At 60.1% G+C, this 226,675-nt stretch carries 206 protein-coding genes, 12 pseudogenes and 2 riboswitches (2 of these 220 cut by a window edge); of the genes and pseudogenes, 86 read left to right on the top strand and 132 right to left on the bottom strand.

Translation table 11 applies throughout. The features are described from left to right. The 14 genes from LPJGGPFB_RS21865 to LPJGGPFB_RS21800 form a co-directional block, all read right to left on the bottom strand. Window positions 1–994, bottom strand: partial view of a TRAP transporter large permease gene (locus LPJGGPFB_RS21865; protein WP_173421998.1) — the 5' portion only. 320 nt of this gene lie to the left of the window's left edge; 994 of the gene's 1,314 nt are visible here — the first part of the coding sequence; the start codon lies at window positions 992–994; its stop codon lies off the left edge, out of view. Then, complete coding sequence (locus tag LPJGGPFB_RS21860) at window positions 991–1,503, bottom strand: TRAP transporter small permease (RefSeq protein WP_173421997.1); 513 nt, start codon at window positions 1,501–1,503, stop codon at window positions 991–993. Before LPJGGPFB_RS21860 ends, LPJGGPFB_RS21865 begins: the two co-directional genes overlap by 4 nt. Window positions 1,504–1,663: 160 nt before the next feature. Next, window positions 1,664–2,641 carry a C4-dicarboxylate TRAP transporter substrate-binding protein gene (locus LPJGGPFB_RS21855; RefSeq protein ID WP_173421996.1) on the bottom strand — a complete coding sequence of 326 codons (978 nt, stop codon included), beginning with the start codon at window positions 2,639–2,641 and terminating at the stop codon, window positions 1,664–1,666. Between the two features lie 231 nt (window positions 2,642–2,872). Next, entirely contained in the window at window positions 2,873–4,150 is a 1,278-nt protein-coding gene (locus tag LPJGGPFB_RS21850) for an L-fuconate dehydratase (protein WP_173421995.1), read from the bottom strand. Between the two features lie 18 nt (window positions 4,151–4,168). Further along, on the bottom strand, window positions 4,169–5,014 hold the full coding sequence (locus tag LPJGGPFB_RS21845) for a fumarylacetoacetate hydrolase family protein (protein ID WP_173421994.1): 846 nt from the start codon (window positions 5,012–5,014) through the stop codon (window positions 4,169–4,171). A gap of 25 nt (window positions 5,015–5,039) precedes the next feature. Next, window positions 5,040–5,774, bottom strand: coding sequence for an SDR family oxidoreductase (locus tag LPJGGPFB_RS21840; protein ID WP_173421993.1), 735 nt, complete (start codon window positions 5,772–5,774; stop codon window positions 5,040–5,042). Between the two features lie 10 nt (window positions 5,775–5,784). Then, window positions 5,785–6,231: a MaoC/PaaZ C-terminal domain-containing protein gene (locus LPJGGPFB_RS21835; RefSeq protein WP_173421992.1), complete on the bottom strand. Its 447-nt coding sequence runs from the start codon at window positions 6,229–6,231 to the stop codon at window positions 5,785–5,787. A 2-nt stretch (window positions 6,232–6,233) separates the two neighbouring features. Beyond that, on the bottom strand, window positions 6,234–7,313 hold the full coding sequence (locus tag LPJGGPFB_RS21830) for a Gfo/Idh/MocA family protein (RefSeq protein WP_173421991.1): 1,080 nt from the start codon (window positions 7,311–7,313) through the stop codon (window positions 6,234–6,236). Continuing rightward, window positions 7,306–7,635, bottom strand: a complete 330-nt coding sequence (locus LPJGGPFB_RS21825) for an L-rhamnose mutarotase (RefSeq protein WP_173421990.1) — start codon at window positions 7,633–7,635, stop codon at window positions 7,306–7,308. Before LPJGGPFB_RS21825 ends, LPJGGPFB_RS21830 begins: the two co-directional genes overlap by 8 nt. An 11-nt stretch (window positions 7,636–7,646) precedes the next feature. Further along, complete coding sequence (locus LPJGGPFB_RS21820) at window positions 7,647–8,759, bottom strand: mandelate racemase/muconate lactonizing enzyme family protein (protein WP_173421989.1); 1,113 nt, start codon at window positions 8,757–8,759, stop codon at window positions 7,647–7,649. Between the two features lies 1 nt (window position 8,760). Continuing rightward, window positions 8,761–9,858, bottom strand: a complete 1,098-nt coding sequence (locus tag LPJGGPFB_RS21815) for an ABC transporter ATP-binding protein (protein ID WP_173421988.1) — start codon at window positions 9,856–9,858, stop codon at window positions 8,761–8,763. Window positions 9,859–9,862: 4 nt separating this feature from the next. After that, complete coding sequence (locus LPJGGPFB_RS21810) at window positions 9,863–10,729, bottom strand: carbohydrate ABC transporter permease (protein ID WP_025428739.1); 867 nt, start codon at window positions 10,727–10,729, stop codon at window positions 9,863–9,865. Further along, on the bottom strand, window positions 10,729–11,625 hold the full coding sequence (locus tag LPJGGPFB_RS21805) for a carbohydrate ABC transporter permease (RefSeq protein WP_077504776.1): 897 nt from the start codon (window positions 11,623–11,625) through the stop codon (window positions 10,729–10,731). Before LPJGGPFB_RS21805 ends, LPJGGPFB_RS21810 begins: the two co-directional genes overlap by 1 nt. A gap of 180 nt (window positions 11,626–11,805) precedes the next feature. Beyond that, window positions 11,806–13,125 carry an ABC transporter substrate-binding protein gene (locus LPJGGPFB_RS21800; RefSeq protein ID WP_173421987.1) on the bottom strand — a complete coding sequence of 440 codons (1,320 nt, stop codon included), beginning with the start codon at window positions 13,123–13,125 and terminating at the stop codon, window positions 11,806–11,808. A 167-nt stretch (window positions 13,126–13,292) separates the two neighbouring features. Between LPJGGPFB_RS21800 and LPJGGPFB_RS21795 the strand changes: the two genes are divergently transcribed. After that, entirely contained in the window at window positions 13,293–14,081 is a 789-nt protein-coding gene (locus LPJGGPFB_RS21795; RefSeq protein ID WP_077504778.1) for an IclR family transcriptional regulator, read from the top strand. 116 nt (window positions 14,082–14,197) lie between these two features. Next, window positions 14,198–15,034, top strand: a complete 837-nt coding sequence (locus LPJGGPFB_RS21790; protein WP_173421986.1) for an amidohydrolase family protein — start codon at window positions 14,198–14,200, stop codon at window positions 15,032–15,034. Window positions 15,035–15,243: 209 nt separating this feature from the next. Here the strand turns inward: LPJGGPFB_RS21790 and LPJGGPFB_RS21785 are convergent, their stop codons facing one another. The 5 genes from LPJGGPFB_RS21785 to LPJGGPFB_RS21765 all read right to left on the bottom strand — a co-directional run bounded on the left by LPJGGPFB_RS21785 (window position 15,244) and on the right by LPJGGPFB_RS21765 (window position 19,440). Beyond that, entirely contained in the window at window positions 15,244–16,380 is a 1,137-nt protein-coding gene (locus LPJGGPFB_RS21785) for an extracellular solute-binding protein (protein WP_173421985.1), read from the bottom strand. Then, complete coding sequence (locus LPJGGPFB_RS21780; protein WP_173422275.1) at window positions 16,377–17,537, bottom strand: CaiB/BaiF CoA transferase family protein; 1,161 nt, start codon at window positions 17,535–17,537, stop codon at window positions 16,377–16,379. Before LPJGGPFB_RS21780 ends, LPJGGPFB_RS21785 begins: the two co-directional genes overlap by 4 nt. Before the next feature lie 8 nt (window positions 17,538–17,545). Continuing rightward, window positions 17,546–18,097, bottom strand: a complete 552-nt coding sequence (locus LPJGGPFB_RS21775) for a MaoC family dehydratase (RefSeq protein WP_173421984.1) — start codon at window positions 18,095–18,097, stop codon at window positions 17,546–17,548. 275 nt (window positions 18,098–18,372) lie between these two features. Further along, window positions 18,373–18,921: an MgtC/SapB family protein gene (locus LPJGGPFB_RS21770; protein WP_173421983.1), complete on the bottom strand. Its 549-nt coding sequence runs from the start codon at window positions 18,919–18,921 to the stop codon at window positions 18,373–18,375. 117 nt (window positions 18,922–19,038) lie between these two features. Beyond that, on the bottom strand, window positions 19,039–19,440 hold the full coding sequence (locus LPJGGPFB_RS21765; protein ID WP_234903002.1) for a pseudoazurin: 402 nt from the start codon (window positions 19,438–19,440) through the stop codon (window positions 19,039–19,041). A gap of 197 nt (window positions 19,441–19,637) precedes the next feature. Between LPJGGPFB_RS21765 and LPJGGPFB_RS21760 the strand changes: the two genes are divergently transcribed. From LPJGGPFB_RS21760 to LPJGGPFB_RS21740, 5 genes are all read left to right on the top strand, one after another. Next, a complete protein-coding gene (locus LPJGGPFB_RS21760; RefSeq protein ID WP_173421981.1) occupies window positions 19,638–20,294 on the top strand; it encodes a MarR family winged helix-turn-helix transcriptional regulator in 657 nt (218 codons plus the stop codon). A 238-nt stretch (window positions 20,295–20,532) separates the two neighbouring features. After that, window positions 20,533–21,081, top strand: a complete 549-nt coding sequence (locus tag LPJGGPFB_RS21755; protein WP_173421980.1) for a carboxymuconolactone decarboxylase family protein — start codon at window positions 20,533–20,535, stop codon at window positions 21,079–21,081. Between the two features lie 51 nt (window positions 21,082–21,132). Beyond that, the gene (locus LPJGGPFB_RS21750) at window positions 21,133–21,702 is read left to right on the top strand and encodes a redoxin domain-containing protein (protein WP_173421979.1); all 570 of its coding nucleotides are present in this window, start codon (window positions 21,133–21,135) and stop codon (window positions 21,700–21,702) included. Then, complete coding sequence (locus LPJGGPFB_RS21745) at window positions 21,699–22,409, top strand: glutamine amidotransferase (RefSeq protein WP_210264535.1); 711 nt, start codon at window positions 21,699–21,701, stop codon at window positions 22,407–22,409. The genes LPJGGPFB_RS21750 and LPJGGPFB_RS21745 overlap by 4 nt, the downstream gene beginning before the upstream one ends. Further along, entirely contained in the window at window positions 22,399–23,109 is a 711-nt protein-coding gene (locus LPJGGPFB_RS21740) for an MOSC domain-containing protein (protein ID WP_173421978.1), read from the top strand. Before LPJGGPFB_RS21745 ends, LPJGGPFB_RS21740 begins: the two co-directional genes overlap by 11 nt. A 46-nt stretch (window positions 23,110–23,155) precedes the next feature. Here the strand turns inward: LPJGGPFB_RS21740 and LPJGGPFB_RS21735 are convergent, their stop codons facing one another. Together LPJGGPFB_RS21735 and ssuD are read right to left on the bottom strand one after the other, a co-directional pair. Beyond that, window positions 23,156–24,589, bottom strand: coding sequence for an FAD/NAD(P)-binding protein (locus LPJGGPFB_RS21735; protein ID WP_345791056.1), 1,434 nt, complete (start codon window positions 24,587–24,589; stop codon window positions 23,156–23,158). After that, window positions 24,586–25,755, bottom strand: coding sequence for an FMNH2-dependent alkanesulfonate monooxygenase (gene ssuD / locus LPJGGPFB_RS21730; RefSeq protein ID WP_173421977.1), 1,170 nt, complete (start codon window positions 25,753–25,755; stop codon window positions 24,586–24,588). Before ssuD ends, LPJGGPFB_RS21735 begins: the two co-directional genes overlap by 4 nt. A 183-nt stretch (window positions 25,756–25,938) precedes the next feature. On the opposite strand from ssuD, the gene LPJGGPFB_RS21725 reads away from it, so the two are divergent. From LPJGGPFB_RS21725 to LPJGGPFB_RS21710, 4 genes are all read left to right on the top strand, one after another. Further along, window positions 25,939–26,487 carry a flavin reductase family protein gene (locus LPJGGPFB_RS21725; RefSeq protein ID WP_173421976.1) on the top strand — a complete coding sequence of 183 codons (549 nt, stop codon included), beginning with the start codon at window positions 25,939–25,941 and terminating at the stop codon, window positions 26,485–26,487. 177 nt (window positions 26,488–26,664) lie between these two features. Next, window positions 26,665–27,672 carry a taurine ABC transporter substrate-binding protein gene (tauA, locus tag LPJGGPFB_RS21720; protein WP_173421975.1) on the top strand — a complete coding sequence of 336 codons (1,008 nt, stop codon included), beginning with the start codon at window positions 26,665–26,667 and terminating at the stop codon, window positions 27,670–27,672. A 95-nt stretch (window positions 27,673–27,767) separates the two neighbouring features. Beyond that, window positions 27,768–28,565 (top strand): taurine ABC transporter ATP-binding protein, encoded by a 798-nt coding sequence (locus LPJGGPFB_RS21715; protein ID WP_173421974.1) that lies wholly within the window; start codon window positions 27,768–27,770, stop codon window positions 28,563–28,565. Beyond that, entirely contained in the window at window positions 28,562–29,401 is an 840-nt protein-coding gene (locus LPJGGPFB_RS21710) for an ABC transporter permease subunit (protein ID WP_173421973.1), read from the top strand. The genes LPJGGPFB_RS21715 and LPJGGPFB_RS21710 overlap by 4 nt, the downstream gene beginning before the upstream one ends. A 19-nt stretch (window positions 29,402–29,420) precedes the next feature. Here LPJGGPFB_RS21710 and LPJGGPFB_RS21705 read toward each other — a convergent pair whose 3' ends face one another. The 9 genes from LPJGGPFB_RS21705 to LPJGGPFB_RS21665 form a co-directional block, all read right to left on the bottom strand. Next, window positions 29,421–30,827, bottom strand: coding sequence for an FAD/NAD(P)-binding protein (locus LPJGGPFB_RS21705; RefSeq protein WP_173421972.1), 1,407 nt, complete (start codon window positions 30,825–30,827; stop codon window positions 29,421–29,423). 342 nt (window positions 30,828–31,169) lie between these two features. Beyond that, on the bottom strand, window positions 31,170–31,778 hold the full coding sequence (locus tag LPJGGPFB_RS21700) for an RBBP9/YdeN family alpha/beta hydrolase (protein WP_173421971.1): 609 nt from the start codon (window positions 31,776–31,778) through the stop codon (window positions 31,170–31,172). A gap of 369 nt (window positions 31,779–32,147) precedes the next feature. Continuing rightward, window positions 32,148–32,843, bottom strand: a complete 696-nt coding sequence (locus tag LPJGGPFB_RS21695) for a hypothetical protein (protein ID WP_173421970.1) — start codon at window positions 32,841–32,843, stop codon at window positions 32,148–32,150. A gap of 605 nt (window positions 32,844–33,448) precedes the next feature. Then, on the bottom strand, window positions 33,449–37,792 hold the full coding sequence (gene traA, locus LPJGGPFB_RS21690; RefSeq protein WP_173421969.1) for a Ti-type conjugative transfer relaxase TraA: 4,344 nt from the start codon (window positions 37,790–37,792) through the stop codon (window positions 33,449–33,451). Beyond that, window positions 37,755–38,069: a response regulator transcription factor gene (locus LPJGGPFB_RS21685; protein ID WP_173421968.1), complete on the bottom strand. Its 315-nt coding sequence runs from the start codon at window positions 38,067–38,069 to the stop codon at window positions 37,755–37,757. Before LPJGGPFB_RS21685 ends, traA begins: the two co-directional genes overlap by 38 nt. Before the next feature lie 38 nt (window positions 38,070–38,107). Then, window positions 38,108–38,878: an SDR family oxidoreductase gene (locus tag LPJGGPFB_RS21680; protein WP_173421967.1), complete on the bottom strand. Its 771-nt coding sequence runs from the start codon at window positions 38,876–38,878 to the stop codon at window positions 38,108–38,110. Further along, entirely contained in the window at window positions 38,875–40,584 is a 1,710-nt protein-coding gene (locus LPJGGPFB_RS21675) for an acetolactate synthase catalytic subunit (protein WP_173421966.1), read from the bottom strand. Before LPJGGPFB_RS21675 ends, LPJGGPFB_RS21680 begins: the two co-directional genes overlap by 4 nt. Then, window positions 40,584–41,939: an aspartate aminotransferase family protein gene (locus tag LPJGGPFB_RS21670; protein ID WP_173421965.1), complete on the bottom strand. Its 1,356-nt coding sequence runs from the start codon at window positions 41,937–41,939 to the stop codon at window positions 40,584–40,586. The genes LPJGGPFB_RS21675 and LPJGGPFB_RS21670 overlap by 1 nt, the downstream gene beginning before the upstream one ends. Before the next feature lie 102 nt (window positions 41,940–42,041). Next, complete coding sequence (locus LPJGGPFB_RS21665; RefSeq protein ID WP_173421964.1) at window positions 42,042–42,740, bottom strand: GntR family transcriptional regulator; 699 nt, start codon at window positions 42,738–42,740, stop codon at window positions 42,042–42,044. Window positions 42,741–43,020: 280 nt separating this feature from the next. Between LPJGGPFB_RS21665 and LPJGGPFB_RS21660 the strand changes: the two genes are divergently transcribed. The 10 genes and pseudogenes from LPJGGPFB_RS21660 (at window position 43,021) to LPJGGPFB_RS21625 (ending at window position 49,356) form a co-directional block, all read left to right on the top strand. Further along, window positions 43,021–44,133 carry an ABC transporter ATP-binding protein gene (locus tag LPJGGPFB_RS21660; RefSeq protein WP_173421963.1) on the top strand — a complete coding sequence of 371 codons (1,113 nt, stop codon included), beginning with the start codon at window positions 43,021–43,023 and terminating at the stop codon, window positions 44,131–44,133. Beyond that, window positions 44,130–45,029 (top strand): ABC transporter permease, encoded by a 900-nt coding sequence (locus tag LPJGGPFB_RS21655; protein WP_173421962.1) that lies wholly within the window; start codon window positions 44,130–44,132, stop codon window positions 45,027–45,029. Before LPJGGPFB_RS21660 ends, LPJGGPFB_RS21655 begins: the two co-directional genes overlap by 4 nt. Before the next feature lie 85 nt (window positions 45,030–45,114). After that, window positions 45,115–45,882, top strand: a complete 768-nt coding sequence (locus LPJGGPFB_RS21650) for an ABC transporter permease (protein ID WP_345791060.1) — start codon at window positions 45,115–45,117, stop codon at window positions 45,880–45,882. A 48-nt stretch (window positions 45,883–45,930) separates the two neighbouring features. Then, a complete protein-coding gene (locus LPJGGPFB_RS21645; RefSeq protein ID WP_173421960.1) occupies window positions 45,931–47,001 on the top strand; it encodes an ABC transporter substrate-binding protein in 1,071 nt (356 codons plus the stop codon). Window positions 47,002–47,062: 61 nt separating this feature from the next. After that, window positions 47,063–47,137 (top strand): annotated as a pseudogene (locus LPJGGPFB_RS33740) (type II toxin-antitoxin system HicA family toxin); the annotation flags it as partial. A 5-nt stretch (window positions 47,138–47,142) separates the two neighbouring features. After that, window positions 47,143–47,455: pseudogene (locus tag LPJGGPFB_RS21640) on the top strand (type II toxin-antitoxin system HicB family antitoxin); the annotation flags it as partial. Between the two features lie 909 nt (window positions 47,456–48,364). Continuing rightward, window positions 48,365–48,568: a hypothetical protein gene (locus tag LPJGGPFB_RS21635; RefSeq protein ID WP_173421959.1), complete on the top strand. Its 204-nt coding sequence runs from the start codon at window positions 48,365–48,367 to the stop codon at window positions 48,566–48,568. Between the two features lie 18 nt (window positions 48,569–48,586). Continuing rightward, window positions 48,587–48,724, top strand: a pseudogene (locus LPJGGPFB_RS33150) (recombinase family protein); the annotation flags it as partial. Window positions 48,725–48,792: 68 nt separating this feature from the next. Next, window positions 48,793–49,041, top strand: a complete 249-nt coding sequence (locus tag LPJGGPFB_RS21630; protein ID WP_173421958.1) for a type II toxin-antitoxin system Phd/YefM family antitoxin — start codon at window positions 48,793–48,795, stop codon at window positions 49,039–49,041. 21 nt (window positions 49,042–49,062) lie between these two features. Next, entirely contained in the window at window positions 49,063–49,356 is a 294-nt protein-coding gene (locus LPJGGPFB_RS21625; RefSeq protein WP_173421075.1) for a PIN domain-containing protein, read from the top strand. Between the two features lie 5 nt (window positions 49,357–49,361). Here the strand turns inward: LPJGGPFB_RS21625 and repC are convergent. After that, a pseudogene (gene repC / locus LPJGGPFB_RS21620) lies at window positions 49,362–49,505 on the bottom strand (replication initiation protein RepC); the annotation flags it as partial. 49 nt (window positions 49,506–49,554) lie between these two features. Here repC and LPJGGPFB_RS21615 point away from each other — a divergent pair. After that, a complete protein-coding gene (locus LPJGGPFB_RS21615) occupies window positions 49,555–49,788 on the top strand; it encodes a DUF6429 family protein (RefSeq protein ID WP_173421957.1) in 234 nt (77 codons plus the stop codon). On the opposite strand, the pseudogene LPJGGPFB_RS21610 reads toward LPJGGPFB_RS21615, so the two are convergent. After that, window positions 49,785–50,040, bottom strand: a pseudogene (locus LPJGGPFB_RS21610) (transposase domain-containing protein); the annotation flags it as partial. The gene LPJGGPFB_RS21615 and the pseudogene LPJGGPFB_RS21610 sit on opposite strands and share 4 nt — an antisense overlap. A gap of 15 nt (window positions 50,041–50,055) precedes the next feature. On the opposite strand from LPJGGPFB_RS21610, the pseudogene LPJGGPFB_RS21605 reads away from it, so the two are divergent. The 5 genes and pseudogenes from LPJGGPFB_RS21605 to LPJGGPFB_RS21585 all read left to right on the top strand — a co-directional run. Continuing rightward, window positions 50,056–50,499: pseudogene (locus LPJGGPFB_RS21605) on the top strand (UPF0149 family protein); the annotation flags it as partial. A 287-nt stretch (window positions 50,500–50,786) separates the two neighbouring features. Next, window positions 50,787–52,094, top strand: coding sequence for a sn-glycerol-3-phosphate ABC transporter substrate-binding protein UgpB (gene ugpB / locus LPJGGPFB_RS21600; RefSeq protein ID WP_234902952.1), 1,308 nt, complete (start codon window positions 50,787–50,789; stop codon window positions 52,092–52,094). A 72-nt stretch (window positions 52,095–52,166) separates the two neighbouring features. Beyond that, window positions 52,167–53,048: a sn-glycerol-3-phosphate ABC transporter permease UgpA gene (ugpA, locus tag LPJGGPFB_RS21595; protein WP_173421955.1), complete on the top strand. Its 882-nt coding sequence runs from the start codon at window positions 52,167–52,169 to the stop codon at window positions 53,046–53,048. Between the two features lie 9 nt (window positions 53,049–53,057). Further along, window positions 53,058–53,906: a sn-glycerol-3-phosphate ABC transporter permease UgpE gene (gene ugpE / locus LPJGGPFB_RS21590; protein WP_173421954.1), complete on the top strand. Its 849-nt coding sequence runs from the start codon at window positions 53,058–53,060 to the stop codon at window positions 53,904–53,906. Further along, window positions 53,906–54,958 carry a sn-glycerol-3-phosphate import ATP-binding protein UgpC gene (locus tag LPJGGPFB_RS21585; RefSeq protein ID WP_173421953.1) on the top strand — a complete coding sequence of 351 codons (1,053 nt, stop codon included), beginning with the start codon at window positions 53,906–53,908 and terminating at the stop codon, window positions 54,956–54,958. The genes ugpE and LPJGGPFB_RS21585 overlap by 1 nt, the downstream gene beginning before the upstream one ends. A 137-nt stretch (window positions 54,959–55,095) precedes the next feature. Here the strand turns inward: LPJGGPFB_RS21585 and LPJGGPFB_RS21580 are convergent, their stop codons facing one another. From LPJGGPFB_RS21580 to LPJGGPFB_RS21540, 9 genes are all read right to left on the bottom strand, one after another. After that, window positions 55,096–56,025, bottom strand: coding sequence for a nucleotidyltransferase and HEPN domain-containing protein (locus tag LPJGGPFB_RS21580; protein WP_173422272.1), 930 nt, complete (start codon window positions 56,023–56,025; stop codon window positions 55,096–55,098). A 468-nt stretch (window positions 56,026–56,493) separates the two neighbouring features. After that, complete coding sequence (locus tag LPJGGPFB_RS21575) at window positions 56,494–57,606, bottom strand: IS110 family RNA-guided transposase (protein WP_173421952.1); 1,113 nt, start codon at window positions 57,604–57,606, stop codon at window positions 56,494–56,496. Window positions 57,607–57,777: 171 nt separating this feature from the next. Next, complete coding sequence (locus tag LPJGGPFB_RS21570; protein WP_173421951.1) at window positions 57,778–58,779, bottom strand: TRAP transporter substrate-binding protein; 1,002 nt, start codon at window positions 58,777–58,779, stop codon at window positions 57,778–57,780. Window positions 58,780–58,799: 20 nt separating this feature from the next. After that, window positions 58,800–60,689, bottom strand: a complete 1,890-nt coding sequence (locus tag LPJGGPFB_RS21565) for a TRAP transporter large permease (RefSeq protein ID WP_173421950.1) — start codon at window positions 60,687–60,689, stop codon at window positions 58,800–58,802. Then, a complete protein-coding gene (thiD, locus tag LPJGGPFB_RS21560; RefSeq protein WP_173421949.1) occupies window positions 60,679–61,488 on the bottom strand; it encodes a bifunctional hydroxymethylpyrimidine kinase/phosphomethylpyrimidine kinase in 810 nt (269 codons plus the stop codon). The genes LPJGGPFB_RS21565 and thiD overlap by 11 nt, the downstream gene beginning before the upstream one ends. After that, on the bottom strand, window positions 61,485–62,147 hold the full coding sequence (gene thiE, locus LPJGGPFB_RS21555) for a thiamine phosphate synthase (RefSeq protein WP_173421948.1): 663 nt from the start codon (window positions 62,145–62,147) through the stop codon (window positions 61,485–61,487). Before thiE ends, thiD begins: the two co-directional genes overlap by 4 nt. Then, complete coding sequence (locus tag LPJGGPFB_RS21550) at window positions 62,134–62,871, bottom strand: hydroxyethylthiazole kinase (RefSeq protein WP_234902951.1); 738 nt, start codon at window positions 62,869–62,871, stop codon at window positions 62,134–62,136. Before LPJGGPFB_RS21550 ends, thiE begins: the two co-directional genes overlap by 14 nt. Continuing rightward, entirely contained in the window at window positions 62,871–63,815 is a 945-nt protein-coding gene (locus LPJGGPFB_RS21545) for an ABC transporter substrate-binding protein (protein ID WP_427858295.1), read from the bottom strand. The genes LPJGGPFB_RS21550 and LPJGGPFB_RS21545 overlap by 1 nt, the downstream gene beginning before the upstream one ends. A 37-nt stretch (window positions 63,816–63,852) precedes the next feature. Then, the gene (locus LPJGGPFB_RS21540; protein ID WP_173421945.1) at window positions 63,853–64,596 is read right to left on the bottom strand and encodes an ABC transporter permease; all 744 of its coding nucleotides are present in this window, start codon (window positions 64,594–64,596) and stop codon (window positions 63,853–63,855) included. Between the two features lie 141 nt (window positions 64,597–64,737). After that, a riboswitch (TPP riboswitch) is annotated at window positions 64,738–64,840 on the bottom strand. Window positions 64,841–65,115: 275 nt separating this feature from the next. Here LPJGGPFB_RS21540 and LPJGGPFB_RS21535 point away from each other — a divergent pair. Then, window positions 65,116–65,433 carry a hypothetical protein gene (locus LPJGGPFB_RS21535; protein WP_173421074.1) on the top strand — a complete coding sequence of 106 codons (318 nt, stop codon included), beginning with the start codon at window positions 65,116–65,118 and terminating at the stop codon, window positions 65,431–65,433. Here LPJGGPFB_RS21535 and LPJGGPFB_RS21530 read toward each other — a convergent pair. Continuing rightward, window positions 65,322–65,632 (bottom strand): annotated as a pseudogene (locus LPJGGPFB_RS21530) (IS3 family transposase); the annotation flags it as partial. The gene LPJGGPFB_RS21535 and the pseudogene LPJGGPFB_RS21530 overlap by 112 nt on opposite strands. Further along, a pseudogene (locus tag LPJGGPFB_RS21525) lies at window positions 65,633–65,905 on the bottom strand (IS66 family transposase); the annotation flags it as partial. It abuts the pseudogene before it with no gap. A 382-nt stretch (window positions 65,906–66,287) separates the two neighbouring features. Between LPJGGPFB_RS21525 and LPJGGPFB_RS33735 the strand changes: the two are divergent. After that, window positions 66,288–68,183: a DDE-type integrase/transposase/recombinase gene (locus LPJGGPFB_RS33735; RefSeq protein WP_210264534.1), complete on the top strand. Its 1,896-nt coding sequence runs from the start codon at window positions 66,288–66,290 to the stop codon at window positions 68,181–68,183. 141 nt (window positions 68,184–68,324) lie between these two features. Here LPJGGPFB_RS33735 and LPJGGPFB_RS21515 read toward each other — a convergent pair whose 3' ends face one another. From LPJGGPFB_RS21515 to LPJGGPFB_RS21505, 3 genes and pseudogenes are all read right to left on the bottom strand, one after another. Further along, entirely contained in the window at window positions 68,325–69,440 is a 1,116-nt protein-coding gene (locus LPJGGPFB_RS21515; RefSeq protein WP_210264533.1) for a glycosyltransferase family 2 protein, read from the bottom strand. Window positions 69,441–69,463: 23 nt separating this feature from the next. Next, the gene (locus LPJGGPFB_RS21510) at window positions 69,464–70,036 is read right to left on the bottom strand and encodes a polysaccharide biosynthesis C-terminal domain-containing protein (RefSeq protein WP_173421943.1); all 573 of its coding nucleotides are present in this window, start codon (window positions 70,034–70,036) and stop codon (window positions 69,464–69,466) included. A 207-nt stretch (window positions 70,037–70,243) separates the two neighbouring features. Beyond that, window positions 70,244–70,660, bottom strand: a pseudogene (locus tag LPJGGPFB_RS21505) (ABC transporter permease); the annotation flags it as partial. Window positions 70,661–70,682: 22 nt separating this feature from the next. After that, a riboswitch (TPP riboswitch) is annotated at window positions 70,683–70,785 on the bottom strand. 248 nt (window positions 70,786–71,033) lie between these two features. Here LPJGGPFB_RS21505 and rkpK point away from each other — a divergent pair. From rkpK to LPJGGPFB_RS21485, 4 genes are all read left to right on the top strand, one after another. Beyond that, a complete protein-coding gene (rkpK, locus tag LPJGGPFB_RS21500) occupies window positions 71,034–72,347 on the top strand; it encodes a UDP-glucose 6-dehydrogenase (protein WP_173421941.1) in 1,314 nt (437 codons plus the stop codon). Window positions 72,348–72,485: 138 nt separating this feature from the next. Further along, a complete protein-coding gene (locus LPJGGPFB_RS21495) occupies window positions 72,486–74,180 on the top strand; it encodes a class I SAM-dependent methyltransferase (protein WP_173421940.1) in 1,695 nt (564 codons plus the stop codon). Window positions 74,181–74,950: 770 nt separating this feature from the next. Next, entirely contained in the window at window positions 74,951–75,346 is a 396-nt protein-coding gene (locus LPJGGPFB_RS21490) for a hypothetical protein (RefSeq protein ID WP_173421939.1), read from the top strand. Window positions 75,347–75,365: 19 nt separating this feature from the next. After that, window positions 75,366–76,325 (top strand): class I SAM-dependent methyltransferase, encoded by a 960-nt coding sequence (locus LPJGGPFB_RS21485; RefSeq protein WP_173421938.1) that lies wholly within the window; start codon window positions 75,366–75,368, stop codon window positions 76,323–76,325. 110 nt (window positions 76,326–76,435) lie between these two features. On the opposite strand, the gene LPJGGPFB_RS21480 is transcribed toward LPJGGPFB_RS21485, so the two are convergent. From LPJGGPFB_RS21480 to LPJGGPFB_RS21360, 25 genes are all read right to left on the bottom strand, one after another. Further along, on the bottom strand, window positions 76,436–77,896 hold the full coding sequence (locus tag LPJGGPFB_RS21480; protein WP_173421937.1) for a BNR repeat-containing protein: 1,461 nt from the start codon (window positions 77,894–77,896) through the stop codon (window positions 76,436–76,438). A gap of 21 nt (window positions 77,897–77,917) precedes the next feature. Then, window positions 77,918–78,562, bottom strand: coding sequence for an FkbM family methyltransferase (locus LPJGGPFB_RS21475; RefSeq protein WP_173421936.1), 645 nt, complete (start codon window positions 78,560–78,562; stop codon window positions 77,918–77,920). A 90-nt stretch (window positions 78,563–78,652) separates the two neighbouring features. Next, a complete protein-coding gene (locus LPJGGPFB_RS21470; protein WP_173421935.1) occupies window positions 78,653–79,753 on the bottom strand; it encodes a glycosyltransferase WbsX family protein in 1,101 nt (366 codons plus the stop codon). A 23-nt stretch (window positions 79,754–79,776) separates the two neighbouring features. Then, entirely contained in the window at window positions 79,777–84,198 is a 4,422-nt protein-coding gene (locus LPJGGPFB_RS21465; protein ID WP_173421934.1) for a glycosyltransferase, read from the bottom strand. Between the two features lie 112 nt (window positions 84,199–84,310). Further along, window positions 84,311–85,420, bottom strand: coding sequence for a KpsE/RkpR family capsule polysaccharide export protein (locus LPJGGPFB_RS21460; protein ID WP_173421933.1), 1,110 nt, complete (start codon window positions 85,418–85,420; stop codon window positions 84,311–84,313). A 218-nt stretch (window positions 85,421–85,638) separates the two neighbouring features. Beyond that, complete coding sequence (locus LPJGGPFB_RS21455; protein WP_173421932.1) at window positions 85,639–86,727, bottom strand: hypothetical protein; 1,089 nt, start codon at window positions 86,725–86,727, stop codon at window positions 85,639–85,641. Between the two features lie 9 nt (window positions 86,728–86,736). Further along, window positions 86,737–88,011 carry a KpsE/RkpR family capsule polysaccharide export protein gene (locus LPJGGPFB_RS21450; protein ID WP_173421931.1) on the bottom strand — a complete coding sequence of 425 codons (1,275 nt, stop codon included), beginning with the start codon at window positions 88,009–88,011 and terminating at the stop codon, window positions 86,737–86,739. Between the two features lie 8 nt (window positions 88,012–88,019). Further along, a complete protein-coding gene (locus LPJGGPFB_RS21445) occupies window positions 88,020–88,673 on the bottom strand; it encodes an ABC transporter ATP-binding protein (RefSeq protein WP_057204462.1) in 654 nt (217 codons plus the stop codon). Beyond that, entirely contained in the window at window positions 88,670–89,458 is a 789-nt protein-coding gene (locus LPJGGPFB_RS21440; RefSeq protein ID WP_173421930.1) for an ABC transporter permease, read from the bottom strand. Before LPJGGPFB_RS21440 ends, LPJGGPFB_RS21445 begins: the two co-directional genes overlap by 4 nt. 1 nt (window position 89,459) lies before the next feature. After that, entirely contained in the window at window positions 89,460–92,471 is a 3,012-nt protein-coding gene (locus tag LPJGGPFB_RS21435) for a rhamnosyltransferase WsaF family glycosyltransferase (protein WP_173421929.1), read from the bottom strand. 137 nt (window positions 92,472–92,608) lie between these two features. Next, complete coding sequence (gene rfbA, locus LPJGGPFB_RS21430; RefSeq protein WP_173421928.1) at window positions 92,609–93,478, bottom strand: glucose-1-phosphate thymidylyltransferase RfbA; 870 nt, start codon at window positions 93,476–93,478, stop codon at window positions 92,609–92,611. After that, complete coding sequence (gene rfbD / locus LPJGGPFB_RS21425) at window positions 93,475–94,383, bottom strand: dTDP-4-dehydrorhamnose reductase (protein ID WP_173421927.1); 909 nt, start codon at window positions 94,381–94,383, stop codon at window positions 93,475–93,477. Before rfbD ends, rfbA begins: the two co-directional genes overlap by 4 nt. 6 nt (window positions 94,384–94,389) lie before the next feature. Next, window positions 94,390–95,445: a dTDP-glucose 4,6-dehydratase gene (gene rfbB, locus LPJGGPFB_RS21420; protein WP_173421926.1), complete on the bottom strand. Its 1,056-nt coding sequence runs from the start codon at window positions 95,443–95,445 to the stop codon at window positions 94,390–94,392. A 19-nt stretch (window positions 95,446–95,464) separates the two neighbouring features. Continuing rightward, a complete protein-coding gene (rfbC, locus tag LPJGGPFB_RS21415) occupies window positions 95,465–96,037 on the bottom strand; it encodes a dTDP-4-dehydrorhamnose 3,5-epimerase (RefSeq protein WP_173421925.1) in 573 nt (190 codons plus the stop codon). Between the two features lie 107 nt (window positions 96,038–96,144). Next, on the bottom strand, window positions 96,145–97,272 hold the full coding sequence (locus LPJGGPFB_RS21410) for a glycosyltransferase family protein (RefSeq protein WP_173421924.1): 1,128 nt from the start codon (window positions 97,270–97,272) through the stop codon (window positions 96,145–96,147). Next, the gene (locus LPJGGPFB_RS21405) at window positions 97,269–99,206 is read right to left on the bottom strand and encodes a glycosyltransferase family 2 protein (protein WP_173421923.1); all 1,938 of its coding nucleotides are present in this window, start codon (window positions 99,204–99,206) and stop codon (window positions 97,269–97,271) included. The genes LPJGGPFB_RS21410 and LPJGGPFB_RS21405 overlap by 4 nt, the downstream gene beginning before the upstream one ends. A gap of 126 nt (window positions 99,207–99,332) precedes the next feature. Next, a complete protein-coding gene (locus LPJGGPFB_RS21400) occupies window positions 99,333–100,352 on the bottom strand; it encodes a sulfate/molybdate ABC transporter ATP-binding protein (protein ID WP_173421922.1) in 1,020 nt (339 codons plus the stop codon). Next, complete coding sequence (gene cysW / locus LPJGGPFB_RS21395; protein ID WP_427858280.1) at window positions 100,349–101,236, bottom strand: sulfate ABC transporter permease subunit CysW; 888 nt, start codon at window positions 101,234–101,236, stop codon at window positions 100,349–100,351. Before cysW ends, LPJGGPFB_RS21400 begins: the two co-directional genes overlap by 4 nt. 2 nt (window positions 101,237–101,238) lie before the next feature. Beyond that, a complete protein-coding gene (gene cysT / locus LPJGGPFB_RS21390; RefSeq protein ID WP_173421920.1) occupies window positions 101,239–102,087 on the bottom strand; it encodes a sulfate ABC transporter permease subunit CysT in 849 nt (282 codons plus the stop codon). Window positions 102,088–102,151: 64 nt separating this feature from the next. Then, complete coding sequence (cysP, locus tag LPJGGPFB_RS21385; RefSeq protein WP_173421919.1) at window positions 102,152–103,138, bottom strand: thiosulfate ABC transporter substrate-binding protein CysP; 987 nt, start codon at window positions 103,136–103,138, stop codon at window positions 102,152–102,154. A gap of 159 nt (window positions 103,139–103,297) precedes the next feature. Next, window positions 103,298–104,116: a sterol desaturase family protein gene (locus tag LPJGGPFB_RS21380; protein ID WP_173421918.1), complete on the bottom strand. Its 819-nt coding sequence runs from the start codon at window positions 104,114–104,116 to the stop codon at window positions 103,298–103,300. Window positions 104,117–104,209: 93 nt separating this feature from the next. Then, on the bottom strand, window positions 104,210–105,007 hold the full coding sequence (locus LPJGGPFB_RS21375) for a 3-methyl-2-oxobutanoate hydroxymethyltransferase (protein WP_173421917.1): 798 nt from the start codon (window positions 105,005–105,007) through the stop codon (window positions 104,210–104,212). Window positions 105,008–105,057: 50 nt separating this feature from the next. After that, entirely contained in the window at window positions 105,058–106,284 is a 1,227-nt protein-coding gene (locus LPJGGPFB_RS21370; protein WP_173421916.1) for an NAD(P)/FAD-dependent oxidoreductase, read from the bottom strand. A gap of 42 nt (window positions 106,285–106,326) precedes the next feature. After that, window positions 106,327–106,644 carry a MocE family 2Fe-2S type ferredoxin gene (locus tag LPJGGPFB_RS21365; protein WP_173421915.1) on the bottom strand — a complete coding sequence of 106 codons (318 nt, stop codon included), beginning with the start codon at window positions 106,642–106,644 and terminating at the stop codon, window positions 106,327–106,329. A gap of 36 nt (window positions 106,645–106,680) precedes the next feature. Then, on the bottom strand, window positions 106,681–107,772 hold the full coding sequence (locus LPJGGPFB_RS21360) for a fatty acid desaturase family protein (RefSeq protein ID WP_173421914.1): 1,092 nt from the start codon (window positions 107,770–107,772) through the stop codon (window positions 106,681–106,683). A gap of 164 nt (window positions 107,773–107,936) precedes the next feature. Between LPJGGPFB_RS21360 and LPJGGPFB_RS21355 the strand changes: the two genes are divergently transcribed. Further along, window positions 107,937–108,968, top strand: coding sequence for a LacI family DNA-binding transcriptional regulator (locus tag LPJGGPFB_RS21355; protein ID WP_173421913.1), 1,032 nt, complete (start codon window positions 107,937–107,939; stop codon window positions 108,966–108,968). Between the two features lie 27 nt (window positions 108,969–108,995). Here LPJGGPFB_RS21355 and LPJGGPFB_RS21350 read toward each other — a convergent pair whose 3' ends face one another. Further along, a complete protein-coding gene (locus LPJGGPFB_RS21350; RefSeq protein WP_427858279.1) occupies window positions 108,996–110,243 on the bottom strand; it encodes a capsular polysaccharide export protein, LipB/KpsS family in 1,248 nt (415 codons plus the stop codon). Window positions 110,244–110,394: 151 nt separating this feature from the next. On the opposite strand from LPJGGPFB_RS21350, the gene LPJGGPFB_RS21345 reads away from it, so the two are divergent. The 4 genes from LPJGGPFB_RS21345 (at window position 110,395) to LPJGGPFB_RS21330 (ending at window position 115,143) form a co-directional block, all read left to right on the top strand. After that, window positions 110,395–111,207: a TIM barrel protein gene (locus LPJGGPFB_RS21345; RefSeq protein ID WP_173421912.1), complete on the top strand. Its 813-nt coding sequence runs from the start codon at window positions 110,395–110,397 to the stop codon at window positions 111,205–111,207. 236 nt (window positions 111,208–111,443) lie between these two features. Then, the gene (locus LPJGGPFB_RS21340; protein ID WP_173421911.1) at window positions 111,444–112,373 is read left to right on the top strand and encodes a sugar ABC transporter substrate-binding protein; all 930 of its coding nucleotides are present in this window, start codon (window positions 111,444–111,446) and stop codon (window positions 112,371–112,373) included. 167 nt (window positions 112,374–112,540) lie between these two features. Next, window positions 112,541–114,082 (top strand): sugar ABC transporter ATP-binding protein, encoded by a 1,542-nt coding sequence (locus LPJGGPFB_RS21335; RefSeq protein ID WP_173421910.1) that lies wholly within the window; start codon window positions 112,541–112,543, stop codon window positions 114,080–114,082. Between the two features lie 35 nt (window positions 114,083–114,117). Next, a complete protein-coding gene (locus LPJGGPFB_RS21330) occupies window positions 114,118–115,143 on the top strand; it encodes an ABC transporter permease (protein ID WP_173421909.1) in 1,026 nt (341 codons plus the stop codon). 567 nt (window positions 115,144–115,710) lie between these two features. Here the strand turns inward: LPJGGPFB_RS21330 and LPJGGPFB_RS21325 are convergent. After that, a pseudogene (locus tag LPJGGPFB_RS21325) lies at window positions 115,711–116,036 on the bottom strand (IS1096 element passenger TnpR family protein); the annotation flags it as partial. A 400-nt stretch (window positions 116,037–116,436) separates the two neighbouring features. On the opposite strand from LPJGGPFB_RS21325, the gene LPJGGPFB_RS21320 reads away from it, so the two are divergent. After that, window positions 116,437–118,143, top strand: coding sequence for a GMC family oxidoreductase (locus LPJGGPFB_RS21320; RefSeq protein ID WP_234902950.1), 1,707 nt, complete (start codon window positions 116,437–116,439; stop codon window positions 118,141–118,143). A gap of 266 nt (window positions 118,144–118,409) precedes the next feature. Here the strand turns inward: LPJGGPFB_RS21320 and LPJGGPFB_RS21315 are convergent, their stop codons facing one another. Genes LPJGGPFB_RS21315 through LPJGGPFB_RS21305 form a run of 3 tightly spaced genes read right to left on the bottom strand, consistent with a single transcriptional unit; the run spans window position 118,410 to window position 121,339 of the window. Next, a complete protein-coding gene (locus LPJGGPFB_RS21315) occupies window positions 118,410–119,561 on the bottom strand; it encodes an NnrS family protein (protein WP_210264532.1) in 1,152 nt (383 codons plus the stop codon). Then, entirely contained in the window at window positions 119,558–120,085 is a 528-nt protein-coding gene (mog, locus tag LPJGGPFB_RS21310; protein WP_427858293.1) for a molybdopterin adenylyltransferase, read from the bottom strand. The genes LPJGGPFB_RS21315 and mog overlap by 4 nt, the downstream gene beginning before the upstream one ends. 60 nt (window positions 120,086–120,145) lie before the next feature. After that, window positions 120,146–121,339, bottom strand: coding sequence for a cytochrome P450 (locus LPJGGPFB_RS21305; RefSeq protein ID WP_173421906.1), 1,194 nt, complete (start codon window positions 121,337–121,339; stop codon window positions 120,146–120,148). Window positions 121,340–122,016: 677 nt separating this feature from the next. Between LPJGGPFB_RS21305 and LPJGGPFB_RS21300 the strand changes: the two genes are divergently transcribed. The 3 genes from LPJGGPFB_RS21300 to LPJGGPFB_RS33520 all read left to right on the top strand — a co-directional run bounded on the left by LPJGGPFB_RS21300 (window position 122,017) and on the right by LPJGGPFB_RS33520 (window position 123,832). Beyond that, on the top strand, window positions 122,017–122,508 hold the full coding sequence (locus LPJGGPFB_RS21300) for an Rrf2 family transcriptional regulator (protein ID WP_173421905.1): 492 nt from the start codon (window positions 122,017–122,019) through the stop codon (window positions 122,506–122,508). Window positions 122,509–122,638: 130 nt separating this feature from the next. Then, entirely contained in the window at window positions 122,639–123,103 is a 465-nt protein-coding gene (locus LPJGGPFB_RS21295; protein WP_173421904.1) for a group III truncated hemoglobin, read from the top strand. 606 nt (window positions 123,104–123,709) lie between these two features. Further along, entirely contained in the window at window positions 123,710–123,832 is a 123-nt protein-coding gene (locus LPJGGPFB_RS33520) for a hypothetical protein (protein WP_268833711.1), read from the top strand. 71 nt (window positions 123,833–123,903) lie between these two features. Here the strand turns inward: LPJGGPFB_RS33520 and LPJGGPFB_RS21290 are convergent, their stop codons facing one another. Next, window positions 123,904–125,283, bottom strand: a complete 1,380-nt coding sequence (locus LPJGGPFB_RS21290; protein WP_173421903.1) for a sensor histidine kinase — start codon at window positions 125,281–125,283, stop codon at window positions 123,904–123,906. Next, complete coding sequence (locus LPJGGPFB_RS21285; protein WP_173421902.1) at window positions 125,280–125,957, bottom strand: response regulator; 678 nt, start codon at window positions 125,955–125,957, stop codon at window positions 125,280–125,282. Before LPJGGPFB_RS21285 ends, LPJGGPFB_RS21290 begins: the two co-directional genes overlap by 4 nt. 77 nt (window positions 125,958–126,034) lie before the next feature. On the opposite strand from LPJGGPFB_RS21285, the gene LPJGGPFB_RS21280 reads away from it, so the two are divergent. Further along, window positions 126,035–127,102, top strand: coding sequence for an ABC transporter substrate-binding protein (locus LPJGGPFB_RS21280; RefSeq protein WP_173421901.1), 1,068 nt, complete (start codon window positions 126,035–126,037; stop codon window positions 127,100–127,102). A gap of 271 nt (window positions 127,103–127,373) precedes the next feature. Here the strand turns inward: LPJGGPFB_RS21280 and LPJGGPFB_RS21275 are convergent, their stop codons facing one another. Together LPJGGPFB_RS21275 and LPJGGPFB_RS21270 are read right to left on the bottom strand one after the other, a co-directional pair. Further along, window positions 127,374–127,808 (bottom strand): type II toxin-antitoxin system VapC family toxin, encoded by a 435-nt coding sequence (locus LPJGGPFB_RS21275; protein WP_173421900.1) that lies wholly within the window; start codon window positions 127,806–127,808, stop codon window positions 127,374–127,376. Then, window positions 127,808–128,050 carry a type II toxin-antitoxin system Phd/YefM family antitoxin gene (locus tag LPJGGPFB_RS21270; RefSeq protein WP_173421899.1) on the bottom strand — a complete coding sequence of 81 codons (243 nt, stop codon included), beginning with the start codon at window positions 128,048–128,050 and terminating at the stop codon, window positions 127,808–127,810. The genes LPJGGPFB_RS21275 and LPJGGPFB_RS21270 overlap by 1 nt, the downstream gene beginning before the upstream one ends. Before the next feature lie 233 nt (window positions 128,051–128,283). On the opposite strand from LPJGGPFB_RS21270, the pseudogene LPJGGPFB_RS33140 reads away from it, so the two are divergent. After that, a pseudogene (locus LPJGGPFB_RS33140) lies at window positions 128,284–128,474 on the top strand (ABC transporter substrate-binding protein); the annotation flags it as partial. Window positions 128,475–128,574: 100 nt separating this feature from the next. Here the strand turns inward: LPJGGPFB_RS33140 and LPJGGPFB_RS21265 are convergent. Further along, the gene (locus LPJGGPFB_RS21265; protein ID WP_173421898.1) at window positions 128,575–129,489 is read right to left on the bottom strand and encodes a LysR family transcriptional regulator; all 915 of its coding nucleotides are present in this window, start codon (window positions 129,487–129,489) and stop codon (window positions 128,575–128,577) included. Between the two features lie 94 nt (window positions 129,490–129,583). Between LPJGGPFB_RS21265 and LPJGGPFB_RS21260 the strand changes: the two genes are divergently transcribed. Next, entirely contained in the window at window positions 129,584–130,381 is a 798-nt protein-coding gene (locus tag LPJGGPFB_RS21260; RefSeq protein ID WP_173421897.1) for an NAD(P)H-dependent oxidoreductase, read from the top strand. A gap of 241 nt (window positions 130,382–130,622) precedes the next feature. Here the strand turns inward: LPJGGPFB_RS21260 and LPJGGPFB_RS21255 are convergent, their stop codons facing one another. Together LPJGGPFB_RS21255 and LPJGGPFB_RS21250 are read right to left on the bottom strand one after the other, a co-directional pair. Continuing rightward, window positions 130,623–131,060 (bottom strand): type II toxin-antitoxin system VapC family toxin, encoded by a 438-nt coding sequence (locus LPJGGPFB_RS21255; protein ID WP_173421896.1) that lies wholly within the window; start codon window positions 131,058–131,060, stop codon window positions 130,623–130,625. Continuing rightward, the gene (locus LPJGGPFB_RS21250) at window positions 131,060–131,305 is read right to left on the bottom strand and encodes a type II toxin-antitoxin system VapB family antitoxin (RefSeq protein ID WP_173421895.1); all 246 of its coding nucleotides are present in this window, start codon (window positions 131,303–131,305) and stop codon (window positions 131,060–131,062) included. Before LPJGGPFB_RS21250 ends, LPJGGPFB_RS21255 begins: the two co-directional genes overlap by 1 nt. Window positions 131,306–131,795: 490 nt before the next feature. Between LPJGGPFB_RS21250 and LPJGGPFB_RS21245 the strand changes: the two genes are divergently transcribed. The 4 genes from LPJGGPFB_RS21245 (at window position 131,796) to LPJGGPFB_RS21230 (ending at window position 135,181) form a co-directional block, all read left to right on the top strand. Continuing rightward, a complete protein-coding gene (locus tag LPJGGPFB_RS21245; protein WP_173421894.1) occupies window positions 131,796–132,740 on the top strand; it encodes a Bug family tripartite tricarboxylate transporter substrate binding protein in 945 nt (314 codons plus the stop codon). Next, window positions 132,737–133,228, top strand: a complete 492-nt coding sequence (locus LPJGGPFB_RS21240; protein WP_173421893.1) for a tripartite tricarboxylate transporter TctB family protein — start codon at window positions 132,737–132,739, stop codon at window positions 133,226–133,228. Before LPJGGPFB_RS21245 ends, LPJGGPFB_RS21240 begins: the two co-directional genes overlap by 4 nt. Before the next feature lie 14 nt (window positions 133,229–133,242). Then, the gene (locus LPJGGPFB_RS21235; RefSeq protein ID WP_173421892.1) at window positions 133,243–134,760 is read left to right on the top strand and encodes a tripartite tricarboxylate transporter permease; all 1,518 of its coding nucleotides are present in this window, start codon (window positions 133,243–133,245) and stop codon (window positions 134,758–134,760) included. Between the two features lie 253 nt (window positions 134,761–135,013). Beyond that, window positions 135,014–135,181, top strand: a complete 168-nt coding sequence (locus LPJGGPFB_RS21230) for a hypothetical protein (RefSeq protein WP_173421891.1) — start codon at window positions 135,014–135,016, stop codon at window positions 135,179–135,181. Window positions 135,182–135,290: 109 nt separating this feature from the next. Here LPJGGPFB_RS21230 and LPJGGPFB_RS21225 read toward each other — a convergent pair whose 3' ends face one another. Both LPJGGPFB_RS21225 and LPJGGPFB_RS21220 read right to left on the bottom strand, forming a co-directional pair. Beyond that, window positions 135,291–135,563, bottom strand: coding sequence for a hypothetical protein (locus tag LPJGGPFB_RS21225; RefSeq protein WP_115422650.1), 273 nt, complete (start codon window positions 135,561–135,563; stop codon window positions 135,291–135,293). 126 nt (window positions 135,564–135,689) lie between these two features. Then, window positions 135,690–136,793 (bottom strand): DUF475 domain-containing protein, encoded by a 1,104-nt coding sequence (locus tag LPJGGPFB_RS21220; RefSeq protein WP_173421890.1) that lies wholly within the window; start codon window positions 136,791–136,793, stop codon window positions 135,690–135,692. Window positions 136,794–137,242: 449 nt separating this feature from the next. Here LPJGGPFB_RS21220 and LPJGGPFB_RS21215 point away from each other — a divergent pair, with 449 nt between their 5' ends. From LPJGGPFB_RS21215 to LPJGGPFB_RS21205, 3 genes are all read left to right on the top strand, one after another. Further along, window positions 137,243–138,151: a DMT family transporter gene (locus LPJGGPFB_RS21215; RefSeq protein WP_173421889.1), complete on the top strand. Its 909-nt coding sequence runs from the start codon at window positions 137,243–137,245 to the stop codon at window positions 138,149–138,151. A gap of 94 nt (window positions 138,152–138,245) precedes the next feature. After that, window positions 138,246–138,641 (top strand): VOC family protein, encoded by a 396-nt coding sequence (locus LPJGGPFB_RS21210; protein WP_173421888.1) that lies wholly within the window; start codon window positions 138,246–138,248, stop codon window positions 138,639–138,641. 129 nt (window positions 138,642–138,770) lie between these two features. Further along, complete coding sequence (locus LPJGGPFB_RS21205) at window positions 138,771–139,547, top strand: ABC transporter substrate-binding protein (protein ID WP_173421887.1); 777 nt, start codon at window positions 138,771–138,773, stop codon at window positions 139,545–139,547. Window positions 139,548–139,594: 47 nt separating this feature from the next. Here the strand turns inward: LPJGGPFB_RS21205 and LPJGGPFB_RS21200 are convergent, their stop codons facing one another. From LPJGGPFB_RS21200 to LPJGGPFB_RS21190, 3 genes are all read right to left on the bottom strand, one after another. After that, on the bottom strand, window positions 139,595–141,235 hold the full coding sequence (locus LPJGGPFB_RS21200; RefSeq protein WP_173421886.1) for a glycosyltransferase: 1,641 nt from the start codon (window positions 141,233–141,235) through the stop codon (window positions 139,595–139,597). Continuing rightward, on the bottom strand, window positions 141,225–142,355 hold the full coding sequence (locus tag LPJGGPFB_RS21195; protein WP_173421885.1) for a DegT/DnrJ/EryC1/StrS family aminotransferase: 1,131 nt from the start codon (window positions 142,353–142,355) through the stop codon (window positions 141,225–141,227). The genes LPJGGPFB_RS21200 and LPJGGPFB_RS21195 overlap by 11 nt, the downstream gene beginning before the upstream one ends. Window positions 142,356–142,464: 109 nt before the next feature. Then, a complete protein-coding gene (locus tag LPJGGPFB_RS21190; RefSeq protein ID WP_173421884.1) occupies window positions 142,465–143,508 on the bottom strand; it encodes a Gfo/Idh/MocA family protein in 1,044 nt (347 codons plus the stop codon). A 357-nt stretch (window positions 143,509–143,865) separates the two neighbouring features. Here LPJGGPFB_RS21190 and LPJGGPFB_RS21185 point away from each other — a divergent pair, with 357 nt between their 5' ends. The 3 genes from LPJGGPFB_RS21185 to LPJGGPFB_RS21175 are packed head-to-tail and all read left to right on the top strand — an operon-like array spanning window position 143,866 to window position 147,031. After that, window positions 143,866–144,867 (top strand): GNAT family N-acetyltransferase, encoded by a 1,002-nt coding sequence (locus LPJGGPFB_RS21185; RefSeq protein WP_173421883.1) that lies wholly within the window; start codon window positions 143,866–143,868, stop codon window positions 144,865–144,867. A gap of 30 nt (window positions 144,868–144,897) precedes the next feature. Continuing rightward, window positions 144,898–146,259, top strand: coding sequence for an NAD(P)-binding protein (locus LPJGGPFB_RS21180; RefSeq protein WP_173421882.1), 1,362 nt, complete (start codon window positions 144,898–144,900; stop codon window positions 146,257–146,259). Next, a complete protein-coding gene (locus LPJGGPFB_RS21175) occupies window positions 146,252–147,031 on the top strand; it encodes a class I SAM-dependent methyltransferase (RefSeq protein ID WP_173421881.1) in 780 nt (259 codons plus the stop codon). Before LPJGGPFB_RS21180 ends, LPJGGPFB_RS21175 begins: the two co-directional genes overlap by 8 nt. Window positions 147,032–147,164: 133 nt before the next feature. On the opposite strand, the gene LPJGGPFB_RS21170 is transcribed toward LPJGGPFB_RS21175, so the two are convergent. Next, window positions 147,165–147,623 carry a GNAT family N-acetyltransferase gene (locus tag LPJGGPFB_RS21170; protein ID WP_173421880.1) on the bottom strand — a complete coding sequence of 153 codons (459 nt, stop codon included), beginning with the start codon at window positions 147,621–147,623 and terminating at the stop codon, window positions 147,165–147,167. A gap of 72 nt (window positions 147,624–147,695) precedes the next feature. Then, the gene (locus LPJGGPFB_RS21165) at window positions 147,696–148,751 is read right to left on the bottom strand and encodes a GNAT family N-acetyltransferase (RefSeq protein WP_173421879.1); all 1,056 of its coding nucleotides are present in this window, start codon (window positions 148,749–148,751) and stop codon (window positions 147,696–147,698) included. Between the two features lie 372 nt (window positions 148,752–149,123). Between LPJGGPFB_RS21165 and LPJGGPFB_RS21160 the strand changes: the two genes are divergently transcribed. Beyond that, window positions 149,124–149,873 carry an SDR family oxidoreductase gene (locus LPJGGPFB_RS21160; RefSeq protein ID WP_173421878.1) on the top strand — a complete coding sequence of 250 codons (750 nt, stop codon included), beginning with the start codon at window positions 149,124–149,126 and terminating at the stop codon, window positions 149,871–149,873. Window positions 149,874–149,895: 22 nt separating this feature from the next. Here LPJGGPFB_RS21160 and LPJGGPFB_RS21155 read toward each other — a convergent pair whose 3' ends face one another. Further along, window positions 149,896–150,759 carry a LysR substrate-binding domain-containing protein gene (locus LPJGGPFB_RS21155; RefSeq protein WP_173421877.1) on the bottom strand — a complete coding sequence of 288 codons (864 nt, stop codon included), beginning with the start codon at window positions 150,757–150,759 and terminating at the stop codon, window positions 149,896–149,898. A gap of 105 nt (window positions 150,760–150,864) precedes the next feature. On the opposite strand from LPJGGPFB_RS21155, the gene LPJGGPFB_RS21150 reads away from it, so the two are divergent. After that, a complete protein-coding gene (locus LPJGGPFB_RS21150) occupies window positions 150,865–151,275 on the top strand; it encodes a tautomerase family protein (RefSeq protein WP_173421876.1) in 411 nt (136 codons plus the stop codon). Window positions 151,276–151,348: 73 nt separating this feature from the next. Here the strand turns inward: LPJGGPFB_RS21150 and mmsB are convergent, their stop codons facing one another. The 4 genes from mmsB to LPJGGPFB_RS21130 form a co-directional block, all read right to left on the bottom strand. Continuing rightward, window positions 151,349–152,245 carry a 3-hydroxyisobutyrate dehydrogenase gene (gene mmsB, locus LPJGGPFB_RS21145; RefSeq protein WP_173421875.1) on the bottom strand — a complete coding sequence of 299 codons (897 nt, stop codon included), beginning with the start codon at window positions 152,243–152,245 and terminating at the stop codon, window positions 151,349–151,351. 55 nt (window positions 152,246–152,300) lie between these two features. Beyond that, on the bottom strand, window positions 152,301–153,365 hold the full coding sequence (locus tag LPJGGPFB_RS21140; RefSeq protein ID WP_173421874.1) for an enoyl-CoA hydratase/isomerase family protein: 1,065 nt from the start codon (window positions 153,363–153,365) through the stop codon (window positions 152,301–152,303). A 12-nt stretch (window positions 153,366–153,377) separates the two neighbouring features. Then, on the bottom strand, window positions 153,378–154,520 hold the full coding sequence (locus tag LPJGGPFB_RS21135; RefSeq protein ID WP_173421873.1) for an isobutyryl-CoA dehydrogenase: 1,143 nt from the start codon (window positions 154,518–154,520) through the stop codon (window positions 153,378–153,380). 223 nt (window positions 154,521–154,743) lie between these two features. Next, on the bottom strand, window positions 154,744–156,162 hold the full coding sequence (locus LPJGGPFB_RS21130) for a helix-turn-helix domain-containing protein (protein WP_173421872.1): 1,419 nt from the start codon (window positions 156,160–156,162) through the stop codon (window positions 154,744–154,746). Between the two features lie 141 nt (window positions 156,163–156,303). Here LPJGGPFB_RS21130 and LPJGGPFB_RS21125 point away from each other — a divergent pair, with 141 nt between their 5' ends. The 4 genes from LPJGGPFB_RS21125 to scpA all read left to right on the top strand — a co-directional run bounded on the left by LPJGGPFB_RS21125 (window position 156,304) and on the right by scpA (window position 162,489). Continuing rightward, entirely contained in the window at window positions 156,304–157,836 is a 1,533-nt protein-coding gene (locus tag LPJGGPFB_RS21125) for an acyl-CoA carboxylase subunit beta (protein ID WP_173421871.1), read from the top strand. A gap of 11 nt (window positions 157,837–157,847) precedes the next feature. Beyond that, entirely contained in the window at window positions 157,848–158,138 is a 291-nt protein-coding gene (locus LPJGGPFB_RS21120) for a hypothetical protein (RefSeq protein WP_234902949.1), read from the top strand. Window positions 158,139–158,168: 30 nt separating this feature from the next. Next, window positions 158,169–160,172 (top strand): acetyl-CoA carboxylase biotin carboxylase subunit, encoded by a 2,004-nt coding sequence (locus tag LPJGGPFB_RS21115; RefSeq protein WP_173421870.1) that lies wholly within the window; start codon window positions 158,169–158,171, stop codon window positions 160,170–160,172. A 178-nt stretch (window positions 160,173–160,350) separates the two neighbouring features. Continuing rightward, window positions 160,351–162,489: a methylmalonyl-CoA mutase gene (scpA, locus tag LPJGGPFB_RS21110; RefSeq protein WP_173421869.1), complete on the top strand. Its 2,139-nt coding sequence runs from the start codon at window positions 160,351–160,353 to the stop codon at window positions 162,487–162,489. Window positions 162,490–162,525: 36 nt separating this feature from the next. On the opposite strand, the gene LPJGGPFB_RS21105 is transcribed toward scpA, so the two are convergent. The 4 genes from LPJGGPFB_RS21105 to phnF all read right to left on the bottom strand — a co-directional run bounded on the left by LPJGGPFB_RS21105 (window position 162,526) and on the right by phnF (window position 166,165). Beyond that, entirely contained in the window at window positions 162,526–163,152 is a 627-nt protein-coding gene (locus tag LPJGGPFB_RS21105; RefSeq protein WP_173421868.1) for a hypothetical protein, read from the bottom strand. A gap of 33 nt (window positions 163,153–163,185) precedes the next feature. Further along, on the bottom strand, window positions 163,186–164,580 hold the full coding sequence (locus LPJGGPFB_RS21100; RefSeq protein ID WP_173421867.1) for a selenium-binding family protein: 1,395 nt from the start codon (window positions 164,578–164,580) through the stop codon (window positions 163,186–163,188). Window positions 164,581–164,873: 293 nt separating this feature from the next. Continuing rightward, window positions 164,874–165,323 (bottom strand): hypothetical protein, encoded by a 450-nt coding sequence (locus tag LPJGGPFB_RS21095; protein WP_173421866.1) that lies wholly within the window; start codon window positions 165,321–165,323, stop codon window positions 164,874–164,876. A 104-nt stretch (window positions 165,324–165,427) separates the two neighbouring features. Then, window positions 165,428–166,165: a phosphonate metabolism transcriptional regulator PhnF gene (gene phnF, locus LPJGGPFB_RS21090; protein ID WP_173421865.1), complete on the bottom strand. Its 738-nt coding sequence runs from the start codon at window positions 166,163–166,165 to the stop codon at window positions 165,428–165,430. 84 nt (window positions 166,166–166,249) lie between these two features. Between phnF and phnG the strand changes: the two genes are divergently transcribed. The 7 genes from phnG to LPJGGPFB_RS21055 are packed head-to-tail and all read left to right on the top strand — an operon-like array spanning window position 166,250 to window position 171,405. Further along, complete coding sequence (gene phnG / locus LPJGGPFB_RS21085; protein WP_173421864.1) at window positions 166,250–166,717, top strand: phosphonate C-P lyase system protein PhnG; 468 nt, start codon at window positions 166,250–166,252, stop codon at window positions 166,715–166,717. Further along, window positions 166,717–167,325, top strand: a complete 609-nt coding sequence (phnH, locus tag LPJGGPFB_RS21080; RefSeq protein ID WP_173421863.1) for a phosphonate C-P lyase system protein PhnH — start codon at window positions 166,717–166,719, stop codon at window positions 167,323–167,325. The genes phnG and phnH overlap by 1 nt, the downstream gene beginning before the upstream one ends. A gap of 3 nt (window positions 167,326–167,328) precedes the next feature. Then, entirely contained in the window at window positions 167,329–168,435 is a 1,107-nt protein-coding gene (locus tag LPJGGPFB_RS21075) for a carbon-phosphorus lyase complex subunit (protein WP_173421862.1), read from the top strand. Further along, window positions 168,432–169,310, top strand: a complete 879-nt coding sequence (locus LPJGGPFB_RS21070; protein WP_173421861.1) for an alpha-D-ribose 1-methylphosphonate 5-phosphate C-P-lyase PhnJ — start codon at window positions 168,432–168,434, stop codon at window positions 169,308–169,310. The genes LPJGGPFB_RS21075 and LPJGGPFB_RS21070 overlap by 4 nt, the downstream gene beginning before the upstream one ends. Further along, complete coding sequence (phnK, locus tag LPJGGPFB_RS21065) at window positions 169,307–170,083, top strand: phosphonate C-P lyase system protein PhnK (protein WP_025429075.1); 777 nt, start codon at window positions 169,307–169,309, stop codon at window positions 170,081–170,083. Before LPJGGPFB_RS21070 ends, phnK begins: the two co-directional genes overlap by 4 nt. A gap of 3 nt (window positions 170,084–170,086) precedes the next feature. Then, window positions 170,087–170,794, top strand: coding sequence for a phosphonate C-P lyase system protein PhnL (gene phnL / locus LPJGGPFB_RS21060; protein ID WP_173421860.1), 708 nt, complete (start codon window positions 170,087–170,089; stop codon window positions 170,792–170,794). Beyond that, window positions 170,791–171,405 (top strand): DapH/DapD/GlmU-related protein, encoded by a 615-nt coding sequence (locus LPJGGPFB_RS21055; RefSeq protein WP_173421859.1) that lies wholly within the window; start codon window positions 170,791–170,793, stop codon window positions 171,403–171,405. Before phnL ends, LPJGGPFB_RS21055 begins: the two co-directional genes overlap by 4 nt. 91 nt (window positions 171,406–171,496) lie before the next feature. On the opposite strand, the gene LPJGGPFB_RS21050 is transcribed toward LPJGGPFB_RS21055, so the two are convergent. The 6 genes from LPJGGPFB_RS21050 to LPJGGPFB_RS21025 all read right to left on the bottom strand — a co-directional run bounded on the left by LPJGGPFB_RS21050 (window position 171,497) and on the right by LPJGGPFB_RS21025 (window position 178,510). Then, window positions 171,497–173,215: a dihydroxyacetone kinase family protein gene (locus LPJGGPFB_RS21050; RefSeq protein WP_173421858.1), complete on the bottom strand. Its 1,719-nt coding sequence runs from the start codon at window positions 173,213–173,215 to the stop codon at window positions 171,497–171,499. A 14-nt stretch (window positions 173,216–173,229) separates the two neighbouring features. After that, window positions 173,230–174,168 (bottom strand): sugar phosphate isomerase/epimerase family protein, encoded by a 939-nt coding sequence (locus LPJGGPFB_RS21045; protein ID WP_173421857.1) that lies wholly within the window; start codon window positions 174,166–174,168, stop codon window positions 173,230–173,232. A 41-nt stretch (window positions 174,169–174,209) separates the two neighbouring features. Continuing rightward, complete coding sequence (locus LPJGGPFB_RS21040) at window positions 174,210–175,763, bottom strand: tripartite tricarboxylate transporter permease (RefSeq protein WP_173421856.1); 1,554 nt, start codon at window positions 175,761–175,763, stop codon at window positions 174,210–174,212. Between the two features lie 36 nt (window positions 175,764–175,799). Beyond that, on the bottom strand, window positions 175,800–176,300 hold the full coding sequence (locus tag LPJGGPFB_RS21035; RefSeq protein WP_173421855.1) for a tripartite tricarboxylate transporter TctB family protein: 501 nt from the start codon (window positions 176,298–176,300) through the stop codon (window positions 175,800–175,802). 105 nt (window positions 176,301–176,405) lie between these two features. After that, the gene (locus tag LPJGGPFB_RS21030) at window positions 176,406–177,392 is read right to left on the bottom strand and encodes a tripartite tricarboxylate transporter substrate binding protein (RefSeq protein ID WP_173421854.1); all 987 of its coding nucleotides are present in this window, start codon (window positions 177,390–177,392) and stop codon (window positions 176,406–176,408) included. Window positions 177,393–177,466: 74 nt separating this feature from the next. Further along, window positions 177,467–178,510 carry a 4-hydroxythreonine-4-phosphate dehydrogenase PdxA gene (locus LPJGGPFB_RS21025; RefSeq protein WP_173421853.1) on the bottom strand — a complete coding sequence of 348 codons (1,044 nt, stop codon included), beginning with the start codon at window positions 178,508–178,510 and terminating at the stop codon, window positions 177,467–177,469. 205 nt (window positions 178,511–178,715) lie between these two features. Between LPJGGPFB_RS21025 and LPJGGPFB_RS21020 the strand changes: the two genes are divergently transcribed. Beyond that, window positions 178,716–179,402 carry a GntR family transcriptional regulator gene (locus LPJGGPFB_RS21020; protein WP_173421852.1) on the top strand — a complete coding sequence of 229 codons (687 nt, stop codon included), beginning with the start codon at window positions 178,716–178,718 and terminating at the stop codon, window positions 179,400–179,402. A 158-nt stretch (window positions 179,403–179,560) separates the two neighbouring features. Here the strand turns inward: LPJGGPFB_RS21020 and LPJGGPFB_RS21015 are convergent, their stop codons facing one another. Genes LPJGGPFB_RS21015 through LPJGGPFB_RS21000 form a run of 4 tightly spaced genes read right to left on the bottom strand, consistent with a single transcriptional unit; the run spans window position 179,561 to window position 182,889 of the window. Further along, on the bottom strand, window positions 179,561–180,277 hold the full coding sequence (locus LPJGGPFB_RS21015) for an ABC transporter ATP-binding protein (protein WP_173421851.1): 717 nt from the start codon (window positions 180,275–180,277) through the stop codon (window positions 179,561–179,563). Continuing rightward, complete coding sequence (locus LPJGGPFB_RS21010) at window positions 180,258–181,022, bottom strand: ABC transporter ATP-binding protein (protein WP_173421850.1); 765 nt, start codon at window positions 181,020–181,022, stop codon at window positions 180,258–180,260. The genes LPJGGPFB_RS21015 and LPJGGPFB_RS21010 overlap by 20 nt, the downstream gene beginning before the upstream one ends. Further along, a complete protein-coding gene (locus tag LPJGGPFB_RS21005) occupies window positions 181,022–182,020 on the bottom strand; it encodes a branched-chain amino acid ABC transporter permease (protein WP_427858292.1) in 999 nt (332 codons plus the stop codon). The genes LPJGGPFB_RS21010 and LPJGGPFB_RS21005 overlap by 1 nt, the downstream gene beginning before the upstream one ends. A 2-nt stretch (window positions 182,021–182,022) precedes the next feature. After that, a complete protein-coding gene (locus LPJGGPFB_RS21000) occupies window positions 182,023–182,889 on the bottom strand; it encodes a branched-chain amino acid ABC transporter permease (protein WP_173421848.1) in 867 nt (288 codons plus the stop codon). Between the two features lie 11 nt (window positions 182,890–182,900). Here LPJGGPFB_RS21000 and LPJGGPFB_RS33515 point away from each other — a divergent pair, with 11 nt between their 5' ends. Beyond that, a complete protein-coding gene (locus LPJGGPFB_RS33515; RefSeq protein ID WP_282438139.1) occupies window positions 182,901–183,023 on the top strand; it encodes a hypothetical protein in 123 nt (40 codons plus the stop codon). A 165-nt stretch (window positions 183,024–183,188) separates the two neighbouring features. Here LPJGGPFB_RS33515 and LPJGGPFB_RS20995 read toward each other — a convergent pair whose 3' ends face one another. Then, window positions 183,189–184,361: an ABC transporter substrate-binding protein gene (locus LPJGGPFB_RS20995; protein ID WP_173421847.1), complete on the bottom strand. Its 1,173-nt coding sequence runs from the start codon at window positions 184,359–184,361 to the stop codon at window positions 183,189–183,191. Window positions 184,362–184,885: 524 nt separating this feature from the next. Here LPJGGPFB_RS20995 and LPJGGPFB_RS20990 point away from each other — a divergent pair. Continuing rightward, window positions 184,886–185,398 carry a hypothetical protein gene (locus LPJGGPFB_RS20990; RefSeq protein ID WP_173421846.1) on the top strand — a complete coding sequence of 171 codons (513 nt, stop codon included), beginning with the start codon at window positions 184,886–184,888 and terminating at the stop codon, window positions 185,396–185,398. 213 nt (window positions 185,399–185,611) lie between these two features. On the opposite strand, the gene katG is transcribed toward LPJGGPFB_RS20990, so the two are convergent. Further along, window positions 185,612–187,786 (bottom strand): catalase/peroxidase HPI, encoded by a 2,175-nt coding sequence (katG, locus tag LPJGGPFB_RS20985; RefSeq protein WP_173421845.1) that lies wholly within the window; start codon window positions 187,784–187,786, stop codon window positions 185,612–185,614. A gap of 167 nt (window positions 187,787–187,953) precedes the next feature. Here katG and LPJGGPFB_RS20980 point away from each other — a divergent pair, with 167 nt between their 5' ends. After that, window positions 187,954–188,871 (top strand): hydrogen peroxide-inducible genes activator, encoded by a 918-nt coding sequence (locus LPJGGPFB_RS20980; protein WP_173421844.1) that lies wholly within the window; start codon window positions 187,954–187,956, stop codon window positions 188,869–188,871. A 200-nt stretch (window positions 188,872–189,071) separates the two neighbouring features. On the opposite strand, the pseudogene LPJGGPFB_RS33135 reads toward LPJGGPFB_RS20980, so the two are convergent. Beyond that, window positions 189,072–189,268, bottom strand: a pseudogene (locus LPJGGPFB_RS33135) (LysR family transcriptional regulator); the annotation flags it as partial. A gap of 262 nt (window positions 189,269–189,530) precedes the next feature. On the opposite strand from LPJGGPFB_RS33135, the gene LPJGGPFB_RS20975 reads away from it, so the two are divergent. Next, on the top strand, window positions 189,531–191,447 hold the full coding sequence (locus LPJGGPFB_RS20975; RefSeq protein WP_173422267.1) for an adenylate/guanylate cyclase domain-containing protein: 1,917 nt from the start codon (window positions 189,531–189,533) through the stop codon (window positions 191,445–191,447). A gap of 182 nt (window positions 191,448–191,629) precedes the next feature. Here the strand turns inward: LPJGGPFB_RS20975 and queE are convergent, their stop codons facing one another. The 3 genes from queE to queC are packed head-to-tail and all read right to left on the bottom strand — an operon-like array spanning window position 191,630 to window position 193,421. Beyond that, complete coding sequence (gene queE, locus LPJGGPFB_RS20970) at window positions 191,630–192,358, bottom strand: 7-carboxy-7-deazaguanine synthase QueE (RefSeq protein WP_173421843.1); 729 nt, start codon at window positions 192,356–192,358, stop codon at window positions 191,630–191,632. Continuing rightward, complete coding sequence (queD, locus tag LPJGGPFB_RS20965; RefSeq protein ID WP_173421842.1) at window positions 192,355–192,711, bottom strand: 6-carboxytetrahydropterin synthase QueD; 357 nt, start codon at window positions 192,709–192,711, stop codon at window positions 192,355–192,357. The genes queE and queD overlap by 4 nt, the downstream gene beginning before the upstream one ends. After that, a complete protein-coding gene (gene queC / locus LPJGGPFB_RS20960) occupies window positions 192,711–193,421 on the bottom strand; it encodes a 7-cyano-7-deazaguanine synthase QueC (protein WP_173421841.1) in 711 nt (236 codons plus the stop codon). Before queC ends, queD begins: the two co-directional genes overlap by 1 nt. A gap of 291 nt (window positions 193,422–193,712) precedes the next feature. Here queC and LPJGGPFB_RS20955 point away from each other — a divergent pair, with 291 nt between their 5' ends. Further along, window positions 193,713–194,480 carry an SDR family NAD(P)-dependent oxidoreductase gene (locus LPJGGPFB_RS20955; RefSeq protein WP_173421840.1) on the top strand — a complete coding sequence of 256 codons (768 nt, stop codon included), beginning with the start codon at window positions 193,713–193,715 and terminating at the stop codon, window positions 194,478–194,480. A 182-nt stretch (window positions 194,481–194,662) separates the two neighbouring features. Here LPJGGPFB_RS20955 and LPJGGPFB_RS20950 read toward each other — a convergent pair whose 3' ends face one another. After that, a complete protein-coding gene (locus tag LPJGGPFB_RS20950; RefSeq protein ID WP_173421839.1) occupies window positions 194,663–195,343 on the bottom strand; it encodes a helix-turn-helix transcriptional regulator in 681 nt (226 codons plus the stop codon). Between the two features lie 105 nt (window positions 195,344–195,448). On the opposite strand from LPJGGPFB_RS20950, the gene LPJGGPFB_RS20945 reads away from it, so the two are divergent. From LPJGGPFB_RS20945 to LPJGGPFB_RS20935, 3 genes are all read left to right on the top strand, one after another. Continuing rightward, entirely contained in the window at window positions 195,449–196,057 is a 609-nt protein-coding gene (locus LPJGGPFB_RS20945; RefSeq protein WP_173421838.1) for a superoxide dismutase, read from the top strand. 61 nt (window positions 196,058–196,118) lie between these two features. After that, a complete protein-coding gene (locus tag LPJGGPFB_RS20940) occupies window positions 196,119–196,709 on the top strand; it encodes a flavin reductase family protein (protein ID WP_173421837.1) in 591 nt (196 codons plus the stop codon). A gap of 33 nt (window positions 196,710–196,742) precedes the next feature. Beyond that, window positions 196,743–197,072, top strand: coding sequence for a tetratricopeptide repeat protein (locus LPJGGPFB_RS20935; RefSeq protein ID WP_173421836.1), 330 nt, complete (start codon window positions 196,743–196,745; stop codon window positions 197,070–197,072). 2 nt (window positions 197,073–197,074) lie between these two features. Here LPJGGPFB_RS20935 and LPJGGPFB_RS20930 read toward each other — a convergent pair whose 3' ends face one another. The 5 genes from LPJGGPFB_RS20930 to pcaD all read right to left on the bottom strand — a co-directional run bounded on the left by LPJGGPFB_RS20930 (window position 197,075) and on the right by pcaD (window position 200,833). After that, window positions 197,075–198,130 carry a 3-carboxy-cis,cis-muconate cycloisomerase gene (locus tag LPJGGPFB_RS20930; protein ID WP_173421835.1) on the bottom strand — a complete coding sequence of 352 codons (1,056 nt, stop codon included), beginning with the start codon at window positions 198,128–198,130 and terminating at the stop codon, window positions 197,075–197,077. A 117-nt stretch (window positions 198,131–198,247) separates the two neighbouring features. Next, the gene (gene pcaG, locus LPJGGPFB_RS20925) at window positions 198,248–198,862 is read right to left on the bottom strand and encodes a protocatechuate 3,4-dioxygenase subunit alpha (protein ID WP_173421834.1); all 615 of its coding nucleotides are present in this window, start codon (window positions 198,860–198,862) and stop codon (window positions 198,248–198,250) included. Next, window positions 198,862–199,611 carry a protocatechuate 3,4-dioxygenase subunit beta gene (gene pcaH / locus LPJGGPFB_RS20920; RefSeq protein ID WP_173421833.1) on the bottom strand — a complete coding sequence of 250 codons (750 nt, stop codon included), beginning with the start codon at window positions 199,609–199,611 and terminating at the stop codon, window positions 198,862–198,864. Before pcaH ends, pcaG begins: the two co-directional genes overlap by 1 nt. A gap of 12 nt (window positions 199,612–199,623) precedes the next feature. Further along, entirely contained in the window at window positions 199,624–200,028 is a 405-nt protein-coding gene (pcaC, locus tag LPJGGPFB_RS20915; protein WP_173421832.1) for a 4-carboxymuconolactone decarboxylase, read from the bottom strand. After that, complete coding sequence (gene pcaD, locus LPJGGPFB_RS20910) at window positions 200,021–200,833, bottom strand: 3-oxoadipate enol-lactonase (RefSeq protein ID WP_173421831.1); 813 nt, start codon at window positions 200,831–200,833, stop codon at window positions 200,021–200,023. The genes pcaC and pcaD overlap by 8 nt, the downstream gene beginning before the upstream one ends. 93 nt (window positions 200,834–200,926) lie before the next feature. On the opposite strand from pcaD, the gene pcaQ reads away from it, so the two are divergent. After that, window positions 200,927–201,853 carry a pca operon transcription factor PcaQ gene (gene pcaQ / locus LPJGGPFB_RS20905; protein WP_173421830.1) on the top strand — a complete coding sequence of 309 codons (927 nt, stop codon included), beginning with the start codon at window positions 200,927–200,929 and terminating at the stop codon, window positions 201,851–201,853. Window positions 201,854–201,882: 29 nt separating this feature from the next. Here the strand turns inward: pcaQ and LPJGGPFB_RS20900 are convergent, their stop codons facing one another. After that, the gene (locus tag LPJGGPFB_RS20900) at window positions 201,883–202,092 is read right to left on the bottom strand and encodes a hypothetical protein (protein ID WP_173421829.1); all 210 of its coding nucleotides are present in this window, start codon (window positions 202,090–202,092) and stop codon (window positions 201,883–201,885) included. Between the two features lie 46 nt (window positions 202,093–202,138). Next, on the bottom strand, window positions 202,139–203,014 hold the full coding sequence (locus tag LPJGGPFB_RS20895) for a hypothetical protein (protein ID WP_173421828.1): 876 nt from the start codon (window positions 203,012–203,014) through the stop codon (window positions 202,139–202,141). Between the two features lie 192 nt (window positions 203,015–203,206). Between LPJGGPFB_RS20895 and LPJGGPFB_RS20890 the strand changes: the two genes are divergently transcribed. Next, window positions 203,207–203,752: a GNAT family N-acetyltransferase gene (locus LPJGGPFB_RS20890; protein ID WP_173421827.1), complete on the top strand. Its 546-nt coding sequence runs from the start codon at window positions 203,207–203,209 to the stop codon at window positions 203,750–203,752. Here LPJGGPFB_RS20890 and pobA read toward each other — a convergent pair. Then, a complete protein-coding gene (pobA, locus tag LPJGGPFB_RS20885) occupies window positions 203,731–204,903 on the bottom strand; it encodes a 4-hydroxybenzoate 3-monooxygenase (protein WP_173421826.1) in 1,173 nt (390 codons plus the stop codon). The genes LPJGGPFB_RS20890 and pobA overlap by 22 nt on opposite strands. A gap of 114 nt (window positions 204,904–205,017) precedes the next feature. Between pobA and LPJGGPFB_RS20880 the strand changes: the two genes are divergently transcribed. After that, window positions 205,018–205,905 carry a helix-turn-helix domain-containing protein gene (locus tag LPJGGPFB_RS20880; protein ID WP_173422266.1) on the top strand — a complete coding sequence of 296 codons (888 nt, stop codon included), beginning with the start codon at window positions 205,018–205,020 and terminating at the stop codon, window positions 205,903–205,905. Window positions 205,906–206,075: 170 nt separating this feature from the next. Here the strand turns inward: LPJGGPFB_RS20880 and LPJGGPFB_RS20875 are convergent, their stop codons facing one another. The 3 genes from LPJGGPFB_RS20875 to LPJGGPFB_RS20865 are packed head-to-tail and all read right to left on the bottom strand — an operon-like array spanning window position 206,076 to window position 210,927. Beyond that, window positions 206,076–207,617 (bottom strand): SpoVR family protein, encoded by a 1,542-nt coding sequence (locus tag LPJGGPFB_RS20875; RefSeq protein WP_173421825.1) that lies wholly within the window; start codon window positions 207,615–207,617, stop codon window positions 206,076–206,078. A 12-nt stretch (window positions 207,618–207,629) separates the two neighbouring features. Continuing rightward, complete coding sequence (locus tag LPJGGPFB_RS20870; RefSeq protein ID WP_173421824.1) at window positions 207,630–208,952, bottom strand: YeaH/YhbH family protein; 1,323 nt, start codon at window positions 208,950–208,952, stop codon at window positions 207,630–207,632. Between the two features lie 25 nt (window positions 208,953–208,977). Then, the gene (locus LPJGGPFB_RS20865; RefSeq protein WP_173422265.1) at window positions 208,978–210,927 is read right to left on the bottom strand and encodes a PrkA family serine protein kinase; all 1,950 of its coding nucleotides are present in this window, start codon (window positions 210,925–210,927) and stop codon (window positions 208,978–208,980) included. 544 nt (window positions 210,928–211,471) lie between these two features. Between LPJGGPFB_RS20865 and LPJGGPFB_RS33730 the strand changes: the two genes are divergently transcribed. Further along, the gene (locus LPJGGPFB_RS33730) at window positions 211,472–212,041 is read left to right on the top strand and encodes an acyl-CoA thioesterase (RefSeq protein WP_427858290.1); all 570 of its coding nucleotides are present in this window, start codon (window positions 211,472–211,474) and stop codon (window positions 212,039–212,041) included. Here LPJGGPFB_RS33730 and LPJGGPFB_RS20855 read toward each other — a convergent pair. Continuing rightward, window positions 212,005–218,928 carry an autotransporter-associated beta strand repeat-containing protein gene (locus tag LPJGGPFB_RS20855; protein WP_173421823.1) on the bottom strand — a complete coding sequence of 2,308 codons (6,924 nt, stop codon included), beginning with the start codon at window positions 218,926–218,928 and terminating at the stop codon, window positions 212,005–212,007. The two genes, LPJGGPFB_RS33730 and LPJGGPFB_RS20855, sit on opposite strands and share 37 nt — an antisense overlap. Window positions 218,929–219,070: 142 nt before the next feature. Then, window positions 219,071–220,054 (bottom strand): LytTR family transcriptional regulator DNA-binding domain-containing protein, encoded by a 984-nt coding sequence (locus tag LPJGGPFB_RS20850; protein ID WP_173421822.1) that lies wholly within the window; start codon window positions 220,052–220,054, stop codon window positions 219,071–219,073. 688 nt (window positions 220,055–220,742) lie between these two features. Between LPJGGPFB_RS20850 and LPJGGPFB_RS20845 the strand changes: the two genes are divergently transcribed. Together LPJGGPFB_RS20845 and LPJGGPFB_RS20840 are read left to right on the top strand one after the other, a co-directional pair. Beyond that, complete coding sequence (locus LPJGGPFB_RS20845; RefSeq protein ID WP_173422264.1) at window positions 220,743–221,204, top strand: acyl-CoA thioesterase; 462 nt, start codon at window positions 220,743–220,745, stop codon at window positions 221,202–221,204. Window positions 221,205–221,584: 380 nt separating this feature from the next. Further along, window positions 221,585–221,788 (top strand): hypothetical protein, encoded by a 204-nt coding sequence (locus LPJGGPFB_RS20840; protein ID WP_173421821.1) that lies wholly within the window; start codon window positions 221,585–221,587, stop codon window positions 221,786–221,788. A gap of 81 nt (window positions 221,789–221,869) precedes the next feature. On the opposite strand, the gene LPJGGPFB_RS20835 is transcribed toward LPJGGPFB_RS20840, so the two are convergent. Together LPJGGPFB_RS20835 and LPJGGPFB_RS20830 are read right to left on the bottom strand one after the other, a co-directional pair. Beyond that, on the bottom strand, window positions 221,870–222,532 hold the full coding sequence (locus LPJGGPFB_RS20835; protein ID WP_173421820.1) for a sulfite oxidase-like oxidoreductase: 663 nt from the start codon (window positions 222,530–222,532) through the stop codon (window positions 221,870–221,872). 74 nt (window positions 222,533–222,606) lie between these two features. Beyond that, window positions 222,607–223,362 carry an IclR family transcriptional regulator gene (locus tag LPJGGPFB_RS20830; RefSeq protein ID WP_173421819.1) on the bottom strand — a complete coding sequence of 252 codons (756 nt, stop codon included), beginning with the start codon at window positions 223,360–223,362 and terminating at the stop codon, window positions 222,607–222,609. A 248-nt stretch (window positions 223,363–223,610) separates the two neighbouring features. Here LPJGGPFB_RS20830 and LPJGGPFB_RS20825 point away from each other — a divergent pair, with 248 nt between their 5' ends. The 3 genes from LPJGGPFB_RS20825 to pcaF are packed head-to-tail and all read left to right on the top strand — an operon-like array spanning window position 223,611 to window position 226,469. Further along, window positions 223,611–224,471 (top strand): CoA transferase subunit A, encoded by an 861-nt coding sequence (locus tag LPJGGPFB_RS20825; protein WP_173421818.1) that lies wholly within the window; start codon window positions 223,611–223,613, stop codon window positions 224,469–224,471. 10 nt (window positions 224,472–224,481) lie between these two features. Continuing rightward, the gene (locus tag LPJGGPFB_RS20820) at window positions 224,482–225,264 is read left to right on the top strand and encodes a CoA-transferase subunit beta (protein WP_173421817.1); all 783 of its coding nucleotides are present in this window, start codon (window positions 224,482–224,484) and stop codon (window positions 225,262–225,264) included. Further along, the gene (pcaF, locus tag LPJGGPFB_RS20815; RefSeq protein ID WP_173421816.1) at window positions 225,264–226,469 is read left to right on the top strand and encodes a 3-oxoadipyl-CoA thiolase; all 1,206 of its coding nucleotides are present in this window, start codon (window positions 225,264–225,266) and stop codon (window positions 226,467–226,469) included. The genes LPJGGPFB_RS20820 and pcaF overlap by 1 nt, the downstream gene beginning before the upstream one ends. Before the next feature lie 97 nt (window positions 226,470–226,566). Here pcaF and LPJGGPFB_RS20810 read toward each other — a convergent pair whose 3' ends face one another. After that, window positions 226,567–226,675 carry the end of a DUF2165 family protein gene (locus LPJGGPFB_RS20810; RefSeq protein WP_173421815.1) on the bottom strand. 389 nt of this gene lie beyond the right edge of the window, so only the last 109 of its 498 coding nucleotides appear in the window; its start codon lies off the right edge, out of view; the stop codon is at window positions 226,567–226,569.

Here is a 226,675-nt window from a genome sequence, read left to right as displayed (position 1 = left end):
TGACGATCAGCAGCAGGTTGATCAACAACAGCATCAGCAGCGGATTGTCCGTCGCAGCACCAAGCCAGCCGGACATCGCCTGCGGAACCTGCTCCCAGGCGAGATAGAACCCGAAGGCGGCCGCAGCACAGATCATGATCATGACCACAGCGGAATCGCGTACCGATTCGGCGAGCACTTCCGGGATCTGCCGGATGGTGAACTCGCGATAGCCGAAGACGGCAACGAACAGCACATAGACGACGACGACCGCACCGGCTTCCGTAGTGGTGAACAGGCCGTAGCGGGTACCGACGAAGATGACCACCGGGATGGACAGCGCCCAGAGGCCGTCGACCAGCGCCTTCATCGCTTCGGCGCGCGTGGCCCGCTCCTTGCGCAATGGCTTGTAACCACGCTTCTTGGCAATGAAGTAGGTGGTGATCATCAGACCGCCGGCAAGCACGAGGCCAGGCACGACGCCGGCGGCAAACAGCCGACCGATCGAGGTTTCGGCGAGGAAGCCATAGACGATCAGGCCGATCGACGGCGGGATCAGGCTGGTGATGATGGCGGCCGAAGAGGTGATGACCGCAGCGAAAGCACGGCTGTATCCCCTCTCCGACATCTCGACGCCGAGCGTTTTGGCCAGCATCGCCGCATCGGCATTGGCCGACGCCGTCAGGCCGCCAAGCAGCGTGCCGAGAACCGTGCACATCTGGGCAAGCGCCCCGGTCATGTGGCCGACAAGCACGTCGGCGAGATTGAGCAGCCGGCGGGTGATGCCCGAGGCGTTCATGATGCAGCCGGCGAGCACAAACAGCGGCAGAGCCAGCAGTGACACGGACTGGCTGCCTTCGGCCATTTCCTGGGCGAAATTGGCGAGCGGGATCATATCCATGTTGATGAGGAAGAAGGCCAATGCACCGATCGCCATCGCCCATGTGATCGGGGTCGACAACAGGAAGAGCACGACGACGAGCAGGGAAGGTCCTGCAAGATGAAAGAAGGTCATATCAGCGATTCCACGTTGCGGTGCACGCGGCCGGTCCACGGCCTCTCGACGATCAGGTGCTGGATGAACATGCCCGCGGATGCCAAGGCGAGCGGGCCATAGGAGAGGCTGCGCGACAGGTCGAGTGCAATGGTGTGAACCTGACGGGACGTCCAGGCCTGCCAGGCAAACAACGCCGCCATCACCAGGAAGAACACGGCAAGCAGCAGGTAGTTGAACCAGGCAATCGCCTTCTGCCAGGTGTCCGGCAAGGCCGTGACCAGCACGTCGATTGCCGCATGCGTGCCCAGGCGCACGCCGGCAACCGCGCCGAAGAAGACGAGATAGGCAAACGCCATGATCGCCAGCTCATAGGTCCAGGCGGCCGGCTGCGGGAAGATGTAGCGGCTGACGACGCCCCAGAGGATGGAGAAGACGATGACGATAAGGGCGACAACGCCGATCGCCTCGTCGGCGCGGCGAAGGCTGAGAAGAGGAACGGTCTCTTCCTGTGGATGTGAGGTTTCCATTGAGGCCTCGGTCATTTGAAGAGAGGGGTGCGGGTGGCGTCGCGCGCCACCCATTTTCGGCTGGTGGTGCCGGTCTCACATGGTCTGTGAGATTAACTGCCGATGAAGTATCGGCGTTCGCGTCGACGCCAGACTGGCAGCAGAGGGCGAGTTGCCCGCCTTACTCGACCATCGCCTTCTGGACGCGATCGTAGATCCCCGGCGTGATGTTCGGGACCTTGTCATAGGCCACACGCGATGCCTCGACGAAGGCAGGCACATCGACGTCGGTGACGATCTCGACGCCGGAATCGGCCAACTGCTTGGCATAGGCATCATCAGTTTCGAGGGTCATCGCCGTCAATTCTTTGGCGATCGTCTGACCTTCTTCAAGCAGGATCTTCTGTAGATCTTCCGGCAGGCTGTTGAAGAACTGGCTGGATGCGACCCAGGCGGTGAACATGATCTGGTGCCCGGTCTTCGACACCACCTTGCGGGTCTCGTTCAGCTTCGCGCCGGCAATCGAGCCGAATGGGCCTTCGGCGGCATCGACCACGCCGGTCTGCAGCGCATTGTAGACGTCGCCCCAGGGCAATTCCGTCGGGCGCGCGCCGTAACTGCCGAACGTCGCCATCATGATCGGGGACGACGGGACGCGGATGGTCACGCCGGCCAGATCGGCCGGATTGCGGACGGGCTTGTTGGAGATGATGTGGCGATAGCCGAAGAGGCCGTTCGGCATGATGATCTTGATGCCCTGCGCCTCGAGCTTGCCGGACAACTCCTTGTAGAGATCCGAGGCAAACAGCCGGTCTGTGGCCTCGAGGCTCGGATAGACGTAGGGGCCAGCGAGGATCGACATATCGGGCACGAACTGGCCGAGCTGGCCATAGTCGGTGGCACTGAGCAGGCTGGCGCCGCTCATCACCATCTCGTTGACCTTCTTCTGCGCGCCGAGCTGGTCGCCGGTCATCACGGTGATGGCAATGCGCCCCTCGGAGCGCTTCTCGACCCGCTCGGAGAACGTCTTCATCGCCTTGACGATCGGCTCGTTGGGATTCACCTGCGAGGTCGAAAACCGCAGGCTGTATTCCTGCGCATTGGCGCTACCGCAATAGGACAGAGCGGCCATGGCAGCCGCGAGCACGAACTTTTTCATTGGATCCTCCTCATCCGGACTCCCCTCCGGAATTCATTCATAAGCGAATGAATAAGTTATTTACGAATGAGTCGCGAGCGTCAAGCGGAATGTCTCGATGTCGTCACCTCCTCGGCCCGGCATGGCGCAAGGCAGGTGCCCAAATGAAGAAAGCCGCCGCGGAAATCCGCGACGGCTTCAAACATCAGTCTGAATTTTCAACTTATATATGAATACCGCTTTTGCGGGAGGCTAGCCCTGGAAGGTGTAATCCTCGATGGATTGCGGTTTCATCTCGATGGAAAAACCGGGGCGTAAAGGCGGCATGTAGGCAGCATTGCGAATGTCGCAGGGATCGAGGAAGTGTTCGTGCAGGTGGTCGACATACTCGATCACCCGCCCCTCCTTCGTGCCCGACACGGCGATGTAGTCGATCATCGACAGGTGCTGGACATATTCGCAAAGCCCGACACCGCCGGCGTGCGGCCACACCGGAAGCTCGTACTTTGCCGCCACCAGCAGCACGGCGAGTACCTCGTTGAGGCCACCCATGCGGCAGGAATCGATCTGCACGACGTCGATCGCGCCCTCGGCAATGAACTGTTTGAACATGATGCGGTTCTGACACATTTCGCCGGTCGCGACCTTCACGGGCCCGATGGCCTCGCGGATCTTGCGATGGCCGGCGACGTCGTCGGGGCTCGTCGGCTCCTCAATGAAGAACGGCTTGGCAAAGGCGAGTTGATTGACCCAGTCGATCGCCTCGCCGACCTCCCACACCTGATTGGCATCGATCATCAAATAGCGGTCTGGGCCGATCACTTCCCGCGCGATGGTCAGGCGCCGGATATCGTCGGCAAGATCGCGGCCGACCTTCATCTTGACGTGGTTGAAGCCTTGATCGATCGCCTCCTGCGCCAGCCGGCGCAGCTTGTCGTCGTCATAGCCGAGCCAACCGGCCGATGTCGTATAGCAGGCGTAACCTTCGCTCTTCAGCGTCGCGATCCGCTCCGCCTTGCCGGCCTCGGCACGCTTGAGGATAGCGACTGCTTCGTCGCGGGTCAGCACATCCGTCATGTAGCGGTAGTCGACGATGTCGGCGATCTCTTCCGGAGACATGTCGGCAACCAGTTGCCAGACCGGCTTTCCGGCTTCCTTCGCAAGCAGATCCCAGATCGCGTTGACGATGGCGCCGGTCGCGAGATGGATGGCGCCCTTCTCCGGGCCGATCCAGCGCAGTTGGCTGTCGCTGGTCAGGTGTCGCCAGAACCGGCCGGGATTGGCGAGTATCTCCGAGGTGTCCTTGCCGACGACGAGATGCTGCATGGCCTTGATCGCCATGCAGCAGATGTCGTTGCCCCGCCCGATCGTGAACGTCAGGCCATGGCCCGCCAATCCGGGCTGATCGGTGTCGAGGATGACATAGGCCGCGGAATAATCGGGATCCGGGTTCATGGCATCGGAACCGTCAAGGCTCTGCGATGTGGGAAAACGCAGATCGAAGACGCGCAGATCGGTAATGCGGGTCATGTTTGCTCCAATATGTAATCAGTCGTCCGCGCGCACGGACTGCTTCTGGGTGCCGAGGCCTTCGATGCCGAGTTCCACGACGTCGCCGGCCTTGAGGTAGCGCGGCGGCTTCATGCCCATGCCGACGCCGGGCGGCGTGCCGGTGGAAATGATGTCGCCCGGCTGCAGCGACATGAACTGCGACAGGTAGGACACGAGATAGGCAACGCCATAGACCATGGTCTTGGACGAGCCGTTCTGCATCGTCTCGCCGTTGACCTTCAGCCACATCGGCAAGTTCTGCGGATCCGGAATTTCGTCCTTCGTCACCAGCCACGGGCCGGTCGGACCAAACGTGTCGCAGGACTTGCCCTTGGTCCATTGTCCCTGGCGCTCGATCTGGAACGCACGCTCGGACACATCATGGATCGTGCAATAGCCGGCAACATAATCAAGCGCTTCGGCTTCGCTGACATATTTCGCCTTGCGGCCGATAACGATGCCGAGCTCGACTTCCCAGTCGGTCTTCTCCGAGCCGCGCGGAATGACCAGATCGTCATTCGGGCCGACGATGGCCGACGTCGCCTTCATGAAGATGATCGGCTCGGACGGAACGGTCGCGCCGGTTTCGGCGGCATGGTCGGAATAGTTGAGGCCGATGCAGATGAACTTGCCGGTGCCGCTGACGCAGGGGCCAAGGCGCGGACTGCCGACGACGGCCGGGAGGCTGGCAAGGTCGAGCTTGGCAAGTTCCGCCAGCTTGGCGGGGTCCAGAGCTGCGCCCGAGAAATCGGCAACATGACCCGAGAGATCGCGCAGCGTGCCGCCGGCGTCGAGGATGCCAGGCTTTTCCTGTCCCGGTGCGCCATAACGAAGAAGTTTCATGATGTTCTATCCCTGATATGAGTGCTCAGATGGTCCAGCCGCCATCGATGGCATAGGCCTGCCCGGAGGTATAGGTGGCGCCCGCAAGGTAGAGCGCGAGATCGGCGATCTCTTCCGGCGTGCCGATCCGGCCCATCGGCTGACGGGCGATGAAGGCAGCCCTTGCCGTGTCGTAATCGCCCTGCGCCCGCATGCGATCCTGCAGCGACGGGCTTTCGACCGTACCGGGGCAAATCGCGTTGCAGCGGATGCCGTCAGCGACATAGTCGGCGGCGACGGATTTCGTGAGCCCGATGACGGCCGCCTTGGTCACGCCATAGGCAAAGCGGTTCGGCACGCCCTTGATGCTCGAGGCGACGGAAGCCATGTTGATGATCGAGCCGTCCTTGCGCGAAAGCATGCCCGGCAGCACGGCGCGAATGGTGCGGATCATCGCCTTGACGTTGAGGTCGAAGGCGAATTCGAGATCGCTATCCTTCATGTCGAGGATAGAGCCGGCATGCACGAAACCGGCGCAATTGAACAGCACGTCGACCTGGCCGATCTTGGCAACCAGCGCCTCGACGGCGCCGGCATCGAGCACGTCGAGCCGATGGGTCTCGACAGCGGCTTCTGCGGCCAGTGCCGCGAGTGCTTCGACGTTGATATCGGTGGCATGCACCTTCGCACCCGCCTTGGCAAAGGCAAGCGCGGTGGCGCGGCCGATGCCCTGGGCAGCGGCAGTGATAAGGACGACCTTACCGGAAAGACCCGTTGTCATTGTTGACCCCTCATGCTTTGCGTTCGACGACCAGGATATGGTCGGCAGCAAGAACGACCTCGCCACGCTGGTTGATAACTTCGCACCGTTCGACCACACGCCCCGCCTTCGGCCGCTTGGGATCGTCCTCCTTGGCGGAGATCGTCACGCGGGTGCGGATGGTGTCGCCGATATGAACCGGACGCACGAACCGTAACCGATCGTAGCCATAAGAAAAGGCGACCGGATTGATCAGCGACGCGGTCAAGCCGACGCCGATCGAAAAGATCATGGTGCCATGGGCGATCCGCTGCCCGCCGGGCAGGGTCTTTGCGAACTCCGCATCCATGTGGTGCGGGAAGAAATCGCCGGTGTGTCCGGCATGCACGACAATGTCGGTCTCGGTGATCGTCCGTCCCGTGGTCAGCCTGACATGGCCGAGTTCATAGTCTTCGAAATGGATCGTCTGTTCTGACATCGTCACCGTCCGGGAAGTGGCGCGATTGGCGTTGCGGGCCGCGCGCTCGATTGGTAGGCCGCCTCGACCAGCGCCATCGTCTGCCAGGCGTCGTCGACAGAGCCGATCAACTCAGCATCCTCGCCGCTGACGAAGCGCTGCAGGTTGGCCATGCGATTGCCGAAAGCGTCCGGGAACCAGGCGCCCTGAAGCGGCACTTCCACCCATTCGCTGCCACCGGCCGGGCGGATCCAGAGTTCGTCGGGCTCGCCGCGCGGATAATCGAGATTGACGCCGAGCTTCACATAGGCTGCTCCCTCGGTGCCTGAAATGCGGAACTCGCAGGCCTGGAACTTGCGCCCGAAATCATGATCATGATTGACCGAAATCACGCAGCGCACGCTGTCGCCGTAGTCGAGAATGGCGGCCGTTCGGGTCTGCGCCACATCGTGATTGGGGTGACCGATCGTCTTGGCATGCACGCCCAGGGGATTGCCGAGCAGCCCGCGGATCAGGTCGAGATAATGGATCGAGTGCATCGCGATCTCGATACGCGGCAGGCCTTTCAGGAACGGCCATAGACCCCACGGCGTAGCGAGCGCCAGCCATGCATCGAAATCGACGACCTTTCCGAGATACCCCTTCGCAATCGCATCGCGCAGCGCCAGCATCATCGGCGCGAAGCGCAACTGGAAATTGACTGCCGCCTTCAACTGCCGGTCTCGGCAGATGTTGAGGATCTCCGTCGCGGCAGCGAGATCGCCGCCCATCGGTTTCTGGATCAAGGCGCCAGCGCCGATCGGCAGCTTCGACAGGATTGCCGCGTGCGCTGCAGGCGGGGTCGCCAGATCGAAGATTGCACCGGGGATCGCCAGCGCTTCGACCTCGGTCGCAAATGCCGGAATGCCCCAGGTGGTTGCCAGCTTTTCCGCCTTTTCGGCATCCGGATCGAAGATGCCGGCGACGGGAAAACCGGCCTTGCGATAGGCGGGGAGATGGGCGTCGCCGACGATGCTGCCGGCGCCGAAAATGACGATCGGACGCGGCTTTTCAGGCTTCGGCCAGGATTGTTGCAGTCTTTTCGGATCGAATTGCTCAGTCATGATGGAAAACTTCGTCCATCATCGCCCACCACTCACCGTCCTTGCGCGTCTCGAGCGGCTTCTGGCAGGGCATGCAGACCGACCACCACTCCTGGTTTTTCGGATGCGCGGCCATCTTCGCCATATCGGCTGCGAAATCCTCGCCGACATACTCCCAGTAGCCGAACAGCAGGTTTTCCGGCTCCTTGAGGAAGATCGAGTAATTCGTGACATTGCATTCGGAGATCAGCGCCAGGATCTCCGGCCAGACGGCGGCATGCAGTGCCTTGTACTCGGCGATCTTTTCAGGCTGAAGCCCGATCACCATTCCCATCCGTTCCATGGCGATCTCCCCTACTTCGCAAATTCCCGGGTGAACTCGTCGATCGAGCGCGCCTTCACCGCATCCCAATCCCAGGCGATGCCGATCCCGGCTTCCGACGGCGCGATGGCGCGGCCGTTGCGGATCTCCATACCCTTCTCGGTCAGTTCGTCGAGCTGCGGAATGTATTCGACGTACTTGCCGTTCGGCACGGCACAGACGAGGCTGACATGCAGTTCCATCAGGAAGTGCGGACAGACCGGAATGTCGAAAGATTCCGCCGCATGCGCGACTTTCAGCCAGGGCGTAATGCCGCCGATACGGGCAACGTCGACCTGAACGATCGAGCAGGCGCCCTTCTGCATGTATTCGCGGAAATGGCGGATCGAATACATGGATTCGCCGACAGCAATAGGCGTTGGGGTCGAGCGCGTCAGGCGGATATGGCCATCGAGATCATCGGCCGGCAGCGGCTCCTCGATCCAGGCGAGATCCAGTTCCTTCAGCCGTGCTGCCCGGCGGATCGCCTCGTCGACGGTAAAACCCTGGTTGCAGTCGGTCATGATCTCGAAGCCGTCGCCGAGCGCCTTGCGCATCGCCGACAGGCGATCATAGTCTTCAGATCCGTGTGGCTTGCCGATCTTGACCTTGGAGCCGGAAAAGCCCTTGGCCTTCGCCTGAAGCGCGTCTTCGACGAGCGCTTCCTTCTCGATATGCAGCCAGCCGCCCTCGGTGGTGTAGAGCGGGCAATTGTCCTTGGCGCCGCCAGCAAGCTTCCAGAGCGGCAGGTTCTGCTTTTTGGCACGCAGGTCCCAGAGCGCGACGTCGATAGCGGCAAGCGCCAGCGCCGTGATCGGGCCGATGGTGGTGGCGTGGGTGGCAAACTCCATCTTGTGCCAGATGGCCTCGATGCAATCTGCATCCTCGCCGATCAGGATCGGAACGAGGTGGTCGGAGAGCAAGCGCATGACGGAGGATCCGCCGGTGCCGATCGTGTAGCTGTAGCCGGTTCCCGTCGCACCATCGGAATCGGTGATCGTGACGATCGGCGTCTCCTGGCTGACAAAGCTCTGGATCGCGTCGGTCCGCTTCACCTTCGGCTGCAGATCGACCATGCGCAGTTCAATTTTCTCGATCCTTGCCATGTCAGCCTTCCAGAGCCTTTCCTGTGTCGATGTCGAAGAGATGGGCGCGGGAGAGATCGAAGCTCATGCGCACGCTTTCACCGGAACGTAAGGGACGCGGATTGAGCATGCGCGAAACCCAGTCGCGGCCATTGAACTGAATGAACACCAGCGTCTCGTTGCCGAGCGGCTCGGTGATGGTCACGGGCAGATCGACCTCGTGCACGGCCGAGGCATCGCCGGCGTGAAGACCGTGGCCAGTCGGGTAGATATCGTCAGGGCGCAGGCCGAACGTCACCTTCTGACCGGCACGAAGAGCACCGGCAAACCGTGGCGGCACTGGCAGCCGGACGCCGCTTGCAAACACCAGTTGGCCATTGTCGACGATGGCCTCGTCCATGTTCATCGGCGGCGAGCCGATGAAGCCGGCAACGAATTTCGTCGAAGGCTTCTGAAACACTTCTTCCGGCGTTCCGACCTGCTCGATATGGCCGTCGCGCATGATGACGATGCGGTCGGAGAGCGTCATCGCCTCAACCTGATCATGCGTCACATAGATCATCGTCGCCTGCATGCGGGCATGCAGTTTCTTGATTTCGGTGCGCACCTGGGTGCGCAGCTTGGCGTCGAGGTTCGACAGCGGCTCGTCGAACAGGAAGACGTCGGGCTGGCGCACGATCGCGCGGCCCATGGCCACGCGCTGGCGTTGGCCACCGGAGAGCTGCGACGGCCGGCGCTCCAGGAGATGGCCGAGATCGAGGATCGCAGCTGCCTCTTCGACGCGCGCCTTGATGTCCTCGGCCGAGCGGCCCGCTATCTTCAGCGAGAAGCCCATGTTCTCGGCAACCGTCATATGCGGATAGAGCGCATAGGACTGGAACACCATCGAGATGTTGCGGGCGCGCGGCGGCAGGTCGTTGACCGCGCGGCCGCCGATTTCGATCGCGCCGCCGCTGACGTCTTCGAGACCGGCGATCATGCGCAGCGTCGTCGACTTGCCGCAGCCGGACGGGCCGACAAGGGCGATGAACTCGCGGTCCTTCACCTCGAGATCGATGCCGTGAACGACTTCGAGCGCGCCATAGCGTTTGACAAGTTTCCTGAGGGTGACAGGAGCCATGAGTTTATCCTTTCACCGCGCCGAAGGTCAGGCCCGAAACGAGGTGCTTTTGAATGATGAAGGTGAGCGTGAGCGCCGGGACGATCATAACCACGGCGAGCGCGCACATGCCGCGCCAGTCGATCGTGAACTCGGCAGTGTAGTCGAGCAGGCCGACCGGCAGGGTTTTCGAGTTGACCGAGCGGGTGATCTGCGAGGCGAGAGCATATTCGTTCCAGGACGTCAGGAACGCGAAGATGCCGGCGGATGCGATGCCGGGGCCGGCCAGCGGAAATTCCACCTGCCAGAAGGCCTGCCAGGGCGTGCAGCCGTCGATCTGGGCGGCTTCAGCCAGATCCTTCGGCACTTGACGGAAGAAGCCGTCGATCAGCCAGATGGTGAAAGGCACGTTCAGCGCAACGTAAGTCAGAATCAGCGAGAAATGCGTGTCGATGATGCCGGTGCGGGCATAGATCATGAACAGCGGCAGCGAGAGCGCGATGCCCGGAACGGCGCGCGTCAGCATGAAGCCGAGGAAGATCGCCGACTTCGCCTTGAAGCGATATCGGGCAAAGGCATAGCCGCCGGCCATGCCGATCGCGAGCGCAATCACCGTCGAGGTGACGGAGATGATCAGTGAGTTGCGGAAATAATCCCAGACGGGAACCCCGCCCTGCCCCGCGCCGGCGAACATGGCGCGATAGGCGTCGAGCGAGATGCTTTCCGGAATCCAGACCGGCGGCTTCGCCATGATCTCGACGGTCGGGCGCAGCGACGACAGCACGATCCAGAGGCCTGGCAGGCAGATCACCGCCATCGCCAGAAACAACCCGATCAGATGCGCCGTCTTCAGGAGACGCCGGCGCAGACGATGTGAAGAATTGATATCCATTACCACTCGGCTCCGATCTGCTGGCGCGCGGCGGCGAGCTTGCGGAAGAAATAGACGGTGAAGACAATCGACAGCAGGATGGCGACATAGGCCATGGCGTTCGCCATGCCCATGCGGGCATCGGCATAGGCCGTACGGCCAATCAGGGTCCACAGGAGTTCGGTACGCTTGGCCGGACCACCATCGGTCATGATCTTGACGATGTCATAGGCGCGCGCGACATCGAGCGAGCGGATCGTCATGGCGATGAAGGCAAACGGCATGAGATAGGGCCAGGTGACGTAGCGGAAGGTCTGCCACGGCGTGCAGCCATCCACATGCGCCGCCTCGACCGGATCCTTCGGCATGGCGAGAAGACCGGCGAGAATGAGGATCGCAAAGACCGCCGTCGACGACCAGACCTCGGCAATGATGATCGAGATCATCGCCAGATTGCCGTCGATCAGCCAGGGGATGGCGCGGTCCGTCAGGCCGAGCGACTGCAGCGCATTGTTCACGAAACCGATATTGTCGTTGAACATGAACTTGAACTGGAAGCCGACGAGAACAGGGGAGAACATCATCGGGAACATCATGATCGTGCGCAGCAACCGCTGGCCGTGCGTTGCCTTGTTGACGAGCAGCGCGAGGCCAAGGCCCAGCAGCATCTCCGTGTTGAGGGCGACGGTGAGAAGAAGGACGGTGCGGCCGAAGGCGACCCAGAAATCCCAGTTGCTCAACACGGTGATGTAGTTGCGCAGACCGACGAAGATCCAGAGCGTTTCGGGCTTGGTCAGCCGGAACGGCGTGAAGCTCGAATAGAACGAAAAGAGCAACGGCACCACGATGACCGCGGCCAGCACGACAAAGGCCGGCAGCAGCAGTAGAACCGGCGCGGACAGTTTCTTGAGCTTCATCAGGCATTCCTGAGGGTGACATCGCAGCGCCACGCGTCAGACATGACACGAAAGAAGCGCTACAAGGCATTAGATTTCCGACATAATTTTTCCTCGGTCGAATTCGACCTGGTGATTATGCCGTAAACGGCGAAGGCGGCGCCGACACCTTGGTATCGGCGCCGCCTTCCTTATGTCAGATCAGAGCTTGCCGGCGTCTTCCAGGATGCCGGTCGCCTTTTCGGCAGCGCTATCAAGCGCTTCCTTGGACGTCTTGTCGCCGAGGATGGCGGCCTGGAGTTCCGGGTAGACGGCGTTGGAGATTTCGATCCACTCGGCAGTCTGCGGAACCGGGAAGGCGTGCTTTGCCGCTTCCTGGAAAGCCTGCAGGACCTCGGTCTTGTAGGCGTCGCCTTCGGCAGCTTTGATGTTGTATTCCCAGACGGCGGTGCGTGTCGGCAGCGGGCCCGGTGCCGATTCCAGCTTCTGGCTGTCCTCGTTGGTCAGCCACCAGACGAGCGAGGCAGCTGCTTCCTTGTTGGCGCAATCCTCGGTGACCGAGAAGCCGTGGTGACCGGACCAGCCGGTGCGCTTGCCAGAGGAACCGGCAGGCTGAACCTTGACGCCGACATTGCCGGCGACCTTCGACGACTTCGGATCGTTGAAGAAACTTGCCCAGCCAGGCCAGTCGAGATTGACGGCGATCGAGCCGGAGGCGAAGCCCTGGCCGAGATCGTCCCAGAGATAGTTGGTCGTGCCCGGAGGAACGGCCTTGTCCTTGTAGAGCTTGACGAACCAGTCGAGGGCCTTGATGCCGGCCTCGGAGTTGAAGGCCGGACGGCCGTCCTTGTCGAGGTACTCGCCACCCTCCGCCACCAGCATTTCATAGAAGCGGCCGTTGATCGCCTCTTCCTTGCCAGCAAACTGCGTGCCGTAGAAATTCGGCGGTGCCGCGAAGAATTCGGCCTGGTCGCTGACCTGGGCCCAGGTATCCGGCGGGGTCAGCTCGTAGCCGTATTTTTCCTTGAACGCCGCCTTCTTGGCCTCGTCCTGATAAAGGCTCTTCTGATAGTAGAGTGCCGAGACGTCGAACTGTGCGCGCGGAAGCATGACAAGCTTGCCGCCGAGTGTCGAGGCGTCGATGACGGCAGGCACGAACTTCGCGACCTCTTCCGGCGGCAGAAGCGCCAACAGATCGGTGTAGATATCGGGGTACTGCGGGGCGAACGACGAGTGGTTCGAACCGACGCACCAGCTGATGCCGCCCGTGGCGATATCCGACTTGATCTCCTTGTCGAGCTCGAAGTGATTCTTCTTCGACAGGATGTTGACCTTGGCGCCGGTCGCCTTTTCCCATTCCGCGATCCGCTCATAGAGCTTTTCGTATTGCTGTCCGCCGATCAGCTTGGCGTCGATGGTGACGCCCTCGAACTTGCCCGGCAGTTCCGCGGCATTGGCCGCTCCCACTGCGCAGGCAAGCATGATGACTCCGGCCGATACGCCGGAAAGCAGCCTGTTCATGACCTCTCCTCCACTGAAGCGCGCCCTCATCCCGGCACGCATTTCTCATTTGTGAGAAACTAATTCATATACAAACAACAATTTTATCACCCGTCAAGGGTCAACTTTCTTTTGTCGGCGGCTTTCTCTGCGTATATGGATATTCATATTCACTAAGGAGGACGCTCATGGACACCGAAGAGTCCGATCGCTATCGCGCCCCCGCGCTCGACAAGGGACTTGATATTCTCGAACTGCTGGCAAGTGTCGATGGCGGTTTGACGCAGGCAGAAATCTCGAAGCGGCTCAATCGCAGCCCGAACGAGTTCTACCGGATGCTCGACCGGCTCGTGCGTCGCGGTTATGTCACGCGCATCGATGGCGACCGCTACTCGCTGACGCTGAAACTGTTCGGCCTCGCCCAGCTCCATGCGCCGGTCCGGCGCCTTGCCTCCTATGCGACGCCATTGATGCGCGACCTCGCGCAGCGGTCGAAGCAGGCGAACCAGCTAGCCGTATTCGATCGCGGCTCGGCTGTGGTCATCGCCCAGCAGGAAGCGCCAGATTACTGGGGGATCTCGATCCGGGTCGGCTCCCATATCAGCCTGTTCGACACCGGCTCGGGCCACATCCTGCTCGCCTTCCGCACACCGGAGGAGCGCGAAATGATGATCGCCGAGCACGCGCGCAGCAAGGACGAGATCTCGCTCGGTCCGGAATTCTATGCGCGTCTCGACCAGATCCGCGAGCGTGGCTATGAAATGATGGCCAGCGCCCAGACGGCGGGCGTCTACAACCTCTCGGCCCCCATCCTTGGGCCTGACGGTCGTGGCATCGCTGCATTGACCATTCCCTATATCGCCCTGGTCAATGCACCGTCGGCGCCTGACATCACCGAAACGATTTCGCTCCTGCGTAGCGCGGCGACCCAGCTTTCGGTGCTTGCAGGCTCGGATGTGGCGCAATCGACGGAATGAAAGGTTGCCGGCCAAATGCTGGCAACCTGCATTCGGGATCGTGATTCGAGGTCAATTTCTTATTTGAATGATCTCTTCTCATGTGAGAGTGTGAGACATACGGAGGAGGCCGCATCGTGATCGTCGATACCCATCTGCATCTCATCAACAAATCCGCCCTGACCTACCCTTGGCTGGGAGGCGTGCCGGCACTGGATCGGGATTTCCTCTATTCGACCTACGAGGCGGAAGCTCGTCGTGTCGGCATCGAGGCCGCGCTGCACATGGAAGTCGATGTCGATCCCGGCGAGATGGAGCTGGAGACGTCGGAAATCCGGCAGCTTGCGCAAAGACCGGGCAGCCTGCTCCAGGGTGCAATTGCCGCATGCCGCCCGGAGGAGGAAGGCTTTGCCGCCTATCTGGAGCGACAGCAGGCCGACCCGCTGGTCAAGGGTTTTCGCCGCGTACTGCATGTCATGCCGGACGAACTGTCGGAAGCCGCACTCTTTCGCGAGAACATCAGGCGGCTTGGCGGCAGCCGTTTCACATTCGACCTCTGCGTCCTGCCTCACCAGATTCCGAAAGCGATCGCGCTTGCCGATCTCGTGCCGGACCTGCAGTTCGTGCTCGACCATTGCGGCGTTCCCGAAATCCGCAGCGGCGCCGAACATCCGTGGCGTGACCACATGAGCGAGGTCGCCAAACGGCCGAACGTTGTCGCCAAGATATCCGGCGTCATTGCCTATGCCGATGAAAACTGGACTGCACAAACGCTGAGGCCCTATGTCGAGCATACGATCGCTGCCTTCGGTTGGGATCGCGTGGTCTGGGGTAGCGATTGGCCTGTGTGCACGCTCGGGGGAAACCTGTCGACCTGGGTTGCGGCCACCCACGCCCTGATCCAGGGCTGCAGCGCGGAGGAGCGGACAAAGCTGCTTTCGGCAAACGCACGCCGGATCTGGAATCTCGGATAGGCAGAGAGCGCGCCCGGCACCTATCTGCGCTCTCTATACGCCGTCGCGCGTTCCGGCAGCCCCGCACAGATCGCGGCATTCCTTTGAGTAGGCACGTGTTCGTCGGCAAATCGATTGTGACCGCCGACAACTCGGCGCATTGAAACAACAGGGGCGGATTTTCCGACGACACCGGGGATGAGCCGAACGCTCATCTCCGGTGTTTCGCTTTACGCCGAGGCGAAGCTTGCGGCGAAGAGCCGGTTGAGGTCGTCGACGACCTCCCTCGCCTTCTCCTTGCGCAACAGACCGTCGTTGATGCGGTCGGAGGCTGCCTGCTGGAACGGCATATAGCCATCGTGCCGGGGCCGCACCCACGCAGTCTCCAGCGTTGCACGGGTGGCGCGGTAAAAGTCTGCCGTCGCCGCGTTGACGGCGGCGTCGTCCCAGGCGTCGCCATGTCCTGGCTGACCGCCGCCAAAGGCATAGGCCTGGCGCTGGACTTCGCCGCTTGCCACCCAATAGGCAAAGTCGGTCGCAGCCGCGATATTCGAGGAGAAGGCGGAGACGGCGATGCCTGTACCCCCGAGCGCGGAACCGTTCGGACCGCTCTCGCCCGCAACCGGAATATCGCCGAACCGGACGAGCGATGGGCGGAAGCCGGCGACCGAGTAGCTGACATAGCCATAGATCAGCGGCGCGCAGGCGGCCGTTGTCTCCGGTAGCGCCATGGCTTCAAGGACCGCAATGGGGTCCATCTCGAAGCAAGCCGGATCTATAAGCGCGGCAAGCTCGGAAAGCATTTCGAAGGCGACCACACCCCCATCGACATCGACAAGCTCCGCTCGACCGTCCACCCTGCAGGCGTGGCCGAGATTGCCGCAGAGCGTATAGAAACTCATCAGCGAATGCGGCGGCCGCATCGGCAGCAGGACTTTTCCCTTCCGGGCGAGATCCAGCATATCAGACCAGGTCGATACCCGTTCACAGAGATCCGGCCGCCAGGCCTGGACTTGTGTCGCCGCATCGATCGGGAAGGCCCATTGCCGCCCCTTCCAGGCATAGCTCGGATAGGATTGCCCGACGGAGCCGGCTGCAAGTGCTGAACGTTCCGCCTCCCGGCCGACCACATCGAGCGGAGCCAGGCACGCTTCATTGGTGATCTGCCCGATATGCGGGTGATCGATGACGATCAGGTCATATGCCCTGGCGAGTTCCTCGACCGGAAACGTCTCGAAATCCTGCAGCGAGCGCTTCTCCCAGTGGATCGCGACGCCGGTCTTTTCCAGCCAGAGTTTCGAGCACTTCACCATCGGATCGTAGCCGCGCGGGTGGCTCCAGGTCATGCCCTTGAGAGTGACACTCATAGGCCGAACTCTTCGCGGATTGATGCGCTGTGTTCGCCGATCCGCGGGGCGGCGCGATCGACCTGGGCACGCCTTCCGTTGACCCTGAGGGGCGAACGCGTCGTCAGGATCGACACGTCGTCTTCGCGGTTGACAGTCTGCAGCATGTCGAGCGTGCGGAAGCCGTCGCTCTCCAGCAACTCGTTCCAGTTGAGCACGCGCGCACACCAGATGTCGGCCGGCTCGAGCACAGCCAGCCAATGATCCACGGTGTTTTCACTGACGCGCTCCGCAATCAGCGCCTTGATTGCGTCGCGGGCCGAAAACCAGGACGACGGATCGTCGCAATAAGGAGCGAGCTGCGGCATCTCCAACAGTTGCGCGAGTTTGGAGATCGGCGTCATGGCGATGGCGAGATAACCGTCCTTGGCCGGATAGACGCCATAAGGCGCCGAGAGATAGGCATGGGCGCTGCGGAAATCGGAGCGCTTGGGCAACCGCCTGCCGTCGTTGAGATGGGTGGTCAGCACCTCGAACTGGAAGTCGACCAGGGCTTCGAGCAGGCTGGTTTCGATCAGGCTGCCCTTGCCGGAGATGCCGCGGCGCACGAGGCCGGCAAGAATCCCCTGGGCGGCGGCAGCGCCGGCCAGCATATCGCCGATGGCAAGCCCGAAAGGCACCGGCCCTTGCGCCTCGTCGCCGTTCAGCCACATGACGCCGGAGCGCGCCTGCGCCAGCAGATCTTGGCCGGGACGCTTGACCCAGGGGCCCTCCTCGCCGTAGCCGCTGATCGAGGCGTAGACGATGCGCGGGTTGATCGCCCGCACCGCTTCGTAATCGAGCCCGAGCCGCTGGATGACGCCGGGGCGAAAATTCTGGATCAGGACGTCGGCCTTGGCGAGCAGCGCCTTCAGCGCCGCCACGTCGGCTTGGTTCTTGAGATCGATCGCCAGGCTCTCCTTGGCGCGATTGATCGCGTGGAAAATGGTGGAGTCGCCACCGATCTCGGTGTCACTCAAATAGAGACGTCGCGACAGGTCGCCTCCATCTGGGCGTTCGATCTTGATGACGCGGGCGCCGAGATCCATCAGTCGCAGGGAGCAATAGGGGCCGGAGAGAAACTGGCTCATGTCGACGACGACAAGACCGGCAAGTGGCAGTTCGTTTTCCTCGTGCATCGTCATTCTTATTTCTCTGTCTTGCCGACGAAGTCGGCCGGATTGTTGTATTTCACCGTCTGCAGATGCTCGCAGTAGAGCACCAGCTCGCCCTCGTTCTTGAACACCTGATAACTGGCCCGGATCAGGCCCAGCTCCTTGTAGCGCGGCGTTTTGTCCATGTTGGTGCGGATGGTGTAGATCGTATCGCCGAGAAACACCGGCTTGATGAAGCGCAGCTTGTCGTAGCCGTAGGAGAAGGCGTTGACACAATTGGTGGCAACAAGACCGAGACCGGCCGAAAAGACGAAAGCACCGGCCACCAGGCGGCGGCCGAAAATGCCTTCTCGTTCGGCAAACATCTGATCCTGCACATACGGGTGAATATCGACGACCAGCGTGTTGAACAGGTGGCTGTCGCTCTCCGAAATCGTCCGGCGCAGCGAGCGGATACGCTGGCCGACCGGCCAATCCTCGTAGAACCAGTTTTCAGCGTTCCACACCGGCAGGGCGGCGTGATCCTCCGGCATGTCGGCCGGGTAGGTCGTGGAGACACCAACGGTTGGCGAGAATTCACTCATGGGAAGACCCTGCACCGATTCGCGTCAGTGCGGGTGGCCCGCTATCGCTGCTGGCGCCTGGGACGCGTATTTCTCGACTGTCGTCGGGCATAGTTTCCTCCATAAGTGTTCTTATCTGAAGATAATGTTCACATATGCAGGCGATTTGCAAGGCGCAATAGGTGACCGCGATCGCAAGATGGCGGTCGACACCATGCGCCACCGAAGAGGCATGAGCGGATCCAGCCACCCACAGCCGAAGCGGACATCCCGCGCGGATCGAAAAGGAAGGGCGTCTAGCGAACGCGGTTGTGAGCGGCGGAGGCGTCGCCGGACAGTTTGGCGGACTTGGGCCCGTCGTTCGTCTTTGCCTCGTCCTTGGACGTCGCTGCGAACCAGCCGACGACGGTAAGGACGAAGAAGGCAGACCCCGCGGCAAAGATGGCGATAATCCAATGGCCGAAGCCGAGTGAAAGGCCGATAGCGCCAGCCAGCCAGAGGCTGCTGCCGGTGGTCAGGCCCTGCACGCGCCCGCGCGACAGGACGATGGTGCCCGCCGCAAGAAAGGCAACGCCCGCGGTCACCGCTTCAACGACGCGCAGCGGGTCGATCTGAACCCTCTGGTCGAAGAAGCCCTTCATGTAGACGCTTTCAAGGGAAATGATCGAGAAGGTACATGCGGCAAGGGATACTAGCATGTGCGTCTTCAGCCCGGCCGGGCGCGATTTCGCCTCACGCTCGAAACCGATAAGCGCACCCATCATCAGGGATGCGAGCATGCGCGCGAAGATGACCTGATAAGGGATGTGGGACGGGGGAAACATGTCTGCAACGATCTGATCCATGCGGAACCAACGCGAACGTGTCGCATTGGTTCCACCGGATGGCACCGCCTTCCGCCCAGTTAAGCGGCGCCTTCGAGCGGCCTGTCCCTGCCCGCTCGTTTTTGGCAAGCCTCAGCCTTAGTTGCCGAGCGCGGCGAGGGCGGCATCCAGCCGCTCCTGCGCCTTCTTCGGGTTCTTGGCGCCCTTGGCCGCATCGAGATTGGCGGGGCTGTCGCCCACCTGGACGACACCGACCATGCCCATGCCGTAGTGCGGCGTGCATTTCACGCCATAGACACCGGGTGCAGTGAAGGTGACCTTGTAGTTTTCGTTGATCTTGCTCTTGAAGGCTTCCGCACCTTCCGGGATCATGCCCTTGATGGTTTCGACGTTATGCCCCTTGTCGGTCGGAATGAAAGTCACCGTATCGCCGGCAGCAACCTTCAGCGACGCAGGCTCAAAAACCATCGCGCCTTCCTTGCCCTTGTTGAGCATGTGCACTTCGAAATCCGCGGCGGTTGCGGGCGCTGCGATCAGCATGACCGCTACTGCGAGGCCCAATCCGCTCTTGATTGCTTTCAACATCGTCTTCTCCGTTTGACCGAGCAGCCCGTGCTTGGGTTGTTCGACGCAGTGATAGGCCCAAGGCGGCACTTGCAATTTGATGCGCGTCAAATTGCGGACGGTTTCCCGTTGCGGCGAATTGACAATACTTAGGACTCCTATATATATAATGCATGACCACGAGCACCAAAACATCGCCTGGGATTATCGACCGCATCAGCGACGGGTTCTCCCGCGTCGCGACCGCCATGCGCACCGAAGCTTGGACGGCAGCTGATGTCATCGGACTGAACCCGACGCAGCTGCAGATCCTGATCTTTCTGGTCGGTCGCGGCAAGACGGGCATGCGGGTCAAGCAGATCGCCGCCTATCTCGGCGTCAGCCAGCCGACCGCAACCGACTCGATCAACTCCCTGACGCGCAAAGGCTTTGTCGAAAAGCTTGCAGATCCTTCTGACGCGCGCGCCGTGGCGGTGGCCGCGACGGCCGAAGGTGAGGCTGCGGTGCGCAGCGCCGGCATGATTGCCTCGTCAACAGACGATGCCTTCGCCGCGCTGTCGACGCTCGAGCAGCAAGATTTGCTCCTGCATCTCGTCAAGATCATCCGCTCGTTGCAAGTGTCCGGCGCCATCCCGGAACAGCGCATGTGCGTAAACTGTCGATACTTTCAGCCGAACGTCTATCCGAATTCGAAAGAGCCCCACCATTGCGCCTTCGTCAACGCACCGTTCGGCCAGGCCGATTTGCGGATCGATTGCGGCGAATACGAAACAGCAGATCCGTCAGCGCAGGCATCTGCCTGGACAATCTTCAACCGCGGCGCGGCCTGAAGCCGAGACCAGATGCAATGAATGACATTCGTCGCTCATCCTCTGTTTTGACCAATGCATCCGGCGCTGCCACGCCCACGTCTGCAGAGGTCACCAGGACAAGCCTCTTCACCGTCGGGACCGAAAGAACTCACCGTATTCAAGCGTACTTTCAGCCTCGATGATGTCGGCGCCGGTCCGTCGACTGCCATCGGCGGACCGGCATTTTCTCCCTCCACGCGAATAGAAAGAGAAAACCATGAGTAGAATTAATCTAGTTGACCCCAAGTCGGCAACCGGCACCAGCGCCGAACTGTTGGGCAACATCCACGCGGCCTTCGGCGCGACGCCGAACATGTTCAAGGCAGTCGCCAACTCCCCGGCGGCCCTTGCCAGCATGTGGGGTTCGTTCGGCGCACTCGGCAATGGCCGGCTCGGCGCCAAGCTCGGCGAGCAGATCGCCGTTGCCGTCGCCGACCGCAATGATTGCCACTATTGCCTTGCCGCCCATACCGCACTCGGTCGCAAGGCCGGGGCCACCGCGCAGGAAATGGCCGACGCCCAGCGCGGCCACTCCAGCGACCCGAAGACGGCGGCGGTGCTCTCGTTCGCCCGGAGCCTGGTCGACAGGCGCGGCCAGGTGTCGGATGCCGACATCAAGACAGTGCGCGATAGCGGCTTCGACGATCAGGATATCGTCGAGATCATCGCACATGTCGCGCTCAATCTTTTCACCAACTACATCAACGTAGCGCTCGCCGTGCCGGTCGATTTCCCCGGCGTCAAGCTGGTGCGCGAAGCTGCCTGAGAACCCGGCGGGCAGGTCTGCCTGCCCGCCCCCTCCCAAAGGAACGGCCCCATGATCGCTGACACCCCAAATCAGGCGCCAGAACTGGAAGTCACCAGCTGGTTCAACACCACCGCGCCGCTCAACCTCGATATGCTGCGCGGACGCGTCGTCTTCATTCATGCCTTTCAGATGCTTTGCCCGGCTTGCGTCTCGCACGGGCTGCCGCAAACCCAGCGCGTGCAAAGCCTGTTTCGCGACACGGACCTTCAGGTGATCGGGCTGCACACAGTCTTTGAACATCATGCGGCGATGGGGCCGGAGGCTCTCAGGGCCTTCATCCACGAATACCGGCTGACCTTCCCGATCGGTGTCGACGCCGCAGCGGCCGATACACCGATACCGCGTACGATGCAGCGCTATGGCATGCGCGGCACGCCGACGACCATCATCATCGGCCGCGACGGTACCGTGCGCCACCATCGCTTCGGCATCGAGGACGATCTACTCGTCGGCGCATGGCTCGCAAACGCCCTCAACGAGCCACCGGCAACAACGCGTCAGGATCTCGCAGGTTGCAGCACGGACGGCTGCACTATCCCCGGGGGGAGCTTGCGTAGTTTGGAGACAGGGACACGATGACACTGAAATCGGCCGTGGTGATCAGGCACGTTCACTTCGAAGATCTCGGCACCTTTGCCGCTCCCCTTCGTCGTGCCGGCTACGACATAAAGTACCGCGATGTCGGAACAGAAGATTTTCTGAATTTCGTTCCGGACGCTCCCGACCTCCTGATTGCCCTCGGCGGGCCGATAGGTGCCTATGAGGATTTGACCTACCCGTTCCTGCAGCGGGAGGTCGAAGTCGTGCGGGCCCGCTTGAAGACAGCACGGCCGACCCTGGGCATCTGCCTTGGCGCGCAACTGATAGCCCGCGCAAGCGGCGCGAAGGTCTTTCCGACAGGCGCCAAGGAGATCGGTTTCGATCCGATCAGCCTCAACGAGGCTGGCCGTGCCTCTCCTCTTCGCCATCTGGAACGGGTGCCGATGCTGCATTGGCACGGCGATACCTACGACCTTCCCACCGGTGCAACCCTGCTGGCATCGACATCCAGGAACGTGCAACAGGCGTTCTCGATCGGCAGCAACATACTCGGGCTTCAGTTTCACCCTGAAGCGGATGCGGGAGCGGCGTTCGAACGGTGGCTTGTCGGCCACGCCTGCGAGCTGGCGGCAGCCAAGATCGATATAGGAAAACTCCGAAACGATGCGGCTGAGTTCGGAGCGACACTGGCAGTCGCCGCCGAAGCCATGATCACGGAATGGTTGGAGCAGGTGCATGCGGATTGATCGAGCAAAACCAATCCCCCTCGAGGCATTGCTCGTGGGCGACCTGACCGCGATCGACGAACGCGGAACGCAGAGCGGCATCGACAAGAGGCCGGTTACCGGACCGTTGAACCTGTCGGCTACCGGGCTCATTGGCGATCATCAGGGCGACCTCAAGCGACATGGCGGCGTCGAAAAGGCCGTGCATCATTATCCCGGTGATCATTACCGGCTCTGGCAGTCAGAGATCGGCCCGATCTCCGTTCTCGATCACCCGGGGGCGTTCGGCGAGAACCTGTCGACCTCAGGGTTGACCGAAGATGACGTTGCCGTTGGAGATCGCTTCCGTTTGGGGAGTGCCCTTCTCGAAGTCAGCCAGGGAAGGCAGCCATGCTGGAAACTGAACAAGCGCTTTGGGCTGAACGACATGGCCCGCCGCGTCCAGCAATCCGGCCGCACCGGATGGTACTATCGGGTGATCGAGGAAGGACGCGTTTGCCCTGACGATGCCCTCATCATGGTCGAGCGCCTATACCCTGCTTGGACCATCCGTCGGCTCTGGCATTATCTCTACGTCGACACGATGAACCGGGATGCACTCCGGGAAATCGCCAATCTCGCGATATTGCCGGCAAATTGGCGCGACTATGCCAGTAAACGCTTGGCAACCCGAACTGTCGAGGATTGGACACGGCGTCTTGAAGGCCAGCAGGAAGGCTAGATGCGGCTCGCGGCTTCCTTGCGCCAGGGCAGAAATCCACTGAGTGTCAGGCCGTCTTTGCCATGGGCCCGAACCGGAATTGACGTTCCAGCCGTTGCGCGACCCGGTCGGCAACGAAGATCGCATGCTCGTTGACCTGAGGCAGTCCCATCAGCTCGCCGAACGTGCCGCGGGCAAGCGGGCCGGCGATGAAAAGCGTGTCGTTGCCGTTTCCATCGCGGTCGGTTGCCCGGCTTTGGTCATCGCATGCAAGACCGAGGCCGACGGCATCCAGTTGGAAGTGCCCTCCTTCTGCCAACTCCGCCAGCCAGCGCTGGCTCTTCAGGATGCTCGTGTGTGCGGGGCCTGTGGTGACGACGCAAGTATCAAATTTCATCGTCTCAGCGTGGTTGGTATGGCGGTGGCGGATCTCGGCGATGATGGTCTCGCCCTGCTGGCTTATCTCCTTCACCAGTCCGCCAATGACCCTGATGTCACCATGTTCAAGCCCTTGGGTGATCACCGCGTCGATCTGCGGAGCGACACGGAATCGGTGCACGTCCCAATAGACGCGCAGGTGACGGACGAGCCGCCTCCGCTCCGCAACAGACAGCGCTTTCCAGATGTCGCCCCCCTGTGCGCGCAAAGCATCGAAGACGGCGTGCCAGCTTCGTCCTTCCGCCGGGACCTGCTGCAGCGCAAGGCGTACTCGGCGCAACAGTGTCCGCGCCGTTCGCGAAGGGTCGGCAACGAAATCCCCGAATGGTTCCTGCGCCGTCGTCGCGTGCCCCCTCGAGCGTAGCCCCCTGCGAGATACGGCAGTGATCGTCCCACGGTGCCCGCTGCGGCGCAGGGAAGCGATGACATCGGCCGCAGTCAGCCCGTTGCCGATAATCAGGACGCGATCATCCGCGCGGATCACCGACAGGGCGCCTGACGATGTCGAATCGGGAACGAAACGCGGATGGCCGGTAAGCGCGCTGGAAACATGCTGAGGCGGGCATGGCGCCGGATGGGTGGTGGCGATGATGGCGATGTCAGCCAGAACCTCGGTACCGCCGTCCGCCTTGATGTGCCACCGATCCCCCGCTCTGGACATCTGGATCACCCGTTCACGGCAGTGGTGGACCTGCCCGTTTGCAAGAAGCGGAGCGATAAAGTCGCCCACATAACGGCCGAAGACCGTACGCCTCGGGTAGAGGTTTCCGTCGGCTGCAAGAGCATCCTGGTCGTCGCGAGGTTCTCCCTTGGCCGCAAGCCATCGCAGGAAGTCATCCGGATCGTCCGTCAACAGGCTCATCCGCGCAGCCGGTACGTTGACGCGGTGGGCCGGGTCCGACGTGTCGTATGCGAGGCCGGCCCCAAGCCGCGACCTCGGTTCGAAGACGAAGACGTCGGCCGCGTGTTCGGGCATGCTCCTGGCGAGATTGGCTGCCAGCACCGCACCGGTGAACCCCCCGCCAATGATTGCGACAACCGGTCGGCGGGATAGGCGCGTCACGATTGAGAGACCTTGAGCTTCGGCCTGTGGTCGCCGGCGATGGTCTCACCGAACGGGCCGGTGTTGATAGACGTTTCTCGGGCAGGGACCGAATGGTTAAGCGGCAGGTTCGGCAGCACGAGTTCGCCGAAGCGATAGGCCTCCTCCAGATGCGGGTAGCCGGACATGATGAAAGTATCGATGCCAATCTCGCGGTATTCTTCCATCCGCGCCTTGACCTGATCCGGGTCACCGACGAGTGCGGTGCCAGCGCCGCCGCGCACGAGACCGACGCCGGCCCAAAGATTGGGCGCCACCTCAAGCTTGTCGCGCCGGCCGCCATGCAACCGGCTCATGCGGCTTTGACCTACCGAATCCATGCGCTCGAACACCTTTTGTGCCGCGGCGATCGTTTCGTCATCAACATATTGTATCAACTCATCAGCCGCCTGCCACGCTTCCTTTGCCGTCTCGCGGACGATCACATGCAACCGGATGCCGAATGTAACCTCTCTGCCTTCGGCATCGGCCAGCGCGCGCACCTCGGCGATCTTCTTGGCGACATCCTCCGGCGGCTCTCCCCATGTCAGGTATTTGTCGATCGTCCTGGCCGCCACCTCCTGGCCCTTGCCCGATGAACCGCCGAAATAGAGCGGCGGATGCGGTTGTTGCACCGACCGAAACAGCAGCTTGCCACCTTCGACGTCGAAATGCTTTCCCTTGAAAGTGACGTCTTCTCCACGAAGCACGGATTTGTAGACGTTCAGAAATTCCTCTGTGACCTCGTAGCGCTCGGCATGAGAGAGATGGATGCCGTCGCCCTTGTTTTCCGTCGGGTCGCCGCCGGTCACCACGTTGATAAGCAGCCGCCCCTCGGAAAGTCGGTCGAGTGTGGCTGTCATCCGGGCAGCCAGCGTCGGCGACAACAGGCCGGGTCGCACCGCGATCAAGAAGCGCAGCTTCTCGGTCAAGGGCGCGAGCGCCGACGCCACCACCCAGCTGTCCTCGCAACTGCGGCCAGTGGGTATCAATACGCCGTAATAGCCGAGTGAATCGGCGGCCTGGGCGACCTGCTTGAGGTAGTTCAGGTCGACATTGCGCCCTCCCCGCGTCGTGCCGAGATAGCGGCTGTCGCCGTGGGTGGGCAGGAACCAGAGAACGTTGATTTTGTCAGGCGTGTTGCCCATGCGAATTCTCCTCGGACGCGATCTGTGGCGGACGGCAACAGGGCCGGCAGCTCGAAAAAGATAAACTCTATAAAATTTATTGACAATGAAAAATCAGGCGATCATTTTTGAGTGGAGGAAAAATTTTTCCCGGATTGCGCATTGCCGACCGGGAAGCAGGTGAAATTTTTCGAGGATATTGCCATGAACATCGCTCTTGCCGCTTCCCCCGCATTCACGACATCCAGTCATGCCGCCGACCGTCCCTCCCCGGTCACGGCTAACGAACTGAAGTCGGCAATGCGCAATCTTTCAGGTGGCGTCTCGGTCATCACCGCCGGCGTCGGCGACGACCGAACCGGCGCGACGGTCACGTCGGCAACGGCCCTGTCGGTCGACCCACCGACGATGATCGTCAACATCAACCGGACGTCGTCCACCTGGCCGGTTATCGAACGCTACCGTCATTTCTGCGTCAACATTCTCGCAAGCGAGCAGCAGCACGTCGCCGAAAGGTTCGCCGGCTTCGGCGGCCTCAAAGGCTCGGCGCGCTACGACGGCGCGCACTGGCGGACCCTCGTCAGCGGTGCTTCTGTCCTTCACGGTGCGCTCGCTGCTATCGATTGCGAAGTCGAGGAAGTCATCGAGCGCCATAGCCACGCGATCATTCTGGGAAGGGTCCTGGCGATTACCTCCGGCGCCGGCGAACCGGTGCTTTACCATGGCGGCCGTTACGGCAGCTTTCAGCCATAACCGCAAGCATCGGCCCAACTTGGGCACAGACGACGTGCAAGTGGCCGAAGTTTGGAATGGCGTCATACCCCGTCGAGCAAACGGGGTATTTTTTATCTCCATAAAATCCATGGGTTTTGAGACTATCATTGCAGGCTCCACGACGGGGCCATCGGCAAACCGTTGAGGAGCACGGCAATGACAATCGCAAGACGCACCCTTTTGGTCTCAACCGCGGCGCTGTTGCTGGCGACACAGGGACTGTTCGCAGCACATGCCGCCGACACCACGCTGACCATCGGCTATCAGCCGATCGTCGAGCCGTCGCGCGTGCCACAGGCCGATGGAACCTATGAAAAGGTGACTGGCGCAAAGATCAACTGGCAGAAGTTCGATGGCGGTGCGGATGTCATCGCAGCCCTTGCATCCGGCTCGATCGATATCGGCTATGTCGGCTCGTCGCCGCTGGCGGCTGCTGCCAGCCGTGAGTTGCCGTTCGAAACCATCTTCGTGGTCGGCCTCATCAGCGAGGCGGAGGCTCTGGCGGTCAAGGGCATCAGCAAGCCGGAGGAACTTGCCGGCAAGAAGATCGCAACTCCCTTCGTGTCGACTGCGCACTACAGCCTGTTGACGGCACTGAAGCATTGGAACGTCGATCCGAAGTCCGTCGAAATCCTCAACCTGCGACCGCCGGAAATCGCCGCAGCCTGGACGCGCGGCGACATTGACGGCGCCTATGTCTGGGATCCGGTTCTGTCCGAAATCAAGAAGACATCGACAGTGCTCGCCACCTCCGCCGACGTCGCCAAGTGGGGTGGCCCGACCTTCGATGCTTGGATCGTCAGCAAGAAATTCGCCGAGGCGCATCCTGATATCGTGACCGGGTTCGTCAAGGTGACCGGTGACGCCTATGCCGATTACCGAGCAAAGCCGGATGCGTGGAACGCAACCTCGACCCAGGCGGAAAAAATCGCTCGGTTGACGGGTGCCAAACAGGAGGACGTGCCGGCCTTGCTGAAGGGATATTATTTCCCGTCCCTCGAGGAGCAGGCCGGTGCCGATCTCCTCGGCGGCGCAACCGCCAAGGCGGTCGCCGAAACGTCGGCCTTCCTGCTCGAACAGGGAAAGATCCCCGCGGTTCTTGCCGATTACGGTCCTTACGTCTCGGCGCGCTGGGCACAGGAAGCAGCCAAGCTCTCGTTCTGAGCGACTGGATTAGCAATCAAGGGGCTGGCGGAGCGCCTGCAGGCAAACCGCCGGTCCGCCCATCGATCCACGTCTGAGAGTAAGAGGACTGCACAATGTCGGTGCTTGGGCTTGAAAATGTCTCGCTGCGCTATGCACCTGGCGATGGTCGGTCGCAGGCACCGCTGGTTCTGGACCGGATCAACCTGGAGATTGCCGGCGACGACTTCGTCGTGGTGATCGGCAGGTCCGGTTCGGGCAAAACCAGCCTGCTCAACCTTGCAGCGGGTTTCCTGGCGCCAAGCAGTGGCCGGATCACGCTTGATGGGCAGACGTTATCCGGACCGGGCTCGGACCGGGCGGTCGTCTTTCAGGACGACGCGCTTTATCCATGGCTGACGGCGATTGAAAATGTCGCTTTCCCGCTGCGCCTGCGCGGCGTCGGCAGGGACCAACGGCTGAAGGAGGCGCGCGCTCTGCTCGAACGTGTCGGCCTGCCGGATGCGGCCGACCGCAACGTCTGGGAGCTTTCCGGCGGCATGCGCCAACGTGTCGGCATTGCGAGAGCCTTGGCCTCGCATCCGCGGTTCCTGTTGTTGGACGAGCCACTCGGCGCCCTCGATGCACTGACGCGGGTGCGCATGCAGGGATTTCTCCTGGACATGTGGCAGGCGAGCCGTGCCGGCGCGCTACTGATCACGCACAGCATCGATGAAGCCTTGATGCTGGCAACACGCGTCATCGTACTCAATGCCAACCCCGGCCGGATCGCAAGGGTGATCCCGGTGAACTTCGCGCGGGACTATCTCGCCGGCGTACCGCAATCCGAGCTGCGCGCCTCTGCCGAATTCCGGCGGCTGCACGATGGCTTGACCGGTCTCATTCATTCAGAAGACGAAGGTGTTGCAGCATGACCCTTTCCCTGGAGACGGCGTCGATCGACAACGAAACAACGGGTGAAACGGATACCGGGCGACCAGCACGGCCGCGGCCCGTTCTCTGGATCTCAGCAGCGACGATTGCCGCGCTTGTCGGCCTTTGGAGCCTCGTCTCGTTTTACGGGCTGGTGCCGCCGCTGTTCCTGCCCTCACCGCTTGCTGTGCTTCGCGCACTGAGCGGGCTGGCGACGACGGGATTTGTCGATGCGACGCTGGTGCAGCATGTCGCCGCCAGCCTTTCGCGCATCTTCGGTGCTCTTGCCGCTGCCCTTATCCTTGGCGTGCCCGCGGGTCTGGCGATCGGAACCAGCCGTTGGGGCAAAGGCATCCTCGATCCGATCGTGGAATTTCTCCGCCCGCTGCCGCCGCTTGCCTATCTGCCGCTGGTCATCATCTGGCTCGGGATCGGTGAAGCCTCGAAGATCGCCGTAATCACACTGGCAATGTTGCCTCCGATCATTCTGTCGACGGCATCAGGCGTCAAATCCGCATCTGCTGACCACATCAATGCCGCGCGCGCCTTCGGTGCATCGCGACGGCAACTGCTAGCGCATGTCATCCTGCCTGGCGCGCTGCCGTCCATTCTCACCGGTACGCGGATTGCGCTCGGCGCCGGCTGGTCGACGCTGGTTGCCGCCGAGCTTGTGGCCGCGACACGCGGCCTCGGCTTCATGATCCAGTCCGCGGCACAGTTCCTCGTCACCGACATCGTCATTGCCGGCATTGTGGTGATCGCGCTCGTTGCCTTCCTGTTCGAAGTTATTGCGCGGTGGATGGAGCGGCGGCTGGTTCCATGGTCAAACCGCCGCTGACGGTCGGTCATCGTCGTCCCTATGCGGACTTCTGGGTCACGCGGCGACGCGTTGCGATCAACCGTGCTGCAGCATAGGTTTGCGTCACGATCTCCGGGACCAGATCGATATCGGGCAGGCTGCCGAGACCCAAAGGGCCGACCGCGTAGAGGTTGGCGGTCGGATGACCTTCCGCAAGCACCTCGCCCGCAGGGCTGACCGCGAGGCCGAGCCCGAGTTCGTCCGGCTCTGCCAGGCCACCGGCAAAGAGGTTCTGGATGACCGGAGCCTTGAGATCCGGCGCAGAACAGCGGCAATCGATGACCTGATCGGCCTCCAACAGCTCTTCCTGTGTGACCCCTGCCCAACGAACCATCAATCCGTCCGACCGTCGGCGCCCTGCCCAACCCTTGCGCACGACGGTGCGGCCATCGGTCAATTCCTGCTGCAGTCGCAGATGCAAGGGTGCCGGCAGGCGATTGCGGTGGCTGTCGTAGATCGAGCGCAGATGGCGGTTGAACTGTCGCTTCTCGTGTTCCGGCAAGGATTGCCATAGCGAACGTGCGCGGCGCCTGAGCCCGTTCATCGCCGCCTGCCAGCCAAGGCCATTGGCTTCGGCGTCGGCGCAAGCGTGGCGGACGAAGGGGACGATATCGCGAAGCCTTGTCGGCATCGGATCGACGGGGAACGTGGGTGCTGCCGCCAGCCGTGTGTGCGCCTGCGGCAGGAACCCATGGCGAGAAACAATGGTGATTTCGCCGGCATAGCCGCTATCGCGCATTTGCAGCAGACGATCGACGACGCGCACGCCACTGCCAAGCAGCACCGCATGGCGTGGCACGACCAGGCGTCGTGCTCTCACCAGCGGGCGCTCCTCATCCGCGACTTCCATTTCCAGGGCGCGGATACCGAATCCGGTTGCAAGCACGGCTATATCGCATTCTATCGAGCCTTCCTCCTGCAGGACGAGAAAGCGTCCCGACGGCAGTTTCCGCAGTCCGAGCACCGCCTGGCAGGAGAGCTGCATCGAAATATCCGGCCGTCGCGTCAACGCTTCGGAAAAGCGCTGGTAGACATAATCGCTGAAAATGCTCTTCGGTACGAAGATCTGCTGGAACCCGGGAATGGCTGCGGAAACGGCGGAGCGGAAATCCTGATTTGCGCAAAGCCATTCGTTGAAATCCTCAGGCTGCCCGGCAGCAACCGAAAGATCCCGGACGCGGCTGTTGAGGATCTCGCCACTCTGGGCGGCGGCCATCACCTGTCCGCCGCTGATCGTCGGTTGCGGGTCGAAGAGATGAACATGAAATGCCGTTCGTACCGACTTCATCAGCGCGATCGCCATCATGATCCCCGAGAAGCCCCGGCCGATGATGGCGATGCGCGGTTTTGCCTGCGAACCGTCATTATCTGGCGAAATCTTGGCAAACAATCCGTGGACAGTCATGTGAGCTCCCTTGTTGCCTGACTGTGATCAGCCGGCAAAGTTTGAAACGCATGGCTGTTCCGATCCCGAACACGGACCGGACCTTGGGGTATCGCCCTGCACCGCGATCGGCCGCTGCGCTGGCGCATATCTGCAGTGTCGGGGATGGAGCCGCCAGCCGCATGGGCCGGCGAGGAGGTATCCGTTGTTCTGGCTGGCCTGGCACCTTGGCACATGGTCATCCCTATACGGCATACTCTATAAAGTTTATGCGCTATTAGAGCGCGAAAACGGAGCTACATCAAGCCCTTTGTGCACACCTCCGTTTCGAGCCGGCGGGCACGGGGTGACGCGCTGACCTCTCTACCGCCCCGCGGCAGCGCTGACCTCCCGCTTTTCACCGGCCTGAACAGCATTCACCGAGGGCTGCTCGCGCCGCGCAATGCCGTTCAAGACCGTCAGCAGGTCATAACCTCGCTGCCAGCGACCGAACCCACTGGCAACATTGATGTGGCCGGCATGACCGAGATCGACGAGGCGGCTCCCCCAACGGGTGGACACGTGCCGCAGCCGGTCGAAAGACATATAGGGGTCGTTGAGGCTGCCGACGATCAGGCTCGGAAACGGCAGCGGCTGCTCCGGCATGGCGCCGAACTCGATCGCGCCGGGATGAAGCCGGTCGGTCACATCGAGGTCGCATGGCGCCACGAGAAGCGCGCTTCTGATATGACGCGCCAGCGGTCTTCGCGCCAGGCTGGCAACGAGAATACAGCCCAGACTGTGCGCGACAAGATCCACGACACCGTGTCGAACTATGGCTCGCTCCAATGCGTCTAGCCATCTCGCGAGTACCGGGTGGTCCCAATCGTCCTGCTCAACGAGGGTGGCCTGCTGCTGGTCGTCCAGCCAGTGACGTTGCCAATGCCCCGCACCTGAGCCGAACAGGCCCGGAATAATCAAGGTTCTTGCCATGGTATCAGCCTCTTGCGAATGGGCAAAAGTGACGGCACGCCCACCGACTGTTGGTCAAACAGTTCATGAGACGATTATGCGAAGGTGAATGGCACGATGTAAGCAAGGAATGTTCAATATCTATAATTTCTATAGCATAACTTTCTTCCACCTCAAATCACGTCACCGAGAACGCCGTATTGGCCGCGGAACAATGCTTGAGGCAGAGTGTTTCCTTTGACGCGTTTCTCAGCGAAATCAGTTTCGTTTTGAGGCCTCTTGCAGTCAAAAAATTGCGTTGTTGGTGCCCGCGAAATTGATAGTTTGGGCTGACGGCTTCGACGGCAAACGCTATCGAGGTTTTGGGGAATGGTGCTGTGTTCGGCCAACTCAACAAGCCGAGCGAGAAAGCTGCTTCGACGGCGACATTGTGGGGTCTGGTTCGAGCTCAACGGGGAGATCGATAGGCTGGCTGAATTCAGCTTGATCGATCTCGTAATGGGAGCGCCTGGGTTTTCCTGAGGCGCATGGAAGAGGTGAGCTGGATTTGACCCGGGCGGCAAGCAAACGCTGCATGTCAGCTTGCGGGTCTTCCGAACCGGCAAACGTCAGCGCCGCGATGATGGCTGCTGGATTGTTGATCGACATGTCGACGATGAGATTGGAGATGATGCGCGGATCGGCATCAACCACATTGGCGTTGGGTGCGCCGTAGTTGCCGCCGGTCAGGATGCCGCCGGGCGCTGGCCCGTTGACGTCGATGCTGTCGCCATCGGTGTCGTTGCGATACTCGGCGTCCAGCAGCCGCGGCATGGCCTGGTCGGCGGAGCCCCAGGTCTCGCGGCCGGGCACGATGTTGTTGTAGGTGCCGTCAACAGTGCGAAGGCCGTTTGGAACATGGGGGTCGGGGATCGCGAGCTGCGCACCGGGCGTGCCCGCCGGAACCACATTGCCGGCGGCGTCGACGTAGATCTCCCTAAGGTCCTGCGCATTCGCGCCTGAATGCGCGGTCGAGTTGCCTTCTGCGATCTTGATCTGGCGCAGAATGAACATCATGTCCTGAAGATTGAGCTTGAACGCGGCCATTTTCCCCTCCGTCGAGACACAGCGATCCCCCCGGAAGGACACATGTCTTTCCGCCAACAGAGGTCGCGTCACTGATACTGGCCGGCATTAACGCATCGAAGCCTCGGCCGGCGTAGAGAACAAGGTCGCGTGATTTTCGCGACTAAAGGACGGCCCAACCAGAATACTTTGGTCCCCACCGTTCTCGGACCTTAGTCTGAGCAAGATTTCGCATGCCGGCTTTGCGTGAATGGCGCGATCCAGTAAGAAGTGTGCGGAACTTTCGCCGTACGCCTCGCTGTCTCGACGGTAGGGTCGATGGTCAACGTCAATATGTCGTGCTGGTCCGAGCGGAATGCAGCCTAACCCTGGGCGCAACCACGCTTGATACTGCGGCGTTCAATGGTCTCCGCCCTGCTGCTGCCACGCCCCTCGACAAGACGTCAGACCGCAATGCTGAACTGGTCGCCGGCATTCTTGTCACGAGTTTGACATGGCTCCTGCCGCTCTGGGCGGCAATAAGCCTCGGCTACGCCTTTTCGCTCAGCGTTGATTGCGCCAGCCATTCCGGGTTTTGGATTTCAATCCGACGTCGAAGTCGTCTTACAGCCAATTTACATACTCCCTCAACCTATCGCGGGCGCGCGGTGTTCGATCGCACGGCGCTGCCGGACGACGCTTGCCTCCTCTGCTTGGTAGGCGCTAGTGGCCCGCTGAAGGCTGTGTAAACGATGGCGCATCGCCTCAAATGCCGCTCTTTGCGATTTCGGGACCAAGTTGCTCGCACCTCTCTCGCTGTGGGCGAGTGCTCCCGGTCCGAAACGTGCATTAAGTGCCTTACTGACGGCTTGGAACTCCGCACGGACCTCCGGACTAAGCGCCCGAACCCTCCGTTCTAGGTGGGCTGCGTTCTTCGCCGTGTGTTTAGTCAAGTGTCGGAGTTCTCTCTCAGCTTCCTTCGTCAATCCTGGAATAGCGACGGACATGCGGGTTCGTTCAGTGCTCACTGCCAACAACTCAGCCTCGTAGGCGGCGGCGTAAGAGCGCCCCATGGCACGAATGCAGGCGGCAGCGGTCTTGACGGCCTGCAAAGCTGCCCGACGCTCTCGTCCGGCTGCCAAGAGCCCATCCAACATCCTGCCAGAGCCACGCAATGTGCCATAGGCGACGGGATCAGTGACAACGGCACGGACAATGCGTTCGGGATCAACTTTCATCGTTAGAATGCCTTCGATCGTCGCAACCGCAGCACCTGGATCACGCCAGATCCGCACCGCGTCTCGGCCGAATATCGCCTTCTCCTGTCTATAATGTTCAGCTTTCACGGCCCTCAACCGCGCCTCGTCCTCAACGCAGTTCTCGAATTCGGTTACAGCGGGCAACATTGGCAAGCGCGCGACGGGGGACTGTGGAGTAAATGCTGCCGGCACAATGAGTTGACCGGGCTCGCGTTTCTCGACTGTACGCTGCACTGCTGCAAACCGTCTAACGACCTCAAACAAATCTGTCAGTTCGGCCCTCTTCTCCTTAGACATGTTTTCCGGCATCCGCATCGTCGCGTCGCGCTTAGCGACGTCATCTGCCTTGTCGGAAAATGCAAGCCATCCAAACCGACGGGTCAGGGCCTCATCGATGGCCTTGACCTCTTGGACGATTGAGCGATCCTCCGCAGCAATCCGGAACGCGGACCGATAGGCTTCATACCCTCCGCGGTCCCCGGCTGCTTCGATCTCTAGAAGCCGCGCTCTCGCGTTATTGGAGAGCGGCGGAATAGCGAAACCCACACACGCTCTGCGCATTCGTTCGTTGTTTAGAAAGCGCCCTTCATGTCTGCGAAACTCCGCCGCATGAGCTCGTGCCAAAAGCGCGAGCTCTGACAAAGCCGATTTTGCCGCCACCCGCTCCTTCCGGGCAGCTTGGCCATCGACAAGGTTCTGGCCACCACGCAGCTTCCCAAGTTCTTTCGGAGAGCGAATAAGCCCATCTGCGATCAGTTGCGGATTCCCGATGGTATTCGAGGTTTGCGCGTTCAATCGCGCAAGCGCGACCGCCGGATCGCGGTAAATCCGCTTGAGTAGAGGCATGATCACCGCCTCACGCTCCGCCCAAGCCGCAGACGCAAGATGGGCGAGACGTGCATCCTCCACGAGTGGCCGCGAGAACGAGGTCGTTGCTGAGAGCAATTCTCTATCACCATCCGCCTCTATCTCAATCGATTGCCGCTCGGCTGCACCGCACCTTGCGCTAATGCGTTCGGAATGGACAGTCGCAAGCTCAATTGCGACGTTGGCTCGTTGCCATAGCTGGACCACACTACGACGCTGATCGGAAACCCAACTCAGCGCACTAATAGCTGTCTTGACCAGGCTTGAGCGCGAAATAGCCTCAATTCCGCGGCGCTGCGCGAAGTCTTCTGCCAGTGAGCGATATGCATCTTCAGTCACATAATCCAGCGTGGTCGTTTTCCCACCCGAACGGGAGAGCCGTTCAACCAGCTCAGGAAACAGGGCCGGCAAACGATTTTCCCTGGCAATCCGACGTTGTCGATCCCCTGCCCTCTCAATCAACCTCGCTGTCCAGACATTGCGCTCGACCACACGCTCTTCGAAGCGCGTTCTGGCAGGATTCTCACCGAGGACCGCAACCTTGATCGTGACCTTTTCTGTCCCGTCCCTTCGAAGTATTACGGAGTCGCCGAATTTCACTCCGCCATCCTCTAGTGCCTTGGGTAGATTGACGCCCCACAGGCGATGCGTCACTCCATCTTCCAGACGCAGATCAGCATAAGGACTTGGACCGGCACCCTCGCGTGCGCGAAACTTTGCGATACCTGTCTCGACGAGCTCGCCGGTAACGCCGTAGGTGCAATCGGCATGCGGCCCTCTTTCGTATGCCTGTCTCCGCTGGAAATCCTCTGACGCGGCATACAGATCTGCGCGGTAACGGTGGCGGGTCATCGCGACATACGTCAGATGCTGGTCCATCATCCCAGTGGCGAGCACGAAGGCGCGATCAAAGGTCGAGCCTTGGCTTTTATGGATGGTCGCGGCGTAGCCATGATCGACATTCCGATAGGTACTCTCAGCAAAAACGACAGAGCGTCCATTGTCGAGCCGAACTGTGAGCGCCACCGATTGCCTACCGGCTACTGTTGCACGAACAGTCCCGAGCATGCCGTTCTTCACGTGTTGAACACCTAGGTGCGCGGCATGTGGCTCAACGAACCGGGCATTCTCGAGAAAGATGATACGGTCGCCAACCGCGAATTCCCGCATACCGCGCTCAGTCAAGAACGGCCTGCCGTCCGGTAACAATCCATCCGTCGAAAGCACTTCGCGAATAGAACGGTTCAGCACCCTTACGTCGTCATTGGTATGCGCGAGCACAGCCAACTCGTTGCCATGCGGCTGGCGACCTTCGGCTGCCGATTTCGCTACCAATCCGCGGTGTGCAGTTGTCCAGTCTACGACAATGCGCTCTATGGCAGCCTGACGGGTCTGAGCGCTAACGATATGTCCGCGTTCGCTATAAGCGGCAAGCGCCTCTTTCACTTCACCGCGGGCAAATTGCTTTGAGGCAGCACGCGCCCATTCCATTTTCTGCCGTCGAACACCAGCTAGTTCCACAAAGCTGATGCGCTCGACAATCGCCCGGAAAGCCGCGCCCGCCTGAATCGGCTGGAGTTGCATAGGATCACCAACGAGTACCGCCTTTGCGCCCGCTTCCTCGATATGCTTCAACAAACTCGCCATCTGTTGTGACGACACCATTCCGGCCTCGTCGACGATTAGCACATCTCCTTTTTGGAGAAGGTCGTTTCGTCGCTGCCAAGCGTGCTCCCAAGAGGCGATTGTGCGAGCCCGAATGCCCGAGCTTTCCTCCAATCCTTCAGCAGCCTTTCCGGCGAGTGCCGCACCGACTACACACCGACCCTCTGTTTCCCAGACAGCGCGGGCAGCACTCAACAATGTCGATTTACCGGCACCGGCCACACCGACGACTGCAGCGATTGCGCCTTCGGCGGTAATATGCCGGACGGCGTCAATTTGCTCTGCGTCGAGGCGAACACCCGCGGCAGAGCGTTCGTGCGATGCAACGGCGGCAGCAACTCTGGTGCTTGAGACACCAAAGCCGCTCATCTTCGACAACGCGGTGGCCAAGCGTGCCATTTCATACTCGGATTTCACCAGACCGCGCGTAGTGAACACTGTCGGCTGCTCGACTTTGTTGGTTTCGCCATTTAGCCGCTGTGGCTGCAGTATAACGAGATCGTCCGATGACATCAGTCTGGCGCGAACATTGGCAAAGACAATCGGATCGTCGATGTAGCGATGAATCTCGCGGGCGATGTCCCACTCGCTAAAGGTCGATCGCTCGTTGGCGAGTTTCTTGAGCAACAGAGCCGGATCGTCCATCAGTCGGTCGGCAATCTCATAGCGCTTGGCCAATGCCGCCGGTGAAAAGTAATTTTCGATGCCTTTGCGAACAAGCGCAGCACGATTCGGACCAAGATGCCGCTGCTCCAGTCCGCGAAGTCCTTGTTCATCGTAGGAACGGCCATCGAGGTGGAAATCATGGCCGGCAAGCGCCAGATGGCGGCTTGCGGTTTCCGCCCAGGCGACCTTCCACTTCCTCAGCACCTCCTTGTCGCCTGCCCACAGTCGATAAATGATTTTTCCCTCAGGTCGGTCAGGCGTGTTGACGCGTACCGGCTGGCCGCCTTCACCAATGATCGCAACTTTCTTCGGCCCGAACCCCACCTCCGCCAAAGGCCGCAGCGTTACCATGATATGGATATGCGGGTTGCCGTCCTTGTCGTGATAAACCCAATCGGCGACCATTCCTCGCGACGTGAGGTTCTGCCGCACGAAGTCGCGGACAAGTTCTATGTTCTGCTCGCGACTTAATTCGACCGGAAGCGCTAGAATGATCTCACGGGCGCAGCCTGCAGTCCACCATGGGCGGGGCAAGCGAGCGACCGTGATTGCCGTCGGTCGTCTGCTCGAGAGACACTATCTTTGTCTGGAGCGTTGTGGCGGCCTTGATTTGCGCACAGAACGCAAATGGATCCATGTCTGGACCAGAGCAGTCGATTATGACCGCCAGCGGTGGGGCTTGATGGACACGGCCCAGAAGCTCGCTCAAACGGCTGGTGTTTCCAGCCTCGAAACCTTCAAGCGTGAGGATGTGCTTAAGGAGAAGGTAAAGCTCCGCGTCTTCCGTATGGATAAGGATTCGTCCGTTCATCACTCGCTCCATTGCGCAAGAATTTCCCGACTACAGGCTCACGCTGGCGCGTACTCCCCGCCATTGACATCCAGGATTGCCCCGTTGACGAAGGCGGCTTCTTCGCCGGCGAGAAAACCGACGACCGCAGCGACTTCGTGGGGGTCGCCCATTCGGCCGGCGGGAATACGGGTGACAGCCGCACGGTTGATTTGGTTGCCGCTCGCACCCGCCATGGCTGTAGCGATCCTACCCGGAGCAACGACGTTGACTGTGATGCCGTGGGCGGCATAGGGCCAGACGAGAGACCGCGCGAGACCGGCAATCGCTGCTTTAGAGGCAACATATGCACTGCCGGCGATGCGCGGAAGTGTTCGCCCGGCAACCGAGCCGATGAAGACGATACGCCCGAAGCCGTGACGCACCATGCCTGGCAGCACCGCCTGGCAGCAAAGCATCGCACCGGTCAGATTGACGGAGAGAACAAAGTTCCACTCGTCGAGCGACACCTCGCTGAAAGGCGCCGGACCGTCGACACCTTTTGGCGAGACGCCGGCGTTGCAAACGAGAACAGCAACACTTCCCCAGCCTTGTTCGAGCTCACGAAAGAATGTGGTGATTTGAGCTGGCTGCCCGAGATCGACCGTGCGCGCAAAGATGCGGTCAGCACCGAATTCGCGGCCAAGGCAATCTTTGGCGTTCTCCACATGGCCTTCGTTTTGACCGAAGATCGCAACTCTGTACCCGCGTTGGAGAAGATATCGGGCTGTCGCCAGCCCAATACCTGTCGTGCCGCCAGTGACCACGGCGATCCTAGCGGCGTTTGTCATGCCGCCGCATCCATGTTGGCAAAGAGAGAAAGGGGAGGATGTGCTTCCGGGTCCGTCATGACCTCAATCAGCATGGGCGTCGGCGCCCGGATACTGCGTTCAAGCAGATCGGTCAGATCACCGGGATCCTCAATGCGGGCCGCAGGGCAACCACAAGCTCTTGCGATCTGCACATGATCGACGTCGGCGAAGTGGCAGGCCGTCGTGAAGCGACCGAACTTGACGGTCTCCGCATCCCGTTGAAAGCCGAGGATGCCGTTATTCAATAGGATCGTGATCACCGGAAGCTGCATGCGCACGATCGTTTCAAGCTCGGCCCAACTATGGGCGAAGCCGCCATCACCGACGAGGGCAATGACCGGATTTTGAGGTCGGGCAACCTTGGCTCCCATTGCGAGTGGCACACCCCAACCAAGGCCCGCGAGTCCGCGCGGCGTGATAAAGCGCATGGCGCCCGGAGCACGCAACTGCCCGACAACCCACATCGAGGAATAGGAAGCGTCAGCGACGATCGTCATATCAGGGGTCAAAACGGACTGAAGTTCAGCCATTACCCGCTCTGGTCGGATGGGCCTGGAGGCTGCGGTCGCAACGTCCCGGCGATCACGTTCAAATGCAGACCAGATCGCCGCTATGCGTTCTTCCAATCGCGGACGTTCGCGATTGCGACGGGCAAGGTCGACGCGACCAAGGGCCGTACGAAGGGCCGTAATCGTCTCGGCCGCGTCACCAACTAGCCGCACAGCCTCGTAATTCCGGCCGATCTCGATCGGGTCGACATCGATATGCACGACAGTCGCGGAATTTGCGATCTGCCGCCAATTGTCTGTTCCGTTCTGATTGGTTCGCGTACCGACCAGGATTACCAGGTCCGCCTCCTCAATCAGTGGCAGGGAATGACGCCCGAGCGAGCGTGGGCCGGTTAATGACCCAAGGACACCGGCAGACAAGGGATGAAACTCGTCGACAACCCCCTTGCCCATATTGGTTGTGATCACGGGCAGGCTTGCTTCGTGCTGCAAGGCTGTCAATTCTTCCGAGGCGCCCGACGCATGCACGCCGCCACCAGCAACGATGATAGGCGCCTTCGCCGATGCAATAAGGCGCGCCACCTCATTAAGCGCATCCTCCTGTGGGCGGGTGCGATCAAGTGGCCAGTGACCAAGGCATTTCAATCTTGGGCTGGCAGTGGGGGCCGATTCGGCACGCAACAGGTCGGCGGGCAGGAGCAGGACAGCAGGCCCCGGACGGCCAGACGCAGCGACGGTGAAGGCAGCATCCATATAGTCGTCAATTCGGTTTGGAACTTGAACGCGCCGGACCCATTTGGCGCAGGATTGGAAGAGTTCGATTTGGTCGAGATCCTGGAATGCATTTCTGTCCGTTTGATCGCGTTCGACATCTTGAACGAGCGCAACGATCGGAACGCTGGCTTTCAACGCTTCCGCAAGTGGTGGGACAAGAAGTGTCGCGGCAGGACCGTTCTGTGCGGCAACGACGGCGACTTTACCGGATATGCGGGCATATCCGTCTGCCATCGCCCCACCCATATTTTCCTGCCGATAGGCAATCTGCTTGATGCCAGCTGCCTCCGCCGCGAGAATAACGGCCGAGGGAAGGCTTTGGGCGAAGATGAATTCGACCTTGTGGCGGCAAAGGATACGGGCAATGCGCTCGGCGACAGTTTCAGTTGCGGTATCGGTCATTATTGCGCCCTCTCGTTGGCGGCGTGAACATCGAGGAAATCATCAAAGGCAGTAAGAACGCGGTCGATGTCGCTGTTGGTCATGGGTGTCGAAAGGCACGCTGCGGCGCCATGGGGAAGGAGGATGCCGTGTTGAAGGAAATGCCGTGCCAGTCCCTTCATCACGCGGCCCTCCGCATCACTCAACAACGCTTCTCGAAACTCGGTTGGCGCATGACGTTTGGGATGTATGCGAAACAGCGAAGCAGCCCCGGTGACAGAGAATGGTGCACCGGTCCGGTTGAGGCTGCTCAGAAGACCGCTGCGCAGCCGCTCTCCGAGCGCTTCCAAATGATCGAAGTTTTCCCGTGTCATTGCCTCCATCGCGACGCGACCGGCGACCATTGAGACGGGGTTGGCGGAAAACGTACCTCCCTGCGGCAAAAGCGGCCTTGCGTCTTCGGTACCGAAGACCCGCATGATCTCCTCGCGCCCGCCGATTGACCCGATCGGAAAGCCACCGCCGATAATTTTGCCTGCGGTGACCAGATCGGGCGTCAAGCCATAACGCGGTGACGCGCCTGAGTAGCTCTGCCTCAGATTGAGCACCTCATCGGCAATGATGAGGATGCCGTTCTTGCGGGCGGCCGAAGTGAGCGCCTCGATGAAGGCCGTCGTGGGATGAACAAGACCGGCGCGGCTCGGCATCGGATCGATCAACACGCAAGCGACACGGTCGCGCAAGGCGTATAGGCGTCGCTCCAGTCCTTCGACATCGTTGAAACGAATGAGATGGACGTCATCGGCGACACTTTCAGGCGTGCCACGATAGGCAGGCAGGGCCCTTGGTTTCGCTGCCCGGTCGTCCGGGTTCGAGACCACGGCTTGTCCCGCCTCCGCCCAGTCATAGGCGCCGTGATAGGCCCCCTCGATTCTGACAATGCCGGGTCGACCTGTAAATGCGCGAGCGGCCTTGATCGCAAACATCACCGCTTCGGTGCCGCTGTTAACGAAGCGCACCTGCTGCATGGCAGGGATTCGGTCGACCAGTAGCTCAGCAAGCCTGATCTCGTGTTGTGTCGGATTGGCAAAACACGTGCCCGTCCGCATGAGATCGCTGACGGCCCGGCAAACCGGTTCGAAACCGTGCCCGTGGATGAGCGTCGTGAAATTGTTGTTGAGATCGAGCAGACGATTTCCGTCGACATCAACCAGATAGGCGCCTTCTCCATACGCGACGTAAAATGGAATGGGGTCTTTCTCGACCGTTGCGCGGGTCACTCCGCCGGGGAAGACCGGCATTGCGCGACGGTACAGGCGTGACGATTTAGTCCGTGCAGGCGAAGCCTGCGCGGCATGAATTTCTTGAACTGGCATGGCTTGTTCTTTCTGAGCAACACGTTCGGCTCGCTGTTTGTACGAGCTTTACATTTTTGTTGCAACAAAAATATCAGCCTTCAATTCCATACAACAAATTATCTACGCCACATGAAGGGTCGCCTTCTCACGACAAGCCCGCTTCAGACGCCGATAACCGTCGCGAATATCATTCTCAATCGCGGCCCTGACGCTGGCGCCGTCCCGCTCCTGCAGCGCCTCCATAGCAACCTCATGGTTGTGAACGCCAAAGCGCTCCTTTGCGAACTCCGGATAGAGGTTATGCAAGGAAGGGCCGATGCGCAGCCAAAGTGTCTCGATCATCAAGACAAGATGCGGCAGTTTTGCCAGGCGATAGATCGCAAAGTGGAACTCCTTGTTATGCCAAAGGGCGTCCGCATATCGCCCGGCGTCGAGCGCTGAATTGATCTGCTTTTGCAGCAATCCAAGAGCTTCGACATCATCGTCGGCAACATGTTCGCCAGCCTGTTGCGCCGCCAAGCCCTCGAGCGCCAGGCGAATAAGCGTGATCTCCTTGAGGGCGTCTGCGTCAAGGACAGGCACGACGACCGTCTTTGGACCGGCATAGACGAGCGCAGCTTCGCTGGCCAATCGATTGATCGCATCACGCGCAGGAGTGGTGCTCACATCCAATTCTTGCGCAACAGCCCTCACGGTCAGCTTATGGCCGGGACGGTAGACGCCACGGATGATGCGCTCCTTCATCTGGCGATATGCGGCATCACCAAGGCTCTCCGCAGAACGATCGGGATTGCTCAGTTCTTTCACATGGGCCGCCATTCAGTCTCCTCGCTCGGTTGACAATGCAATATTTTGATGCAACAAAATTGAAATGTGAAAGTTTCGCAAAGGTTTTGTCGCATCAACAATCCCTAGCAGCTTTCTTGATTAACGTCACGAGTGCCGCCTGCCAGCTTGGCGCGGATTCTTCATCAGCATTGCTTGTCCCGACGGCGCCACGGGGTCGCTCGTTGGACTTATCCGTACGTGGCCGCCTCGCGGCCTTCTATGAGGTTCGACGCCGTAGATCGTCGCCGGAACAGTTGAAAGGAAGTCAGAGTTGATTGGTCAATATTTGTCTCTTGTTGGGCTTGAGAAGCATTTCGGCAGTGTCAGGGCGGTCACAAGCCTGTCACTTGAGATCGGGGCGGGTGAGTTTGTTTCGCTTGTGGGTCCTTCCGGTTCCGGCAAGACGACGGCATTAAACATGATCGCGGGATTTGAAGGACCGAGCGCCGGCAAGATCGTCATTGGAGGTCGCGATGTTACGCATGTTGCTCCCAACCGTCGCGGCATCGGCATGGTGTTCCAGAAGTACGCTTTGTTTCCGCATCTGACGGTTCGACAGAACATTGCTTTTCCGCTGCGCATGCGAAGACAATCAAACAAGACGCGGATTGCCACGCGGGTCGGGGAGATGCTCGAACTCGTGCAGCTCTCAAGCTATGGCGAGCGCTACCCCCAGCAATTGTCCGGCGGCCAGCAACAGCGTGTTGCCTTGGCGCGCGCGCTGGCATTCGAACCGCCCGTTCTATTGATGGATGAACCACTGGGCGCGCTGGACAAAAAGCTACGGGAGGCGATGCAGTTCGAAATCAAGCGCCTGCAAGAGCGGCTGGGCGCAACAGTTGTCTATGTGACGCATGACCAGGACGAGGCACTGACGATGTCGGACCGCGTAGCGGTTATGGCAGGCGGCGAGTTGAAGCAGTTCGGCACGCCGACGGAACTCTACCGGTATCCGAATTCCGCATTTGTCGCCGATTTCATCGGACGTATGAACTTCATAGAAGGCAATTGCGTCGAGAACGCAGGTGGCACGGCCGTGGTGCGTCTTTCAGACGACACGGTTCTCTCCATTCGCGCGCAAGGTCTGCCGGCAACCGCAATGGCCGGGCAAACCATAAAGCTCGCGATACGCCCAGAGCGGGTCCGCGTTGCCAGGCGCGGTGAAGGTGGTTCGGGTTGCCTTGCGGCGGTCGTTCAGACCTGCGTCTTCGTCGGCTCGGTCCATATTCTCGTGGTTCGGCTGGAAAGCCGCCCGGACGTTTTGTTGCAGATACAGTTGCCTGCCGAAGGCGGGCTGCCGTTTCAGGAGCGGGATACGGTTGACCTCCTGCTTGATGATGGCGCCATCCACTTGTTTGCGAACACGGAAAGGCACGCGGCATGAGCGGGCCTTCCGAAGTTCTGCAGCCGACTTCTCCCCACCAGCGACGATCGACTGCGGCATCCGCGCGGTTTTATTCGCGTGGCGTTTCGGTGTGCTTGGCGGCGCCCCTCGTCGTGGCTCTGGCCATCGGGTTCGTCTACCCCGTCACCCGGCTTGTTGGCTTGAGTTTTGAGGGCGGAAGCCTTGAGCAATATCGGCGTCTTGTTGCCGAGCCGCTCTATCTCGGCGTGTTGGCGAGTACGGTCAAGGTTGCCTTCATTGTGACGATTGCAAGCCTTCTTCTCGGCTTTCCCGTCGCCTATCTGATGGCACGGTTGAGACATGGCATCGCCATGGTGGTTGCGGCCTGCGTCTTCATACCTTTGTGGACCTCGGTTCTGGTCAGATCCTATGCCTGGGTGGTGCTTCTCCAGCGCAACGGCATCGTCAATACGCTACTAGCCGATGCCGGTATCACCGACGGGCCGATGAAGCTGATCTACACGCAGGGTGCGGTGATCGTCGCAATGACGCATGTGCTGATGCCGTTCATGATCCTGCCGATCTATTCAACCCTGCGGACATTGCCGCCCGACTATAACAGGGCTGCGCGGAACCTGGGAGCTGGCGCGTTTCGCGCGTTCATCAGCATCACATTGCCTCTCAGCCTGCCGGGTGTCTTTGCCGGCAGCGTTTTGTGCTTCGTCCTTGCGCTGGGCTTTTACATCACGCCGGCGTTGGTAGGCGGTCCCGGATCGATGCTCATGGCGACCCTGATCGGACAGCAGACGACTGTGCTGCTCGACTGGCCGTTTGCCGCAGCGCTGTCGACGGTGCTTTTGACCGTGACGCTGATCTTCGTTTTCCTGTTTCGAAAGACACTCTCGCTCAGCAAGGGATTGCACAGTGTCCACTGATCTCACCCACTCCACCAATCGTCTGTCACCGGTTCGCGACCTTTACGACTCGGCCGCCGTTCAGGTCTTCGCCAAGGCTTTTGGCGTGACTATTCTGGCTGTCGTCATCGGCTGCGTCCTTTTCTTCCTACTGCTGCCAACGTTGATCGTCATCCCGATGTCGCTTAGCGAAAAGGACTATATTGAGTTTCCAACGAGCGGGCTCACCCTCAAATGGTACCGCGCCTATTTCAGCGATCCGGACTGGATGGCGGCAACCTGGTTCAGCCTTAAGATCGCACTTGCCACGACTGCGACCGCTACGATTATGGGCACGATGGCCGCGCTCGCGATCGTGCGCGGGCGTCTCCCCTTCAGTTCGGCGTTGCAAGCGCTTGCGCTCGGGCCGATGATCGTGCCGCACATTGTGCTCGGCGTCGCCCTTTATCTGGTGTTCTCGCCGCTGCAACTGACGGGCAACTTCCTCGGCTTTCTCATCGCCCATACGGTCCTTGCCACACCTTACGTGATGATCACAGTGACGGCGGCGCTGCAACGCTTCGACCCGGCGCTGGAACTGGCAGCGTTGAACTGCGGCGCCAACAGGCTGCAAGCCTTCGCCCTTGTGGTCTTGCCCAATATTGCACCGGGGGTGGCAGCAGGGGCGGTGTTTGCCTTTCTGGCGTCGTTCGATGAAGCCACGGTCGCGTTCTTCATCTCGGATATCGGCGGCAAGTCGATCGGTCGCAAGATGTTCGAAGATATCGACTTCAACCTCACGCCCGTCATCGCAGCTGTTTCGACGGTGCTGGTCGTCATCTCCCTCCTGTTGATGGGCGCCATTCACTTGGCCAATGCCCAAAAGCGCGGCTGAGCAAGTGCGCGATCCATTTCCCCTGCCAACCCTACAAAGGAAACTGCCATGATTTCATTTCCGCTGCGTTGGACGAGAGCTCACCGAGTGGTGGCTGCAAGCGCCTTGTCTCTTTTATCCTGGTCCTCGGTATCGCTTGCAACCGAGCAGGTTGTCATCGCTTCGACGGGCGGTGCCTACGACCGCGCGCTGAAAGCGGCCTGGTTCGATCCCTTCACAAAGGCGACCGGGATTGAGGTCGTGACGGTTGTTGCGACCAATGCTGAAATGCGGGCCAAAGTCGCGGCGATGGTGAAGACTGGGAATGTCACCTGGGATCTTTATCTCGACGGTGAGATCCAGGCGGCATCGACGGCCCACAAGGCGGTCACGGAGGACCTGACGGATTTCTGCAAACAGTTTGCCGGACGAAAAGATCTCGGCCCAAACGCCTGTGCTGCCGGCGGCGCGCTGTTGCAGTCGACGGCGACGTTGCTCGCCTATCGAACCGGCGATGGCGGACCGACACCTGAGACCTGGGCCGATATGTGGGATAGCAAGACCTTTTCCGGCGAGCGGGCATTTCCCAATTTCGACGACCCCTGGCGTGTGATGGCAGCGGCGCTGCTTGCCGATGGCGTCAGCCGAGAAGAGCTGTTTCCGCTCGACGTGGAACGGGCGCTGAAAAAACTCGACGAAATCCGGCCCGCGGTTTCAGTCTGGTGGAAAACTGGCGATCAGAGTGTGCAAGGCTTTCGCAATGGCGACTATTCGATTGGGCAGATTTGGCTGACGCGCGCCAAGGCGATGCAGAACGAAGGTTTACCGATTGGATGGTCCTATAAGGCATCGTTTCTGGTCGGCGACCGCATTGCGCTCGTCAAAGGAGCACAGAATCGCGACAACGCACTGAAACTGATGGCCTTCTGGCTGAATTCGCCGGAGGCGCAGGCGATGGCTTGCGAAGTGCTCTCGTGCACACCGCCAAGCACCGACGCGATCGCCTTGATGTCGGAAGAGGTACGCAAGACGATGCCGCATGCGAACGAGGTTCGGGACTTTATGGTTGTCCCCGACGCTGAATGGATCAACGCCAATGCGGCGCAATTGCTGCAACGCTGGAACGAGTGGCTTCGCTAGCGCGAAACACCCGCAAAACAACCGAACATCAAACAGATAGCTTGGGTCTTCCTAAAAAACGAAGCCTGGCCGGGTTACGGTCCCGCATCCAAAAAGGGATATCCCGATCAAGCAATCCGGCTCGAAACTGAGGTGACGACCATGCGCAACTATATTGGACTGATCCACAAGGACGCCGACAGTGACTACGGTGCTTCCTTTCCCGATTTTCCTGGTGTCGTAACCGCCGGTACCAACCTCGATGAGGCGCGCGCGAAGGTCGAGGAAGCCTTGGCGCTGCACGTCGAAGGTCTTGTAGAGGACGGGGAGGCTATTCCTGAGCCATCTAGCCTTGAAAATGTTATGTCAGACCTTGAAAATAAAGACGGTGTGGCCATTCATCGTTGCGATGAAGACTGCGGCGAAAAAGGCAGTTCGCGTCAACGTTTCACTCGCTGAAGACGTTCTGCGGAAGCGCATGGCTTAACGAGCGCACAATGCGAGATCAAATGCGCCAACGCGACCGCACGGCGCCTGGTGCCCAGTCGGCTGGGCATCTCCGTGAAACTGGCTTCGGGCGCGTGTGTGCCCACGCTGGTCATGCTGCACGGACCAAACTAGGATGAGCGTACCAGGCGGCGGCCGCCATTGCGGCCAGAGCCCGTTCGCGCGCGGCTTGACCGGTTAAAAGGGTCGCCGCAGGAGGTTCAGCGCAAGCGCCGGCCGCAGGCCGGGAACCGGGACCGACCACCCCCGGCAAGCCGCTCCGCTTTCCCGAGAGATGTCACCCTTCGCCACCAGATCGTCATGAGCCTAACAGGCAGATCCCCCGCTCGTGCAGAATGCATGGAAGAAGACATAGTGGCGCTCGTATGGTGGCTTGAAAAACGCCGCCAGCAGCCCCTTCGGCCGCCGAGGTTCCAGAAGATGCGTACGATGGCGGGACTCTGAAGCCGCTCGATGGTTCGCTTGGCTAGCGTCGTAGCGCATGTGGAGACGAAAAGGCCCCTTCTCCTGCAAGCAAGAGAAAGGGCCCCGTCTGAGCGTTCGAATTCACAGACGCTACGATGATGCTCAATTCAAACCTGATCGCAATAGCGCGACGACACAACTTATGAATTTTTCTGTTATTCAGCCTTCCGGGCATCGTAGCCAGCCTCGTTCAACACCGCGCCAAGGCTAGCCGCTTCGGTCTCAACCTTCCCGACGGCCCGTTCAGTGTGAGCTGAGGCAGCAGTCGGCTTATCGAGGCTCGCTGCTGCAGATGACGCCGGTGTACTATCGATCTTGATCACCAAGGGTCGCTTCGGACACAGTTTCAACCTCTTTTGACGCAATTGGGATTGGTGATCCAAAAGAAATCACGGACCGGAGAAACGTAAGCGTGAGCGACACCGATAGGCCACATCCATCAACGGTAGTACTGTTTGCGAGGAACTATCTGGCTCAAAGGGACAGCATCGCTAACCAGCTCCGGGACGCAATTGCCAATGGCCGCACCAGCGATGCCGGCAAGCTGCTGATTAAGCTAACCGCACACGAAAAATACATCGTCGACAACCGCTTGGAGCGGTTCAGGAAGTCGTAGACAACAGACAACCGCATGATTCGGGAGATTGGGGCGCAGCTCAAGAAACTTTACGAGCGTACGCCACGCGGCGGGACCAAATGGTCGCCTTCATCTGTCAAGAATCTGTGTGATCGCGCGAGGCGATCCGGACTTCTGGCGATCGAAGCGGCGTAACCGTCCTTTGACCCTGAGTGGGGTCAAGCCCATACATAGTTATATGTGACCACTTTACGGAGGCGCCGATGTCCACTGTCAGTTTAAAGGATGCGAAAGCTGGTCTCTCCAGCTATGTCGATGAAGCCATCAAGGGCGAATTCGTCACGATCACCCGGCATGGAAAGCCGGTAGCTGCTCTTGTCCCCTTACAGCCGGCGGAGATTGCACAGCGCGCCCTTAAACCCCGTCGTTCCAGCTTCGTTTCATACCTGAAGACCTTTCCCGGCGGAGAGTTTGAGCGCAATACCTCGCCTTCACGGGATGTCGCTCTTTGACAGCATATCTCCTCGACACGAATGTGGTCTGGCTATTGTCACCTTTCGCGGACCGAGACCGCGACGGGGCTGATCGCGTGGCTGGACAAGGCTGAAGACACAACTGAGTTTTTCCTGTCGGTCACAGTCCACGAGATCGAGCGCGGGATCATGTTGCTCGAGCGGAAAGGTGCTGCCGCCAAGGCAAACGGTCTCAGGCGCTGGATGGACGGCCTGTTCTCGACATACGAGGATCGGATCCTGTCGATCGACGCAGCGGTTTCTGCGATTTCCGGCAAGCTCGAAGCCGAAGCAATTGCTTCGGGACGGGATTGAAGTCTCTTGCTTTCGTCCAGCGTGGCGCGCAGCAGGGCCATGACCATTGACCAGGTCGAGAATTTTCCTTCCCTCGCCTTGTCGGTCAGGCTGCGCAGATAGCCGCCGGCGCTGTTGATCTGGTCTGCACGCTGGTAGATCGTACGCATACGCTGAAGGCCGCAGGATATTGGGTCGCGGGCATGTTATCATTTCGGCATGGAGATCGACGAGGACAAGATCGACGACGCTGTCCTGGCGCTACTATGGCTGACGCTGCATGACGGGCGTCGGGCGTGGAAGGGTTTTGATTGGGATACGACAGATCGATTGTTCAAAAAGGGCCTGATCGGCGATCCGGCGAACAAGACGAAGTCATTGATCTTGACGGATGAAGGCCTCCAGCGCTCGGAGGAGCTTTTTCGAGCATTGTTTACGCGGCAGCCGCGTTAGCAGCCCTTTTTCGCTTTCCAATTCCAAGGCAAAAGCTCGTCAATCTTGCTGACCGGATCATCGGCGATGCGGGCGAGCACATGGGCAAGCCAAGCTTGAGGACCGATGTCATTAAAGCTTGGCGGTCATGATCAGCGTCGCCATGAATGCGGCCCGCTCAGCACCGCGGTCGGAGCTGGTGAACAACCACAATTTTCTGCCGAGAGCGAAGCCGCGCAGCGCCCGTTCGGCGGTATTGTTAGTCAGGCAAATCAGGCAGATTGCAGCATGACGGATCATAGCCAGGCTCCAACCGCACGATCAAAGCTGGGCGACGAGGCATTCGCAGCCTTCATGCAGAGGCGTCGGCCATTGCCGCCATGAGCGGCCTGGACGGTTATCTAACGGCCCTCATCATCCATCATCGGACCGAAGTTCATCGATCCGCGCCAGTGGATCCCGCTGCTCATCGGTCCCGACGCCTTGAATGCGCCGATGGAAACGACCGAACACCAGGCCGTGCAGACCATCGTTGCAGAATATAACCGGATATCGGCGAGCCAGGCGGAAACACCTGGGAAACATCGCCCCCGCTTCAGCCAGATCGATGCTCAAACCTATGACAGCATGGATTGGCGTGTCGGTTTCCTGCTGAGTACCGACTTCGCCGAAAAGCAGTGGCGACCCGTCATTTGCGGTCATGTCGTGACCGGCGATATCATCGCCCCAATCGGTGTCAATGCCGCATTAACACCAGCTATCTGAAGCTATGATCCGATTAATACGTTGTCGGCACAGATTGGTTTCTGCAGATACTAACGATCGGAGGGGTGCTGAACCGCAGCCCTCCGAGGCTCAGTGGAACAGGCATTCCGGCGGCAAATTTTCGTTGCATATTCATTTCATTTCGTTTCTACTACTTTTTGGTTTCGCAACGAAGGTTGTGCAAGCTTCGGTCGAGGAGGATCGAATCCGCCGGGCCCGCCTAATAGCCTGGCTTTTGAGAAATGGGAGGAATTATGTTCAGACATTTGAACTGGACCGTTGTGGTCGCGTCCGTATTTTCAGCCGGCTTTGCCTCGAATGCGCTGGCAGCCACCGAGCTTTCCTGGTGGCATGCCATGACCGGCGCCAACAACGAGGTCGTCGACAAGCTGGCAAAGGAGTTCAACGACAGCCAGACCGCCTACAAGGTGGTTCCGGTCTTCAAGGGCACCTACCCGGAAACGTTGAACGCCGGCATTGCCGCATTCCGTTCCAAGCAGGCCCCCGCTATCCTGCAGGTCTTCGATGCCGGCAGTGGCGTGATGCTGGGCGCCGAAGGCGCAATCTTGCCGGTGGCAGAGGTGCTTCAGAAAGGCGGTTACGAATTCAACAAGGACCAGTACCTGCCCGGGATCGTCGCCTATTATTCGAAGGCTGACGGCACGATGCTGTCCTTCCCCTACAATTCGTCGTCGCCGATCCTCTACTACAACAAGGATGCGTTCGCGAAAGCCGGCCTTGATGCGGAGAATCCGCCGAAGACCTGGCCGGAAGTGTTCGACGCAGCCAAGAAGATCAAGGCCAGCGGCGCTTCAGCCTGCGGATTCACTTCTACCTGGCTCACCTGGATCCAGACAGAGAACTTCGCGGCCTGGAACAACGTGCCTTACGGAACCAATGAGAACGGCCTTGCCGGTCTCGACGTCGAACTCAAGGTCGACGCGCCGCTGTTCGTCCAGCATTTCCAGGCGATTGCAGATCTCGCCAAGGACGGCACGTTTCGCTATGGCGGCCGCACCTCGGAGGCCAAGCAGCTCTTCACTTCAGGTGAATGCGCCATTCTGACGGAATCATCGGGCGGTCTCGGCGACATCATCAAGTCGGGCATTAAGTACGGCATCGGCCAGTTGCCCTATTACGACGGCAACGGTCCGCAGAACACGATCCCCGGCGGCGCAAGCCTTTGGGTGTTCGGCGACAAGTCCGATGATGAATACAAGGGCATCGCCGAGTTCTTCAACTTCCTGTCGAAGACGGAAATCCAGGCACGACTGCATCAGGTCTCGGGCTATCTGCCCGTCACCCTTGCCGCCTACGACGAAACCAAGAAGTCGGGCTTCTATGAAAAGAACCCCGGCCGCGAGACGCCGATCCTGCAGATGATGGGCAAGGCGCCGACGGAAAACTCCAAGGGTGTGCGGCTCGTCAATCTTCCTCAGGTGAGAGACATTCTCAACGAGGAGTTCGAGGCAATGCTTGCCGGTCAGAAGGATGCGCAAGCGGCCCTGACCGAAGGCACCAAGAAGGCGAACGCTGCAATCGCGGCAGCCATCGGAAACTAAACGACGCAAAAGCAGACCCACCCCGGCACCACCCAGGGTGGGTCATCTCCTCATGCAAAGAAGGGGGCCGCTTTGCAGCCTGTCGTCTTTCCCAATAAAATCCTGCCTTATCTCCTGCTCGCGCCGCAGATCGTGCTTACGGTCATCTTCTTCTTTTGGCCGGCGAGCCAGGCTCTTTATCAATCGGTGCTGCGTGAAGACCCGTTCGGCCTGAAATCCGGTTTCGTCGGCCTCGCCAACTTTCGCGCCGTGCTTTCAAATCCGGATTATCTCCACTCCCTGGAAGTGACTGTCGGCTTCAGCCTGGCAACGGCACTGCTGTCGATGGGCATGGCCCTTTTGTTGGCAACGGCGGCAGACCGGGTGGTTCGCGGCAGAAACGTCTATCGCACGCTGCTGATCTGGCCCTATGCGGTCGCACCAGCCGTGGCCGGCATGCTGTGGCTCTTCATGTTCAATCCGGCGATGGGCACATTTGCCTATATCCTGCGGCGGAACGGCTTTGCCTGGGATCCGCTCCTGAACGGTAATCAGGCCATGGTCCTGGTCATCGTTGCGGCCGCCTGGAAGCAGATCAGCTATAATTTCCTGTTCTTCGTCGCCGGACTGCAGGCGATCCCGAAATCGCTGATCGAGGCTGCTTCGATAGATGGCGCACGAGGCGCGCGGCGTTTCTGGACGATCGTCTTCCCGCTGCTGGCGCCCACAACCTTCTTCCTGCTCGTGGTCAACACGGTCTACGCCTTCTTCGACACGTTCGGCATTATCCATGCAGTGACCGGCGGCGGCCCGGCAAAGGCGACGGAAACGCTCGTCTACAAGGTCTACAATGATGGCTTCGTCAATCTCAACCTCGGCAGCTCTGCGGCGCAGTCGGTCATTCTCATGGTCATAGTCGTCGCATTGACGGCGTTCCAGTTCCGCTTCGTCGAGAAGCGGGTTCACTACTCATGAGGCGATCAGATGATTGAAAAACGTCCCATCGCCAATTTCATCGGCCATCTCGTGCTGATCATCGGCGTCATCATCGTCGCCTTTCCGATCTACTACACCTTCGTTGCCTCCACCCGCACCTCAGTCGAAATTATCCGTCCGCCGGTGTCGCTGGCAATCGGTGATCATCTGACCGAGAACTATACGGAGGCCATGTCCGGTGGGGTCGAGCGCGTTGTCGGTGTCAGCCTTGAACGGCTCTTGTTCAATTCGACCGTCGTTGCCACTGCGATCGCGGTCGGCAAGATCGTCATCTCCTTCCTGTCGGCTTTCGCGATCGTGTTCTTCCGCTTTCCGCTGAAGATGTTTTTCTTCTGGATGATCTTCATTACGCTGATGCTTCCGGTCGAGGTGCGCATCCTGCCCACATACAAGGTGATCGTCGACCTCGGCCTGATCGACACCTATGCCGGCCTGACGCTACCGCTGATGGCGTCGGCAACGGCGACATTTCTCTTCCGGCAATTCTTTCTGACGATCCCGGGAGAGCTTGTGGAAGCGGCCCGCATTGACAATGCCGGCCCGTTTCGTTTCATGCGCGACATCCTGCTTCCGCTTTCAAAAACCAACATTGCAGCGCTGTTCGTCATCCTCTTCATCTATGGCTGGACGCAATATCTCTGGCCGTTGCTGGTGACCAACGATGCCAAGATGAACACCATCATCATCGGCCTGCGCCGCATGGTCGATTTCACCGACGCCTCGACCCCCTGGAACTACGTGATGGTGACGGCGATCCTGGCGATCATCCCGCCGATCCTCGTCGTCGTCCTGATGCAGCGCTGGTTCGTCAAAGGACTTGTGGAGACTGAGAAGTAATGGCTCAAATTACCTTAAACAATGTCCGCAAGGTCTATGGCGGCAATATCGAGGCGATCAAGGGTGTATCCCTCGAGATCGATGATGGCGAACTCGTCGTCCTGGTCGGCCCTTCCGGATGCGGAAAGTCCACCCTTCTGCGTATGATCGCAGGTCTCGAAAGCATCAGCTCCGGCGAGATCGCCATTGGCGACCGAACGGTCAATGATCTGGAACCGGCCGAGCGCGACATCGCGATGGTGTTTCAAAACTACGCGCTCTACCCGCATATGACCGTGCATCAGAACCTTGCCTATGGGCTGAAGAACCGCAACACGCCGAAGGACGAGATCGAACGCCGTATCGCCAAGGCTGCAAAAACCCTAGAGATCGAACCCTATCTCCAGCGCAAACCGCGCCAGCTTTCCGGCGGTCAACGCCAGCGCGTCGCCATGGGACGTGCGATCGTGCGCGAACCGGCTGCGTTCCTGTTCGATGAACCGCTCTCCAATCTCGATGCAAAGCTGAGGGGCCAGATGCGCATCGAAATCAAACGGTTGCAGCGGTCTCTTGGCACGACCAGCGTTTACGTGACGCACGACCAGATGGAGGCCATGACGCTTGCCGATAAGCTGGTGGTGGTCAACGGCGGACAGATCGAGCAGGTCGGATCGCCAATCGAACTCTACGAAAAGCCGGCAACGACCTTTGTGGCAACGTTTATCGGCTCGCCGTCGATGAATCTGCTCAAACATGCTGAAACTCTTGAAGGCTGGTCGATCTTACCCAATGTGCCGAAACCAACAGGCGCATTCACCATCGGCATCCGCCCGGAAGACCTCACAGTCTGTGAACCGGACGCAGCAGACTTGGATTTCACCGCCAAGGTCCGCATCGACAGCATCGAACTTGTCGGCGCAGAAAGCTATGTGCACGGCAAATTCGCCAATGGTCAGGATCTAGTGTTCCGAGTTCCTGGACGCTCGGTAAGGCAGATCGACGACCATGTCGTGGTCGGAGCGAAGGCCAAGGACCTGCATGTGTTCGACGATAGGGGCCGGCGCGTGACCTAACATCATGAGGACTTGGCGGGCGGAGAACCCAGCTAAGGTCACTTCGCCCTTCAGCGCCATCGAGCGCCCCAACGCGTTTCGATCGAAAAGCCAAGGAAGAATATCAAGATCGCAGCACAACTAACTGATATCTCTTTCTATTCTAGAAGCTTCCCAGCGCTTTCGTCTTCTGCTTTGAGTCTTTCAAGGTGGGAGCGGCAGGCTTTTTCTACTAGATCGATCAGCATCGCGGTCCGGGCGAGTAGCCACACCAATGCTTCCTCGGTGATTTCATAGTGCCGAGAATAACGTGCTTTTACATAGGCTTCGTTGACGATATTAAACCAAGAAACGAAGCGCTGATGATCAACCCTCCAGACCTCAGCCAATTCCCTGTACTGCTCTTCAGCAAGACCGCGCAGGAATTTCAGATTGTGGGATGCAGGGCTGTAGTTCGTCAGTACCAGTAACACGGTGGCGTAGGCTTGCTCGATTGACTGATGCAAAAGAAAGGAGGCCTCTTTCCACATGCTCGCCGTCGCCGCGGAACGAGAGAGCTGCAAAAAGTTAACCGCAGTAACTATCCGGGTTTCGTAATGCTCTTTCGCCACACGACGCGCATCTGCCGGTGTCAGCGGTTTCGGCATTGCTAAAGGCTCATCATCGAGTTCGTAGAGCACTACGCCGTCCCGTCGAATGTCAACAAAGAAGTACCGTCCGTCATAGAGAGCGGTATTCACCTCGCGCCGGGAGTGCACGATCAAGCTAGTGGGTGTTTCGATCCCCGACAGCCGCAGCAGACGATCCTGTGCCTTCGCCCAATAACGTGCGAAATCCGTCAACTTACTGTTGTTCACAACAACAAGGATATCGTAGTCCGAGCGGTAACCCTTTTTCGTGTGCGGCTCATCGACCCAGTTTCCGCGAGCGTGAGAACCGAACAAAATTATCTTCAGAATGCGGCCGCGCTTCTTAAAGTCGGCGGTGCCGTCCTTCAGCGCGTCCTCGAACTCCTCATGCAGAACCTCGACGATGCGAGCGAGTTCCCGCTGCATACGCTCAGGAAGATGAGCGATGCTCGATTTCATCGGCGCGTGGTTGTGTTGTGGACCCTGCATTCGTCAACCTGTGGCATGCGATTCGCGACACTCTAAACCGCGAGCATGGCAGTGAAAACCCTCTTATGACCGTGGTCAAGGGTGATACGCGCACTTATGCGTCCATGTCTTTGACACCGATTTTGTTACCGCTGATGGGGCAGCACGGGGACGGGATGGGCCTTCAGACGACGGTTGATCCAGCTCTTATCCGCGGGTTGGTTACCGCACTTCCGTAATTCGTCTTGGGCCATCCCTGTCTAGAAGTCGGGCGTTGGAATCTGATGTCCAGCCACATAGGGTCGCCGGGAATTCCCCACCGCGGCCCATCCCGTCTCCGTGCTGCCCCTGATGTCCGCCGAGGCTCCGGCGCGGGCAAAGCCCCTCAATGAGGCGGCGCCCGCGCTGGGGGGCAGCTGGTTGCAACTTGGACCTTTAAGGGAGCAGCGCACCGCATCGTCAGCGCACCGGTTCGACCTGGTGGCCGATGGCCCACAGGAACGCTGCCATCTCGCGCGCGATCGCCGCAACGACGATGGGGTTTTTCTTGCCCGCAGCCGTCAGGCGCCGGTAGCGGCCGCACAGCCGCGTCTGCGCTTTCCAGGCGATCTCCCGCACCGCCTTCGGCAGACCCTCAAGCCGGACGCGAATGGTTTCCGTCACCCTGGCGGCATGGCGATAGCTCCAGGCGCCCTCGACCAGGACGCGGCGCGCACGGCGGTTTCCGGCCAGCGTCAGGCCGCCGCGTTTGACCGTCTCGCCAGTCGACCGTTCCGAGGGTACGAGGCCCAGGAAAGCCATCAACTGCCGCGGGTTGTCGAAGCGGCGTACATCGCCGACTTGGCTGACGAAGGTGACGGCAACAAGGAAAGAGACGCCGCGAAGCGCCTGATAGGCCGTGACCACCGCTGCCATAGACCAACTCGGCACCAGCTCGGCCAGCTGAGCATCCAGCCGCGCCAGCCGGTTCTGCGCATCGGTGATCGCGTCGATCTGGTCCTGGAAGACGATTTGCTGGACCGGGTGATCGAACTTCTGTGACGCCAGCCAGCGGACATGCGCACGGCTCCAATTCTTGTGGCCAGTAAACACGCGGCCATGGCGCAGCAGGAACGAGAGCAGTTGCTGGCGTTTCTTGCGCAAATCTTCGCTCGCTGCGGCCCGCACCCGCACCAGATCGCGCACCGCTTCATGCACCGTGTCGGGAACCCATATTCCCTTCAACTCATCTGCCCGCAAAAGCCGCGCCAGGCTGACCGCATCGCGCCGGTTCGTCTTGACCCGTTCGCCCGCCCGCTTCGGGATCAGCGAGGGCGCGACGACATCACAGCGGTGGCCGAGTTCAACGAGCTGGCGATAAAGCCCATAACCGGTCGGACCCGCTTCGTAGCAGAAGTGCAGGCGTCGAGACTTGCTCTCCAACTTGCGCACGAACCGTTCCACGGCCGCCGGCGTCGCCTCGATCTCGCCGAAATACCGAACTTCTCCATTGCGTCCGCTCTCGGCAATTGCGATCGCGTGCTTGGCTTTCGAGACATCGACACCGACGTAAAAAACGCTATCCTCGGTCATGGTCCGTCCTTTCCTTGCTGGGGCTCGGCTCGGCACTCCCAAGCAACCCCCGTTTGCTTTACAGCTGCAAAGACTAGGACGGGCCGCCGCTCAGACCACGGTCATAACGTCTAGCAATATTATGAAACAGCAGGAAGATTTCAGCTTTCGCGCCTTACCGGCCAAGCTATCCTAACCCATTGCCTGCACAGACTCGATTGCTTCCATGCCGCCGACCTTCGCGGCGTAGGCCGCCCAAACCTTTCGTGCGCCCGCGACCCAGTCTTCGCGATCTTCGGCGGCATGCAAGCGCGCACCGGCAGCCTTCGCCGTTTCGACAGAGGCAGCCTCATCGGCAACGATCAATGCGTTGAAATGCCGCGCGCCCTCTATAGCTGCATGCCGGAAGACGTCCCGCTCCTCAGATGTCAGGCTGTTCCAGAAGGGTTTGGCAAAGACGATGGCGCCGGATGCCCAGATGTGGCCAGTCTCGATCACGTCAGGCACGACTTCGTAGAGCTTGAATCCGGCATATGCCGACTTCGTCAGGTCCATGGCGTCGACGACGCCCGTTGCAAGCGCGTTATATGTCTCGGTGATCGGCAGGCCGACCGAGACGGCGCCGAAGCTCTCCCATAGCGCCGCATGAAGCGGGCTCTGGATGACGCGCAATCTCTTTCCGGCAACATCGCCGGGATGCATCAAGGGTTCCTTGGCGAGCAGATGCCGCGCACCGTAGTTGACATAATCTCCAACGATGAAGCCCTCACCCTCAAGCTTCACCTTCAGCGCGTCACCAGCGTTCGAAGTGACTGCCGCGCGGACATGGTCGGCATCGCGGAAGAGAAACGGCATATCGAAGAGCTGGCTCTCGGGCACCCAGGCAGATAGGGCCGACAGAGTGGACAAGCTCCCCTGGATGGCGCCCAACCGCAGCCCCTCGTTGACATCTTTCTCGCCCCCAAGGGCCGCGTTCGGGACAATGTTGAAGGCAAACCGCCCTGGAAGCGCGGCCTCGACGAGGTCACGGATCTTGAGCCAGACCTTGGTTTCCGGTTTGTTTTCGCCCAGCAGCGAAGCGATGAGCACTGGGCGTGCGGCGGAGGCCTGGCCCGTCAAAGCCGGGGTAGCAAGCGCTGCGGCACCGGTGGCAAGCAGGCTCAGGTTGAACGCACGGCGATTGAGGCGAAGCATTTCGATCCCTCCCAAAGGGTTCAAAAACAGGCAACGAGTGCTGCGGAAAAACTGAGAAGTCCAAGTGCCGATAACAGTGCGAGCAGATAGGGCCGCGACGCGGCAAACAGCGCGACCGCGGGCACGCCGGAAGCGTTGCCGACGGTCTGCACGAGGATGCCGACGGGTGGTGTCAAACCGCCGATCATCAGATTGACGACCAGGATGACGCCGAAATGAATTGGATCGATGCCGGCGGAAACGGCGATCGGCAGCGTCAAGGGCGCGAACAGCAGGATCGCTGCGCCGATATCGAGGAAGAGCCCAACACCGAGCAAGAGGGGATTGAGCGCGGCAATCACAAGGAACGGATTGGACCCGAGCCAACTCGCTGCAGACGACAGGTGAGCCGCAACGCCATCAACCGCGATGAGAAATGCGAAGGGCGCGGCCGAACCGATCAACAGCAGGATCGCGGTGGTTTCGCGCGCCGATTGGCGGAAAGCGGCGCAGACCTCGTAAACGGCTGTCCGCTTCAAGAAAGCTGCGATCAGGGTATAGGCCGCCGCAAGCGCTGCAGCTTCCGTGGGTGAGACCACGCCGGCGCGAATACCGGCGACGACGATGATTCCGAGACCGAAGGCGGGCAGCGCCCGTACACCGAGCCGTCGGGACTCTCCGGCGGATGCCCTGGCGGTGCGCGCCGTCGTCGCGCCGTTTACGTGGATGGCAACGGCAAGCGTAGCTGCCATGAGCAGACCCGCCACGAAGCCCCCGGCCAGAAGCTTGCCGGTCGACAAGTCCGCGGCTGCCGCCAGAATCAGAAAGGCGATCGATGGCGGGATGATATTGTCGAGCACCGAGACGGCAGCAATCAGCGCGCCGGCGCGCGCAGGCGGCGTGCCGTGCGCTGTTAGCTGCGGCATGAAGGCGGCAGTGCCGAAGGCCGCATTGGCGATCGACGAGCCGGAGGCTCCGGAAAACAGAACACCTGTCAGCAGTACGGTTTGACCGAGCCCGGCGCGGCGGTGGCCGACAAGGGCGGCGGCAAAGCAAACTAGGTCACTGGCGATCCCTGACGCAGTCAAAAGCGCGCCGGCGAGCAGGAAAAATGGAATGGCGGTCAGAAGATAGCGCGACAGGCCGGACAATGTGGTCGCCGCCATCGCCTCCTCCGGCATCGGCGCGCCGAATGCGACGGTAACATAGGCCGCAGCGATGAAAGCATGGGGGAGCGGCGTTCCGGCGAGAATTGCCACAAGTGCAAGACAGCACAGCATGAAGCTCGGCGACACCAGGTCCAAAGGTGGCACCGCGCCGACCGCCCAATGTAATCCCACAGCAATCGCAAGCATCGAGGCGAACGCGACAAGCCGGCCGTCCGCGACGTGGCGGAGCAGGATCGCGACAATCGCCAGCACTCCTCCGGCGCTCAGCATGGCCGGGCGCAGTCCCTCGGAAAGGCCGAGCGAGGGCGAAACACCGCCGAGATCGAGCGCCGCCTTTCCGCTGCCGGATATCACGACGATGCAGGCGACCAGAGTGATGGCGCCGGAAAACAAAGTGCGCAGATCCCGGCGCATGAAGCTTTTTTTCGACGAAAATGGCTTGGTACCCCCGTCGTCGACGATGAGCTCCAAGTCGCGCGCCGATGGTCCGTGATCACGGCCATCTCTAGACGCCGACCGTCCCTCGAATAAATCGATCCGCAACCCCTTCGCCGTCGAAGCGAGCGGTAGCCCAATCGAGACAAGCGTTACCAGCAGCCAACTTGCCGCTTCTTCCGCACCGGTAAAGCCGCTTGCAGCAACAAACCGAAGAGCGACGGAAACCGTCACGGTCGCGAGCAGGACCGCAAGCGTCAACGCCCCGGCAAGCTCGAGCGCTCGCTCCAGCCGCAGCGACAGAGCTTGCGCCATGCTAGCGAGCATCGGGCTGCCACCAGCGGTGGAAGTGATGGACCGGTCCCCGCCCCTGTCCGACTTTTAGTTCTCCGGCGGCAACGATGGCACCGTGCAGATAATCCTTGGCAGCGATTACGGCATCCGCCAAGGAAAGCCCGCGTGCCAGCCCGGCGGCAATCGCCGCCGACAGAGTGCAGCCCGTACCGTGGTCATTCGTGGTTTCAATGCGCTGCGCCGTCAACCGAACAGGCTCTCCCCCATCAAAGAAGATATCCGTCGCCTCGGGGCCGTCCCCGTGCCCGCCTTTGATCAGAACCGAGCGCGCGCCAGCTTTTAGAATGATCTCGGCCTGATGGGCCATCTCAGTCTCATCCGTCGCAATCGAGCGCCCGGTCAGCAATGCCGCTTCCGGCAGGTTCGGCGTTGCAACCAGCGCCATCGGCAGCAACTCCTCGCGAAGCGCCGCAATGGCATCCGGGCGCAGTAGAGCGTCACCTGATGTGGCCACCATCACGGGATCGAGCACTGCCATCTTGCCATATCGCCGAAGCCCCTTGGCGATTACGGCGATTGTTTCCTCGCGAGACACCATGCCGATCTTCACCGCTCCAACAGCAAGGTCCGAAAACACCGCATCAATTTGAGCCTCGACAATCGCCGGCGAGATATCCTCGACGGCCGTCACACCTCGGGTGTTCTGTGCGGTGATCGCCGTGATGACGCTTGCCCCATAGGCGCCGAGAGCGGAAAAAGTCTTCAGGTCTGCCTGGATTCCCGCTCCGCCGCCGGAATCGGACCCCGCAATGGTGACAGCAATGGCAGTCATCGTGCAGCCTCCTTCAACGCACTATCGACGCATGCCCGCAACTCACGGGTGGCTGCCGCCGGGTCCACTGCAGCAAAGATTGCGGAAATGACCGCGACGCCATCGGCCCCAACGGCAACGACCTCCCCGGCGCGCTGCGCATTTATCCCGGCTATGGCTCCGACCGGCAGATCCGGCTTAGCCGTGAGAAGCGCCGCGCGAAGCCTAGCGAACCCTTCCAGACCGACCGGGGGATCGGGATTGCGTTTCGACAGCGTCTCGTAGACCCCACCGATACAGGCGTAATCGATCGGCGAACCAATCGCGGCCCGCGCATCCGCATCGTTCTTGACCGTCAAGCCGATGATCGCAGCATCGCCCATCATCGAACGCGCCTTGGCCGCGTCCATGTCGTCCCGCCCGAGATGGACGCCATCGGCGCCCGCCGCGATCGCCACATCGACGCGATCGTTGATAACAAAAGGCACGCTGGTTCCGGCAAGGGCAGCACCGATTGCCCGCGCCTGTTCGATCATCTCTCGTGTCGAGTTCGTCTTGTCGCGATACTGGATGAGTGTCGCGCCATTGAGCGCAGCGGTACGCGCCAGGTCAGCCAAATTCCCTTTGTCCGCAAGGCGCGCATCGACGAGGGCATTCAGTCGATAATCAACCTTCGGCATAAGAAATCCTGGCATTGGCAATGATATCCTCAGGGCGGAGCGATGCGAGCGCATCGCGGAAGGCGGCCTCGAAGGTCCCGGGACCACTGGATCGTTCCGCGGCAATCTCCGCGGCGATACCGCTTGTCAGTAGCGCACCCGTGGCTGCCTTCAGGCGATCCGGCTGGACGACCATGAAGGCCGCGATCAAGGCACCCGAGAGGCACCCGGTGCCCGTGACTTGCGCCATAAAGGGGTGGCCGTTCTCAATCCGGGTCGTATGTCGATCCAGCGTGAGTTCATCGACGGCCCCCGTCTTGATTTTCAACACACCGTTGGCATCACCGATGATGTCCATCTCGCTTGCGTTGCCGCGAACAACGGAGGGCCCGAAAGCCGAGAGTTCCCGGGCGAAAGCGAGCCGCGATGGCGAATAATCGCAATGCACGGGATCGATGATCCACGGCTTGTGGGTGTCGCGCGCAACGGCTGTTGCCAGGCGGATCGCCGCGCGCCGTCCTTCATCCAGCGTGCCTAGATTGACAACGAGCACATCGGCGCGCCGGGCAAAGGCCTCGACCTCTTCTGTCGATGATGTCATGGAGGGGATCGCGCCAAGCGCCGCGAGGCCATCCGCCACGAACTTCTGCACCACCGTGTTCATCAAGCAGTGTACACGGGGTCGCTGTTGCCGGACCCGCGCCAGCGATGCAGCAGCATTTTCGACGAATCCAGTTTCGCTCATCATCGGATTTCCACCGCGATGTTCTCGACATCAGGTGCCTGGCTGATCAGCCCGCTTTCAGCAAGGAACTTGCCAAACCGCTCGTAGCGGCCACGATCAAGTGCGGCCGGCCTTTTGGCAAAGCGCGGCAGGGTGTCGGCGAACGCTCTGCGGTTGAGCTCGTCATCAAGGTTCGGATAGGCCTTGACGAAAAGCTTCCAGGCTTCGTCAGGGTGGTTGGTGAGGAAAATTGCCCCCCTCTCCACCGCGGCAAGGAAGAGCGGCAAGCGCCCGTCGCCAACCTTTGCCTTGTCGGCAACGAAGACGAGCTCGTCATAAACCGGCACGCCATGCTCTTCGGGGAAGAATGACCGGCCTTCATGTCCCTCGATACGCATCTGTGTCAGCTCGAAATTCCGGAAGCCGCCGATCGTTGCATCGACCTTGCCAGCGATCAGCGACGGGGACAGGGCGAAGTTGACGTTGATGAGCTCGACGTCCTCCTTCTTGAGGCCGGCCGAGGCAAGCATTCGGCCGAGCATCGCATCCTCGAAACCGGAGACGGAAAAGCCGATCTTCTTGCCCTTCAGGTCGGCAAGGCTGCGGATCGGACTGTCGTCAAGGATGGTGACGGTGTTGAGCGGGGTCTCGACCAGAGTGCCAATGCGAACGAGCGGCAAACCCGCCGCATGATCGAGATAGAGGTTCGGCTGATAGTGCACGCCGATATCAGCCTGCCCCGCAGCGACGAGACGCGGCACGCTCGAGGGATCGGCCGGAGGGAAGAGCTCGACATCGAGCCCGACCTTTTTGAACAGGCCGAGCTCTTTGGCGACGACGATGGGGGCATGGTCTGGATTGACGAACCACTCCAGCATCACCGTCAATTTTTCTGCCGCTATTACGGAGCCGGCGGAAAGGACGACGCCGAGCGCGAGGCTGGCGGAAAGCAGGAATTTGCGGATCATAATGTTATGAACTCTCCCAATCGATCTCAAAAATTCAGGTTTCTCGCGCCCAATGCGCGAGTGGACGGGTTGCCTCATCGACGAGAAGCCTGAGGCCGACGGCAAGCACGGCGAGAATGGCCATGGCGGCAAAGACGACATCTGTCTGCATGCGGGCATTTGCCTGGACGATCACGAAGCCAAGCCCCGCCGAGGCGCCGACCCATTCGCCGACGACGGCACCCAGCGGCGCAAGGGGAGCGGCAATGCGCAGGCCGGTCACCAGCCCGGGCAGCGCCAGCGGCAGCCGCACAAGCCGCAATGCCTGCCAGTGGCTCGCCTTGGTCAGCGCGACGGCATCAAGGATCTGCGTATCTGTACGGCGCAGACCGTCCGAGAACGCAGAGACAACCGGAAAGAAGATGATGATGGCCGCCATCACGATCTTCGAAACCATGCCGAAGCCGAACCACAGCACCAGCAAAGGTGCGATGACGAAGACAGGAAAGGCCTGCAGGACGAGCACAAAGGGCCAGACGAGCTTTCCGAACCGCGGAAAAGCCGCCAGCCCGATCGCCGTCGCAACGCCGAACGCCGTGCCGACCGCGAGCCCGGCCAGCATCTCGGCGATCGTCACAAAGCTCTGCTCAAGCAGAAATTCTGGCTGCCGTGCAAAGACAGCCAAGACCTCGATCGGCGTTGGTAACAGATAGCGCGGCAGCGCAAACACGACGACCGCCCCTTGCCAGAGGACAGCCAGCACAGCAAGGCTACGAACAAATGTGAAAGCCAAGCGCATCGCCGGTCAGCCGACGCAGCAACCCGGACAAAATGCAAACCCGCCATCCGGCGGCAACTTGGCAAAAAACAGCAACGATCGATCTCCAGACAAAACATCACGGAGACCCAGGTGAAAGCGAAGACGCGATTAGTTTGCCGAAACCGGCTCTTTTCCCGTTCCTACGCCGGCATGACCCGGATCAGGTTCAAGGGTCCGGCTCACCGCCATCTCAGCACTGTCAAGTGCTCCCCTCGGAATAGTTTGATTTTATGGGAGAATTTCGAATGACTGTCAACGGCACTTCTAAAAAATTGGTCTTCCGAGACCGCTAAAACCCCCGAAACGTCAATTTTCTTGTCAATTTTTTCGCCGAATCCAGTCATCGGCGATGCTTGCACCACTCAAACTTGAAAATGAAAAAACGTAGCGAAAGATATTATTTCGTCATAACGTTTCCCGCGATGAAGGAAACGGCGAAGAGCCACGATTACGAATACATGCACCACACAGAAATAGTCGCCGCCAACCCGCGATTATGTGGAATACTGGTCCGAAAGGATAAATGCCGCCGACCAGCTTACCGAACTCAACCCGGTCGAGCTTGCGGCAACGGTTGGCGCGATTGACGCCCCCGAAATGAACCTGCGTCAGGCATTCGAAGAATTCCAGCGGCTTCACCCGGAAAAGGTTCGTGAGAAGAACCTGCGGTTGAAGTCGTCCAGGACGTTCAACAGCCGGAATTACCTGCCATCCTCCAGACGGTCTGCCATGAAATCCATGGACCAGACCATGTTGGGCGCCTCCGGCAAAGCAAGTGCATCCGGCTTGTCCCGCTTCAAACGCTTGCGTGGCTAGATCCTGAGGTTCAGTTCCAGCTCACGGTAGATGCGGTAGACGCGCTTGTGGTTCCAGCGATGTCCCTGGACGTTGCGCAGGTAAAGGAAACACAAGCCGAAGCCCCAGGTCCTCTTCGCCCTCGTCAGCCCGATCAACAGGTCGGCGATCTGCTTGTTCTCAGCGTTCAGCTTGCGCTGTAACGATAGCAGGTCTCGCTCGCGGCAATGCCGGTCTTTATCTCCTCGAAGACGAACGCGCCTTGTTCATCCGGATCAGTGTCACTGCTCTTGCCCTGCTTTTCCGAGCGTCGGCCATACCGGTACCGATCAAAGGCTTTGAGGACCTGCTTCAGCTTGGCGATCTGTTCGTCTGCGTCCGCATTGCGGGCTTTCAGATCAGCGGCTTCGTTCTCCAGGAGGTCGGCGCGCGCAGCCTTTTCGGCCATCGCCAGGATCATGGCTTTCAGCGCGTCAACGTCATCAGGAAGCATGCCCTGATATAGAGCATATTCTGCTGGGAATTTCTTGCCGTTTCAGGCCCCTGATTCACTCTGCCGCAGGGCTTTTACCCAACAAATTCCGGCCGTTTCACCACAACAGTGCGCACACGTTTCCAGTCCATCCCGTCAACCAGGGCAAGGATCTGGGCGTGATTGAGCTGCACGCAGGCAGCCCGATCTTCGGTGAAACGAACTGATTTTTTCCAGCCGCTTGTACCTCACAAGGGAATGCAGCCTCTACCAACGCAGATCAGCAGTTAGTATGTCGCATTGCCTCAGTGGAAATGTTACTGGGCGCGTTCGTTGCCTCATCTAGATTGTTACCCGTGACAGCAGGCTGCGATGATGCCCTGACTGTTAGGGAGGTTCACTGATGACGACAACGATGCCGCGCATGATGCGCATGGAACTCGCCAACGCGATCCGAGGACGCTACTTGAATGCGACCGGAAAAGAGAAGCGCAGGATCTTGGAAGAGTTCATTTCGGCGACGGGATACCACGAGAAGTCCGCCATCCGTGTTCTCAATCATCAGCCGGCGCCGAAGATCCGGCGGGCCCATCAACGCCGGCCGCTTTACGACGAAGCTGCTCGGGGCGCGCTGATCGTGCTATGGGAAGCTTCGGATCGGGTCTGTGGTAAGCGGCTCAAGGCGTTGCTGCCGATCTTATTGCCGGCCTTGGAGCGCAATGGTCATCTGAACCTCGAGGAAGAGATCCGCCGTAAACTTCTGTCGATGAGCGCCGCGACGATCGACCGCTTGCTCCAGATGCCGCGGCGCACCAGCAGAGTAAAAAAGCCGAAGATAGTGCCAGAACCACGACGTCGCATCAAAATGCGGACATTCGCCGACTGGAATGAACCGCTTCCTGGAAGTATGGAAATGGACTTGGTAGCCCACTGCGGGAATGCCAACCGTGGCAGCTTCGTCCATAGCTTAGTTCTGACCGATATTGCCACCGGCTGGACAGAGGCCGCCCCTATTGTGGTTCGGGAAGGCAGCCTCGTGGTCGAGACACTCGAGCGCATGCGCGCAGGTTTGCCGTTTCCCCTTATAGCGTTGGACGTGGACAACGGCAGTGAGTTCGTCAACAACAGGCTGATTGACTATTGCCTTGCTCACGGCATCGAGCTCACTCGATCACGGCCTTATCGCAAGAATGACCAGGCCTGGATAGAGCAGAAAAACGGCGCCGTTGTCCGCAAACTCCTTGGCTATCGGCGCTTTGAAGGATTAGCGGCCGCCAGGGCGATCACGCGTCTTTACGGTGCTTCCAGGCGATTTGTGAACTTCTTCCAGCCTTCGTTCAAGTTAGCCGAAAAGCATCGCGACGGTGCAAAGGTGACCAAACGCTATCATCCGCCGCTGACTCCCTGCGAGCGTCTGCTGCAAGCCGAGAGCACGCCAATGGACGTTAGGATAAAACTGAGCGAAATCGCCGCCGAACTCGATCCGTTGAAACTTCTGGAGGAAATGCGTGCGGTCCAGGCTTACCTGGCAGCTTTGGCCGACGGCGAATTACCGCCGCCGGCGACCTCCGCGCCACCCGACCTCGCCGCATTCGTGGCAGGCCTATCGAGCGCCTGGCACGCGGGTGAGATTCGCCCTACCTTTTCCATTGAAGCGAAACCACGCTACTTACGTAGTCTTCAAAAGGTCTCAACACATACCCCCGTCACGAACCCGATCGCACCACTCGCACTGGCGCTTCCGTCTGTGAGAGCTCCGATAGCAGAGAACAGACCAGAGGCGCCGAAGCTGATCTATGCTGAACCTGGCCAAGCTCGCATTCACGCACTCCGCGCGGCGTGGCCGATCGCGTGCCGGCGATTGGAGGAATTGCCTAACATCAACGCCATGCAGCTCTTTGAAGAGTTGTGTGCCCAGTTTCCGGGTCGATTTACCCGGAAACAGTACAAAACGCTCGCTCGCAAAGTGAGCCTCTGGCGCAAGGCGGCTCACGCACGCGGCGTTGTCATCGAATCGAAGACATATCGTCGGTTCAGCGACGGCCCCCGAGGTCGCCGTCCAGAGACCTTCAAAGCCCATTGGAACGAGATGGAAGGGTACCTCGAAGAACACCCAGATCAGACCGCGTTTGAACTTCTCGTCGAATTCCAAGCCCGCTATCCAGGGCAATACAGCCCGAGTCACCTCCGCACGCTACAGAAGCGAGTGAGGGCGTGGAGACAGCAAGCGATTCAACGGCTGATCGGCGACGCCGGCACTTTGGCCCGCATCGGGCAAGGCAGCGCGGTAACAGTCTAGGTGAGGCAGGCGGTAACAAAATTACGTGAGGCAACACGATGGGGAGTATTGCTCCGGTACTGACATTAGTACGGGTAACGCATCCGTTTCAGCGGGATCGAGGTGGTAGTCATCAAGAACTGACGACAGGGACGCGCGCAGCTACCTTCGCCGAAAACGCGTGACCGCCTGATGCAAGCGCCATCCCAAGGATGCCTGCATCCTCTGTACTTCTGATGTCAGCCGCTCGAGGTCGGCCAGACTATCGTCGAGAAGATCAGAGAGTGCCTTCTGGTCAGCCTGGGTAGCTTTGAGCTCTTCCTTGGCAAGCACCAATTCGTTCTCGAACAAACCAGCCCGTAAAAATGCGGAAGCGCGTTCTGAGCGCGTCGATTCGAGTTCCGCACTCACGGCGGTTATTTGGTCTTTGCTAGCCTTCAGCTGCGGACGGAGGAACTGCAGATCGGTCCATGCGACACGGACGGTGAGATCATGAGCAGCCCGGCGGATTCCGGCGATCCAACGTTGGGGATCAGCACGCAAAAGGGCGGCATAAGCTTGTTGCTCAACCTGTCCTTCAGCCGTTTGGACCCGCAATTCAGAAGGCCACCAGTTTGAGTTGTCAGCCATATCCAGGAAGGCGCTAAGCTGATCCATTCCCGAATTTCTGCTATTCTTCCATTTGGCCGAGAAATGTAGGAGCGTCGGTTGTCGACAATGAATCACAGCAGATTGCGGATTTTCCCGGATTATTCGATGCCATAGGCGCCAATCTGCGGCCGTCGGGACGTCTTCGGGCCACGCATCCAGCGATGGCAAGCTATTGGCTCGATAGAGAAAACAACTTGCCGGGATGGTGTTGTATCGCTCCATGAAATGCTCGAGCTCATCGGGAATCTCGAGATTGGTCAGGAACGGCGCCGCGATACCGTCGGTCGATACCCATAAAGCCTGACTATGTGCAATCACCGCCCCGTCTTCGAGGCATTGTGAGAGCAACTCGAAATGATCCGGTAGGAGTATGTCATCGTCGGCCGCGAAACCAATAAGCTCTCCGCGCGCCTCACGAAGGGCAATGTTTCGGTTCGCGTAACCGAAATATGGTGCTTTGGGCAAATCGAAGAAGCGGATTCGTTTATCCTTGAAGCCTGCGACGACGTCAGCCGTGCCAGGAACACAACCGTCGCCTACAACGAGGAGTTCGAAGTCACCGAACGTTTGCGAGAGTACCGATTCGATAGCTATACCGATCACGTCCACGCGCGTATGCGTCGGCATGAGTATCGATAGACGGGGTACGCTCACCATCCTTTGGCACCAGCAAAGCTGTAGGGAATCAGATCGGTGTCCAGCGGAAGCCGATATTTATCGGGGTTTGAATGGTCGTATTGAATTGTTGGGAAGTTGACGACAACCACGTCGGAAGTACCAATGTTGTGATCGGCATGCCAAACGAACTTCGGCACGTTGATCAAGCGCGGTCGACTGCCGGATAGGTATATGCGGCATATCTTCCCGCACGTGCTGGATTCGGGCCTGGGATCGTAGAGCACTAACTCCAACTCGCCGCTCAACACGAAGTAACGATCCTCGTGTTGCTTATGCAGGCCCCAACCCTTTACCGTTCCCGGCCGGATTGTGAAGACGTAAGAAAAGACAAGTGGGTCCGAATGCCAACCCCACCTGGGATCGAAAAGCTCGGTAACGCTGCCCCGATCGTCGTCATGTCGCACGCTATTGTGAAACGACATGCCTTCCAGCAGTGGCGCTATGCTTTGCCGCTGTTCGTCGACTGTCCTCTGGTCTTGCACAGCTGCTGCCAAAGTCCGAAGGAGTATGTCCTCGCCTCCGGAACGACCAATCTGATCACTCATTTTTGCCCTCGCTGCTAGCCTTTCATCGCATACACCCATGAGAAGTGCCATCACTGCCGTTACTAAACCGGGCATTATCAACAAATCGGCGGCGCCAAACGCAGCGCCGAATGGACTTCAGGCCTTCGCGGTTGCGTAGGCGCAGCGCGCCCGCCGCTTCCATCCAAGGCTAAAAGCTTTCCAATCGTCTCGACCATGACGAAACTATTATTCTCGCGCCCAATGCGCGAGTGGACGGGTCGCCTCATCGCCGAGAAGCCTGAGGCCGACGGCAAGCACGGCGAGAATGGCGATGGCGGCAAAGACGACATCTGTCTGCATGCGGGCGTTCGCCTGAACGATCACAAAGCCGAGGCCCGCCGAGGCGCCTACCCATTCGCCGACGACGGCTCCGAGCGGCGCAAGAGGAGCCGCGACACGCAGGCCCGTGACAAGCCCCGGCAACGCCAGCGGCAACCGCACAAACCGCAACGTCTGCCAGTGGCTTGCCTTTGTCAGAGCGACGGCATCAAGGATCTGTGTATCGGTACGGCGCAAACCGTCCGAGAATGCCGAAACGACGGGGAAGAAGATAATGATGGCCGCCATCACGATCTTCGAGGCTATGCCGAAGCCGAACCACAGCGAAGACGCGATTAGTTTACCGAAAGCGGCTCTTTCCCGTTCCTACGCCGGCAAGACCCGGATCAGGTTCAAGGGTCCGGCTCACCGCCATCTCAGCACTGTCAAGTGCTCCCCTCGGAATTTCGCAAGAATGAATATGATGGTCGCCGGTGTCTCTTATAACGAGCTAAGACGGGACGGGTCTTGGTCGTGGGTCGATAACTGCTGAAACTGGAGTTAGCTAACAGCTAACTTCGTTGGTGCGCTCCGGTCAACCTAGCGTTTCATTCAACTATCACTTAAGGCTACCAGTAATATCTCACCTATGTTCGAGGTGGGCCGTTCGTCGCGGGGGGAACTCCGCGCACCGGACTAAAGCAAGCAGGAAGAGCAGATGAAAGTCACGATGATCGGCGCCGGCTATGTCGGCCTTGTTTCCGGTGTGTGTTTTGCCGATTTCGGCCATAACGTGGTCTGTCTCGACAAGGACGAAAGCAAGATCGACGCCCTGATGCAGGGGCGCATCCCGATCTTCGAACCCGGTCTCGACCATCTCGTTGCGAGCAATGTCCAGTCCGGCCGCCTGTCGTTCACCACCGATCTCGTTGCGGCGGTTGCCGACAGCGACGTGATCTTCATCGCCGTCGGCACGCCGTCGCGCCGCGGCGACGGCCATGCGGACCTCTCCTATGTCTACGCCGCCGCGCGCGAGATCGCCGTCAACCTGAAGGGGTTCACCGTCATCGTGACGAAGTCGACGGTTCCGGTCGGCACCGGCGACGAGGTCGAGCGCATCATCCGCGAAACCAATCCGGACGCCGATTTCGCGGTGGTTTCCAATCCGGAATTCCTACGCGAAGGTGCTGCGATCGAGGACTTCAAGCGCCCCGATCGCATCGTCATCGGCCTTGCCGACGATGGTGCACGCGCACGCGACGTCATGACCGAGGTCTACCGTCCGCTCTATCTCAACCAGGCGCCGCTGGTCTTCACCTCGCGCCGCACCTCCGAGCTGATCAAATACGCCGGCAACGCCTTCCTGGCGATGAAGATCACCTTCATCAACGAGATGGCCGACCTCTGCGAGAAGGTCGATGCCAACGTGCAGGACGTTGCCCGCGGCATCGGCCTCGACGGCCGTATCGGCGCCAAATTCCTGCATGCCGGCCCGGGTTATGGCGGCTCCTGCTTCCCGAAGGACACGCTGGCGCTGGTCAAGACGGCCCAGGACTTCGACAGCCCCGTTCGTCTGGTCGAAACCACGGTCGCCATCAACGACAACCGCAAGCGCGCCATGGGCCGCAAGGTGATTGCCGCTGCCGGTGGCGATGTGCGCGGACGCAAGGTTGCCGTTCTCGGCCTCACCTTCAAGCCGAACACCGACGACATGCGCGACAGCCCGGCCATAACAGTGGTCCAGACCCTGCAGGATGCCGGCGCCCATGTCATCGGCTACGATCCGGAAGGCATGGAAAACGCCAAGAAGCTGATCGACGGCATCGACTATGCCAACGACCCCTACGAGGCGGCCACAGAGGCTGACGTGCTTGTCATCGTCACCGAATGGAACGAGTTCCGCGCGCTCGACTTCCGCCGGTTGAAAGCCGTGATGAAAGGGCCGGTTCTGGTCGACCTTAGAAACATCTATCGCCCTGAGGAAGTGGCAAAGCATGGCTTTGTCTATGCCAGCGTCGGTCGGCCACACTGAGGGGCCGAAGCGCCGCGCACAGAAGGAGCAAAATAAAATTAGCTAGAGATCCTAGGAAAGGAGCCCGATCGAGCGACCATTTATGCTAAGTTGCGGAACCTGGGTGTAGCTAATATGACGAATTCAAAGGACACACGCATGCAAGAACTCTATCCGATTTCGCATTCGAAAATTAACGCGCCTAAAGAATATCAAGATCCTACATTTATAGCGTTGCTACAGAGATTCGAAAGCTTAGGGGATAATTGTGAACTAGGAATGGTAAAACGCAAGGCAGGAAATGAAGAGAGTGGCCTGCTCCGGTGGGCATTTACTCCACGCTTTCCTTTGCTTCTTAGAGCGTTCGAAAGCAAGTTCGCGAACATATTTGATTTTGAGAACCTAAAGCCATGGACCGATGACATGGTAATAGATCGCAGATATGATATTGCCTTTCATAGCAATATGAAGTCTGTCGCCCTTGAGGGAACGCGCCAGTTCACGCTCTCTGGCGCTCCTTTGCGTGAATGCTACGAGCAAGATCGCCTAGCAATTCTTAAACTCAGAGACAGGCTGTTGGCGGCATTGGAAGCCGGAGACAGGACGTTTGTTTACAAGCGGAATCCTCACAGTCCCCAGGTAGAAGTGAAGCTCGAACAGGAACCGGATTACTTCTCTAGTGGGGACCTTCCCTTGCAGGATCCGACGATTGCTGAGATGAGACAGCTACTAGCCGAATTAAAAAAATACAACAGCGACAACAGGCTGCTAGCGGTATCCTCTAGAGCACAACGACCCTTCGGGCACGTGTGGGAAGTCGAAAGAGACCTCTACTTCGCGTCGCTTGATCAAAACGCACCATATCGCGCTGCAAGCGTTGCCTCCTATAAATGCTGGTATCAAATACTCCAGAATGCAAGCCAAATCATATCCAGTACATCGCGCAGTTCTCTCCCTCCGGCACCAGAACGTGCGGCGGACGTCATTGATAGGGCAGCAAAGGCATGGTCCAAGCCCAACCACCACAATCATCAAAGCAAAACTAGATGGTGGTTCCATCCAACGGTAGTTGCGCACCGGAATCGCCTGATCGGGGAAGTTTCGGCGAGCGGCGTCATCGCCGGCGACATATCTTGGCTTAGAAAAGAACAGCCCGCTGGATTTAGCCATGGTGTATCTGTTGGCTGCGGAAATGGCTTCAAAGAGCTTTCAATGATCCGTAATGGCCTTGTAGAGCACTTTACGCTCTATGAAATCTCAGAGACCCGCACTTCGCAAGCACTTAAACTTGCCCAAGAATGGAACATTAGCGACCAGATTACCATCGTGCGTGAGATACAAGACTTTGTACCGCGGGAAAAATTTGATCTTGTATACTGGAATAGCGCCCTTCATCATATGCTTGACGTCAAACAAGCATTGGAGTGGAGCCGGGCCTCATTAAACCCCGGAGGCGCAATCTACATTAATGATTGTATCGCTCCGAACAGATTGCAGTACTCAGAGGAATATCTGTCTGCAGCCTCTCGTTTTCGCGCAGCGCTACCTGAGCGTTTACTTACGGCGCCTGGAGGACTCTTCTCGCGAACTGTTTCAAACATTGATCCAGAGAAATTGCGTCAGGCGGATCCTAGCGAATGTGCGGATAGCGATGCTATATTGCCGTCGTTAAACGAAATATTTCCGGACGCACTCATAAAATACCTCGGAGGTGTCATATATTCCTGCGCGCTGAACGACGTTATTGGAAATTTCACAGAAGATGACTTGCCTCTTCTGGAGCTCGGATTGCAATTGGATGAGCAATACTCCAGATTAGGTCTGAATGAATATGTTGCTGTGTTTTCCAGATAGTCGCAAATATTGTTTATAGGGTCTACACTAAGTTGCATCGCTAACGACGTGTCTTACCATCACACCAATCTATGGAAGGCCGACACATCTGATCAGTTACCCTACACCACGCGCAGACGCACGATCTTCGGATGCCACCCAGAAGCACTCGTCAGGATCCGAAGCTACTTCATGCCAAAGTGCGCAAAGCAGAAGCTCTGAAACTGTGTACTTATGGTCGCGCTGCACCTTCATTTGGGGTCGCCTTCTGGCTTGAAAAGCCACCTGGAACCAATAGGAATTGATGGAATGACTGACGCCGCAAAACGAGCTGCTGATATCGCAAGGCGATGTCTTGTTCAACGCGATCGGCTGCGGGCTGAATTGGCATCCGCGCGGAGCCGAGATGATGAACGTCGTATTAGTGAACTTTCTCACGACCTCGAAAGCTGTGAGAAGTACATTTTCGGCCAATCGTCTTGACCGGTTTAGCGGCCGGGCTCGTAGCGCACCGTGAGTGTTGTGAGGCATTCCAGCTCGCCGGTGCCAGCCAACATCGGCTCCGAACCGATCGCAGGAGCGACAGCCTGAATCCTCTATTGCACGAGAGTTTCCCAACGTTAAGCAGTCGCTGCCACCGACTTCCCATCTGGACGCATCAGACTCCCACCCATCCCTCGTTGGTTGATAAGTGTCCGGTCGAGCAGCCTTTGAGATTTGACCGGGGTCAAACCCTCACTTCGCTTGATGAGCGATCTTCCCGGAGCGGTAGTATTCGAGGACCAGTGTATATGTCATACGAATTCTATCGCCTGTTGTTTGAGGGCATGCTGTTGACAAGAACCGATCTGAAAGGACGGGAGGCCATGGCAGATACCAAGGACATCGAAACGAGGCTGGCCGAGCTGGAAGCATCTGTGCGCAATTCTGCGGCCGCGCAACGCGTCACGACTTTGCTTTCTATGCAGTTGTTGATCCGCATGAGTCTCCTGACAGACGACCCGCACGAATTTGTCAAGATCATCATGGAAAACATGGAGCGAGATCTGGAACGAGCCGTAAAGGCCGCTCAGGATGCTGACGAGCCGATGAGGGTCGAAGCCCAAGCCGCCGCCTCGTACTTCTCTGTTATGACGGCCAGCGCCAAGCGGATGATGTTGCAAATCCCCGCGCGCTCGACACATTGATTACCACAGGAACATGACGATGGATCCAGTACCACTCAATGAAATTGTCACCGAGCAGAACTTCAACGAACTCGCATATCTAGCCTGCAACCCGGATGTTAAGGCGGCCGTTGATGCCGGCCACATTCCTTCCGGCAAACACCACTTCAAGAACTTCGGCAACCATGAGAACCGGCGCCAGATCGCACTCAAAGACCTGCGAGACATCCGCGCCACTAAGCTTGAGAAGGTGAAGGGCTGCCTGCGGGCCGATATGGCCAGCACAATTGATGAGGAAGGTCGCCACAATTTCCTGACCGACGCCATTCGCGCCGAGACCAAGATCATCGACACGAATAACATCTCGTCCAATGCCTACGACGGCGAAATGCGCACCATCATCGAAAAGTACGAGGATGGGATTATTCTCGATTGTGGCGCGGGCTCTCGCGGCGAGTACTATGGCAACGTCATCAACCTAGAGATTGCCGCATACCCGTCGACTGACGTCCTGGCCGTCGGAGAACATTTGCCGTTCAGGGACAACACGTTCGACGCCATTTTCTCGATCGCCGTCCTTGAACACGTCCGAGACCCCTTCCGGTGTGCCGCGGAAATAGCTCGCGTTCTCAAGCCAGGCGGGACGCTTTATTGCTGCGTCCCTTTCCTTCAGCCTCTTCACGGGTACCCGCACCACTATTTCAACGCATCTTCACAAGGCATCCGTCGCCTTTTCGAAGACATGCTCGAAATAGAGAGCGTTACAGTGCCAAACCCCGTTCATCCGATCTTCGGCTTGACGTGGGTCGTTAAGAGTTGGGCCGCTGGACTATCTGGCGAGACTCGGCAATCATTCCTCGACATGAAAATCGGGGATCTGTTTGCCGAACCCTATCGCCTGGTGCATGAGCCCTTCTGCCGAAATCTAAGTGAAGAGAAGCGGTTTGAGCTTGCCTGCGCCACCGTGTTGACAGCGCAGAAGCCCATCAAAGCCTCGTGATTTTGATTTCGCCCACGGGTTGCGGCCAGTGAATGCATTAGCAATTACTCCAATCCCACTGACCGATCACAACCGGAGTGGCCACCACCATGCGATACCGATAAACTCTATCATCTTGGCACGAGAACGGTCAGCTCGGATGCCTGCGGGATGCATGACGACATTACCGCTTCGGCACAGGCGTGCGGTTGGTCGGCATTTGAACGAAGCGACTCCCATCGAAGTGAGAATGCGCTTTCATTTCCCCAGCGATCGGATAGCGGGAATATTCGACTAACGCCCTTGGACAGGCCAAAAGTTCGAAGTTCCCTAAAGGACGAGGGTACGATGTCCGGTCTTTGTTCGCGTTGGATAACCTCGAATGACCTAGCATCCAGCTTTATCGCTTGCCGACCTGCGCGCCATTGCGTCGCGTAGAAAAGTATGCAGCACGTCTCACGCTGTACGGCACTGTCGAAGCCGATGTTTCCGGGTAGCGTGCCTTTCCCTTCAATCTTCCATTTTCCTTGCCAATCCGTTACAACAGCCCTCTGCCAGTCGCCATCATTCGGACGTGCAAGATACCCTTGGTTGTGCCCACGCGCGTCGTAGCGTGAGTATGAAATGAGTGGCCGGTTCTGGGCGTCGATACCGACGACCACGTTATTAAGCAAGCCTTGCCCCATCTTAATATCGTCAACGACGTCAATATTCGTTGGCGAAAGCGGGACGCTGAGTGCTTTCCCGGAGGAAGTGGTCCATTTAATTAAATCTCGCGATCGGGCATACGACAAGCGCTGGTTGGTGGATACATCGGGGTTCATGCGCCACACCAATGCGACATGCCAGATTCCATCTGCGTCTCGCTTAAAATTCGATGGATAAGCGCTGGTGCTTTGCGCGAACCACGTGTTCCCGAATAAAGCACCTTTAAAAAGTGGCTGCCAAACGCCAGGCGACTCCCAGACATTAGCGTACCAACCACCGTCTCCGCTTCGGCCCGAGCGGAATATGAATGCTAAACGACCATCAGCGAGGTGAAGGAACGTTGGGTACGTCACAGACTGCTCTTCCGAGCGCCCTGTCATCTGACGAAGTTCATCCAGCCCAGCTAGCGACCACGGCTTTAACCCACGCGCATATACAAGCCCCCCCCCGTGTAAATTGCCAGAGATGTGGATTATCCCCTCAGCGTCAACGGTCAGCACCGTAGAGTTGTGCGCATCCCAACCTCCAAAGCGAGTTGGAAGGCGCACTTTCTCAACCGGGCTATCAACGACTTCCACGTTCACTTTCGCCACCGTCAGCCAACGTTCGGCATCGTAGTAGGCAACGTATGCGTATCCCTCGTGAACCAAGCCGCCAAATCTAACGGTTGTACCCGACCAAACCCGATCAACTCCAACCTCGACAAAACCCGAGTGTTTTGACGCGGCTCCGCTGTTTATTGCCGAGAGGCAGAGCAAAACAAACGCCATCAGAGTCAACTTGCCGAAGCACACTTCCAAGCTTGCAACCCTGAAGATATCGAGAGGCGGCGGAAGGATTAGTAGCGGCCGGACGGTTCCTCGCCGCTTTTTACCGATAATCATTCTAGCACCATGCGTGATACATTATTCCGCGCCCGTAAGATCCCCATAAATTCGCGAGCTGACAAATACTACGTTTGCACGCCGCAATATTGGCGCCTTCGCGATCCATTCCATCGTCTGCTCAAACAAGTGAAATACTCCAAAACCGAATGGTTCCAGAAACTCACTCACGTCGTCGTACGAAACATGATATTTATTATAATTGTTGAGACTGACCTCGCACTCCACAAAATCGGTATTTCTAAGCATATGGGACGCTCCTTTCAGAACCTCCAGGTCGTGCCCTTCCGTATCAATTTTAAGGTAGCTGATATGGGTGATTTCATAGCCTGAACAGATATGATCGATCGTGCTCATCCGCACTATCTGGTCACCCCCACGCCGGTCTACTCTATTCATCTCAGAGTTATCGCCAATCCTCATATGCGCGGTTCCCTCGGATGACCCGAGTGCCAAATTTAGAACAGTCACACGATCACAATCGACGGTTTGCGCACAAGCCGCGTCGAAAGTAGACAGAACCGGTTCGAACGCAAATATTTTAGCTAGCGGCAGATCTTCATAGAACTGCTTTGTCAGGCTCCCGACGTTGGCTCCAACGTCGAAGACCATCTCAAACTTATAGCCTGGGACATGCTTTAGAATTTTCGCGAAGGGCTCGTACATTGTGGGATCACATTCCAAGATTCAAAGCGGGCGTACACAACCACAACTCCCATACGAGGTATCTGCAGCAGGTTAAATATCTCCCAAAATTTATTCAGTTGACAATGCAGGTACCGCTTGTGAAGAAATACCATGCGTTAGCGCCGAAAGGTAGGCCGAGCCCAGCAGTTCCGTCGGCTCCAGCACGGCACCCTCAGCCCATTCATTCCAGGCATTGACGAACAGAAGCGGCGCGTCGATATCGCCAGATTCGAACTTTTCGCGGCTCACATCACTGGCGCGACGGACCCAGGATTCAAACTTGGCTGGGGTGCTGCCTATAACGACATGCGCATTTTTCGACCTGCGTGGAGAATTATCCCAATCAGGCGTGACACCGGGATACATCCTATCAAACCCCTTCACCCGCGTTAATGCGGCCTCAACGATGGCGTCATAGGGTTCGAAGTAATCGCCGCGCGAATTATCGAATGGCTCAACAAACTCCACGTCTAGCAATTTTCGCGGACCACTGCGCGGGATGCGGTGCGGCGGAAACTGTACGACGGAATCGACGTCCTGCAACATTTCCACCTTGAGACCCGGCGAAAAGACACAGCCTATCGTCACTTCCTGTCCAGTCCGGGACCACATCGCCTGCCGAAGTTCCTCAAGCCACAGCTTGCGGTCCGGGATCCGTTCAACCTGGTAGATAAGAATGAATGGTTTATCCTTGATCCTAATGTACCGAGGATCCTGCGTCGCCTCTACGAGGTCAGCAATCAGACCACGCTTAGTAGCCTCGTCGTAGACTTGCTCGAGCAGCAAATCATCGCTCTTGCCATCCCATGCGCGTGTCCAGCTTTCGTTGGCCCAACAATACATGAATGGAAAATCCGGGCGGGCGGCCTCCAGGTAAGAGTGAAGTGGCCGCTCCAAAAGCCGCCGATTTCCCATTCGGTAGTAGTAAAAGCAAAAGCCGAAAACGCCGGCAGCTCGGGCCAGATCGGCTTGCTCTTCAAAGACATCCTGGCTGCGCAGATCGTAAAAGCCAAGCGCCCCCGGGAGACGCGGCTGGAAATGCCCCTCGAACAACGGCTTAGCTTTCACGACACTCCGCCATTCGCTAAAACCCTGCCCCCAATTGATGTCGTTAACGGCGTTGGGATAAAACTGAGGCAAATAGAACGCGATCGGCTTAACATCTACCATATTGGCAATCTCTATATTGAAGTTTAGGAAACATATTCAAGGAGCTGGCGCGCGCGCCTATCAAAAGAATGATTTGATAGGAGTTCGGCACTCATTGCACGCCGTTGTTCGATAGGTGGCATCCAGTCGTACACGCCGTCAGTCAGATCTTTCAGATTGCCGGCATTAGAATATACTTTGACGTGCGGACCGAAAATCTGCTCAATCCCAGCAACTTCATCTGTGATTGCAACGCCGCCGCATGCAACCACATCAAACAATCGGTTCGAGATTATCCCCGCGCGTGCCATGCTCGGCCAGTGATCATTCAAAACGCACAAAGCCGATCTATACCAGTGAGGAAGGTTTGCATTGTCGATGTGCTCGCCACGCATATAGGACCGTTCGACGAAGTATTCCCAATCTTGGCCGTAAATATCGAGCGGCAGATTCATCTTCACGGAATCCAGAACGATCTGACGCGGTTCGCGCCGCGAGTTTCCGACAAACAAGAAGCGCTCCGAAATCGACGTCACCGTCGCATCGTCCAGGAATGAGAAACGCCGAGCATCTGTCGCTTGCGGTAGAACCGTCGAACTAACCCCAAACCTTTGCCGGAGGTCCAACTGCGATTGCTGCGAGCAAACGACAATCCCGGCCATGCCCTCAAGCTCGGAAGCTCGCAGCTTATCAGGATGACTTATGAGCCACAAAAGATTGAGCGCTCCCGGTACAGCCTTGACGTCCACGATCCCCCGCAAATGAAGCACTATATCTGCGTCATGCGTAGGATAGTCCCAATGATCACGCAGACGGACCTCGCAACGATGGCCCAGGCGCTCAAAAGAGGTCTTGAGTGAAAGTGCGAAATGATAGTCGCCCCAAGCATGACTATTTTGACCCGCCGGAGCCGGGCACCGGATCTGAACCGACTGCGAGCCAGAACGAGTGGTGCGCGAATATGTCGGCAACGCGACCGCTGCCACCTCGAGCAAACCGTTTGATACAACATACTTCTGCGGCATTGTGTCGACTTTCAGTCGCGCGTTCTTGAACGAAACTTCGATCGTAGGCAGCCGACCGAGCGTTTGCGCGAACCATTCTTGTTCACGCGCCAAAGCGATGCTGGTCCCGCACACACTCTTCTCTCGTTCGGCGACGAACTGCGAGCCAAAGTGCATCACGACTTTCCGAGCGCTTTCTCGCCACGACGAGAGGACGAAGCCGACAAGTCCTTTGTCGAGGCAAAGATTCGAACTGAAGCCGTTCAGCCTTTCAAACACGCCTTTTCTAATCGCAACTGGAAAATGTTGCGCGGCAATGCCTGATGCATCCCCAATACGCCTGTCGATAACTTGCTTGCCGGCAACGGCCTGAATGCCGGCCGCATCATGGGATACGGTAAACATCCCATCAATGGCCTTCCCCTCGCTATCGACCACAACTGGAAATACAACGTCACTTGCCGAGCTCAGCTTTGACATAAATGAATCGATGCGGTCCCCGTCATACCCTACCCTGCCGTCCCAGAAGAGCAAATTTTCGGAACAGGCTAATTTCGCGCCTAAGTTGCTTGCGGGGAAGAACATGAACGTCCGCCAAAGATGAACAACTCTCAATCCGCGCACTGACGTTGAGAGCTCAGCCAGAAGCGCCGTCAGGGCATCGGGCAGCGCATTGTTAATAATGATAAGCTCGTGCTCGCCTCTTGATAGATGGCGCACGGCTTCCCACACCTGTTCTGCGCTCGAAAGATGTTCCCCGGGCTGTATCGGCCAGATTATCGAGTATTTAGGGGGAAGTTCTTTCTTGTGCCCAGTAATTTGCGAGTCCAAGTCCATCTGGGCAGTTGATAGCTTGTAGAAATCTCCGACCAGCTCTGTATTCGTAATTCTTTGCAGTTCACCGCTATCATCCACATAGTTGCAACCTGGGAACGCGACATAATACGAAGGTGACTTCAGAGAAATTCGCCGAATCAGGTCCCAATCTACGCACCTGGTAAGGGATTCATCAAATCGGAAGCCCTCATCGACGAACCGACGATGATGTCCGAAAACATTCATATCAATGTAATTCTCACGATCCATGGCCGCCTTGTCGTAAACGTCGCCACGGTAATAAATTTGGCCGCGGTCATTGTATACTCGGAGCGCGGCATGCGCGGCATCGACGTTCTCGATTATCATGGACTTCACCATGATCTCGACGAAACTCGGCTCCCAGTAATTGTCGGTATCAAGGTAGAATATGTATGTCCCCGTTGCTGTCTCCAGCCCCTTATTTCTCGCCGCCGAAACGCCGGAATGCGGCTGCTCAATCAGCTTAATTCGCGCATCCAAAACAGTGGCCACGCGATTGACGGTACCGTCGGTCGAACCGTCATCAACAACGACCAATTCCAGATTGGTGTAGGTTTGCCGCATAACTGATGAAACAGCTCGCAGAACTACCGTTTGCCGATTTCTTGCCGGCATAATCACAGTAACCAAGGGGAGGTCCTGCTCCCGCGCAGTTTTCTCGAAACGGCGCCGAACCTCCTGTTGCAACCTATTGGCATCGGCAAGATCAAAATATGGATAACTTCTGACGATAGTCTCATTCATGCGCAGTTTCGAAATACTCTGCGGATCGAAATGCGTGACCGAATCTTCGAATTCATCAATGGACCGGAATGACGCATCAATATGAGGAACGGCAGCCTCCGATTGACCGGTGCCTATCTCGAACACCGTCCGTACGCCAAATGGCGGTCTCCCAGCAACAGCTTCAGGCTCACCATACAGCCACTCCCGGAGTTCACTCGCACTTGCTCTCTCGTTTACTAGGACCGCAGGATGAGGCGACGCACCCAGGGGTGAGTTTAAAAATTGCCGAAATGGCTGGTCGCTTGGATTGAGCTTGGCTATCCGCTCATACCAACGAGGATCAAACCGCTTGTTGGGCCTTCGGCGCTCGCGATCGCCCGCAACCAAAAAGTGCTTCAGCAAGTGCATGCCAGCCAGAGCGACGTCTTTATACATCGCCAGATAGTACCGAGTCGAAAAATATTTGCCGGGATCGCGTAGCTTTGCCTCGCCGGAGGCTAGATAATCCAGCAACGGCCCTTTTATGTCTGAGATAATTCGATACTTTTTACGATACCAAATTGGATCGAAAACATAATTTGGCTTGAACCCGCTGATCTCACCTTGCACGAAGTAATGAATCAACAAACGATCTAGGCCGCCGACAACATCTATATTCTTTCTGTAATAAACGGCATCGAACAGCGCGTTATGGTGCACCGAAGACGATCGTCTGGCGTGCAGAAACGCTAGATAATCATCAGATGACTTCTTGTTTAAAGCCTGCCCCGCAAAAACAACCTTAGAATCGCAGAACATATAGTGAGGAACAAGATCCTTTTCCTCTTTTTTATCAAAGAAGACCGCGAGAGGCGTCTTATCCTGCGCTAAGACAGAGCCCAATTTCGCGAAAAATAGCTGGCTATCGAAGCCGGGATTTGGTTCACGTCCGAAATTCCAGCCACCACTGATATAATCGATCCATGGATGCAGTCGAGCAGGTAAATGATACTTGGTTCGATACCACCCCATCCAGAAACCGAGGTGTGGATCAGCATCCAGCCCCGCACCAAATTTCAGGAAGAAGTAGAAGGGGTCAGACGCGGCGAGATGCTTCCTATCGTCAGCAAGCTGATTGAGGCTTAAAACATAAAATTTCGCATCAAAAAGCGGGTGTGGGTTACGGTTTTCTCTGCAACCCGATTGAAGATAGTGCTCGAGTGGATCTGCGTCCGCGTTCCGAACGTCCTCGTACTGGCGAAGGTAGTATTCGCCATCGAAGTATCTTCCGACAATCTCTCTACGATTTAGTTCTGCAAAATCAGCGTGTTCTCGCCAAATCAAAGATGTCGCAACGAGTTCGGGCTCTTGCTCCCGAGCTATCGATTTGAGATCAGCGCCCTTCGGGTCAATAGCTGACGCGATACGCGCATAGACAGGCTTGCGTGACTGGTAAATTTCCTCAACCAGCTGCAGGCCAAAATGCTCAAGCCAACCTGCGAAACTCATTGACAATGTCATGACCAGAGTTGGACTGAGTGCGTTAGCGCCCGACTTCTGATCCAGGTCACTTCTGTCGGCAAACAGCCTTAGTGAAACAATTCTAGACGTTCTTGCCTCGATCAGCGCGCCGGACGTCAACCCTGAGACGATCGCCGAGCGGTCGAATCTCAGTTCAAAGCCAAAATTGCCATCCGCATTTAGCGCAGCTGAGACATCAGGCCGGGGCAGATTGACAGTCGTTTGCCCGAGCTGGACACCATCGATTTCAACCGAGAGTCGGTGAACGGTCCTGTTATCACCACGGGCAATCCACCCTCTAATTCCACTGGAAGTCAGTTCATCAATGAACCCGCGATATGGTGCTTCGGTGAACGAATTATTGAACTGTAACGTCATTTTTTCCGAAATACTCTTCCTAGTCACTCAAATCTCGATTGACGAGTTGGCTCAGCAGATACCTTAGATAGCAACTTCACTTCAGATCAGCAATCTCGCAAACCGACCACCGTTAAAGGTTCGCACCGTCCCTGATATTCGCTACCAGAAGTGAGGCAATTGACCAAAGCACGAAGGCTGCCAGGAAAACCAGCGCGGCATTAATCGCCGGGCGCGGGTAGCGCGCCACATCGGGCAGCATGGGAGGAACAACCGTTACCACATATAATTGCTGCTGCGACATTCGCCGGCGCGCCTCCTCGTAGCTTGCGCGTGATAAAAGTAGAACCTGCTCCGCGAACTCTTGTCGCAGCTTTAGCAATTCGTAATCCTTCAGTTGAGCAGATATGGAACCCGCGTTTTTGCTACCGGTGAGCTTGGCATTGAGATCTTTAATCTGCGACTCCACAACATCTAGTTGCGCGCGAAGATACGTTTCGCCAGGCCGTTCGGAGTTCCCTACACCAGCAGCGACGGCAAGGCGGCTTTCCATTTCTATTTTTCGCGCGGTCAACTGGGAGACGAGAGCCACGATCTGCTTCGCATTTTCGATAGGGTCGATGGTGCTGGATCTTTGCTGAAAATCGAGCAGCGCCGTCCGTGCATCCGCCAGCTCACGCGTACTCTTCTCCACCTCAGCACTGGCGCGCGTTAGTGCATCCCGCCTGCTGCGCTGCGAGATGTGGTTGATCAAAGCTTCACTTTTCGATATCAGATCCTGCGATAACTCGAGTGAATTTTCAGGTCGAAATGTATGCACGCGCAGAGTTATTATGTTCGACAGTGTATCAAGGCTAATTGATACATACTCATTCCAATAATGCAGTATATCTTCAAAGTCTTCAGAAGGTTCAAGACGGGACAACCAATCAACGCTCGATGGACCGTATATATCTTTCATCCGATCGCGGCCGCCAACCGCTTCCACGGCGGCGCGGCTCCTTACATAATCCACGACAATCATTGCATTTTGAAAGGTATTACTCGATTTCGTTAGCCCCACCTTGCTCAAAATCGATGAAGCCGTCGACGCCAAAGATTGTTGTGACGAACCATCCGACTCAACACTCTCCCGAACGGCAATTTTTGCTTCCGAGACGAAGACGTCCGATGCCATAAACAGTGAATAGGCGAAGACAATGAAGGTCGGCACAAGAACGCAAAACAAGAAGCTGGACAGCAACACGCCTCTACCGCGTCCGCTTGACGACGCACCCAGAACCTCCCCCTTATCGGCCTCACAAGGAGCCGGTCGGCGCTTGACGAGACCGCCAACACTCAGGGCATTGGAAACCTTCGATTGGATGCTCCGCGACAATCCCGTCGTATGGCGGTCCTCAAGAAGGTGATCGTCCTGCAGCTTCGGCGAGAATTCGCCGCGCCTTTCCTGTTCTTCCCTCCTCATTGGATGTAGGCGTGTTTTGCGTTGTGGATATCTTGGTCTTGTGTCGTCCCGAGCGCCGTTGCGATCGCACTCGCCACGAAAGAATAGAGAGCGATGTCCTCATCTAACAGATCCGCCACAAGCGCGATCTTCCCGAGGCTCTTCGCCAACTCGGAAGCACCGCTAAGCGCCTCAATTGCGTCTGCTCGGAAGATGGGCACACCAACAATACCGTTAGCCATAAAGGCAAAATCATCGAAACGTGACTTGATACCCACCGCGTCTACCTGGGCGAGGTTGTCAAGCGCGATGCTTACATTCCTCCTCTGAACGATCTCATCGGGCGTCGCACCAAATGTCGCAGTCATCGGTGACTTAATCAAATGCCGCTGCTCGCGGCTTAACCCTCGAAGACCTTTGAGGATAGATTTCTCATCATGCAAGTCCATGCCCTCCACAGCGGGAACAAGTATCTCGTAGCGCTCTAAAAGGCCGCGCGAGAAGGATGTACCCGGCTGACGGCTAATAAGCTTAATTAACAGCAACCGCTCCGCGAGGTCTTCGACGGGTTCTGACAGAAGTGCAGTAGTCACAAACTCCTTAGATTGCAGTATGCCCGAGAATCGAGCCCAGTTAATACGCCCAGAGGCGACCGTTGACTTCGAATAGTGATGACCGAGCGCGGCAGCAATTGTCTCCATCGGGAACCGATCAAGCATCGGGTATTGCAATGAGAAGTGCGCCATCAGTTCCCGTAAGAGCTTGACCTGAGGCATCGCCCCAGTTTCGATCAAAACGACTTTGCTCTCAACATGTTTCGACGGATCACAGCGCCGATAGATCGGCAGCCCCGTGGTCGCCTCCGCCAAGGTGAATGATGCCAAGCTCGGCAGATCTGGGATCAACGCCTCATCTATCTGAAACCCGGCCATCCCCGTGGCATGAAGCCCCAGATCATACAAATCTTTGCGGAAGACATTCGCCCGCAGTTTAACTTCACGGCCATCTTCAATTAGAATTTTGAATTCCGGCGTTTCACTCGGGTTATCGAGCACCAACCATCCGCAAACTGTGCCGCCGGAATCGACGTCGATATTAAATTGCATCTTGCCAACCTAGGTAGCGGTGTTGTCGCGCACAAGTATCGCCATCCCGAAGAACGCCGCCCATCCGATTAATGCCGCGACACTAATCACGATCCAGGTCAACAACCGCCGAGGGTAAAGTGATTCTTCGGCTTTTGTTGGACTGATGTATGTCTGCAAGTAAGAACGCTGGCGTTCTGCGGCTATACGCGCCCTTTCGAAGGCTGTCATCGCCAGTGTGTACTCAGACTGAGCTATCTTTTGATCCATTTCGTTTTGGCTTAAAAGCTTTGCATTTTCCGCGAGTGTCTTCTCAACAACCGCGCCGTCACCACCAGCCATCAACCCTTGATAGTATGCTATCTGGTCTTGGATCGCTCGACTGCGCGCTCGGAATTGAACAAGCTGCGGTGCTCTCTGCGAATTGGTGTTACGCAAGGCCAAAATTTGTTGCTCAACCTTTGTCTGCTCTAGCCGCAGTTCGGACAACACGTCACCATAGACCTTTGCCGCGACAGAAACATCGAGAATGCCCAGTTTCGATCGTGCATCGCGCAGTGCCGAAACAGCTAACTCGAGGCCGCGCTTCGATCGCTCCAACTCTTGCTGCGCTTGCATGAGCGAATCTGATTCATTGCGGCGTGTCAGCTTATTAACCATTTCCTCAGAGTGATCAATGATTGCAGTAATCAAAGAACGGCTATCGTCGGGCGAAAAGGTTCTTAGTTTCAGCGTGACCAATCCCGAAACACGGTCAACCGAAATCGATACCTGGGATTTCCAGTAGTCTAGCAGATCCTCGGCGCTGCCTTTCGGATCGAGTTCGGCCCAAAGATCCCACGTACCCGGTCCGAAGATGGCGCGAAGATCGTAGTCCTTTGACAAAACATCGATCATAGCACTGCTCTCGACGTAATCAGCGACGATTAGCCCATCGCGGGCTGCGCCTGTATCGATCATTGACGATAGCCCAGCTAAGCTCTCAAGAGGCGATGAGTCGCCAGATCTTATTGCGAAGCGCGCTTCGGACACAAATTGGTCGGCCGCAAAGAAGCTTAGGTAGGCGCCGCTAAGAACCGACGGGCCAACAAAAATCACGAAAAAGCTGTACAAAACAAGGTTGCGAAAAATCTTGTCAATTCGGCGCGCTTGAAAGCCGCTGCCCCCAGCGACGACAGGTGTGACGACACGTGCCTTTCTGGCCGCGCGACGGAGCTCGATTGATATCGCCTTTGCGACACGTTGTGCACGCTGGCCTACGTCGACCTCTTCAGCACGCTCGGATTGGACCACCACATCGGACACGCCCCACCTCATTGATTCAGCTTTGTGTAAAGCTCTATCGCATCATCAACGTGCGAGAATTCATGCAGCACCCCGTGCGCAAGCACAACGCCACGGCTACAGTAGCTCCGTATCGTCTCCATTGAGTGCGACACCATAATGATGTCGGAATGAGCCCTACGCCTGGCAAATTCCTCGTGACATCGCGCCTGGAATCTTGCATCGCCCACAGCAGTTACTTCGTCTATCAGATAGCATTCGAAGTCGATCGACATCGACAGGCCGAACGCCAGCCTTTGCGCCATTCCAGAAGAATACGTCCGGTACGGCTCATCTATATAGGCGCCGATTTCAGCAAAATCCTCTACGAATTCGACTGCACGCTTTGGATCTTGGCCATAGATTCGGGCAACGAACTGAACATTCTCCCGTCCAGTCATCGCAGGATGAAGCCCTGCCGAGAACCCAAGGGGCCACGAAACCCGTGCCGAGCGACTTATTCTTCCCGAATTGGGAAGCTCGGTCCCTCCTAGCATGCGCATTGTTGTTGATTTTCCGGCTCCATTTATCCCCAATATACCGTAGGACAATCCGGCACGGAATTCGTAACTTACATTGTCAAGAATAACCTTCTTGCTGCCGCGGGTTTTATAATATTTGTGGACGTCAATCAATTTAATCATGCGCCGAGCAACTTGCCTCGCAAAAACCTTTCCCCGAGCAGACCCAACATCAGGCAAGTCGTGGCAACCCAAAGAACGAATTCTTGCGAGAGCATTTCGCCGCCATAACCGTCGTAATATGAAGATCGGACCCATTCGACACAATGAAGGAGCGGGTTATACCACATAAGCTCCCTAACGGCCGGAGAAAATGACGACGGCAGGACGAAAACACCGGCGGTCGCGTACATGAAAAACATCAACAGAACGAATACGACGTGCCACATCTTAAATATAGATGAAATAACTGTATTCAAGATACCCATACTGATCGATAAATACACAGTTGCCAGAACACCACTGGCCCAAGCGCTATAGTTTATCGGAACAATATCAACCCCGAATGATAAAAGCGCACCACAAAAAATAATGGCAACTACGAACGCAGTCAGAAACTCGATCGCGCCCCTGGCCACAATAACATCGAACACATTGACAACAGGAAACAGGAACAACGCCCTGTTCGCCTCTACGCTATAGCCCATCAAACGTGCTGGATATAGGCAGAGAATGTATGGCAAGACGCCGCTGACGACAAATACAGCTGGATCTGTTCCGAACGGCAGCACCCTGTTCGCGTAAAGCATCATGGAAACAAGGACGCTGAGATGGACCAACGGCCATGCGATGGCAATCATGTAGCCAACGTGCGAGCGGCCAAACCGCGTCCTCATATCACGCATCATAATGGCGAAAATGACGCGCCCACGCTGCGCAATGCCCAGATTTTCCGGGAAGCCAATCATGCTAGTCTCGACACCGTAAGAGGGAGCCGTCGTCGAGGCGGCGGAGCTTTTTGTATATCTCTGCGAGAGCAATTGGGTCGTAAACCTGACAATCCATCGCAGCGGCTGATGATCCACTACCAACCGTCACCTGACCGACCAGCTCCTTTTCAGCTCGGAAAATCGCAATCTCAATTTTTTCAGCTATCGCGGCAGGCTCCATGATCTCGACCGGGAGAATGTTGCCATAGCGAGCCTCAAGCCTTTTGTGCGAAAAGTTATTCGCGATTGTCAACAGACCGGCCTCAGCCATTTCCAAGGGCGGATAACTCGGGTGCGGCGATATCATCAACGATATTCCCACGGACGCTGTGCTCAGATACTCCGCATACTGCTGTAGCGATGCTTTTCCGACAACGGAAAAATTCTGCACCGGAAGGGCCCAATCCCTACTGTACTCCTCGCCAAGGCTCACAATTGACCATTTCGCCGCAAGGCTTGGATTACGCTGTTGCCAGAGAAACAATGCGTCGACGATAAGCTCGAAGGCATTGCGTGTCACGCTTGGACGACCATAGATAATGATCGTCCGCTCGCGAACGCTCGCTCTCAACGACCGCTTGATCGTTCCATTCATCTGATATGGCAGGCAGAACGATTTGGAAAATTGGTACCGTTCGGTAATGCTTGCGAACAGTTCCTCGGAGTTTATGATCGCTATCGTTTCATCTGGACGCTTATATGTTGCTTCGGCCAGCGACCATTTGCTTGACCAGCCATAAAAATTCGGCTCGTCGTCCTGTATGAGATATATAATAGGCGGCGGCGTTTTTCCCGACGCTCGTCGAATATCATTGAATTCAAACGCGAACCTCGCCGTCCACCACGCGGTCGCAACAAAAACGTCGGAGGGCCTTAGATCGAGACGTCCCTGGGATCTGTCAAATACGTCATTTAGGCTCCACTCCGTAGTATCCGAGGACGGCCCCATCGGAGTGAGAGTGTAATCAGAGAACCGCTCTACAGCCTCTGCTTCAACGGGGGCGCATGTCGATATGATTCTCCTGTCATATCCAAGCGCGTCGGCAATCTCGCTGAATACCTTAATTGCGGTGGAGATCCCTCCGAACGTCTGCGACGGATTGATTGTCGGTACCAGCAAGTTCAGACGAGGCCGCTCATTTCGGGATGGATAGGTCAAAATGGCGCGGGTTTCCGGTATCGCCCGCTCGCTGGGCATCACCCCGCTCACCGGTCTCGTCAAGACAGGCTGGAATACAAAGTGCCGCCATTTTATCAGATCCGTTGGGCTGTCCACGCGGAGTACGGTTTCCGGCTTTTCATACAAATTCCGCTTGACCACCTTCCGCCATTCAAATCCTGCACTTTCAACAGCGAAAAGCATCGATCTCTCGATCGCATGTGCAAGCGTGCCGTCGATTTGGCCCGCCTCTTCCGGGAAGTCTTCGAACGCAAGCTCCAGATCAAGCAGCCTACGGATTGCCTCGCTTCGCCCCCAAAACATTGATCCCGAGGGGAACTCCAGCACCATATCCTTATCGAGTTTGACACCTATTCTGTCCAAGAGCTCGCGTGCGAGGTCATAGTCATAACCCCAGTTCAATATTCCCCTCAACTCAAACAGGTGTTGCGGAAAGACCACACCAATCGACTCGTCGTCGAACAGGGTAAGAATCGATTCAACTATGTCCTGGCTGCCACAGATATTCTCCAACAAATAATCACGCCACTTGGCCAGTGGTTCACCGCCATGCGGCGATCTTTTGCTGTGAGCATGCAGAAACAGCTCATACCGCGCATATACATCACGGAAACCCACAAGTTTGGGAGCTATGTCACGCCCGCGATTCTCGAAGAGACGGACTTCAAACGTCCCTTTTCGCCAGGCCCCCTGGCAGATATCCGTGATTTGTTCGCACTTTTCCGCTGTATCTGTTGATATATAAAGATCTGCTGCAAGCGGGATATGATCGAAATACCGGAGCATATCCGCTAGGACGTCGGGATAGAAACAATGCAGTACAATTGCTATTGTGCGATCGAATCCACTTTTTGTATCAAAACTAAACGGCACTTCCAGCGCATAGTCTGCATCATTACGCGGTCTCCTCGAAGGGACGACACCGTCCTCTTTAACTAGCTCGTAAGTATATTCATACACACTTTTGGCAGAACGGGCGGCGCGTCTGTCACGATTTGTACCCGCGCTGTGCCGGCGGTTTCCCTCAGCGGCATTGGCCAGGTTCCGCAAGATACTCGCCAAAGCGACTTTGTCACCAAATGTCGAACGTATACTTCGGTAATCCTCAACCCAGCCTGTGTTTGATACCGGCCCAAGATCACTAGGATCCAGCACTCCGGCAACCTCACGGACTCCCGCGCCGACCACCGCGCGCATTCCGCGCTTCTTTAGAATATCTTGTGCTTCCGAAAGAAGCTTCTTGTATTTTTCTAGCATCTGACCGTCTTGAATTTCCATTGCCTCCGCCTCTCGAAGGCATTTTAACAGATCGTCCAGCGCAGCCGGCACATCGAGTTCAGCGCAGCCTGCAAGAAAATCGATAGCATTGCTACGATCGCCATCAATTGCGGACGGCCAAATCGTTCTGCCTTCCGCGCGGCCCCATTTCAAATAGTGGAAAAGCGGGTTGTAACCCGCGTAGGCTACATCGCCATACGCCGAAAGATAAAGACCAGTGGAAAACCCAGGATGTGGATCGCGACCCTCCAGCGCACCATGTCGCCAATAATGAATCAGTGGATTGATTGTGCTGGACGCGACATCGGGATTATTCACAAGATACCAATGGGTATCAAAAAAAGGATTGGCGTGGCGCCCTTCTGTGGCGCCGTGGTGAAGGAAGTGCCGCCAGGGATCGATGCGCGACTGAGCTACATCTGCGTACTCGGCGAGGTACCAATCCCTGTCAAATAACGGAGGACATTTGTTTTGCTTCTGACCATTGAGCCTGCCAAATAAGACCTGCCTCAACCTCGCCGAGAAACGACGCATATGTTAGAATCCTTCGTTGCAAATCCCGTTGAATCCGTGGTGGATTCGCCAATCACCCGCCGCTCCCCTACGAAATGTCGTTGGCCACGTCAGCTATTTCGAATGATTGCGCTTTTAAAATGGCACCGACACCGTCCCTATTCGGCGCCCGCCAACTTTAAGAGATTGCGTCCGTAGGCTGTTTTGGCGAACTTCTCCCCGAATGCTTTAAGCTGCTTCTTGCTAATCCAGCCGTTCTCAAATGCTATCTCTTCAATACAAGCGACATGCGTTCCCTGTCGGTGCTGAATGACGCGCACGAACTCCGATGCCTCCAGCAGACTGTCGTGTGTCCCGGTGTCCAGCCATGCAAATCCTCGGGACATCTGTTCGACGAACAATGCGCTTTGTTCCATATAGATACGGTTCAGATCGGTAATTTCGTATTCTCCGCGTACAGAGGGCTTCAGCGTCTTAGCAAATTCAACGACTCGATTGTCGTAAAAATACAGACCCGTTACCGCCAGGCGCGATTTTGGCGCATTTGGTTTTTCTTCCAGGCTAAGCGCATGTCCATCTGTGCCGAGCTCGACAACACCATATCTTTCAGGATCATCGACCTCATATGCGAAGACCGTGGCACCATGTCTTCTGGCACGGGCCTTCATTAGAAGGTCCGCCAGGCCTGCGCCAAAAAAGATATTGTCTCCGAGAACGAGGGCAACGTGATCGTCGCCAATGAAAGCCTCACCTATCGTGAATGCCTGGGCCAATCCGTCTGGCGTCGGCTGCACTGCGTAAGTTATCCTTAACCCCCATGGGCTGCCGTCTTCGAACAGCGCCTGATAACGGTCCAAATATTCAGGCGATGATATAATAAGAATATCCCTGATTCCGGACATCATTAAAACAGACAATGGATAGTATATCATTGGCTTGTCATAGACGGGAAGAAGCTGTTTATTCACAGCCAGCGTCGCAGGATGGAGTCTTGTTCCGGACCCCCCCGCGAGGATAATACCCTTCATCTTTCTTCCTCTCTTAGCACTTCCGATGCGAGAAGGCTCGCCATCACATCCGAAAGCGCGTCTTTCCAATGACGTGGGTTCACACCGTAGTCGGCCATTATTTTTTCGTGAGATAGCGTCGAGTTCGCGGGGCGCTTTGCAGCGGTCGGGTATTCGAAAGTGCGGATCTCTTCCAAAACGGGCGATGTCCCGCGAAGACTCCCGCACAAACGGAAAATTTCGCTGGCGAAATCGAACCAACTACCGTCACCGGAATTGGTGAAGTGGTAAGTTCCTGTCGGCGCAGCACGATGGTTAATTAAGCTTAACGTTATCTTTTGGACGGTTTTGGCAATATCGACGGCGCTTGTTGGCGATCCGATTTGATCTCCGACAACCTTGATGCTCGGTGCGGCTTTCGCCAGACGTAACATAGTTTTAACGAAGTTGCTGCCGTGTTCGCTGTAAACCCATGCGGTACGTAGAATGACATGACGCGCATTGCTGGTCCGAACCGCTTGCTCGCCCGCCTCTTTCGAGGCCCCGTATACCCCCAGCGGCCGAACCGCATCGTTCTCGCAATACGGCTCTCTTTTGGCTCCATCGAACACGTAGTCCGTTGAAATTTGCACAATTGGTATTCCAGCGGCGCTGGCTGCCGAGGCAAGCCCCGCCGGCGCCAGAGCATTGATCTTCCAAGCTGCAACAATTTCGGATTCAGCACGATCCACCGCAGTGTAGGCGCCCGAGTTGATAATCGCGGCAAAGTTTCCGCCAGCGACGTACTCCACGATCGCGCTTACATCCGACAGATCAAGTTCATTTCGTGCGGGCGCAACCAATTGAGCATTCTCTGGCCAGCCGCGGCTGCGGATCAGCTCTAAGCCTACTTGGCCAGTGCCACCTGTGAGCAAGATACGAACCATCTAATTCTATCCGCCCAATCCCCGACGCTGAGCCGCCGTTGTCACTTGCAGAATTTGCCCCCACCATTGGCGGTTTTCGAGATACCAGCCAACAGTTCGTGTGATTCCGCTCTCGAAAGTTTCCAACGGTTCCCAATCGAGTTCGCTGGAGATCTTGCTGGCGTCTATGGCGTAGCGGTGGTCGTGTCCCGGCCGATCCGGTACATAGGTGATCTGCTCTTTATATGATTTGCCATCATTTCGCGGCTCTCGTTGGTCGAGGGCGTCACAGATGGCGTTCACGACATCGATGTTGCGACGCTCAGAACTCCCACCAACATTGTAAGTCTGTCCGGGAATACCTTGCTCAAACACACGTTGGAGCGCCCGCACATGGTCTTCAACGAAAAGCCAGTCGCGGATATTTGCACCGTTTCCATAGACAGGCAGAGGCTCCCCTGCCAGGGCCTTAACGATCATTAGCGGGATCAGCTTCTCTGGGAAGTGATAGGGTCCGTAATTGTTGGAGCAATTCGTCACCAGCACCGGCAGACCGAATGTGTGCCCCCAAGCCGAAACCAAGTGATCCGAGCTCGCCTTTGAAGCCGAATATGGTGAACGCGGGTCGTACGGTGTTGTCTCGGTGAAGTACCCAGTTTCACCGAGCGAACCAAAAACCTCGTCCGTCGAAATATGATGAAAGCGGAAGGATTTTTGACGAACTTCGCCCAATCGGCGCCAGTAGTCCAAAGTTTTTGTCAGCAACGTGTAAGTACCGACGATGTTGGTTTGGATAAAGGCGCCCGGACCATCAATAGAGCGGTCAACGTGCGATTCGGCCGCGAGATGTGTAATGACGTCCGGCTGAAAATCCTCGATCGTGGCGGCGACCACATGCTCGTCACAAACATCGCCCTGTTTGAACCGGTACCGAGGCGATGACGACACCGTCGCCAAAGAAGTCAAGGTTCCGGCGTAGGTTAATTTGTCAAAATTCAGAACTTCGTGATCGCTGTTTGCGATGAGATGTCGGACCAATGCAGATCCGATAAAACCAGCTCCACCGGTAACTAGAATGCGCATATCGTCTCCTGGAAGATACTTAAACTTCGATCATTTCAAGCGGTATTCCGTCATATTCGAACGGACTGTCGAAATCACGCAATAAGGGCTGACGCTCGTCTTTGGCACTTAGCGTAGGGGCGACATCTTGCGGGAGCGGCCAGTTCACTCCAATCTGCGTATCGTTCCATCGGACCCCGCCGTCGTTTTCAGGGGAATACACGTTCGAGACCTTGTATGTGACCTCGGTAGAAGGCTCAAGTGTAACAAAGCCGTGGGCAAAGCCGACCGGCACGTAAAGTTGGTTGCCGTTTTCTGCCGATAGTTCAGCTCCGACCCACCGCCCAAACGTCGGCGAAGCCCGACGGATATCAACGGCTACATCAAAGATACGGCCGCGAATGCAGCGAACCAACTTCGCCTGAGCGAATGGGGGCGTTTGGAAATGCAACCCCCTCAGCGTGCCAACGGGCACCGAAAGCGAATGATTGTCCTGAACGAATCGGTCGCGGATACCCCGCTCGAAGAAAGTTTTTTCATTATAGGTTTCAGAAAACCACCCACGCTCATCGCCAAATCGCTTCGAGCGAACCAGAATAACCTTAGAAGACATCAACAATACCTACTATTCATATGGTGCGACCACTAGCATGGGCGCGGACAACCGGTCCAGTAGAGGCTGGTACCAAGACACGCGAAACGGAGATTTTGTACAGCCTACTAACAAAGCAAGTTTGTGGCGGCGTCCGTCGCCAGCATTTTTAGCCCCTCGTGCGCACTTTGCGTCATCTGCTGGACAAGCCGCAAGGTGCTTGCTGTTGCCAAATCATGAGTCTTACGATCGTCAACCAGCCCTAGGATCGCATTCTGCCAAATGTCGCGAACATATGGCACACGCTGCTCGCCAGAACCGTCACTTGTTCCGTATCCATAGGCCGCGCCCTCGGCAAACACACCCGCCGCTTTATATCGGGCAACGTCGATCCGCTTCGTCGGCGCTCGACTATCATTCACGCGCGACGGGTGAAGCGGAACGAGCATGACATCGATGGTCCGATTGTTCGCGTCCGCGAGATAGTCGTTCCAGGGTATTGGTCTTCGGACCGCCACTCGTTCCATACCTTCCCAGATCGATGCCGCCCGTCCGTCGGCGAATACCTCAAATCGCGCCTGTGGCCGTTGAACTAGGACCTCCTCCACAATCGGACGCAAAAAGCGATGCTCTTCGAGGTGAACGCCCGTCGCGTGGTAAGCAATCAAGACCTGGTCTGATAGAGCGTTCACAACGGGACCAGCTTCATCCGGCCGCTTCTTCCACAATGTTTCGGGAGGCGCGGGTGGCAGCACCTGAACTTCCTCCAACTGCAATGTCGAAGCCAAATGCGGTGTCGAGGCCCAGACAATATCGAGATGGCGACTGAGGCGGCGCAGCGGCCACAGCGCTCGAAAACATAGAACCAGGCGATACCGAAGGTTCGCATCCCGGCCTGTGACCACGGCCGGGATATCGTCATCGACAAACAGGCCGACACCTGAAAGCTGATCAACATTCTGTTCAAGCCACGTCAAAACCTTCGGTGACGCATAGCGACAGATGATGATGAAAGCGCCCTCTGCATCAAGGCCTGCAAGATTGCCATGCCTGATGTCGACGGTCTCCGACGGAGGCATGCCCGGCGCATCGAGCCGAGCAGCAAAATAATAGTCAAAAGTCGGGTTCGGCATGCGCCCGAAGACGATGATCCGCTTGACAGGCCCACGTGGACGGCCAGTCGCCCCCGGCCTCAGCTTCGGGCGCGGCAGCTTTTGCTCGATCCATAGAGCAAGTCGTTCTCTGAGATCAGTCATCGTGATGACCTAGGAGATAGATCGCGCGGGCGGGCCTCGAGAACAAAATCCTCCGCGATCAGGGAGAGGTTCGGGTTGTGAAACGGATCAGTCCGCAAGATATCGCCCCACCGCTGATACACCGTCTTTTCCTCGCGCGCGAAGCGGCCTAGCTTTTCAGGTGTATTGTCCGCACCTCGAGAAACCGATTCCCTGTGCAGCATGGCGCTATCAGGAGTCCAGACAATCGTGCATCCCGCCTGCCGTACCTTGAGGCAATAGTCGACATCGTTGAACGCTACGGTCAAATTGCTCTCATCCATGCCACCAAGTTGCATCCAAAGGCTCTTACGTGACAGCAGACAAGCCGCGGTGACTGCGGAGATCTCCCGCCGTTCACGCAAGAGACCATTGTCCTCACCGGATTGCGGGTGCAGGAAATGAAAGCTATGCCTTGCAACAGTCCCAGCCCCGAGCGTTACACCGCCGTGTTGCACGTAACCATCCGGGAAAAACAGTAGGCTTCCCGCAGCGCCGACATCGGGATCATCCAATTCCCGAGCAAGATTGGAAAGCCAATCCGGCCGCAACGGCTCGACGTCGTTGTTGAGCAAAAGGACGAGTTCATGGCGCGATGCTTCGACACCAAGATTGCATGCCCGTGAAAAATTGAACCCACCTGGCAGCGGCAGACGGCGGATACGGCCAGCCTTTTCATAGCGGTCCATAAGGTCCAGTGCTGCGTGATCGCAGCTGTCATTGTCGATAACAATAACATCCAGATCGACGCCATCGGTATGTTCAAAAAGCCCCTTTAGACACGCTTCGAGCAGATCAGCCCGATCGCGCGTCGGAATGATGACGCTCACCTTGGGCACCTCAGGCGCATCCGGTTTAAGTCGAACTGGCCTCATCGTTCGTTGGTATGGAGCGTCTCTGTGCAATAGCACCCGCGGCACATGAAGAACCGCACCGCGACTGCCCTTTGAAGCTTTGGCGATCACTTCGCCCAACGGCATATTCTCGAGGTCCAAGCCCTCCGGCAGGTCGGCCAAGCGGACAAGGGCGCCGTCCAATGGGAGCCAACCGGAGTAAGCAAGTGGCGGATTCCAAGCCGGCTTGAAGAATGGATCGATCCGGCGACCAAGCTTGTTGACACGATCCTCATCGCTATAAACCGCGGCCACCGAAGACGAGAAAGCGAAGGGTTGCGCAAGCCTCTCCAAAGCACGCGGCGCCAGACGCACACCTGCGGGAAGCCGCATCCACAGTTGCGGTCGGGTCTCCTGCTCGTCCTCATTCTTGAGCCTTGCTGCCTCACTGGCCGGCATCTCGGCATAGTCGCGCCAGGTCTGCGCGCTAAGTGAGGCACGTGTTTCGGCGAGAGCCTTTTCCGTGCCGTCCTCAATGGAAACAAACACGAAAGGTTTTGTTGGCCAGTCTTCCGGGGGAACTGGCATCTCCGCACACTCTGCAGCCTGCTGGGCGTCGATCCATTCGTCATAGCTCGGCGCCGACAAAGCGTCGACCTGCCTGGCAAAGCGAAACGTGGCGCCTTTCACATTGCGCGCCATAAGGAGACGAAGAATACGAAGAATGAACAAGGGTCGTCGCAGAACCAGGATAATCCCGATCTCGAGCAGCGAAAGCCGCCGCACGTTTATTTCCGGGGTGACGTCCGTGGATACTTCAGCCGTTGCATCATCCACGAAAAGCGTTGCGCCTTCGAATTGCACCGGCAGCCATCCGTAAAACCGCCCGCGGCCTTTACTATTCACCAGGAAGGAGCGGAAAACCATAGCTGGTACTCTGCCCTTTCGATGCAACGCCAAGCGCGGGCGCAGACCCAAACGGTGCCCTGGATCCTTAACCGTTAGAACGACAGGACGGTCGGCATAGGCTCCCGGCGCAGCCTTGAGCGGCACCTTGAATTCGACCTGTGAAGCGTCAGCCATCATTCTCTATCTTGCAATTCAGCGAAACCGGAGTCGGTATGCCGCTTATGCCAGAGCTTTGAATGAAATTTAACTCATAATTCGGGTTATCTGCGCAAACCGAATATCCATGCCTCCAATGTTGTTTCAGGCCGGGTAAAGGCGTGAGCGCTTGATCAGCAGTCTTCCATGCTGCCCCGACCGCACATCCGTCTCGGGTGGCACATCGAACTCCAGTGCCGTGCCACCTTCGACATTGGCGAGAACCCGTCTGCCGCCGGGTCGATCGAGGACGCGGACGATCGTTGCGGATATGCCATCTCCCTCAGGGCGCCAATCAACATCGCCCGGCCGCAAGTAAATGTCGATCGGACCATCGCTCGACGACGGCGCGTCGATCACGGTCTCACCAATATAGGCTCGCCCGTCCCGAACATTCGCCGAGATCCGGTTTGCATCTCCCAAAAACCGCATCACGAATGCCGAATTCGGCGCGCGACAAACTTCTGCAGGCGTTCCTTCCTGCACGATCCTACCCTGATCCAGGATGACGACACGGTCGGCGAGGTCCAGCGCCTCTTCCTGATCGTGCGTCACGAACAGGGTCGTGATCCCGAGCTCGTCGTGGATCTCGCGCAGCCAGCGGCGCAAGTCCCGGCGGACATTGGCATCGAGCGCGCCGAACGGCTCGTCTAGCAGCAACACCTTGGGATCGACGGCCAGCGCGCGGGCCAGCGCCACACGCTGACGCTGACCGCCGGAGATCTGGCCGGGGAAGCGGTCGCCGAGCCCTTCGAGCTTGACGAGGCGCAGCAGCTCTTCGACGCGCGTGGCGATTTCCGACTTACTGCGCTTGGTTTTGGAGACCTTCATGCCGAAGGCGATGTTCTCGGCCACCGTCATGTGCGGAAAGAGAGCATAGTGCTGAAACACGAAGCCGACGCCGCGGTCGCGCACCGGGATGTCGGTCGCGTCCTGATCGCCGAAATAGATGTGGCCGCCATCGGCATATTCGAGACCGGCCACCATGCGCAGGATCGTCGTCTTGCCGGAACCGGAGGGACCAAGGAGGGCCACCAGCTGTCCGCTCTCGATGTCGAGCGAGACGCCGTGCACGGCGCGGAACGTGTCGAAGGTTTTGACGACCTGGTCGAGACGGATCTTCATGAGCTGGTTCCTGCGTTCTGTTCCTTGGCGGCAGCGGCAAGCGCCGGCCGGCGGCCGGCACCGCGGCGCTCGAGCGCGACCTTGGCAATGATGGTGACGACGGCAAGCGTCGCGAGGATCGAAGCAGCGGCAAAGGCGCCCGCCGCCTGGTAGTCGTGATAAAGCAGCTCGATATGGAGCGGCAGCGTGTTGGTCTGGCCGCGAATATTGCCGGAGACGACCGAGACCGCACCGAATTCGCCCATGACGCGGGCATTGCAGAGAACGACGCCGTAAAGCAGCGCCCATTTCACATTCGGCAACGTCACGGAGAAGAACGTGCGCCAGCCCGAAGCTCCGAGCGAGGTTGCCGCCTCTTCGAGGTCCCTGCCCTGCGCCTGCATCAAGGGAATGAGCTCGCGCGCAACGAAGGGTGCGGTCACGAACATCGAGGCGAGCACAATACCTGGCAGGGCGAAGAGGATTTTGATATCCGCCGCCTCAAGCATCGGGCCGAACAGGCCCTGCAGGCCGTAGACGAAGAGATAGGCGACACCAGCGACAATCGGCGAGATCGAGAACGGGATCTCGATGACGACAAGGAGAGCACGTCTTCCCCAGAAGTCGAACTTGGTGATCGCCCAGGCCGCGGCTAGACCGAAGGCAGTGTTGACAGGCACGGCGATCAAGGCAGTGGCGACCGTCATGAAAATGGCATGGCGCGTGTCGGGATGAGCGATGGTCGCGGCATAAGCCTTCAAACCTTGGCCGAAAGCTTCGACGGCAATCACGATCAGTGGTGCGAGCACCAGAATGGCGCCGAAGAACAGCGTCGTGCCAATCAGCACGCGGCGGATGATCGGCCCGTCGCCAACGCGCGGCGGTTTGCGTCTGGTCGGCGTCATCGTCAAGACCTCGCGGTGTAGCGCAAGGCACGCGCCTGCAGAAGATTGGTGGCGGCCAGCATCAGGAAGGCGGTGATCAAAAGCACCGAGGCGATCGCGGCAGCTGCCTGATAGTCGTATTCCTCAAGCCGGATGAAGGCGAGCAATGCGGTGATTTCGGTTTCCATCGGCTGGTTGCCGGCAATGAAGATGATCGCGCCGAATTCGCCCAGCGACCGGGCGAAGGAAAGTGACAGGCCCGCAAGCAAAGCCGGCATCAGCAAGGGCAGAATGACGCGCACGAAGATCGCGCTGTCCGATCCGCCGAGAGATTGCGCGGCCTCTTCCAGTGCAGGATCGAGGTCTTCTAGCACCGGTTGCACCGTGCGGACGATGAAGGGCAGACTGGTGAAGCACATGGCCACCATGATGCCGAGCGGCGTGTAGGCCACCTTGATGCCGAGGGGCGCCAGAAGCGAACCGAACCAGCCATTTGAGGCAAAGAGCGTCGTCAAGGCGATGCCGGCAACGGCCGTCGGCAGGGCGAAAGGCAGATCGACGATCGCGTCGACAATGCGTCGTCCCGGAAAGCGGTAGCGAACGAGCACCCAGGCAAGCGCCAGGCCGAAGACGAGATTGAAGGCGGTGGCGACAAGCGCTGAAAGCACGGTGACGCGGTAGCTCGCGACGGCGCGCGGCGACGACACAATCGCCCAATATTCGGCGGGTCCGAGGCTCGCCGCCTTGAAAACCAGAGCCGCCAAGGGCAGCACGACGATCAGCCCGACATAAAAGAGGGTGATGCCCAGCGACAGGGGAAGTCCGGGCAGAACATTGCGTTTCAAGTGATCGCCTCCACGGCGGCATGTCATTCATTCACGGCAGAACCCGGCGAGCAGAACTCGCCGGGCGAAAGGTTGGGCCTGCTATCGCCTGTTAGCGATTGCCGTAGATCTGGTCGAGCGCGGCACCGGCGGCGAAGTGTTCGTCCTTGATCTTGCCCCAACCGCCGAAGACGTCTTCGACCTTGACAAGGCGGATCTCCGGAAACTGATCCTTAAACTCGGCTGCCACTTTTTCGTTGTGGACGCGGTGTCCATATTCGGCGGCGATCTTCTGGCCTTCCTCGGTGTAGAGGAAATCGAGGTAGGATTTTGCCAGTTCGCGCGAGCCGCGCTTCTCGGCGACCTTGTCGACGACGGCGACGGGGAATTCGGCAAGCAGGCTGACCGAGGGCACGACGCTCTCGAACTTGTCGGTGCCGTATTGCTTGGCGATCGAGCGGGTTTCCGCTTCGAAAGTGATGATCACGTCGCCGATTTCGCGCTCGACAAAGGTCGTGGTTGCAGCGCGACCGCCGGTATCAAAGACTGGAACGTTGTCGAAGATCTTCTTGACGAATTCGGTGACCTTGGCGGGATCATCCTTGAACGCTTCCTTGGCATAGGCTGTCGCTGCCAGATAGGTGTAGCGCGCATTGCCCGATGTCTTCGGGTTCGGGAAGACAACCTTCACATCGTCACGGGCGAGATCGCCCCAGTCCTTGATACCCTTCGGGTTGCCGGCGCGCACCAGGAAGGACGGGAAGGAATAAAAAGGCGACGCGTTGTTCGGAAATTCCTTCTGCCATCCCTCGGCGACAAAACCGTTCTTTGCCAGGAAGTCGATATCGGTCACCTGATTGAAGGTGACGACGTCAGCCTCCAGGCCCTCGACGATGGCGCGCGCCTGCTTCGAGGTGCCCGCATGCGACTGGTCGACGGTGATACCCGGATGCGCCTTGATGAAGGCTTCGTTCTCGGCCGCAAAAACTTCCCGCGCAACGTCATAAGAAGCATTAAGGAGGGTGGTCGGCGCGTCGGCAAAGGCCGGGCCGCTCAGCAGCGCGACAAAGGCGGCACCCGCAATCAGCAGTTTCTTCATGGGTATCTCCGGTGGAATAGAGGCGGCAGGTTGAGTGAAACCTAGCGGCCGTCACGGGAGACGACGAGGCACGGTGATCTGAGGTTGTTTCCCGAACGGGAAAAATCACCTAACGATCTCGGATATCAGAGAAAATGCCATTGTTGCCGGAGCCGCGATCTACCGATCGGAGGTTGCCGTTACTTCCTGCGCGGAAGACGTTTGCGACGGCCGCTTGAGGCTGATGGCCGGCGCCTCGCCCTCGAACGCCTCGACCCGGCGATCGTAGACAGGCGAGATCGTGCCGAGCACACGATCCCAGAAGGAGAAGTAGTTGGCGTAGTTGTATTTGAACTCGGCGTGATGCTGGTCGTGATAGGTGGTGCAGAGCAGCGGCCAGGGGTAGCGCGCCGTCGGCGAGGCAAAATATTCAAAGCCCGCATGCCCGAACGTGCCGTTGATCTGGTCGAACAGCCGGTGCGCCAGCAGGATAAGCGGCGGAAACGGCACCACAAAAGTGATGACGGCGTAGTAACCCTGCGACAGGGCGGTATCGACCAAGCCGATTGAATCATTGCTCCACACCGTCGGGGCGACGCTGCGGTGATGCAGAAGATGATATTTGTAGAACAGCTTGGTGTGCAGCAAGCGGTGCGCAAAATAGAACCACGCGTCGAATAGCACCATGCAAAGCAAGAAGAGCGGCACGGCCGTCCACCAGCTGAAGTCCCAGGGTGAAAACAGGGTCCATCCCTGATACTGGACGAAGAGGCCGATTGCGACTGATGTGCAGGTCACCAGGATGGACGCCATGCTCTGGCGGATCTCGACCGTCTTCCGTTTCTCACCTCGCCGCCCCTTCTGGATGCGACGCTTCGGGTTGCGGTCGTTCAGCCAAGTGATGCCATAGCCAAGCGCAAAATAGACGAGCACCGTGGCGGCATAGATAACTGCGAGAATGGCGAGAAAAGTCAGGGTACCCTGGACGAACGCGTTCAAGTGGAGATCCGGTGCTGCAGGTGGGAGATAATCAGTCAGCCTGAATACACCAACCGGACCGCGCAAGGCAAGGCGAGGCAAAGCGTTCCCGGCCTACGTCCGCTCTAGATCCGACAAGAAGGAGTTCAGTTCTGCCTTGTCGATCCCGACGTGATGGCTCGGCTCCGGATAGACACCAGAACGCACGTCTTCTGCAAACTCCGAGTAAGCGGCAATACGTTCGCGTTGCAGCCGCTCATATTCGGCAGCAAAGTTGCGGTAAATCTTCGCGTGACGGGGAACATGGCCACGATTGGCGCCGAGCACATCATCACTGAAGAGATATTGCGCGTCGCAGCCTGTACCCGCCCCCATGGAGAGCATCAGCATCGATGTTTTCGCGCTGATGGCTGCAGCGACCTCGCCCGGCACCACTTCGATCTCGGCGGCAAAGGCGCCCGCCTCTTCCAGCGCCTTGACCTGCCGCCAGATTTCGAGCGCACTTGCCGCCGTCTTGCCGACCGCGCGAAACCCACCGGTCCAGGTGGCCTTGGAGGGAATGAGGCCGACATGGCCGCAGACCGGAATGCCCTCGTCGCGCATGCGGCGAACGGTAGAAAGGCTTGCCGCGCAATAGACGGCATCTCCTCCCGCCTTCAGCGCCTTGAACGCGGCGCGGATGTATTCATCGGCAGTAACAAGGTCGCCGTATTCGAGGCCTGGAAAGGCAAAGCAGGTGGGCGCGACTTCGCGAAACTCCGGACCGAGCAGGGCCGGCGGCACGGAGACCAGGTCGATACCGGCCGCTTCGGCCGCCTCGGCCTCCTCAAGCGTTTCCACCCGCAGCATCGTCAACTGTCTCTTGCCCTTGATCGACAGCAGGTCGGCAACAGTGGGGCGGCGGTTTCGCATCGGGATCTCCGGATATCGGTTGTTGTTATGAATGAGGAATGCAACCCGCTTCAGGCGGCGAGCAGCGCCTTCAGCTTGGTTTCGGTTGAGCCCAGCGCCTGCGGACTTGGCCGCTTGCCGGCAGCAATCAGCATCTCGGCAAGGCGAATGTCACGCGCAACAGCGTTTCCTTTGCCGATGCCGCTGGCACTGATCAGCCGGCCGCTGGCGTCAAGATGGAAGAGAATGAAGGCACCGTCGCCAAGGTCGCGCCGCACCACGGTCACAGCCCCTTCGGCGAGGCCTGCAATCTGCAGGGTGAGGTCGTATTGATCCGACCAGAACCACGGCACGCTGTTGATCGGCTCGGCTGCCCCCAAAAGATTGGCGGCGGCGAGCGTTCCCTGATCCTGGGCGTTACGCCAGGCCTCAAGCCGTATGCGCCGACCGCCATAATGTCCAAGGGGAAAGGAGCAGCAATCGCCCGCCGCAAATATGTTGGGGTCGGAGGTGCAAAGCGTCTCGTCGACGGCAATGCCATTGTCAACGACAAGGCCTGCAGCCTCGGCCAAGGCCGTATTCGGCACGGCGCCAATGCCGACGACGACCAGGTCGGCGACCAGGCTGTCGCCATCACCTAGCTGAATGAGCGCCCTCTTCTCGCGCATCTCTATGCCAGCGATCCTGGCGTTGCAGCGGATATCGACGCCTTCCAGCCTATGTCTTTCGGCGACGACGGCAGCGATTTCTTCCGGCACACCACGGGACAGCACGCGTGGCAGGCCCTCGAGGACAACGACCTCCGCGCCGAGCTTGCGGGCGGTCGCCGCCAGTTCCAGGCCGATAAACCCACCACCGATGATGGCAAGTGTGCTGCCAGGTGCGAGCTTCATGCGGATGGCAGCGGCATCGGCATGGGTTCGGAGCACGCGGACAAGCGGTGCGTTTTCGGGCTGCCCTGGGAACGACTTCGGCTTTGCACCGGTTGCGAGCAACAACCGATCGTAGGAAAGCTTACGTCCATCTGCAACTCGCACCGTCCTTTCGCCCCGATCGATGCCCTCAACAGGCGCGTCGGTGAGCACGGTGATCCGTGCGGACTGATAGCGGTCGAGCTCGGCGACATGTTTCGGACCCTGCGCATCGACCAAACCTTCCTTCGAGAGCGGTGGCCGTTCGTAGGGAAGATGCGGCTCTGCACCGATGAGCGTGATCTCGCCCTCGTAGCCCTTTTCCCGAAGGCCGAACGCCGCCCGTGCGCCACACTCGCCGGCGCCGACGATGACGATGCTTTTCATATGCCTCTCCCGATGTTCGCGTTGAGCGCTAAGGGTCCGCGTTCAAACCACCGCTATGAAAACGTTGCCCGCCTCGACCTTGACCGGATAGGTCTTCAGGTTGACGCAGACGGGTGCGCCCTTGGCCTGGCCGGTCTTGTAGTTGAAGCGGCCATTGTGCTTCGGACATTCGATGATGTCGTCCATCACCAAGCCATCGGCGAGGTGGATATGCTCGTGGGTGCAGAGACCGTCGGTCGCGAAATATTCGTCGTCCGGACTGCGGTAGACTGCGAAGGTCCGCCCTTCATGATCGAAGCGGATGACATCCTCTTCGTCGATCTCATTGGCCGCACAGACCTCGATCCAGTTGTCGGTCATGGTTTTCCTCCCAATGTTGGTTGTTGTCTGGCGTGCCTATTCGGCGGCATGCACCAGGCCATCGCTGTGAAATTCTTCGCGATACGGCTTTGCCGTCTGTGGCAGTGCGCGCTTGAGGAAGTAGTCTTCGTTCCTCAGTTGACGCAGGAACGCCGGGATCATCTCGCGATAGCCGTGAAGCATGGACGGGTTCGGTTCGGGCAAGTCATGCTTGATCATCGCGTGAAGCCGCGGCAGCGCGTGATAGGGCACCATCGGGAACATGTGATGTTCGACGTGGTAGTTCATGTTCCAGTAGATGAAGCGGCTGATCGGGTTCATGTAGACGGTGCGGCTGTTCAGCCGGTGGTCCGTGACGTTGTCGGCGAGCCCGCCATGTTGCAGCAGGCCCGTCATCACGTGATGCCAGGCGCCATAGAGGCGCGGCAGACCGATCAGCATCAAAGGCAGGATCGAGCCGAGGTAGAAGGACAGGCTGATCGTGGCGAGATAGATCGCAAACCAGATGCGCGCGATGCGGATTGCCTTCGGCTGCTCCATTTCCGGGATGAAAGTCTTCTCGGCGGCACTGATGACGCCGAATGCGTTGCGGACCATGTCGACCACCGCATGCCAGACATCGAGAATGCCGAAGAAATTCAGCACCAGGCGAATGAGATCCGGTGGGCGCATGACGGCGATTTCAGGGTCCCGACCGACAATGACCGTGTCGGTATGATGGCGGGTATGGCTCCAGCGCCAGGTCACCGGGTTGCGCATGATCATGAAGCAGGCGACCTGGTAGACGACATCGTTCATCCACATCGTCTTGAACGCCGTGCCATGACCACATTCGTGCCAGCGACTGTCGGATGCCGAACCGTAGAGGACGCCGTAAGCGAGAAAGAAGGGAACAGCCCACCATGTTCCCCAGAAGTAGACGCCGAGGCCGCCGAAGAGGATGAGACTGCCGAACCAGATGGCAGTATCGCGAATGGCTGGACCATCCTCGCGCTTCATCAGTTCTTTCATCTGCTTGCGCGGGATCTCGGTGTGATACCACTCGGCCGCAGACAGCCCATTGGCGACGGCCGCCTGGGCGTCGCGCCCAAGCAGGCTGTAATCACGCTTTGTCGGAACCATCGCCATCATTCCCTCCTCCGCCACTCGACCGCGTCGGGCGGTCAGTCCTCAGCTTGTGGAACTGACGATAGGTTGACTTTTGCTAGTCTTCAATGCAGTGATGATATATTCTCTCAAATACCATCAAATCTTGCATTTCATGGATGATGGAATCATTTCAGGGGCAGCCCATGAGCAACAGACCGACGATCGCCGACCTTGCCCGCGCCGCAGGCGTCAGCGTTGCAACCGTGGACCGCGTTCTCAACGGCCGACATCCCGTGCGCGAAGAGACGGCCCGCCGGGTCTATGACGCCGCCAAGGGCATCGGCTATCACGCCGTCGGCCTGTTGCGGCAGCGCGTCTTCGAGGATCTGCCGCAATATCGTGTCGGCTTCCTGCTGCAGAAACCGCAACAGGCCTTCTATCAGATTGTCGCCAAGGAGATGGAAAACGCAGCCCTTGCGCTTTCAACCGTCCGCGCCGTGCCCCAGGTCGAATTCGTCGCGAACTCGACACCAACGGGAATCACCGAGAAACTGCGAACAATGGCCGCCCGCAATCAGGCGATTGCGCTTGTGGCGCCGGATTATCCTGCCGTGACGGCCGTGGTCGAAGAGTTGAAGGAACGCGGAATCCCGGTCTTCTCGCTGCTTTCCGATTTTGCTGCCGGCGTGCGTGAAGGCTATGTCGGCTTGAACAATCACAAGGTCGGCAGGACTGCCGCCTGGATGATTGCCAAGGCAGCGAAGCGGCCCGGCAAGGTCGCGGCGTTCGTCGGCAGCCATCGATTTCTCGGCCATGAACTGCGCGAAATCGGCTTCCGGTCCTATTTCCGCGAGCACGCCCCTGACTTCGAAGTGCTCGACACGATGGTCAATCTCGATACGGCCGAAATCACCCACGAAGCGACGCTCAATCTGTTGCAACGCCACCCGGATCTGATCGGATTCTACGTCTGCGGCGGCGGCATGGAAGGCGCGATCTCGGCCATCCGCGAGGAAAAGCTCGAAGGCAAGCTGATCGCCGTCGTCAATGAGTTGACGCCGGAGTCACGCGCGGCACTTGCCGACGATGTCGTGACACTCGCGATATCGACGCCGACCGCAGCCTTGGCCCGAGAGACGATCAGTCTGATGATACAGGCGATCGACAAAGGGCCAACAGGTGCACCCGGGCAGACCTTCCTGCCCTTTGATCTCTTCACGCCGGAGAACATCTGACGGCGAATGCCCGGCTTGACAAGAACGTCAGCCAGTCCGCCTCGTTGTGGCGATTTCTTCGACCAGACAATCAATTGCCTGGAGCGGCTCCAGCACGTGCCACGTCTTTGGATGGCGGTAGACGGGGTAAAGGCTGAAAGCTGCGAACGTTAGCTGGTCGACTGTGGGGCGCGCGGTTGCCCGCCGCGCATGCGCCGCTTGCGCTCGATCCTCCACGCGGTCTTCTGTTAACCCCCAACCTGCATAAAACGGCGTCGCATAACAACGAACGGGAAGACCCCGCAGAAGCGCGTCGAAGCCCATTTGGCTGGAGACGGTCCACACTTCGTCGACGACGGCGAGGATTGCGGCCGCAGAGACCTTGTCGGCCATAAGCGTCACGCCTGGCAATTTCGATGCCCGCTCGGTCATGTAGCCCTTGCGGTGACCGGCAATAACATCTGGATGCGTCCGAACGACAATCTGCGCGCCGGTTGCGAGTGCATCATCCAACATTCTGTCAAAGGCGGAAGCCGAACCGAGCGCCTTTTCGACGGAAACATCGCCAAAAACCTGATCGACGAGAAGGAGCCTGCGCCGTGTCGAGCGATCGAGCCGGGGCTCAGTGTGAGGGAGATTGTTGTACTTCGACAGCTTATGCTCAACCAGCGCCTCACGGATCGGCGCACCGACATCGTGCGCAACGCCGCCAGCCGCATCGCGGACCAGCAATTCCAATCGCGAGGCGCGACCAGCATCGACCGGGAGAGCCTTGTCATCGATGATAATCGAGATCGGGATACTGCCATCCTTGCCGAGACCGACGGAGCGCAGGAAACCATCCTCGAGATGCCAGTGCGGAAGTTGACGCAATCGGGCTATTCTCATGGCCGTTTTCGCCGGCAGCCGGCCACCCCATGACACGATGCCATCGAGCCCGGGCGCCAGCGTCGAACGAAGCGGCGCCTCGCCGAAATAGCGCCCCAGCCAAGGAAACGCCTTGTGCACGAAATACGTCGCCCCGAGCCTTGCACCCCATTTCGGGTGCCATGGACGGGCTTGCATTGCGGCTAGCGTAGGATTGTCGGACACGTTCACATTCTCACTCTGCCGGCCACCTCGGCACTTTGCGCCAAAAACCACCTTGCAGCGCCAAATGCAAACCGAACTTGCCCGATGACCGTCGCACGAGCACAGCTTTCGAGACCACCCCGCATCCGGCGCGCCGCAAGAGTGACTGCCCAGTGTTACCAAGGTCGCGATGGAATGACTGGCCGATTGATTGAATCCCATCATCGATGGATGACAATCTTGCAGCAATGCAAGCGCTTTGACGAGACACTTTTCAGCCGCCGCCTAGCCATCGGCGATCTGTGCGAGTAGCTATAAATGGAATGAACGTTCCATTTATAGCTACTAACATTCCGAACCTGGAGGAGACATTCCCATGGCTGCCCTGCCCTTCGCACTCAACCACATGACCACGCCCGCCCTGCCGCTCGACGCCTATTTTGCCCTTGCGCGCTCGCTCGGCATGACGTCCGTCGAAATCCGCAACGACCTACCCGGCAACGCCATCCTGGACGGAGCGCCGGCGGCAGACGTGGCAGCGCTTGCCGGGAGACATGGCGTAACGATCATCTCCATCAACGCCCTGCAGCGCTTCAACGAATGGAACGAAACCCGTGCGGCCGAAGCCGACCACCTGATCTCCTATGCCAAAGACTGCGGGGCAAAGGCGCTTGTTCTCGTGCCTGTCAATGACGGCAGCGGCCAAGCCGATGGCGAGCGCCAATCCAACTTGAAGCAAGCACTTTCAGCCCTGAAGCCGATGCTCGATGCCGCCGGCGTCATCGGACTTGTCGAACCGCTCGGCTTCGAGATCTGCTCGCTTCGCTCCAAAACGGAAGCTGTTGATGCGATAAGGGCGATTGGCGGCGAAGGCACATTCCGTATTGTCCACGATACCTTCCACCACCATCTCGCTGACGAGCCGGCAATCCACCCTGATATGACCGGCCTCGTTCATATTTCCGGGGTTACCGACCGCAATGTGGCGATCGCAGATCTGCGCGACTCGCATCGCGTTCTGGTCGACCAGAATGACACCCTCGACAATGTCGGACAGATCAGGCGCCTGCTGGCGGCGGGCTATGCCGGTCCATTCTCGTTCGAACCTTTTGCCGATGAAGTCCACGGACTTGTCGACCCAGTCACCGCCCTCAAGGCCAGCATGGCTTACATGGAAGCAGGGCTCTAACACGCGGCACCATCGATCACGGGAAAACGAAGTGAGACGCCGAAAGACACTCTTGACGGCGTCCACATAAAATGGAATACATATTCCGTAATTGCAAATCACTGGTTCTTTTATTCCGTTTTGATTGGAGCGTAGCGGGAGTACCGCTTCCGATCAGGGATCGACGCAACCCGATGTGGTCAGCGTTTCCGGCTGGAGAAGGTGTGGCCGGGCACCGAATGTGGAGGAGAAAGACAATGAAAAAGTTCCTGCTGGGTACAGCCATGGCTGTCATGATGTCGACGGCGGCGCATGCCGAAACCATCGGCGTCTCCATGGCGCAGTTCGACGACAACTTCCTGACGGTCCTGCGCAACGGCATGTCCGACTACGCAAAGACGCTCAGTGGCGTCGACCTGCAGATCGAAGACGCGCAGAACGACGTTTCGAAGCAGCAGAGCCAGATCCAGAACTTCATCGCTGCCGGCGTCACCGCCATCATCGTCAACCCTGTCGATACCGACGCAACTGCCGCCATGTCCAAGATTGCAGCGGACGCCGGCATCCCGCTCGTCTACGTCAACCGCGAGCCTGTCAACGTCGATACCCTGCCGGAAAAGCAGGCCTTCGTCGCCTCGAACGAACAGGAATCCGGCACGCTGCAGACCCAGGAAATCTGCAAGATGCTCGGTGGCAAGGGCAAGGCCGTCGTCATGATGGGCGAGCTCTCCAACCAGGCCGCCCGCATGCGCACCAAGGACATCCATGACGTGCTCGCGACCGAAGCATGCAAGGGCATCGAGATCGTCGAAGAGCAGACCGCCAACTGGTCGCGCACGCAGGGCTCTGACCTTGTGACCAACTGGCTTTCTGCCGGTCTGGAATTTGACGCGGTGATCTCCAACAACGACGAAATGGCGATCGGCGCGATCCAGGCACTGAAGGCGGCTGGCCGCTCGATGGACAGCGTCATCATCGGCGGCATCGATGCGACCCAGGACGCACTTGCTGCAATGGCCGCAGGCGACCTCGACGTGACCGTGTTCCAGAACGCGGCCGGTCAGGGCAAGGGCTCGGTTGATGCAGCCCTCAAGCTCGCCAAGGGCGAAGCCATCGAGAAGAAGGTCTACATCCCCTTCGAGCTCGTCACCAAGGACAACATGGCCAGCTATCAGGCCAAGAACTGATCCGTTTTGCATCGAGAGCTCGGGATATCCCCGCGCTCTCATTCAAAAACAGTCCCGCGGCAGCTGCGCTGATCCTGTAGACTAGCGCCTGCGGAGAGAATGCTGGTTGACCCACCAGCTGCGAGGACTTTTCCGCGAAAGCCGGAATTGACGGGGAGGCAATGACAATGACGCTCAGTCCGACAACGATGGCCGCCGTGCGCGCCAGCGGCGCCGTACCCAACGCCGAATACCTTCTCAATGTCGAAGGCATTCGCAAGGAATTCCCGGGCGTCGTGGCGCTCGACGACGTGTCCTTCCGCCTGAAGCGCGGCACCGTCCATGCGCTGATGGGCGAGAATGGCGCCGGCAAATCGACGCTGATGAAGATCCTCGCCGGGATCTATACGCCCGACAAGGGCGAGGTGCAGTTGAAGGGCGTCGACATCCGGCTGAAATCGCCGCTCGACGCACTCGAAAACGGCATCGCCATGATCCATCAGGAGCTGAACCTGATGCCGTTCATGACGGTCGCCGAGAACATCTGGATCCGGCGCGAGCCGAAGAACCGCTTCGGCTTCGTCGATCATGGCGAAATGCGCCGCATCACCGCCCGGCTGTTCGACCGCCTGAACATCAAGCTTGATCCCGAGATCGAGGTCCGCCACCTCTCGGTTGCCAACCGCCAGATGGTCGAGATCGCCAAGGCGGTCTCCTACGAATCCGACGTCCTGATCATGGACGAGCCGACCTCCGCCCTGACGGAGCGCGAGGTCGCGCACCTTTTCGAGATCATCCGCGACCTGCGCTCGCAGGGCATCGGCATCGTCTACATCACCCACAAGATGAACGAGCTGTTCGAGATCGCCGACGAATTCTCGGTGTTCCGTGACGGCAAGTACATCGGCACGCATGCCTCGAGCGACGTCACCCGCGACGACATCATCCGCATGATGGTCGGCCGCGAAATCACCCAGATGTTTCCGAAAGAGGACGTGCCGATCGGCGACGTCGTGCTTTCCGTCAAGAACCTGACGCTCAACGGTGTCTTCCGCGATGTCTCCTTCGACGTGCGCGCCGGTGAGATCCTCGGGATTGCCGGGCTCGTTGGCTCCGGCCGTTCGAACGTGGCCGAGACGCTCTTTGGCGTCACGCCTGCAAGTTCGGGCACCATTGCCATCGACGGCAAGACGGTGTCGATCGACACTCCCAATACCGCCATTCGCAACCGCATGGCGTTCCTGACGGAAGACCGCAAGGACACCGGCTGCCTGCTGATCCTTGACGTGCTTGAAAACATGCAGATCGCCGTGCTGCAGGACCGCTTCGTCAAGGGCGGCTTCGTAGCGGAGAAGGACATCACTGCCGCCTGCGAAGAGATGAGCCGCAAGCTTCGCGTTAAGACACCCAACCTGCAGGAGCGCATCGAGAACCTGTCTGGCGGTAATCAGCAGAAGGTGCTGATCGGTCGTTGGCTGCTCACCAACCCGCGCATCCTGATCCTCGACGAGCCGACGCGCGGCATTGATGTCGGCGCCAAGGCGGAAATCCACCGCCTCGTCACCGAACTCGCCCGCAACGGCGTCGCCGTCATCATGATTTCTTCGGAAATGCCGGAGGTGCTCGGCATGAGCGATCGCATCATGGTCATGCATGAAGGACGCGTCACAGGCATCCTCGACCGTGCCGAGGCAACCCAGATCAAGGTCATGGAACTCGCCGCCAGCTAAGCGCGAACCGAACGGACCACAGGGAGGAACGAACAATGGAAACCAATGTCGCCGCACAAGGCACCGGCTCGGCCCTTCCGGCTGCCAAGCGCCGGATGCCGCCCGAATTCAGCATCTTCCTGGTGCTGATCGGCATCGCGCTCGTCTACGAAGTCCTCGGCTGGATCTTCGTCGGGCAGAGCTTCCTGTTGAACCCGCAACGCCTGACGATCATGATCCTGCAGGTTGCCGTGATCGGCATCATCGCCGTCGGCGTGACCCAGGTGATCATCACCGGTGGCATCGATCTGTCCTCCGGCTCCGTCGTCGGCATGACCGCGATGTTCTCGGCCAGCGTGGCGCAGGCCTCCTCCTGGCCGCGTGCACTCTATCCTTCACTGACGGACCTTCCCGCCATCGTGCCGATCGGGCTCGGCATCGGCGTCGGCCTGCTGGCCGGCCTCATCAACGGCCAGTTGATCGCCAGAACGAAAATCCCGCCCTTCATCGCCACGCTTGGCATGATGGTTTCGGCGCGCGGCATCTCCAAGTGGTACACCAAGGGTCAGCCGGTATCAGGCCTCACCGAGCAGTTCAATTTCATCGGCACCGGTATCTGGCCCGTGGTCGTGTTCCTGGTCGTTGCCGTCATCTTCCACGTTGCCCTGCGCTATACCCGCTACGGCAAGTTCACCTATGCAATCGGCGCCAACGTTCAGGCGGCCCGCGTCTCGGGCATCAACGTCGAGGCGCATCTGATCAAGGTTTACGCCATTGCCGGCATGCTGGCAGGCCTTGCAGGTGTGGTCACCGCCGCCCGCGCTCAGACGGCGCAGGCCGGCATGGGCGTTATGTACGAACTCGACGCGATCGCTGCGACCGTCATCGGCGGCACGTCTCTGACCGGCGGCGTCGGCCGCATCACCGGCACTGTGATCGGCACGATCATCCTCGGCGTCATGACCTCCGGCTTCACCTTCCTCAGGGTCGACGCCTACTACCAGGAAATCGTCAAGGGCCTGATCATCGTCGCAGCCGTCGTCATCGACGTCTATCGACAGAAGAACCGCAAGAAAGCCTGACCCTCCGAAGAAGACCTCTCCTCCCAGTGAGCCACCTGGCCGGGATGATGAAAATCATCCCGGCATTTTTATCGGCGACGGTACTTTGGTCGGCAGCCAGCCACAAGCAAACCGAGCTATTGGAGCCTGACAGGAACCGGACCCTAATTCCGATTGCTATGCGCTCGCATCGTCATGAGCCACGCGTGTTGACCGCAATAGCGCTCGGACCTGTTTGAAGTTGGCTCACGGCGCCGCGAGCTCGTGTCCAGCCGAGTGGTGTTGTTCGGCGCGGGCACAGCCGCTCGCGAGCGCGCCCAATCGCGCTGGAGCGAGTGAGGGGCTGTGCGGGCGGCCCTCGATGTTTTCGACCGGCAACGGCTTGTTCAGGAAGCGACCCTCCCGGCACCCTGCAGCCCCGGCTTTGAACGAGGCGAGCAACCGAGCAACGTCGTCGACGCTCACTTGCGCAAACCCGTAGGAGGAGTAGCCGACGGTCCCAGCGACGGCGGCATTTAGGGGCAAACGAATTCCTCAACTACGGTTTGCAGGTTCGAAAACGCCTGTGGTGAAGCGACCGGCACAGGTCAGAATCGAGAGAGGGGGCTCGCTAGAACCGTGGGGTAAGTGAAGGTCGATCATCCTGACCCCGGTCGCCTCGAAAATCCTGCTGTCGAACAGACCGTCGTCATCGAACTCCGGGGGCTCAGTAGGTGAGCCGCCAAAATTGAACTGATGCAGATGGCTAGCGGTCCAGCCGAAGGCGGCCTCCAGGATCTCGTGAAGTTGGGCACGATTGAGAGTGATTGGCAGTTCGAGAGTCGGCTGATCTGGGGCTCGATACCGAGGATATGAACCTCGGCGCGTACAATGAAACTTTCCGGATCGAGGGGGTGAAGACTGCCGTAGGTCATGTCGCGTTTGGTTGTCTCGGGCAATGGATCCGGCAATCGATGTTGGCCAAATCTTTCTCACATACGAGTGCCGCCAGCAGTAACGCCGTGGTGCGTTGACCGATAAACCCGCGCGGCGTCGTGCTAATCGACGGGTTGATCCAGCGCAACGTTGCCTGTCGCCAGAGACTGTAAAGTTACAGGTGTTAGGGCTGGAGGGACGAATGGAGAAAGGCGTTCAGGTTAGCGGCGACCGCAGCGCCGGAAGTGCGCTCAAACCACATTTGGAAAGGCTTATCCTTGGCGTCATTCAGACTGGCGTAATCTGTGGCCGGTCCACCGATCCAATACTGACCATAGGGATCGTCGGCGCATATTTGAAGAATGTGTGCCTGAAATGAGAAGCTCGCGGCTTGCGGAGTTGGATGACAATTCCATCATTACGGCCGACATGGTTATCGTGGGGGCTGGCCCTACTGGACTGACAATCGCTGAACAGTGTTCGGGACCGGGCAGAAAGGTGCTGGTCGTAGAGAGCGGGGAAGAACTCGAGACCCCTGAGCATTCGGCGCTCAATGAAGTTGAAAACATCGGCGAGCTTCAAACCGAGGCACAGATCCGCAAGAGAACAGAATTTCATGGCTCGCAAGCCAGGTTCTGGTCACCTGAGGTGCAGCCTTTCGGCGTTCGGTGCAGGGCGTTTGGGGGGGCAACGCACGCGTGGGCCGGGAAATCGGCTCCGTTTGATGAACTCGACTTCATGGCGAGAAGCTGGGTGCCGCATTCCGGATGGCCGATAGATCACCGGCACATCACTCCCTATCTCCTGCGGGCGATGGATGTCTTGAACCTCAGCCCGAAGCAACCGCCGGGACGCTTCGACAAGGAAGGTCTGCATTCATTCTATTGGCAGTTTGCTCGTTCGCGCATCGATCGCCTTGACATCATGCGGTTCGGCCAAGAGGTCCTGGCTCGCCGCCCTGCCAATATGCATGTTCTTCTTGACGCGACGGTGAGATGCGTGGGCCTGAACGGCGAAGGATCCAAGTTTTCGCACATAGACGTTGTGAGCGTGAGTGGCAAATGCGCTCGCATCAACGCCACATTCTGTGTGCTTGCCTCCGGCGGAATTGAGAATGCCCGATTGTTGCTAGCGTCCAATGATGTCTGTTCAAAAGGCATAGGCAATCACTTCGATGTCGTCGGGCGATACCTGATGGATCACGTTGCAGCACGTGTTGGAAGATTCCAGACTGATCAAATTGCGGAGCTAACAAAGCTCTTCGGCTTCTACGGGCTCCACCATGAGAATCGTGCGCACATGTTCGCGCACGGCCTGGCTCTTACTCCGGAGGTGCAAGAGCGCGACCAGATCTTAAATGCCGCTGTCTTCTTCTCAACTGAACGTGCCCCTGACGATCCATGGGTTGCCTTGAAGAAGCTTTTGAACTCGCGCAGCTCGAATGTCGGACGGGATTTGCTCTCAGTTGTTTCCGGGTCCGGCTTCATTGCCAGAGGGATCGGCATGAAAATCCTATCGGACACCCGAACACCCAAGATCATCAAGGATCTCATCGTGAACGGCGCGATCCTGATTTCACCCAATCTCGTTGCCGAAGAGTTCCAGTCTCGTGGGCTGCCACACAAGTTGTCCGGCTTGAGAATGGAAGCGATCTGCGAACAGGCGCCGGATCCCTCAAGCAGGGTAACTCTCAGCGAGAGAACGGACCGTTTCGGCGTGCCACTGGCCAAGATCGACTGGCGCATTGGCGATCTCGAACGCAAGACATTGCTCAAAATTGCCGAGTTGTCGCACTCGGCCCTCGCTCGAGCCGAGCTGCCCACCCCAATTCTGGAATCCTGGACAAAAGACCGGCAACAAGATCTCGTCATCATCGACATGGCGCACACGCTTGGCACGACGCGCATGGCGGCCGACCCGAAGAAGGCGGTCGTCGACCCTGACTGCAGAGTTCACGGCGTGGACAACTTGTATGTTGCGGGCGGCTCGGTGTTTCCGACCAGCGGTCACGCCAATCCCACATTGATGATCCTTGCGCTCGCAATGCGACTGGCTGATCACTTGAATTTGAAGGTGGCGCGAAACTGCGCGTATCAAACGTCGTAACGTTCTCGCGCACAGCGACCTGGGAGGCGCGGATAACGTCCAGCCAAGGCAAAGGATATCTCGGGTGATCCATTTCGAAGACGCGCCTCTCATCGCTTTCCGCTCCGTGTGACGGCGCCGCCTCGCGCAAGACAGATTACTGCGCACGAAGATTGGCTGAATTCACGGGTGGTGTTGATCATGAGCAAAGTCACCGCTGCGCTTCATGAGAGCAGGCGGAGATCACGCGGCACGCCGGGCTTGGCGCCTGCGACAATGTCGGTGAACTAGGAGAATTCTTGGGGAGTATGCGGATGCTTCGTCCGGGGAGCCCGCTCAGCACTCAGAAGGGGAAAGGGTGCGGGCTTTAACAATGCCTTCATATGCACCGAAAAGACCAATATCCAGGCGGTCGACCAACCGAGCCCCGCCACGCTCAGCCAGATCGTCGCCGGTCCCGGCCATATGGCCAGACATCGCGCAACGGCGGCACAGAACACAAGCGCCAGCGCGCACCAGTGTCGTCGGCGGGGCACAAGCTCTGCGCCCGTCGAACGCCGCATCGTGACACGGGCGACAATCGCAAGGATCATCGGCCCCATGGTCGCCATGGTCAGGACATGCACCTGCACCATCTGCGACACCAGCCCGGACCTCGCAGCCAGGGTGGCGAGCAGTCCCGGAACAAGACCGGCATAGCCGAGGCACAGCATCCGGTTCGCTTGTCCAAGCCGGAATCCGTCGAGACAGCCGACAGCGACCCAGAAGATTGCAGCAAAAAGCGCGAAGGCTCCCATTTCCCCTTCGTGAAGAAGACCTACCCCCAAAAGCACTGTTCCCACCCAAAGCGGCGGCCTAGGCTGAGCACCAAGGCCACGCCGGCGGCGCGCCTCGGCGGCGAAAGCGCGCACAAGCCGTCCGCCCACAAGGAAGACGAGGGCCGCAATGGCCAGGGGGAAAACCCCTGCGAGATCCGACCGAGCAAAGAGCATAGATTCTGCCACGACTAGCGTCAGCGGAACCATTGCCAGGGGCACCTTATCCCATCGCCTTGCCCGCAATACGGGCCACAGAACCACAAAGCCGACCGGCAGCGACGACAGGTAGAGCGGCCAGAGATCTTCCGAAAAGACCAGGCATGCCAATCGTCCACCGAGGGCGAGCACAGCGACAGGAAGGACTGGCGCCGAAATTGGGCGTCCGGTCCACGCCAATTGGGCCGTCATGATGTAGCCGCAGATCGCCATTCCGCCAAAGCCGAACAAACCCAGCCTGACATGGGTCAGCCGCGCGTCGTTGAGCGGGAAGAGCCACAGCCATGGGAGCACGGCGGCCATGACCGCGGCAAGCGCAAAGAACGCACCTGCCGGATGGAAAATCAACAGTGAACGGCCTGCGCGAGCATTCGATGCCCTCTCGATGACGTCAGAGACGCTCAACTTGACGACGACCTCGGCCGAAAAGCCCTTACGCGGGCGGGATCGGTGTCCATCCAGCCCGCCCCGATCAGGTCGAGGCAGTAGGGTACTGCCGCAAAGACTGCATCAAGACTGAAGCGGATCGCACTCGGTTTCCCAGGCAGATTGATAATCAGCGTCTTGCCTCGCGTCCCGGCCAGCTGCCGGGAAAGAATCGCTGTCGGCGTCTGTTCGAGGCTGGCGCGCCGAAGCTGCTCGCCGAAGCCCGGTAATTCCCTGCTCACGACTGCGCGCATAGCCTCCGGCGTCTCGTCGCGCGGGGCAGGTCCCGTCCCGCCCGTCGTCAGGATCAGATCGGCATGCAGTTCATCGCATAGTGAAACAAGCGTGTCACACACCGGGGCAATCCCGTCGGGAATGATCCGCCTGACGACCTCGAACGGCGTCACGATCGTCTCCCGCAACCATTGTTCGACGGCAGGGCCGCTCAAGTCCTCGTACTCGCCGCGGCTGGCGCGATCCGAAATGGTAACGATGGCTATTATTACGTTCAACCTTAAGGAGCGCCGCGTTGCGTGGGTCCCTGCGCCTCGAAGGCGGGGACGTCACGCCGGCGCTAGAAAGAGCGAGGAAAATCCGCTTGCGGGGTAGATGGCGTGGACCGGATCGGCGCCGGGATGCAGTGCAAAAGGGCCGAGACCACTGAGCAATTCGTCGAGAACGACGTTCAACTGCATCCTCGCCAATTGCGCTCCCGGACAGACATGGATGCCCGCGCCATACAGCAGGTTGTGCGACTGGTCGCGTTCTGGACGGAACTGATCTGCCTCGGCAAAAATTTCGCCATCACGGTTGGCTGCTGCCCACATCACTGTTATGCGCTCTCCTGCACCGAGTGTTCTTTCCCCTACATTCACCTGCCTGGTGGCGACGCGCCGGTTGGAGATCAGCGGCCCGCGAAGCCGCAAGATCTCGTCGATCACCTGAGGGATCTGGTTCCGATCGCGGCGAAGCAGGGTCTGGGTATCAAGACGCCCGGCGAGGAAATGCAGGATTATGCCGACGCTGGCGGCAATGGTCCCAAGCTCACCCACCGTCCAGTTACGTAGGATGCTGACGATCTCAGAATGGTTGAGCCGTCGCCCCTCGACGGTCTGACGAAGCAGGCAGGTGGTTAGATCGTCGCTGGCGGCAGTGCCGGCGCGCTCGCGCAACTCCAGCTGCGAGCGAATATAGCCGTCGAATTCAAGGGCGACGGTCGCCATGGCGTCGGTATCGCGGGCGAGTGTCGCCGCGCGATTCCTGTAGATCCATCGCAGCAAGTGCGCATGCAGACTTTGGGACCAACCGAGAAAGCCGCACTGGATACGCACGGCGTACGGCTCAGCGAAATCCCGGATGACGTCGCATGACGGGTTTGTGCCGAGATAGTCCACAAGCTCGCGCGCAATTTGGCGAAAGACAGGCTCGAAAGCGTCGATGCGCTCCGGCGCGAAGTAGGGTTCAATCATCGCGCGATAGAGCGTGTGCTCCGGCGGGTCCATCCCGTTTGGGACCGATGGATGGCGCGAAACGACATTGCTGAAGGTCTCATGATCGCCAAGTACCTGCAGGACGTCCTGGTGACGGAAGAGAGACCATCCCAGATAGTCGCTGTGGGCGACCGGACATTCTTCGCGCATTTGGTCGTAGGCGCGGATCTGGTTTTGCTGGACCTGCGGGCTGCGCGGATCCCAATCGTGCGCAGGACCTGGGCTTGGCCGATCCGTTTGGTAGGGCTTCCGATTATCCGTCGCCATTTGTCGCGTCCATGTTGAGCTGGCGACAACCAACACACGAGACGGGCGCGAAACTCTTTGTCCTTACTCAAAGAAATCTGAGCCAGGCCTTTTGATCCGTAAGAAATCGACGCCCAGGGACGATCCCGTCAGCGCATAGTCGATATTTGAATCCGGGATACCGAACCGAACTCGGTTGCCTCCCGCTAAACGAAGACCATGATCGCGGTATAACCTATCGCAATCAATATGAGCCCAGCGATAAGCATCGGCATCAAGCTGCTGCCGCCCAGATCTCTTCCGCTCACGTGTTCGCCGGAGAACACCAAAGGTTTGCATGTTTCATTCGTGTCCATATTGCCCTCGCTTATTGTGGTAATTAATATACCACTTTACGAATTATGCGACATGACAAATTATCGCAGCACCCAACACCGCATCGAGGGAAATTCACCCGCTTTTTGGGCACACCTCGGATGGCCGGATTGTGTTGGGACGCGGCATGCTTGTATCGAGGCTCCACCGGTGTCCGGCTTGCCATACTGGCGATCCTAAACTTCGCGGGTCACCGCAGTTTAGGCTGCGCCCTGGCAGACACGAATTGAAGCTGCGACGCTAACGCACTTTCGGCCGCACAAGATTTTCGATAAAAGTGGCATTTGAAATGCAGCTTAATGAGCCTGCAGGGAGACGACTGAATGCGCATGACGCTTCACACGGACTACGCTTTGCGCATGCTGATCTACGTCGCCACACGACCCGACAAAATGTGTACCGTTAACGAAGTTGCCTCAGCTTTTGACCTTTCGCGCAATCACCTGCTCAAGGTGGCCCAGACGCTGCGAGATCTCGGCCTCGTGGAGACGACGCGCGGGCGCTCCGGCGGGATCCGCCTCGCCAAGTCGCCGGAAGAAATCGCAGTCGGCGCCCTGGTACGGGCAACAGAGGTGGAATTCTCGCTCGCCGAATGCATGCAGGCTGGAGGTCGCGCCTGCGCCATCTCGCCAGCCTGCAGGCTCAAGGGCATGCTTCACGAGGCGCTCGGCGCTTTCCTTGCGGTTCTCGACAAATACACGCTTGCCGACATTGTGCTGAACCGCGCCTCGCTCGGCCCGCTGCTCGGGATCGACACCGCGGCGGTACACCAAGCCAAGGAGGCCAAGGGAGAACAGGAATGCTATCGGAACTGACGGCTGCGGGCCCACTGGCCATGCTTTTGCCGGCCCTCGCCGCGTGCAGCATCGCGACCGAATTCCTCGGCCCCATGGTCGTCTTTCCCCCGCTCGGTCACGGCACCTTGCAAAACTAAAGGACAATCCGATGAAAGGCAGACCCGCCCCGGAACGCACCATTGTCATCGATGGCAAGCCCCTGCCGGAAGTGCTTGATGAAGCAATGGTCCACGCCGTCGTGCACGGCTTCTACGGCGAGGTCCGCAAGGACGACCTTCTCGGACCAATCTTCAATGGGCATATCGCGCCGAAGGACTGGCCGGCGCATCTGGCCACGATGTGCGACTTCTGGTCTGCAACGCTTTTGCGCACCGATCGCTACGCGGGCCGCCCGCTACCACCTCACCTTGCCATACCAGGACTCCAGGAGCAGCATTTCCGTCGCTGGCTAACGCACTTCCGCACCGCCGTTGAGCGAACCTGCCCAGCGGACGTGTCCGAACTCTTCCTGGACCGGGCATTGCGCATCGCCCATTCCTTCCGCCTCGCCATTGCTTTCAACCGCGGTGAAGATTCCATGGCAGTAACGCCGATCTGGAAAGAGGCACTATGAGGCTCAATCAGGTAGCAAAGACCACCGAAAGCGGCTTACACATCTGAATTGCAAACGGAATTTTTGGGTCGGGAACAGGTTCCCACGTTTCCGCTGGTCCGCGCAGCTCCGTGCTACCGGCTGATGTCCAACAGGTGGACGACATTCCGACCGCCAGGTGAGTTACCGCAGCCATACTTACCAGGTGCTTGCCAGGGCCCTGTCTCACCCGACGTCACGCTATCTGGGCGGGTACTGCAGCCCAAAAAGCCGCCGGATCTGATCTGAAAAGACTAAGTCGGCGCGATTCCCATCACTAACCGCATTCACCTTCAACAAGATGGTATTTGCCAGTCACGTCTTGCAGAATTAGCAAGCGATCCCTCACCTCGGCGAGGCGGGGCTTTCCTCTGCACTGTGGCCGTCGAACGCGCTTCCAACAGGCAAATACCCCGCCAAGCGCCGATCGGATCTTCCGGCCAAGTCCAAATTCGATCCGTCGCGCAAGTTACGCAGCGTCCAAACGAACATATGCTTGGCGCGCAAGGCTGCCACGACACTACTGCTCTGGCAATTGAACCCGCGACCGACTATATGTCCGCCATCCAAAACTATCGGAGATTTATCATGTTGTCGCAGCGTAAGCTTGCGAGCCAGTTCCAGCCGCGTTTCGTTCTTCAGCTTTGGAACGCGATGCTTCGGGTCCAGACCCGCGAAACAGCTTCCCTCTTCGGTCAGCGCAACCGCTAAAGCGCTATTCCAGTCCTTGTCCGGCCTAGCCTATCTTGGTGGCGCTGGATGAGGACTGATCGAGGCTTCGCTCATCCGGCCGGAAACAGGATGGCAACTTTAAGCCCACGCCCACCCGCTCCGTCGCCAAGGGACGTTTGTGCGCCATAAAGTGCTGCAATTTCTTCAACGATCGGCAGGCCGAGTCCCGTTCCCGGAGCCTCGCTGGCGCCGCGATGAAACCGTCTGAACACGCTTTCGCGCAGTTCCGGCCTGATGCCCGGCCCGTTGTCTTCGACTTCCAGAGATACGGAGCCGTCCTTTTCGCTGACGCGCGTCGTCACCTCGGCGCCGCGCCCGGCATAGAGCAGCGCGTTGCCGATCAGGTTCTTCAGCATCTCGCCGACCAGCAAGGGTTCGACACGGACGAAGGCTTCGCCCTCGCCGTCGAAGCCGAGATCGATGCCGGCGTCTCCAGCGGCCGGCACGTGCTCGGCGGTGATGCCGCGCGTCAACTCGACCAGGTCTATCCGTTCAAGCTTCCGCGCCTCATCCTTGCCGGCCGCATCGATCTTTGCCATCAGCAGCAGTTGCGCCAGAATGCGCTCGGCGTTCGCCACGGCCTCATCGGCCTTCTTCACCGCTATCTTTGTATCTTCGATCGACCCGGCGCGCAGCGCGAGCGCCAGCTGCGTGCGGATGATCGCGAGCGGCGTGCGCAGCTGATGGCTGGCATTGCCGGTGAAATTGCGCAGCGCATCGAGTGCCGACTGTAACCGCCCCATGAACGAGTTGACGGTATCGACCAGTCCCTGGACTTCGTTCGGCACCCGCTCGCCGATCGGATGCAGGTCGTCGGGGCTTCGCTCTGCGATCGCATCGCCCAGGCGGTAGAGCGGCCTCAGCGAGAAGGTAACGGCAATCCAGACGATGACCGCGGCACCGGCGATCATCAGACCGAGGCGCAGAGCGGAGCGAACGAGGATCGTCTGCGCCAGCTGCCGGCGAGCAATCGTCGTTTCGGCAACGGTCACGACGAAGGGCACCGAGTTGATGCCGGTCGAGGCCGAACGGCGAAGGGCCGCGATGCGGATTGGCTCGCCGCGGAAGGAGGCGTCGGCAAAGCTCGTCGAGCTACCCGGAACCTCGTCAAGGGAAGGAAGCGTCTGGTAACCGGTGATGAATTGCCCCGGCGGGCCATCGACACGGTAGAAGACGCGGTCCTGCGCAGCCGATGTCAGCATTTCCAACGCAACATAGGGAATGTCGACCTCGAGCGACCCATCCTCGGCGACGACCACCCGCTCGGCGATCGCCAGAGCCGAGCCGGCAAGAACACGGTCCGAGACGACGTTGGCTGTCGCGACAGCCTCGCGATAGGTATCCATCAATGCGATGACGCCGATGACTGCAGTGGAGATCAACAGCCAGCCGAGCAGCCTTCGGCGAAGGGAGTAGACCGCCGCCTTCATTCGGGGCCGGCCGTCTTGTCGAGATAGTAGCCGATACCGCGCGCCGTTCTGACCGTTAACCCATGGGCCGCAAGCCGCTTCCTCAGGCGGCTGACATATTGCTCGATCGCATTCGGGCTGAGGTCGTCGTCAAAACCGGTCAGCGACTGCATGATCGCCTCCTTGGCGACGACCTTGCCCGCCCGCATGAACAGGAGTTCGAGCAACCCCAGCTCACGGGCCGGGATCTCGATCGGCACGCCGCCGGAAGAAAAGCTGCGCGCATTGAGATCGAGCGACACATTGCCGTAGCTGACCGTCGACGCCCGCAAGCCCGCCTGCCTTCGAAGCAGCACGCGCACGCGCGCTTCAAACTCGCCGATATCGAACGGCTTGATCATGTAATCGTCGGCGCCAAGGTCGAGGCCCTTCACGCGCTCCTCCGGCGTGCCCCGTGCCGTCAGGATCAGGACGGCAGCGCTGTTCTGCCGGGCACGCATCGCCCTCAAGACATCGAGCCCGTCCATCTCGGGCAGGTTGAGGTCAAGGATCACAAGATCAAAAGTCTCGGCGGCGGCAACCGCGTGAGCCGATGCGCCATCGCTGACGACATCCACGGCATAGCCGCTACCGCGCAGGATGGCCGACAGGCCCTCGGCCAGGACCTGATTGTCTTCAACGAGCAATATGCGCAATTGTCTTTACTCCCCGCTCCACTCTATCCGCCGTCGGCTTGCTTGTGAACGGTGGCGCGCTGAGGCATTGTGGATTTATGCGGTACTTGATTTCTTTTCTCTTTTTCGCTCTCTGTCCCCGGCTGCTTCTGGCCGCACCGGTCATTTTCCCGGCACTTTCGGGCGCCTCGGATGCCCGGACGCTGGTCGTCTATTCCTCGCTCGACGAGCCTCTCGCCAAACCAATGATCCTCGGCTTTCAACAAGCCAATCCGGATGTTGCCGTGCGTTATGAGGATATGCTGACGGGTGAGATCTACGACCGTATCGTCAAGGAAACCGACGCGGGGCTGAAGACCGCGGACTTCGCCTTCTCGTCCGCAATGGATCTGCAAGTCAAGCTCAGCAACGACGGCTATGCCCAGCGCAGCGACATGCCGATGAGCGGTCGCTGGCCGGCCTGGGCCAATTGGCGCAACACGGCCTACGCGCTCACCTTCGAGCCGGCTGTCTTCGTCTACCACAAGCCGAGCTTTATCAGGGAAGCCCCGCCCTCCACCCGCGCCGAGTTCGTTGCCTACCTCAAGCGCCAGGGCGCCGATGTCTTCGGCCGGATCGGCACCTATGACATCGAACGCTCCGGCGTCGGCTTTCTCTTCATGTCGCGCGACCAGGAACAGTTCGACGATATCTGGGATGTCATCCAGGCCATGGGCGCTGCCGGCGTCAAACTCTATTCGACCAGCCAGGCCATTCTGGAGCGTGTCGCCGACGGACGATTCGTGCTCGGCTACAACATCCTCGGCTCCTACGCTGCCGATTGGGCAAAACGCCACCCGGACGTCGGCATCGTGTTGCCAAAGGACTACACAGTCGTGATGTCGCGGATCGGCCTCGTGCCGCAGGCGTCCGCCTCTCCCGACCTCGGTCGCCGATACCTGGAATTCTTCATGTCGAAGGAAGGCCAGACGATCATGGCGCGGCAATTGCAGATCCCAGCCGTCAGCCCCGATGTCGCCGGAGAAAACACCGCCAACACGATGCAGGAAATGCTTGGCGCGCAGTTGCGCCCCGTGCCCGTCAGCCCCGGGTTGATGGTCTATCTCGACCAGGTGAAGCGGTCCCGGTTGATCGCCCGCTGGAACGAGGTTCTGCGGCTCCATTAGCACCAGCGTTTTGCACTGGTGAAATCTGTTTCATTGCTCCCTCCGCCCTCGGGTCGCTCAAACATCCCTGATGACGATGGACGGTCGTGCGTTGGCATGCAGCCGCTGGAACAGGCGGAACGCAATCCACCGGGAGAGGTTGGGTGCCTAGGAGCCAACTACGGCACCCTTGGACTTTCGGCGCGGCTTCGGCCCGTCGTCTTCAACGTCGGAGAGATCGCTTCTACGTCAATTCACGAAAGCCGCAGGGCTGCAAGAGAAAAGCCCTACCCTATAACTCTGGCAGTGCCTCGAAGGGATCGAGTGCTCGAACGCCTAACGGTCCAAAATGACGCAGATTACGTGTCAAAACAGTCAAGCCATGCACTTGGGCTGTGGCAGCTATCGCTATATCCTCGAAACCCGGCTGATGGGCACGAACATCATCTAGAATATGTCCGGCCGCATGCGCGCATCGCAGATCGAACGGCAGCAGCTTCTGCGCGTACAGAAACTCTATGCTTTCCCACCAATCATTTAGCCGCTGCGCCTTGGTGGTGGCACCTTCTCGTTCCGCCTTGGCAATCCCGGATTTTACCTCGGCCGCCGAAATAACAGATAAGAATAGTTGCGAACTGGCTTTGTCGAGCCATTCGACAAGCTGCTCGGAACTTTGACGTTTGGACGGGGCAAGCGCAGATATCACGTTCGTATCGACCAGAAACATCAGAAATCAATCATCCGGCGCGGCTTGTCACCGCGCAGTGGGATATCGTCCTCATCACCTGGATAGGAAGCTAGGAGCCGTCCGAAACTCGGAACGTTTTTCAGCTTTTCATACTCCACGAACGAAAGCACTACTGCTTCCTTTCTGCCGTGCCGTGTGATGATCGCAGGATTGCCGTGAACCGCCTGATCGACAACAGCAGAAAGCGTTGCCTTGGCATCTTTGAGCTGGATCTCTTTCATGTCGGCCTCCAAATAATGACTACAGTAGTCATATAGCCGCATCAACGCTCCCGAGCAAGAGCCAAACGGCTTAGAGACGCCTTTCGCTTCAGATTTGAGGCCAAAGCGCGCAGCTCGGCCGCATTCTTCACTTCACGAGCGGGCGGCACGCTCATCCAATTGCCGTCGCCCCTTTCCTCACGCGAGTCATAGACCGGATCGGAACGGGACTCGCAACGGCGGCGCTGGGTCTGCAGGAAGGCCAGACGATCATGCCGCGGCAACCCGTCGTCAGCTCAGATGTCGCCGGCGAAAACACCGCCAACACCATGCTGGAAATGCTCGGTGACCAATCGCGTTCGGCGCCCGTCGCTGATGGTCTACCGATCGGGTCAAGCGGTCACGGCTCATTGCCCGCTGGAACGAGGTCCTGCGGCTCCATTAGCCGCAACATTTCGACACCGAAAGTCGCGGGTCTCTGGCGGCAGGGTACAACCGCAAACATCGCCGGCAACCATGGACGGTCGCGCATCAGCGCAAGCCGTTCATTCCAGGCCCGGAATTCCGCCGATCCGCTCAGCCAGATCGTCGACGAGCAACCGCACCCGGGCAATGCCTGCACGCTCGGGCGCGATCAGCATGCTCAACGGCACGGATGGCAGAAGATATTCCGGCAGGACGGGCACCAACTGGCCGGCGGCAAGCAGATCGTCGACGAGCCAACGGTGAGCCGGGGCGATCCCGCGGCCGGCGACGAGCGCCTCGCGCACCGCCAACCCATGGTCCACGCGCAGACGCCCATGGAAAGGCACCCTATGCCGTTCGCCACTCTTGCCGTGAAGCTCCAGCAGGTCGCTGCCTGCCACATTCGACATGCGAATGCCCTCATGGTCCGACAGATCCCTGGGAACGATCGGCGTTCCACGTTTGGCGAGATAGTCCGGCGCGGCAACAAGCAGACGCCGGCTTTGGCCTAGTGCCCGCAATTTCATGGAGCTGTCGGTCAGCGGCCCTAGACGCAGCGCGATATCGATCCCCTCGCGCACAAGGTCGATGCGCTCGTCCGTCAGGTTGAGATCGACGCCGATATCCGGGTAGCGCTCCTGAAAGGCAAAGATCAACCACGTGGCGTGCAGCACGCCGAAAGCCGCAGTTGAGGACACCCGGATCGTCCCGGCCGAGGCGCCACGGGTGCCGCGGGCCTCATCGGCGGCCTGCTCCACCAGGCGCAGAATCTGGATGCTGTTGGCATAGTATTGGCTGCCCTCGTCCGTCATGGTCACGCGCCGGGTCGTGCGGCTGATGAGAGGCACGCCGAGTGCCTCCTCCAGTTCACGCAACTGCCGCGTGACTGTCGACTGTCCAACGCCGAGCTCCCGCGCGACGGCCGACAGGCTGCCGCGCTCGGCGACACGAACGAAGGTCCTGATACGTTCGAGCGTGATGTCTGATTTATCCATTTTGCGGCACAATCATATGCATTCACGAAATTTAATAGGACAATTCGAGGCTGTCTATATCCAAGGTCGGTTTCTCATCACAGGAATAGTGACCATGAAAGTCTTGCTTGTTTTCGCCCATCCGGAGCCGCATTCACTCAACGGGTCTCTTCGCGACGTCGCCATCCGTGAACTGGAGGCCCAGGGGCACGAAGTCAGGGTTTCCGACCTTTACGCCGACAATTGGAAATCCGAAATCGATCGGCCCGACTTCCCGTCTCTTGACGACGAAACGCCGTTTCAACCGAGCCGCGCCTCCAAAGCCGCCTTTGCAGCCGGCCAGCTGACCGAGGATGTGAAGGCTGAACACGAGAAGCTGCTATGGGCGGATACGCTCATCCTGCAGTTTCCGCTCTGGTGGTACACGATGCCGGCGATCCTGAAAGGCTGGGTCGATCGGGTCTATGCCTATGGATTTGCCTACGGCGTCGGTGAGCACAGTGACGCCCATTGGGGCGATCGGTTTGGCGAGGGCACGTTCAAGGGTAAGCGGGCGATGCTGATCATCACCACGGGCGGCTGGCAGGAGCACTACTCGGCGCGCGGGGTCAACGGACCAATCGACGACCTCCTGTTCCCCATCAACCACGGCATCCTCTACTACCCCGGATATGATGTGCTGCCGCCCTTCGTTGCCTACCGGGTCGATCGCATCGACGAAGCCAGCTTCGACCGTCTTGCAGAAAACCTGCGCGAGAGGATGCGAACCCTCTCGACCACACCACCCATTCCGTACCGGCGCCAGAACGGCGGCGACTATCTGATCCCGAGCCTGGAACTGCGCCCTGGGGTAGGCGAGCCGGCAGCAACAGGCTTCGCCCTCCACGTCGATCGGCGAGATGCAGCCGAGTAGCCGTGCAGCATTGCGGGCGAAACTACCAGGCGGCTTCACCAGTTCTTGCGCATCGCCACCCATTCGTTTTCCGGCCTAAACGGTGGACGCCGGACGGAACTCCGGCCTCCACCTTGTGGCGCCGGATGCCGACACGCCACGTTGTATTCCAGCGAGGATGCCGGATTAAGGACGCTGGCTGCTACTCAGGACAAGGAATTCGTCGGCTGTCTAAAGCTTGGCGTCGTCCCAGCCGGCGATCTCAGGCAACATCAATATCTGTCCTCGAAAAGTCATCGCCTTTGAACAGAAGCGGCATATTTTGGGACTTCGCACAAGCATAAGCAAAACAATCGCCGAAATTCAGCCTAGCCGGATGACCGACAAAGCGACCATAGTTGCGTGCCGCCTCAATTGCGGCGCGGTGCAGGGATCCGCTAATAGGCATTTCTTGGCCATCGATTGCTTCAAGGAATTGCGCAACACTCTCCTGCGCCATTTCGATGATATCCGGTGCCGTTGGAACCTGGTCGCCGTTGTGCGAGATGGAAATAATACGTGCCAGGCTGATCACCGCTTCGAACACAGAAAGTGACGAATAAAAGACTGGCGTCTTCGACATTTCGATTTTGGCAAGATGATAGCCAGCGTCTTCCTCGCCGACCAGCACCGCTACAATCACAGAGGCGTCCAGAAACATCAGAGTTCCCACATCTCGTCGGTGAAGCGCTTCATGTCGAAGTTGGGCTTCTTCGAACCCATACGCGCTCTGAACTTCTCTTGAATTTTCGCGACGCGCTCGCGTAGCGGCACTTCTTGCCGTATGCGATCGAGTTCATGCTGCAAAGCGCGCCGAACGGCCTCTGTCTTGTTAGGAGCCTTGGACAGCTTCTGGAGTTCGGAAGCGAGATCGTCGACTGTGTCGTCACGAATATAGAGTGCCATGGCCTTTCCTTGAATATGCAGCAAGGGATATTGGAATATTCTATTCTGAATATTCAAACATCACAAGACTGAACAGTTTTACTGCGCCCCATAAAACGAAGATCTGAGCTCGACCTACTTCCCCGCCGCGGCTCGCCTCTTAGTAGGTAAATGAGGCTCGAACATTCGCGATTCGCGTACGAGCCGAAAAAGGAAGGGACGCCTGCCCCATGGCGAGCCAATTTGCGCCGCGACCGGCACGCAAAGCTCTAAGATTTCGTAAACATCGCGCTTCATTTCCCCATTGAGGGCTTGATGTCAGCTTAATGTCAGCTTTCTATGATGGCTTAGCAGTCGCTGGCGCCCCGTGGAGGCGGGCCCGCCGGTTGCGCACTGGGAGGAAGTCACCAATCCGGTCAGCGACAAGTGTCCTTTGGGCACCGTCGCGTCTTCCCGTTCGCACGCAGAAACAACGTGCGCGTGGAAAATCGCGCCTCATGGAGGACTGACCTTGAAACACTTTTTCCTGGCATCCATTCTCGCCGGCGCAATGGCGCTGCCGGCCTATGCGGCTGACTACACCATCATCGCTCCGGCAAATCCGGGCGGCGGCTGGGATCAGACGGCCCGCTCGCTCCAGACCGTCCTGCAGCAGGAAGGCATCTCCGGCAACGTTCAGGTCCAGAACGTACCGGGCGCCGGCGGCACCATCGGTCTCGCCCAGTTCGCAAGCCAGCAGAAGGGCAACCCGAACGCCCTGATCGTCGGCGGTTACGTCATGGTCGGCGCAATCCTGACCAACAAGTCGCCGGTCACCCTCAAGGACGTCACGCCGATCGCCCGCCTCACCGGCGAATTTGAAGCAATCGTCGTTCCGGCCGCTTCCGAGATCAAGACGATGGCCGACCTCGTTGCAGCCCTCAAAAAGGATCCGGGCGCCGTGTCCTGGGCTGGCGGCTCTGCCGGCGGTACCGACCACATCGCCGTTGGCCTGATCGCCAAGGCAGCGGGCGTCGACCCGACCAAGATCAACTACATCGCCTACTCCGGCGGCGGCGAAGCGCTTGCAGCCATCCTCGGCAGCCAGGTCACGGCCGGCATCTCCGGCTACGGCGAGTTCGAAGCCCAGGTCAAGGCTGGCACGCTGCGCCTGATCGCAGTTTCGAGCGGCGAGCGCCTCGCCGGCATCGACGCCCCGACGCTGAAGGAATCCGGCCTCGATGTCGTCGTTGAAAACTGGCGTATGGTTGCAGCCGCTCCGGGCCTCACCGACGAGCAGAAGGCAGCCGTTTCGGCCGACGTCGAGAAGCTTGCCAAGTCGGCCGGCTGGCAGGAAGTGCTCAAGACCAAGGGCTGGCAGGACAGCTACCTCTCTGGCGACGCTTTCGCCGCCCAGCTCGACAAGGACGTTGCGGCAACCGAAGGCGTCCTCAAGGACATTGGACTGGTGAAATGACCAAGGGGCTCAACCCTTCAACCACAACGCGTCGCCCGGATCGGGCGGCGCTCTTCATCGCGGCCGTGCTCGCCGCTATCGCTGGCCTCATTTTCTGGGACGTGTCGCGCCTTTCGGGCGCTGCCGGTTACTCCCAGGTCGGACCGACGACGGTCCCCTATGCCATCGCCTGCTGTCTCGCGGGCCTCGCCGTCTGGACCGTCTTTGCCGCATTCCGCAACGATTTCCCCGAGCGTGAGCACCAGGAAATCTCGCCGGTCATCTGGATCGTCGCCGGGCTTGCAGCGCAGATGCTGCTCTTGAACGTCGCAGGCTTTTCGATCGCCACCGGCATTCTGTTTGCGCTCACCGCGCGCGGCTTTGGTAAGCGCAAGCTCTGGTTCTCGCTGCCAGTCGGCATCGCGCTCTGTTTTGCCGTCTGGGTGATTTTCGCCAAGCTCCTGCAGTTGTCGCTGCCCGCAGGGCCGCTTGAACACCTGTTCTTCTAAGAGGGCCGTCGACCATGGCTACTTTTGAATTCCTGTTGCAGGGACTGTGGGTTGCTGCCCAGCCGATGAACCTGCTCTACGCGCTGATCGGAGTAACGCTCGGCACCGCCGTCGGCGTTCTCCCCGGCATCGGCCCGGCCCTGACCGTGGCACTTCTGCTGCCCGTCACCTACCAGCTTGACCCGGCCGGTTCGCTGATCATGTTCGCCGGCATCTATTACGGCGGCATGTATGGCGGCTCGACCACGTCGATCCTGCTCAACACGCCGGGTGAAAGCGCCTCGATCGTCACCGCGCTCGAAGGCAACAAGATGGCCCGCGCCGGACGGGGCGGACCAGCGCTTGCCACCGCCGCCATCGGCTCGTTCGTTGCCGGCCTGATCGCGACGCTCGGCCTTGCCTTCATCGCGCCCTATATCGTCAAGCTCGCCTTGGTCTTCGGCCCGCGCGAATATTTCGCGCTGATGGTTCTCGCCTTCGTGACCGTGTCTTCTGCGTTCGGCGACAGCACCCTTCGCGGGTTGACCGCACTCTTCGTCGGTCTGGCGCTTTCCGTCGTCGGCATCGACCAACTGACCGGCCAGGCGCGCCTCTCCTTCGGCGTGCCGGAACTGCTCGACGGCATCGAGGTCACGACACTTGCCGTGGCGATGTTCGCGATCGGCGAGACGCTGTTCATCGCCGCTCAGGGTGAAAAGGGTCCGGATAAAGTCGAGGCCGTGCGCGGCTCAATCTGGATGAGCAAGCTCGATTGGGCACGGTCGTGGAAGCCTTGGCTTCGCGGCACCTTCATCGGCTTCCCAATCGGCGCCATGCCGGCCGGCGGCGCCGAGATCGGCACCTTCCTGTCCTATGCGGCTGAAAAGCGCCTGGCGAAACACCCAGAAGAATTCGGCCATGGCGCCATCGAAGGCGTCGCCGGTCCGGAGGCTGCCAACAATGCTTCGGCCGCCGGCACGCTCGTCCCACTTCTGACGCTCGGCCTGCCGACAACGGCAACCGCCGCGATCATGCTCGCCGGCTTCCAGCAGTATGGCCTGCAGCCTGGGCCTTTGTTGTTTGCGACCAACCCGCAGCTCGTCTGGGGCCTGATCGCCAGCCTCTTGATTGCCAACTTCATGCTGCTGGTCCTGAACCTGCCGCTGATCGGCCTTTGGGTAAAGCTGCTGACCATTCCGAAGCCATGGCTTTATGCAGGCATTCTGATGTTTGCGACGCTCGGCACCATCGGCGCCAACCCGTCGGTCTACGAACTGGGCATGCTGCTCGCGTTCGGTCTGCTCGGCTATGCCATGCGCGTCTTCGGCTATCCGATCGCGCCTGTCGTCGTCGGCCTGATCCTCGGGCCGCTCGCCGAACAGCAGCTCCGCCGGGCGCTGGCCATCAGCCAGGGTGACGTCAGCGTGCTCTTCACCTCGCCGATCGCGGCCGTGCTGCTGGTGATTGCGGCTGCCGCCCTGATCATCCCGCTGATCCTCCGGGCTCGCGGACGCGGCGAAGTGCTGGCACAGCTCGCAGCCAACGAAGACTAAACAGCCCTGCTGCGTCGCGCCTGTTCAGGGCCGGCGCAGCAACGCTCTGACCTTCTGCGTGATCTTCCTTAAATCGAACCCGATTTGGGGAAATATGCAGGAGCCTCCCAAGGCTCAAACAGCAGGCCCGGTCGATGGACAGTCGACCGGGCCTGCTTCCGTTGCATGGCTGGAGTGTCCAATTGTGCATTGCAAAAAGACCTGCCAAACCCCATCTTTTGCTCATCAGAGAGAAAACGAAAGCGAGCACGAGATGGCTACCACAACTTACCGCAAGGGTTTCATCGGCCGCGCATTCGCAGTTCTCGGCGCCGCTAGCGCTGCTGCCGCTGCTGTCGAAGGCCACCGCCGCCCGAAGGCAAGCGACCTGCGCACCCTGGGCATCGACCCGGCCAACTTCCCGGATGCAGGCCGCAGCTAACAGAGATTTCCAGCGCCCGTCATCACGACAGGGCGCTCTATCCTCCCAAGGATGAGACGGCTCGGCATCGAGAGATGGCGGGCCGTTACTTTTTCTGCGTTTGGCCTTGCTAGCGCCCCGTGGCCGCGCGGACAAAGTCGCGCATGCGCTGCCGCAGAATGCGCCCCCATGGCACCTCTGCATCAATTGCGCGGTATCCCGCCTGCGTCAGCGAAAAGCGGACGCTACCGTCGATCTCTCGTCTCGTGATGTATTGCATGTTCAAGGCGCGAAAGACTGCCGCGTGAAGCTCCTGCGGCCAATCGATGTCGTCGGCCGGCACCCTGTGGGCGCCCGCTCGGTAAACCTCTTCCAACACCCGCGTCAGATCGCTTGAAATCATCGACCGGTTATCTCCGGATAACGGTCGTTTGGCAATCTGTGTGGGCGCAATGGCCGGTTCCCCAACGCAAAAGGCCCCGGTGCGAGCGCACCGGGGCCTTCATTGAAAGCGTATGGTCGAGGCCGCTTACGCCTCGACGCGCGCCTGACTGTGGCTCACTTCGCCGTTGAGCTCCGCCTGGCGCTCCCGCTTGTTGTAGCGGATCGACGACCAGAGCGAGATACCGATCAGGGCAGCGCCGCCGAGGCCGGTGATCACTTCCGGGATATGCACCAGCGTCTGGAAGTACATCACCACCGAGAGGATGAGGATCGCGTAGAACGCGCCGTGTTCCAGGTAGCGGTACTCGCTGAGCGTGCCCTTCTCCACCAGCATGATCGTCATCGAGCGCACATACATCGCGCCGATGCCAAGACCAATGGCGATGATGAAGAGGTTCTGCGTCAGGGCGAATGCGCCGATAACACCGTCGAACGAGAAACTCGCATCGAGCACTTCGAGGTAAAGGAACGCACCGAAGCCACCCTTTGCCGCGGCGTCCAGCGTCTGTTGCGACGCATCGAGCAGACCGCCGATCACCTCGACGGCGAGGAAGGTCAGGAGGCCGTAGATGCCGGAATAGACGAAGGTATGCGCTTCGGCGGGATCGAGCAGCCTGGAGAAGCCGAGGATGAGCGCCAGCACGAAGGCAATTTCGATGCCCTTGATCGTGGCAAAGCGCGCCATCTTGCTTTCGACCCAGGAAATCCAGTGCACGTCCTTCTCATGGTCGAAGAAGTAGGTGAGGCCGACCATCATCAGGAAGGTGCCGCCGAAGGCCGCGATCGGAAGATGCGCATCGTTCATGATGCGGGCATATTCTTCCGGCTTGGTCGCCGCCAGCATGATGGCGTCGATCGGGCCGATGCTTGCCGCGATAACGACGATGAGCAGCGGAAAGACGATGCGCATGCCGAAGACGGCGATGATGATACCCCAGGTCAGGAAGCGATGCTGCCACTCCGGGGTCATGTCCTTCAGCTTGTTGGCATTGACGATCGCGTTGTCGAAAGACAGCGAGATTTCGAGGACCGCCAACACGGTGCAGATGAAGAAGACGGTCGCCATGCCGCCGATCGTGCCGGTGGACTGCCAGCCGAGCCAGGCGCCGAGCACCAGGCCGACCACAGTGACGATGAAGGCCCACTTGAAGTAGCCGAGTGAGCTTGCGTGCGTGTGAGGCTGCGTCATCGACGTGCCTCCTTCGAGCGCACGACGCCCGGTTCCGAGAAGAAGTGGGGTTTGGAAACGAAAACACGCACGGCCGAAAGGGCACATGCGTTAGGCATGAGATCAGTTTTCATGGTAGCTAATCCGCCGGCTAATTTGCTGGCGGTACCGACATCACGAGAGCGCCGTAAAAACTCTCGCCAGAGGGGCCCGGCACCAGTGTTCATCCCGCGGTCCGATGTCTGGTCGGCGAGATCACTCCTTAACTAGCAGCGCAGCACGTTACGTCAAGAGGCAACGCCACCTCTCCCGGTCCGATCTGGCATTGCGTGATCGAAATCCTCGACGCCAGATCGGGGCGGCTTTGGTCGGAATCATTCGTAAAACTTATGGTCCCATACGCAGTGCGCGATGGATCGGCGCGACGGAATGTGCAAAAGGCACGGGAAACACGTTTGAAAGCCACTCCCATGACCATCATAGCCACCTCTGCCACCGCGCCGAACGCCGCTCGGACGGGCGTCATCGTCATGCTTTTGGGCATGCTGATGTTTTCGCTCAACGACGTCATGGGCAAATGGCTGGTGGCAACTTACTCTGTCAGCCAGTTGATGGTCATCCGCAGCATCGCAGCATTGCTCGTGCTTTCGCCGTTCATCCTCAAGCGCGGCCTGCGGTCGATGTTGCAGGTCGAGCGGCCGTGGCTCCAGGCGCTGCGCTCGCTGCTTTTTGCCGTGGACGCGTCGGCCTTCTATTTCGCCGTCGCCTATATGCCGCTCGCCGACACCATGACCTACTGGCTGGCAGCGCCGATCTATGTTGCCGCCGCCTCGCCGTTCCTGCTTGGCGAAAAGGTCGGTTGGAGACGGTGGACGGCGATCCTCATCGGCTTTGCCGGCGTGGTGATCGCGCTTGAGCCTTCGAAGGACACGTTCAGCCTGCCGGCTCTGATCGCCCTTGTCGGCAGCGCCGCCTTCGCCTTTGCGCTGATGCTGGGGCGGACACTGCGCTCAACGCCTGATACGACACTGGTGTTCTGGCAGGTCATCGGCGCGCTCGTCTTTTCACTCGTCGGCGTTGCCGCCAATCCGTCCGGCTGGGCGCCCGTCGATGGCGAAGCCGTGCTTCAACTCGGCATGCTCGGCATCGTCGCGATGCTCGCGCACATCCTGGTCAACCGCGCGCTGAAGCTCGCCGATGCGGCGACGGTGGTTCCACTACAATACACGCTGCTGCTTTGGGCCGTCGTCTTCGGCTGGTTCTTCTTCGGCGACATGCCGCGCCCGACCGTCATTATCGGCGCCGCCCTGATCGTTGCCTCGGGCCTCTTCATCTTTTTCCGCGAGCAGCAGTTGAAGAGACGGGGCCGAAATATCTGACAGCTCCCGGCCGACCGTCACTTCGAGAGGAAGGGTTCCATCCTCTTTCTTTCTCTGATACCTCGCGCCCGTCTCAACGCTGAAGGAGGCTCACTTGGCCAAGGCAATCCATTCGATGATCCGGGTGCTCGACGAGCAGAAGTCCTTGGACTTCTACCAAGTGGCATTCGGGCTTTCCGTTGCCGAACGGCTCGACTTCGATACCTTCACGCTGGTCTATCTCAGCAATGAAGACAGCGAATTCGAGCTTGAGCTGACCATCAACAAGGACCGCACCGAACCCTATGCGCTCGGTGATGGCTACGGCCACCTTGCTTTATCGGTGGGCGACCTCGACAATGAACACAGGCGACTGACCGAGGCTGGACTAAACCCGAACAAGATCGTCGAATTCAATCGCGACGGTGCGCTCCTGGCGCGGTTCTTCTTCATCACCGATCCCGATGGCTACAAGATCGAAGTGCTGCACCGCCACGGACGCTACAAGTGATCGCCTGACGGCGATCACAATCAATCGAAACAATACCGATTATCGCGCCTATCTATTTCGCTTATAGGAAGACCGGACATACTGTTCTCCGCAAGCATCAAGAATGATGCGCCAACAAGGGGAACGACGATGAAAAAGCAGATTGCAGCGATCGCACTGGCTGTCATGGCGACGGCAAGTTCGGCCGGCGCCGCCGACAAGATCAAGATCGGCACCGAAGGCGCCTATCCGCCTTTCAACTTCATCGATTCGGCCGGCAAGATCGGCGGCTTCGATGTTGATATCGGGCTGGCGCTTTGCGAGCGCATGAAGGCGGAGTGCGAGGTTGTCGCGCAGGATTGGGACGGCATCATCCCCGGTCTTCTCGCCAAGAAATACGACCTCATCATCGCCTCGATGTTCATCACCGAGGACCGCAAGAAACAGGTCGCCTTCACCAATCCCTACTATCTTGCAGCGATGACGCATGTAGCGCCAAAGGGCGCCAGCATCACCACGTTTACCAACGAGGCCCTCAAGGGCAAGGTGATCGGCGCGCAGTCGGGCACCACGCAGGCCGATTTCATCACCGCCACCTATCCGGACGCCGAGATCAAGCTCTATCCGACGCAGGACGAAGCCAACCTCGATATGGTCAACGGCCGTCTCGATCTTCAGGTCGGCGACATGCTGCCGCTTCTGGATTGGGTGACGAAGAACGATGACGGCAAGGCCTGCTGCGAAATCATCGGCGAGCCGATCACCGACAAGAAGTTCGTCGGCGAAGGCGTCGGCATTGCCGTGCGTCAGGACGACAACGAACTGCGCGAAAAGCTCAACAAGGCCCTCGACGAAATCCGCGCCGACGGCACATACAAGAAGATCAACGACAAGTACTTCACTGTCGACGTCTACACGATGCAGTAAGACAGACCCGCTGCGGCCGGCCGCCGTCACGGCGGCCGGCGAGCCGGTTACACCGCTATCGCTTTCGCTGAGGCGATACCGGAAAGGCCATCGGCCAAAACGCGGATCATCGCAGCCTGGTCGGTGAGACCGCAGCCTTCCAGGACTCGCTCCATGAGTGCGAGCCACTGCGGAAAATCTTCCTGTCCAAACCAATGAATGGAGAGGCAATCCCCAGGCATCGGCCCTTCCAGGCCGGCCTTCTCGAAATCGATGCACTGCACCGGTCCCGATATCAGCCACATGACGCGACGAATGCTGACATGAGGCACGGTTTCTGCCTGCCGCATCATCATTTCGCGCAGATCTGCGTCGTTCAACAGCGCAGACAGCAGCAGAAGCCAGGCGATTTCACACGGGTCCAAACGACCCATGTTCGGATCGAGTCGGCCCTGCGCATTGCCTCTGCGGGTGAAGAGCACGATCGCATCCTCGAGCTGCCCCTGAAGCATGGCCAGAATGCCAAGCATGAACGGCGGCTCGGCGATATGGCCGATCCATTGGCTTGCGTCGTTGAGGGCCGCCTGGGTTTCGACAAGATCGTCGCCGATCAGAATCGCATCACGGGCGTCGCGCAGGATGGCCGACATCGGATTGTCGTGAAGCGAGAAATTCTCGATCGCGGGCGTGCCTGACTTCGCCGGCACATTCCTGAACTTTCCAAACTGCCTTGTCTGCTGCGTGACTTCGCCAGCCTTGCGCACTAGTTGGCATTCGTACCAATCGAGCAGATAAGTCCATTTCTCGCGCGTGAAATTGTCCTGTATCAGTCGATAGCCGTTGTTCTTGATGCGGTTGTAAACATCAGGCTTCGAGGATACCGCGACGATCTTCGTGTAGAGTTCGTCACCCGTACCCAGAATGCAGTTCTGAAGGTCGACGAACCCATATCGCTTCACGACTTCAGAATCCGGCGCGACCAGGATCGCACCTGCTGCCGGTATCTCCAGGTGCTTTCGCACCACGTAATCCAGCCGGGTCGTATCGGCGATGGAGAAGTAGCTCTGCGATATCAGACGAGCGTATTTTTCATCACGAACCTCGAATGGGACCGGCGTGCCGGATTGATAGCCGGGATGCGTGTAGATCAGCGTTGGCAGGAAATGTTGTATTTCCTGCGTGATCTTCGCGCGCCAAGGGTAAAAGGCCGGGAACAGGTGACCGCTGAAGATGGCGATCGGGATCGTTTTCTCGACGGCGTGATCCTTGAATATCTTGCTATCGACGAACAGAGGCAGGAGATAGCAGGGAAAGCGCTCCAGCTCCGGTGTGTGTTGCAAATGCTCGATGCCGCAAAAGATCGCTTCGATGCGGTAGGCATCCAACATGCCGAAAAGCAGTGGCCTCATGGGATCATGGGGATCGCAATTGAGGTACAGGACGCGCGGAATTTCCGCATATGCATCGATGTTCGTGATGTTGAGACGTTGAGGGCGGACCCAATGGACGGCGTCAAAAACGACGAAATCGGGCTTCAATCTGCCGCAGACCTCTTTGAAATCGAAGTCGTGCTCGATCGTTTCGACGTCGCAATGCAGAGCGAGTGCATGCACCCACTCATCCGAAATCTTCCGCAGAAGAGGTGCGGCGTTCGGATTCGGCGTCGGCCTGACACACAGGACCCGCCTGCGGGGCGATTTAGCGGCCATTTTCGTCACCTCGCTCGAAGAAGCTTCTCACGGCATCGATGACCCGATCCTGCTGGTCCGGGGTGAGGCCTGCGAACATCGGCAGCGACAGCGCCGTGCCCGCATAGTCTTCGGCAACCGGGAAACTGCCCTGCGCCGATGCCATGTCTGCGAAACATGGCTGTTTATGAAGCGGGATCGGGTAATGAAGCCCCGTCTGCACGCCATGTCCGTCAAGATGCCCCTTGAGCGCATCGCGCTGCTGTGTGCGGACGACGTAGAGGTGGAACACGTGGTCGCCGTGGATAGTCTCCGGCAGCGTCAAGGGAAGCCCGGCCAGACCCTCGGCGTAGCGCTGGGCTATCTGCCGCCGTTGGTTCGTCCAATCGTCGAGATGTGCGAGCTTGTGCCCGAGCACCAGCGCCTGGATACCATCCATGCGGTAGTTGTAGCCGATCATCTGGTGAACGTAGCGCTGCGCCTGACCGTGGTCGCGCAAGGCGCGCATCGCATCGGCGCTGCGATCGTCATTGGTGACGACAAGGCCGCCCTCGCCGGCTGCGCCAAGGTTTTTTCCAGGGTAGAAGCTGAAGCAGCCAAAGTCTCCGAGAGAGCCCAGCGACTGCCCGTCGTAGCGGGCGCCGATCGCCTGCGCCACGTCCTCGATCACCAGAAGCTTGTGACGTCGGGCGAAGTCGAGAACCGCCGCCATGTCGGCCGGCTGCCCATAGAGGTGAACCGGTATGATCGCCTTCACCTTTTCGTCCAGCTTGCTTTCGGCATCGCGCACGTCAATTGTGCCGGCGCCTGCCTCGACGTCGCAGAACACCGGGATCGCTCCGGCATAGATGAGACCCCAGACCGTGCCGATGAAGGTGTGGGTCGGAACCAGGACCTTGTCGCCAGGGACAATTCCGGCAGCGATCACGGCCACGTGCAGGGCTGCGCTGCCGCTGCTGACGGCCACCGCATGCCGTACGCCAAGATACTCGGCGATCCGTTGCTCGAAGTCCTTTGCCCAAGGGCCGAGGCAAAAGGCGCTTGCTTCGAACAGGCGCTCCATATCAGGCAAGACGCTGCTGCGAATCTGGTTCCACTGGATCGACAGGTCCACGAAGGGCACTGTGGAATGCGCGTTCATCTATGTCTCTTTCCCTTGCACTCGAGCACCTGCCCGACCGGCCGCGGTCGGGAAGGCAATCGACGCTGATAAATGTTGATTCTGCAAAAGGCGCCAGATCGGCCGGATCTCATTCCGCCGCGACGACACTTGCCTGCTGGGCCGCCAGTCCGTTGCGAACGCGCCGCAGGCTGAAGTCCAGCTTGGCCTGTGCCTGTTCAAGGGTGCGCACGACCCGAAGTCCCAGGCGTCCGTCCGTCTTGCATCGCTCCTGCCCCAGCATGACGCGGCGGAAATGCTCGAGCACGTCCACCAGCGGCTCGGATCCCGCAAGGCGTGGCGAATGCACCGAGCCGATACGGTAACTTGGCAGGATCATGTGACGCTCCTGCTCCGACTGGAAGGTAATGCCCGAATCGTAGACCTTGAGCGGCTCTTCGCGATTGAGATCGTCCCAGACCGCCATCTGGGCACTGCCGCCGACGGCGATGCGCCGAACCTTGACCGGAGACATCCAGCTGAGGTTGAGATGGGCAACCATTGATCCGGGATAATGGAACGTCAGGTAGGCGATATCAGGAGAGGTCGGATTGACGTGGCAATAGCCGCTTGCCTCGATCTCGACCGGCTCGTGCTGGAACAGATAGTCGATGATCGAGAGATCGTGCGGAGCCAGATCCCAGAGCACGTTCACGTCGGGCTGAAACAGGCCGAGATTGACGCGCTGCGAGTCGAAATAGGAGATGCGGCCAAGCGCTTCGGAGTGCACGAGTTCGGCGAGCTTCATGACGGCCGGATGAAAGAGGAAGGTGTGATCCACCATCAGGGTCAGACCACGGGCGGCAGCCCGGAAAACGAGATCGGCGGCCTCGTCGCTCGAGCTGCACATGGGCTTCTCGACCATCACATGCTTGCCGGCGTCGAGCGCTGCGCGCGCAAGATCATAGTGCGAGGCAACCGGCGTTGCGATGACAACCGCATCAATATCGCCGTCGGCCATCACCGGCGCCGCGTCGGGGTAGACTTTGACGTTCGGGTGAGATGCCGCCAGCCTTTCCTGCAGACCAGGCGCGGGATCAACAACAGCAGCCAACTGGAGGCCAGGGTTGCTGGAAATCACCCGGAATAGGTTTCGCCCCCAATATCCCATTCCAAACAATGCGACCTTGATCATATTCTCATCCATCAAGAAAACTATGCGCCCCAAACTGGATCACAAAGCTTGTCCCGGCCTGAACGCGGCTAATTTTCCTATTGATGATAGAGGGCCGAATACTCAGCGAAGGAAAGCCTGGCAAAAGATTGCGCCAATACAACGCGATTGCGGCAGACCTCGAAACGCAATCGTAGTCGCCGCACCAAGACTATGAATTCATAAGTAATATTCCGGATTGGAAACATTTCGGAGAACGTTGCGAGATGGACGGACCGGCGGAGATTTGCCGTTCGCTTCTCTTGGGACGTCATCACCGACCGATGCCGCGAGCCAAGCGTTAAGGTCAGCGGAAACTCTATAGCGGCGAAACTGCGCATGGTTCATCACATCACGTCCTACGACGACAGCGTCAAGCAGGCCTGGGACGGCTTCGTGCCGACGACGCAAGTCGGCACGATCATGCACAGCCGTCGGTTTCTCGAATATCATGGCGAGCGCTTCAAGGACGAAAGCCTGTGCGTCTGGAGCGATCCCGGCGTTCGGCTGAAGGCGGCCATTCCGTTGGCGCGCGCACCGAATGCCACGGATGTCGTTGCCTCGCATCCGGGAAGCACATTCGGCGGCTTGATCGCCAGCGTGATCGACCCTTCGGAGCGGGCCAGCATCCTTTCAGCCGTTGCCGGGACACTGCTTGAGCGAGGCTATCGCAAGCTCGTCTACAAGACCGTGCCGGCGATCTTCGGACAACAATTCGATGAAAGCGATCTGAGGTTGCTTTTGAGAACAGGAACCGTGCGCCGGGCCGATCTCTGGAGTTTCATTCGGATCGACCGAGCCTACGCCTTTTCCGCCAAACGGCGCGCCTCGATCAAAGCCGCCGAACGCAAAGGCGTAGAGCTACGGCAAGCCCAACAGGAAGCGGATTGGGTTGCTTTCCACACGCTGCTGTCCAGCAACCTGCAGGAGCGACATTCGACCGTGCCGGTGCACAGCCTCGCCGAAATGCTCGATCTGCGCCGGCGCCTCGAGGGCGAAAACCAGCTGTGGCTTGCTTACGGGCCGGACGGCGAAATTCTCGCCGGAACATGGTGTTTTGCCTACAACGCCGAAACGCTCCACACCCAATACATCGCCTCCAATCCGCGCGGACGAGAACTCGGCGCCGTGGACTACCTGTTGGCGGGCGTGATCGACGCGACAGCGGCCAGCAGCTTCAAGGTGATGTCGTTCGGCATCAACACCCTGTCGGATGGATACGCGATCAACACCAACCTGCTGAAGCAGAAGCTGCGTTTCGGCTCCGGCGTCGCAGTGCACTGGCACTTCGACGTCGATCTGGAGCAGTTGGCGAATGTGGAAGCGGGTTTTGCATCATGACAATGTGGCTCAGGATCTGGAAGGTTTGACATGACCGAACTCGTTGTCATCGGAGCCGGCGTCGCAGGGCTCGTGTGCGCGGCGCTTGCAAGGGCGCAAGGCGCTTCGGTAACAGTGATTGAGGCCGGCACTTCGGCAGGCGGGCTTTGGAAGTCGACCGCCGTCGAACTCGGCGGGCGGTCGCACAGGCTGGATGCCGGTCTGCGGCTCCCGGTTCTTTCGGGAACGAAGTCGATCGACGATGCGGTCTTCCACCGCCCCGACTTCCAGTTTTCCTGGGTCTACTACGACGGTTGGCCGCGCGAGAGCGCCATAACCGCAGACAGCTTCAATTTCGAAAGCTCCTGCCTCGATACGACCGTGCTGGGGGCGCAGTTGAGCGTTGCGCTCGACGAGATGCGTGCGACGAAACCGGTCGAAAATGCCGGCAATGCCGAAGACTACAGCCTGAACTGGTTCGGGCCGACGTTGACAAACGGCCTCGTTCGCGACGCCGTGCTCGGGCTCTTTGGAACGGATTTGTCTGAGTTGGCACCGAATGCCGTCAAGTGGTTCCTACCGCGCCGCCTGATCGCAGGGGACCATCAGGCAACGTCGAGACTGCTGGAGGACGAGGCTCTCGCCGGGCGTATCGCCCACGCACGTTACAGCGACCTGCCCAAGAACGCCGCGCGGCAGTTCCTGCGTCCGCAGAGCGGCGGTATCTCGACCTGGATCAATGCCCTGCAGCAGAGCCTCGCCGCAGACGGCGTGACATTCCTGTTCAACGACGCGGTGCAGGACATTCACCGCGCACCTGTCACGCAGCGCGTGGAGCGCATCGTGCTGCGCTCCGGCGAGGTCATCCGCCCGGCAGGCGTGATCAGCACCATCGCGCCTGCACTCGTCGCCCGCGCCATGGGTGTCTCTCCCGGCGCCCTTCCCCGGTTCCGACATTTGCAGATCTCCCACGCGCTCGTGGACCGGCCCGTCAGCCATCAGGCCGAATATGCGCTGAACTTCAACCGTCACCCGGCCTTCTTCCGCGCCATCTTCCACGACAACATCGGTGATATCGCAGTCGACAGCCACATCATAACCTTCGAACACCTCGTTGACGAATTCTTGCCGGCCGACCTTGCAGGTGCCGCGCTGGATGAATGCAGACGATGCGGCATCATCGATGCCGGGGCCACCGTTCTCGGCAGCCACAGCGATCTCTATCGCAATATCATTCCTGTGCCGACCGTCGACTACGGCAAGGCAACAGCACAACTGAAGCGCGATACCCTCGAACACATCCCCAATTTGCGCTTTGTCGGCCGTTCGGCGGGCACGCCTTTCCTTGACGGAATTATCCAGGAAGCCGCATTGGCAATCAAAACTACAATTGGAGCCGAGACCTATGCCTGACGCCATTGCCACTGCGTCCAAATTGATTGGCGCCGAGGAATATGCCCAGAAGTATCTCGTCGACATGGCGTTCGAGCGGCATCTCATCACTGCCCGCCAGGACAACTGCCTGGAGTTCCTCGACACGTTTTCGCCGGAGTCCGTCGTCGAGGTCGGTTGCGGCCCGGATCTGCTGATAGATCGCTTCGATTTCGCCGGCTCGTCCATCGAAAGCTGGCTCGTGATAGAGCCTTCGTTCTATGCCGACCTGATCGAGCGAAAGCGCGCGTCCATCGACAAGCTCCATCTTGAGCGCGGCTATCTCGAAGAGCGGGTCGACGCGGCAAAGGCGAGAATGCCGGAGGGATTTGACGCCGTTCTGCTATCGGGCCTGCTGCACGAAACAACCAACCCGCAGACCATGTTGTCGGCCGCCAACGCACTTCTGAAGCGCGGCGGATCGCTGCTGGTCAGCGTGCCGAACGCTTTGTCGTTTCATCGCCTGCTCGGCGTCGAAATGGGCCTGATGCAATCGCCGACGCAACTCTCGGAGAGGAACGTCGAACTCGGGCAGCCCAATGTCTTCCACCGGGAGACGCTGGAGAAGATGGTCGTTGAAGCCGGCTTCGGCGAACTCGCGTTCTCGGGCTACATGTTCAAGCCGTTCTCCAATGGCCAGATGGGCCAGGTGCTCGACATCGTCGGCAACGAGACGCTTGAAGGACTGGTCCGGCTCGGCCAACGCTTCCCGGAGAACGCTGCGGAGATCGCAGTCTTCGCCCGCAAACTTTAGGACTGCGTTGGAGACGAATTCGCGGCCAGCGATGAACGACTATCCTCGGCACTTCAACAGGCGTGCGGTTGCTGTGCAAAAGCGTGAGTGCTCGACGACTGCACCATAAAGGCTTGAAGGATCGCGGCCCGCTTTAGTTTCCGGGCCGCCAGGCCATCAGGCAAAACTCGTCGTCGTCCTGCTCGGCGGCCACGACGAAGTTGCACCTCTTGAAGCAGGAAAGGCTTGCCGCGTTGTCAATCTCGACGTGGGCATGGAGCTCGGCAAAGACACTGCCCGGTCCGCTCAAGAAGGCCAGCAGGATCCGCTTTCCGTACCCCTTTCCCCGGAGATCCGGCCGCACCGCCAACTCGATATGGCCGACACCGTCTTCGTCCCGGTCGACCTGGATTTCCGCGAGCATCACCCCATCAGGGGCAATTGCAGCCCAGCACCGCGCATTCACGCTGCCTGACACATGCGCGAACCAATCGTCAGTCGGATACGAGAGGAAGCGGGCGATTTCGGCGTCAGCGAACCAGGCGCGATAGGCTCCAAGGTTCTCATTCGTAAAGCGCCGAAACATAATCTCAGACGTCGATACATCCGTCATCCTGCTGCCTGTCGCTCCCATTTTCGGCGCGGAAATGGCCGCGCTCCGCTCGGAGCGCGACCGATTCTATGATCAAACGGCCTGCGCCTGCCGGTGGCGTGCGACAAGCGACTGAAACTGCGGATCATCGATCAGCGATGCCAGGGCCCAGTAGCCTTCAAGCCACTCGGCTTCGCCTTCCCAACCGCCCTCGACCAGCTTTCCGATATTGGCCAGCGCCCGATCGCGCTCCCCGATCAGGGCCCAGGCACCGGCCGCATGAAAACGGCACCAGCCGATTTCTAAACTGGCCTTTTCAAGGTGGAGTGCCCAGTCCTTGCAGGTCGCAGCATCGAGGTCGCCGATGTTTTCGGCGGGCAGGTTGCCGCTGTAGGCGAAATGCCTGTCGGTCTCGACCAGTCCGGCGTTCCTTGCGATGGCGATGGAGCCCTTGTTGGATGCATGGGTGTGCCATTCGATCCCGTGGATGCCTCTTTTGACGCACTCCGAGATGGTCGCAGCAGCGGCAATCCCGCCCAGCCCCAGCCGTCGGAAATCCGGCTCGGTGCCGACACCCAGTTCGCATCTGTCGCCGCTCACGCTGTCGGTCGCGCAATGGCTGACGATGTCGCCATCATGAAGAATGCAGAAACCGACACCCTTTTGCAGGAAATCATCGGCCGAGGGCCAATCCTCGAAGAGATCCGTGACCGTGTCGACATTGCCCGGAGCGGCTTCGACCAGCGCTCGATCGATCGGCGCCAGGCGGAAGCCTTCCGGCAAACCTGCAGCTTCAGGCTGCCGGCCATAGGCCAAACCAAACCTGATGCGGGGATGCGGCCGGGCAAACGCATTGGACCAGACCCGATCCAGGAGGCCGACCCAGGGATCGTCGACGAATAGATAGGCCCAGGCAGGGATTTCACGACCAAGGTCAGCAAAGCTCCCCGAGCCTCGACCCGGGTCACCCGCGAGGTAGAAGGCGTCGCCGTTTGCCAAGAGGGCAACCGCCGGATCGACCCTGTCATCGATCCAGATATCTCCGGTGAGAGTGCCATCCAACACCGCGGCAACGGCAACGTGTTGGGTGGACAATGTGTTCAGAAGTGGTTGAGCGACCGAGTAGGCCTTTTGCTCGAGTTTATACATGAGAAAACAATCCTGTCGCGGCAGCGGCTGGTACCGCCTCCGACAGTTGAGAGGGCAGGAACGACCACGTCATTCCCCTTCGATCCGGCTTGTGCCTGCCGGGGGGCGGCGTTGGAAACAACCATCCTGTTACCTCTCTCTTCTCGTGCGCCGTCGGTCAGGGCGCGCCCGCGCGTGATGCCACAATCTACCGGGGCGTGCAAATGCAATATCGGATACACCCGTCGTCGCCGGCAGCAAAACGACAGTGCCTGCTGCGGCCGCGTCGCCGACATCTCCACCGGTTGGCGAAGACACCGACACGCGCTAAAGGTCGATTGTTGAGACTTGGCTGAGTTTTGACAGACAAACAACAAGGTCATCGAGGTACAGATGTTCGATCTCAGCGGAAAAACCGCACTGGTTACCGGCGGTGGCCGTGGACTTGGCCTCGAGATGGCAAAGGCACTCGCCAAGGCGGGCGCATCGGTGGCGATCAATGGTCGTGGCCGGTTGGCGCTGGAGGCAGCGCGCGATCGGGTCGAGAGCGAAGGCATCATGCTCGAGGTGGCGCCGGGCGATATCGCCACGGATGCAGCAGAGATATTGGCCGCGGCGACACGCAGCACCGGGAGGCTGGATATTCTGATTCACGCCGTCGGCGAGCGCGATCGGCGCGGTACCGACGACATGGATGCGGCCGGCTTTGCCGCCCTCATCAACACCGATCTCACTGCCGCTTACGGTATGGCTAGGGCGGCGCTGCCCTATCTCCGACGATCGAACGCCGGACGGCTGATCTTCGTCACCTCGATCGCCGCCTTTGCCGCACGCTCCGGCGATCCTGCCTATACCGCGGCCAAAGGCGGGCTTGGTGCATTGACCCGCTCGCTTGCGGTCGAACTCGGTTCCGACAGCCTGACTGTCAACGCCATCGCTCCAGGCTGGTTCGCAACGGAAACCAACGCGGCACTTGCCGCCGATCCGGTGCTGCAGCAATTCATCGATGTCCGCATCCCGTTGAAGCGCTGGGGTAGGCCGGAAGAGATAGCCACTGCAGCCGTCTTCCTGGCCTCGCCGGCCTCAAGCTTCGTCAACGGCATCACCTTGACGGTCGATGGTGGCATGACCGTGCAGATGTAACCCATCGCGTTGGCACTGACGGTCAGGGCGCAGCGACCGCTTTTGAAAGCCCATCGGCAAGCAGGTCCGCGAGCGTGGTCGCGGACCTTTCCGCATTCCGTTTGAGACGCAGGCTGAATTCGGCGTCGGGCAAAGCCGGAAGCGCCAACCTTTCCGGCGCGATCGCCACACCATCCCCGACAAAGCGCGCCGTTCTCGCCGTCATCGCGATCCCGGCCCGAACCGCAGCGCGAAGCCCGGAGAGGCTAGGGCTTGTCGCCGCTATCCTGTAAGGCCGATGATTTCCCTCAAGCGCGTCGATGGCCGCGGAACGGAAACCGCATGGCGGATCGAGCACGGCGAGCGGCAGCTGTTCATCGAGGGGCATCACATTCGGCGATGCGCACAGCCAGAGCATGGGCTCGCGCAATACCGCGACTTCGTCAGCCGCCGCGCTTTGCCGCATGATGATCATCACGTCTACCGCACCCTGATCGTACTGGCTCACGAGTTCTTTCGAGCGGCCCACGCGCAGGTCCAACCGCACACGCGGGTGAGCGCGTGCGAAGTGTTGCAACAGCATCGGCAGCGTGCTGTCGGCAAAATCCTGAGTGCAGCCGAGTGAAACGCGGCCGTCGGTGCGCGCGCCCTTGAGGCTGAGCCAGGCGTCGCGATGCGCATCGAGTATCTTGCGAGCCTGCACCACGACATCTTCGCCAGCCGGCGTCAGCACGCGGCCGCGGCCGGAAGGAGCCAGCAGCTCTTCCCCGATAACGGCCTCCAGCCGTTGCATCTGCGCTGTGACGGCAGATGCGGTACGCCCGACCACGGTCGCCGCGTGCGTGAGCGAGCCGCTTTCGGCAAAGGCCAGGAATGTGCGCAACAGGTCAGGGTCAAGCGTCTGCATAACTTCATGATAATCGAATCATAAATGCAAAACAATTCGATTTTTATTGAGAAACAGGAGTGCGACATTGGCGTCGACACCAACCCGCACCACACGGAGCCCACCATGCCCATCATCAATGTCACCGTCACAGGCAAGGCCGACCCTGCCCTTTCCCAGCGCATAGCTGCCACTGTGAGCGAACTGACAGCCAAGCATCTGCACAAGGACCCGACGATCACGGCAATCGTCGTCACCTACGCCGATCCGGCACACTGGTTCGCCGGTGGCCGCTCACTCGCCGACCAGGGCGCCAACAGCTTCTGGCTCGATATCAAGGTTGTGGATGGCACCAACACCAAACAGGAGATGGCGGGTTATCTTGAGGCGGTCTTTGCCGGCTTCCAGCAACTGCTCGGTAATGTGCACTCGGAAAGCTACATCCTCGTGCATGAAGTCTCCGCCGCCGCTTACGGCTTCGAAGGCAAGACGCAGGAGTTTCGCTACATCAGCAACAAGCTTAAGGCTGCGGTCTAAGCGCCAACACCTGAGACCGGGTCAAAGGACATACGGCGTCGCTTCGCAGCGGCGCCGTTCCTCTAAGGTCTGATCAACCGGGCTTTGCCTCGTCATTGCCGCGCAGCAAATGAATGAGCGCGGAAAAATCCTCGCCGCCGTGGCCAAGCTTTTCGAACATCGAGTAAAGCTGCGCGGCCTGGGCGCCCATCGGCGTCGAGGCGCCTGATGTGCTTGCCGCCTGTTGCGACAGCTTCAGGTCCTTCAGCATCAGGCTGGCGGCGAAGCCCGGCTTGTAATCATTGTTGGCAGGCGATGTCGGCACCGGTCCCGGCACCGGGCAATAGGTCGTCAGCGACCAGCACTGGCCGGACGAGGTCGAGGCCACGTCGAACAGCGCCTGATGCGACAGGCCGAGACGTTCGGCGAGCACAAAGGCCTCGCAGACGCCTGCCATGGAGATGCCGAGGATCATGTTGTTGCAGATCTTTGCCGCCTGACCCGCACCGACGTCGCCGCAATGAACGATCTTCTTGCCCATGGCGTCGAGCAGCGGCTTGCCGCGGGCAAAGGCGTCGTCGGCACCACCGACCATGAAGGTCAGCGTGCCTGCGGCAGCGCCGCCTGTACCGCCGGAGACGGGTGCGTCGAGCGAACGGCAATCGGCCTTTTCGGCCAGCGCATGCGCCTTTCGGGCGCTATCGACGTCGATGGTCGAGCTATCGATCAGCAGCGTGCCGGGATCGACGAACCCGAGCAGCTCATCCCAGACGTAAAGCACGTGCGCACCGGCCGGCAGCATGGTGATGACGCATTCCGCCTCGCGCACCGCATGCGCGATCGAACCTGCAACCGAAACACCGGTCTTGGCCGCGGCATTACGCGAAGCCTCCGACAGATCGAAGCCGGTCACCGCGTGGCCGGCCTTCACCAGATTGCCCGCCATTGGGCCGCCCATGTTGCCGAGCCCGATAAAGGCGATTTTCGTCATCTTCACTCCTCCTAAATTGCAGTTCGACCGGCGCCGATCGGAGCAGTTCGCTCCCTCAGGCGACAAACAAGGGCAGGTGATCTCGGTTTGCAAAGCGCGAGCGCATCTCTTCCGTCACGTCGGAAAGGCCGACCGACCATTTCGGGTTGCGGTCCTTGTCGATGACTGCGGCGCGCACGCCCTCATAGAAATCGGGATTGGACAGCATGCCGAGCGTGGCCGAGTACTCCCGTTCCAGGCATTCGTTGAGCGAGGCGCTCCGGCGTCCCGCGCGCAGAAGATCGAGCGTCAGCTTCATGCTCAAGGCCGAGCGGGTGCGAAGCAGCGCCAGTGTTTCCCAGCCGAAGTCACTGTCTTCTGCCTCAAGAGCCGCCAGGATTTCCTCGACCGTGTCGAAAGCAAAGCAGCGATCGATCGCCTTGAGATGAGGCGCCAGCGATGAGGCCGACGCCTCCTCGGCAACGCTTCGAATTGCATTATCGACGTCCGCTGCGCTGGCTGAGGCCGACAGTCCACCAAGGATTGAGAACAGTCCATCGAGCTTGGCGGCCGGCACATAGTGATCGGCAAGCCGCGCATGGATCGCGTCCGCCGCAGCAATGTCGCGACCCGTGAGACCGAGATAGGTACCGAATTCGCCAGGTGCTTGCGGCAAAAGCCAGGTGGCGCCGACATCCGGGAAATAACCGATGCCGGTTTCCGGCATGGCGAGCCGGGTGCGCTCGGTGACGATGCGGTGGCTGCCATGCGCCGAAATGCCGACGCCGCCGCCCATGACGATGCCGTCCATGATGGCGATGTAGGGCTTGGAGTAGGCGGAGATCCGGCTGTTGACGACGAACTCCTCACGCCAGAACTGCGCGCCTTCGGCCGGCCGCTCGCGCCCGCTCTCGTAGATCATGCGGATATCGCCGCCGGCGCAAAGCCCGCGCTCGCCTTCCCCCGTCACCATGACGGCTGCGACCGAGGGGTCATTTTCGAACTCCGTCAGCGCTTCGGCGATCAACCGGATCATCGGAACGTTGAGGCTGTTCAGCGCCCTTGTGCGATTGAGCCTGATACGGCCGATGGCGCCCTGGCGCTCGACGATGACCTCAGGTGCTGCCGCCTGCATTTCCATGAAAGACCCTTCCTATTTCCGGCCGATGATCGAGCGCGCCACGATCAGTCGCATGATCTCGTTGGTGCCCTCGAGTATCTGGTGCACCCTCAGGTCCCTGACAATCTTCTCGACGCCGTAGTCGGCGAGATAGCCGTAGCCGCCATGGAGTTGCAGCGCGTCGTTGGCAACGGCAAAGCAGCGATCGGTGACGAATCGCTTGGCCATGGCGCAGAGCTTGGTTGCTTCCGGATCGCCGGCGTCGAGTGCCGAGGCCGCGCGCCAGAGGAAGGTGCGGGCAATCTCGAGATCGGTCGCCATGTCGGCGAGGCGAAACTGCAGCGCCTGGAACTCGCCGATCGCCTTGCCGAAGGCGCGGCGCTCCTGAACATAGGCAAGCGCCCTATCAAAGGCCGCCTGCGCGCCGCCGAGCGAAGCTGCTGCGATATTGAGCCGGCCACCATCAAGCCCGCCCATGGCGATCTTGAAGCCATCGCCCTCGCCGCCAAGGCGGTTTTCAGCGGGGACGCGCACGCCATCGAGCATCACGGCGCGGGTCGGCTGCACATGCCAGCCCATCTTCTTCTCGTTCGCCCCGAAGGTGAGGCCCGGCGCGTCCTTTTCCACGACGAAGGTCGAGATGCCCTTGGGACCATCCTCGCCGGTTCGTGCCATGATGACATAGAGGCCGGACACGCCGGCACCGGAGATGAACTGCTTCTGTCCGGTCAGGACGTAGCTGTCGCCGTCCTTCACCGCCTTGGTTTTCAGCGCCGCCGCATCGGAACCGGATCCCGGCTCCGTCAGGCAGTAGCTTGCAAGCGTCTCCATGCTTAGCAGCTTCGGCAGCAGCCGATGGCGCTGCTCGTCGGTGCCATAGCGGTCGATCATGCCGGAGCACATGTTGTGGATGGAGACGAAGGACGCAACCGCCGGGCAACCGGTTGCCAGCGCCTCGATGATGATCGCGGCGTCAAGCCGTGTCAGGCCCGTGCCACCGACATCGTCGCGTACGTAAATGCCGGCCATACCGAGTGCGGCTGCCGCCTGCAACTTGTCGACCGGAAAGTGTTTGTCCTGGTCCCACTCGATCGCATTGGGCGCCAGTTCGTCGCGCGCAAAATCGAGCGCCATCTGACGGATGGCTTCCTGTTCCTCTGACAGGCGAAAATCCATATGCATGTCCTCCCTGACCGCATACCCGCTGCATGTTTCCTTTGATCGTAGCCGATCAAAGGAGAAAAACATGCAGCAACTCACAATCCCACAGCGACCTTTGCGCGTCTCAGATGCGCGGTGCTGTCGGCGATTGGGGCTAGTTACACCAAATTCCGTACAGTCACAGGTGCAACTTCTCACAGGTTCTGTTCAAAAACGAACAGAGCCCTTCCTAACTTCTTCAGGTCTCGCTGAGACGATACGGCAGAGCGCCGCGCAAGTCATGGTCGACGATCAGCCTTCGTTTGAGCGGCGGCACAGCCCGGCTGGCGCATTTCGTCCGCTCGCAGATCCGGCAGGAAATGCCGATCGGATCGAAGGCCGCGCGGTTGCCGAGATCGAGATCGTCGGCATAGACGAAGGCGTCGGCGTAGGAGATTTCGCAACCGAGCGCCAAGGCGTAGCGCGGCTGGGCCGCACGAAAACCGCCCCCCCCTTTGGTTATCTGGGTGGCCAGGCAGAGATAGCGCACGCCGTCAGGCGTCTCGGCCAACTGGCGAATGATGCGACCGGGCGTCTCGAAGGCCTGATGCACGTTCCAGAGCGGACAGGCGGCACCGAAGCGCGCAAACTGCAGCTTGGCCGCACTGTGGCGCTTGGTGATGTTGCCGGCCCGGTCGATGCGGGCAAAGAAGATCGGCACGCCCTTCTGCCCTGGGCGCTGCAGCGTCGACAGCCGGTGGCAGACCTGCTCGAGTGACGCGCCGAAACGCGTCGCCAGCAGTTCGACATCGTGCCTGAGCTCGCGCGCTGCCTTGTGAAAGGCCTGGTAGGGCAGGATCAGCGCGCCGGCGAAATAGTTCTGCAGCCCGATGCGGCAGATCTCGTAGGCTTCCTCGGTGCGGAATCCGGCAGCACCGGCCACCCGGTCGATCTCTTCACGCGCATGCAGCTGGGCGATCTGAAGCGCGAGCTGAAAGTCGCGGGTCGGCGCCGGAGCATAGGGGTTCAGCGTCAAAAGACGCGCGCGCGGATCGTAGCGCCGGATCGCTTCGTCGCCGGCAGCACCGCGCAGAACCCGTACGCCATGGCGCTGCTCGAGATAGGCGACAAGAGCGGCATGATTGTCGCTCTCGCCAAGCCCGAGCTCGCCGGCCAACCGCTCGGCGAGAACGTCGATGTCATGGATGTAGTTGTCGACGAAATGAAAGAAGTCGCGCACCTCTTCATAGGGCGTCGTCTCCACCGATGGGCCGCCGCGGCCGAGGGTGTCGTCGATGCTGGCAAGCTGCTCGCTGTTGCGGCGATAGGCCTGGTGGCAACTGATCAGCGCATGCGCCAGCCCTGGCGCATTCTGGGTGATCAGCTTCAGTTCCTGCAGGCTGGGCGAATAAGTCTCGAACAGCGGGTCGCTCAAGGCTTCCGACAGCGCCGACAGCAGCCTGTCACCCTCGCCGGTCGACAATTCCGCGATGTCGATCTGGAATTTTTCGGCAAGCGCCAGCAGCACCGAGGCCGACACCGGCCGCTGGTTGTTCTCGATCTGGTTGAGGTAGCTGGTCGAGATACCGATGCGCTCGGCAAACTGCCCCTGCGTTGCCTTGTTCGCATCCCTGACTTCCCGGACCTTGCGGCCGATATAGAGTTTTCCGATCGCCATGTTCGCAACTTTGCAATTTACATTTCGCAATATTCTCTATTTCACATTTGCACATGAACGGCCGTTTTACCATCCGGCATTCGACGCTATTGCGAAGCGACAAACGCCTCTGCACAATCACGGAAAAACCGGGAGGGATTTATGCGCGCCATACTCGAACAGGTCGAAGCTCGCCGGGCGGAGGCAAGGGCCGGCGGCGGCCAGCGCCGCATCGACGCCCAGCACGGCAAGGGCAAGCTGACGGCGCGCGAGCGCATCGAGGTTCTGCTCGACGACGATTCCTTCGAAGAATACGACATGTACGTCACGCATCGCTGCGTTGACTTCGGCATGGACAGCCAGAAAGTCGCCGGCGACGGCGTCGTCACCGGCTGGGGCACGATCAACGGACGGCAGGTCTATGTGTTCTCCCAGGACTTCACCGTGCTCGGCGGCTCATTGTCTGAAACGCACGCGCAGAAAATCTGCAAGATCATGGACATGGCGGTCAGGAACGGCGCGCCCGTCATCGGCCTCAACGACAGTGGCGGCGCCCGCATCCAGGAAGGCGTGGCCTCGCTTGCCGGCTACGCCGAAGTCTTCCGCCGCAATGCCGAGGCATCGGGCGTCATTCCCCAGATCTCGGTGATCATGGGACCTTGTGCCGGTGGTGCGGTCTATTCGCCGGCTATGACCGACTTCATCTTCATGGTGCGCGACAGCTCCTACATGTTCGTCACCGGTCCCGATGTGGTGAAGACCGTCACCAACGAGATCGTCACCGCCGAAGAGCTCGGCGGAGCGAGCACGCACACGAAAAAGTCCTCCGTCGCCGACGCTGCCTATGAAAACGACATCGAGACACTGGAGCACGTGCGCTTGCTCTTCGATTTCCTGCCGCTCAACAACCGCGAAAAGCCTCCGGTGCGGCCATTTCACGACGATCCGTCGCGGTTGGAACGGCGGCTGGACAGCCTCATTCCCGACAGCGCGGCAAAACCCTACGACATGAAGGAACTGATCCTCGCGCTTGCCGACGAAGGCGACTTCTTCGAGCTGCAGCAGAGTTTCGCCCGCAACATCATCACCGGTTTCATCCGCATGGAGGGCCAGACCGTCGGCGTCGTCGCCAACCAGCCGATGGTGCTGGCCGGCTGCCTCGATATTGACAGTTCGCGCAAGGCCGCCCGCTTCGTGCGTTTCTGCGATGCCTTCTCGATCCCGATCCTGACGCTTGTCGACGTTCCCGGCTTCCTGCCCGGCACCGCCCAGGAATATGGCGGCGTCATCAAGCATGGCGCCAAGCTGTTGTTTGCCTATAGCCAGGCGACCGTGCCGATGGTGACGCTGATCACGCGAAAAGCCTATGGCGGCGCCTATGACGTCATGGCCTCCAAGCATATCGGTGCGGACGTCAACTATGCCTGGCCGACCGCCGAAATCGCCGTCATGGGCGCAAAGGGCGCGACCGAGATCCTCTATCGCTCGGAACTGGGCGACCCCGAGAAGATCGCGGCGCGCACCAGGGAGTACGAGGAGCGTTTTGCCAACCCGTTCGTGGCCGCCGAGCGCGGCTTCATCGATGAGGTGATCATGCCGCACTCCTCGCGCCGCCGCATCGCCCGCGCCTTTGCGTCGCTGCGCAACAAGCAGGTCGATCTGCGCTGGCGCAAGCACGACACGATCCCCCTATGATGGAGGCAACCATGGAGCCGGAACGCGAACGCATCATGACGCCGGAAGAGGCCCGCCGCGACCATCGCGAGATGCTGCGGTACATGGCGTTCAACGCGCTCTATGGCATGGTAACCGGGGCGACCGTCGCCGGCGTGCTGATCTGGCTCAACATCGGCGCGGTCGGCACCCATATCGCCCGCTCCAGCAGCCCCATTCTCGCCACGGCCATGGTCGTCGTGCCCTTCGCGCTGCTCTTCGGCGGCGCTGTTGCGGCATCGTCCATCGCGCTCCTGCCCTATCGGCGCAAATTCAAACGCTGACGCGACATCCAGGATTTGAAAGAGAGACGCATGTTCAAGAAGATCCTCATCGCCAACCGTGGCGAAATCGCCTGCCGCGTCATCAAGACCGCGAAGAAACTCGGCATCGCCACCGTCGCCGTCTACTCCGACGCCGACCGCGACGCCATGCATGTGCGCATGGCCGACGAAGCCGTCCATATCGGCCCCTCGCCTTCGGCACAGTCCTATATCGTCATCGACAGGATCATCGAGGCGATCCGCAAGACCGGTGCCGATGCCGTCCATCCCGGCTATGGATTCCTGTCGGAAAATGCCGCTTTCGCCGAAGCGCTGGAGAAGGAAGGCGTCGCCTTCATCGGCCCGCCGGTCGGCGCCATCCAGGCAATGGGCGACAAGATCACCTCGAAGAAGCTTGCAGCCGAAGCGGGCGTCTCCACCGTTCCCGGCCACATGGGCCTGATCGCCGATGCCGACGAAGCCGTCAAGATCTCCGGATCGATCGGCTATCCCGTGATGATCAAGGCGTCGGCCGGCGGCGGCGGTAAGGGCATGCGCATTGCCTGGAACGATCAGGAAGCGCGCGAGGGCTTCCAGTCCTCGAAGAACGAGGCAAAGAACTCCTTCGGCGACGACCGCATCTTCATCGAAAAATTCGTGACCGAGCCGCGCCATATCGAAATCCAGGTGCTTGGCGACAAGCACGGCAACACGCTCTATCTCGGCGAGCGCGAATGCTCGATCCAGCGCCGTAACCAGAAGGTCATCGAGGAGGCCCCCTCGCCGTTCCTCGACGCAGCCACCCGCAAGGCCATGGGCGAACAGGCCGTGGCGCTGTCGAAGGCCGTCGGCTATCACTCGGCCGGCACGGTCGAATTCATCGTCGACGGCAACCGCAACTTCTATTTCCTCGAGATGAACACCCGCCTGCAGGTCGAGCATCCGGTCACCGAACTGATCACCGGCCTCGATCTGGTCGAGCAGATGATCCGCGTCGCCGCAGGCGAAAAACTTAGCTTCGGCCAGGCGGACGTGAAGCTCAATGGCTGGGCGATCGAGAGCCGACTCTACGCAGAGGATCCTTATCGCAACTTCCTGCCCTCGATCGGCCGCCTGACGCGCTATCGCCCACCGGCCGAGGGCACGGATGACGACGGCACGGTGACGCGCAACGACACGGGGGTCTTCGAAGGCGGCGAGATCTCAATGTATTACGACCCGATGATCGCCAAGCTCTGCACCTGGGGGCCGGACCGCCTGACGGCGGTTGAAGCCATGGCAGACGCGCTCGACCAGTTCGAGGTCGAAGGCATTGGCCACAACCTGCCCTTCCTTTCGGCCGTGATGCAGCAGCAGCGCTTTCGCGAAGGCCGTCTGACGACCGCCTACATCGCCGAAGAATTCGCCGACGGCTTTCATGGCGTGACGCCTGACGAGACCTCCGCGCGCAAGCTGGCGGCCATCGCCGTGTCGATCAACCAGGTCCTGCAGGAACGTGCCAGCCAGATTTCCGGCACCATCGGCAACCACCGCCGCATTGTTGGCAACGATTGGGTCGTCACGCTCGCCGACATGACCTTTCCGCTGACATCGGGTGCCTCGGCCGACGGCGCCTATGTCCGCTTCAAGGACGGCACATCCGCCTCGATCGCCGGTGACTGGGCGCCGGGCCGCACGCTTGCCACCTTCAACATCGACAATCAGCCGATGAGCGTGAAGGTGGAACTGACGGGCACCGCGATCCGGCTGCGCTGGCGCGGCATCGACGTGGTCGCCCGGGTCAGAAGCCCGCGCGTCGCCGAACTGGCCAAGCTGATGCCGAAGAAGCTGCCGCCGGACACATCGAGGATGCTGCTCTGCCCTATGCCCGGCGTCATCACCTCGGTCTCGGTCAAGGCAGGCGACACCGTTGAGGCCGGCCAGTCGCTGGCGATCGTCGAGGCGATGAAGATGGAAAACATCCTGCGCGCCGAAAAGCGCGCGACCGTCAAGCGTGTCGCGGTCGCAGCCGGCGCCAGCCTTGCGGTCGACGAACTGATCATGGAATTCGAATAGGAGCTGCCGGGCAAGCCATCCAGGCTTCGCCCCTCACCCTACCCCTCTCCCCGCACGCGGGGAGAGGGAAGTTGAGCGCCGAGAGTGCCAGTATACTCCTTCGCCCCGTCCCACGGGGAGAAGGTCCCGGCAGGGGCATGAGGGGCTGGCTGAGACAAGCAGAGTGCGGAGCACGTCGATGACCGAGAAGACCATCAAGGACTGGGAAAACCTCGCCGAGCGCGAGCTCAAGGCGTCGCCCGAAAGCCTCACCTGGCAGACGCCGGAGGGCATCGCCGTCAAGCCGCTTTACACGGCAGATGACCTTGATGGCATCGACCACGTCGGCTCCCTGCCCGGTTTCGCGCCGTTCCTGCGCGGGCCCCGCGCGACCATGTATGCCGGCCGCCCCTGGACGATCCGGCAATATGCCGGTTTCTCGACCGCCGAGGCCTCCAACGCCTTTTATCGCAAGAACCTCGCTGCCGGTCAGAAGGGCCTTTCGGTCGCCTTCGACCTTGCCACCCATCGCGGTTACGACAGCGATCATCCGCGCGTCGAGGGCGACGTCGGCAAGGCGGGTGTGGCTATCGACAGCGTCGAGGACATGAAGATCCTGTTCGACGGCATTCCGCTTGAAGACATGTCGGTGTCGATGACCATGAACGGCGCGGTCATTCCGATCCTTGCCTCCTTCATCGTCGCGGGTGAAGAACAGGGCGTTTCGCGCGACAAGCTGTCCGGCACCATCCAGAACGATATTCTCAAGGAGTTCATGGTCCGCAACACCTACATCTATCCGCCGGAACCCTCGATGCGCCTGGTCGCCGATATCATCGAGTACACGGCCAAGGAGATGCCGAAGTTCAACTCGATCTCGATCTCCGGCTATCACATGCAGGAAGCCGGGGCGACGCTGGTGCAGGAACTCGCGTTCACGCTGGCGGATGGCCGCGAATATGTGCGCGCCGCCCTTGCCAAGGGTTTGAACGTCGACGAGTTCGCCGGGCGCCTCTCGTTCTTCTTCGCCATCGGCATGAACTTCTTCATGGAGGCCGCCAAGCTTCGGGCAGCCCGGCTGTTGTGGACGCGGATCATGACCGAGTTCGCGCCGAAGAAACCGTCGTCGCTGATGCTGCGCACCCATTGCCAGACCTCGGGCGTCTCGCTGCAGGAGCAGGATCCCTACAACAACATCATCCGCACTGCTTTCGAGGCGATGTCGGCAGCCCTTGGCGGCACCCAGTCGCTGCACACCAACTCCTTCGACGAGGCAATCGCGTTGCCGACCGAGTTTTCCGCCCGCATCGCCCGCAACACGCAGTTGATCCTGCAGCATGAGACTGGCGTCACCAAGGTCGTCGATCCCTTGGCCGGTTCCTACTATGTCGAGAGCCTGACCAACGAGCTGGCCGAAAAAGCCTGGGCGCTGATCGAGGAAGTCGAGGCTATGGGCGGCATGACCGAGGCGGTCAATGCCGGATTGCCGAAGCGGCTGATCGAAGAGGCAGCCACCCGCCGCCAGGCCGCCGTCGACAAGGGCGATGAAGTGATCGTCGGCGTCAACAAGTACCGCCTCGACAATGAGGAGCCGATCGACATCCTGGAGATCGACAACACGGCGGTTCGCGCGGCCCAGATCCGCCGGATCGAGGAAACCAAGCGGCGGCGCAATTCGGCTGATGTGGCAAAGGCGCTGGCCGTCATCACAGAGTTGGCGCGTAACGGCGAAGGCAATCTTCTGGCAGCGGCCGTCGAAGCGGCCCGTGCCCGTGCGACCGTCGGCGAGATTTCCGACGCGATGCGCGAAGCCTTCGGCGATCATGCCGCCACGCCCAAGGTCGTCAGCAAGATCTATGGCAAGGCCTATGAGGGCGAACCGGAACTGGCGGTTCTTACCGAACGGCTGGGCGAGGTTTCGGACAAGCTCGGCCGCAAGCCGAAGATCATGGTGGCAAAGCTTGGCCAGGACGGCCACGATCGCGGCGCCAAGGTGATCGCGTCTGCCTTCGGCGATATCGGCTTCGATGTTCTGGCCGGCCCCCTGTTCCAGACCCCCGAAGAGGCGGCCGACATGGCGCTCGCCAGCAAGGTCAACGTTATCGGCGTGTCGTCGCTTGCCGCCGGTCACAAGACCCTGATGCCGCAGCTTGCCGAAGCGCTGAAAAAGCGTGGCGGCGAAGATGTCATTGTCATCTGCGGCGGCGTCATTCCGCGTCAGGATTACGAGTATCTGATGGATAACGGCGTTTCGGCCGTGTTCGGCCCCGGCACCAATGTGCTTGATGCCGCCCGCGCCGTGCTCGACCTGATCGAGGGCAAGCGCCGCAACATCTGATTTCGTCCGCTCCAGGCGAAGGGCGAGGTCAGCCGCTTATTGGACGAGAAGCGCGACACCGGTTGCGCCAAGCGCAAGGGTCCAGAGGCGATCGAAGTTGATCCAGGCGGAGCGGAGGGCCGAGAGGCCAAGCCATTCGAAGACGGCGAACGCCACCGCGGCAATGACCGCGAGCATGACGCCGCTATGAACCGCCAGGGCGGCAAGCGAGATCGGTAACGAACTGGCGATCGCGAGTTCGTTACCACGGTCCGCGAGGCAGAGGCTAAGGACCGCCGGCACCAGCATCAGGCCCGCGCCATGGCTCGTCGCCATGAGGAACGACCAGACCGCGAGGCCGGCCATACCGGTTTGCATTCCGACCCGGACGCGGTGGCGATGTCCATTAACTGCGCTGTAGCCGGCAACGCAAAGGATGAGGACGGCCGCGGCAATTCGGAAACGGTTCGGATCGAGCGCCGTGCCGAATGCGGCGAAGACGAGAAGGACCGTCGCGATGGAAAGGGCATGGCCGATCGCGATGGGAATGAGGGACAGCCAGACGGTCCGCCGACTTTGACGGTGAAGCCCGAGCGCGACGGCAAAGAGCCAGCCCATTGCCGGATTGAGGCCATGAAAAGCACCCAGGCCTGCGAGGGAAAGCCAGGGCCAGAGGGTCGTCATTCGCCCAGGTAGGGCTGCACGGCCGCACCCTCCTTAAGGATAACAGTAGGAATCGGACGAGCAGTCGCCGCCTTCGAGGCGAACCTGATGCGGGCGATGACCTTTCGGCCAGTCGACGAAAAACTTTTCGTCGAACCTTATCCCGCCACCGTCAGCGACATCCAGCTTGACCATCCAGCCATCGATGCCCTCGGGATAGAACTGCGGATCGATTGCCCCGTAGAGCGAGTTGGTGAAGTAGACCCGCTTGCCGTCCCGGCTGATCTCGACCATTTGCGGACCGCCGTTCAACGCTCCGTTTTTGGCCTTCGGATGGGTCGCGCGCGAAACAATGCCACCGATCCGCACCCTCCCCGTCTCCTTCGGGTTGAAGGGATCGGAAACGTCATACTGGATCATGTCACCCGTGCCCCAGCAGGAGACGTAGAGAAAGCGATCGTCCATCGACAGGTCGATGTCCGTAACGAGCGGCGCAACCGCGCTGAAGCCCTTGAGCACGGGTGGCAGCAGATTCGGATCGGCGGGCTCCGCCGGAATCTCGATCACCTTCTTTACCGCCCATCGGTCGCCATCGCGATACCAGGTCCAGATCGATGCGGAGAGGTCCTTGAGGCTGATGACGCAGCCAACGAAGCCGTAGGCCTTGGTCGGATCGTGGGCTGGCCGCAGCTCGAAGACGAGCTGGTGCTCCTCCCCGAAATCCATCTCCTGCAGGTGCTTGCGCTTGTGCAGATCCCAGAAATGCAGCCTGCGACCGTATTTCGAACCGAGCAGAACCTCGGGAACCAGCCCGTTTTCGAAGGTATCCGGAGTGCCCCATTCGCTGGTGACCATGGTGTCATGGCCGAGATGCCACCAGAAATCATAGGCAAGCTTTTGCGGCCCACGGTCCATTTCCCATTGACCGAGCACGTCGAAACTCTGGTGATCCAGAAGGAAGATGCCGCCGGGCGCGTTGCCGTTACGGTCCGCGAGTGCGTTGACGTAGATGCCCTCGGGACCGCAATGCGTGGTGTGCAGCCGCGAGTAGTTCGCCTTTTCGGCAATTTCCTCGGGCTCGATCACACGCACGATCTTCGGATTGCGGGGATCCGGCTTGGTGTCGATGATGTGAAGCCGGGAGGACCTCAAGCCGGGCACGATCAGATAGCGACGCTCGACATGCGGGTGTGGCGCGTTCGGACATAGGCAGGAAGAGCAGGCATTCCAGCCGAAATGGTGCAGCTCATCGCCGACATTCGGCATGTCGACCTGCCCGACGATCTGCGAATAGTGCGGCGACGTCGGATCGACATCGACCACGGCGATCGCATCCGGCCTTGCTCGCTCCGGATCGAACGCTGCGACATAGGCTAAGGTTTCCTTCGGAGCCTTGGCCGCCATGCGTGGTGATGGATAAAAGGAAGGATCGGGTCGCCACGTCGCCATTTCCATTCTCCCTGGAGAATTCCCAATGCGCGGATCCTGATGCAAGGCTTGGTGATGCGGCAAAAACGCGTCGGAAATGCGGCGTCTTGCCTTACTTCCTCAAAGGGAGCATGCACCTTCCAGCTAGGAGTTCACTTGGTCATAGCCTTGGGCCTGCCGCCGTGCGTGCGGCTCAATCTTAGTTCTCGAACAGCCACCGCTTTAGCTCTGGCTGTCTGTTTGCCGTTGAGGGAACTACGGGTACCGAGAAGCCCCTCGCCCGCCTCTAACGCTCCACCGCGGGCATGCCGTTATCATTCGTCACTGATGTTGATCTTGCGAACTTCGCCCAGCCCCTCGTCATCGCCGCGGGGCCGCCGGTCGTAGCTGATCTTCACATATGATGCCGGATCGCGGTCGCTCCCTGACGCGAACACGACGGACAACTGGCTACCTTTAAGGGCGAGATGCACCGCGAACGGCGCATCGCGCCCGGCATCGATGTCGGTACGCCACCATCCGGTGCCGCTGGCATAGGAGGTGAAGCCATAATTGTCAGCGTTCACGACGGCCGACCAGCCGGCTTCGCTCACAACAGTTAGGACAGTGCCGTGTCTGACGACGCTGAGGCAACCGTGGCAGCGGATGAGAGTAGAACCGGCTGCACGCCACAGTCCCGGAAGGCGACCGTCCTCCGCCCGGGAGGGCAAGGCCGGCAGCAAGAAAGCACCCAATAGCGCCATTGCGCCGACACGTCCGATCAACGAAGCGCCTCTTCAGAAAACTGCCCGGAACATTCTCTTTTTGGTCGATTCGAAGAATAATCGCAACCCAAGAGGGCAGCAAGAGAAATCAACAACCCGAATGATCACGTCTCGATCTTCAGCTTCATCCTGTCCGCAGCGAAACAGCTGCGGGAATATTCGACCGGCTTGCCATCGAGATCCGCGTTGATCGAGTGCGTTTCCAGCACGATCGCACCGGCCGACAGTTTCAGTTTGGAAAGCTCGTCGCCGTCGGCGTGCCGCGCGACAATTTCGGTCGATACGCGCACGTAGTCGTCAAGGCCGTGGGCGGCAAAGGCCTTGGTCACGGAATGCAATTGCTCGAACGCCTCCGCCATGCGCGGAAAACGCGCGGCCGGATAATAGCTTGCGGACACCGAGAGCGGCCTGCCGTCACCGCTGCTGACGGTGCGCAGCTCGATCACCGGGTCGCCGGGTGCTATGCCCAGCGACGTGGCGATCTCGCCTGAAGCTCTCAGTTCTGCATGCCCGAGCAACCGGGTGCCGATCTCCTTCACCTGCCGTCCGAGCCCTTGCGAGAAGCGGGTGCGGCGGGAGATCGGATAGCTCACGCGCTCCTTGCGTTCGATCATCGTGCCGCGCCCCTGCACGGCCCGCACCAGCCCCTCCTCGGCAAGAGCCGCCAGCGCGCTCCTGACCGTATGCCGGTTGACACCGAACTCGCCGGCGAGAACCGTTTCGGGCGGCACCATGCCGGCGGCATCGTAATCGCCGTTGCTGATCGCCAGCCGGATCCGGTCGGCGATCTGGCGCCAGAGCGCGACACCTGTCTGCCGTTCAACCACTTTTCGAATTGCCATGTCACAAGCCTGTCATTTCCCGCCGTTAAGGAAAGGTATAAGATGTACACTTGTCTAGATCAATAGACATTTGAGGTGAAAGTGATGGATGCGAAGCTGAAACAGGAAAGTCCGCCGGACATGGCACGCAAGGAATGCATGCGGCTGCTCGCCCGCGCGTCTTTTGAAGAACTCAACGCAGCCTGGGAGGCACTTGCCGACAAGCCAGATGTTTCGCCCGTTCGCGGGCCGGAGACCGGTCTCGTCATGGTGCGCGGCCGCATCGGCGGCGGCGGCGATGCCTTCAATCTCGGCGAAGCGACCGTCTCCCGCGCCACGGTCCGGCTATCGACCGGCGAGATCGGCCATGGGCAACTGCTCGGTACTGACAAGCAGCGGGCCCGCCTTGCCGCAATCTTCGATGCCCTTTTCCAGCGCGATGCCAACCGGGCAGCCGTCGAGGCACTTCATCGGCAGATCGCTTCGCGCATTGACACGGAGGACCGCCGCACGGCTGAGGAAACCGCTGCCACGCGCGTCGACTTTTTCACCATGGTTCGCGGAGACGACTGATGGCCAGCCAATCGCAAATCTTCGCCGGCGCCTTCGCTGACCCGGTGTTTTCCGCCCAATCCGTCTTCAAGAGCCTGATGGATGGCTTTGCCCGTCCGGGACAGATCATGCGCCTGGAAGCGTCGAGCGTTCCGCCATCACCGATGGGTGCCGCTGCCGGCGCCGTCGCCCTGACGCTTTGCGATCACGACACGCCCGTCTGGCTGACGCCGGCCCTTGCCAAGTCTGCAGTTCCGCAATGGATCGCGTTCCACACCGGCGCGACTGTGACCGACAGCAAGACGGATGCCCGCTTTGCCATCATCGAGAAGGGCGCACCGGTGCCCGGCTTCGACCAGTTTTCGCTCGGCACCCAGGAATATCCGGATCGCTCGACGACGCTCGTGATCGAGATCGAAGCGCTTTCGGGCGGCGTGCCGCTCACGGCACGTGGCCCCGGCATCAAGGATGACGTCACCATCGCCGTGCGTGGCCTGCCTGAAGTCTTCCTCGATTTCTGGAGTGCCAACCGCGCCATCTTCCCGCGCGGCATCGACCTCGTGCTGACATCAGGCGACAGCGTGCTCTGCCTGCCGCGCACCACCCGCATTGCCCGACAGGAGGTTTAACCCATGTATGTTGCTGTAAAGGGCGGCGAAGCCGCCATTGCCAACGCCCACCGCCTCCTTGCCGATCGCCGCCGCGGCGACCGCACGCTGCCGTCGATCACCATCCAGCAGGTCGTCGAACAGCTTGGCCTTGCCGTCGACCGCGTCATGGCCGAGGCCTCGCTATACGACCGGGAACTCGCGGCGCTTGCCGTGCGCCAAGCACGCGGCGACATGATCGAGGCGATCTTCATCCTGCGCGCCTACCGCACGACATTGCCGCGCTTCGGCTATTCCGAGCCGGTCGATACCGCAACCATGAAAGTCGAGCGCCGCGTGTCGGCCACCTACAAGGATCTGCCAGGCGGGCAATTGCTGGGTCCGACCTTCGACTATACCCACCGCCTGCTCGATCCCTCGTTGATCGATGACGCCGCGGTCGAGGAACCGGCCGTCAAGGAACCGGGCGAACATGTGATGCGCGTCTCTGACATTCTCGACGGCGAGGGCCTGATCGAGGGCGACGGCCGCATGCCGGAAGGCCATGTCATGGGCGACCTCACGCGCGAGCCGATGGAGTTTCCGATGGCCCGCGACCTGCGCCTGCAGGCTCTTGCGCGCGGCGACGAGGGCTTCCTGCTGGCGCTCGCCTATTCGACCCAGCGCGGCTACGGCCGCACCCATCCCTTCGTTGGGGAAGTACGCATCGGCGAGGTGGAAGTCGAACTGGATCTGCCCGAGCTCGGTTTTGCCGTCTCGCTCGGCGTTGTCCGCGTGACGGAGTGCCAGATGGTCAATCAGTTCATGGGCTCGGCCAAGCAGCCGCCGCAGTTCACCCGCGGCTACGGCCTCGTCTTCGGCCAGAGCGAGCGCAAGGCAATGTCGATGTCGCTGGTCGATCGCGCACTTCGCACCGACGAGTTCAGCGAAGACATTGTCGCGCCGGCACAAGATCAGGAATTCGTCATTTCGCATGCGGACAACGTCCAGGCGACGGGTTTCGTCGAGCACCTGAAGCTGCCGCATTACGTCGACTTCCAGGCGGAACTAGACCTCGTCCGGCGCATGCGCCGCGACTATGACGCTGCCCGGACCGGCAGCCAGGACGGCATGAAGGAGGCCGCCGAATGACCGACCTCGCCACCTACAACTTTGCCTATCTGGACGAACAGACCAAGCGGATGATCCGCCGCGCCATCCTGAAGGCGATTGCCATCCCCGGCTACCAGGTTCCCTTCGCGTCGCGTGAAATGCCGATGCCTTATGGCTGGGGCACCGGCGGCGTGCAGGTTACCGCCTCGATCCTCGGCCCGAAGGACGTGCTGAAGGTTATCGACCAGGGCGCCGACGACACCACCAATGCCGTGTCGATACGCGCCTTCTTCCAGAAGGTCGCCGACGTCGCGGTGACGACCAAGACGAAGGAAGCAACGATCATCCAGACGCGCCACCGCATTCCGGAGGAAGGCCTGCGCGAGGGCCAGACGCTGGTCTACCAGGTGCCGATCCCCGAACCCTTGCGCTTCCTCGAGCCGCGCGAGACCGAGACCCGCAAGATGCATGCGCTCGAGGAATACGGCTTGATGCATGTGAAGCTCTACGAAGATATCGCCCGCAACGGTCATATCGCCACCACCTATGCCTATCCGGTCAAGGTCGAGGGGCGTTACGTCATGGATCCGTCACCGACGCCGAAGTTCGACAATCCGAAGATGCATATGTCGGAGGCGCTACAGCTTTTCGGCGCCGGTCGCGAAAAGCGCATCTATGCGGTTCCGCCCTATACCGAGGTCGTCAGCCTCGACTTCGAGGATCACCCTTTCGAAGTTCAGAAGTTCGACAAGCCCTGCGCGCTCTGCGGCGCCGAGAATGTCTACCTCGACGAAGTGGTGCTCGACGACAAGGGCGGGCGCATGTTCGCCTGCTCCGACACCGACCATTGTGAAGACCGCCGCGACTGCGGCCATGCCGGACACATGCTTGCCCGAAAGGAAGCCGCAGAATGAGTGCCGTACCGCTTCTCAAAGTCAACGACGTCTCGAAATTCTACGGCAGCCGCATCGGTTGCCGGAACGTCTCCTTTGACCTTTTTCCAGGAGAAGTGCTGGCGATCGTCGGTGAATCCGGCTCCGGCAAGACGACGCTTCTGTCCTGCCTATCGACCCGGCTGATGCCGACATCGGGCATCGTCGAATATCATATGCGTGACGGTCAGTACCGCGATCTCGCCCGCATGGGCGAGGCCGAGCGCCGCTTCCTGATGCGCACCGACTGGGGCTTCGTCCACCAGAACCCGGCCGACGGCCTGAGGATGACCGTCTCGGCGGGCGCCAATGTCGGCGAGCGGCTGATGGCGGTCGGTGATCGGCACTATGGCAACATCCGTGCGGCCGCCAGCGACTGGCTGGAACGGGTCGAGATCGGCATCGACCGCATCGACGACCAGCCCCGCGCCTTCTCCGGCGGCATGCGCCAACGCCTGCAGATTGCCCGCAATCTCGTCACCTCCCCTCGCCTCGTCTTCATGGACGAGCCGACCGGCGGCCTCGACGTTTCGGTCCAGGCGCGCCTGCTCGATCTCGTGCGCGGTCTCGTGCACGATCTTGGCCTTGCCGCCATCATCGTCACCCACGATCTCGCCGTCGCCCGGCTTCTGTCGCATCGCATGATGGTGATGAAGGACGGCGCCGTCATCGAGCAGGGCCTGACCGACCGCGTGCTCGACGATCCGCGCGAGCCTTATACCCAGCTCCTCGTCTCCTCCATTTTGCAGGTGTAAACAATGGCTACGCCCCTTGTAGTTTCCGAAGTCGCAAAGAGCTTCACCATGCACCTGCGCGACGGTATCCGCTTGCCCGTCGTCGCCAACGTCACCTTCTCGGTAAAAGCTGGTGAGTGCGTAGTGCTCGGCGGCCCCTCCGGCGTCGGCAAGAGCTCGATCCTGAAAATGCTCTACGGCAATTACGGCGTCGACGAAGGCCAGATCCTGATGGAGCACGACGGCAAGCTGGTGAACCTGGCCACCGCCGAGCCGCGCACCGTGCTGGAGGTGCGGCGCGCAACGCTCGGCTATGTCAGCCAGTTCCTGCGGGTCGTGCCGCGGGTGTCGGCGCTCGACATCGTCGCCGAGCCGCTGCAGGGGCGCGGTGTTGCCATCGAAGACGCCCGCGCCCGCGCCGCTGAGCTTCTGTCGAAGCTCAACCTGCCGACGGCGCTGTGGTCATTGCCGCCGGCGACCTTCTCCGGCGGCGAGCAGCAGCGTGTCAACATCGCCCGCGGCTTCATCACCGACCACAAGATCCTGCTGCTCGATGAGCCGACGGCCTCGCTCGACGCAAAGAACCGTGCGGTGGTGGTCGAGATGATCGCCGAGAAGAAGGCCAAGGGCACGGCCCTGATCGGCATCTTCCACGACGAGGAAGTGCGCGACGTGGTTGCCGATCGCATTCTCGACGTGTCGGCCTTCTCGCCGCGAAATGCTGCCGCATGAGCCAGAAACTAGGGCTCGAGCCCTTCATCCACCCGACAGCCAGCGTCAACAACTCGACGCTTGGCCGCTACACCGAAATCCAGGAGCGCTCGCGCCTGGAAGAGGTCGAGTTCGGCGACTATTCCTACATCATGCAGGACGGCTCGATCTGGTGCGCGACGGTCGGCAAGTTCGTCAACATCGCCGCCGCCGTGCGCATCAACGCCACCAACCATCCGACCTGGCGCGCGACGCTGCACCACTTCACCTACCGCGCGCCCAACTATTGGGACGATACCGACGTCGACCACGATCTCTTCGCCTGGCGCCGGTCAAACCGGGTGACCATCGGCCATGATGTCTGGATCGGACACGGTGCAACACTTCTGCCCGGCGTCAATGTCGGCAATGGTGCGGTGATCGGCGCCGGCGCGGTCGTCTCCAAGGACGTCGCCCCCTACACGATCGTCGGTGGCGTGCCGGCGAAGCTCATCCGTGACCGGTTCAATGACGGCATCGGCGAGCGCATGGACAGCCTCGCCTGGTGGGATTGGGATCACCTGCGTCTGCGCAAGGCGCTCGACGATTTCCGCGACCTCACGGCCGAGGAATTTCTGGTGCGCTACGCCTAACGACACGGTTCGCGGAAACGAAGACAACAAAAAGGGCGCGGTTGGGAGGACCCGCGCCCTTTTTGCGAGGAATGGACCGGACGACTTTGCTTTAGGCGTCGACGGCTTCCTTCAGAAGGTCGGCAGCCACGCGCGCAGTCAGCGCAAGCGAAACGGCGCCCGCATCCGGATGGCCGATGCTCTTTTCGGCGAGAGGTCTCGCGCGACCGAGCTTCGGCGTCAGGCTGGAGGTGGCCTCGGCCGCGTCAGTCGCGGCTTTGGCTGCGATCTCCCAGGCCGCGATCAGCGACTTGTGGACCCCGAATTCCCGCTCCAGCGTATCAACGAACGGGACGAGCGCATCGACCAGCGTCTTGTCGCCGATGCGGGCGCGGCCGAGGCGGGTCACGCCTTCCAGCGCCAGCCGCGCACCTGCGACGACGGCCGCATCCGACGGCTTGTCGTTGTCGGAAAACGCGTTGCTCCAGGAGCGAAGAAGCAGACCCCAGATCGCACCGGAGGTTCCACCCGCACGGTCAGCCCAGGCATCGCCTGCGGCAGCAAGCACGCTGGCAGCGCCGGCGCCGCCTGCAACTGCTACGTTAGCGGCCTCACTGGCTGCCGCCGAACCGCGGCGCATGCCCTGGCCATGATCACCGTCGCCGGCCACGGCATCGATGCGGCCGAGTTCGTCTTCAGCTTCCCTCAGGGCGTCGGCGACCTTCCCGATCAGCCGGGCAATGCACTTGCCGCTTTCCTTCGACGCCTGCGAGGCAGGCGCGAAGGTCGCTGGGCCATCCTCGTCGGAAATCACGTCGGTCGCCGGCTCGGCGTTGATGATCACGCCCTTGCGGAGCACCGGCGCATCGCAGGGCGCACGCCAATAGGTTTCAAGCTCTTCGTCGAGCCAGAGCAGCGACAGCGAGCAACCCTGCATGTCCAGGCTGGTGACGAATTCGCCGCATTCCGGATCGACGATGTCGAGGCCGGCGGCCTTCAATTCCTTCTCGACGGAGACCCACAGAACGAAAAGCTCTTCGTACTTGGTCGACCCGAGGCCGTTCAGCACCGGCGCGACCTTCTTGGTTCCGGCCGGGCGTTCGGCCAGCAGCTTGCCGACGAGCAGCTTCGCAAGCTCGGTCGCAGACACAATCTTTTCTTCGCTGATCCCCGGCTCGCCATGGATGCCGAGGCCTAGTGCCATTTCGCCCTTCGGAACGGTGAAGAGCGGGTGGTTCGCGCCCGGAAGCGTGCAGCCGCCGAAGGCCACACCGAAGGAGACGGTGCGATCATTGGCAAGACGGCTGACCCGCTCGACTTCGTCCAGCGACAGGCCGGCTTCGGCCGCAGCGCCCGCGATCTTGAAGACAACGAGGTCACCGGCAATGCCACGGCGCTTGGCGGCGATGTCAGCGGCAGCGCTGGCAACGTCGTCTGTCACCGGCACGATGCGTACGTCGACGCCTTCGGCGCGCAGCCGCTCGGCGGCAACGCCGAAATTAAGCACGTCGCCGGCATAGTTGCCAAAGCCGAGCAGGACACCGCCGCCCTGGTCGGCATGGCGGCAAACGCGTGCGACAGCAGCAGTCGACGGCGAGGCAAAGACATCACCGGCAACGGCGGCATCCGCCAAGCCCGGGCCGACATAGCCGGCAAAGGCCGGATAGTGGCCAGAGCCGCCACCGATCACGACCGCGACCTTGCCCTTCGGCACCTTGGTCGAGCGCACGACGCCGCCCTTCACCAGGCGGACATTGCGGGCATAGATGGAGCTGAAGCCGGCGAGCGCGGTTACGGCGAAATCTTCCGGTGCGTCAAAGATCGTGGTCATCGCTACTTATTCCCTTAGTCGCGAGGCAGAATGCGCCTCAGGTAATCCCGGTTGGTCGCGCTGACGGAGAGACCATCGCCACCATAATGCTCGCAGAGGAACGGGCTCTGGAACCCGTGCGAAAGCGCCAGGCGAATGGCGGTCCGGTAGTTGATCACGCCGAACTCCAGCGGGGCCGGATGGGTGACGATCAACCCCGAAGTCTCGTCCTCGGTGCGGTTGTAATTCTTGACGTGCCAGTATTTGGCGAACGGCGCAACCTTGGCCATCATCTCCTGCCAGTGCTCGACCGGACGATGCAGGCGGATCAGGTTGCCGAGGTCGGCGTTGATGCCGACATTCGACAGGCCGACGTCGGTGACGAAGCGCACGGCGCTGTCGGCCGAGCCGATATAGGTGTCTTCGTACATTTCGAGCGCCAGCTCGATGCCGAGCTCTTCCGCATGGCGGCCAAGCTCGCGAATGCGCGTCAAACCCTTCTGCCAGATGGCGGCGTCATCGGGGTTCTTGACGCCATCGACGGTCCAGAACCACAGCACCTTCTTCTGCGCGTCGGTCAACGGACCGAAGAAGCCGAAGGAAACAGAACCGGCCCCAATTGCCGCCGCCGTATCGATCACCCGGTGCCCATAGGCGAGGTACTCGTCGCCATGGACAGGATCGATGACGCTGCGGCGCGCGGTGGAGATCCCCGGCATGGTCAGGCCGAGATCGCGCGTCAGCTTGACGAAGCTTTCGAGCCGAGCCGGCGGCAGATCCGCAAGCCGGATCCAGCTGTCGGTCGGGTCGAGCTCGGTAAAGCCGGCATCGACGACGTCGTCCAGCGTCAGAGCCCATTCCTCGACCGACTGGTCCTGAACCGAGCGGCCGTCGGCCAGAATGTTCGGATACTGGATCATCGCGGCCGCAATCGGCCAGGTGTCACGGTTCCATTTGCGCGGCGCATTTGCCATGGCGTTCCCCCAAGTCTTCAAAGTTTGGTGCGGCGGCTCCGTCAAGCCGCCGCGCTACCGCCGCCCTGCGATGTCGCATCGTCTTTCGATGTCTCATCGCTCTTGCGCTTGCGAACCAGGCCGATCAGTCCGAAGACGACAGGCGACAGCAGCATTGCCAGGCCAAGCGCCATCAGAGACGAAACCAGGGCGTTCGACCAGAAGATGTTGAGCGAACCGCTCGACAGCAGCATCGACTGGCGGAAGGCATCCTCGGCCTTGTCGCCGAGCACCATGGCGAGCACCAGCGGCGCCAGCGGATAATCAAGCTTTTTGAAGACGTAGCCGAGCACGCCGAAGCCGATGACCATGAAGATATCAGAGACTGAATTGGCAACCTGATAGGCGCCGGAGAAGATGACGGCCACGATGATCGGGCCGATGATCGAGAACGGCACGCGCAGGATCGATGCGTAGAGCGGTACGGTGGCAAGCACCAAGATGACGGCGACGACGTTGCCGAGATACATCGAGGCGATCAGGCCCCAGACGAAATCAGGCCGGTCGGTAAAGAGCATCGGACCGGGGGTGAGACCCCAGATCATCAGGCCGCCCATCATGACGGCGGCCGTGGCCGAGCCTGGAACGCCGAGCGCCAACATCGGTAGCAGTGCGGAGGTGCCGGCCGAGTGGTCGGCGGTTTCCGGTGCGACGATACCGCGCGGATCGCCCTTACCGAACTTCGACTTGTCGCGCGCAGAGCGACGGGCGACGCCGTAGCTCATGAAGGAGGCCGCGGTCGGGCCGGCGGGCGTGATGCCCATCCAGATGCCGATAATGGTCGAGCGGGCGATCGTCAGCCAGTAGCGCGGGATTTCGACCAGCGTGCGGCCGATTTCGGCAAGCTTGACGCGTGCCTTGATGCCTTCGAAGCGCAGGCCTTCTTCCGTCGTCAGCAGGAGTTCGCCGATGCCGAACAGGCCCATCACGGCAATCAGGAAGCTGACGCCCTTGATCAGTGTCGGGATGTCGAAAGTCAGGCGCAGGTCGCCGGAGATCGTGTCCATGCCGACGGAGGCAAGTGCAAAGCCCATCATCATCGACACGAGGGTCTTGAACGGCGATTGCGCGCCCATCGAGATGAAGCTGGCAAAGGCGAGGAAGTAGACCGCGAAATATTCCGGCGACGAGAAGCGCAGAGCGAAGTTGGCGACCCAGCCCGACAGGAGCGTGATCATGACGACGCCGGCAAGCGCACCAATGCCGGCCGACACGAAAGCCAGCGTCAAGGCACGGCTCGCCTGGCCTGCCTTGGCCATCGGATAGCCGTCGAAGGTGGTCGCTACCGAGGACGGCTCGCCCGGGATGTTAAACAGGATGGATGTCGTCGAACCGCCGAACAGCGCGCCCCAATACATGCAGGAGAGCAGGATGATCGCGGAGATCGGATCCATGGAGAAGGTCAGCGGAAGCAGCAGCGAAACGCCGTTTGGCGCACCGAGGCCGGGCAGAACGCCGACGAGGATGCCGAGCGTGACGCCGACCATCATCAGCAGGATGTGATTCCAGCTGAGGATGTGGCCGAAGCCATCGATCAGAAGACCGATATTTTCCATGTCATTCCTCCCGGGGAAACTTTTAAGAGGTCGGGATCAGTAGATCCCGAACCAGGCCTCGACCGGTCCCTTCAAAAGCGGAACCTTGAAGCCGATCTCGAATACGATGAAGAAGAAGAGCGAAACGGCAACGCCTGACGGCAGCGCGATCCACCACTTGTAACGCCCCTGGAAGAGCATCGCGCCGGCGATGTAGAGGGCAGTGCCGACATAGAGCCCGAGCCAGGCGGAAACGCCGGCAAAGGCGATAAGTGGCAAGAAGAACGAGGCGACGACGCGGGCACGGGAACCGTCGATGAAGATGTCACCTGTGCCGCGATGTTTCACGAAAGCGCCGATCGCATTCGCGACGCTTCCCAGGATGATCAGAGCACCGATGTAGAAGGGAAAATAGCCAGCCTCGGGGCCAAAATCGCTCCACCCGGCGCCGACATCGAAGGCGCCATAGCAGACGGCGGCGCCAAAGATGCCAGTCAACGCGGCTACGCCAAGCTCCACCGCGAAGCGGGAGAGCCCATTCGCACTGTTCTCACTCATGATCGTGACCTTTCAAACCGGTTGACGGGCGCTCTGAAGCATCCTGTAGGCGTCAGACTTGACGCGCGGCGCTACAGAAGCGCCCGTCCCGATATATCGCCAGTTTTAGTTGGCGAGCCAGCCTTCGCGCTTCAGAACTTCGCCGACTGCGGCGCCGTCCATCTCGATGGCGGCCTTGAAGTCGTCGCCAGCGATGTAGGAAGGAGACTGCGAGGTATCGGCCAGATACTTCGCCCACTCCGGCGTTTCGGAAACCTTGCGCATCAGGTCCGCATAGAACTTGACCGCATCGGGTTCAACGCCGGCCGGCAGCCAGACGGTGCGCGGCATTGAGTAGTTGTCGATGGCAATGCCGGAGTCCTTGCAGGTCGGGATGTCGCTCCAGCCCTTGTCTCCGGCAACCTTGGCATCGTTCGTCAGCTTGACGCTCTTGAAGACGCAGAGCGGCTTGACCATGCCGGCCTGCCACTGACCGAGGTTTTCGCTCGGATTGTTGACGTTAGCGTCAAGGTGTTCGCCGGCGAGCTGTACAGCCGCTTCGCCACCGCTCTTGAACGGGATGTAGTTGATGGTCGCGCCGGTCGCCTCGTTGATCATCGAGGTCAGGATCTGGTCGACGTCCTTCGACTGGCTTCCGCCGATCTTCAGTCCGCCTTCCTTGGCCTTGGCGGCAAAGTCGGCAGCCGTTGCGTACGATGCCTTGCCATTGACCCACAGAATGAACTCGTCGGAGGCGAGCGCTGCAACCGGCGTCAGGTCTTCGGCCTTGTAGGGCACCTTGGCGCGAACGGGCAGCAGGTAGGCATTGTTGGTGCCGAATGCGAGCTTGTAGGCGTCGCCCTTGTTGGTTGCCGTGTAGACGAAACCTTCGGCGCCGCCGGCGCTGCCCTTGTTGGTGACGACAACAGGCGCCTTCATCAGTTCGTACTTGCCGATGATCGCCTGGATCGTGCGGGCGAAGATGTCCGTGCCGCCGCCCGGGCCGGCCGTAACGACGAATTCAACCGGACGGTCGGGCTCGAAAGCCGAGGCCGGAGCAGCAACGCCGAATGCGGCTGCCATGATGCATGCGAGTGAAACGGATTTCTTCATATCTAGTCCTCCCATTGGGTGAGATACGGCGCAAGACCTCCTCCTGCGCCGGTAGTGCTTGAAAGCGTGCGAATTCAGGCGGCAGCCTTGAGGGCAGCCTTTTTCTTCGCCATGCGAACTGCGAGCAGAAGCGCCTCGCGGCTGGCACCGACATCGGCGATGCCCTTGCCGGCGATATCGTAGGCGGTGCCGTGCGCCGGGGTGCAGAGCGCGAACGGCAGGCCGCCCATCATCGTCACACCCTTGTCAAAGCCCATGAGCTTCATCGCGATCTGGCCCTGGTCGTGGTACATGGTCAGGACGGCGTTGTAGCCCTCCTTGAGCGCACGACCGAAAACCGTGTCGGCCGGGAACGGACCATCGACATTGAAGCCGAGCGCTTTGGCCTTCGCGACCGCCGGCTCGATAATGTCGATCTCTTCCATACCGAAGCTTCCGCCGTCGCCGGCATGCGGATTGAGACCGGCAACAGCGATCTTGGCGTCTTCGTGACCGGCTTCCTTGAGGCAGGCGCGGGTGAGCTCGAGCTCGGCGATGATGCCTTCGATCGAAAGGTTGTCGGCCACTTCCTTCAGCGGGATATGCGAGGTGACGCGCGCATTCCAGACCTTCTCCAGAACATTGAATTCGCGAACCTTGCCGGTGAAACCAAGCACGTCGGCGACGAAGCGGATTTCGTCGTCATAGCCCGGATAGGCAAAGCGCATGGCCTTCTTGTTGAAGGGCGTGAAGCAGACGGCTTCAGCCTTGCCGGCATGCGCCAGCTCCAGAGCCGTGCGGAAGTTGCGCGTGGCGAACGTCCCGCCAGCAAGCGTCGCTTCGCCGCGGTCGACATCTGCCGGATCGAGATGGCCGAGGTCGACGAACACGTGGCGAGCGGTTCCGGCCTTGTCGAGATCCTCGAGCGTCGAGGGCTCGAGATCAAGCGTCAGGCCGGCAGCCTTGGCGCCTTCATCCAGAATGCGGCGATCGCCGATCGTGATGATGTGGGCGGCTTCCTTGATCTCGGGAAGGGCCAGCAGCCGCGCGGTCAGCTCGGGGCTGATGCCGGCGGGATCGCCCATGGCAAGCGCGATGACAGGACGCGCGCCGTTCGCGGCAGCACCATTGGTCGTCATGTGAGATGTCCTCCACTTCATGCTTTTCGACGGCTGTCATACGTTATTCAAAATTCTGCATCAAGTCTTTTGTATTCTGTATGCAGCATTTTCTGTTGACGACGACCTGCCCTGCCTCCATGCTTCAATCAGACAGTGCTGATTCAATCGGCACGCACGGGGAACGGACGGCCGACACGCGGCCGCCAAACGCAGAAGCGAAATGATGAACGAAATCACACCATTGGAGAGACGCGCCGACGGCGGCCCCGGCCCGATCAGGCGCACGGCTCTGCATGACACGCTGGTCAGTCACCTGCGCGACATGATCATCGAAGGCGATCTGTCGCCAGGCACGCGCCTGCATGAAGGTCAGCTCGGCGAACAGCTCGGCGTCTCGCGCACGCCCTTGCGTGAAGCCATCAAGTATCTGGCGAGCGAAGGCTTGGTCGAGCTCGTGCCCAGCCGCGGCGCCGTCGTGAAGCGCTTCAGCGCCAAGGACGTGCACGACATGTTGACCGTGCTGCAGACGCTGGAGGAGCTTGCGGGCAGGCTCGCCTGCGACGCGGCAAGCGACGCCGGCATTGCCGAAGTGCGTGCGCTGCATGACGAGATGGTCCGCCGCTACAAGATCGGCGACCGGCTGCAATACTACAAGCTCAACCAGCAGATCCATTCGGCGATCGTCCAGCTCGCCGAAAATGCAGCGCTTGCCGACATGCATGGCGTCCTGCAGACCCGACTGAAGCGCATTCGCTTCATCGGTCACGAAGGCCCGGAGAAATGGGCAGCTGCCGTCGCCGAGCACGACGAAATGATCGTCGCGCTCGAGGCACGCGACAAGGTCAAGCTTTCCGAAGTGTTGGGGCGGCACCTGATGAACGCCTGGGAGCGCGTGCGGGCGTCAGTTTAACGGCAACAGCGCACTATCGCCGATCTATCCAGACCTGAGCGCGCCTCGCGTTAACGCCCGTGGCGGGTGCGCCGATGCGATCGGCGCCTTCATAACGCCCCGTCCCGCCCGCCGTTTTGGCGCAGGTCCGATCCTGACGAGAGATCGGCGCCGCTGGCTCAGTGAAGCCCGCCAACGCCGAGCAATCGCTCGACGGCATCATCGTCGCCAGAAAGCGCCTCGGGCGTGCCTGCCCAGGCAACACGTCCGCGCTCCAGCACGATGACCTGATCAGCAAAGTCGAGCGCACTCTGGATGCGTTGCTCGACCAGCACGATCGTCATGTCGCCGGTCTTCGCAAGCTCCGCAAAGGCCTTCATCAGCTCTTCGCAGATGACCGGCGCCAGACCCTCCAGCGGCTCATCCAGCAACAGGACGGAAGGACGACCAAGGATCGAGCGCGCCGTCGACAGCATCTGCTGTTCGCCGCCGGAAAGCTGGCTGCCGAGATTCCGCCGCCGTTCGTGAAGCCGTGGAAACATGTCGTAAGCCTCCTGCAGTGCGGCCTTCGGCCGGTCCTTGAGGCCGACGAACAGGTTTTCCTCGACCGTCAGCGTCGGAAACACGCAGCGCGCCTGCGGCACGAAGCCCAGGCCCTTGCGCGCACGTGTGGCGCTTGGCAGCGCCGTCACATCCGTATCGCCTAAGCGAATGCGACCGTCATAACGCTTCGTCTGGCCGGCCAATGTTGCAAGCAGCGTCGTCTTGCCCATGCCATTGCGGCCGAGAACAGCAAGGCGCGCACCCGCTGGAACCGAGAACGAGATGCCTTCGAGCACTCGCGTCGGACCATAACCGGCCGACAGGTTTTCCACCTCAAGCGGCGTGGCTGGCATTGGCGTAGCTCCCCAGATAGGCTTCTCGCACCCGTGGATCCTGGGTGACGTCAGACGGCGAGCCGTCGAAAATGATGGCGCCGGCGGCAAGGACGACGACGCGCTTGGCAAAGCGGAAGACCAGATCCATGTCGTGCTCGATCATCAACACGGCGAGATCGGCCGGCAGGTCGGCAAGCGCCTGCTCGATACGTCCGGTGTCGCTCTGCGGCACGCCGGCCGCCGGCTCGTCGAGCAGAAGAACCTTCGGCCTCAAAGCGAGCGCCACGGCGATCTCCAGCAGGCGCTGCTGGCCATAGGCGATCTCGCTGACCTTGCGGTGCATCAGATCGCGAAGCCCGAGCTTGCCGAGCAACTGGCCCACCTCATCCATCACATCGGGCATGGCGAGGAAGTTGCCGAACAGGCGGCCGGACCGACCGTCGCGCTGCAAGACTGCAAGCGCCACATGCTCGGCCGGCGTCATGTCGAGAAAGAGCCGCGTGACCTGGAAGGAGCGCACGAGCCCCCTCCTCACCCGGCCAATGGCGTCGATGCCGGTGACCGCTTCACCGCCAAGACGAACCTCGCCGGAATCGGGCGCCAGATTGCCAGTCACCAGATTGACGAACGTCGTCTTGCCGGCGCCGTTCGGGCCGATCAGCGCGACACGATCGCCGGGCGCCATGCTGAGACTGACGTCGTTGGTGACGGCAAGCCCGCCAAAGGCGCGCTTCAAATTGCGAACTTCGAAGATCGGCTGCATCACTTTGCCTCCCGGCGGCGGGCAACGAAGGCGGCGGCCGTTCCGTAAAGTCCCTTCGGCGCGAAGAGGACGACCGCAATCAACAGCGCGCCGACCATGGTCAGCCAGTGGAACGGGTTTGCGGCGGAAACCACATCTTCGAAGAACATGAAGACGATGGTCCCCGTCAGCGCGCCGAAGAGCGAACCGGTCCCACCGAGCACCAGCATGACCAGGCTTTCTGCCGACATGGTGAAGGACAGGCTGTCGAGGCCGACCACCTGCGTCGAGATCGCATTGAGCGCCCCGCCGACGCCGGCGACGGCGCCGGAGATGACATACATCTTCATCAAGGCTGCCTTGGGCGATGCGCCCATCGAGCGGATGCGGATCGGGTCTTCCTTGATCGCCCGGCAGAGCATGCCGAACGGTGAACGCACGATCAGCCGCAAAATGGCGAAGACAATTACGAGCAGCACGACACCGAAGACGTAAGCCGTGCGCCCCCAGAGGTCGAATTCGTAGAGACCGATGAGCGCACTTGGCGCGATGCCGGACAGGCCATCGCTACCACCGGTCCAGGAGGAGGCCTTGTTGGCGAACTCATGGAAGAGGTGAATGAGCGCAATGGACAGCACAAGTTGAGGCAGACCATGGGCGCGCAGGATCACGGCGCCACAGATCAGGCCGGCAATGGCGCCGGCGGCGATGCCGAAGGCGAGCATGCCGATCGGATCGTTGATGCCGTAGTGCGCCGACGCGATCCCCGCGGCATAGGCACCGGCGCCGAAGAGTGCGGCGTGCCCCAGCGTCGCCACCCCGCAATAGCCTGTGACGAGATCGAGTGAGAGTACCAGAAGCGCGATCGCGATGATGCGCGTCAGCAGCGCCAGATTGTTGGGAAACAGGAAGTAGCCGATGACGGCGAGCGCCAATATGACGCCAAGGCCGATCAGGTCACCTCCCGCGAAGCGGCGCTTGGCCAATGTCTGTCCGATCATCTCGTTGGTGGTGGTCATGGTCATCCCTTGGCTCTCCCCGCAAGTCCGCGCGGGAAGACGCAGATGATCGCGATGACGGCCAGATAGAAGAAGAATTCGCCGAACTCGGGCATCAGATAGCGGCCGGTCGTATCGATGCCGCCAAGCAGCAGGCAGGCCGTGAGCGCGCCGGGGATCGAACCGGCACCGCCGACCGACACGACGACCAGAAATGTCACCATGTAGCGCAGCGCATAATAGGGTTCGACCGGAAGAAGCTCGGCACCGACAACCCCGCCGAAGGCGGCAAGGCCGACGGCCACAGCAAAGCTCACGGCGTAGACGATTTCGGTGCGCACCCCGAGCGCTGCGGCCATCGCCGCATTGTCGACTGAGGCGCGTAGCTTCACGCCGAAGGCGGTTCTTTCGATTGCGTACCAGAGGGCGAGCGCCACGGCGAGACCGCAAAGGATCGCAAACAGCCGGTGCGTGGCGATGGCGCGGAAGCCGAGATCGACCGAGCCCTGCAGTTGCGCCGGCAGCGGCACTGTCTTCAGCGTCGGGCCGAAGACATAATTGGCGATGCCGATGATGCAGAAAGTAATGCCGATGGTCATCAGCACCTGGGTCAGTTCCGGGGCACCGTAGATCCGGCGGTAAAGCAGGCGCTCGATCGGAATGGCGATCAGGATCGTGCCGAAGACGGCAAGCACGATGGCAAAACCATAGGCCAAGCCCAGATCGCGCGCCGCATAGGAGGCGATATAACCGCCGATCATGGCAAAGGCGCCATGGGCCAGATTGACGACGCGCATCAGCCCCATGGTCACCGAAAGCCCGATGGAGATGACGAAGAGCACCATGCCGTAGGCAAGGGCATCGATCGCGATGCTGAGAACTGTTTGCATGGAGCTATCCTATGCCTTTCGTTATCGCTTTCAGCGGGATGGCCAGCGAGACGAGCCCGACAATCACCGCCCGCCTGACGGTCCGAAGCCATCCAACGCTCTATGTCGGGCGCGCCAGGATGGAAAGCTCGTAGCACCATTTCAGGAGATGGGCCGCAGCTTTACACATTTCCCGCCGGAAAACCGCTTCGTACTTTTCCCGGAATTGCTGGGGCCGTCCGGTTCGCCCAAGGCGCCAACCGCCGGAATTTTGCGGGCACTCAGGGCAGCGAAGACCGCCGCCCTGAGTGCCAAAGCAGCTACTTCAGCGCTGCGAGGCCGGGGTCGCCCTGCTTCTCGAAGGTTTGAACCTCCTTGTTGTAGTAGGTGCCGTCATCGGCCTTGGCGACTTCGCGCAGATAGATGTTCTGCGTGATGTGCCGCGATTCGGCATCGATGGAAACCGGCCCCCTCGGGCTGGTCCAGGCAAGGCCCTTGACTGCGTCGACCGCCTTCTGCGCGTCCTGCTCGCCGCCAGTGGCCTCGATCATCTTGTAGATGACATGCATGCCGTCATAGGCGCCGACTGACGGGAACGAGAGTTCGGCCGGATTGCCGATCGCCTTCGAAGCGGCCTCGACGAAAGCCTTGTTCTCAGGACTATCGTGCGACACGGCGTAGTGGAATGTCGTCTGGATCCCGAGTGCCGCTTCGCCGAGCGCGGGCAGATCGGACTCCTGCGTCAGGTCGCCCGGTGCGAAGAACTTGATACCGCCGCTCTTCAAGCCGTTTTCGTTATAGGCCTTGACGAAGCCGAGCGTGGTGGGCCCCGACGGCAGGAAGGCAAAAACGCCCTCGGCGCCGGAATCCTTGATGCGCTGCATGATCGGCGAGAAGTCGTTGGTGGCAAGCGGCATGCGGATCGCCTCGACAACCTGGCCGCCGGCCGCTTCGAAGCCTGCCTTGAAGGCATTTTCAGCATCGACACCGGGGCCATAGTCGCTGACAACGGAGATGACTTTGGAGACGCCGGCATCCTTCGCCACCTTGGCGATCGGCGTCGAGGTTTGCCAGGTGGTAAACGAGGTGCGCACCACCAGCGGGCTCTTGGTCACGATCGCCGAGGTCGCCGCGTTCATGATCACCAACGGCACGTTTGCCTGTTCAAGCAGTGGGGTCACCGCCATTGCGTCGGGTGTGAAATAGAAGCCGGCCAGATACTGCACGCCTTCCTTCACCACCAGTTCCTGTGCTAGCGCCTTGGACTGCGCCGGATCGGCCTGCGGCACGTCGCGATAGATGATCTCGATGTCATCGTCGCCGACCTTGCTGCCGTTCACCGCCATATAGGCGTCGATGCCCGCCTTGAAGTTCTTGCCCTGCAGCGCGAAGGGACCGGAAAACGGTCCGACGACACCGATCTTGATCGTGTCGGCATAGGCAGCGCCACTCATTGCCAGGGCTGCAAGCGCAGCCAGTAAAGTCTGTTTCATGTTTCCTCCCTGTGGCACCGTCTACTCCCGTTCCGGCACCGTCATCGCAAAGCAACCCGAATTTGATGCTTGTCAGTTTGCCATGCGAAACGGTGATGTAAAAATGAATTATGGGGTCGAAATCATAATTCAACAGTTATGCTTTTACTCTTTACCAGAGGGAATCTGGTGCGCGCACTGGCTCTCTGCGCGGCCGACCCTGGAATCTCCCGCATCGGAACTGTCGCTTAAATCGATCGCAGGTATGCCAGACATGATAAGCCGTTCGATTTCGGGACAACTTGCAGCCGATGCGGGCCAGGAACGCCGCCGGCACGCCATTCGTCGCCGGATAGACTGTTCCCATCCTGTTTTCCTCACCGCTTTGTCGGCAACCGCGCGCACCACCTCGGCCGAGAGGTCGAAGTCCCTGCATCATCTGTTCTCGCAGCCAGCCTGGCAAACAGCTGAACCCGACATGATCTCGATTGTTAATGTGTCTCACTGTAGAGATTGTTCACCGTACTCTGATTGAGGAACCTGCCGTGAAATTGTTCGACTGGCTGATGGGATACAAACCTGCGCCGAATGGCGCGGACCGCCAATCGACGGCAGCGCTTCGCAACGATCTTCTCGCCATCAACAGAAAGACCGCGCCGTTCATCATTCGTGACGGCAAGCCGGAAGGCGTTGATCTCGTCGCCGAATGGAAGATCGTTGATGCCCGCTGGTATGAGCTGTTTGCCAAGGCCGGGCTACAAAGGGTGTTCAAGGTGCTGATGAAATTCGATGCTGCCAATTGCGAAGTTCGCGCTGTCGATCAGGAATGGTCTGTCGAATGGCGCGCCGGCGCGCCCACGCTTACGGTGAGCGCTGATGCGTTTCGCGGTCGAAAGTGGGAAAAAAGCTTCGACATGGCTTTCGCCTTCAAGGAAGATTTGTCCTATGGCAAGGTTTACGAATATCGCTTCAATACCACCGAAATAAAGACGCCCCTGATTGACGCCGCTCATCGAGCCGGCTGGGGCTGGAGAGGCGTAGCTTTCGCGAAGTTATGAGCCAATGTCTAGGGTGTTTCCGACTTAGGTGGAATCGCTGAAACGCTCTATCTCCTTGTTCTTACGCATTTCCTGGCGGAAATGCTCTAAACGACACCATCCGGCCGTCCGCGCTTCCGGCGAGGTCAGCGACATCGGCCTCGTCTTCCAGCGAGGCGACAAAGAGCCTCCCCCCGGGTGAGGGGGAAGGCGTTGACACGGAGGCCCCGGTGATCAAGCAGCCAGATCGAAACGATCGGCGTTCATGACCTTGGTCCAGGCCGCTGCGAAGTCCCTGACGAACTTCTCCTTGTTGTCGTCCTGGGCATAGACCTCCGCGTAGGCGCGAAGAACGGAGTTCGAGCCGAAGACGAGGTCGGCGCGGGTCGCTGTGTACTTCGTAGCGCCGGTCTTGCGGTCGCGGATTTCGTACAGGTTATTGCCGGTAGGAACCCAGGAATAGCCCATGTCAGTCAGCGTGGCGAAGAAGTCCGTCGTCAGCGCGCCGACATGGCTCGTGAAGACACCGTGCGCGGTGCCGGCATGGTTCGTGCCGATGACGCGCAGACCACCGACGAGTGCCGTCATCTCCGGTGCCGTCAGGCCCATGAGCTGGGCGCGATCGAGCAGCAGCTCTTCCGGGCTCACCACATAGTCCGTCTTCTGCCAGTTGCGGAAGCCATCGGCGAGCGGCTCGAGCGGCGCGAAGCCGTCCACGTCCGTCTGCTCGGCGGTCGCATCGCCGCGCCCTGCGGCAAACGGCACCTCGATCTCGAAGCCTGCTGCCTTTGCCGCCTGCTCGACGCCGTAGTTGCCGGCGAGCACGATCACGTCGGCAAGGCTTGCGCCCGATGCCTGGGCGATCGGCTCCAGAACGGAAAGAACACGGGCCAGACGCGCCGGCTCATTGCCCTCCCAGTCCTTCTGCGGAGCAAGGCGGATGCGGGCACCGTTCGCACCGCCGCGGAAATCCGAACCGCGGAAGGTACGTGCGCTGTCCCAGGCCGTGGCAACCAGATCCGAGATCGAAAGACCGGATGCCGCGATCTTCGCCTTGACGCCGCCGATATCGTAGTCTTTGCGGCCGGCCGGGATCGGGTCCTGCCAGACGAGGTCTTCAGCCGGAACATCCGGGCCGAGGTAACGGGACTTCGGCCCCATGTCGCGGTGCGTCAGTTTGAACCAGGCGCGGGCGAAGGCATCCGAGAAGGCCGCGAAGTCGTTGCTGAAGCGCAGCGAGATCTCGCGATAGATCGGGTCCACCTTCAGCGCCATATCCGCATCGGTCATCATCGGGATGGTACGGATCGAGGGATCCTCGACGTCGACAGGCTTGTCCTCCTCGGCGATGGTGATCGGCGCCCACTGCGAAGCCCCCGCGGGGCTGTGCGTCAGCGTCCACTCATGCTTGAACAGCATCTCGAAGAAGCCGTTGTCCCACTTCGTCGGCTCGGAGGTCCAGGCGCCTTCGATACCAGAGACAACCGTGTTGCGGCCTATGCCGCGACCCTTGGTATTGACCCAGCCGAGACCCTGGAATTCCGGGCCTGCGGCTTCCGGATCGGGGCTGAGATCACCCGGGTTGCCGTTGCCGTGGGACTTGCCGATGGTGTGGCCGCCAGCTGTGAGTGCCACGGTTTCCTCATCGTCCATGCCCATGCGGGCGAAGGTTTCGCGCATCTGCGCGGCGGTCGCCAGCGGATCGGACCTGCCGTTCACGCCTTCCGGGTTGACGTAGATGAGGCCCATCTGCACGGCGGCAAGCGGGTTCTCCAGCGTCTCGGGCTTGGCGACATCGCCGTAGCGGCCGTCGCTCGGAGCAAGCCACTGCTTCTCGTTACCCCAGTAGACGTCTTTTTCCGGCGCCCAGATGTCCTCGCGGCCGAAGGCGAAGCCGAAAGTCTTGAGGCCAGCGACATCGTAGGCGATGGTGCCGGCAAGCGCGATCAGGTCGGCCCAGGAGATCTTGTTGCCGTATTTCTTCTTGATCGGCCAAAGCAGGCGGCGCCCCTTGTCGGTGTTGACATTGTCCGGCCAGGAATTGAGCGGGGCGAAGCGTTGGTTGCCGGTGTTGGCACCGCCGCGGCCGTCAGCGGCGCGGTAGGAGCCGGCCGCGTGCCAGGTGACGCGCGCCATCATGCCGACATAGCTGCCCCAGTCGGCCGGCCACCATTCCTGGCTGTCGGTCATCAGAGCGCGCAGGTCCGCCTTCAGCGCTTGCACATCAAGCTTCTTGAGTTCTTCGCGATAGTTGAACCCCTTGCCCAGCGGATTGGTCTTGCTGTCGTGCTGGTGCAGGATGTCGAGGTTGAGCGCGTTGGGCCACCATTCCATGACGGAGTTGCCGAGTGCCGTGGCGCCGCCGTGCATGACCGGACACTTGCCGGTCGGGGTTGTCTTCGTATCCATTTTGGTCCTCCAACGGGTTTTCTTCAATCTACGGCCACTGGAAGGACCTCGCGGGCGCACCTCTTTGGTCAGCGCCACCGGTCGGTGTCTTCCAAGTGGCCAATGAGTAACAAGCCCTTTCCATAAACTCCAATTGTATATTCTAAAGACTCCGATATGCTGAGGTTATGAATGGCCTGACCATGAAACACCTCCGCTATTTCGAAGCCCTTGCCCGCATCGGCCATTTCGGCCGCGCCGCGGAAAGCTGCGCCATCTCGCAGCCCGCGCTCTCCGTGCAGATAAGGGAACTGGAGGAACTGCTCGGTGCGCCACTCGTGGAGAGAGGTGGGCGCCGCATACGGCTGACAAGCCTCGGCGAAGAGTTCGTTGGCCGTGCCCGCGCTATCCTGCACGCTGTCGACGAACTGGGAGACCTCGGAAGGGCGGCTCATGGGCCGCTTGCCGGCCGTCTTCGCCTCGGCATCATTCCAACGGTCGCGCCCTACCTGCTACCAAGCATCATCAAATCGCTCGCGCAACTCTATCCGGGGCTCGATCCGCGGCCGCGCGAAGCGATCACGCGAAGACTGATCGAGGACCTGGCAGAGGCGAAACTGGATCTCGCCATCGTCGCGTTGCCAATTTCGGAGCCTACGCTGGAGGAAGTCCCCCTCTTTGACGAGGAGTTTGTGCTGGTGCGGCCGCTGGAGGATGCGGAAAAGCCGGTGCCGGCTTCGGAAAGGCTTCACGAGATGCGCCTGTTGCTGCTGGAAGAGGGGCATTGCTTCCGGGATCAGGCCCTCTCCGTCTGCAACATCACCGCGGCATCGACGCGCGACGTGATGGAAGGCAGTTCGCTTTCGACCCTCGTTCAGATGGTCGGTGCGGGCATAGGTGTGACGCTTATTCCCGAGATGGCCATCGAGACCGAAACGCGATCCTCTTCGGTTGGCGTGTCCCGGCTCGCCCGCCCCCGCCCCAGCCGAACGATCGGGATGGTCTGGCGAAAGACCAATCCATTGTCGGCGCAGTTCACTCGGATCGCCGACGTGGTGCGCAATGCCGGGCTGAGCAGGCAGAGGCAAATGGATGGCGCCCGGTAAAAACAAGCCGTTGCGTCGATCATCGGTATGGCGACGACAGGAAATAGCAGACACCCAAAAACGCGCAGCTAGACCGGTAAAGTGGGTCTCCGCAGGAGTTCTGAATAGTGCCGCCAAAAACGCGGAACCGGGACGGTTTCCCCCAGGCAACCCGCTCCGCCTGGTCGACAGCGCGCACCCAAAGGCTCGCAAGCCATCGACTACCCCTTACCCTGCCTCACAAGCGACCTCGCGATATCGATGATGTCGTCCCGGGCAGCCGTTGGACCGCCCCTGGACCAAGGCGACCCCAAGCCCGATCCTGAAGTCGACATCCCTCGCCTTCCTGAGTTCGAAAATTGCGATTGGGTAGGTCCAGCATGCATTTCGGCGCAAAGCTGATGACAAGACCGGCCGAACCAGTGACACCGTAGAAGACGGGGATCAGAGCAACCAGGGCAACCTCAATGCCAACTGGCGCCTGATTTGACGCCGGCGAAAGATATGCAGGATTGGCAGCCTCTCAATCCCGAAAGCGGTACAACCGCTTATCGGAAGATTGGCACGCTCCTCCTATTGTGCTCCGCATACTCCATCGTCCTATATCCACCTGCGAGAGTGGTCGCGGCGTTCCAGTAGCTGTACATTTCGCGAGCTCTTGGGTCTCAGAGGGTAATCACGTGCGCTGGTCGAAACCTCTAAGATTGCACCTCAGCGTCCTGGTCGCGACGCTGCTGCTGTGCATTTCGATACCGCTGATCTGGATGGCGTTCAGCCAGGGACGCGAAGCGGCGATCGTGGCAGGTGAAAGGCAGATGCGGCAGATGAGCCTGCGTCTGGTCGAGGGTTACAAGTATGCGCTGACCGGAGGATACGAGGCCGTCGCCGTCGCCTCCACCTTGCAGCACATCGTCTCTCGTCCACCCCTCGAATTGGAAGAAAAGCAAGCGTTCTTCCTTGAGGTCCTTCGAAACGTTCCGAATGCAACGAGCATGCTGGCCGGATATCCCGACGGATCCTACATCCAGGCAATCAACGCTGCCAATCCTTATGTCCGAACAACACTTTCGGCGCCCGAAGGCACAGGTTTTGCCATCAGAATTGTGGCGCATGAAAATGCTGGAAAAATCGAGATCATGAGATTCCTCGATGCCGGAGGCCGCTTCATCGCCGAACGCCGATCGGAAGGAACGACATTCGATCCGCGACAGCGTCCCTGGTATCGCGCGGTTCTTCAGCATCAGAAGCCTGTTTCCGTTGGCCCCTTCGTCAGCGGAACATTGAAGGTGCCGACCCTCACGATCGCAGCGCCCATGAAGGACAACGGCCAGATCGCGGTCGGCGTCAACATACACCTTGAGACCGTTAGCCGACTGCTCGACGCGCGCGAGATATCGCCGCGTGCCCGCAGCTACATCCTCGATGAACAAGACGGGCTGGTGGCACATTCGGACCCGGCGATGATGAGCAGGATACTGGGCCTGTGGACGCAGCGCGGCGAGGCCGACGATGGAGCGGCAAAGGCCTTGGACCGAACTGTCGACACGGTGATCCGGCTCCGCCGGGACGCCAAGCTTGCAAACGGGGACCTGGCCCGGTTCGAGCTCGACGGTGAGCCCTATCTTGTCGAGATCGCTCCAGTCACCTTCTCGGACCTGTTCAAAGGCACCTCCGTCGCCGTCGTCGTGCCGTTCGACGATCTTGTAAGCCAGGCAAACAGACAGCTCGTACGCAACGTCGTGATGGCTGCGATCTTTGTCATCGCGGGCGTCGGTGCGTCGATTGTTCTCGCGCGCCTGATCAGTGCTTCTCTCTATCAGCTTGCCGCCGAAGCGCGGAAGATCGGGGATCTGGATTTCGCCGGAAAGGGAACGTCGCCTTCCTGGATCAGTGAGATCAATACGCTCGCAGGTGCGCTGGCTGCCTCACGGCGTGCCATAGCGCAGTTTGCCCTCTACGTTCCCAGGGAAGTGGTCCGACGGATCGTCGACCCTGCCGATACCTCGACGAAGGCGGCTCGGCAGGACGTGACGGTCCTGTTCACGGACATTCGCGACTTCACCACGATCTCCGAACGGCACCCGCCCGAAGACGTCGTCGAAATCCTGTCCACCTACTTCGAACTGTTGAACCAGATTGCCGAGCGCCACCGCGGCACGGTCGTTCAATATCTCGGCGATTCCATTTTTGTCATGTGGAATGCGCCCATTAGACAGGCTGATCACGTCGCCTTTGGCTGTCGCTGTGCGCTCGCCATGAGTGTTGCCGTCGACGAACTGAACGAAAACAACAGGAAAATTGGCCGCCCCGAACTGCAAACGCGGTTCGGCTTGCACACCGGGCAGGCTGTCGTCGGCAGTTTCGGCGCAATCTCGCGCCAGCAATACACAGCCATGGGCGATACGATCAACGTCGCGTCGAGGTTGGAGGGTCTGAACAAGGAGTTCGGAACGACCATCCTTGCAAGCGCAGCGATCCAGCATGTCGTTGCGGATCAATTCGCGTTCCGCTCGCTCGGCCCAGTGAAAGTGAAGGGGCGGATGGAAGCGGTAGAGATCTACGAATTGGAGCAAGTCTCGGCCGGTGAACCCGGATAGCGACCGCTGAAGAAACGGTCGGAATGTGCTCAGCCGTTCTTGGCTTTGACACGGGCCGCAGCTCTCGGTCGGAGCGCCGCGGATACCAATCCGCCCGATGGAACAGAAAGCTTGAACACTGCCTCCCTGGATGCTGTCGAAAGTGAGCAGGGTGCGGCAAGCAACCGACCGCGCCCCCCCATTCAAACGCCGCGGCGATTACCCCACAACAGCACATGCAGCTGCGGCAACACCCGCGCATCGAACCATCTGTCGCCGGTCACCTTGTCGACCAGCCAGAGCATACGGTTCATGATGCCGCCTATGTCTACGGTCGCGCTGTCGTCTTCCGGCGGCGGCGGCGTATGGTTTCCGGGTTGCAGGTAGACAGGCAGCTCCGGGTACCGCCGGGCGATGTCCCTGGCATAGGCATAGTCTCGATCGTCGAAGACGACGATCTTGAGCACCGTCATCGGACCGCCGGCGGCCGTCGAAAGACAGTCATCCAGTCTTGCGAAGTCGGTTTCCATCCCGCTCGATGGCGGTTTCGGGCTGAGGACCAGCACGTCGAGATTGGCGAACCAGTCCCTGGCGACGCTGCCCTGCGTCTCCAGCGCAAAACGATAGCCTTCGCTGTGGCCACGATCGATCAGCGGCCCGAGCGGCTGGATGGCGGGGTTGCCACCGGAAAGCGAGACGGTCAGCGGCACGCCGCCGGAGAGCCGCTCGACTTCACTCCAGACTGCGTCGACCGACATCGGCAGCCATTCTTCGCGGTATTGGCTGTCGACGGCGTGCAGCGTATCGCACCAGGAACAGCGGTAATCGCAGCCACCGGTGCGAACGAACACGGTCGGCTGGCCGATCAAGACGCCCTCTCCCTGGATCGTCGGCCCGAAGATCTCGCTGACGCGGATCGCGGCACCGGTCATGGCCGGTATTCCGCCCAGGTCTTCGGCGTCTCGCTGACGCGAACGGCCGACGTTTCCGGCAGCCGCTCCTTGCACCAATCGTAGAAATGCTTTGCCAGGCACTCCGACGTCACCCGCTCGTGGCCAAGCACATCGTTCAGGTGGCGATGGTCGAAACTTCCGTCGATGTAGCGCTTGAGCGGCGCCAGGTCATGATAGTCCCGCACGAACCCGTTTTCATCGAGTTCGGTGGCGGCAAGTTCGACCTCGACGATGTAGTTGTGGCCGTGCAGTCGCGCACATTGGTGATCGGCGGGCAGATGGCTCAGCTGGTGCGAAGCGGAGAAATGAAACTCCTTGGTGATGCGGTACATCAGCGAACCTCCTGCGCCAAGAAGCGGCTGGTGGCGGCGCGCCAGAAATCCGGATCGGCATACTCGGTCGGATCCTCGACGCCGGCCAGATGGAAGGCCTCGCGCCGCTCGACACAGGTGCCGCAGCGCCCGCAATGGCTCTCACCACCCTTGTAGCAGGACCAGGTCTCGCCGAAGGGCGTGCCGTGCCTGGCGCCATCGGCGACGATCGCCGCCTTGGGAACATCGACATAGGGGGCGTAAAGCCTGACGCTGCCATAACCGTCAAGCGCTTCGTCCTGCATCTTCTGGAACGCGTCGATGAAGCCCGGCCGACAATCGGGATAGATGAAGTGGTCGCCGCCATGGACGGCAACGGCGACCGCTTCGGCCTTCTGCGCCGAGGCGAGCCCGAAGGCGATCGCCAGCATGATGGCGTTGCGGTTCGGCACGACCGTCGCCTTCATTGTCTCCTCGGCATAATGGCCGTCGGGCACGTCGATATCATCGGTCAGCGCCGATCCGGTCAGGTGCCGGCCGACGCCGGTGATATCGATGATCTCATGTGGAACGCCAAGCCGGCGGGCGCAGGCAGCGGCGAAGTCGAGCTCCTTGCGATGGCGTTGGCCGTAGTCGAAGGAAAGCAGGCCGACGAGCTCCTGTTCCGCCGCTATTCTATAGGCGAGCGAAACGGAGTCCAATCCGCCGGAGCAGATGACGATAGTTCTCATAAATGTGGATCCCTTGTTTTGACCGGGTGGGCTGCGACCGGATGCAGGGCTGCTTTAAGCCATTGCAGTCGTTTTGGCCAGTCCTCGACGCCACGCCTTCGCCTGACGGCGGAAATGCGGCCGGACCATTTTATCCGCAGCCGCAGGATCAAAAATCACTCCGGCCGATTTCCGCCGCGTTTCAAAGGCGCTAACGTCGCGCCGTCACGCCTGACGGCGGTGGGCTCCGTGCTGTGCTATTGGCGGCAAGCGCCGAATGGCTGCGGGGTTCGATTTGGGAGGAGTTCTGGAATGCTGATCGACGGAAAAGTCTTCATTGTAACCGGTGGTGGTTCGGGCCTTGGCGCCGGTGTTGCGCGGCTCTTGCACGGTAACGGCGCGCGTGTGGTGCTTGCCGACATCAACGAAGACGCCGGCCAGGCAATGGCCGAGGCGCTCGGAAACAATGCTCTTTTCGTCAAGACCGACGTCACCAGCGAGGCCGAAGGCGCGGCCGCCGTTTCCGCGGCTGTCGATACGTTTGGACACCTCCATGGGCTGGTGAACTGCGCCGGCATCGCGCCGGGCGAAAAGGTGCTCGGCCGTGAAGGTCCCCATCGGCTTGAGAGCTTTGCCCGAGCGGTCGGCATCAATCTCATCGGCACATTCAACATGGTACGGCTGGCGGCAGCCGCGATGGAAAAGGAAGCGCCTGGCGAAGACGGCGAGCGTGGCGTCATCATCAACACGGCTTCCGTTGCCGCCTTCGACGGGCAAGTCGGCCAGGCGGCCTATTCCGCCTCGAAGGGCGGCGTCGTCGCCATGACGCTGCCGATCGCCCGAGAACTCGCGCGACACGGCATCCGCGTCGTTGCAATCGCACCCGGCATTTTTGAAACGCCGATGATGGCTGGCATGCCGCAGGAGGTTCAGGATTCGCTCGGCAAGAGTGTTCCCTTCCCGCAGCGTCTCGGCAAGCCCGAGGAATTTGCAGCCCTTGTTCAGCATATCTGCGAGAACCGGATGCTGAACGGCGAAGTCATCCGTCTCGACGGCGCCTTGCGCATGGGCGCGCGCTGACACCTGCTATGTTGATGGCCCCAGGCGCAGCCAGCATCCGGTCAGCCATGCTATTGCGCGCATTCATGGATAGGCAGCCGTTTCAAACGCCTTGCACGTCCATCAGGCGCATCTGACACCCGGCGGCCTCTCAGCATTGTCGGGGCAGCCACACAGGCAATGACGCGCCGGACCGGCCGCCGTCAGGCGGCACCTTCGGTGGTTGCCGGGGCGATGACGTAGGCGCAGCGGCGCGCGCCGGCGAGAACATGTTCGGTGCGCTCGACCGCAACGTCCTTGCCCAGGATATCGCGAAAGACGCTGATCTCCGCCCGGCAAAAGCCCTGGCAGCTGGCGGCGGCAGCGCAGATCGGACAATGGTTCTCGACGAAGAGAAAGGTGCCATCGCCTGGCTCCTCATAGCCGGCCATATAGCCTTCGGCCGTCCGCAGCCAAACCAACTTTTCCACCCGCTCCCGCAGGCTCTTTGCACCTTCAAGCGCCGCGCGATAGCCGGCTCGCGTCTCCTCCTCGCGCGCCGCGATGATGCGATCCACCGCCGCATCCCCGAGCGTCTGACGGATGGTGCGCAGCAGCTGGACGGTCAGTTCCGCATGGGTATCGGGGAATTCCGCATGGCCTGAGACAGTCAGCCCCCAGAACTGCGAGGGACGGCCGACGCCCCGCGCCTCCGACCAGGCATTGACGAGGCCGTCCTCCGCAAGGCGGACGAGCTGCTGGCGTGCCGCCTCGCCCGATATCGACAGGCGCTTGCCGAGCGCGGCGGCCGTTTGCGGCCCTTGCAGTTTGAGCGCCAGCAGGATGCGCTCGGCCGGCGATCGCCCCTGGCTCTGATCCGGATTTAACAAGTGATCGCTTGACATATTATTGGCCGGAGATTTACAAAGAATTGTCTTGTTAAATACACGCCGGATGGTTTTCGCACAAGACAGTCGCTGCGTTTCATCCGGCTGAAGAGGATTTCAACCATGGCCTTCGAACTGCCCTCCCTTCCTTTTTCCATCGAAGCGCTCGCCGAAGGTGGCATGAGCGCCGAGACGCTGGAATTTCACCACGGCAAGCACCACCAGGCCTACGTGACCGCGCTCAACGGCTTCGTCGAAAAGGACCCGACACTTTCAGGTCTTTCGCTCGAAGACATCATTCGCCATGTGAACGGCAAGCCTGAACTGGCGCCTGTCTTCAACAATGCCGGCCAGCACTGGAACCACATCCTGTTCTGGAACAACCTCTCCCCCAAAGGCGGTCGCATCCCGGACAGTCTTGAGAAGAAGATCGTCGAAGACTTCGGTAGCGTTCTAGCCTTCAAGGACGCCTTCAAGGCGGCGGCAACCAGCCAGTTCGGTTCCGGCTGGGCCTGGCTCGTGCTCGATGCCGGCGGCAACCTCAAGGTGACGAAGACCGCCAACGGCTCGAACCCGATCGCCACCAACGAGGGCAAGGCGCTGCTCGGCCTCGATGTCTGGGAGCACAGCTACTACATCGACTTCCGCAACCGCCGCCCCGACTATGTCAGCAACTTCCTCGACCGCCTGGCGAACTACGAGTTCGCCGAGGCCGAACTGAAGTCCGCCTGACCATGCCCGCTGCGGCGCCGCTTCCGTGGCGCCGCGCCCCATCCCAGCCGGAATGCATCCCATGACCCAGACCGTCACTGTCGATCTCGCCACTCACACCGAGCGCGCCGTCACCCGACCCCAGTTCGCCGACACCATGGCGCGACTGGCATCGACAGTCTGCGTCGTCAGTTCCGGCAGCGGTTCCGAATGCCTGGGTAGAACCGCGACAGCCGTCTTCTCGCTGTCGGCAAACCCGCCGTCGATCGTCGTCTCGATCAAGGCTGACAGCGCGCTCGCCGAGGCGATCACGAAACAGGATGGCTTCTCGCTGGCGATGCTCGCCCAGGGGCAGGAGCTTGTTGCCGACGCCTTTGCTGGTCGGGTCGCGGCGGCCAGCCGCTATCTCGTCGGCGTCTGGGCCGACTGGCCTTCCGGCCGGCCGCGTCTTCTTGGGGCTGCCGCAGGAGTGGACTGCGTGCTCAGTGCCTCCATCCTCGTTGGCGATCACCGCCTCTTTGTCGGAACGATCATCGCCACCGAAACCTCCGGTTATGCCGAACCCCTTCTGTGGAGTGAGCGGCAATATCAGGCACTCGACAGATCGACAGCCTTTGCCGCACCATCCGGTGGGCGCCCATTGCCATCCGGTGCCGCATGCCGGACGATCTGAGCCGCGCGAACGAACATCCGTTGGGGAGCAATCATGCGACAGGTGCTTGAAAAACTTCTCTTCGACGGCCGCGACGACGCGCTTCTGCGCTTCACGCTCGGCAGCATCTGCCTGCAGGAGGCGGATGCAGAGACCGCACTCGTCCACCTGAGCCGCGCGATCGAACTCGACCCTGCCTATTCGGCCGCCTGGAAGCTCCGCGGCGCAGCAATGCTGAAGCTCAACCGCATCGAAGAGGCGCGCCACATCTGGACCGAGGGAAGAGCCGTCGCGGAAAAGAAGGGCGACCTGCAGGTCGCGCGCGAAATTACCGTCTTCCTCAAACGGCTGGATAAGCAATGCGTGGCCGCAAACAAGGGCTAGCCTCAGGCAGCGCCCAACCGCCTGATATTGCCGGCAAGTTCGGCGGCCAGACGTAGAGCCGCCGCGGTCGCGCCGGCCATCTGCGGTATGATCAGCCATTCGAGCGTCCAGGCGGCGCCGGAACGCTCCTGCTCGTGCACCAGCGCATGATGGACGCCGGAAAGCTGGGTCGCGTTGAAGCGCGCAAGCGCCACCAGAACTTCGGCTGCAACCGGGTTCTGCTTGTGCGGCATCGCGGAAGATCCGCCGCCGCCGGCCAGTTCGATTTCGTCGCCCTGCTGCGCCATCAGGGCTACGTCCTGCCCGAACTTGCCGAGGCTGCCGGTGACCAGCGACAGCGCATTGGCGAAATCGGCAACTTCCGAACGCTGGCTGTGCCATTGCGGAAAGTCGGCAAGTGCCAATTCCTCGGCAAGCGTCGCGCGCACGTCGTCCGCCTTGTCCTTCAGCTTGTCGAGCGTACCCGCCGCGCCGCCGAACTGGACGGCAAAGAGGTCACGCTCCATCGCCTCAAGCCGATCCTTGTGATCGAGCAACGGTTCGATCCAGGTGCGCAGCCGATCCGACACGGTGATCGGTATCGCCGCCTGCATGCGCGTGCGCCCCATCAGCGTCTGTTCGCCCCACTGATCGTCACATTCCTCCAGCACCGATACGACATCGCCCAGCCGAGTTGCGAACAGCTCGGCAACGGCCTTCATGCGCAACATCAGGCTGGTATCTATGACATCCTGGCTGGTCGCGCCAAAATGCACATGCGCTGCCGCCTCTCCGCCGACCGCAGCCCGCAATTGCCGCACGAGTTCGGGAACGACGACACCGTCGACCGCCATTGCCCGCCTGAGGGCTGCCACATCGGGAGAAAATCCGCGACAGGCCTCGGTGATCCGGTCGGCAGCACTTTCCGGGATCACGCCGTGGATCGCTTCGGCGCGAGCGAGCGCCGCCTCGAAGGACAACATGGCGTGAATGTCGGCGGCAGTCGAAAATTCGGCCGCGACCGCCTCATCGCCGAGAAGGCCGGAGAGATAGGGATGATCGAAAGCGGAATAGGTCATGGTCCCCCCGATGATTGCCGCGATTGACGCTCGCGCTTGAACGGAATGCCTCATTCTCGTCTGGGCCATCCACGCACCGGGATGCAATGGACCGGCCCCAGGCATGACATTCCGGTTTCAGATGTCGAGGAAGACCGTTTCCTTCTCACCCTGCAGGTGAATGTCGAAGATATAATTAGGGGCGCTGCCGGTCGCGACAAGCGTGGCGACGCGATGGCGGTGTTCGACGCGCAAAAGCAGGGGATCGGCGGCGTTCGCCTCCGCCTCGTCGGGGAAATACATCCGCGTGTGCAGGCCGACATTGATGCCGCGCGCGACGATCCAGAAGGTGATGTGCGGGGCCATCGGCCGACCGTCTTTGAAGGGCACCCGCCCCGGCTTGATCGTCTCGAACCGGAAGACGCCGTCTTCGCCGCCAGTCGGACACCGTCCCCAACCGGAGAAAGCCGGATCGGCCGCACCGCGCAACTCCGACGGAGAGTTGTAGAGGCCGGCCGCATCAGCCTGCCAAATCTCCACCAGCGCATCCTTGAGCGGCGTTCCTGTACCGTCGAGCACCCGACCGATGACGGTGATGCGTTCGCCAAGCGTCCGTTCACTGACCATCGTCGTGCCGAGGTCGGTGTCGTAGACGCCGCCGATGCCGCAGAAATTCGGCGTGAGGCCGATATGCACATAGGGGCCGGCGGTCTGTGACGCAGTTTCCTTGAGGTAATCGAGCGCCTGGACCATCAGTTGCCCTCCATGCGATTTTCAAACAGCGTCGAGCGGCGACCGCGCAGAATGATATCGAACTTGTAGGCCCGCGCATCCATCGGGATCGTGTTGGCCCAGTCGAGCGGCGCGATCAGTTGCTCGATCGCCCGGCGATCGGCAATGGTGTTGACGATCGGACACTTCCAGATCATCGGATCGCCCTCGAAATACATCTGGGTGATCAACCGCTGGGCAAAACCGTGGCCGAAAACCGAAAAGTGGATGTGGGCCGGGCGCCAGTCGTTGACGCCGTTCGGCCAGGGATAGGGGCCGGGTTTGATCGTGCGGAAGGAATAAAAGCCTTCCTCGTCGGTGATCGCGCGGCCGCAGCCGCCAAAATTCGGATCGAGCGCCGCGAGATAGCTTTCCTTCTTGTGGCGGTAACGCCCGCCGGCATTGGCCTGCCAGAATTCGAGAAGGGCGCCGGAAACAGCCCGACCGCGTTCATCGAGAACCCGCCCGTGAATGATGATGCGTTCGCCGATCGCGCTTTCGCCCGGTTTGGCGAAGTTGTGGATGAGGTCGTTGTCGAGTTCGCCCAGCATCGAATGACCGAAGACCGGCCCGGTGATCTCGGAAATCGTACCGTCGAGCGACAACAGCGCCTTCTGCGGCGAGCGCAGCACGGAGGTTTTGTAGCCTGGCGTCAGCGCCGGCGCGTGCCAGTTTCTGTCGCGCGGAAAGAAGGCGCCGGTTTCGGGTTTCTGCTTTGCTCCGTCGGACATCTCGTACTCCCGTCAGGCCGCCTCGCCGGCGTCCATCTCCGCAAAGACATGCTTGACGATCTTGATCGCGTGGTTGGCTGCCGGAACGCCGGCGTATATCGCCACGTGCAGCAGCGCCTCGCAGATGTCGTCACGGCTGGCGCCGGTATTGGCCGTGGCGCGCACATGCATGGCCACCTCCTCGTCCTGGCCAAGCGCTGCCAGAAGCGCGATGGTCACGATCGACCGCTCTCGTTTGGTCCAGGTCGGTCGCGACCAGACGTGTCCCCAGGCGGCCTCGGTGATCAACTCCTGGAACGGCCGGTCGAAATCGGTGGAGGCGGTTTGCGCGCGGTCCACGTGGTTATCGCCAAGAACGGCCCGCCGGGTGGCCATGCCCTGGCGATAGCGGTCGGAGGGCGCGAAGGCATCACTCATGGCTCTTGTCTCCATGCATTACAATTTCAAAGAAGGCCCGCAATACGGCGGTCAAAGCCTCCGGCTTTTCGACGCAAGGGATATGCCCGGCGTCGCGGATGACCTCATAGCGGGCGCCGGGAATAAGGCGCGCAGTGGCGAGCACCACGTCCGGCGGCGTCGAACCGTCCTGATCACCGACGATGCAAAGGACGGGCACGGCGATGCGGGCCGCCGCTTCCGTATAGTCGGCATCGCGGATCGCACCGCAGGTGGCGGCATACCCCGTCGCCGACTGGCGGATCAGCATGTTGCGGTAGCCGATCAAGGCCGCATTTTCCGGGCGTCGGAACTCGGGCGTGAACCAGCGTTCGAGGATGCCATCGGCGATCGCTTCAATGCCGCGCTCCTCGATCGCGGCGATGCGCTGCGCCCAAAGCTCTGGTGTCCCTATCTTGTGGGCGGTGTCGCAGAGAACAAGCGCACGCACGAGATCCGGGCGCTGCTGATAGAGCGACTGGGCGATCAATCCGCCGACCGAAAGGCCGCAGATGATCGCCTGTTTGACCGAGAGCATGTCGAGCAGGCCGGCAAGGTCATTGGCATGATCTTCGATCGCGTAAGGCACGGGGCCGATATCGGAAAGACCGTGGCCGCGCTTGTCGTAGAGAACGATCGCATAGTCGCCGGCAAGACGCACGATGACATCACGCCAGATCCGAAAATCCGTACCCAGCGAATTGGCAAAGACCAGCACCGGGCGCTCGGCCGTGGCGCCGATGACCTGATAGTGGATGGTGATGTCGTTGATGCGGGCAAATTGCACGGCACTTCTCCTCTGCAATCAAATTGTCTGTTTAATCTGGTTAGGTAAAATGATATTTCACCGCATTCCATTAACTCAAGGGTTATGAATAAGATGGTCGACGCCCGGGTCAAGTTTCGTCATCTGCAGACTTTTGTCGAGGTCGCAAGACAGAAGAGCGTCATGAAGGCGGCAGAACTGCTGCATGTCAGCCAGCCGGCGGTTACCAAGACCATCCGCGAGCTGGAAGAAGTTCTGGGCGTCGCCGTTTTCGAGCGCGAGGGGCGCGGCATCAAGATCACCCGTTATGGCGAAGTCTTTCTTCGCCACGCCGGCGCGGCGCTGACGGCGCTTCGCCAGGGCCTCGATTCGGTCTCGCAGGAGCGCTCCGGCGACGGCGTTCCTGTGCGCATCGGGGCATTGCCGACGGTTTCGACGCGCATCATGCCGCGGGCAATGTCGCTCTTCCTGAAGGAAGACACCGGCGCACGGATCAAGATCGTCACCGGCGAGAACGCCGTGCTTCTCGAACAGCTGCGCGTCGGTGATCTGGACCTTGTCGTCGGCCGCTTGGCCGCGCCGGAAAAGATGACGGGCTTTTCCTTCGAGCACCTCTATTCCGAACAGGTGGTCTTTGCCGTCCGCGCCGGGCATCCCTTGCTTGCCCGAAAGCAATCGGCCTTCGCACATCTCGGCGACTACCCGGTGCTGATGCCGACACGCGCCTCGATCATTCGCCCCTTCGTCGACCAATTTCTGATCGCCAACGGCATACCGGGCCTGCCCAACCAGATCGAAACCGTGTCCGATGCGTTCGGCCGCGCCTTCGTGCGCACCAGCGATGCGATCTGGATCATTTCGGCCGGTGTGGTCGCCAGCGATATCGAAGATGGCACGCTAGCGGTCTTGCCGATCGACACGAGCGAAACCAAAGGCCCGGTCGGCTTGACGATGCGTGCCGACTCCGTGCCATCGTTACCGCTCGCCATCCTCATGCAGACCATCCGCGAGGCAGCTCGGGAAACGTCAGCCAAAGGTTGACCGAGGCAAACATGTGATCGTCAGCTTCGTCATGGCTTTGAGAAGATGACTTCGACGCGCCGGTTTGCTTGGCGAGCCTCGGGTCGATCCTGGCCATTGTCATCCGTTTCCCGATACTTCGGCGGCGGAAAAAGCAGGAAGCCGCAGTGGGAAATCGCCGCCCAGCCGGCGGTGGCAATCATGCCGGCATACTCGACCGCATTCGACAGTGGCCCCATACGATGCAAGAGCGGCGTCACCCATTCCCACCATTGCTAGAGATCGCCAACCTTCCATCGCCTGCCCCTAGAAGTTGACGGTGTGGCCCTTGGCATTTTGGCGCGAGACACTATGCACTGCGGGATCGATCTCCGGCGGTGGCGTTCCCATGCTCAAGGTCTGGAAACAATAGATACCGGCTTTCAGCGGGCCGACGATAATCTTGGATTCCCCGAACTGACGGGGCGCATAGCGCGATTGGAAGAACCGGTCGACAATGAGCCTGTCGATGTTTGTCTCCAGCCGGAACTGGATTTGTGCCGTGCTCGCAGCAGCAGCGCCCCCGCCAAACGAAAATGCCAGCAATCGCGTTTCCAACGAAGCGGCAAAAAGATCGAAGGCGCCGATGGCGGCAGCCTCGATGTCCGTGACTAAGCGCACCATTCGGCTGCGCGAAAGCGCTTCGCGGATGAGCGTCCCGCCTTGCGCTCCATCAGGCGCAAGCGCCTGCAACGCCTTCAGATTGGTAAAATCGAACAGCGGCGCCGCGGTCTGTCCATCGGCCCCTTCCATCGCCGGCCGCGCGAGCACCGGTATGCCATCGAGACCGATCGCCTGAGACAGGGCGAGGAGGGCGACAATTGCCGTGAATTCGTCAAAGAGCGAGCCCGGCTCTGCGGCCGAACCATCCAGCCGCTCGTCCTCGATCAGACGCGGCAGTGCCTCCTGCCGGGTTTCGAGGGCTGTCGCGGCCTCCTCTGCCGCCCAGACGAATGCGGTGCGCAAATCATCGGCATCACGACCAAGCCCTCGGCCGAAAACGACGGAGCCGTCCGTACCCGCATCGACGATGGCCGTAGGCGCGGCCTTCACCGCACGCTCGACAAAACTGCCAAAGCTGCGACCGACCCGTTCCGCCAGGCCTCTTCCAAGGCTGCGGGTGACGGCAGAGATGACATTCATGGACGCACCGCCCGCCTGCTTCAACGAAGACGTGCAATCATAAGCCCGAGGTGGGTGCCGAACAAGATAGGCAAAAAGGTGTACGTGGTCCGCAACACGCGGAGACGCCGACCGCAAAACACCGCTTTACAATGCTTCCTCAAACGCAAGAATGCGACGACACAGAACTCCAGAGCAGAAACGCCATCCGCCGTGCCGATCTCCCTTCGTTCCTTCCTTCCCGAAGATGCCGCAGAGCTCGGCGTCTGGTTCCCGACCCCCGAAGCACTCATTCAGTGGGGCGGACCAGGGCTCAGCTTTCCGCTCGATGCGGCGCAGCTCGCAGATATGCACGCTTCAACCTTGGGCGATCCACCGGCGCGCTGGATGTTTGCCGGCGTTTTCGACAGCGATCTTGCCGGTCACGCCCAGGTGGCGCTCGACTGGGACAATGGCGTCGGCCGCCTCAGCCGCGTCGCGATCAATCCACGGTTCCGCGGACAAGGCCTCGCCCAACCGTTCCTAGAGTGCATCATCGAGCAGTTCTTCGCAGACGTTCGCTTCGAGCGGCTGGAACTCAACGTCTACACCTTCAATACCGCCGCGATCCGCACCTATCTCAAACTCGGTTTTATCGAAGAAGGCGTGCGGCGGTCGTCCGCCAGGGTCGGCGATATCAGATGGGACACCGCCCTCTATGGCATGCTTCGCAGCGATCTCGCCGCAATGAGGCCGCTTCAGAACGGCAGCCCGACGTAGTTTTCCGCAAGAGCAGTCGCCGCTGCGCGCGAATGCGTGAGATAATCGAGCTCCGCCTCCTGGATCTTCTGGTCGAAATCGCTGGTATCCGGAAAGCGATGAAGCATGGTGGTCATCCACCAGGAAAAACGAACCGCCTTCCAGACCCTCGCCAGCGCATGCGCGGAATAGGCATCTATGCCGGCATTCGAGCGATCCTGGTAGTGCTCCAGCAGCGCTTCGAAGAGATAGTGCACGTCACTGGCCGCAAGGTTCAGACCCTTGGCGCCGGTAGGCGGCACGATGTGCGCCGCGTCTCCGACCAGAAACAGCCGTCCGAAACGCATCGGCTCGGCAACAAAGGAGCGAAGAGGCGCAATCGACTTTTCGAATGACGCCCCCGTCGTGAGCGCCTCGGCGTGATGGGTCGGCAACCGCCGCCTCAATTCGTCCCAGAAGCGCTGGTCGCTCCATTCCTCGACCTTTTCGTCGAGCGCGCACTGAAGATAGTATCGGCTACGGGTTTGCGAGCGCATCGAACAAAGCGCAAACCCGCGCGGGTGGTTTGCGTAGATCAGTTCGTGGCTGACCGGCGGGACGTCGGCAAGGATGCCGAGCCAACCGAAGGGATAGATCTTCTCGAAGGTGCGGATCGCCTTTTCGGGAACCGACTTGCGGCTGATCCCGTGAAAGCCGTCGCAACCGGCGATGAAATCGCAATCGATGCGGCCCGTTGTGCCGTCCAGTTCATAGGTGACGGAGGGGGCATGGCCATCAAAATCATGCGGCACGACATTTGCGGCCGCGTAGATGGACGGTGCGCCGGTGCGGGCGCGCTCTGCCATCAGATCGCGCGTCAGTTCCGTCTGGCCGTAGACCATCACGCGCTTGCCGCCGGTCAGGTCGTGAAGGTCGATGCGGTGATCCCGGCCATCGAAGGCCAGCGAAAAGCCGTCATGCGGAAGACCTTCGGCATGCATGCGAGCGCCGGATCTGGCTCGATCCATGAGGTGAACAGTCCCCTCCTCCAGCACGCCGGCGCGCACCCGGCCAAGAACATAGTCCTTGCTCACACGATCGAGAATGACGTTGTCGATGCCGGCGCCGGTCAGCAATTGCCCGAGCAGAAGCCCCGATGGACCGGAACCGATGATGACGACCTGTGTGCGCATGCCTTCCTCCCGAAACTGACTTTTGACAAAATCTTGCGTGGGAGCGCCTCTGGCCTCAATGGACATTTCGCCCAAGAAATTGCACTAATCGAACATCGTCGATGGATGCAAGCGATGAAACGACCGGTCCCGACCTACGAGCTTTATGGCGAAGAAGCGCGAGAACGGCCAGATTTCTGGCTGCATTGCGAAACGATTCCGTCGCGCAGCAGCTTGCACCATTGGGAGATCGGGTTGCATCGCCATGAGAGTTTCTTTCAGATCTTGTACATTGGCGACGGATCGGGAGATGCGATCTTCGGCGACACGGTGCACGCCATTCGCCCGCCGGTGATGATTACCGTGCCGCCGGCAACCAGCCATGGGTTCCGTTTCTCCCGGGATATAGACGGATTCGTCTTCACCGTTCTCGCCTCGCATCTGAGGGTATCACCCGGCGAACGCAGCCGCCTTGGAGCCTGGATGGCGGCACCGCGCGCAACCCGCCTCGATACCAGTGAGGACGGCCGTTATGTGGCGTTGACGCTCGCCCGGCTGGGGGCGGAATGGGAGGCCAACCGCAGCCATCGCACCGACCTGCTCGACGCCTACCTGACGTCGGCGTTGACGCTAAGCGCCCGCCTCGACGAAGCGCATCCCGCCAAGGACGATGCCGCCGACACGCAAGACGAACGGCGCGTCGAACACTTCCTCGGCCTCGTCCAGCAACACCATCGCGCCCACAAGCCGGCGGCGTTTTATGCCCGCGAACTTGGTCTCTCGCCAACACATCTCAATCGCATCGCCCGCAGCGTCACCGGCCAGAGCGCGCACGAAATCATCACGCGCAAGCTGACGGACGAAGCACGGCGTGAGCTCGTTTTCACCCGCGGCAGCGTCCAGGAAATCGGCTTCAGGTTGGGCTTTGCCGATCCCGCCTATTTCTCCCGCTTCTTCCTGCGCCAGACCGGAATGACACCCAGGGCATGGCGGCTTGCGGAGCGCACGAAGCTCGGAGCATAACTTCCAGGCCAAGCCAGCCAACGAACAACACCTGATCGCCATCGCGGCGATAGCGGCCAATCCGACGGTCGCGCTTGACCAGTGTCCTTGACGCCCAAGGAAGGATCGCATCTACTATGTTGACAGTTGATGCCGCCTCAAGATCTGGCAACAGAGCCGCTCGCTTGCGGTCACGCTTGTGTGGAGGAGCATTCATAGAGGACTTTGCCAGTCGACACATCGATACCTGCCAGGCTCACTTCATATCCCCAAAGCCGGCTTATATGCGCAAGAGTCGCACCTCGATTATTTTCCTCCAACAGAATGCCGTTCTTAATCACGTGCTTCAACCTAAGCTGGCGATCCCCCAGCAGATCGACATCCACCACCTGTATGTCCGGCCTATTGGCCGCCAGGTCGTAATTCCCTGCAAGCGCGGCACGCACAGCAGCGTAGCCCTGCTCGTTATGGATCGAAGTGACTTCGCAAAATTTGTTGGTCGCGTGGTCAGAGAGCCGAAACAGACGGAATTTGCGGATCAGCGCCGGGCTCAGATATTGCAGAATGAAGGACTCGTCGCGGTGGTTCTCCCAAGCGTCGATCAGCGTGCCCATCCAATTGCCGTTGCCGGATATCCCGGGAAACCAATCCCGATCCTCCTGCGTCGGCTCGGTGCAGATGCGTTTGATATCCTGCATCATCGCAAAGCCCAGCGCGTAGGGGTTGATGCCCGAAAAGCGCGTGTCGTCGAAGCTCGGTTGAAAAACAACGTTGGCGTGGCTTGAGAGCAGCTCCAACATTGCGCCTTCGCTGATCTGCCCCTGATCGAACAGTCTATTGATGATAGAATAGTGGACGAAAGTTGCACATCCCTCGTTCATCACTTTGGTCTGAATTTGCGGGTAGAAATATTGCGCGACAACGCGAACAATTCTCAAGATCTCTCGCTGCCAAGGCTCAAGGATCAGACTATGCTTTTCCAGGAAGTAGAGCAGGTTCTCCTCGGGAAGATTAAGCACTTTCGTCCGCTCCAAAGCCTCGCGCTCCGCCTCCTCGGTGCCCGAACTCCCGCCGGCCATCGGCAGCGTCCGCCATAAATCGCTGTAAGTCTGCTCTTCGTATTCCAGTCGCTCGCGGGCCCGCTCCATCTCCTTTGCGGAAGAGAGCCGAGGCGGACGGCGATAATGGAATACGCCGTGATCCTGTAGGGCATGCGCCGAATCAAGAACCTGCTCCACCGCATTCAGTCCATGCCGTTCCTCGCATTTGGCGATGTATTTCTTGGCGAAGTCCATGTAGCTGAGGATCCCGCTGGCATCCGTCCACTGGCGGAACAGATAGTTGTTCTTGAAGAAGTGATTGTGGCCGAAGGCGGCATGCGCGGTGACCAGCGCCTGCATCGGCATCGTGTTTTCTTCCATGAGATAGGTTATGCAGGGATTGGAATTGATCACGAGCTCATAGGCCAGCCCGCGATAGCCTTTTTGATAGAGTTGGCTTTCGAAAACGAAGCGCTTTCCAAACGACCAGTGCTGATACATCAACGGCATGCCGACGGATGAATAAGCGTCGAGCATCTGTTCAGAAGAGATGACCTCGATCTGGTTCGGATAGACGTTCAATCCCATCTCATCGATCGCAATCGCGTCTATCGCATCATAGACCCGCGAAAGCGTCGCAAAATTCCATTCGGAACCGTCGAACAGCAGGCTGGAGACTGGCCGTTTCGCCATTCGGTCGTCCCCTCACCTGCGCAATTGAACGGGTTGATGCCGGGCAAAAAGTTTGCGGAAAACGGGGTAGATGTCGGCGGGCCTTGCAACACGCGTCATCTGGAAATTCGGCACCACGCTGTCGACCGTGCGATAGGCTCGCCAGAGTGAGGTGCCGTTGTCCGTCGACCCGAAGATCTCGCTCTCGCGCTCGTCGATGATCTCGACATAGGCGTAGTACTGACACAGACGCATAAGCTTCTCCCGCAGAAGCTCGGCGCACCGATCCGAGTCGCCGTTGGCATTGTCGCCATCAGAGGCTTGGGCCGCATAAATGTTCCAGAGGTTCGAGGGATAGCGGTCCTCGATGATCCGCAGCATTTCCTCAAGCGCGGTGGAAACGACCGTGCCGCCGCTCTGTTTGCTGAAAAAGAACGTCTCCTCGTCAACTTCCCGCGCCTCATCCGCGTGGCGGATGAACACGATATCGATCCGCTCGTAACGGCGCTTGAGAAACAGGTGCAAGAGAACGAAGAAGCGCTTGGCAAGGTCCTTCTCGCGCTCCCCCATCGAGGCAGAGACGTCCATAAGGCAGAACATCACCGCGCTCGCGTTCGGCAAAGGCTGACGTTCGAAACGGTTGAACCGCACGTCGACGGGATCGACATAGGCGATACGCAGCCGCCGCCGTTCGACAACTGCCAGTTCGTCGCGCAGGTGCGAGAGCCTGCGGCGCTGCTGCAGGGATGGCTCCTCCTCCCGTTCCAGCGTCGCGATCTCTTCCGTAAGTGCCTGAAATTCCCTCTCGCTTGGGCGGCGCAGGGCCATGCGCCGCCCAAAGCTGTTGCGCATCGTTCGTCCGACATTGATATTGCAAGGCGTGCCCACCGTCGAGAAACCGACGCGATGGGACTTGTAGCTGACGGTTTCCCGCAGGTTCAGCTTCACCATATCCGGAAGCTCCAGATCTTCGAAGAAAAGATCGAGCACTTCCTCGCGCGACAGCACGAAAAGAAAGTCGTCCGTGTTTTCGCCTCGTCCGGGCCCGGCGGCCCCACCACCACCACCACCGCCTGTTTCCGGTTTCCTAAGTCGGTCTCCCGGAGAAAAGGTCTCGTTTCCGGGCAGGACATAGTTCCGCTCACCGCTGGCGCGCGAATGGTGAAAGCTGGGTTCGTCCGCACCACGCTTCGGGATCGGAACGCCGTGAGTGGCATCCACATCGGTGATCCTGTCCGACTTTATCTGATCCCTTATCGTCCGCTTCAATTCCTCACGGACCCGCTTAAAAAAGCGCTGCCTATTGCCGAGACTCCTGTCCTTGGGGTTAAGCCGGCGATCGATGAAGTTTGGCATCTGCCCATCCCCCGCTTGCACATCGTCAACCTGCCTTGTTGACCCGCATGTACCAGTCAACGAGCCGCCGGACTTGGCGCTCGGTGTAGCCCCGTTCGGTCATGCGTTCAACGAATTCAGCGTGTTGCTTCTCGGTCGCGCTATCCTTCTTCGAGCCGAAGCTGATGACCGGCAAAAGATCCTCGACTTGGCCGAACATGCGCTTCTCGATCACTTCCCGGAGCTTTTCGTAACTTGTCCAGGCGGGGTTGCGCCCGTTGTTCCTGGCGCGGGCACGCAGTGAGAACTTTACGACTTCGTTGCGGAAATCCTTAGGGTTTGCAATCCCTGCGGGCTTCTCGATCTGCGACAACTCGCCATCGAGAACGTTGCGATTTAGTATCTGACCCGTATCGGGATCCTTGAAGTCCTGATCTTCGAGCCAAGCATCCGCGTAGGAGATATAGCGGTCGAACAGGTTTTGACCATACTCACTATAGGATTCGAGATAGGCCTTCTGGATCTCGTGACCGATGAACTCGGCATAGCGGGCAGCGAGTTCCGACCGGATGAAATCGAGATAATTCGCTTCCGTCTCCTTGGGAAACTGCTCCCGCCGGATAGCCTGTTCCAGGATGTACATCAGATGAACCGGATCGGCCGCGACTTCCTTGGTGTCGTAGTTGAAGGTCTCCGACAGCACCTTGAAGGCAAAGCGGGTGCTGACGCCGGTCATGCCCTCATCAACGCCCGCGGCATCGCGATATTCCTGCAGGGACTTCGCCTTGGGATCGGTATCTTTCAGGTTCTCGCCGTCATAGACCCGCATCTTCGTATAGGACGGCGAGTTCTCGTGTAGCGCGAGGCGTGTCGCCACCGTGAAGCGGCTAAGGTTCTCCAGCACCTCGGGCGCGCAGGGGTTTTCGGCCAACTCGCTCTCGCGAAGCAGCTTTTCATAGATCAGCCGTTCCTCCGTGACACGCAGGCAATAGGGAACCTTGACGACGAGTATCCGGTCGAGAAATGCCTCATTGTTCTTGTTGTGCTTGAATTGGAGCCATTCGGACTCGTTGGAATGGGCAAGTACGATACCATGGTAGGGAAAAGCGCCGAAGTTCTCCGTGCCATTGTAGCTTCCTTCCTGCGTGGCGGTGAGCAAAGGATGCAGAACCTTGATCGGCGCCTTAAACATCTCGACGAATTCGAGCAGCCCTTGCGTGGTCCTGTTGAGCCCACCGCTATAGGAGTAGGCGTCGGGATCGGCTTGGCTGAAATTCTCAAGCTGGCGGATATCGACCTTGCCGACGAGCGCGGATATGTCCTGGTTGTTCTCGTCGCCTGGCTCAGTCTTGGCGATGGCGATTTGGCGCAGCCGCGAGGGCATGAGCTTCACGACGCTGAACTTCGAAATATCGCCGCCGATTTCGTCCAGTCGTTTGGCCGCCCAAGGCGATACCAGGTCGGTGAGCCGTCTCTTCGCAATTCCGTACTTGTCTTCCAGCAACTCTCCCATGCGATCGCGGCTAAACAAGCCAAGGGGGGATTCAAAGACGGGGCTTATCTTACCGTCGATGGCCAACGTGTAGATCGGTTGCTGCTCCATCAGCTTCTTGAGACGCTCGGCAAGCGACGATTTGCCACCACCCACCGGCCCCAAGAGGTAAAGGATCTGCTTGCGTTCCTCGAGGCCCTGAGCGGCATATCGAAAATATCCGACGATCCGCTCAATCGTATCCTCCATTCCATAGAAGTCCGAGAAGGAAGGGTAGATCTTGATGGTGCGGTTAGCGAAGATCCGACCGAGGCGCTCATCCGCGCTCGTGTCTATCAATTGAGGTTCGCCGATGGCGACCACCATGCGCTCTGGCGCAGTGGCGTACATGCTCTTGTCGTCGCGACAGGCGAGAAGATACTCCTGTAAACTTAAACTCTCTTGCACTCCACTTGCGTAAGTTTTCGAAAAAAGGTCGAAAACATCACCGTCACTGGCGCTCATGTAACCCTCCTGCGGCCGCCGGAAGTCATGCACTTGCGACGCGACCGCTACTCTATTTAACAACATACTCGGGACGGGGTTGTTCCCGAATTTGGCTGCCTTCACAGCGTCGAGTGAAAGCGGACGGTTTTATACTAGCACAACAGCCAGCCATCTCCGCACCTAATCGGAATAGCGAATTCGAGGTACAAATACGAAATCGGCGTGAAGCGGGCCGAACAGCCATCCGGCTTTTCAGGAACACCAACCAGCGCGCACCTCTATTGAAGGCCCCGATCGAAATGCCCTGCGAGAACGTTCCAAGATCGCGTATTTGACCGGCTCTGCAAAAGACAGCCTCGCACTACTGCCAAATACCCATTCCTGACTGCCTTCGAGGTGAGGCATCCGAGAATGTGGCACGATCCCGGGCGATCCGATCATCGACGATGCAGACTTGTTCACTGATCGGCCGACGACAAGCTTGCTATCATCTGCCCACGAGGGCTGCAATGATTCCAGAGGAGTTGCTGTGGAAGCCGGACACGATACCAGCGAGCTTGAAATGGCCGTCTTGATGACGCCCGACATGGCCAATTTCAGCGGCAAAGTCGAGGGCGGCGCACTCTTGAACCTCCTGGATCGCGTCGCATTCTCCTGCGCCTCACGCTATTCGCAGGAATACGCAGTGACCCTGCCAGTTGACCAGGTCGTCTTTCGCCAGCCGATCCATGTCGCCGAACTCGTGACCTTTCTCGCCTCGATCAATCATGCCGGGCGGACGTCGATGGAAGTCGGGATCCGCGTCGAAGCCGAAAACATCCGCACCGGCGAGCGTCGGCACACGAATTCCTGCTATTTCACCATGGTCGCCGTGGACGCCGAGGGACATCCGACCGCAGTGCCACCGTACAGCCCCGTAACCGCCTGCCTCGTCGACGCGTGCGCGGATGCGATGCAAACGGCCCCGCGCCCGGAAAGCGGTCAATCGCTTCGACCGGCGGTCATGCGCCTGGGCCACCCTTTCGGACAAGAAAAACCGCCTGCCAAAGTCAGACATGACCTCGACAGGCGGCTATTAGCGTCGGCTGCGATCTCTCAGAACTTGAGGCTCAGGTTTGCCTTGAACGTCTGATCGCTGACGCCGCTGGCGAACTGTCCAGCGTAGATCAGTCCGAGATTGGCCTCCGGCGTAAGCGCAAAGTCGAGGCCGGCCTCAAGCACCGCTGCATTCTCGGCGATCGGAACGCCGGCGATGACAAACGTGCTCGTTGACGAGAACCCGTTCGACGACAGCGGCAGCGTGTCGCCAAAGGCGTGCTTCCAGCCAACCGTGCCACGCGCTGTCGCCAACACGCCGCCGAGATCGAAGCTGCTGGCTGCGCGCAGACCCAGTGTGGTGAACGTCGTATCCTGCGAGGCATCCTTGCCAACGAGCGCTGCTGCCCCGCCATGTTCGGCGAAGCCGTCGCGGTTGAGGTGGACATAGGCGAGATTGGCGAACGGCTCCAAATCGACTGCTCCGGTTTTGACGGCATAGGCAAACTCGCCGAAGACCTGGCCAGTGCCGGCACTATAGTCGGCATTGAGACTGTCAGAGAAGCCCGGGAACGAAATGGAGCGGCTCGTCTCGATGTCGTGCCAGCTATAGGCAGCACCCGTGCGCAGCGAAGCGTCACCCCATTGTCCGCCGGCATAGAGCCCGAGATGATAGTTGTCGGACGTGGCAGAGGAGAACCGCGCGTCGACATCCATCGAGGAGCGCGAGTAGCCGGCAAGCGCACCGACGGTCCATTCGTCCACCTGCGTATCGGCACCGACGAAGAAGCCGCCGATGGATCGATCTGCCTTGGCCGCGTTGCCATCGCCATCCCAGCGCCCCCAGGAACCAAAGCCCTGGGACCAGATGGCGAGCTCACCCATATCGGCCTCGGTGCCGCTTCCGGAAGACTGTTTGGCTCCCACGGCCCCAAGCACCGAGCGCAGGCGATCGTTTGCAGCATCACGCAGGAACCGGCTGTCCTCGATCAGGATCGACTGGAAGGAGCTGTGCACTTCGCCGGAAAGCAGGTCGAAGGCGGCCCGCGCTGCTTCAGGCGTTGCGGCAAACGCAATCGCGTTGAAGACCGGGTTTGCCATGCCCAAGCCATCGATACCGCCAGCAGTGGCGATCTGATTGCGTGTCCGACCGGTGCTGGCAAAGCTGATGTCGTTGCGGGTCAGCTTGAGCGACAGATCGTTGCCGTCGCCGCCGCTGTATTCGACGGTGGGATCGAGGAACACCAGGTTGTCGACGATCGAAGCAAAGGTGCCGGTGATCGCGCCCGAACTCTGCTTGTCGATGAGGATGAACGGGCCGTTGACCGGATTCCAGCTTGCCGCCGTATTGGGCGAAAGCAGGAGATCGAGCGTCGCGCCTGATATGTCGACGTTGCCCGTCACGATCAGCTTGTCGGTGATTGAAGGCGTGCCTTCGATCTGCAGGACGCCGTTGTTGGTATAGTTGCCGGCAATCGTCTGTGTGCCGATCGAATTGCCCGGTGCATGGACGCCGCCACTCAGAATGGTCGTGTTTCCGATCGTGCCGGTACCGCCGAGGCGTGCGCCGCGATGGATGGTGGTCAGGCGCGAGTTCACCGAAGAACCATTGACGACGAGGGTCCCCGACTTGACGGCCGTATCGCCTGTGAAGGTGTTGACGCCCGTCAAGGTCAGTTTGCCCGTTCCCGTTTGGGTGAGCGCGCCGGTGCCGGTGAATGTACCGGCATAGCTGACGTCGTTGGAGCGGTTGTAGATCAGCGTGCCGTTGTTGGTGATCGAGCCGGCAAAGTTGCCGGTGCCGCCAATCCAGCCGGTCGTGCCGCCATTGCCGAGCTGCAGCGTGCTGCCCGTACCGATCGTGACCGGGCCGCGACTGCTGCTGGTTGCCGTCAGGGTCAGCGTGCCGCTGCCGATCTGAGAGAACGAGCCGGGGCCGCTGATCGAGCCCGCATAGGTCGTGTTGGCGGAGCTGTTGAAGACGAGCGCGCCGAAGTTCGTGACATTGGATGCAAGCGAACCGCCCGTGCCGCCATCGCCGACCTGTAGCGTCGCGCCCTGGGCGATACCGGCGCCGCCGGCAAAGCCGTTTGTGCCGGTCAGGACCTGCTTGCCGGCATTGACCGAGATGCCGCCGGTACCGTTGATCGCGCCGGAGAAGGTGCCCGTAGCATTGTTGATCAGCAGCGTCTGGCTGCCGAGCACAACCTGGCCGCTGCCGGTGAGCGACTTGATCTGCGCCGATGCGGCCGCCGATACGTCGAAGGTGCCGTTGGCGGTCAAGCCGCTCGAGGCGTTGATTCGACCCTGGCCCGAGAGCGCCAGCGTGCCGCCAGCGGCAATACTCGTTGCACCGGTATAGGTGTTCATGCCCGTCAGCGTCAGCGTGCCGCTGCCCACCTTGTTGAGGCCACTGCCGGTCCCACCATTCTGCAGCACCGTGCCGATCGTCGTCGTCACGCCAATGCCGACATTGATCGTCGCCGCCGTGCCGCTCGCCGGGTTGAAGGCGAGCGCGCCGCCATTGATGACGTAGCCGGTGCCATCCGTCGTCGCGGAGAACTGCAGCGTGTCGAAGCTCTGCGTGCCGACGACGTTGACGGTGCCGCCGGTGGCGCCGGCAAAGACGCCGACGGATCCGCCGAAGGTTCCGTTGACGCCGGCATTCAGCGGGTCGCCAGTCCAGTTGGTGCCGGCAGACGTCCAGGTGCCGGTGCCGCCGTTGACCGAACCATTACCTGTCGTGTCCGCACCGTCCCAGAACTGCATCGTCTGGCCGGTGCCGAGCACCGACAGATTGACCTGCTTGGCGATGGCCGTCTGGACCTGATGGCTGGCAACCGTAAAGCCTGGCGCCGTCGATGTGGCAGTCGTCGAGGCAAAACTGCCCATGAGAGTACCGTCATACTCGAACAGCCGGTAATAACCGGCCGAAGCCACCCGAGCGTCCAGCGCGCCGCCGAGCGTCAGGTTGCCGCCAACCTTCACCAGATCGTTGTCGGTGCTGCCGACGAGGCCGGGCGTGTTCAGCTCGAACACCGACGTGGATCCAGCGCCGAGTGTAAGATCGCCAGCGATCGTCAACGTGCCCGGGCTGTTGCCGGCCGAAAGCGTGCCATCGACCGTGACGTCGCCCCCGACCTCGCCCGACCCGCCGAGCGTGCCGCCGGTACCCACATTGACGTTGCCGCCAATCTTGCCGTTTACGTAGGTCGTGCCCGACGTCACGGACGTTGCGCCGTTGAACAGCGAATTGTCGCCCGTCAACGTCAGCTTGCCCGTGCCCGCCTGGGTCAGTGTGCCGTTGCCCGAGACAGCGCCGGCGTAGACTACATCGTTCGAGCGGTTGTAGACGAGCGCGCCGTTGTTGGCGATCGAGCCCGTGCCACCGACCCAGCCGGTCGTGCCGCCATTGCCGAGCTGCAGCGTGCTGCCCGCACCGATCGTTACCGCACCGTCCGTGCTGCTGTCTGCCGTCAGCGTCAACGTGCCCGCGCCGATCTGCGAGAACGTTCCGTCGCCAGTGATCGAGCCGCCATAGGTCAAGTTGCCGGAACGATTGAAGACCACCGCGCCGTTGTTGAAGACGTCCGATACGATCGAGCCAGCTGCGCCGCCGTCGCCGATCTGCAGCGTCGCACCGGTATTTGTCACCGCACTGCCGGTAAAGTTGTTGGCACCGGTCAGAACCTGGGTGCCGCCATTGACAGAAATGCCGCCGGTGCCGTTGATCGCACCGGAGAACGTACCGGCCGCGTTGCTGATGGCCAGCCACTTGCTGCCGAGCACAACCTGGCCGCTGCCGGCCAGCGACGTGACCCCCGGGGCGCCAGCCGCCGAGATGTCGAAGATACCGTTCGCCGTCAATCCGCTCGAGGTGTTGATCCGGCCCTGGTTCGAAAGCGCCAGCGTGCTACCCGCCGCGACCGTCGTCGCACCGGTATAGGTACTGGCGGCGGTCAGAACCTGCGTGCCGGCCGCGATGTTGACCCCGCCGGTGCCGGTGATCGCGCCCGCGAATGTGCCCGTGGCGTTGCTGATATCAAGCGTGTTGCTGCCGAGCACGACCCGGCCACTGCCGGTAAGCGACTTGACCTGCGCCGCGTTCGCTGCGGAAACGTCGAAGATGCCGTCGGCCTTCAGGCCGCTCGAGGTGCTAATGCTGCCCGGTCCGGACAAAGCCACCGTGCCGCCCGCGTTGATGCTCGTCGCGCCAGTGTAGGTGTTCGCGCCCTTCAGCGTCAGCGTGCCGTCGCCGACCTTGTTGAGCCCGCGACCGGCCCCGCCATCCTGCAGCACCGAGCCAATCGTGGCTGAAACGCCGCTGGCGACATTGATCATTGCGGCCGTGCCGCTTGCCGGATTGAAGGTCAGCGCGTCGCCATTGAGGGTGTAGCCTGTACCACCGGTCGTGGCAGAAAACTGCAGCGTGTCGAAGCTCTGCGTGCCGATAACATCGACGACACCGCCGTTCGCACCGGCAAACACGCCGACCGATCCGCCGAAGCTGCCGTTGATACTGGAGCGCGCTGGCGAGCCGGTCCAGTTGGTCCCTGTCGAAGACCAGGTGCCGGCGCCGCCGTTGACCGCGCCGTTGCCGGTCGTGTCCGCGCCGTCCCAGAAGTGCATCGTCTGGCCGGTGCCGAGCACAGAGAGATTGACCTGCTTGGCAATGCCTGTCTGGACCTCATGGCTGGCAACGGTGAAACTCGGCGCCGTCGATGTCGCATTCGTCGCGACAAAACTGCCCGTGAGCGAACCGTCATATTCGAACAGCCGGTAAAAACCGGCCGACGCCACTTGGGCGTTCAGCACGCCGCCGAGCGTCAGGTTACCGCCGACCTTCACCAGATCGTTGTTGCCGGCACTGCCGACGAGGCCGTGCGCGCCCATCTCGAACACCGATGTGGAGCCCGCATTCAGCGTCAGATCGCCGCCAATCGTGAGCGTGCCCGGGCTGGTGCCGGCGGAAAGTGTGCCATTGACGGTGACACCGCCGCCGATCCGGCCCGATCCGCCGAGCGTACCGCCGGAGCCGACATTGACGTTGCCGCCAAGCTGGCCGTTGATAAGTGCTGTGCCCGCCGTCACCGACGTTGAGCCAGCGAACAGCGAATTGTTTCCCGTCAGCGTCAGCTTGCCGGTTCCGGCCTGCGTGATCGTTCCGCTGCCGCCGAACGTGCCGGCATGGCTGATATTGTCCGAGCGGTTGTAGACGAGCGTGCCGTTGTTGGTGATCACACCGAGGAAATTGCCGCTGCCGCCGATCCAGCCGGTCGTGCCGCCATTGCCGAGCTGCAGCGTGCTGCCCGTGCCGATCGTTACCGCGCCAGCCGTACTGTTGGTCGCCGTCAGCGTCAGCGTACCCGTGCCGATCTGCGAGAACGTACCATTGCCGGTAATCGACCCACCATAGAGCAAGCTGCTGGAACTGTTGAAGACCACCGCGCCGGTATTGCTGATGTTCCCTACGAGTGAACCGCCCGCACCGCCATTGCCGATCTGCAACGTCGCACCGGCGTCCGTACCCACCTGACCGGTAAAGGTGTTGACACCTGTCAGGATCTGGGTGCCGGCCTTGACCGAAATGCCGCCGCTGCCGTTGATCGCGCCGGAGAACGTACCGATCGCATTGGTGATATTCAGCGTCTTGGTGCCGAGCTCCACCTGGCCGCTGCCGACAATCGACTTTACCGACGGTGCGCCCGCCGCCGAGACGTCGAAGATGCCGTCGGCCGTCAGGCCGCTTGAGGCGTTGATCCGGCCCTGGCCGGACAGGGCAAGCGTACCGCCCGCCGCGATCGACGTTGCACCGGTATAGGTGTTCATCCCACCCAGTGTCAGCGTGCCGCTGCCGGTTTTGCTAAGCGACCCGTTGCCCGTAATCGCACTGCTCAGACTACCGTTGCTGCTCTGCTCAATCGTCAGGCTGGCGGAATTGTTGATTGCAATGTTGCCAAAAAGGCCGGGGGACGTGGCCAGAAAACGGAATGTGTTGGCGCCGCCATCAAAGGTCATGGCATTGCCACCGGGTTGCCCGTTGATGGAGCCGGAAGCACCCAGGTTCACAATCAGATCGCGTCCGAAGAGGCCCGAACCGCCCACGCCGCCTGTCCCGCCCGTTCCGGCCAGACCGCCCCACACAGTGCCGTTGACGTTCACCGTACCGCCGTTCAGCGCGCTGATACCGTGGCCGCCGTCGCCATTGCGCTTCTCTGACAGCTGACCGCCTGCACCACCGTTGCCACCGGCACCGCCCGTCACGTTGGTGTTCACCGTCAATGTTCCACCATTGACCAGTGCCGCGCCATCGCCGCCGTCACCACCGCTGCCGCCAAGTCCGATGCCGCCCGTCGCTGCACCACCATTGCCGCCGTTGCCACCCTGTCCGCCTGAAACGGCCGTGCCCGTTATGCTGTCCGTGCCACCAGCGGCAACAATCCGGCCGTAGCCGCCGGCGCCGCCGCCGCCGCCGTCGCCGTTCGACGAGGTGCCGCCATCGCCACCGCGACCGGCTGCGATGCCGACGCTGCCGTGCGCACCGCCACCGCCACCGCCGCCGCCGCCAAAGTCGCCGCCGCTGCCGGTGCCGGTTCCGCCCGTCGCTCCGTTCGGGCTGCCGCCGGTCCCACCGGCACCACCACTGCCGGCAACCCCTGCTCCGCTCTGGCTTCCCGCACCACCAGCCGCACCCGGCCCGCCGCCGCCGCCGCCGTTTCCGGAAGCGAACGCCGCGACGCCTGGCGTACCTTGCAAGTTTCCGTCGACACCACCGCCCGTGCCGATCGTGCTGCCGCCGTCACCGCCCTTTCCACCCGCCTGCGCGACCGGCGCGGAAGCAACCATGCCGAGAGCAAGACCCGATGCCGCGAACATCCACAGGGCCGTGCCGCTGAGCAGCACAGGCCGGCGCCGGCGCAAGGGCAGTTCATCGCCGCGGCGGCTGCTGGCCAAGCCCTGAATAGTACTATTATTTTTTTTCAAAGGCTTGCCCTCCGCCCAATACCCTAAAATTTCCCAGGAAGCTGGCTTGCACGGCAACTCTAAAGCAGCAATGCCATATCGACGAAACAACCTACAGGTTCGACGAAGCAACAAAGCGAGGGGGTTACGGCTGTGGAAAATCTCAAATCCCGAGCCGGCCGCGCAATTCCTGCCTGTAAGGCCGCGATACCGCCCAGGGCTGCTCGAATCTGCGCAGGCGCACCGTCCACGCCTGCCTGGTCGGGCCCGCGTGACGGTCGAGCTCGGTCACATGCGATATGTTTATCACCGCCGTTCGGTGGATGCGCAGGAAGTTCGATTTCGGCAGTAGGCCGATCCAGAATGAAAGCGGCCGCAGATCGAGCACGGCTGCTTCGTCTTTCAGCCAGATCTGCGTGTAGTCCTTCGCCGAACGCAGTCCGACGATCGCTGCCAATGGCACGCCGCGCGTGCGCCCCGGCATGTGCAGATGCACAAGCGGTTCAGCACCGTTGAGCGCGTTACCGGCAACCACGTCCCGCCGGCCATCCACCGGCGCTCGCCCGTAGCGGGCGATCCCGATCAACTTTGCACAGCGGGCGAGTTGGTGGATCTCGTCCACCGGCCACCGGCGTTTCGTCCTGGTCGCATCGAAGCCGATGCAGGCACGCAGAACGCAGTCGTGAAAGACCGGGACACAAAGGACGCTCTTGTCGTTCTGCCTGAGCATTTCCGCCTGCAGGGCGCGCGCAGGACGCGGAAGATTGGCGACATCGTTGATCATCACCGCTTTGCCCGTGACCAGCCATTGATGCAGCCAACCGATCATCGTCACCGGCGTCTGCTGCAGATCAGTCACATGCGACGGGACATCCCCGCGCACCCACTCCTCGGTGTTTCGGAAGTGAAGAAAATCGGCATCGTACTCGAACATCCACGCCCTGTCGGCACCGGCAAGCTTGCCGGTCTCTTCCAAAATGGTCGCAATCGCAATGTTGGCGGGCGAACCGATGAGGTGGGCGGCGGCCATATACGCCCAGTCGTGCGAGGGCTGCCGCATCGTGGGATGAAGACATTCGGCAATCGCGATCAGTTCGTATGGCGGGGCAGTATCGGAAAGGTCGGACGGGTGAAATTGCTCATTCATGACGATCAATATTGAAAAAAGAATAAGGGATAGGGAGGCGCTGTCGCAAAATGCAGCGGTCCTCCCGGGAAAACGCGAGTCTCTAAAAAGGCATCAACGCCCTGTGAGCGCCGAAGAGGCGGCGCCGAGAGCGATCATGGAATAAACAATGGTCCAAGCGCGCGTTCGATGGCCCCCTCGATCGTCATTCGGCGGCGTTCCTCAACGCCAGCATCCGCCCGCGTTGCCAGTAAAGGTTGCGAGCGCGAGGAATTCAAGGGCTTTCGCTGCAACCGCAGGCCCTTTTCTGGGTCGATCGCCCGCGGGAAGATGCGGTATCGCCGTACGCTCCCTACGCCGAAGCCGCCAGGCTCACGGAGCGGTTCTGCCCGCCGCGCTTGGCGCGGCGCGGACATCACGCAAGGCAGCGCCGTTCGAATGCCCGGCCAAAGATCGTCTTTGCCGCAGAGCATCCGGAACATCGCGTCACATCGAAGGCGCATGTCACGGCCGACGCCCGACCGAGCCAGGTCGAAACATGATCGCGTGGCTGCAGAAGCTGGAGGAATGGACTTCAAGCCAGGGGTCGCAATGCATATGATGACGGCCAGACCTCCGGGAGGACGGCCCGGACGTCGCCCAAGAGGGCCTTGTAATCCAATCCAGAGGAGTTGCCGTGGAAGCCGGACACGATACCAGCGAGCTCGAAATGGTCGTTTTGATGACGCCCGACATGGCCAACTTCAGCGGCAAGGTCCATGGCGGCGCCCTTCTGAACCTCCTGGATCGCGTGGCGTTCTCCTGCGCCTCACGCTATTCGCAGGAATACGCAGTGACCCTGTCGGTGGACCAGGTCGTCTTTCGCCAGCCGATCCATGTCGGGGAGCTCGTGACCTTTCGCGCCTCGATCAATCATGCCGGGCGGACGTCGATGGAAGTCGGGATCCGCGTCGAAGCCGAAAACATCCGTACCGGCGAGCGCCGGCACACGAATTCCTGCTATTTCACAATGGTCGCCGTTGACGCCGAGGGGCGTCCGACCGCCGTGCCGCCGTACAACCCCGTAACCGCCGTGCGAAAACAGCGCCAGCGCGCAGCCGAGGTCAGGAGAAACTTGCGGCGCGAGTTCGAGGTCCGTTTTCAGGCCGCGGGCTCCGCTGGAGAAACCTGACCGTCGCAATCACGGGGGCGTGCCTTTCCGCTACTCCTGGCATCGAAACCGAGGTCACTTTTTGCAACAGGGCGGCACAGATGCCACTCCAGTGTTTGGCAGGGTTGGATGATGGTGTATGTTTCGCTGGCCGGCGTTGCATTCGGAGCTGTCCGCCTCATGCGATGCGTATGGGAAGGCGGTGACTTGTACCGTGCGCCCGTCAACGTGCGCCGGGACCATGCCCCTGAGTTCTGATAAATTGCAGTGACACGTTCAGAGTGATCGCGCTGCGTTCCGCATCTGGCGCCAATTTCGTGAACAAGCGAAGCCACCTATCAACGCCTGCAGCTGCGGGAAACCAACACCGTCGTTGCAAGCTCTGGATATCGGAGATTCACATGTCCACATCCGAAACGGGAAGACAGTTTACAGAAGGCGTCGCGAGTGGCGAAGTCCGGTACGATCTGGAGGATTTCATTCGCGCCTCCGGCATTCCGCCCCATGAGGCCCACGAGATGTTTGTCAAGTACGGGCCGTACAAGTCGGACCTCGACCCCTTGCTGAAGGCCCGCGCCGACCAGCATATGGATCTGATGAAGTAGGGCGCTTCACATCGCCCGCAGGCCGTGGCGGATAACCGAGCGTGGCGATTGCCTCGCTCGCCTCAGATCCCCGTCCGGCCGTCAATCCGCGGAGTAACGCTCCTCAAGCCAGGGATCGCCGCGCATGTGATACCCGTTACGCTCCCAGAAGCCGGCCTCGTCACCGGCTCGAAAATCGATGCGGGTCAACCACTTCGCGCTCTTCCAGAAATAGAGATGCGGCACGACGAGCCGCATCGGCCCGCCGTGGGCGCGGTTGATCCGTTGCCCCTCCCAATCCGTGGCGAGGATCGCATGCTCCGAGGCAAAATCGGCGAGTGGGAGATTGGTCGTATAGCCGTCGTAACTCGTCAGCATCACATGGGTTGCTTCCGGTTTCGGCATGACCAGATCGAGCAGGTCGTGCGTCAGCACGCCTTGCCAACGGTTGTCGTAGCGCGACCAGGTGGTGACGCAGTGAATATCGGAGAGGCTGTCGCGCTGCGGCAAAGCCTTGAACGCTGCCCAATCAAGCGACAGGCGCTGCTCGACGAGGCCAGTTACATCAAGGCGCCAGCGCTCCACACCGATCGCAGGCTGCTGCCCAAGGTCCAGCACCGGCCAATCCCTGACGAGGTGTTGACCTGGTGGCAACCGTTCATCCTCAGGCCTAGCTACATGCCCGGTAAGAAACTTGCCCGCCGCCGCCCATCGTCGCTTCGTCGTGGTCAGCTTGGTTTCCGTTGAGCGCTCGTCTTCGGTCATCGCGTCCTACTCCGGTCTGCCGGATTAGAAGACCCGTCGCGGTTCTCGTCAAGCGTCAGGCTCAGGGATCGCCGTTAGGGCAGGACAATGCGGAGCGCGGCCTGCGTCTCCTTCAACAGCGGCAGATAGCGCTCGACCATCTCGGCAGCCGGCACATGGGCGGCCGGCGCCCCGATGTTGAGCGCCGCAACAGTCTGGTTGCGATCGTTTAGTAGCGGGACGGCGATGGAGCATAGGCCGATTTCCAGTTCCTGGTCGATGATCGCATAACCTTGGTGACGAACGCGGCCGATCTCGGCCATCAGCTCTTCCGGGTCGGTTCTCGTGTGAGGCGTGTTGGCCTTGAGGTCGGAGCGGGCGAGCACGTCCCTCGCTTGCACCTCCGGCAGTGCCGCGAGCCACACGCGGCCCATCGAGGCGCAATAGGCGGGTAGACGCGAGCCCGGCATCAGGCTGATCGACATCACCCGTTTCTGCGACGCGCGAGCGATGTAGACGATTTCGGTGCCGTCGAGCACGGAAGCGGAGGCGCTCTGCCCGGCCCGCTCCGAAAGCTGGTCGAGGTAGGGCTGGACGATCGCCGGCAAGGGCGTCGCCGAGAGATAGGCGTGCCCGAGCCGCATGATCTTCGGCGTCAGCGAAAAGAATTTCCCGTCGTAGTCGGCGTAGCCGAGTTCCGAAAGCGTCAGCAGCGACCGGCGGACGGTCGCGCGGTCGAGGCCGGTGATCTTTGCAGCCTCGGTGATCGTCAGCTTCTGCTGGGTCTCGCCAAAGGCCTCGATGACGGTCAGCCCGCGGGCAAAACCACTGACGAAATCGGTTTCTCTCATCGTGCATCCTCGAATTATCGGCATCCACCCTGTGCGTTATACGAACAAATGTCAAATAACGCACAAACTATTTGACCCTTCCGGTTTTTGAGAGCCTATTTCGAGCCATCGAAGGCAAGAAAGGGCTCTTGCCTGCGGGCGCCGCGATCAAATTGCCGCGGCGAGAGGCCACCGACAGTTCAACAGCCGGCTGCAGAAAACACGCGCCCGCCGATAGGCGGCAACGCTCAGATCAGAAGAGAGGAAACATGGCGAAGATCGTTACCCTCGCCGAGGCAATCGGCGACAATGTCAGGGATGGCGACACCGTCGCCATGGAGGGCTTTACCCATCTGATCCCCTATGCCGCCGGCCACGAAGTGATCCGCCAAGGCCGCAAGGACCTGTTCCTCGTGCGCATGACGCCCGATATCCTTTACGATCAACTGATCGGCGTCGGTGCTGCCCGCGGCATGAAGTTTTCCTGGGGCGGCAATCCCGGCGTCGGCTCCCTGCACCGCTTCCGTGACGCAGTGGAAAATCAGTGGCCGCGGCCGCTCGAAATCGAGGAACATTCCCACGCAGCCATGGCCAATGCCTATGAGGCGGGTGCCGCGAACCTGCCGTTTGCGATGCTGCGCGGCTATATCGGTGCCGATCTGCCGAAGGTCAACGCCAACATCAAGTCCGTCACCTGCCCCTTCACGTCGGAATTGCTCGCAGCCGTTCCGGCAATCCGGCCGGATGTGACCATCATCCATGCTCAGCACGCCGACCGGAAAGGCAACGTTCTCATCGAAGGCATCGTCGGCGTACAGAAGGAGGCGGTTCTCGCCGCCAAGCGCTCGATCGTCACCGTTGAGGAGATCGTCGACGAGCTGGCGCCTCCTTCGCCCAATTCGGTCGTCCTACCGAGCTGGGCGGTTACCGCCGTCAGCCATGTCCCAGGCGGCGCCTTCCCCTCTTATGCCCACGGCTACTATCCACGCTCGAACGCCTTCTACATCGGCTGGGACGACATCGCCCGCGACCGCGACAGCTTTAGCGCCTGGATCAAGGAAAACGTGCTGGACGCCGGGCCGGAAGACTTTGCACGACACGCTGGCGGCAAGCCGGCGAAGGCCACTTAAGGAGGCGATGATGACGGATTTCACCCCCACCGAAATGATGACTATCGCCGCCTCGCGCGAACTTTCCAACGACGACGTCTGCTTTGTCGGCATCGGCGCACCGTCGGCCGCCTGCAACGTGGCGCGACTGACCCACGCGCCGGATATCACCCTGATCTACGAAAGCGGAACTGTCGGCACCAGGCCGGACGTACTGCCGCTGTCGATCGGCGACGGCGAGCTTTGCGATACCGCACTCTTCACCGTCTCTGTGCCGGAGATGTTTCGCTACTGGCTCCAGGGCGGCCGCATCACCACCGGGTTTCTCGGCGGCGCGCAGATCGATAAATTTGCCAACCTCAACACCACGGTCGTCGGACCGTACGACCATCCGAAGGTCCGTCTACCCGGCGGCGGCGGCGCGCCGGAAATCGCGTCGAATTGTGGTCGTATCTTCATCACCATGGCACTCTCCAAGCGCGGGTTCGTCGAAAAGCTGCCGTTCATCACCTCGATGGGCCACGGCGAAGGCGGCGATCATCGCGAACGGTTGGGTATGAAGACCAAGGGGCCGACCCGCATCATCACCGATCTTTGCATTCTCGAGCCCGACCCCACCACCAAGGAACTGACGGTGGTTTCCATCCATGACGGAGTGACGCGCGAGCAGATCGTCGACAATTGCGGCTGGCCGATCAAGTTCGCCGACCAGGTCATCGCGACCCCGGTGCCGAGCGAGGTCGAACTGACGACGCTTCGCGACATCAATGCGCGCACCAAGAAGGCCCACCAGGGCGACAGGGAGGCCGCGTGATGGCTGACGCCTACATCTGCGATTACATCCGCACGCCAATCGGTCGCTTCGGCGGCGCGCTGTCGTCCGTCAGGGCAGACGACCTCGGCGCAATCCCGCTGAAAGCGCTGATCAAGCGCAACACCTCGCTCGACTGGGAAGCAGTCGACGACGTCATCTTCGGTTGCGCCAACCAGGCCGGTGAAGACAACCGTAACGTCGCGCGCATGTCGTTGCTGCTCGCCGGGCTGCCGGCAAGCGTGACGGGTACGACGATCAACCGCCTCTGCGGTTCGGGCATGGATGCGGTGATCTCAGCTGCACGCGCCATCAAGGCGGGCGAAGCCGAGCTGATGATATCAGGTGGCGTCGAGAGCATGTCACGCGCACCCTTTGTCATGCCGAAGGCGGAGAGCGCCTTTTCGCGCAGCGCCGAGATCCATGACACCACCATTGGCTGGCGCTTCGTCAACCCGCTGATGAAGAAGCAATATGGCGTCGATTCCATGCCGGAGACCGGCGAAAACGTCGCCGAGGATTTCAAGGTAAGCAGGCAGGACCAGGACGCCTTTGCACTGCGCAGCCAGGCGAAGGCCGCAGCAGCTCAAGCAAACGGCCGGCTTGCCAAGGAGATTGTTGCCATCACCATCCCCCAGCGCAAGGGCGAGCCGACGACAGTCGAGAAGGACGAGCATCCGCGTGCGACGACGATGGAGGCGCTTGCCAAGCTCGGCACGCCCTTCAGGAAAGAAGGCGGGACGGTCACTGCCGGCAATGCCTCCGGCGTCAATGACGGAGCTGCAGCGCTTATCATCGCCTCGGAGGCGGCAGCGAAGAAATATGGCCTGAGGCCAATCGCCCGGATCCTCGGCGGCGCGACCGCCGGCGTGGCACCACGGATCATGGGCTTCGGCCCGGCCCCGGCCTCGAAAAAATTGATGGCGCGTCTCGGCCTGACGCAGGAACAGTTCGATGTCATCGAACTCAACGAGGCCTTCGCCTCGCAGGGGCTGGCGACACTACGCGATCTCGGGATTGCCGACGACGACGGTCGCGTCAACCGGAACGGCGGCGCAATTGCCCTTGGTCACCCGCTCGGCATGTCCGGCGCCCGCATCACCGGGACGGCGGCACTGGAGTTGGCCGAGACGGGTGGACGTTACAGCCTCTCGACGATGTGCATCGGCGTCGGCCAGGGCATCGCGGTGGCGCTCGAGCGGGTCTGAAGATCGACGGGCAAAGGTGTGTGGCCGGTCTCGCGATAGCAACACGCCCAGACCGAGCGCAGTTCGGGAGCCGTCCGATGACGGCTCCCTGTTTCAATCACACGGTCTCTTCGTCGCGCTGCGCCACGAAGATCAGCACCAGCAGGATGGTGATGAAGAAGCGGAAGGCATCGGGAACGCCGTTCCATTGCTTCGACATCCACATG

Origin of the sequence: Ensifer adhaerens (genome assembly GCF_013283195.1) — a bacterium.
GTDB lineage: Bacteria > Pseudomonadota > Alphaproteobacteria > Rhizobiales > Rhizobiaceae > Ensifer > Ensifer adhaerens_G.
This window is presented reverse-complemented; position numbering and strand designations above follow the sequence as displayed.

Excerpts from the sequence above, each read along its gene's own strand:
- cysW (WP_427858280.1), bottom strand. The coding sequence starts at position 101,236 with ATGACGCCGACCAGACGCAAACCGCCGCGCGTTGGCGACGGGCCGATC.
- LPJGGPFB_RS21175 (WP_173421881.1), top strand. The coding sequence starts at position 146,252 with ATGCCTGACGCCATTGCCACTGCGTCCAAATTGATTGGCGCCGAGGAA.
- LPJGGPFB_RS21360 (WP_173421914.1), bottom strand. The coding sequence starts at position 107,772 with ATGGCGATGGTTCCGACAAAGCGTGATTACAGCCTGCTTGGGCGCGAC.
- LPJGGPFB_RS21550 (WP_234902951.1), bottom strand. The coding sequence starts at position 62,871 with ATGAGCGAAACTGGATTCGTCGAAAATGCTGCTGCATCGCTGGCGCGG.
- LPJGGPFB_RS21000 (WP_173421848.1), bottom strand. The coding sequence starts at position 182,889 with ATGCAAACAGTTCTCAGCATCGCGATCGATGCCCTTGCCTACGGCATG.
- LPJGGPFB_RS21485 (WP_173421938.1), top strand. The coding sequence starts at position 75,366 with ATGGATCCAGTACCACTCAATGAAATTGTCACCGAGCAGAACTTCAAC.
- LPJGGPFB_RS21255 (WP_173421896.1), bottom strand. The coding sequence starts at position 131,060 with ATGTTTCTGGACGCCTCTGTGATTGTAGCGGTGCTGGTCGGCGAGGAA.
- pcaQ (WP_173421830.1), top strand. The coding sequence starts at position 200,927 with ATGGTCGACGCCCGGGTCAAGTTTCGTCATCTGCAGACTTTTGTCGAG.
- LPJGGPFB_RS21700 (WP_173421971.1), bottom strand. The coding sequence starts at position 31,778 with ATGGCAAGAACCTTGATTATTCCGGGCCTGTTCGGCTCAGGTGCGGGG.
- queE (WP_173421843.1), bottom strand. The coding sequence starts at position 192,358 with ATGACCGGTGCCGCGATCCGCGTCAGCGAGATCTTCGGGCCGACGATC.
- LPJGGPFB_RS21290 (WP_173421903.1), bottom strand. The coding sequence starts at position 125,283 with ATGAAGGCGGCGGTCTACTCCCTTCGCCGAAGGCTGCTCGGCTGGCTG.
- LPJGGPFB_RS21220 (WP_173421890.1), bottom strand. The coding sequence starts at position 136,793 with ATGACGCAGCCTCACACGCACGCAAGCTCACTCGGCTACTTCAAGTGG.
- ugpB (WP_234902952.1), top strand. The coding sequence starts at position 50,787 with ATGTTCAGACATTTGAACTGGACCGTTGTGGTCGCGTCCGTATTTTCA.
- LPJGGPFB_RS21400 (WP_173421922.1), bottom strand. The coding sequence starts at position 100,352 with ATGAAGATCCGTCTCGACCAGGTCGTCAAAACCTTCGACACGTTCCGC.
- LPJGGPFB_RS21440 (WP_173421930.1), bottom strand. The coding sequence starts at position 89,458 with ATGATTGGCTTCCCGGAAAATCTGGGCATTGCGCAGCGTGGGCGCGTC.
- ugpE (WP_173421954.1), top strand. The coding sequence starts at position 53,058 with ATGATTGAAAAACGTCCCATCGCCAATTTCATCGGCCATCTCGTGCTG.
- LPJGGPFB_RS21035 (WP_173421855.1), bottom strand. The coding sequence starts at position 176,300 with ATGAGTGAGAACAGTGCGAATGGGCTCTCCCGCTTCGCGGTGGAGCTT.
- LPJGGPFB_RS21515 (WP_210264533.1), bottom strand. The coding sequence starts at position 69,440 with ATGCCGACGCATACGCGCGTGGACGTGATCGGTATAGCTATCGAATCG.
- LPJGGPFB_RS21235 (WP_173421892.1), top strand. The coding sequence starts at position 133,243 with ATGGCTACTTTTGAATTCCTGTTGCAGGGACTGTGGGTTGCTGCCCAG.
- LPJGGPFB_RS21280 (WP_173421901.1), top strand. The coding sequence starts at position 126,035 with ATGCGGTACTTGATTTCTTTTCTCTTTTTCGCTCTCTGTCCCCGGCTG.
- LPJGGPFB_RS21710 (WP_173421973.1), top strand. The coding sequence starts at position 28,562 with ATGACCCTTTCCCTGGAGACGGCGTCGATCGACAACGAAACAACGGGT.
- phnL (WP_173421860.1), top strand. The coding sequence starts at position 170,087 with ATGGCTACGCCCCTTGTAGTTTCCGAAGTCGCAAAGAGCTTCACCATG.
- LPJGGPFB_RS21050 (WP_173421858.1), bottom strand. The coding sequence starts at position 173,215 with ATGACCACGATCTTTGACGCACCGGAAGATTTCGCCGTAACCGCGCTC.
- LPJGGPFB_RS20835 (WP_173421820.1), bottom strand. The coding sequence starts at position 222,532 with ATGACCGAAGACGAGCGCTCAACGGAAACCAAGCTGACCACGACGAAG.
- LPJGGPFB_RS21015 (WP_173421851.1), bottom strand. The coding sequence starts at position 180,277 with ATGCCAGCCACGCCGCTTGAGGTGGAAAACCTGTCGGCCGGTTATGGT.
- LPJGGPFB_RS21860 (WP_173421997.1), bottom strand. The coding sequence starts at position 1,503 with ATGGAAACCTCACATCCACAGGAAGAGACCGTTCCTCTTCTCAGCCTT.
- LPJGGPFB_RS21725 (WP_173421976.1), top strand. The coding sequence starts at position 25,939 with ATGAACATCGCTCTTGCCGCTTCCCCCGCATTCACGACATCCAGTCAT.
- LPJGGPFB_RS21830 (WP_173421991.1), bottom strand. The coding sequence starts at position 7,313 with ATGACTGAGCAATTCGATCCGAAAAGACTGCAACAATCCTGGCCGAAG.
- LPJGGPFB_RS21655 (WP_173421962.1), top strand. The coding sequence starts at position 44,130 with ATGAGCGGGCCTTCCGAAGTTCTGCAGCCGACTTCTCCCCACCAGCGA.
- LPJGGPFB_RS21345 (WP_173421912.1), top strand. The coding sequence starts at position 110,395 with ATGGCTGCCCTGCCCTTCGCACTCAACCACATGACCACGCCCGCCCTG.
- LPJGGPFB_RS20955 (WP_173421840.1), top strand. The coding sequence starts at position 193,713 with ATGCTGATCGACGGAAAAGTCTTCATTGTAACCGGTGGTGGTTCGGGC.
- LPJGGPFB_RS21455 (WP_173421932.1), bottom strand. The coding sequence starts at position 86,727 with ATGCAATTTAATATCGACGTCGATTCCGGCGGCACAGTTTGCGGATGG.
- LPJGGPFB_RS20845 (WP_173422264.1), top strand. The coding sequence starts at position 220,743 with ATGGTCGTTTTGATGACGCCCGACATGGCCAACTTCAGCGGCAAGGTC.
- LPJGGPFB_RS33520 (WP_268833711.1), top strand. The coding sequence starts at position 123,710 with ATGTTGTCGCAGCGTAAGCTTGCGAGCCAGTTCCAGCCGCGTTTCGTT.
- LPJGGPFB_RS21295 (WP_173421904.1), top strand. The coding sequence starts at position 122,639 with ATGAAAGGCAGACCCGCCCCGGAACGCACCATTGTCATCGATGGCAAG.
- LPJGGPFB_RS21815 (WP_173421988.1), bottom strand. The coding sequence starts at position 9,858 with ATGGCTCCTGTCACCCTCAGGAAACTTGTCAAACGCTATGGCGCGCTC.
- LPJGGPFB_RS21510 (WP_173421943.1), bottom strand. The coding sequence starts at position 70,036 with ATGAGTGATCAGATTGGTCGTTCCGGAGGCGAGGACATACTCCTTCGG.
- LPJGGPFB_RS21470 (WP_173421935.1), bottom strand. The coding sequence starts at position 79,753 with ATGGTAGATGTTAAGCCGATCGCGTTCTATTTGCCTCAGTTTTATCCC.
- LPJGGPFB_RS20850 (WP_173421822.1), bottom strand. The coding sequence starts at position 220,054 with ATGAATGAGCAATTTCACCCGTCCGACCTTTCCGATACTGCCCCGCCA.
- LPJGGPFB_RS21335 (WP_173421910.1), top strand. The coding sequence starts at position 112,541 with ATGACGCTCAGTCCGACAACGATGGCCGCCGTGCGCGCCAGCGGCGCC.
- LPJGGPFB_RS20880 (WP_173422266.1), top strand. The coding sequence starts at position 205,018 with ATGAAACGACCGGTCCCGACCTACGAGCTTTATGGCGAAGAAGCGCGA.
- LPJGGPFB_RS21075 (WP_173421862.1), top strand. The coding sequence starts at position 167,329 with ATGTATGTTGCTGTAAAGGGCGGCGAAGCCGCCATTGCCAACGCCCAC.
- rfbB (WP_173421926.1), bottom strand. The coding sequence starts at position 95,445 with ATGCGCATTCTAGTTACCGGTGGAGCTGGTTTTATCGGATCTGCATTG.
- LPJGGPFB_RS20865 (WP_173422265.1), bottom strand. The coding sequence starts at position 210,927 with ATGAGCGCCAGTGACGGTGATGTTTTCGACCTTTTTTCGAAAACTTAC.
- LPJGGPFB_RS21445 (WP_057204462.1), bottom strand. The coding sequence starts at position 88,673 with ATGATTAAATTGATTGACGTCCACAAATATTATAAAACCCGCGGCAGC.
- LPJGGPFB_RS20830 (WP_173421819.1), bottom strand. The coding sequence starts at position 223,362 with ATGAGAGAAACCGATTTCGTCAGTGGTTTTGCCCGCGGGCTGACCGTC.
- phnG (WP_173421864.1), top strand. The coding sequence starts at position 166,250 with ATGGATGCGAAGCTGAAACAGGAAAGTCCGCCGGACATGGCACGCAAG.
- katG (WP_173421845.1), bottom strand. The coding sequence starts at position 187,786 with ATGGATACGAAGACAACCCCGACCGGCAAGTGTCCGGTCATGCACGGC.
- LPJGGPFB_RS21630 (WP_173421958.1), top strand. The coding sequence starts at position 48,793 with ATGTCCACTGTCAGTTTAAAGGATGCGAAAGCTGGTCTCTCCAGCTAT.
- cysT (WP_173421920.1), bottom strand. The coding sequence starts at position 102,087 with ATGACATGCCGCCGTGGAGGCGATCACTTGAAACGCAATGTTCTGCCC.
- LPJGGPFB_RS21750 (WP_173421979.1), top strand. The coding sequence starts at position 21,133 with ATGATCGCTGACACCCCAAATCAGGCGCCAGAACTGGAAGTCACCAGC.
- rkpK (WP_173421941.1), top strand. The coding sequence starts at position 71,034 with ATGAAAGTCACGATGATCGGCGCCGGCTATGTCGGCCTTGTTTCCGGT.
- LPJGGPFB_RS21100 (WP_173421867.1), bottom strand. The coding sequence starts at position 164,580 with ATGGCGACGTGGCGACCCGATCCTTCCTTTTATCCATCACCACGCATG.
- phnF (WP_173421865.1), bottom strand. The coding sequence starts at position 166,165 with ATGGCAATTCGAAAAGTGGTTGAACGGCAGACAGGTGTCGCGCTCTGG.
- rfbD (WP_173421927.1), bottom strand. The coding sequence starts at position 94,383 with ATGGTTCGTATCTTGCTCACAGGTGGCACTGGCCAAGTAGGCTTAGAG.
- LPJGGPFB_RS21490 (WP_173421939.1), top strand. The coding sequence starts at position 74,951 with ATGTCATACGAATTCTATCGCCTGTTGTTTGAGGGCATGCTGTTGACA.
- LPJGGPFB_RS21260 (WP_173421897.1), top strand. The coding sequence starts at position 129,584 with ATGAAAGTCTTGCTTGTTTTCGCCCATCCGGAGCCGCATTCACTCAAC.
- LPJGGPFB_RS21675 (WP_173421966.1), bottom strand. The coding sequence starts at position 40,584 with ATGACCGATACCGCAACTGAAACTGTCGCCGAGCGCATTGCCCGTATC.
- thiD (WP_173421949.1), bottom strand. The coding sequence starts at position 61,488 with ATGACTGCCATTGCTGTCACCATTGCGGGGTCCGATTCCGGCGGCGGA.
- LPJGGPFB_RS20875 (WP_173421825.1), bottom strand. The coding sequence starts at position 207,617 with ATGGCGAAACGGCCAGTCTCCAGCCTGCTGTTCGACGGTTCCGAATGG.
- LPJGGPFB_RS20995 (WP_173421847.1), bottom strand. The coding sequence starts at position 184,361 with ATGAAACAGACTTTACTGGCTGCGCTTGCAGCCCTGGCAATGAGTGGC.
- LPJGGPFB_RS21190 (WP_173421884.1), bottom strand. The coding sequence starts at position 143,508 with ATGATCAAGGTCGCATTGTTTGGAATGGGATATTGGGGGCGAAACCTA.
- LPJGGPFB_RS21740 (WP_173421978.1), top strand. The coding sequence starts at position 22,399 with ATGCGGATTGATCGAGCAAAACCAATCCCCCTCGAGGCATTGCTCGTG.
- LPJGGPFB_RS21120 (WP_234902949.1), top strand. The coding sequence starts at position 157,848 with ATGGAGCCGGAACGCGAACGCATCATGACGCCGGAAGAGGCCCGCCGC.
- rfbA (WP_173421928.1), bottom strand. The coding sequence starts at position 93,478 with ATGAAGGGTATTATCCTCGCGGGGGGGTCCGGAACAAGACTCCATCCT.
- LPJGGPFB_RS21625 (WP_173421075.1), top strand. The coding sequence starts at position 49,063 with ATGTGGTCTGGCTATTGTCACCTTTCGCGGACCGAGACCGCGACGGGG.
- phnK (WP_025429075.1), top strand. The coding sequence starts at position 169,307 with ATGAGTGCCGTACCGCTTCTCAAAGTCAACGACGTCTCGAAATTCTAC.
- LPJGGPFB_RS21200 (WP_173421886.1), bottom strand. The coding sequence starts at position 141,235 with ATGGCCGCTAAATCGCCCCGCAGGCGGGTCCTGTGTGTCAGGCCGACG.
- LPJGGPFB_RS21300 (WP_173421905.1), top strand. The coding sequence starts at position 122,017 with ATGCGCATGACGCTTCACACGGACTACGCTTTGCGCATGCTGATCTAC.
- ssuD (WP_173421977.1), bottom strand. The coding sequence starts at position 25,755 with ATGGGCAACACGCCTGACAAAATCAACGTTCTCTGGTTCCTGCCCACC.
- LPJGGPFB_RS20935 (WP_173421836.1), top strand. The coding sequence starts at position 196,743 with ATGCGACAGGTGCTTGAAAAACTTCTCTTCGACGGCCGCGACGACGCG.
- LPJGGPFB_RS21540 (WP_173421945.1), bottom strand. The coding sequence starts at position 64,596 with ATGCGCTTGGCTTTCACATTTGTTCGTAGCCTTGCTGTGCTGGCTGTC.
- LPJGGPFB_RS21465 (WP_173421934.1), bottom strand. The coding sequence starts at position 84,198 with ATGACGTTACAGTTCAATAATTCGTTCACCGAAGCACCATATCGCGGG.
- LPJGGPFB_RS21665 (WP_173421964.1), bottom strand. The coding sequence starts at position 42,740 with ATGGCGGCCCATGTGAAAGAACTGAGCAATCCCGATCGTTCTGCGGAG.
- LPJGGPFB_RS21275 (WP_173421900.1), bottom strand. The coding sequence starts at position 127,808 with ATGTTTCTGGTCGATACGAACGTGATATCTGCGCTTGCCCCGTCCAAA.
- LPJGGPFB_RS21805 (WP_077504776.1), bottom strand. The coding sequence starts at position 11,625 with ATGAAGCTCAAGAAACTGTCCGCGCCGGTTCTACTGCTGCTGCCGGCC.
- LPJGGPFB_RS21270 (WP_173421899.1), bottom strand. The coding sequence starts at position 128,050 with ATGAAAGAGATCCAGCTCAAAGATGCCAAGGCAACGCTTTCTGCTGTT.
- LPJGGPFB_RS21855 (WP_173421996.1), bottom strand. The coding sequence starts at position 2,641 with ATGAAAAAGTTCGTGCTCGCGGCTGCCATGGCCGCTCTGTCCTATTGC.
- LPJGGPFB_RS21475 (WP_173421936.1), bottom strand. The coding sequence starts at position 78,562 with ATGTACGAGCCCTTCGCGAAAATTCTAAAGCATGTCCCAGGCTATAAG.
- LPJGGPFB_RS21375 (WP_173421917.1), bottom strand. The coding sequence starts at position 105,007 with ATGCGAAACCGCCGCCCCACTGTTGCCGACCTGCTGTCGATCAAGGGC.
- LPJGGPFB_RS21370 (WP_173421916.1), bottom strand. The coding sequence starts at position 106,284 with ATGAAAAGCATCGTCATCGTCGGCGCCGGCGAGTGTGGCGCACGGGCG.
- LPJGGPFB_RS21185 (WP_173421883.1), top strand. The coding sequence starts at position 143,866 with ATGGTTCATCACATCACGTCCTACGACGACAGCGTCAAGCAGGCCTGG.
- LPJGGPFB_RS21835 (WP_173421992.1), bottom strand. The coding sequence starts at position 6,231 with ATGTCAGAACAGACGATCCATTTCGAAGACTATGAACTCGGCCATGTC.
- rfbC (WP_173421925.1), bottom strand. The coding sequence starts at position 96,037 with ATGTCTTCTAAGGTTATTCTGGTTCGCTCGAAGCGATTTGGCGATGAG.
- LPJGGPFB_RS21645 (WP_173421960.1), top strand. The coding sequence starts at position 45,931 with ATGATTTCATTTCCGCTGCGTTGGACGAGAGCTCACCGAGTGGTGGCT.
- LPJGGPFB_RS21250 (WP_173421895.1), bottom strand. The coding sequence starts at position 131,305 with ATGGCACTCTATATTCGTGACGACACAGTCGACGATCTCGCTTCCGAA.
- LPJGGPFB_RS21845 (WP_173421994.1), bottom strand. The coding sequence starts at position 5,014 with ATGAAACTTCTTCGTTATGGCGCACCGGGACAGGAAAAGCCTGGCATC.
- LPJGGPFB_RS21760 (WP_173421981.1), top strand. The coding sequence starts at position 19,638 with ATGACCACGAGCACCAAAACATCGCCTGGGATTATCGACCGCATCAGC.
- LPJGGPFB_RS21800 (WP_173421987.1), bottom strand. The coding sequence starts at position 13,125 with ATGAACAGGCTGCTTTCCGGCGTATCGGCCGGAGTCATCATGCTTGCC.
- LPJGGPFB_RS20870 (WP_173421824.1), bottom strand. The coding sequence starts at position 208,952 with ATGCCAAACTTCATCGATCGCCGGCTTAACCCCAAGGACAGGAGTCTC.
- pcaF (WP_173421816.1), top strand. The coding sequence starts at position 225,264 with ATGGCTGACGCCTACATCTGCGATTACATCCGCACGCCAATCGGTCGC.
- mmsB (WP_173421875.1), bottom strand. The coding sequence starts at position 152,245 with ATGACGAAAATCGCCTTTATCGGGCTCGGCAACATGGGCGGCCCAATG.
- tauA (WP_173421975.1), top strand. The coding sequence starts at position 26,665 with ATGACAATCGCAAGACGCACCCTTTTGGTCTCAACCGCGGCGCTGTTG.
- queD (WP_173421842.1), bottom strand. The coding sequence starts at position 192,711 with ATGTACCGCATCACCAAGGAGTTTCATTTCTCCGCTTCGCACCAGCTG.
- LPJGGPFB_RS21165 (WP_173421879.1), bottom strand. The coding sequence starts at position 148,751 with ATGTATAAACTCGAGCAAAAGGCCTACTCGGTCGCTCAACCACTTCTG.
- LPJGGPFB_RS21125 (WP_173421871.1), top strand. The coding sequence starts at position 156,304 with ATGCGCGCCATACTCGAACAGGTCGAAGCTCGCCGGGCGGAGGCAAGG.
- LPJGGPFB_RS21045 (WP_173421857.1), bottom strand. The coding sequence starts at position 174,168 with ATGGCAAATGCGCCGCGCAAATGGAACCGTGACACCTGGCCGATTGCG.
- LPJGGPFB_RS21715 (WP_173421974.1), top strand. The coding sequence starts at position 27,768 with ATGTCGGTGCTTGGGCTTGAAAATGTCTCGCTGCGCTATGCACCTGGC.
- LPJGGPFB_RS21155 (WP_173421877.1), bottom strand. The coding sequence starts at position 150,759 with ATGCAGACGCTTGACCCTGACCTGTTGCGCACATTCCTGGCCTTTGCC.
- LPJGGPFB_RS21135 (WP_173421873.1), bottom strand. The coding sequence starts at position 154,520 with ATGGATTTTCGCCTGTCAGAGGAACAGGAAGCCATCCGTCAGATGGCG.
- LPJGGPFB_RS21745 (WP_210264535.1), top strand. The coding sequence starts at position 21,699 with ATGACACTGAAATCGGCCGTGGTGATCAGGCACGTTCACTTCGAAGAT.
- LPJGGPFB_RS21160 (WP_173421878.1), top strand. The coding sequence starts at position 149,124 with ATGTTCGATCTCAGCGGAAAAACCGCACTGGTTACCGGCGGTGGCCGT.
- LPJGGPFB_RS20930 (WP_173421835.1), bottom strand. The coding sequence starts at position 198,130 with ATGACCTATTCCGCTTTCGATCATCCCTATCTCTCCGGCCTTCTCGGC.
- LPJGGPFB_RS21350 (WP_427858279.1), bottom strand. The coding sequence starts at position 110,243 with ATGATGGGATTCAATCAATCGGCCAGTCATTCCATCGCGACCTTGGTA.
- LPJGGPFB_RS21070 (WP_173421861.1), top strand. The coding sequence starts at position 168,432 with ATGACCGACCTCGCCACCTACAACTTTGCCTATCTGGACGAACAGACC.
- LPJGGPFB_RS21840 (WP_173421993.1), bottom strand. The coding sequence starts at position 5,774 with ATGACAACGGGTCTTTCCGGTAAGGTCGTCCTTATCACTGCCGCTGCC.
- LPJGGPFB_RS21055 (WP_173421859.1), top strand. The coding sequence starts at position 170,791 with ATGAGCCAGAAACTAGGGCTCGAGCCCTTCATCCACCCGACAGCCAGC.
- LPJGGPFB_RS21150 (WP_173421876.1), top strand. The coding sequence starts at position 150,865 with ATGCCCATCATCAATGTCACCGTCACAGGCAAGGCCGACCCTGCCCTT.
- LPJGGPFB_RS21685 (WP_173421968.1), bottom strand. The coding sequence starts at position 38,069 with ATGAACGGACGAATCCTTATCCATACGGAAGACGCGGAGCTTTACCTT.
- LPJGGPFB_RS21795 (WP_077504778.1), top strand. The coding sequence starts at position 13,293 with ATGGACACCGAAGAGTCCGATCGCTATCGCGCCCCCGCGCTCGACAAG.
- LPJGGPFB_RS21340 (WP_173421911.1), top strand. The coding sequence starts at position 111,444 with ATGAAAAAGTTCCTGCTGGGTACAGCCATGGCTGTCATGATGTCGACG.
- LPJGGPFB_RS20840 (WP_173421821.1), top strand. The coding sequence starts at position 221,585 with ATGTCCACATCCGAAACGGGAAGACAGTTTACAGAAGGCGTCGCGAGT.
- LPJGGPFB_RS21410 (WP_173421924.1), bottom strand. The coding sequence starts at position 97,272 with ATGACTGATCTCAGAGAACGACTTGCTCTATGGATCGAGCAAAAGCTG.
- LPJGGPFB_RS21575 (WP_173421952.1), bottom strand. The coding sequence starts at position 57,606 with ATGACCGAGGATAGCGTTTTTTACGTCGGTGTCGATGTCTCGAAAGCC.
- thiE (WP_173421948.1), bottom strand. The coding sequence starts at position 62,147 with ATGCCGAAGGTTGATTATCGACTGAATGCCCTCGTCGATGCGCGCCTT.
- LPJGGPFB_RS21780 (WP_173422275.1), bottom strand. The coding sequence starts at position 17,537 with ATGCACGAGGAAAACGAACTGCCACTTGCCGGTCTTGTCGTCGTCGAC.
- LPJGGPFB_RS21105 (WP_173421868.1), bottom strand. The coding sequence starts at position 163,152 with ATGACGACCCTCTGGCCCTGGCTTTCCCTCGCAGGCCTGGGTGCTTTT.
- LPJGGPFB_RS21010 (WP_173421850.1), bottom strand. The coding sequence starts at position 181,022 with ATGCAGCCGATCTTCGAAGTTCGCAATTTGAAGCGCGCCTTTGGCGGG.
- LPJGGPFB_RS20820 (WP_173421817.1), top strand. The coding sequence starts at position 224,482 with ATGACGGATTTCACCCCCACCGAAATGATGACTATCGCCGCCTCGCGC.
- LPJGGPFB_RS21040 (WP_173421856.1), bottom strand. The coding sequence starts at position 175,763 with ATGGAAAATATCGGTCTTCTGATCGATGGCTTCGGCCACATCCTCAGC.
- scpA (WP_173421869.1), top strand. The coding sequence starts at position 160,351 with ATGACCGAGAAGACCATCAAGGACTGGGAAAACCTCGCCGAGCGCGAG.
- LPJGGPFB_RS20950 (WP_173421839.1), bottom strand. The coding sequence starts at position 195,343 with ATGTCAAGCGATCACTTGTTAAATCCGGATCAGAGCCAGGGGCGATCG.
- LPJGGPFB_RS21230 (WP_173421891.1), top strand. The coding sequence starts at position 135,014 with ATGGCTACCACAACTTACCGCAAGGGTTTCATCGGCCGCGCATTCGCA.
- LPJGGPFB_RS21775 (WP_173421984.1), bottom strand. The coding sequence starts at position 18,097 with ATGAGTGAATTCTCGCCAACCGTTGGTGTCTCCACGACCTACCCGGCC.
- LPJGGPFB_RS21580 (WP_173422272.1), bottom strand. The coding sequence starts at position 56,025 with ATGAAATCGAGCATCGCTCATCTTCCTGAGCGTATGCAGCGGGAACTC.
- LPJGGPFB_RS21215 (WP_173421889.1), top strand. The coding sequence starts at position 137,243 with ATGACCATCATAGCCACCTCTGCCACCGCGCCGAACGCCGCTCGGACG.
- LPJGGPFB_RS21025 (WP_173421853.1), bottom strand. The coding sequence starts at position 178,510 with ATGACGACCAATGGTGCTGCCGCGAACGGCGCGCGTCCTGTCATCGCG.
- LPJGGPFB_RS21670 (WP_173421965.1), bottom strand. The coding sequence starts at position 41,939 with ATGCCAGTTCAAGAAATTCATGCCGCGCAGGCTTCGCCTGCACGGACT.
- LPJGGPFB_RS21770 (WP_173421983.1), bottom strand. The coding sequence starts at position 18,921 with ATGGATCAGATCGTTGCAGACATGTTTCCCCCGTCCCACATCCCTTAT.
- pcaH (WP_173421833.1), bottom strand. The coding sequence starts at position 199,611 with ATGTCCGACGGAGCAAAGCAGAAACCCGAAACCGGCGCCTTCTTTCCG.
- LPJGGPFB_RS21585 (WP_173421953.1), top strand. The coding sequence starts at position 53,906 with ATGGCTCAAATTACCTTAAACAATGTCCGCAAGGTCTATGGCGGCAAT.
- LPJGGPFB_RS21240 (WP_173421893.1), top strand. The coding sequence starts at position 132,737 with ATGACCAAGGGGCTCAACCCTTCAACCACAACGCGTCGCCCGGATCGG.
- LPJGGPFB_RS21030 (WP_173421854.1), bottom strand. The coding sequence starts at position 177,392 with ATGAAGAAATCCGTTTCACTCGCATGCATCATGGCAGCCGCATTCGGC.
- LPJGGPFB_RS21225 (WP_115422650.1), bottom strand. The coding sequence starts at position 135,563 with ATGATTTCAAGCGATCTGACGCGGGTGTTGGAAGAGGTTTACCGAGCG.
- LPJGGPFB_RS33515 (WP_282438139.1), top strand. The coding sequence starts at position 182,901 with ATGCCTTTCGTTATCGCTTTCAGCGGGATGGCCAGCGAGACGAGCCCG.
- LPJGGPFB_RS21765 (WP_234903002.1), bottom strand. The coding sequence starts at position 19,440 with ATGCTGATCGCAGCGCCCGCAACCGCCGCGGATTTCGAAGTGCACATG.
- pcaG (WP_173421834.1), bottom strand. The coding sequence starts at position 198,862 with ATGGTCCAGGCGCTCGATTACCTCAAGGAAACTGCGTCACAGACCGCC.
- LPJGGPFB_RS21480 (WP_173421937.1), bottom strand. The coding sequence starts at position 77,896 with ATGATTATCGGTAAAAAGCGGCGAGGAACCGTCCGGCCGCTACTAATC.
- LPJGGPFB_RS21170 (WP_173421880.1), bottom strand. The coding sequence starts at position 147,623 with ATGACGGATGTATCGACGTCTGAGATTATGTTTCGGCGCTTTACGAAT.
- LPJGGPFB_RS21115 (WP_173421870.1), top strand. The coding sequence starts at position 158,169 with ATGTTCAAGAAGATCCTCATCGCCAACCGTGGCGAAATCGCCTGCCGC.
- LPJGGPFB_RS33730 (WP_427858290.1), top strand. The coding sequence starts at position 211,472 with ATGGCCGTCTTGATGACGCCCGACATGGCCAATTTCAGCGGCAAAGTC.
- pcaC (WP_173421832.1), bottom strand. The coding sequence starts at position 200,028 with ATGAGTGATGCCTTCGCGCCCTCCGACCGCTATCGCCAGGGCATGGCC.
- LPJGGPFB_RS21305 (WP_173421906.1), bottom strand. The coding sequence starts at position 121,339 with ATGGCGACGGATAATCGGAAGCCCTACCAAACGGATCGGCCAAGCCCA.
- LPJGGPFB_RS21435 (WP_173421929.1), bottom strand. The coding sequence starts at position 92,471 with ATGCGTCGTTTCTCGGCGAGGTTGAGGCAGGTCTTATTTGGCAGGCTC.
- LPJGGPFB_RS21615 (WP_173421957.1), top strand. The coding sequence starts at position 49,555 with ATGGAGATCGACGAGGACAAGATCGACGACGCTGTCCTGGCGCTACTA.
- LPJGGPFB_RS21140 (WP_173421874.1), bottom strand. The coding sequence starts at position 153,365 with ATGGAAATGCAGGCGGCAGCACCTGAGGTCATCGTCGAGCGCCAGGGC.
- LPJGGPFB_RS21565 (WP_173421950.1), bottom strand. The coding sequence starts at position 60,689 with ATGCTCGCTAGCATGGCGCAAGCTCTGTCGCTGCGGCTGGAGCGAGCG.
- LPJGGPFB_RS20825 (WP_173421818.1), top strand. The coding sequence starts at position 223,611 with ATGGCGAAGATCGTTACCCTCGCCGAGGCAATCGGCGACAATGTCAGG.
- LPJGGPFB_RS21695 (WP_173421970.1), bottom strand. The coding sequence starts at position 32,843 with ATGGCCGCGTTCAAGCTCAATCTTCAGGACATGATGTTCATTCTGCGC.
- LPJGGPFB_RS20945 (WP_173421838.1), top strand. The coding sequence starts at position 195,449 with ATGGCCTTCGAACTGCCCTCCCTTCCTTTTTCCATCGAAGCGCTCGCC.
- LPJGGPFB_RS21755 (WP_173421980.1), top strand. The coding sequence starts at position 20,533 with ATGAGTAGAATTAATCTAGTTGACCCCAAGTCGGCAACCGGCACCAGC.
- LPJGGPFB_RS21850 (WP_173421995.1), bottom strand. The coding sequence starts at position 4,150 with ATGACCCGCATTACCGATCTGCGCGTCTTCGATCTGCGTTTTCCCACA.
- LPJGGPFB_RS21570 (WP_173421951.1), bottom strand. The coding sequence starts at position 58,779 with ATGCTTCGCCTCAATCGCCGTGCGTTCAACCTGAGCCTGCTTGCCACC.
- LPJGGPFB_RS21330 (WP_173421909.1), top strand. The coding sequence starts at position 114,118 with ATGGAAACCAATGTCGCCGCACAAGGCACCGGCTCGGCCCTTCCGGCT.
- LPJGGPFB_RS21265 (WP_173421898.1), bottom strand. The coding sequence starts at position 129,489 with ATGGATAAATCAGACATCACGCTCGAACGTATCAGGACCTTCGTTCGT.
- LPJGGPFB_RS21705 (WP_173421972.1), bottom strand. The coding sequence starts at position 30,827 with ATGACTGTCCACGGATTGTTTGCCAAGATTTCGCCAGATAATGACGGT.
- LPJGGPFB_RS21825 (WP_173421990.1), bottom strand. The coding sequence starts at position 7,635 with ATGGAACGGATGGGAATGGTGATCGGGCTTCAGCCTGAAAAGATCGCC.
- LPJGGPFB_RS20940 (WP_173421837.1), top strand. The coding sequence starts at position 196,119 with ATGACCCAGACCGTCACTGTCGATCTCGCCACTCACACCGAGCGCGCC.
- LPJGGPFB_RS21495 (WP_173421940.1), top strand. The coding sequence starts at position 72,486 with ATGCAAGAACTCTATCCGATTTCGCATTCGAAAATTAACGCGCCTAAA.
- LPJGGPFB_RS21810 (WP_025428739.1), bottom strand. The coding sequence starts at position 10,729 with ATGGATATCAATTCTTCACATCGTCTGCGCCGGCGTCTCCTGAAGACG.
- LPJGGPFB_RS21020 (WP_173421852.1), top strand. The coding sequence starts at position 178,716 with ATGAACGAAATCACACCATTGGAGAGACGCGCCGACGGCGGCCCCGGC.
- LPJGGPFB_RS21195 (WP_173421885.1), bottom strand. The coding sequence starts at position 142,355 with ATGAACGCGCATTCCACAGTGCCCTTCGTGGACCTGTCGATCCAGTGG.
- cysP (WP_173421919.1), bottom strand. The coding sequence starts at position 103,138 with ATGAAGAAACTGCTGATTGCGGGTGCCGCCTTTGTCGCGCTGCTGAGC.
- LPJGGPFB_RS21005 (WP_427858292.1), bottom strand. The coding sequence starts at position 182,020 with ATGACCACCACCAACGAGATGATCGGACAGACATTGGCCAAGCGCCGC.
- LPJGGPFB_RS20895 (WP_173421828.1), bottom strand. The coding sequence starts at position 203,014 with ATGAATGTCATCTCTGCCGTCACCCGCAGCCTTGGAAGAGGCCTGGCG.
- LPJGGPFB_RS21130 (WP_173421872.1), bottom strand. The coding sequence starts at position 156,162 with ATGGCGATCGGAAAACTCTATATCGGCCGCAAGGTCCGGGAAGTCAGG.
- queC (WP_173421841.1), bottom strand. The coding sequence starts at position 193,421 with ATGAGAACTATCGTCATCTGCTCCGGCGGATTGGACTCCGTTTCGCTC.
- LPJGGPFB_RS21355 (WP_173421913.1), top strand. The coding sequence starts at position 107,937 with ATGAGCAACAGACCGACGATCGCCGACCTTGCCCGCGCCGCAGGCGTC.
- LPJGGPFB_RS21405 (WP_173421923.1), bottom strand. The coding sequence starts at position 99,206 with ATGGCTGACGCTTCACAGGTCGAATTCAAGGTGCCGCTCAAGGCTGCG.
- LPJGGPFB_RS21365 (WP_173421915.1), bottom strand. The coding sequence starts at position 106,644 with ATGACCGACAACTGGATCGAGGTCTGTGCGGCCAATGAGATCGACGAA.
- phnH (WP_173421863.1), top strand. The coding sequence starts at position 166,717 with ATGGCCAGCCAATCGCAAATCTTCGCCGGCGCCTTCGCTGACCCGGTG.
- LPJGGPFB_RS21820 (WP_173421989.1), bottom strand. The coding sequence starts at position 8,759 with ATGGCAAGGATCGAGAAAATTGAACTGCGCATGGTCGATCTGCAGCCG.
- LPJGGPFB_RS33735 (WP_210264534.1), top strand. The coding sequence starts at position 66,288 with ATGACGACAACGATGCCGCGCATGATGCGCATGGAACTCGCCAACGCG.
- LPJGGPFB_RS21680 (WP_173421967.1), bottom strand. The coding sequence starts at position 38,878 with ATGACAAACGCCGCTAGGATCGCCGTGGTCACTGGCGGCACGACAGGT.
- LPJGGPFB_RS20980 (WP_173421844.1), top strand. The coding sequence starts at position 187,954 with ATGAATGGCCTGACCATGAAACACCTCCGCTATTTCGAAGCCCTTGCC.
- LPJGGPFB_RS21180 (WP_173421882.1), top strand. The coding sequence starts at position 144,898 with ATGACCGAACTCGTTGTCATCGGAGCCGGCGTCGCAGGGCTCGTGTGC.
- pobA (WP_173421826.1), bottom strand. The coding sequence starts at position 204,903 with ATGCGCACACAGGTCGTCATCATCGGTTCCGGTCCATCGGGGCTTCTG.
- LPJGGPFB_RS21785 (WP_173421985.1), bottom strand. The coding sequence starts at position 16,380 with ATGAGTGTCACTCTCAAGGGCATGACCTGGAGCCACCCGCGCGGCTAC.
- LPJGGPFB_RS21205 (WP_173421887.1), top strand. The coding sequence starts at position 138,771 with ATGAAAAAGCAGATTGCAGCGATCGCACTGGCTGTCATGGCGACGGCA.